The 164,654-nt window shown below is 61.7% G+C and carries 157 protein-coding genes, 3 tRNA genes, 1 pseudogene and 2 riboswitches (1 of these 163 only partly in view); of the genes and pseudogenes, 106 read left to right on the top strand and 55 right to left on the bottom strand.

Annotation, left to right across the window (positions count from 1 at the left end):
* Window positions 1–63: 63 nt before the first annotated feature.
* From NIM87_RS03865 to NIM87_RS03855, 3 genes are all read right to left on the bottom strand, one after another.
* Complete coding sequence (locus NIM87_RS03865; protein ID WP_254673286.1) at window positions 64–1,266, bottom strand: sugar transferase; 1,203 nt, start codon at window positions 1,264–1,266, stop codon at window positions 64–66.
* Window positions 1,267–1,397: 131 nt separating this feature from the next.
* Entirely contained in the window at window positions 1,398–2,540 is a 1,143-nt protein-coding gene (locus NIM87_RS03860; RefSeq protein ID WP_254673285.1) for a glycosyltransferase family 4 protein, read from the bottom strand.
* Between the two features lie 149 nt (window positions 2,541–2,689).
* On the bottom strand, window positions 2,690–3,925 hold the full coding sequence (locus NIM87_RS03855) for an EpsG family protein (protein WP_254673284.1): 1,236 nt from the start codon (window positions 3,923–3,925) through the stop codon (window positions 2,690–2,692).
* Window positions 3,926–4,024: 99 nt separating this feature from the next.
* On the opposite strand from NIM87_RS03855, the gene NIM87_RS03850 reads away from it, so the two are divergent.
* From NIM87_RS03850 to NIM87_RS18705, 12 genes and pseudogenes are all read left to right on the top strand, one after another.
* Window positions 4,025–5,761, top strand: a complete 1,737-nt coding sequence (locus tag NIM87_RS03850; RefSeq protein ID WP_254673283.1) for an ABC transporter ATP-binding protein — start codon at window positions 4,025–4,027, stop codon at window positions 5,759–5,761.
* Between the two features lie 6 nt (window positions 5,762–5,767).
* Window positions 5,768–6,430, top strand: coding sequence for a class I SAM-dependent methyltransferase (locus NIM87_RS03845; protein WP_254673282.1), 663 nt, complete (start codon window positions 5,768–5,770; stop codon window positions 6,428–6,430).
* 7 nt (window positions 6,431–6,437) lie between these two features.
* A complete protein-coding gene (locus NIM87_RS03840) occupies window positions 6,438–7,025 on the top strand; it encodes a class I SAM-dependent methyltransferase (RefSeq protein ID WP_254673281.1) in 588 nt (195 codons plus the stop codon).
* A gap of 2 nt (window positions 7,026–7,027) precedes the next feature.
* Window positions 7,028–7,714 (top strand): hypothetical protein, encoded by a 687-nt coding sequence (locus NIM87_RS03835; RefSeq protein WP_254673280.1) that lies wholly within the window; start codon window positions 7,028–7,030, stop codon window positions 7,712–7,714.
* A 1-nt stretch (window position 7,715) separates the two neighbouring features.
* The gene (locus tag NIM87_RS03830; RefSeq protein ID WP_254673279.1) at window positions 7,716–8,636 is read left to right on the top strand and encodes a glycosyltransferase; all 921 of its coding nucleotides are present in this window, start codon (window positions 7,716–7,718) and stop codon (window positions 8,634–8,636) included.
* The gene (locus NIM87_RS03825; RefSeq protein WP_254673278.1) at window positions 8,633–9,598 is read left to right on the top strand and encodes a glycosyltransferase family 2 protein; all 966 of its coding nucleotides are present in this window, start codon (window positions 8,633–8,635) and stop codon (window positions 9,596–9,598) included. The genes NIM87_RS03830 and NIM87_RS03825 overlap by 4 nt, the downstream gene beginning before the upstream one ends.
* Window positions 9,595–10,548, top strand: coding sequence for a glycosyltransferase family 2 protein (locus tag NIM87_RS03820; protein ID WP_254673277.1), 954 nt, complete (start codon window positions 9,595–9,597; stop codon window positions 10,546–10,548). Before NIM87_RS03825 ends, NIM87_RS03820 begins: the two co-directional genes overlap by 4 nt.
* Before the next feature lies 1 nt (window position 10,549).
* A complete protein-coding gene (locus NIM87_RS03815; protein ID WP_254673276.1) occupies window positions 10,550–11,662 on the top strand; it encodes a glycosyltransferase family 4 protein in 1,113 nt (370 codons plus the stop codon).
* Complete coding sequence (locus tag NIM87_RS03810) at window positions 11,629–12,762, top strand: glycosyltransferase (RefSeq protein WP_254673275.1); 1,134 nt, start codon at window positions 11,629–11,631, stop codon at window positions 12,760–12,762. The genes NIM87_RS03815 and NIM87_RS03810 overlap by 34 nt, the downstream gene beginning before the upstream one ends.
* Before the next feature lie 613 nt (window positions 12,763–13,375).
* Entirely contained in the window at window positions 13,376–13,579 is a 204-nt protein-coding gene (locus NIM87_RS03805) for a hypothetical protein (protein ID WP_254673274.1), read from the top strand.
* Between the two features lie 221 nt (window positions 13,580–13,800).
* Window positions 13,801–13,977, top strand: a pseudogene (locus NIM87_RS18710) (tyrosine-type recombinase/integrase); the annotation flags it as partial.
* A 33-nt stretch (window positions 13,978–14,010) separates the two neighbouring features.
* Window positions 14,011–14,142: a hypothetical protein gene (locus tag NIM87_RS18705; RefSeq protein WP_332017505.1), complete on the top strand. Its 132-nt coding sequence runs from the start codon at window positions 14,011–14,013 to the stop codon at window positions 14,140–14,142.
* 117 nt (window positions 14,143–14,259) lie between these two features.
* Here NIM87_RS18705 and NIM87_RS03795 read toward each other — a convergent pair.
* Window positions 14,260–14,333: transfer RNA gene (locus NIM87_RS03795), tRNA-Gln, on the bottom strand.
* A 761-nt stretch (window positions 14,334–15,094) separates the two neighbouring features.
* Here NIM87_RS03795 and NIM87_RS03790 point away from each other — a divergent pair.
* Both NIM87_RS03790 and NIM87_RS03785 read left to right on the top strand, forming a co-directional pair.
* Entirely contained in the window at window positions 15,095–16,279 is a 1,185-nt protein-coding gene (locus NIM87_RS03790; RefSeq protein ID WP_254673273.1) for a Ppx/GppA phosphatase family protein, read from the top strand.
* Window positions 16,269–16,994, top strand: a complete 726-nt coding sequence (locus NIM87_RS03785; protein ID WP_254673272.1) for an RlmE family RNA methyltransferase — start codon at window positions 16,269–16,271, stop codon at window positions 16,992–16,994. Before NIM87_RS03790 ends, NIM87_RS03785 begins: the two co-directional genes overlap by 11 nt.
* 21 nt (window positions 16,995–17,015) lie before the next feature.
* On the opposite strand, the gene NIM87_RS03780 is transcribed toward NIM87_RS03785, so the two are convergent.
* From NIM87_RS03780 to NIM87_RS03770, 3 genes are all read right to left on the bottom strand, one after another.
* On the bottom strand, window positions 17,016–18,401 hold the full coding sequence (locus tag NIM87_RS03780; protein WP_254673271.1) for an MFS transporter: 1,386 nt from the start codon (window positions 18,399–18,401) through the stop codon (window positions 17,016–17,018).
* Window positions 18,402–18,428: 27 nt separating this feature from the next.
* Complete coding sequence (locus tag NIM87_RS03775; RefSeq protein WP_415061113.1) at window positions 18,429–19,817, bottom strand: MFS transporter; 1,389 nt, start codon at window positions 19,815–19,817, stop codon at window positions 18,429–18,431.
* Between the two features lie 107 nt (window positions 19,818–19,924).
* The gene (locus NIM87_RS03770; RefSeq protein WP_254673270.1) at window positions 19,925–20,455 is read right to left on the bottom strand and encodes a hypothetical protein; all 531 of its coding nucleotides are present in this window, start codon (window positions 20,453–20,455) and stop codon (window positions 19,925–19,927) included.
* 164 nt (window positions 20,456–20,619) lie between these two features.
* Between NIM87_RS03770 and guaB the strand changes: the two genes are divergently transcribed.
* From guaB to NIM87_RS03730, 8 genes are all read left to right on the top strand, one after another.
* Window positions 20,620–22,122 (top strand): IMP dehydrogenase, encoded by a 1,503-nt coding sequence (guaB, locus tag NIM87_RS03765; RefSeq protein ID WP_254673269.1) that lies wholly within the window; start codon window positions 20,620–20,622, stop codon window positions 22,120–22,122.
* Between the two features lie 668 nt (window positions 22,123–22,790).
* On the top strand, window positions 22,791–23,225 hold the full coding sequence (locus tag NIM87_RS03760) for an MAPEG family protein (protein ID WP_254673268.1): 435 nt from the start codon (window positions 22,791–22,793) through the stop codon (window positions 23,223–23,225).
* Between the two features lie 3 nt (window positions 23,226–23,228).
* Window positions 23,229–24,515, top strand: a complete 1,287-nt coding sequence (locus NIM87_RS03755; protein ID WP_254673267.1) for an RsmB/NOP family class I SAM-dependent RNA methyltransferase — start codon at window positions 23,229–23,231, stop codon at window positions 24,513–24,515.
* Between the two features lie 187 nt (window positions 24,516–24,702).
* On the top strand, window positions 24,703–25,185 hold the full coding sequence (locus NIM87_RS03750; protein WP_254673266.1) for a TspO/MBR family protein: 483 nt from the start codon (window positions 24,703–24,705) through the stop codon (window positions 25,183–25,185).
* A gap of 93 nt (window positions 25,186–25,278) precedes the next feature.
* Complete coding sequence (gene guaA / locus NIM87_RS03745) at window positions 25,279–26,850, top strand: glutamine-hydrolyzing GMP synthase (RefSeq protein ID WP_254673265.1); 1,572 nt, start codon at window positions 25,279–25,281, stop codon at window positions 26,848–26,850.
* Between the two features lie 136 nt (window positions 26,851–26,986).
* Window positions 26,987–27,742, top strand: a complete 756-nt coding sequence (locus NIM87_RS03740; protein WP_254673264.1) for a tetratricopeptide repeat protein — start codon at window positions 26,987–26,989, stop codon at window positions 27,740–27,742.
* A 25-nt stretch (window positions 27,743–27,767) separates the two neighbouring features.
* Window positions 27,768–29,219 (top strand): ribosome biogenesis GTPase Der, encoded by a 1,452-nt coding sequence (der, locus tag NIM87_RS03735; RefSeq protein WP_254673263.1) that lies wholly within the window; start codon window positions 27,768–27,770, stop codon window positions 29,217–29,219.
* A gap of 104 nt (window positions 29,220–29,323) precedes the next feature.
* The gene (locus NIM87_RS03730; RefSeq protein WP_269467844.1) at window positions 29,324–30,601 is read left to right on the top strand and encodes a hemolysin family protein; all 1,278 of its coding nucleotides are present in this window, start codon (window positions 29,324–29,326) and stop codon (window positions 30,599–30,601) included.
* On the opposite strand, the gene NIM87_RS03725 is transcribed toward NIM87_RS03730, so the two are convergent.
* The 13 genes from NIM87_RS03725 to NIM87_RS03665 form a co-directional block, all read right to left on the bottom strand.
* Window positions 30,598–31,191, bottom strand: coding sequence for a GNAT family N-acetyltransferase (locus tag NIM87_RS03725; protein WP_254673262.1), 594 nt, complete (start codon window positions 31,189–31,191; stop codon window positions 30,598–30,600). The genes NIM87_RS03730 and NIM87_RS03725 overlap by 4 nt on opposite strands.
* A gap of 2 nt (window positions 31,192–31,193) precedes the next feature.
* Window positions 31,194–31,928: an SDR family NAD(P)-dependent oxidoreductase gene (locus NIM87_RS03720; RefSeq protein WP_254673261.1), complete on the bottom strand. Its 735-nt coding sequence runs from the start codon at window positions 31,926–31,928 to the stop codon at window positions 31,194–31,196.
* Window positions 31,928–33,418 (bottom strand): amidophosphoribosyltransferase, encoded by a 1,491-nt coding sequence (purF, locus tag NIM87_RS03715; RefSeq protein ID WP_332017504.1) that lies wholly within the window; start codon window positions 33,416–33,418, stop codon window positions 31,928–31,930. Before purF ends, NIM87_RS03720 begins: the two co-directional genes overlap by 1 nt.
* 116 nt (window positions 33,419–33,534) lie before the next feature.
* Window positions 33,535–34,167: a CvpA family protein gene (locus tag NIM87_RS03710; RefSeq protein ID WP_254673259.1), complete on the bottom strand. Its 633-nt coding sequence runs from the start codon at window positions 34,165–34,167 to the stop codon at window positions 33,535–33,537.
* Between the two features lie 117 nt (window positions 34,168–34,284).
* The gene (radA, locus tag NIM87_RS03705; protein ID WP_254673258.1) at window positions 34,285–35,691 is read right to left on the bottom strand and encodes a DNA repair protein RadA; all 1,407 of its coding nucleotides are present in this window, start codon (window positions 35,689–35,691) and stop codon (window positions 34,285–34,287) included.
* 2 nt (window positions 35,692–35,693) lie between these two features.
* Window positions 35,694–36,248 (bottom strand): DUF1697 domain-containing protein, encoded by a 555-nt coding sequence (locus NIM87_RS03700; protein ID WP_254673257.1) that lies wholly within the window; start codon window positions 36,246–36,248, stop codon window positions 35,694–35,696.
* Window positions 36,249–36,697: 449 nt separating this feature from the next.
* Window positions 36,698–37,825 (bottom strand): alanine racemase, encoded by a 1,128-nt coding sequence (gene alr / locus NIM87_RS03695; RefSeq protein WP_254673256.1) that lies wholly within the window; start codon window positions 37,823–37,825, stop codon window positions 36,698–36,700.
* 2 nt (window positions 37,826–37,827) lie between these two features.
* A complete protein-coding gene (locus NIM87_RS03690) occupies window positions 37,828–39,312 on the bottom strand; it encodes a replicative DNA helicase (RefSeq protein WP_254673255.1) in 1,485 nt (494 codons plus the stop codon).
* Between the two features lie 244 nt (window positions 39,313–39,556).
* Window positions 39,557–40,123: a 50S ribosomal protein L9 gene (gene rplI, locus NIM87_RS03685; RefSeq protein ID WP_332017503.1), complete on the bottom strand. Its 567-nt coding sequence runs from the start codon at window positions 40,121–40,123 to the stop codon at window positions 39,557–39,559.
* A 92-nt stretch (window positions 40,124–40,215) separates the two neighbouring features.
* The gene (gene rpsR / locus NIM87_RS03680; protein ID WP_067450285.1) at window positions 40,216–40,470 is read right to left on the bottom strand and encodes a 30S ribosomal protein S18; all 255 of its coding nucleotides are present in this window, start codon (window positions 40,468–40,470) and stop codon (window positions 40,216–40,218) included.
* A gap of 18 nt (window positions 40,471–40,488) precedes the next feature.
* Window positions 40,489–40,887, bottom strand: coding sequence for a 30S ribosomal protein S6 (rpsF, locus tag NIM87_RS03675; protein ID WP_254673254.1), 399 nt, complete (start codon window positions 40,885–40,887; stop codon window positions 40,489–40,491).
* Window positions 40,888–41,108: 221 nt separating this feature from the next.
* Window positions 41,109–41,468, bottom strand: coding sequence for a type II toxin-antitoxin system VapC family toxin (locus NIM87_RS03670; RefSeq protein WP_254673253.1), 360 nt, complete (start codon window positions 41,466–41,468; stop codon window positions 41,109–41,111).
* A complete protein-coding gene (locus NIM87_RS03665; protein ID WP_254673252.1) occupies window positions 41,465–41,668 on the bottom strand; it encodes a type II toxin-antitoxin system VapB family antitoxin in 204 nt (67 codons plus the stop codon). The genes NIM87_RS03670 and NIM87_RS03665 overlap by 4 nt, the downstream gene beginning before the upstream one ends.
* A 165-nt stretch (window positions 41,669–41,833) precedes the next feature.
* On the opposite strand from NIM87_RS03665, the gene fabD reads away from it, so the two are divergent.
* The 8 genes from fabD (at window position 41,834) to NIM87_RS03625 (ending at window position 49,479) form a co-directional block, all read left to right on the top strand.
* Window positions 41,834–42,784 carry an ACP S-malonyltransferase gene (gene fabD / locus NIM87_RS03660; protein ID WP_254673251.1) on the top strand — a complete coding sequence of 317 codons (951 nt, stop codon included), beginning with the start codon at window positions 41,834–41,836 and terminating at the stop codon, window positions 42,782–42,784.
* Between the two features lie 56 nt (window positions 42,785–42,840).
* On the top strand, window positions 42,841–43,578 hold the full coding sequence (gene fabG, locus NIM87_RS03655) for a 3-oxoacyl-[acyl-carrier-protein] reductase (protein ID WP_254673250.1): 738 nt from the start codon (window positions 42,841–42,843) through the stop codon (window positions 43,576–43,578).
* A 225-nt stretch (window positions 43,579–43,803) separates the two neighbouring features.
* Window positions 43,804–44,040 carry an acyl carrier protein gene (locus NIM87_RS03650; protein ID WP_254673248.1) on the top strand — a complete coding sequence of 79 codons (237 nt, stop codon included), beginning with the start codon at window positions 43,804–43,806 and terminating at the stop codon, window positions 44,038–44,040.
* 29 nt (window positions 44,041–44,069) lie between these two features.
* Entirely contained in the window at window positions 44,070–45,332 is a 1,263-nt protein-coding gene (gene fabF, locus NIM87_RS03645) for a beta-ketoacyl-ACP synthase II (RefSeq protein ID WP_254673317.1), read from the top strand.
* Between the two features lie 210 nt (window positions 45,333–45,542).
* Complete coding sequence (gene mltG, locus NIM87_RS03640; protein ID WP_254673247.1) at window positions 45,543–46,673, top strand: endolytic transglycosylase MltG; 1,131 nt, start codon at window positions 45,543–45,545, stop codon at window positions 46,671–46,673.
* Between the two features lie 17 nt (window positions 46,674–46,690).
* Window positions 46,691–47,557: a YicC/YloC family endoribonuclease gene (locus NIM87_RS03635; protein ID WP_254673316.1), complete on the top strand. Its 867-nt coding sequence runs from the start codon at window positions 46,691–46,693 to the stop codon at window positions 47,555–47,557.
* Window positions 47,558–47,568: 11 nt separating this feature from the next.
* Entirely contained in the window at window positions 47,569–48,207 is a 639-nt protein-coding gene (gmk, locus tag NIM87_RS03630; protein ID WP_254673246.1) for a guanylate kinase, read from the top strand.
* Window positions 48,208–48,240: 33 nt separating this feature from the next.
* Window positions 48,241–49,479, top strand: a complete 1,239-nt coding sequence (locus NIM87_RS03625; RefSeq protein ID WP_254673245.1) for an MFS transporter — start codon at window positions 48,241–48,243, stop codon at window positions 49,477–49,479.
* Here NIM87_RS03625 and rsmA read toward each other — a convergent pair.
* The 5 genes from rsmA to NIM87_RS03600 all read right to left on the bottom strand — a co-directional run bounded on the left by rsmA (window position 49,476) and on the right by NIM87_RS03600 (window position 54,560).
* Window positions 49,476–50,318, bottom strand: a complete 843-nt coding sequence (gene rsmA / locus NIM87_RS03620; RefSeq protein ID WP_254673244.1) for a 16S rRNA (adenine(1518)-N(6)/adenine(1519)-N(6))-dimethyltransferase RsmA — start codon at window positions 50,316–50,318, stop codon at window positions 49,476–49,478. The two genes, NIM87_RS03625 and rsmA, sit on opposite strands and share 4 nt — an antisense overlap.
* The gene (gene pdxA / locus NIM87_RS03615) at window positions 50,315–51,316 is read right to left on the bottom strand and encodes a 4-hydroxythreonine-4-phosphate dehydrogenase PdxA (RefSeq protein ID WP_254673243.1); all 1,002 of its coding nucleotides are present in this window, start codon (window positions 51,314–51,316) and stop codon (window positions 50,315–50,317) included. The genes rsmA and pdxA overlap by 4 nt, the downstream gene beginning before the upstream one ends.
* Before the next feature lie 92 nt (window positions 51,317–51,408).
* Entirely contained in the window at window positions 51,409–52,296 is an 888-nt protein-coding gene (locus NIM87_RS03610; RefSeq protein WP_254673242.1) for a peptidylprolyl isomerase, read from the bottom strand.
* A 123-nt stretch (window positions 52,297–52,419) separates the two neighbouring features.
* Window positions 52,420–53,493 carry an LptF/LptG family permease gene (locus NIM87_RS03605; RefSeq protein ID WP_254673241.1) on the bottom strand — a complete coding sequence of 358 codons (1,074 nt, stop codon included), beginning with the start codon at window positions 53,491–53,493 and terminating at the stop codon, window positions 52,420–52,422.
* Window positions 53,490–54,560: an LptF/LptG family permease gene (locus NIM87_RS03600; RefSeq protein WP_254673240.1), complete on the bottom strand. Its 1,071-nt coding sequence runs from the start codon at window positions 54,558–54,560 to the stop codon at window positions 53,490–53,492. The genes NIM87_RS03605 and NIM87_RS03600 overlap by 4 nt, the downstream gene beginning before the upstream one ends.
* Before the next feature lie 172 nt (window positions 54,561–54,732).
* Here NIM87_RS03600 and NIM87_RS03595 point away from each other — a divergent pair, with 172 nt between their 5' ends.
* On the top strand, window positions 54,733–55,185 hold the full coding sequence (locus tag NIM87_RS03595) for a DNA polymerase III subunit chi (protein WP_254673239.1): 453 nt from the start codon (window positions 54,733–54,735) through the stop codon (window positions 55,183–55,185).
* A complete protein-coding gene (locus tag NIM87_RS03590; protein WP_254673238.1) occupies window positions 55,182–55,799 on the top strand; it encodes a YitT family protein in 618 nt (205 codons plus the stop codon). Before NIM87_RS03595 ends, NIM87_RS03590 begins: the two co-directional genes overlap by 4 nt.
* A gap of 6 nt (window positions 55,800–55,805) precedes the next feature.
* Here the strand turns inward: NIM87_RS03590 and NIM87_RS03585 are convergent, their stop codons facing one another.
* The 3 genes from NIM87_RS03585 to NIM87_RS03575 all read right to left on the bottom strand — a co-directional run bounded on the left by NIM87_RS03585 (window position 55,806) and on the right by NIM87_RS03575 (window position 59,558).
* Window positions 55,806–56,630 carry a DUF4344 domain-containing metallopeptidase gene (locus tag NIM87_RS03585; protein WP_254673237.1) on the bottom strand — a complete coding sequence of 275 codons (825 nt, stop codon included), beginning with the start codon at window positions 56,628–56,630 and terminating at the stop codon, window positions 55,806–55,808.
* Between the two features lie 59 nt (window positions 56,631–56,689).
* Window positions 56,690–57,496: a DUF4344 domain-containing metallopeptidase gene (locus NIM87_RS03580; RefSeq protein WP_254673236.1), complete on the bottom strand. Its 807-nt coding sequence runs from the start codon at window positions 57,494–57,496 to the stop codon at window positions 56,690–56,692.
* Window positions 57,497–57,683: 187 nt separating this feature from the next.
* The gene (locus NIM87_RS03575; protein WP_254673235.1) at window positions 57,684–59,558 is read right to left on the bottom strand and encodes an ABC-F family ATP-binding cassette domain-containing protein; all 1,875 of its coding nucleotides are present in this window, start codon (window positions 59,556–59,558) and stop codon (window positions 57,684–57,686) included.
* A 94-nt stretch (window positions 59,559–59,652) separates the two neighbouring features.
* Here NIM87_RS03575 and NIM87_RS03570 point away from each other — a divergent pair, with 94 nt between their 5' ends.
* From NIM87_RS03570 to NIM87_RS03560, 3 genes are all read left to right on the top strand, one after another.
* Window positions 59,653–60,060, top strand: a complete 408-nt coding sequence (locus tag NIM87_RS03570) for a hypothetical protein (RefSeq protein WP_254673234.1) — start codon at window positions 59,653–59,655, stop codon at window positions 60,058–60,060.
* A gap of 76 nt (window positions 60,061–60,136) precedes the next feature.
* Window positions 60,137–60,559 carry a nucleoside-diphosphate kinase gene (gene ndk, locus NIM87_RS03565; protein ID WP_254673233.1) on the top strand — a complete coding sequence of 141 codons (423 nt, stop codon included), beginning with the start codon at window positions 60,137–60,139 and terminating at the stop codon, window positions 60,557–60,559.
* A 236-nt stretch (window positions 60,560–60,795) separates the two neighbouring features.
* A complete protein-coding gene (locus NIM87_RS03560; RefSeq protein WP_254673232.1) occupies window positions 60,796–62,733 on the top strand; it encodes a DEAD/DEAH box helicase in 1,938 nt (645 codons plus the stop codon).
* On the opposite strand, the gene NIM87_RS03555 is transcribed toward NIM87_RS03560, so the two are convergent.
* Window positions 62,734–63,942: an MFS transporter gene (locus tag NIM87_RS03555; RefSeq protein ID WP_254673231.1), complete on the bottom strand. Its 1,209-nt coding sequence runs from the start codon at window positions 63,940–63,942 to the stop codon at window positions 62,734–62,736. It lies immediately after the preceding gene.
* Between the two features lie 214 nt (window positions 63,943–64,156).
* Here NIM87_RS03555 and NIM87_RS03550 point away from each other — a divergent pair, with 214 nt between their 5' ends.
* On the top strand, window positions 64,157–64,489 hold the full coding sequence (locus NIM87_RS03550) for a DUF718 domain-containing protein (protein WP_254673230.1): 333 nt from the start codon (window positions 64,157–64,159) through the stop codon (window positions 64,487–64,489).
* Window positions 64,490–64,557: 68 nt separating this feature from the next.
* Here the strand turns inward: NIM87_RS03550 and NIM87_RS03545 are convergent, their stop codons facing one another.
* A complete protein-coding gene (locus NIM87_RS03545; RefSeq protein WP_254673229.1) occupies window positions 64,558–65,169 on the bottom strand; it encodes a MarR family winged helix-turn-helix transcriptional regulator in 612 nt (203 codons plus the stop codon).
* Between the two features lie 137 nt (window positions 65,170–65,306).
* Between NIM87_RS03545 and NIM87_RS03540 the strand changes: the two genes are divergently transcribed.
* From NIM87_RS03540 to NIM87_RS03530, 3 genes are all read left to right on the top strand, one after another.
* Window positions 65,307–66,884, top strand: a complete 1,578-nt coding sequence (locus NIM87_RS03540) for an MDR family MFS transporter (RefSeq protein WP_254673228.1) — start codon at window positions 65,307–65,309, stop codon at window positions 66,882–66,884.
* Window positions 66,885–67,210: 326 nt separating this feature from the next.
* Window positions 67,211–67,831: a hypothetical protein gene (locus NIM87_RS03535; protein ID WP_254673227.1), complete on the top strand. Its 621-nt coding sequence runs from the start codon at window positions 67,211–67,213 to the stop codon at window positions 67,829–67,831.
* Window positions 67,832–67,912: 81 nt separating this feature from the next.
* On the top strand, window positions 67,913–70,015 hold the full coding sequence (locus NIM87_RS03530) for a molybdopterin-containing oxidoreductase family protein (protein ID WP_254673226.1): 2,103 nt from the start codon (window positions 67,913–67,915) through the stop codon (window positions 70,013–70,015).
* On the opposite strand, the gene NIM87_RS03525 is transcribed toward NIM87_RS03530, so the two are convergent.
* Entirely contained in the window at window positions 70,003–70,770 is a 768-nt protein-coding gene (locus NIM87_RS03525) for a sulfite exporter TauE/SafE family protein (RefSeq protein WP_254673225.1), read from the bottom strand. The genes NIM87_RS03530 and NIM87_RS03525 overlap by 13 nt on opposite strands.
* A gap of 284 nt (window positions 70,771–71,054) precedes the next feature.
* Between NIM87_RS03525 and NIM87_RS03520 the strand changes: the two genes are divergently transcribed.
* A complete protein-coding gene (locus NIM87_RS03520) occupies window positions 71,055–71,495 on the top strand; it encodes a glyoxalase superfamily protein (RefSeq protein ID WP_254673224.1) in 441 nt (146 codons plus the stop codon).
* Here NIM87_RS03520 and NIM87_RS03515 read toward each other — a convergent pair whose 3' ends face one another.
* Window positions 71,496–72,056 carry a DUF2147 domain-containing protein gene (locus NIM87_RS03515; RefSeq protein WP_254673223.1) on the bottom strand — a complete coding sequence of 187 codons (561 nt, stop codon included), beginning with the start codon at window positions 72,054–72,056 and terminating at the stop codon, window positions 71,496–71,498.
* 206 nt (window positions 72,057–72,262) lie between these two features.
* Between NIM87_RS03515 and NIM87_RS03510 the strand changes: the two genes are divergently transcribed.
* The 11 genes from NIM87_RS03510 (at window position 72,263) to NIM87_RS03460 (ending at window position 83,820) form a co-directional block, all read left to right on the top strand.
* A tRNA-Ser gene (locus tag NIM87_RS03510) sits at window positions 72,263–72,352 on the top strand.
* A 465-nt stretch (window positions 72,353–72,817) separates the two neighbouring features.
* The gene (locus NIM87_RS03505; protein ID WP_254673222.1) at window positions 72,818–74,056 is read left to right on the top strand and encodes an ABC transporter substrate-binding protein; all 1,239 of its coding nucleotides are present in this window, start codon (window positions 72,818–72,820) and stop codon (window positions 74,054–74,056) included.
* A 152-nt stretch (window positions 74,057–74,208) separates the two neighbouring features.
* Entirely contained in the window at window positions 74,209–75,240 is a 1,032-nt protein-coding gene (locus tag NIM87_RS03500; protein ID WP_254673221.1) for a carbohydrate ABC transporter permease, read from the top strand.
* Between the two features lie 2 nt (window positions 75,241–75,242).
* Complete coding sequence (locus tag NIM87_RS03495; protein ID WP_254673220.1) at window positions 75,243–76,130, top strand: carbohydrate ABC transporter permease; 888 nt, start codon at window positions 75,243–75,245, stop codon at window positions 76,128–76,130.
* Window positions 76,131–76,134: 4 nt separating this feature from the next.
* Window positions 76,135–77,190 (top strand): ABC transporter ATP-binding protein, encoded by a 1,056-nt coding sequence (locus tag NIM87_RS03490; protein ID WP_254673219.1) that lies wholly within the window; start codon window positions 76,135–76,137, stop codon window positions 77,188–77,190.
* 22 nt (window positions 77,191–77,212) lie between these two features.
* Window positions 77,213–78,739, top strand: coding sequence for an amidase (locus NIM87_RS03485; RefSeq protein WP_254673218.1), 1,527 nt, complete (start codon window positions 77,213–77,215; stop codon window positions 78,737–78,739).
* Between the two features lie 105 nt (window positions 78,740–78,844).
* The gene (gene hisD, locus NIM87_RS03480) at window positions 78,845–80,173 is read left to right on the top strand and encodes a histidinol dehydrogenase (protein WP_254673217.1); all 1,329 of its coding nucleotides are present in this window, start codon (window positions 78,845–78,847) and stop codon (window positions 80,171–80,173) included.
* Between the two features lies 1 nt (window position 80,174).
* Complete coding sequence (locus NIM87_RS03475; protein WP_254673216.1) at window positions 80,175–80,939, top strand: SDR family NAD(P)-dependent oxidoreductase; 765 nt, start codon at window positions 80,175–80,177, stop codon at window positions 80,937–80,939.
* The gene (locus NIM87_RS03470; RefSeq protein WP_254673215.1) at window positions 80,924–81,994 is read left to right on the top strand and encodes a LacI family DNA-binding transcriptional regulator; all 1,071 of its coding nucleotides are present in this window, start codon (window positions 80,924–80,926) and stop codon (window positions 81,992–81,994) included. Before NIM87_RS03475 ends, NIM87_RS03470 begins: the two co-directional genes overlap by 16 nt.
* An 82-nt stretch (window positions 81,995–82,076) precedes the next feature.
* Complete coding sequence (locus tag NIM87_RS03465) at window positions 82,077–83,114, top strand: cupin domain-containing protein (protein WP_254673214.1); 1,038 nt, start codon at window positions 82,077–82,079, stop codon at window positions 83,112–83,114.
* A gap of 4 nt (window positions 83,115–83,118) precedes the next feature.
* Window positions 83,119–83,820, top strand: coding sequence for an RraA family protein (locus NIM87_RS03460; RefSeq protein WP_254673213.1), 702 nt, complete (start codon window positions 83,119–83,121; stop codon window positions 83,818–83,820).
* Between the two features lie 73 nt (window positions 83,821–83,893).
* Here NIM87_RS03460 and hisD (NIM87_RS03455) read toward each other — a convergent pair whose 3' ends face one another.
* Window positions 83,894–85,174 (bottom strand): histidinol dehydrogenase, encoded by a 1,281-nt coding sequence (gene hisD, locus NIM87_RS03455; protein WP_254673212.1) that lies wholly within the window; start codon window positions 85,172–85,174, stop codon window positions 83,894–83,896.
* A gap of 259 nt (window positions 85,175–85,433) precedes the next feature.
* On the opposite strand from hisD (NIM87_RS03455), the gene NIM87_RS03450 reads away from it, so the two are divergent.
* The 3 genes from NIM87_RS03450 (at window position 85,434) to NIM87_RS03440 (ending at window position 91,013) form a co-directional block, all read left to right on the top strand.
* Window positions 85,434–86,537 carry a zinc-binding dehydrogenase gene (locus tag NIM87_RS03450; RefSeq protein WP_254673211.1) on the top strand — a complete coding sequence of 368 codons (1,104 nt, stop codon included), beginning with the start codon at window positions 85,434–85,436 and terminating at the stop codon, window positions 86,535–86,537.
* Entirely contained in the window at window positions 86,534–88,453 is a 1,920-nt protein-coding gene (locus NIM87_RS03445; RefSeq protein WP_254673210.1) for an alpha/beta fold hydrolase, read from the top strand. The genes NIM87_RS03450 and NIM87_RS03445 overlap by 4 nt, the downstream gene beginning before the upstream one ends.
* A gap of 100 nt (window positions 88,454–88,553) precedes the next feature.
* Window positions 88,554–91,013, top strand: coding sequence for a glycoside hydrolase family 2 protein (locus NIM87_RS03440; RefSeq protein WP_254673209.1), 2,460 nt, complete (start codon window positions 88,554–88,556; stop codon window positions 91,011–91,013).
* Window positions 91,014–91,021: 8 nt separating this feature from the next.
* On the opposite strand, the gene NIM87_RS03435 is transcribed toward NIM87_RS03440, so the two are convergent.
* Window positions 91,022–91,915 (bottom strand): N-acetylmuramic acid 6-phosphate etherase, encoded by an 894-nt coding sequence (locus tag NIM87_RS03435; RefSeq protein ID WP_254673208.1) that lies wholly within the window; start codon window positions 91,913–91,915, stop codon window positions 91,022–91,024.
* Between the two features lie 230 nt (window positions 91,916–92,145).
* On the opposite strand from NIM87_RS03435, the gene NIM87_RS03430 reads away from it, so the two are divergent.
* The 3 genes from NIM87_RS03430 to nagA are packed head-to-tail and all read left to right on the top strand — an operon-like array spanning window position 92,146 to window position 95,113.
* Window positions 92,146–92,931, top strand: a complete 786-nt coding sequence (locus NIM87_RS03430) for a GntR family transcriptional regulator (protein ID WP_254673207.1) — start codon at window positions 92,146–92,148, stop codon at window positions 92,929–92,931.
* 14 nt (window positions 92,932–92,945) lie between these two features.
* A complete protein-coding gene (locus tag NIM87_RS03425; RefSeq protein ID WP_254673315.1) occupies window positions 92,946–93,956 on the top strand; it encodes an SIS domain-containing protein in 1,011 nt (336 codons plus the stop codon).
* Window positions 93,953–95,113 (top strand): N-acetylglucosamine-6-phosphate deacetylase, encoded by a 1,161-nt coding sequence (nagA, locus tag NIM87_RS03420; RefSeq protein ID WP_254673206.1) that lies wholly within the window; start codon window positions 93,953–93,955, stop codon window positions 95,111–95,113. Before NIM87_RS03425 ends, nagA begins: the two co-directional genes overlap by 4 nt.
* Before the next feature lie 11 nt (window positions 95,114–95,124).
* Here nagA and NIM87_RS03415 read toward each other — a convergent pair whose 3' ends face one another.
* The gene (locus NIM87_RS03415) at window positions 95,125–95,865 is read right to left on the bottom strand and encodes an SDR family oxidoreductase (RefSeq protein ID WP_254673205.1); all 741 of its coding nucleotides are present in this window, start codon (window positions 95,863–95,865) and stop codon (window positions 95,125–95,127) included.
* A 403-nt stretch (window positions 95,866–96,268) separates the two neighbouring features.
* Between NIM87_RS03415 and NIM87_RS03410 the strand changes: the two genes are divergently transcribed.
* The 3 genes from NIM87_RS03410 (at window position 96,269) to NIM87_RS03400 (ending at window position 101,709) form a co-directional block, all read left to right on the top strand.
* Entirely contained in the window at window positions 96,269–97,582 is a 1,314-nt protein-coding gene (locus NIM87_RS03410; protein ID WP_254673204.1) for a hypothetical protein, read from the top strand.
* A 265-nt stretch (window positions 97,583–97,847) separates the two neighbouring features.
* Window positions 97,848–101,048, top strand: coding sequence for an OmpA family protein (locus NIM87_RS03405; protein WP_254673203.1), 3,201 nt, complete (start codon window positions 97,848–97,850; stop codon window positions 101,046–101,048).
* A 133-nt stretch (window positions 101,049–101,181) separates the two neighbouring features.
* Window positions 101,182–101,709, top strand: coding sequence for a hypothetical protein (locus tag NIM87_RS03400; protein ID WP_254673202.1), 528 nt, complete (start codon window positions 101,182–101,184; stop codon window positions 101,707–101,709).
* 12 nt (window positions 101,710–101,721) lie between these two features.
* Here NIM87_RS03400 and NIM87_RS03395 read toward each other — a convergent pair whose 3' ends face one another.
* Window positions 101,722–102,672, bottom strand: a complete 951-nt coding sequence (locus NIM87_RS03395) for an alpha/beta hydrolase (protein WP_254673201.1) — start codon at window positions 102,670–102,672, stop codon at window positions 101,722–101,724.
* 169 nt (window positions 102,673–102,841) lie between these two features.
* Here NIM87_RS03395 and dapA point away from each other — a divergent pair, with 169 nt between their 5' ends.
* Both dapA and smpB read left to right on the top strand, forming a co-directional pair.
* Entirely contained in the window at window positions 102,842–103,717 is an 876-nt protein-coding gene (dapA, locus tag NIM87_RS03390) for a 4-hydroxy-tetrahydrodipicolinate synthase (protein ID WP_254673200.1), read from the top strand.
* Between the two features lie 76 nt (window positions 103,718–103,793).
* Window positions 103,794–104,294, top strand: a complete 501-nt coding sequence (gene smpB, locus NIM87_RS03385; RefSeq protein ID WP_254673199.1) for an SsrA-binding protein SmpB — start codon at window positions 103,794–103,796, stop codon at window positions 104,292–104,294.
* 83 nt (window positions 104,295–104,377) lie between these two features.
* Here smpB and NIM87_RS03380 read toward each other — a convergent pair whose 3' ends face one another.
* On the bottom strand, window positions 104,378–104,929 hold the full coding sequence (locus NIM87_RS03380) for a LabA-like NYN domain-containing protein (protein ID WP_254673198.1): 552 nt from the start codon (window positions 104,927–104,929) through the stop codon (window positions 104,378–104,380).
* Between the two features lie 228 nt (window positions 104,930–105,157).
* Between NIM87_RS03380 and rpoZ the strand changes: the two genes are divergently transcribed.
* From rpoZ to NIM87_RS03325, 11 genes are all read left to right on the top strand, one after another.
* Entirely contained in the window at window positions 105,158–105,526 is a 369-nt protein-coding gene (rpoZ, locus tag NIM87_RS03375) for a DNA-directed RNA polymerase subunit omega (RefSeq protein WP_254673197.1), read from the top strand.
* 118 nt (window positions 105,527–105,644) lie between these two features.
* Complete coding sequence (locus NIM87_RS03370) at window positions 105,645–107,924, top strand: RelA/SpoT family protein (protein ID WP_254673196.1); 2,280 nt, start codon at window positions 105,645–105,647, stop codon at window positions 107,922–107,924.
* Window positions 107,917–108,507, top strand: a complete 591-nt coding sequence (gene pyrE / locus NIM87_RS03365; RefSeq protein ID WP_254673195.1) for an orotate phosphoribosyltransferase — start codon at window positions 107,917–107,919, stop codon at window positions 108,505–108,507. The genes NIM87_RS03370 and pyrE overlap by 8 nt, the downstream gene beginning before the upstream one ends.
* Window positions 108,504–108,905: a holo-ACP synthase gene (gene acpS, locus NIM87_RS03360; RefSeq protein ID WP_254673194.1), complete on the top strand. Its 402-nt coding sequence runs from the start codon at window positions 108,504–108,506 to the stop codon at window positions 108,903–108,905. The genes pyrE and acpS overlap by 4 nt, the downstream gene beginning before the upstream one ends.
* 108 nt (window positions 108,906–109,013) lie before the next feature.
* On the top strand, window positions 109,014–109,835 hold the full coding sequence (gene lepB / locus NIM87_RS03355; protein WP_254673193.1) for a signal peptidase I: 822 nt from the start codon (window positions 109,014–109,016) through the stop codon (window positions 109,833–109,835).
* Window positions 109,832–110,539 carry a ribonuclease III gene (gene rnc, locus NIM87_RS03350; protein WP_254673192.1) on the top strand — a complete coding sequence of 236 codons (708 nt, stop codon included), beginning with the start codon at window positions 109,832–109,834 and terminating at the stop codon, window positions 110,537–110,539. The genes lepB and rnc overlap by 4 nt, the downstream gene beginning before the upstream one ends.
* On the top strand, window positions 110,536–111,459 hold the full coding sequence (gene era, locus NIM87_RS03345) for a GTPase Era (RefSeq protein ID WP_254673191.1): 924 nt from the start codon (window positions 110,536–110,538) through the stop codon (window positions 111,457–111,459). The genes rnc and era overlap by 4 nt, the downstream gene beginning before the upstream one ends.
* Before the next feature lie 3 nt (window positions 111,460–111,462).
* Window positions 111,463–111,846, top strand: coding sequence for a YkvA family protein (locus NIM87_RS03340; RefSeq protein WP_254673190.1), 384 nt, complete (start codon window positions 111,463–111,465; stop codon window positions 111,844–111,846).
* A 1-nt stretch (window position 111,847) separates the two neighbouring features.
* Entirely contained in the window at window positions 111,848–112,552 is a 705-nt protein-coding gene (gene recO / locus NIM87_RS03335) for a DNA repair protein RecO (RefSeq protein WP_254673189.1), read from the top strand.
* Between the two features lie 105 nt (window positions 112,553–112,657).
* Window positions 112,658–114,958, top strand: a complete 2,301-nt coding sequence (gene parC / locus NIM87_RS03330) for a DNA topoisomerase IV subunit A (RefSeq protein ID WP_254673188.1) — start codon at window positions 112,658–112,660, stop codon at window positions 114,956–114,958.
* A gap of 23 nt (window positions 114,959–114,981) precedes the next feature.
* Entirely contained in the window at window positions 114,982–115,290 is a 309-nt protein-coding gene (locus tag NIM87_RS03325) for a Dabb family protein (RefSeq protein WP_254673187.1), read from the top strand.
* A 3-nt stretch (window positions 115,291–115,293) separates the two neighbouring features.
* Here NIM87_RS03325 and NIM87_RS03320 read toward each other — a convergent pair whose 3' ends face one another.
* On the bottom strand, window positions 115,294–116,025 hold the full coding sequence (locus NIM87_RS03320; RefSeq protein ID WP_254673186.1) for an arginyltransferase: 732 nt from the start codon (window positions 116,023–116,025) through the stop codon (window positions 115,294–115,296).
* A 60-nt stretch (window positions 116,026–116,085) separates the two neighbouring features.
* The gene (locus NIM87_RS03315) at window positions 116,086–116,604 is read right to left on the bottom strand and encodes an RDD family protein (RefSeq protein WP_254673185.1); all 519 of its coding nucleotides are present in this window, start codon (window positions 116,602–116,604) and stop codon (window positions 116,086–116,088) included.
* 125 nt (window positions 116,605–116,729) lie between these two features.
* Here NIM87_RS03315 and NIM87_RS03310 point away from each other — a divergent pair, with 125 nt between their 5' ends.
* Both NIM87_RS03310 and NIM87_RS03305 read left to right on the top strand, forming a co-directional pair.
* Complete coding sequence (locus tag NIM87_RS03310) at window positions 116,730–117,527, top strand: class I SAM-dependent methyltransferase (protein ID WP_254673184.1); 798 nt, start codon at window positions 116,730–116,732, stop codon at window positions 117,525–117,527.
* 95 nt (window positions 117,528–117,622) lie between these two features.
* Window positions 117,623–118,564: a DMT family transporter gene (locus tag NIM87_RS03305; RefSeq protein WP_254673183.1), complete on the top strand. Its 942-nt coding sequence runs from the start codon at window positions 117,623–117,625 to the stop codon at window positions 118,562–118,564.
* Here NIM87_RS03305 and hemB read toward each other — a convergent pair.
* Window positions 118,561–119,574 carry a porphobilinogen synthase gene (gene hemB, locus NIM87_RS03300; RefSeq protein WP_254673182.1) on the bottom strand — a complete coding sequence of 338 codons (1,014 nt, stop codon included), beginning with the start codon at window positions 119,572–119,574 and terminating at the stop codon, window positions 118,561–118,563. The two genes, NIM87_RS03305 and hemB, sit on opposite strands and share 4 nt — an antisense overlap.
* A gap of 160 nt (window positions 119,575–119,734) precedes the next feature.
* Between hemB and NIM87_RS03295 the strand changes: the two genes are divergently transcribed.
* From NIM87_RS03295 to NIM87_RS03255, 9 genes are all read left to right on the top strand, one after another.
* Window positions 119,735–120,121 (top strand): hypothetical protein, encoded by a 387-nt coding sequence (locus NIM87_RS03295; protein WP_254673181.1) that lies wholly within the window; start codon window positions 119,735–119,737, stop codon window positions 120,119–120,121.
* A gap of 213 nt (window positions 120,122–120,334) precedes the next feature.
* Entirely contained in the window at window positions 120,335–120,844 is a 510-nt protein-coding gene (gene ldtR, locus NIM87_RS03290; protein ID WP_254673180.1) for a transcriptional regulator LdtR, read from the top strand.
* 361 nt (window positions 120,845–121,205) lie between these two features.
* On the top strand, window positions 121,206–122,363 hold the full coding sequence (locus tag NIM87_RS03285; protein WP_254673179.1) for a L,D-transpeptidase family protein: 1,158 nt from the start codon (window positions 121,206–121,208) through the stop codon (window positions 122,361–122,363).
* A gap of 105 nt (window positions 122,364–122,468) precedes the next feature.
* On the top strand, window positions 122,469–122,681 hold the full coding sequence (locus NIM87_RS03280) for a DUF6898 family protein (RefSeq protein ID WP_254673178.1): 213 nt from the start codon (window positions 122,469–122,471) through the stop codon (window positions 122,679–122,681).
* Between the two features lie 49 nt (window positions 122,682–122,730).
* Window positions 122,731–122,815: riboswitch (ZMP/ZTP riboswitch) on the top strand.
* Between the two features lie 132 nt (window positions 122,816–122,947).
* Window positions 122,948–124,246 carry a serine hydroxymethyltransferase gene (glyA, locus tag NIM87_RS03275; protein ID WP_254673177.1) on the top strand — a complete coding sequence of 433 codons (1,299 nt, stop codon included), beginning with the start codon at window positions 122,948–122,950 and terminating at the stop codon, window positions 124,244–124,246.
* Between the two features lie 18 nt (window positions 124,247–124,264).
* On the top strand, window positions 124,265–124,744 hold the full coding sequence (gene nrdR, locus NIM87_RS03270; protein ID WP_254673176.1) for a transcriptional regulator NrdR: 480 nt from the start codon (window positions 124,265–124,267) through the stop codon (window positions 124,742–124,744).
* Between the two features lie 126 nt (window positions 124,745–124,870).
* Window positions 124,871–125,344: a 6,7-dimethyl-8-ribityllumazine synthase gene (gene ribH, locus NIM87_RS03265; protein WP_254673175.1), complete on the top strand. Its 474-nt coding sequence runs from the start codon at window positions 124,871–124,873 to the stop codon at window positions 125,342–125,344.
* The gene (nusB, locus tag NIM87_RS03260; RefSeq protein ID WP_254673174.1) at window positions 125,345–125,830 is read left to right on the top strand and encodes a transcription antitermination factor NusB; all 486 of its coding nucleotides are present in this window, start codon (window positions 125,345–125,347) and stop codon (window positions 125,828–125,830) included.
* Between the two features lie 64 nt (window positions 125,831–125,894).
* Window positions 125,895–127,085, top strand: a complete 1,191-nt coding sequence (locus NIM87_RS03255) for an MFS transporter (RefSeq protein WP_254673173.1) — start codon at window positions 125,895–125,897, stop codon at window positions 127,083–127,085.
* Between the two features lie 51 nt (window positions 127,086–127,136).
* Here NIM87_RS03255 and NIM87_RS03250 read toward each other — a convergent pair whose 3' ends face one another.
* Window positions 127,137–127,574 (bottom strand): outer membrane protein assembly factor BamE, encoded by a 438-nt coding sequence (locus NIM87_RS03250; RefSeq protein ID WP_254673172.1) that lies wholly within the window; start codon window positions 127,572–127,574, stop codon window positions 127,137–127,139.
* Window positions 127,575–127,739: 165 nt separating this feature from the next.
* On the opposite strand from NIM87_RS03250, the gene NIM87_RS03245 reads away from it, so the two are divergent.
* From NIM87_RS03245 to iolG, 7 genes are all read left to right on the top strand, one after another.
* A complete protein-coding gene (locus NIM87_RS03245; RefSeq protein ID WP_254673171.1) occupies window positions 127,740–128,267 on the top strand; it encodes a ubiquinol-cytochrome C chaperone family protein in 528 nt (175 codons plus the stop codon).
* Window positions 128,264–128,815: a YceD family protein gene (locus NIM87_RS03240; RefSeq protein ID WP_254673170.1), complete on the top strand. Its 552-nt coding sequence runs from the start codon at window positions 128,264–128,266 to the stop codon at window positions 128,813–128,815. The genes NIM87_RS03245 and NIM87_RS03240 overlap by 4 nt, the downstream gene beginning before the upstream one ends.
* A gap of 178 nt (window positions 128,816–128,993) precedes the next feature.
* A complete protein-coding gene (plsX, locus tag NIM87_RS03235; RefSeq protein ID WP_254673169.1) occupies window positions 128,994–130,064 on the top strand; it encodes a phosphate acyltransferase PlsX in 1,071 nt (356 codons plus the stop codon).
* Window positions 130,061–131,041 carry a beta-ketoacyl-ACP synthase III gene (locus NIM87_RS03230; protein WP_254673168.1) on the top strand — a complete coding sequence of 327 codons (981 nt, stop codon included), beginning with the start codon at window positions 130,061–130,063 and terminating at the stop codon, window positions 131,039–131,041. Before plsX ends, NIM87_RS03230 begins: the two co-directional genes overlap by 4 nt.
* A 221-nt stretch (window positions 131,042–131,262) precedes the next feature.
* Window positions 131,263–131,574 carry an integration host factor subunit alpha gene (locus tag NIM87_RS03225; RefSeq protein ID WP_198876614.1) on the top strand — a complete coding sequence of 104 codons (312 nt, stop codon included), beginning with the start codon at window positions 131,263–131,265 and terminating at the stop codon, window positions 131,572–131,574.
* A 103-nt stretch (window positions 131,575–131,677) separates the two neighbouring features.
* Window positions 131,678–132,133 carry a MerR family transcriptional regulator gene (locus NIM87_RS03220; protein ID WP_254673167.1) on the top strand — a complete coding sequence of 152 codons (456 nt, stop codon included), beginning with the start codon at window positions 131,678–131,680 and terminating at the stop codon, window positions 132,131–132,133.
* 101 nt (window positions 132,134–132,234) lie between these two features.
* Complete coding sequence (iolG, locus tag NIM87_RS03215) at window positions 132,235–133,272, top strand: inositol 2-dehydrogenase (protein ID WP_254673166.1); 1,038 nt, start codon at window positions 132,235–132,237, stop codon at window positions 133,270–133,272.
* Between the two features lie 34 nt (window positions 133,273–133,306).
* Here the strand turns inward: iolG and iolB are convergent, their stop codons facing one another.
* From iolB to NIM87_RS03180, 7 genes are all read right to left on the bottom strand, one after another.
* Complete coding sequence (gene iolB / locus NIM87_RS03210) at window positions 133,307–134,107, bottom strand: 5-deoxy-glucuronate isomerase (RefSeq protein ID WP_254673165.1); 801 nt, start codon at window positions 134,105–134,107, stop codon at window positions 133,307–133,309.
* Entirely contained in the window at window positions 134,052–134,300 is a 249-nt protein-coding gene (locus tag NIM87_RS03205) for a hypothetical protein (protein ID WP_254673164.1), read from the bottom strand. The genes iolB and NIM87_RS03205 overlap by 56 nt, the downstream gene beginning before the upstream one ends.
* Before the next feature lie 59 nt (window positions 134,301–134,359).
* Window positions 134,360–135,277 carry a myo-inosose-2 dehydratase gene (gene iolE, locus NIM87_RS03200; protein WP_254673163.1) on the bottom strand — a complete coding sequence of 306 codons (918 nt, stop codon included), beginning with the start codon at window positions 135,275–135,277 and terminating at the stop codon, window positions 134,360–134,362.
* A gap of 156 nt (window positions 135,278–135,433) precedes the next feature.
* A complete protein-coding gene (iolD, locus tag NIM87_RS03195; RefSeq protein ID WP_254673162.1) occupies window positions 135,434–137,281 on the bottom strand; it encodes a 3D-(3,5/4)-trihydroxycyclohexane-1,2-dione acylhydrolase (decyclizing) in 1,848 nt (615 codons plus the stop codon).
* Window positions 137,278–139,188, bottom strand: a complete 1,911-nt coding sequence (locus NIM87_RS03190) for a bifunctional 5-dehydro-2-deoxygluconokinase/5-dehydro-2-deoxyphosphogluconate aldolase (RefSeq protein ID WP_254673161.1) — start codon at window positions 139,186–139,188, stop codon at window positions 137,278–137,280. The genes iolD and NIM87_RS03190 overlap by 4 nt, the downstream gene beginning before the upstream one ends.
* 99 nt (window positions 139,189–139,287) lie before the next feature.
* Window positions 139,288–140,124 carry a MurR/RpiR family transcriptional regulator gene (locus NIM87_RS03185; protein ID WP_254673160.1) on the bottom strand — a complete coding sequence of 279 codons (837 nt, stop codon included), beginning with the start codon at window positions 140,122–140,124 and terminating at the stop codon, window positions 139,288–139,290.
* A 112-nt stretch (window positions 140,125–140,236) separates the two neighbouring features.
* Complete coding sequence (locus NIM87_RS03180; protein WP_254673159.1) at window positions 140,237–141,205, bottom strand: DMT family transporter; 969 nt, start codon at window positions 141,203–141,205, stop codon at window positions 140,237–140,239.
* Between the two features lie 99 nt (window positions 141,206–141,304).
* A riboswitch (FMN riboswitch) is annotated at window positions 141,305–141,449 on the bottom strand.
* 159 nt (window positions 141,450–141,608) lie between these two features.
* On the opposite strand from NIM87_RS03180, the gene NIM87_RS03175 reads away from it, so the two are divergent.
* Window positions 141,609–143,027: an MFS transporter gene (locus NIM87_RS03175; RefSeq protein WP_254673158.1), complete on the top strand. Its 1,419-nt coding sequence runs from the start codon at window positions 141,609–141,611 to the stop codon at window positions 143,025–143,027.
* Between the two features lie 37 nt (window positions 143,028–143,064).
* Here the strand turns inward: NIM87_RS03175 and NIM87_RS03170 are convergent, their stop codons facing one another.
* Complete coding sequence (locus tag NIM87_RS03170; RefSeq protein WP_254673157.1) at window positions 143,065–145,071, bottom strand: aldo/keto reductase; 2,007 nt, start codon at window positions 145,069–145,071, stop codon at window positions 143,065–143,067.
* Window positions 145,072–145,295: 224 nt separating this feature from the next.
* Between NIM87_RS03170 and NIM87_RS03165 the strand changes: the two genes are divergently transcribed.
* Both NIM87_RS03165 and NIM87_RS03160 read left to right on the top strand, forming a co-directional pair.
* A complete protein-coding gene (locus NIM87_RS03165; RefSeq protein WP_254673156.1) occupies window positions 145,296–146,210 on the top strand; it encodes a helix-turn-helix domain-containing protein in 915 nt (304 codons plus the stop codon).
* 9 nt (window positions 146,211–146,219) lie between these two features.
* Window positions 146,220–148,325, top strand: coding sequence for a CHASE2 domain-containing protein (locus NIM87_RS03160; RefSeq protein ID WP_254673155.1), 2,106 nt, complete (start codon window positions 146,220–146,222; stop codon window positions 148,323–148,325).
* Here NIM87_RS03160 and NIM87_RS18555 read toward each other — a convergent pair.
* On the bottom strand, window positions 148,322–148,447 hold the full coding sequence (locus tag NIM87_RS18555; RefSeq protein WP_269467847.1) for a hypothetical protein: 126 nt from the start codon (window positions 148,445–148,447) through the stop codon (window positions 148,322–148,324). The two genes, NIM87_RS03160 and NIM87_RS18555, sit on opposite strands and share 4 nt — an antisense overlap.
* Before the next feature lie 300 nt (window positions 148,448–148,747).
* Here NIM87_RS18555 and NIM87_RS03155 point away from each other — a divergent pair.
* Both NIM87_RS03155 and NIM87_RS03150 read left to right on the top strand, forming a co-directional pair.
* Window positions 148,748–148,824: transfer RNA gene (locus NIM87_RS03155), tRNA-Pro, on the top strand.
* Between the two features lie 44 nt (window positions 148,825–148,868).
* Window positions 148,869–149,858, top strand: a complete 990-nt coding sequence (locus NIM87_RS03150) for a phosphotransferase enzyme family protein (RefSeq protein ID WP_254673154.1) — start codon at window positions 148,869–148,871, stop codon at window positions 149,856–149,858.
* A 25-nt stretch (window positions 149,859–149,883) separates the two neighbouring features.
* Here NIM87_RS03150 and NIM87_RS03145 read toward each other — a convergent pair whose 3' ends face one another.
* From NIM87_RS03145 to NIM87_RS03135, 3 genes are all read right to left on the bottom strand, one after another.
* Entirely contained in the window at window positions 149,884–151,398 is a 1,515-nt protein-coding gene (locus tag NIM87_RS03145) for an undecaprenyl-phosphate glucose phosphotransferase (RefSeq protein ID WP_254673153.1), read from the bottom strand.
* 91 nt (window positions 151,399–151,489) lie between these two features.
* Complete coding sequence (locus NIM87_RS03140) at window positions 151,490–152,608, bottom strand: glycosyltransferase family 4 protein (protein ID WP_254673152.1); 1,119 nt, start codon at window positions 152,606–152,608, stop codon at window positions 151,490–151,492.
* A 2-nt stretch (window positions 152,609–152,610) separates the two neighbouring features.
* Window positions 152,611–153,162 (bottom strand): polysaccharide biosynthesis/export family protein, encoded by a 552-nt coding sequence (locus tag NIM87_RS03135; protein WP_254673151.1) that lies wholly within the window; start codon window positions 153,160–153,162, stop codon window positions 152,611–152,613.
* Window positions 153,163–153,312: 150 nt separating this feature from the next.
* On the opposite strand from NIM87_RS03135, the gene NIM87_RS03130 reads away from it, so the two are divergent.
* Window positions 153,313–155,715 carry an exopolysaccharide transport family protein gene (locus NIM87_RS03130; RefSeq protein WP_254673150.1) on the top strand — a complete coding sequence of 801 codons (2,403 nt, stop codon included), beginning with the start codon at window positions 153,313–153,315 and terminating at the stop codon, window positions 155,713–155,715.
* A gap of 11 nt (window positions 155,716–155,726) precedes the next feature.
* Window positions 155,727–156,767, top strand: a complete 1,041-nt coding sequence (locus tag NIM87_RS03125; RefSeq protein WP_254673149.1) for a polysaccharide deacetylase family protein — start codon at window positions 155,727–155,729, stop codon at window positions 156,765–156,767.
* A gap of 30 nt (window positions 156,768–156,797) precedes the next feature.
* On the opposite strand, the gene NIM87_RS03120 is transcribed toward NIM87_RS03125, so the two are convergent.
* The gene (locus NIM87_RS03120; protein WP_254673148.1) at window positions 156,798–157,022 is read right to left on the bottom strand and encodes a DUF2842 domain-containing protein; all 225 of its coding nucleotides are present in this window, start codon (window positions 157,020–157,022) and stop codon (window positions 156,798–156,800) included.
* Between the two features lie 87 nt (window positions 157,023–157,109).
* On the opposite strand from NIM87_RS03120, the gene NIM87_RS03115 reads away from it, so the two are divergent.
* The 5 genes from NIM87_RS03115 to NIM87_RS03095 all read left to right on the top strand — a co-directional run bounded on the left by NIM87_RS03115 (window position 157,110) and on the right by NIM87_RS03095 (window position 161,574).
* Window positions 157,110–158,162 (top strand): COX15/CtaA family protein, encoded by a 1,053-nt coding sequence (locus tag NIM87_RS03115; RefSeq protein WP_254673314.1) that lies wholly within the window; start codon window positions 157,110–157,112, stop codon window positions 158,160–158,162.
* Between the two features lie 140 nt (window positions 158,163–158,302).
* Entirely contained in the window at window positions 158,303–158,767 is a 465-nt protein-coding gene (rplM, locus tag NIM87_RS03110) for a 50S ribosomal protein L13 (protein WP_254673147.1), read from the top strand.
* Window position 158,768: 1 nt separating this feature from the next.
* Window positions 158,769–159,251, top strand: coding sequence for a 30S ribosomal protein S9 (gene rpsI, locus NIM87_RS03105; protein ID WP_254673146.1), 483 nt, complete (start codon window positions 158,769–158,771; stop codon window positions 159,249–159,251).
* Between the two features lie 145 nt (window positions 159,252–159,396).
* Complete coding sequence (locus NIM87_RS03100) at window positions 159,397–160,035, top strand: SdpI family protein (RefSeq protein ID WP_254673145.1); 639 nt, start codon at window positions 159,397–159,399, stop codon at window positions 160,033–160,035.
* 171 nt (window positions 160,036–160,206) lie between these two features.
* On the top strand, window positions 160,207–161,574 hold the full coding sequence (locus NIM87_RS03095; RefSeq protein WP_254673144.1) for a dicarboxylate/amino acid:cation symporter: 1,368 nt from the start codon (window positions 160,207–160,209) through the stop codon (window positions 161,572–161,574).
* A 52-nt stretch (window positions 161,575–161,626) separates the two neighbouring features.
* Here the strand turns inward: NIM87_RS03095 and NIM87_RS03090 are convergent, their stop codons facing one another.
* On the bottom strand, window positions 161,627–162,883 hold the full coding sequence (locus NIM87_RS03090; protein ID WP_254673143.1) for a cytochrome P450: 1,257 nt from the start codon (window positions 162,881–162,883) through the stop codon (window positions 161,627–161,629).
* Between the two features lie 133 nt (window positions 162,884–163,016).
* Here NIM87_RS03090 and NIM87_RS03085 point away from each other — a divergent pair, with 133 nt between their 5' ends.
* From NIM87_RS03085 to clpX, 3 genes are all read left to right on the top strand, one after another.
* Window positions 163,017–163,244, top strand: coding sequence for a hypothetical protein (locus NIM87_RS03085; RefSeq protein WP_254673142.1), 228 nt, complete (start codon window positions 163,017–163,019; stop codon window positions 163,242–163,244).
* 368 nt (window positions 163,245–163,612) lie between these two features.
* Window positions 163,613–164,242: an ATP-dependent Clp protease proteolytic subunit gene (locus NIM87_RS03080; RefSeq protein WP_254673141.1), complete on the top strand. Its 630-nt coding sequence runs from the start codon at window positions 163,613–163,615 to the stop codon at window positions 164,240–164,242.
* A gap of 174 nt (window positions 164,243–164,416) precedes the next feature.
* On the top strand, window positions 164,417–164,654 hold the beginning of the coding sequence (clpX, locus tag NIM87_RS03075; protein WP_254673140.1) for an ATP-dependent Clp protease ATP-binding subunit ClpX. It continues 1,040 nt past the right edge of the window; only the first 238 of its 1,278 coding nucleotides appear in the window; its start codon is at window positions 164,417–164,419; its stop codon lies off the right edge, out of view.

The raw sequence follows: 164,654 nt of genomic DNA, 5'->3' as shown, positions 1-164,654 counted from the left end.
CCAAAAACACCTTAACTCGGTGTCCTCAAAACCGGCAGCAGCTCAACCAGCGGCAGCTTCCACTCAGCGAGCCCCTAGACCGAACATGACCGTCTTGATGGTTTTGAAGAGTATCAACAGGTCTAGGTCGAGCGAGAGGTGCTTGATGTAATAAAGATCGTAGGAGAGCTTTTCGAGCTCTTCTTCGGTGTTGCCGGCATATCCAGTGGTGACCTGCGCCCATCCGGTAATGCCTGGCAAAACCAGCGATCTAAGTGCATACTTCGGTTCAACCGCCTCGCTAGACCGCGACACATATTCTGCAACTGGACGTGGCCCGATCAGACTCATGTCACCCTGTAGTATGTTGATGATTTGAGGCAGTTCATCTAGCCGCAACTTCCGTATTAGCCGACAGCCTGGGATAATGCGGTTGTCTTTTACCCCAGTCGAGCCGCCACCGGCTCCCTGATACATGGTCCGCAATTTGTACATACGAAACCGTCGGTCGCCATAGCCGCGCCGGATCTGGACATAAAGCACTGGGCCGCGGTCCCGCGCTTGGATGTAGAGGGCCGTCAGCAGTCCTAATGGCACCGTGATCGGTAGGGTCACTACCGCCGCAATGAGGTCGAAAAAGCGCTTGAGCCTTGCGTAAAGCAACTGTCCGGGCCGGTATGCAAGGTGCGACGTCTCGAAGCTCGTCACATCAAGCCTTCCACGTTTCTCTTCCAGATAGCGGGTCCATGGCATCACCTCGACGCCTCTGAGATAGCAGGTTGCCAGCAGTCGAGACCACTCGGGGCTGTGATGTTCCAGCGGGTCGATCAAAAGCGTTTCGACGTCCTTAAGGTCGGCGTCGGGCCCCCTCAAGATTGGTATTTTTCCAAGTTCAACTGACAATTCTAAGTCGCGAGAAAACGGCGCCAGAGCGACATGGTCTTCAAACTCACGGTGAACTCGGAGGTTGGCGTATGTCGCCAGCACGATGGTGACGGGCAGACAAGAGACCAGTGCCTGATAGCTAAGTGGAACGCGCATGGCCGACAGCACGCTGACCGCGACGCTGAATAGAGCGGCGCTTACGACCGACGACACCACGATCGGCGCTTCATTGCGGCGAAACGCATTAAGTATCAGCGCTGCAAAGCAGGGCACCAGCGAAAGCGCAGCTATGGCCGTAGTGATATTGTGCCAATCCGAGCGACCCGGTCGGGTGATGACATAGGTGTAAATCACCGCCTGGACGACGATGGCGAGAATGACTGGCCCGAGAAAGGCCCTCATTTGCCGAACAAACCGATGCCGACGGGCGCGCCCTCCACGTGTCGTGACGTAAGATAAGTCACGAACCGGATAGTCCACCGCCAGTCGTCGAACGCGCCTCGACCGCATCGCCTACTCCAGATTCAGAGCCGTCAAAGCTCCATGACTTCCAGCATTCGTGCGTTGATGACGCGCACATCGAAACGTTGCTCGGCGAGTAGGCGACTCTGGCGCCCCATGTCAACGATCCGCCTTGGATCGTCGATAAAATGTTGCATGGCCTGCACCAGTTGTTCAGACTCACGCGGGGCGACAAGAAACCCGTTCTCACCCTGCACGACTGTCTCCCGGCACCCCGGTGAGTTCGTGGTAATAACAGGAAGGCCACACGCCAAAGCCTCTTGGATCGACCTCGGGATACCTTCGCGATAGTACGACGGAAGGACATACACGCTTGCTTGAGCAAGCCAGGGCCGAACCGGCACATGGCCAGGCCACTCGATCAAGCCGTCCGCTACCCATTGCTCTACCTGGGTCCGACTGATGCCGTTTGGATTGGAATCGAGCCCGCCTAGCAGCAAAAAACGGGAATGTGGCGCCGAGGCTTTGATCGTTTTCGCAGCAGCAACATAGTCATGAATGCCCTTCTCGGCCAACAGGCGGGCTGCCAGGAGAAAGGTAACCGGTACGGTGACTGGCACTAGTTGCGGCCAAGCGGCCAGATCGACGCCGGTTCCGTTCACAAGAACCATTTTCTCCGGACCGACGATGTGCATGCGGGCGAAGTCCTCGACATCGTCGGGGTTCTGCATGAAGACATTGTGCGCCCGCCCTAGTGCAATCGTATAAAGAGTGCGCGCTATAGCGTGGAGGACGCGGCGTTTCAGACTTGGCCGCTCCGTGTCGCCGAATGCATAGCCGAGGCCGGCGATCAACGCGTGGCGCCGGGGAACACGGGCAAGTGACGCAGCAATCATACCGTAGATCACCGGCTTGATGGTGAAGGCGAGCACGGTATCGAGCCGCAATTCGCCTAGAGTTTTGACGAGGTTGAAGACATCGCGGGCATCACGAAATGGATTTAAGCCAGTTCTGGACAGGCTCATGGGAATTGCGGAAATTCCGTTTTCTGCCAGCAGCGCTACTGAATCTGCGTCAAATTCCGCTGCAATTGCAAAGACTTGGTGTCCGCGTGCCGCGATCTCGCGCATCAGCGGGAGGCGGAAATTGATTATAGAAAATGCATTATTGCCAATGATTCCCACGCGTTGGGGAGACTTTGGCGGTTGCTGCATTGTGGCGCGATCCTGCGTTCTGGAGATTTTTGACTAGGACAAAATGCGCAGCTTGGCCACCACGATCTGCCCCGCTGGCGCCGGGGTTGGGCCCAGGCTCTGCAAGATGACGATCGATGAACGAATTGACTGGGTCCTTTCGGTCTGCGTTAGAACCAGTGTTGCAAAGCTGATTGGTACGGTAGCCACAGGGCTGAGTCGCTGCCGAATCGGAACCACACCCAAAAGACGGCCCCAGCGCATACGACTATGGCCACATGCATCAACTGCCCGAATGGGCGAGGAAGTGCGTCCGGCAGAGCCGAAAAGGCGTGCAGTTGCAGCGGCAGGAAGTAAAGTGCGGCCCTATCCGCAAAGGTGGAGCGAAAAAAGGACGCAGCAAACAAAACGAGTATAGCTGCCGAGGTGATCGCCCAGAGCCATTTTTCCGGCACCCTAAGGTTCGTTCGCCACGCCAGCACCAATATGGCACCGGCGGCAATCACGGTCTGGGTGATACGGAATACGGCGCCACCGGAGTACAGCCCGGACTTAACCTCCCGCTCGAGCGTAACGACGCCGATCTGGTCGCCGGCCCGCACGAAATATTGCTGAAGCAAGGGCAGGAAGCTCCGCCACAGGAGTGCACCGCTCAAGAGAAGGGCATAGAGCGCAATAAACGCGAATTGACGAAATGCGCGCCTGTCCCAGCGACCGGCAAAAAGCGCTGGCGCCAGGATGAACAGGCAAACGGCAGCCTTGTGGAACAAAGCCGCCATGGTAACCGCCGCCAGGAAGGGCAGGGTTCGTTGCCGCTCGACAGACATCATGGCGAGCATGGCAAATCCCACGGCCACGCTTTGGCGCGTGTAGTTCATGTCCACCACGGTAACGAGATATGGAATGGCCACGAGGAGCGCCAGCCCAGGATTTTTGCGGGTGGCGCAGAACAAGGCCAAGGGCACGATGGCGAGGATGGCGCACACCAAGGTGACGAAATAGATGCCGCCGAACCCGTTTGCACCAAGCCAGTTGAGCAAGCCATAGGCAGGGTCGGTGCGGGCAAGGGCTTTTGCCAAAGGTGCATCAACCACATCGGTCACCCAGGACGCATATGTGCCCCAATCGGTGCCAACATTGTGCCGCAGCCCCACCAGCACCACCAAGCCAACGGCAACTGCAGCCAGGCCGGCGCGGGCTTGGGTGGGGCGCAGGAGCGATAAGAAACCCGCCGCGGCAAAGGGCAGCCAGTAAATTAACATAGTCACGTCCCTCCGGTTTAGCGTACGAACCTCAGCCAGATTCGTGTTGATGACAGGGCCGAACCTAGTGTGCTTTGGATATGCAACAAAACAGGCGACGCAGGAGCGGGCGATATCTGTGGAAGGTTGTGGCCGCTTGGCCACGGCAGCAGGGTTGATGATGACCAGCCCGCCAATGCGCTTGTGATCCAGATGGGTGCGGACTAAGAAGGCGCGATCCGCAAAAAGCCATTAGAGACCCTTTTGCTCGATACCTTTCGAAAACTGCGTGCGCTGCTCAGCCCGCGTGAACAGCGCCAGGCGCTGCTGCTGCTCGGCATGATGATGATTTCGGCATTGCTGGAAGTCGCAGGTATCGCGTCCGTGATGCCGTTCATCATAGTGCTGACGGACCCCTCTATAATTCACAGTAACCCGGCCCTGTCACTTGCGTATGACAGTCTGGGATTCGCCGACGGCCGTGCATTCCTGATTGCGCTGGGCGGCGTGCTGCTCTTCACCTTCCTTGCTTCTCTTTCGTTCCGCGGCCTTACTCTCTACGCCATACAGCGCTACTCTTCGATGCGGCTGCACTCGCTAGGGAAGAGGCTGCTTGGCACTTATCTCGACCAGCCCTACGAGTTTTTTTTGAACAGCAACTCCGCAACGCTGTCTAAGAAAATCCTTTCAGAGGTCGCGAATGTCGCGAATGGGGTGCTGCTGCCACTTATGCGCGCCATTTCCGGGCTCGTTGTCTCAGTTTCTATCCTGGCGCTTTTGCTGTTGGTTCAGCCAGTCGTCTCCTTGGTAATGGGCGCTTCACTCGGCGCAACTTACGCCCTCATATTTGCTGCCACCAAGACCCGAACAAAAAAATCGGGGAGTGCTTTCGTCAACGCAAATACACGCCGCTACGTTGTCGCAAGCGAGGCCCTCCAAGGCTACAAGGAACTCAAGGTCCTAGGACGGCTGGAGGACTATCTGGCCCGATTTGACAAGCCTTCGAAGGAATTTGCCAAACAGTATGCCGACAACCAGATCAGCCGGGAGCTGCCCTACTTTTTTGTTCAGGCCATCGCATTTGGCGGCATCATTACCTTACTTCTTGTTCTCGCTGCGCAAGGCAGAGACCTGACGGAAATTTTGCCGCTAGTCAGCTTTTTCGCTTTTGCCGGATACAGGCTTCTACCCGCTTTTCAAGATATATTCAGGAGTGTCGGTCAACTGCGCTTCTACTTGCCAGCCCTCGAGGAATTGTACGCCGACATAGCGCGCCCAGTCGTGCAACAGGATCGCGCGGATAGCGATAGCCGACTTCCACTAGAAGGCAGCATTGAGGTCGTAGGCATAAGTTTCCGCTACGCCGGGGCAGAGCGCACGGCATTGAACAACGTTTCCATCACGATCAATGCTGGAACAAAAGTGGGGCTAATCGGGAAAACCGGGGCTGGAAAGAGCACGTTAGTGGACTTGCTCTTGGGGCTCATCACTCCCCAGTCAGGACAGATATTGGTCGACGGGGTCTCGCTAAGCTCGGCCAACTCTACGAGTTGGCAGCGCAACATAGGTTATGTGCCGCAATCCATTTTCCTGGCTGACGACTCTATCGCCGCAAATATAGCCTTTGGTGTGCCCGAAATGAACATTGACATAGAAAAGGTCGAGCAAGCCGCCCGCCAGGCCCAGATACACGAATTTATCGAACACTTGCCCCAAGGCTATGGCACAATTGTTGGGGAGCGCGGATCACGACTGTCAGGCGGGCAAGTTCAAAGAATCGGCATTGCTCGTGCGCTCTACAACCAGCCTGATGTTTTGGTGCTCGACGAAGCGACCAGCGCGCTAGACACGGAAACCGAGGCAGCGGTAATGCGCTCGATTGACCTGCTCCAAGGCGCGATAACGATTATTGTCGTCGCACATCGGCTATCCACAGTGCGCGGCTGCAGTTCGATATTTGAAGTCCAACGTGGTGAGGTATTCACCAGAAGAAACGTATGAGATGAAATGACAGTTCAAAGCAAAAATGAAGAGATGCGATCAATCATTCATCGAACAAAGATCGATGAAAAATGGAGCGGCAGACTGCCCGCGCTGCTCTCTGTCCTTACAAAACAGATTGCTGATAATGCTCCCTCGATCTTAGACATCGGAAAGTCGTCACGCGAAAATTGGGAGATGTTTGCCCCTGGGCAGGCCAAAAGTGCAGACATAAATCAGTTTGATGGGTATCCGGACATTATTATGGATGTTTGTGACATAGATACTTATCCGGACGAGATGTATGACGCAATAATATGTCATTCGATACTTGAGCATGTTTATGACCCAAAGGCAGCGGTTGATAACATGGCAAAACACATTCGGGCGGACGGATTTTTTCTGGGTTTCACCCCCTTCCTGATGAATTATCATGCGCCTAAGGACCTAAAATTTCAGGACTTCTATCGGTTTACTAGAGACGGATTAGCATACCTTTTTAGGGATTTTCGCGACGTCACGTTGTATCCGGTGCGTGGTCGTGCAGCTACGTTGGCGAGTCTTGTGTGGCCCCTCAAGAAACTCGCCAGAAGATCCGATGGGTCAGAGCCGTTAAGTAGAGCAATGGACAAGCTGTTGCCAGGCAACCCGCTTCAGACCACTGGCTACGTAATTTTTGCGAAGAAGTAGATTGGCTATGCAAACATTCGTTATCCCCTTTAGGGGCGCATCTGTTTTCCGGAAGCATCAGAACCATTTTCTCCGCGAGTATGCGAAGAAAATGGCACCCAAGACAGTGCTCAACCTCGGGGCAACTCCCGATGCATCCGACAAGGAGGGCAGTGTTTATGAAAGCTATTTTTCCAGTGCAGAATTCAAGACTCTCGACTTAGGGCCGTTCGACCACCCTCGTCATATTCACGGGGACTTGATGGATCTGCCCAACAGCATGCCAGACTATGACCTCGTACTGGCTATGTCGGTCATTGAACACATCGACAAGCCTTGGCTTGCCGCTCCAAACATTGTGCGTCTCGTTAGGCCGGGCGGTTTCCTGTACGTTGCCATGCCATTCTTCTACCCAGTGCACGAGGGGCCCTACTATGGGGACCACTGGAGGGCAACACCCTCGGGTATAGGGCATCTCTTCTCAGATATGGAGATCGTGCGCCGAGACTATTATCCCTCAAGCATCAGGGCAGTCCACGACCGCAAGTCGTACTGGAACGACGCGAATTCTACCTATGCGGGCTTTTCGATGCTGTTGCGGCGAGCTGACGTTTGACAATGGAACGAGTGCATCAAGTTCCGCGCCAGTGGTCAAACCGCGAATTGGCTAAGTACGCTTCCATATTTGGCGGCGACGTCGTCAATGTCAGTGGCTGGAAGGATTCAGACAAACAAGGCCGGACGTATCGCTCATACTTTGGTGCTGCAACAACTTATACGATCACCAATTTCGATGCAGATAAGCGAGGGTTTCAGGGGGCGGACGGCGAACTGTTTCTAGACCTTGAACAGCCCCTGTCCGACGACCTCAAGGCAAGATTCGATGTCGTGTTCAACCACACAACACTTGAACACGTTTACGACTTCCGAACCGCATTTTCCAATCTGTGCGCTATGTCCAAAGACGTGGTGATTGTGGTCGTTCCGTTTGTCCAGCAGATGCATGCTGACTATGGCGACTTCTGGCGTTTTACCCCGCAAGCGTTGACACGCATGTTCAAGGACGAGGGGCTTGAGGTTGGCTATCTGTCGTTCAACAACGACTTCCGTGCGTCTGTCTATGTGCTGTGCATCGCGACCAAGAACCCTGACCAATGGCAGGGTAAGCTGCCGTTCAAGGTCGACTACGCAGATCCGAAGTTTGCGCACTTGAAAGAGCCCTTCGCCGGGAGCAATGCGATCCATTCCAACTGGAAAACAGCTCTGAAAGGCTGGTGGATCAGCACTTTTGGCGGCAAGATGTAAGATGCATCCCAACATCACAATCGGCATTACCTGCCACAACGCAAGCGATACGATTGCGCGGGCGGTGGAGAGTGCGCTGGCGCAGGACTGGCCAGCGCTGGAGGTGGTGGCGGTGGATGATTGCTCGTCCGACGGCTCTTGGGAAATTCTGACGGACCTGGCCGCGCGGGAGCCGCGGCTCAGAATCGTGCGGCACGACTTGAACAAGGGCTACCCCGCGGCGCTCAACACCATTCTCGAGCATGCATCGGGCGAATTCGTCGCCATTTTCGATGATGACGACGACAATGTGGCCGACCGCCTGAAAGCCCAGGTCGAGCGGATCAAGGCCTATGAGGCAGAGTCGGGCGCCGAACTGGTGCTCTGCTATACAAACCGGGCCGTTGTGAAAAACGGGCAGGATACGCCAGACCATATTGCCCAGGCCATTGGCCGGGCAGGGCCGGAGCCACATGGACCGGAGGTGGCGGACTATATCCTGGGGATCGGGGCATCGCCGGACCGGGTCTGGGGGATGTTCGGCAGTTGTACGCTGATGGCGCGCAAATCCACCTTTGCTACCATCGGGCCATTTGATGCGGATTTTCGACGCTGCGCTGAATGGGACATGGCCATTCGCGGCGCCCAGATGGGGGCGCATTTCATCGCGGTCAATCGGCCGCTAATCACCCAGTACAAGACCCAGAGCGCCGACAAGTCCGGCACCAAGCCGCTGCATTACGCGCTGATGCTGCGCGACAAACATCGGGACTATCTCAATGGCAAGGGCGTGTACCTTGCATCCAAGATGTTCGCGCGCTCAAACTTCTGGGGCAACAAGAAGCAGAAGCTCAAGAGCCGGTTCTATCGGGCCCTGGGCTATGCGCTCGCGCCACGCTTGATCCCGTCCTACCTTAAGCGCCGGTCTGGCGGCGTGGTATGACGCCGCTCGTCACCATCGGCATAACTGCGTTCAACGCCGAGGACACTATCGGTCGGGCCATTGCGAGTGCGCTGGGACAGGACTGGCGGCCCCTGGACATTGTCATCGTGGACGATGCGTCCACAGACGAGAGTTGGGCGGTCATCTCGGCGCTGATGGCGGCGCATCAGGAAGTCCGCGCGGTTCGGCAGACCAGCAACCAGGGGGTCGGGGCGGCGCGCAGCCAGATTGTGGCCGAGGCGCGGGGCGATTTCATCTGCTTTTTCGACGATGACGATGAGAGCGCGCCGGATCGAGTGCGGCGGCAGGTCGAGCGGACACTTGATTATGAGGCGCAGTTTGCCGGTGGGTCCCCAGTGATCTGCCACACGGCCAGGCGGCAGATCATGCTGGACGGGGGGAGCCGGATCGAACGGACCATGGGGGAGCGGACTGGTGTCGTTGCCCCGCATGGAGTGGCGGTGGCACGGCGGATTTTGACGGGCGCGCCGCTCGATGATGGCTATGGTGCGCTGGCGACCTGCTCTCAGATGGCAAGGACGCAGACCTATCGGGCGCTGGGCGGTTTCGACGCCGCGTTCCGGCGGGTGGAGGACACCGATTTCTGCGTGCGGGCGGCACTGGGGGGCAGCCATTTCGTCGGAATCGGGGAGCCGCTGGTGACGCAGACGCTGACACGGACATCGGACAAATCGCTGGCGGGCGAATTAACCTACAAGCTGATGCTGATCGACAAGCATCGGAGCGTGTTCGATGATGCGCGACATTATCGCTACTGCCGGGACTGGACGATGACCAAGCACCACTGGCTGGCGGGGCATCGGCTGCGCTTTGCGGCACGAATGGGTTTGGCTGCGCTGACCCACCCGCGGCGGACTTGGCAAAGGCTGTGGCTTGCCTTACCCAATCTGGACGGCAACCGGGCCTTTTCCCGGTTTCATCGCAATAACGAGCGTTCATGAGCCAGGCCAGGACGGTCAGCATCGGGATCACCTGCTATAATGCGCGCGAGACCATCGGGCGGGCGATTGCCAGTGCGCTGGCGCAGGACTATCCCGAGCTTGAAGTGCTGATCGCTGATGACGCCTCGACCGATGGATCAGCGGATGTGGTGGACGATCTGATCAGTGATGAGTCGCGGGCGCAGCTGATCCGGCTGGAGCGCAATGGCGGGCCGGCGGTGGCGCGCAACGCGATCATTGCGGCGGCCAGCGGCGAGTTCCTCGCGTTTTTCGACGATGACGACGAGAGCCTGCCGGGTCGCGTTTCGGCGCAAGTGGCGGCAATCGAGGCGTTCGAGAGCAGCCATCCCGACGTACCCGTCGCCTGCTACGCGGGCGGGGAACGGCTTTATCCCAACGGATACCGTAAGCTGCTACCAGCCATAGGTGCGGATGATATTCGACCGCATGGACCGGCGCTGGCGGACTACCTACTGTTTCACCGGAAGCTGACGGGATGGCGCTACAATAGCGGCACGCCTACTTGTGCGCTGATGGCACGAACGGATGTGCTGCGGCAGTTTGGCGGGTTCGACACGGGGCTGCGGCGGGTGGAGGATGTAGATCTGGCCATCCGATTAGCACTCTCGGGGGGCTGGTTCATCGGCACAAAGGAGACGCTGTTCGTGCAGCACGCCACGACTGGGGCCGACAAATCCTACGAGAAGAACCGTGACGCCGAAGTGGCCATTGCCGACAAGCATGAGGGCTACCTGCGCTCGATCCGCCGCTACCACTATGCCCGCAATTGGCCGGTGCTGCGCTATTACCATTTCAAGCGCGACTACCTGCGTTTCGCGCTGCAGTTCGTCCGCATCTGGCTGGTCAATCCGGTGCTGGCGACCGAACACATCCTGGCGACAGGACCCAAGCGGCTCGCCCATGAGCGGCGCATGAAGACGGAGGCCTGACATGCGCATGATGTTTGCAGCCCGCGCCATGAACAACATGGCCGGCGGGGTCGAGCGCATGATCATCGCGATCATGAACGAGATGGCCCGGCGCGGACACGAGGTGGCGCTGTTCAGCTGGGACCATGCGGCGGCGGAGGCCTTTTACCCAATTGATCCTAGGGTGCAGTGGTTCAAGCTCGACCTGGGCAACCCGGCACAGCGGGCCGGGCTTGGTCTGCGGCTGCAAAGAGCGCCGAACGTGCGCCGGATCGTGAAGGCGTTCGCGCCTGACGTCATCGTGGGGTTCCAGGGTGGTGCATTCCGGCCCATGGCCTTCTATACGTTGGGCCATGGCATCCCGGTGGTCGCGGCAGAGCGCACGGCGCCGTCGCTCTATGAGCATGCCGGAACGGAGCGCAAACGCCAGATCGAACTGTTCTCGTTTCGGTTTGCCAAGACGATCACGGTGCAATTCGACCGTTACCGTTTGGGCTATCCGGCTTTTCTGCAGGACAAGATCGTGGAGACACCCAACCCCGTGGCCGTCGCCAGCCGCCACGCGAATCCTGGCGCTCCCGGCGCAAATGGCCGCTATACACTGCTGTCGGTCGGTCGGCTGAGCTACCAGAAGAACTACGATGTGCTGCTCGAGGCCTTTGCGCGACTGGCGGATCGCTTCTCGCTCTGGGACCTGCGCATCGTGGGCGAGGGCGAGGATCGGGCCAAGCTGGAGGCAATGATCGCTGCGACGCCGGCCTTGAAGGGACGGGTTGCTTTGCCAGGCGCTACACAGGATGTAGCGACCCAATATGCCGCGGCCCAGCTGTTCTGTCTGCCGTCTAGGTGGGAGGGTTTTCCAAACGCCCTTGCCGAGGCGCTGGCTCACGGCCTTCCCTCGGTGGGGTTCGAAAACTGCTCGGGCGTGCCGGATCTGATCGCAGCGGGACAGTCGGGGGTCTTGGCGCCGGGCATGAACGATGCGAATGCACTGGCCGAAGCGCTCGCCAAACTAATGGATGATCCCCAGGGCCGGACAGCGCAGGGGCAATATGCGGTCGAGTCGATGCAGCGCTACAGCCCTGACCGTTGTTTCGACCAATGGGAAAGCGTTTTGCTGAAAGCGGGCGAATGAGACTGCTGTTTGCAATCAAGTCCCTCAGCACATTGGGGGGCGGAGCTGAGCGGGTGTTTGTTGATGTGGTCAATGGCCTTCACCGGCGCGGGCATGATGTGGCGGTGATGACTTTCGAGCCGTTGGATGCCCCCAGTTTCTACAGGCTCGATGAGGATATAAGGCGGCTCGAAATTGGAGCGCGATCGGGCAGCAAGCTCGGCCAACTAGCTTTGTTGCCGGCGGCGCGGCGCACCATCACCGCATTTGCGCCGGACGTAGCCGTGGCGTTCATGCCATCAAGCTACGTGCCGCTCGCAGCGGCTCTAGCGATGACCGGCGTGCCACTCATCGCCAGCGAGCACAATGTCCCCGAACGCTATCGTCGCCTACCAGTACGGTGGCTGTCGATGTTGGTGTCCAGCGCCCTGGTGCGCCAGTTCACTGCAGTATCGATCCAGATGCAGGAGGTTTACCCAGCCATTGTCCGGACCAAGATGACCGTGCTGCCAAACCTGGTCACGATCGATCCGGGCAGGCGGGCAGACGTCGTGGGCAAGGGCAAAGAAGAAGGACTGATCATCTGCGTGGGACGACTGCATCCGCAGAAGGATCATCTGACACTTATACAGGCCTTCGGGCTGTTGGCAGACGATTTCCCTGGATGGCGTATTCGTATCCTCGGCGACGGTAGCGAGCGGGAGCGCCTGGAGGCGGAGATTGCACGTCTTGGACTTCAGAGCCGGATCACGCTCGCCGGCACGGTGCAGGATATCGGCGCGGAATACAGTGCGGCGCAACTTTATGTCATTCCGTCGCGCTATGAGAGCTTCGGATTGGCGACAGTGGAAGCCCTCGCGCATGGACTGCCAGCTGTTGGATTTGCCGATTGTCCTGGAACCAACGAACTGATCGCGCACGGCCTCAACGGTATACTGGTAACTCCGGATGGCGGGAGGGTGGAGAGCTTGGCTCAATCACTTCGGAAGCTAATCTCCGACCCAGACTATCGCCGGCAGCTCGCCTCTGGCGCAGACCAATCGAAGGCGCCCTCACCATCTGTCATCCTAGACGACTGGGAAACAATGTTGGGCTCGGTGTCGGGAGAGAGGTCTGCTTAATCTCTCTGGCTGATCGCACTTTCTGCCGACTTCGGGTTCATGGCCATCAGACTATCTTGGCCGAGGTGCTTCTGCCGCCACTGGCGCTCAAAGGGCACCAGGCAAGTCAGAGAGACGCATTTGGTCTGTTTGACAAAGCCAATGAAGGGCCACCCCGCCATCAGGCCGACAACCTCAGGAGCATACACACCATCGAGATCGAGGGCTGGAACCCGGTCAAGCTTGAGGCAAACCTGGCACGTCTTCACGCAGTGTCGGCCGGCAGACCTGCGTAGCGGGCTCAACAACGATTGATGTGCGCAAGCTGCTTCAGAACAGCATTATGAGATAATAGCCGGATAATAATCTCGATAATGCGGCAATTGTTTTCCAAACAATTCCAACACTCTAAAATCAATATATATGAACTATCTCATCCGGATGCAATAAGTTTGTGTCCAATTCAATTATAACTGTCGCACGCAAAGGTGCTGCCGCCCAATCTGTGTAAAGACTAGACCCATGCGAACAGTTATTCCGTCCCGATTTGTCCATGTGAAGGCCGTCAGCTATGAGCCAGATACCTACGCCGAAGAGACCCTGATCCAGTGGGCAGCCGACAAGGAACCTGCAAATGGGTAGGCCATCATCCTTCCGTCAGGCGGATGTCACGCGTGCCATCAACGGTGCTGTCGCTGCCGGGATGAAGGTCGCGAGGGTCGAGTTGGATCCGACCACTGGACGCATTGTTCTTCTTACTGCGGATGATCTGACTTATGCAGCGGGAGCATTGACCAACGCTCTGGATGCTTGGATCAAGGCTGGTGGTAATGCCTAGGCCTAGAGGGAAGTTGAAGAACCCATTCAAGGGTCTGAATAGTGTCCGTCGGAAGCGCCCCGACGGCAAGGTTGAGGTCCACTACTACGCCTATAAAGGCGGACCCCGCCTGCCAGATGAATATGGATCGGCAGAATTCATAGCGGCATTTGTAGTTGCAAATGACCTGCGGAGCCAAAAGCGCCCAACGAATACAGGTGTCCTTCTCTCGCTGCTAAACGATTATCAGGCGAGCACGGAGTCGGGGCCAGGCCTGGTCTGAGCACGGGTTCAGCACCTCGTTCCGTAAAGCGGTGAAGAAGTGCGGCATCGAGGGATTGACCTTCCACGACACTCGAGGCACCGCGGTTACTCGCCTGGCTCTCGCCGGGGCCTCCGTATCACAGATCGCAACCTTTACTGGTCACTCCCTGAAGGATGTCGAGTCGATAATGGATGTCCACTACCTCAACCGTGATCCTCGCCTGGCCGAAGAGGCACTCAGGAAACTTGAGCTGCAGGCGGCCCGACCGGATGGAGATTCGATCAAGAGTATTGATGGCGGGTTTCTCAAGACGACCTGAGCAGTGGGACTGAACCGGGAACAGAATTCCCACAGCTATTCCCACAAGCTGGTATTGTTCTATCCGCGCTAGTTAATACCAACGAGAAAAACGCAACAAAATCAAGGACTTGTAGGCTGGCTGGGGAACCTGGATTCGAACCAAGATCGACGGAGTCAGAGTCCGCTGTTCTACCATTGAACTATTCCCCAGCAGGAGCCTGCTGGCTGACCGATGCCGGAGCCGAAGGGGCTGCGCAGCGCGGTGCGGGGTCTCATTAGACAAAGCGCGACCATATTGCAAGCGTCTGGCACGGAGCGCTGCCAGGAAATGTGTCTTTCCACATTTCCGGTTCGGCAGCGCGACCAAAAGGGAGTGTGCTGCCCGGAAATGTGTCTTTCCACATGTCCGGTTCGGCAGCGCGACCAAAAGGGAGTGTGCTGCCCGGAAATGTGTCTTTCCACATGTCCGGTTCGGCAGCGCGACCAAAAGGGAGTGTGCTGCCCGGAAATGTGTCTTTCCACAGTTCCGGTTCGGCAGGGCAACCCGGAGGGGTGCGCTGCCAGGAAATGTGTCTTTCCACATTTCCGGTTCGGCAGCGCGACCAAAAGGGAGTGTGCTGCCAGGAAATGTGTCTTTCCACATTTCCGGTTCGGCAGCGCGACCAAAAGGGAGTGTGCTGCCAGGAAATGTGTCTTTCCACATTTCCGGTTCGGCAGGGCAACCAGGAGGGGTGCGCTGCCAGGAAATGTGTCAGGATCTTGCTTCCGGCTGAGTGGGGCCGTCCACAGGGGCTTTATAGGCGGAAGAGGGCGGCGCACTTCAGTGTCCGGCATCGCCCGTCTCCCGGCTGACATCCTATCCATTGCGCTCTCGGCCCCCTTGCTCTACCGTCGTTCTCGACAACGCAACATGATGTGCGTTCGGGCGCGGCCGGTTATCGGGCATTGCGACCGCGCACGAAGGAGCCCTCGTGACCGATTCTATTCGGTCCGCCGCTGCCTCGGCCCTCGTGGACGAGGCAGGGACCGGTGCGCCTTCCGGCTCTGACCGGAAGGAGCGGGTCGGCACAATGCCGCCCGAAACCGCGCCGGATCAGCGGACGCATGCCGCCCCCCATCCGCGCCGCGGGCGTGGCCCGCTTTATGCCGCGCTGGACCTGGGCACCAATAATTGCCGCCTGCTGATCGCCCGCCCGCATGATCGGGGCTTTCGTGTGCTCGATGGCTTCACCCGCATTGTCCGCTTGGGCGAGGGGGTCTCGGTGACCGGGCGGCTTGGCGATGCGGCCATGGACCGAACCATGGAGGCGCTGCGCCAGTGCCGCAACAAGCTGCGCGACCACCAGCCCACCCGCATGCGCCTGATCGCCACCGAGGCCTGCCGCGCCGCCGAAAACGGACCGGCCTTTCTCGAGCGCGTGAAGAACGAAATCGGCCTTGATCTCGAAATCGTCGATCGCCGCACCGAGGCCGAACTGGCCGTCACCGGCTGTGCCGATCTCATTGATGGCGAAGCGCAGGGCGCGTTGATGTTCGACATCGGCGGCGGCTCGTCGGAACTGGCCTGGCTCGATTTCCGCGGCGGGCGCCCGCGCGCCCAGGGGCGCATGTCGGCCTCGATTCGCTCCTGGCAATCGCTGCCAGTGGGCGTTGTCTCGATTGCCGAAAAGTTCGGCGGCATCGATGTTACCCATGAGGTCTTCGAGGCCATGGTGGAGTTTGTCGCCTCGCACCTGCGCCAGTTTCGGGGCCGGGAAAAGCTGCGGCAGATGATTGGCACCCACCCCGTGCACCTGATCGGCACCTCCGGCACCGTGACCACCCTGGCAGGCCTGCACCTGGGGTTGGAACGCTACGAGCGGCAAAAGGTCGACGGACTGTGGATGCGGCGTGACCAGGTGGACGAAACCATGCGTGCGCTGCTCGGCATGCCGTTCGAGCGCCGTGTCGCCCATCCTTGCATCGGCAAGGATCGTGCTGATCTGGTGCTGCCCGGCTGCGCCATTTTCGAAGCCATTCGCCGTGAATGGCCGACCGAGCGCGTGCGCGTTGCCGATCGTGGCCTGCGCGAAGGTATTCTGATTTCGCTGATGGACGCCGACCGCGCCCAGAAGCGCCCCAACCGCTATCCGAGGAGGCAGGGCAATGGCCAATAGCAAGGCGCTGGGGACAGGCGGCCGCAAGTCCGACAAGGATCTCAAAATCCGGGTCAAGACCGCCAAGGGGCGCAAGGTTGCCTCGACCAAATGGCTCGAACGCCAGCTCAATGATCCCTATGTGGCGCGCGCCCGCGCCGAAGGCTATCGCTCCCGCGCTGCCTTCAAGATCAAGGAGATGGACGAGAAGCACAAGTTCTTCAAAAAGGGCATGCGCGTCGTCGATCTGGGCGCGGCGCCGGGCGGCTGGTCGCAGGTGGCGGCCCAGGCCGTTGGCTCCACCATCGCCAACCCGCTGGTGGTCGGCATCGATTATCTCGACATGGATCCCGTCCCCGGCGTCATCCTGTTCAAGAAGGATTTTACCGAGGACGATGCGCCGCAGATGCTGATTGAAGCCATGGGCGGCCATGGCGTCGACGTGGTGATGAGTGACATGGCCTGGCCCACCACCGGCCATCGCCCAACCGACCACTTGCGCATCGTGCATCTGATCGAGATTGCCGCCGAATTCGCCATTCAGGTGCTCAATCCGGGCGGCGTCTTCATCGCCAAGGTGTTCCAGGGCGGCACCGAGCACGAGCTGCTCCATATGCTCAAGCGGCACTTCAAGACCACGATCCACGTCAAGCCACCCTCGAGCCGCAAAGATTCGGCCGAGGCCTACCTCGTCGCCAAAGGGTTCAATGGCGGGCGGTCGGCCGAAGGGGAGTAGTGTCGAGGCGCGCCCGCGCCCTCAATGCACATGCGGCCCGCCGGTCAATTGATGGCCGGCGTTGCGTGGCAGGCGCAGGTAAAGCAGGCTCGACAGGAACCCCACCGCCGCCACAACGAAAAACGCCGTGTGGAAATCGGCGAGGGACAGTTCGTGGCCGCCGCGTATCCGGTGCGCCAGCTCCAGCGTGCCGCCGCCCAGGGCCACGCCCATGGCGAACATCAGCTGGCCCCACACCTGGCTCATCACATTGGCCTGGCCGGCATCCTTGTCCTCCACATCGGCGAAGGTGAAGGCGTTCTGCCCGGTCCAGAAAGTTGATTGCCAGAAGCCGGTGAACACCAGCACGGCCAGAATCAGCGGAATGGGCGTTGCGGGATCATAGAACCCCATCACCAGAATGCCGGCCGTGCCGATGGCGGTCGAGATGACGAGCGGATATTTGAATCCCCAGTTGGCAAAGATCCAGTTGGCGACAAACTTGGCCGCCAGCGCGCCGATGGCGCCCGCAAAGGTCACCATGCCGCTTTCAAAGGGCGTCAGCCCGAAGGAGAGCTGCAGCATCAGCGGAAACAGAAACGGCGTCGCGCCCTGGCCCAGGCGGAAAAACGTGCCCGCAGCGATATTGATGCGGAAATTGCGCACCTTGAGGAGGCGCAGCTCAAGCAGCGGGAATTCGGTGGCGAGCGCGTGCCTGGTATAGGCATAGCCCAGCACCAGGCCTGCGGCCGCGGCGATGAAGCCATAGATCGGGGGCAGGGCGGGCAGGCTGACGACAGAGCAGCCAAAGGCAAACAGCGCAAAGGCCAGCCCGGCCAGCACGAAACCCTTGCCATCGATATTGCGCGGGCGATTGCGCTGTTCATTGGGCAGCGCCAGGCCAACCAGGGCAATGCCCAACAGGCCAATCGGCACATTGATGATGAAGATCCAGTGCCAGGAAAAATACGTGGTGAGAAAACCGCCAAAGGGCGGGCCGACAATCGGGCCGATCAGCGCCGGAATGGTCAGCCAGGCCATGGCGTCCACCAGCCTGTGGCGCGGGGTCATCCGCACCAGCACCAGCCGCGCCACCGGACCCATCATGGCGCCGCCCATCCCCTGGACGAAGCGCGCACCGACAAATTGCGCCAGTGAGCTTGAAAAAGCGCAGGCGATTGATCCGATCAGGAACACCAGCATGGCGATGCGGAACACGCGCCTTGCGCCGAATCGGTCAGCCATCCAGCTCGAAATCGGGATGAAAATGGCCAGCGCCACGAGATAGGCAGTCAGCGCCAGCTTCAGCGAAATCGGATCGGTCCCGATATCGGCAGCGATGGCCGCCAGCGAGGTGGCGATGACCGTTGAGTCCATGTTTTCCATGAACAGCGCGGTGGCGAGAATAAGGGGCGTTGCGCGGGACACTATACTTGTCGACCCGGATCGGGTCGCTCACTCCTTGGCGATGGCACGGTGGCCGGAAACATTGCTGCCGGCATCGTGTGGAAGACGGAAATAGATAAGACCAGCCAGCGCGCTCATGCCGCCGACTGTAAAAAACGCAATCTGGAAATTGAGCAGGGTCAGGTGACCACCGCTGAATATGCTTGTGGTTTCAAGGATGGCGCCGGCCACGGCCACGCCGAAGGCCACGGACAATTGCTGGCCCACGGCGACGATGGCGGTGGCCTGGCTGGCTTCTTCATCGGAAATATCGGCATAGCCAATGGCATTGGTGCCGGTGAAGAACATCGAGCGCAAGATGCCGCCAACGATCAGCACGGTCATCATCACCGGCACCGAAGTCTCGGCCGTGAACAGCCCCTGCGCCGCGATGAGCAGACCACCAAACAGCGCCGCAAAACCAAGAACTCTGGGAAAGCCGAAGCGTGCAAACACCCGCTCGGCAATGAACTTGCTGCCAATGGCGCCAATCGCCGACACGAAGGTTATGGCGCCGGATTGGAACGGGTTGAGGCCAAAACCCAGTTGCAGCATCAGCGGTAGCAGGAACGGCACGGCGCCCACGCCGATGCGAAACAACGATCCGCCGGTGATGGCCGAGCGGAACAGCGGATGGCGCAGGAGTTTGAGGTCGAGCAGCGGATATGCCGTCTTGCGCGCATGCAGAATGTAGAGCAGCGCCGCCGTCATGCCCACGGCGAGCGTCAGATAACCATAGATGATCGGCAGGGCCGGCAGGCTGATCACCGACAACCCGAAAACCAGGCCCGAAAATGCAGTCGCCGCAATGAAGAACCCCACGAGATCGACCGGTCTTGGCGTTCGCTCGTCCGGCACATTGAGGTAAATGCTGGACAGAATAACCCCGGCAATACCGATTGGAATGTTGATCCAGAAAATCCAGTGCCAGCTGAGATAGGTGGTGAGGAACCCGCCGATCAGCGGGCCGGTCACCGGGGCCACCAGCGCCGGCACAGTCAGCCAGGCCATCGCCGCCACCAATTCATTGCGGGGCGTCGACCGCACCAGCAGCAGGCGCCCCACCGGCGTCATCATCGATGAGCCTATCCCTTGGAAAAAGCGAGAAGCCACAAAGGTTTCCAGCGAGTAGGAGAAGGCACAGGCCAGCGAGCCGAGCATGAACACGAAGATCGCCAGACGGAAAATGTTCTTGGCGCCAAAGCGGTCGGCCATCCACCCGCTGATCGGAATGAAAATGGCCAGCGCCACGAAATAGGCTGTCAGCGCGAGTTTGAGTGCAATCGGCTCGGTGCCGATGTCGGCCGCGATGGCGGGCAGGGATGTAGCAATGACAGTCGAATCCATCTGTTCCATGAACAGGGCGACCGCCAGAATGAGCGGAGTAACGCGGATCAAGGCAATGACCGGGTAAATGAAAAAACCGCGAACGCGGTTGGAGGACTATGGGCCGCCGTTGCCGGTCCGCATAGTGCAAAAATGCTCATCCTTTGGGCGAAACCAGTTCACCACTGCGTCAGCAGTCCCTTGCACAGTTTGCCATCAGCAGGGTGCAGCAGGAACTGCTTGTCATCCAGGCCGGGCTCGAGCGAAAAGCTTGAGCCCTCGCCACTGCTCGCGCATTCCCCCTCCACCCGGATAAAGCCATAGGCTTCCAGGTCTGCCAGCAGCGATCCGTCCGGGCGCAGGCGGATTTGTATCCCGCCCCCGTCACACTCCACGCCACAGTTCACCCTGCCATCATCATTGGTCCGGCACGCGCCGCCGGTTTCGCCTCGTCGTCCGTCGCGCAGGGTCACATCCATGCCGAAATAGTGCATGCCGGGGTCAGTGTCGTCATAGGCGGCAAAGTTCAGCGAAAGGGTCATCGCGGCGACCTGCTGGTCGGGGTGGGCCGCCAGATGCGGCGCATCATAGATGCGCTGCCAGCAGGCTGCGGCGCCTGTCTCGGCCGGCACCAAATCGGTCAGTTCATCGGCGACAACCGCGCCGCTTGCCAATATCAACAGGCCCGCCACAACACGTTTCCGGCTCATCAGCGCCTCCCTGCCATGCGTGCTGATCATGGCGCAAATCGGGGCACTAGGCAAAGCCAGCCTTGGGTGCTATTGACCCTCGCCAACCTGAACCCGGCGAGTCCACCGGCCCGGTTCACACTCCAACATCTCTGATTTGATCAGAAGGCAGGAAGGGTCTGGCCTTGGCGAAGATTATTACCACTATCACCGGCGATGCGGCGCTCACCTTTGACGACGTGCTGCTGCAGCCGGCGCGCTCCGATATCCTGCCCACCGAAACTGACATTTCCACCTATGTTACCAAGGACATAGCGCTCAAGCTGCCCATCCTGTCCTCGGCCATGGATACCGTCACCGAGGCCAATATGGCCATTGCCATGGCCCAGGCCGGCGGCATGGGCGTCATCCACAAGAACCTCACCGCCACTGAGCAGGCCGAGCAGGTCCGCATGGTCAAGTCGTTTGAAAGCGGCATGGTGGTCAATCCCATCACCATCGGCCCCGACGCGACTCTGGCCGATGCGTTGGCCCTGATGCAGCAGAGCCGCATTTCCGGCATTCCCGTGGTTGAAAACGGCGGCTCCGGCGGTCGGGCCATTGGCAAGCTGGTGGGCATTCTCACCAACCGCGATGTGCGCTTTGCCTCCAATCCCAATCAGCCCATCTCCGAGCTGATGACCCGCGAAAACCTCATCACCGTGCGCGATGGCGTTTCCAAGGAGGAGGCCAAGGTCCTGCTCCATCGCCACCGCATCGAAAAGCTGCTGGTGGTGGATGCCGACTATCGTTGCATCGGCCTGATCACTGTCAAAGACATCGAAAAGGCCCAGCTGCACCCCAATGCCGTCAAGGACGAGCAGGGGCGCCTGCGCGTTGCCGCCGCCTCCACCGTCGGTGATGCCGGCTTCGAGCGTTCGCTGGCCCTGATCGACGCCGGAGTTGATCTCCTCGTCATCGACACCGCCCATGGCCACTCCGTGCGGGTTGCCGAAGCGGTCGAGCGGGTCAAACGCGAGAGCAATTCCACCCGCATCGTCGCCGGCAATGTCGCCACCGCCGAGGCCACGCGCGCGCTCATCGATGCGGGCGCCGACGCGGTCAAGGTCGGTATCGGCCCCGGCTCCATCTGCACCACCCGCATCGTTGCTGGCGTTGGCGTGCCGCAACTGGCCGCCGTCATGGGCTGCGCTGAAGAGGCCAGCAAGTCAGGCGTGCCGGTCATTGCCGATGGCGGTATCAAATTCTCCGGCGACATGGCCAAGGCCCTCGCGGGTGGCGCCTCCTGCGTCATGGTCGGCTCGCTCCTGGCGGGCACCGACGAAGCGCCGGGCGAAGTGTTCCTCTATCAGGGGCGCTCCTACAAATCCTATCGCGGCATGGGCTCGGTGGGCGCCATGGGCGCCGGTTCCGCCGACCGCTATTTCCAGCAGGACGTGCGCGACCAGATGAAGCTGGTGCCCGAGGGCATCGAGGGCCAGGTGCCCTACAAGGGCCCCGTCAACGCCGTGCTGCATCAGCTCGCCGGGGGCCTGCGCGCCTCCATGGGCTATACTGGCGCCCACACGTTGCAGGACTTCCGCGACAACTCGGTGTTCGTGAAGATCTCCGGCGCCGCCCTCAGCGAAAGCCACGTCCACGACGTGACCATCACTCGCGAAGCCCCGAACTACCGCAGCGGGCGGTAGAAAGCCGTGCCACCTCCCCCTTCGACGGGGGAGGCGGCGTCGCCAGGCCCAAAGGGCCGTAGCAGAGCTGGAAGGGGTGCTCGCGCACTGGGTCCATGTCCCCACCGGCCTGACTCTCGTCCCTGCGCTCCTCCCCCTATCAGGGGGAGGTAGTGAAGCTTGGCCTTCAGGCCATAGGGAAACTGGGTGGGGGTATCCTCTGCAACAAAAATGCCCTCGGAGATAAATTTTATCCCCGCACCCCAAACCTCTCCCATACTCCCTCCATCCCCACCGGCAACACGCGGTGCCGACGAAGCATCGGGTGGGGAGACGGGCCGCACGGTGTCGATCGGGCGGGGGCGTGTATGCTGACCACCGGCCGCTCAACCGAAGCGACTGGCGACAGGCGGCGATGGATGTCTAAAAACATCCGGGCCAAAGGTCTGCGCCGACAGCCCAGGGGATGAGCACCTGCAAGGGGGCCGCTCGATGCATGCGTCACAAATCCCGATCGTGGGAAGCGGCTTTCGCCTCTTCTTTACGAATACCTTCGGGGCGAAAGCCGCTTTTCACCGTGTAGTCAAACCTGCGGGCTCCCGAGCCGCGCAGCAATTTGGCACGTCCGCAAAACCGATTCTGCTACAAGCCGTTACTGAAAAACCGCGATTCTCTGCTGGAGCTTCATTGTGCCCCTTCTCGACAAGCTGCTGATCCTTGCCATGGCTCTTCAGGCCTTCCTCGCCATGGGTCTCGTCTTCTGGCTCGGGTTCGAGCGGGTCCCTCGCATCGCTCGTGGCGAAATCAAGATCGCGGATATTGCCGTCGAACGCACCGCCTACCCCTTAAAGGCACGCTTGCTCTCCAACAGCTTCGACAATCAGTTTCAACTGCCGGTCCTGTTTTTCATCGGCACCATTCTGCTACTGCTCACTCATGCCGCTGACTGGTTCAGTGTCGCTCTCGCCGTTCTCTTCGTGGCCCTTCGCTACCTGCACGCGGCCATTCACGTCACCACCAATCGCGTCTATCGGCGCTTTGTCGTCTATACAGCCGGCCTTGCGGTCCTGGCCCTGTTCTGGCTATGGCTCGTCTTCCGAATTCTCATGCTCCCGAGTGCCTGACCCATGCGTCTCCCCGGCCGTCTTGCCGCCGCCATTGAAGTTCTGACCGACGTTGAGACGCGCCACCGTCCCGTCTCGGAAGCGCTCAAGGCCTGGGGCATCAACAACCGCTTCGCCGGGGCAGGGGATCGGGCGGCCATTGGCAATCTCGTTTACGACGCCCTGCGCAAGCGGGCCTCCCACGCAGCCGCAATGGGCAGCGATAGCCCCCGCGCACTTGTCTTGGCCGTCGCCATGCGCGATTGGGGCGAGACACCCGAAGCGCTCAACGCCGCCTTTGCCGACGACAGCCACGCGCCCGAAGCCTTGAGCGAAGCCGAAGTCGCCGGCGCCACCGCGGACCTGTCCAAGGCCCCGCCAGTGGCCCAATCCGATTTCCCCCAATGGCTGGTGCCCTCGCTGGAGCGCGCCTTCGGTGCCGACTGGATTGCCGAGGGCGCGGCCATGGCGGGGCGCCCCTCGCTCGACCTGCGCGCCAATGCTCTCAAGGCCGGGCCGGAAAAGGTAGTGAAATCGCTGGCCCGCTTCGCGCCGCAGCCCACCACCATCGCCCCTTTTGGCATCACCATGCCGGCCGGTCCACGCGACGCACGCACCCCCAATGTCACGACGGACGAGGGCTATCAGAAGGGCTGGTTTGAGGTGCAGGACCAAGGCAGCCAGATCGTTGCGGCCCTCGCCGGCGCGCGCGAAGGCGAGCAGGTGCTGGACCTCTGCGCCGGGGCAGGGGGCAAGACGCTGGCGCTCGCCGCCACCATGGGCAACAAGGGGCAGATCTTTGCCTATGACAGCGACCGCTCCCGCCTGGCGCCGATCTATGACCGCCTCAAGCGCAACGGCGTCCGCAATGCGCAGGTCCGCGCGCCCAATGACGGCGCCCTCGATGATCTGATCGGCAAAATGGACCGCGTCGTTGTCGATGCACCGTGCACCGGCACGGGAACCTGGCGCCGCCGCCCCGACACCAAGTGGAAACTGACGCCGGAATTGCTGGCGCAGCGCCAGTCCGAGCAGGCAGCGCTTTTGGTAGAAGCGGCACGCTATGTGAAGCCGGGCGGCACGCTGGTCTATATCACCTGTTCCATTCTCCCCGAGGAGAACGACGATCAGACCGCCGCCTTCCTCGCCGCCAATTCAGGGTTCCAGACCATCGACATGGCCAGGGCCTGGCGCCAGGCCCTGATCACCGACCTGCCCGAAGGCCTCGCAACAAATGGCGGCGGCATCTGCCTCACCCCGCGCCGAACCAACACGGATGGCTTCTACTGCCACCTGCTGCGCAAGGCCTGACAAGCCCCCGCCTCTCCCCGAGGGGAAGATGAACAGGAAGTGCGCCGGTCTTATTCTTCTCCCCCTCGGGGAGAAGGTGGCGCGCAGCCCCAGATGAGGGGCACGCCAGTTGTAACCTTGCATGCAAGGTGAACCGCCGGCCCATTCCCTACGTTCTCTCAATAGAACCTCTGTTTGAGAGACCAATATGTCCGCTACCACCACCGATTATCGCTCACCCGCCCCCTGGATCGCCCTGGCCGTGTTCCTCGTCCTGGTCATCGGCGTGGGCGCCCTGATCGGCACGCAGTCCGCCCCCGGCGCCTGGTACGAGAGCCTCACCAAGCCGCCGCTCAATCCGCCCAATTGGGTGTTCGGCCCAGTCTGGTTCGCGCTCTATGTGATGATTGCCGTCGCCGGCTGGCGCATATGGGTCGCCGCGCCGCACTCTGCGGCAATGAAATTCTGGGGCGCTCAGATGCTGCTCAACTGGGCCTGGTCGCCGGTCTGGTTCCTGGCCCAGATGCCCTGGGCGGCCTTCGCCATTCTGGTCGCCATGTGGCTGTCGATTGCCGGATTTATCCTCGCCTCGCGCCAGCACGATAACATCGCGCCATGGTTGTTCGTGCCCTATATCGCCTGGGTCAGTTTTGCCGGTTATCTCAACCTGTCCATCGCGCTTCTCAACTGAGGGCGTAGGCGCTGGCAAGCCCTGCTCGCGCTGCATGGCCCATCCCGTAACGCCATGCTTGCACAATCGCTTTGGCGAGGCTAAAGCCTCGCCATGCAGCACCCAGACACCGCCCCCCGCAACGATACCATCCTCATCGTCGATTTCGGCTCGCAGGTTACGCAGCTGATTGCCCGGCGCATTCGTGAGACGGGGGTCTATTGCGAAATCCACCCCTTCCAGTCCGCAGGTGCGGCCATGGCGGAGTTGAATCCCAAGGGTGTGGTGCTCTCGGGTAGCCCCGCCTCAACTCTGGACGAGAACGCGCCGACCATCGATCAGTCGATCCTTGATGCCAATGTGCCGATTCTCGGGATCTGCTATGGCCAGCAGGCGCTCTGCATGGCCCTTGGTGGCAAGGTCGAGGCCGGCCATCACCGCGAATTTGGTCGTGCCGAAGTTACGGTACACAAGGCCAACAGCCTTTCTGATGGCACCTGGGATATCGGCTCCGACCATCAGGTCTGGATGAGCCACGGCGATCGCGTCGTAGCCCTGCCCGAAGGGTTCGAGGTCGTCGGCACCTCGGCCAATGCGCCCTTTGCCATGATCGCCAACGAGGCGCGCCGCATCTGGGCCGTGCAGTTCCACCCTGAAGTGGTGCACACCCCCGATGGCGCCAAGCTCTACGCCAATTTCGTCCACAAGATCTGCGGCATCGCCAGCAATTGGACCATGTCGGCCTATCGCCAGAAAATGGTCGAGAAGATCCGCGAGCAGGTCGGCACCGGCAAGGTCATCTGCGGCCTCTCCGGCGGCGTTGATTCCTCCGTTGCCGCCGTCCTGATCCACGAGGCCATTGGTGACCAGCTCACCTGCATCTATGTCGACCACGGCCTGATGCGCCTCAATGAGAGCGAACAGGTCGTCACCATGTTCCGCGATCAGTTCAATATCCCGCTGGTCCATGTCGATGCCGAAAAGCAGTTCATCGGCGAACTTGAAGGCCAGGTCGATCCCGAGACCAAGCGCAAGATCATCGGCCGTCTGTTCATCGAAGTGTTCGAGGAGGAAGCCAAGAAGCTCGGCGGCGCCGAATTCCTGGCCCAGGGCACGCTTTACCCCGACGTTATCGAAAGCGTCTCCTTCACCGGCGGCCCTTCGGTCACCATCAAGAGCCATCACAATGTTGGCGGTCTGCCCGAGCGCATGAATATGCAGCTCGTCGAGCCGCTGCGCGAGCTGTTCAAGGATGAAGTCCGGGCGCTGGGCCGCGAATTGGGCATTCCCGAAAGCTTTATCGGCCGCCACCCCTTCCCGGGGCCGGGCCTCGCCATCCGCTGCCCCGGCGGGATTACGCCTGAAAAGCTCGACATCTTGCGCCAGGCCGACGCGATCTATCTCGATGAGATCCGCAAGTCGGGTCAATACGACAAGATCTGGCAGGCCTTCGCCGTTTTGCTGCCGGTCCAGACCGTCGGCGTCATGGGCGACGGCCGCACCTATGAATTCGTCTGCGCCCTGCGCGCCGTCACCTCCGTCGATGGCATGACCGCGGACTTCTACCAGTTCGACATGAACTTCCTCGGCAAGACCGCCACCCGCATCATCAACGAAGTGCGCGGCATCAACCGGGTGGTCTATGACGTGACGAGCAAGCCGCCCGGGACGATCGAGTGGGAGTAATCCCCACCATCGCGTTTCACGCTAGACTTGTGCTCGCAGGAACTTGTCGGGCCACGAACAGGCAGTCCAGCTAGTTTGCAATCCTGGGGGCGCATGATAATGCTCCCCCACTTTTATATTCGAGCCTAGGCTGGCCATGTCCAACGAGAACATCTTCAACGAAATCGACGAGGAACTGCGCTCCGACCGGATGCGCGCCTTGTGGCGTCGTTTTGCCCCCTTTGTCATTGGTGGCGCCATCGCCATTGTGGCCCTGGTGGCGGTCAATGAGGGTTGGTCCTGGTACACCAACAGCCAGTCCGCTGCGGCCTCCGAACAGCTCTATGCGGCGCTGGACGCTGCCGAAAGCGACAATCTGGCCGATGCACAGGCCCAGCTCGATGCGCTGGCCGCCAATGGCTCGGGCGGTTACCCGGTGCTGGCCGAGTTCCGCAAGGCGGCGTTGCTGGCTGAGCAGGGCGATAGTGCAGGGGCCGTGGCCGCCTATGACGCACTGGCCAATAATCAGTCCAACCAGCGCCTGCGCGAACTGGCGCTGCTGCTGGCCGGCAATATTCTGGTCGACGCCGGATCGCTCAGCGATGTCGAGGCGCGGGTCGCAACGCTTGCCACCGACGATTCCCAGATGCGCCGTGTCGCCCGCGAATTGCTGGGCCTGGCTCAATACAAGGCCGGCGACTTCGCGGCCGCCGAGGCAAGCTTTGAGGCCGTGATCAACGACCCGCTGGCCCAGTCCGGCATTCGCAACCGCATGGCCTATTATCTGGCGCAGATGTTGGCGGAAGGCTCGGTCACGGCCGAGGACCCTGCGGAAGCTGCCGCCCAATCCATTGACGCGATTGTTCAGGGCGACGCCCCGGCCGATGTCGCTGTCGAGCCCGCAGCCGAATAATCGGCTGCCTTTCAGGGGATACCGTATGACGGTCACCGTTGCCATTGTCGGCCGTCCCAATGTCGGCAAATCGACCCTTTTCAACCGTCTTGTCGGTCGCAAGATCGCGCTGGTCGATGACACGCCGGGCGTCACCCGCGACCGTCGTGAGGCCGAGGGGCATATTGCCGATCTGACGTTCAAGATCCTTGATACCGCCGGTTACGAGGACGTGACCGACGGTAGCCTCGAAGACCGTATGCGCCAGCAGACCGAGCTGGCCATCCGTGATGCCGACGTGATCCTGTTCATGATCGATGCTCGGGCGGGTGTGGTGCCGCTCGACCAGCGCTTTGCCCAGGTGCTGCGCAAGGCCGGCAAGCAGGTTCACCTCGTCGGCAACAAGGCCGAAAGCAAGTCCGCCGAACACGGTTTGGTGGAAGCCTTCAAGCTCGGCTTTGGCGAACCTATCGCGCTGTCCGCCGAGCACGGCCTGGGCCTGTCCGAACTTTATTCCATCGTCTCTGCCGCCATCGACAAGGCCGAAGAGCGCAAGGCGGAATTGGAAGCGGCCGGCGCTGAAATCGCCGACGATCTCGACATTATGCCCGAGGTCGATGTCGACATTACCCCCGATATGCTGGAAGGCGAGGGCGACGACGCGACGCTGCGCTGGAATCCGCGCCGCTACCTCAACGTCGCCATTGTGGGGCGCCCCAATGCCGGCAAATCCACCCTGGTCAACCGCATGGTCGGTGAAGACCGCGTGCTCGTGGGCCCCGAGGCCGGCATCACCCGCGACAGCATTCTCGTACCCTGGGAATGGGAAGGCCGCACCATCAACTTGGTGGATACGGCCGGTATCCGACGTCGCTCCCGCGTGACCGGTAAACTCGAAAAGCTGGCCGTGGGCGACAGCCTGCGCTCCATACAATACGCCGAAGTCGTCGTTTTGATGCTCGACGCCACTGTCCCGTTCGAAAAACAGGATCTGGCCCTGGCCGATTTGGTCGAGCGCGAAGGCCGTGCCATGGTCATCGCACTCAACAAGTGGGATCTGATCGAGGACAAGAACAAGGCCCTGTCTGAACTGCGCGAAGAGTGTGAACGGCTGCTGCCGCAACTGCGCGGCGTGCCGCTGGTGACCATCTCTGGTCTCACCGGGCGCAATATCGACAAGCTCATGGAAGCCATCTTCACCATTGAGCGGAGCTGGAATTCGCACGTTTCCACCTCCCGGCTCAATCGCTGGCTGGCTGGCATGATCGAGGGGCATCCGCCTCCGGCCGTCTCTGGCCGTCGCCTCAAGATGCGCTACATGACGCAGGCCAAGACCCGGCCGCCGAGCTTCATCATCTTTGCCTCACGCCCCGATGTGGTCCCGGCCTCATATCAGCGCTATCTGGTCAACGGCATGCGCGAAGCCTTTGATATGAAGGGCACACCAATCCGCCTGTGGCTGCGGGGCGGCAAGAACCCCTACGTCGACAAGAAGTAGCCGCCTCGGCGACCAGAATTCTATTCACGCCACGCCCGCTTGCCCTATAGTGGGCGTGTCGTAACACCCCGCCATTGGTCGCGGCGTGCCAATAGTGCTCTGTTTTGCTTACAGAAATTCTCATTGTCGTCGTTCTGGTTCTGGTGAACGGCGCTCTGGCCATGTCCGAACTGGCCGTTGTTTCATCCCGCTCCGCCCGCTTGAAAGTCCTGGCCGATCAGGGTGACAAGGGCGCAGCCACGGCCATGCGACTTGCCGAGGAACCGGGCAAATTTCTGTCTTCGGTGCAGATCGGCATTACCCTCGTGGGCATTCTTTCGGGCGCTTTTTCCGGCGCCACGCTCGGCCTGCGCCTCACCGCCTGGCTTGAGCAGGTCGGCGTGCCGGACAACATTGCTGACATCGCCGGCGTTGGCGTCGTGGTGGTTCTGATCACTTATGGCTCATTGATTCTGGGCGAACTGGTGCCCAAGCAGATCGCGCTGCGTAACCCCGAAGCCGTGGCCGCACGCGTAGCCCAGCCCATGGCGATCCTTGCCCGCATCGGCACGCCGGTCGTCTGGCTGCTCGATATTTCCGGTCAACTGGTCCTGCGCCTGCTTGGGCAGAGCGGTGCTTCAGAAAACTCCGTGACCGAGGAGGAGGTCCGCACCATCATTGCCGAGGCGACAAATGCGGGAATTTTCGAAACCGAAGAACATTCCATGATCGCAGGTGTCATGCGCCTCGCCGACCGGTCGGCGCGCGGCATCATGACCCCGCGTCTCGACGTCGTGACTATCGACCTTGAGGACAGCTACGAAGACAATCTCAAGATCATGCTCGAGACCACGCACACCAAGGTGCTGGTACAAGAACATGATGCCGACTCTATCCTTGGTGTGCTGGCGCTTTCCGACCTGCTGCCGAGCTTGGCAGCAGGACGGCAGCCGGATCTCCGGTCACTGGTGAAGCAAATGCCGGTGGTGATGGAGCATGCCGACGCGCTCGACGTGGTCGAGACCATGCGCCAGGCGCGGGCGCAGATGGCCTTGGTCGTAGACGAATACGGTCACTTCGAAGGCATCGTCACCTATGGCGATGTGCTCGAAGTGATCACCGGCATTTATAACGAGGGTCCAGGCGACGAGCCGGCGCTGACCCAGCGCAAGGATGGCTCATGGCTAGTCGCCGGCTGGATGCCGGTGCACGACTTCAGCGAGCGCTTCAATATCGATATTCCCAAGGACGCCCGATACGAGACGCTTGCGGGTTATGTCCTGTCGCATGTCAACCACATGCCGGTTGTCGGTGAAAGCTTCGAGAGTGATGGCCTGCGTTTCGAGGTTGTGGACCTTGATGGTCACCGCATCGACAAGGTGCTGGTCGCGCCTGTTTCCTAAAGGCGCATCCCGAACCAGACGACGCCCGGTTCTTTGCGCCACGGTGTGAAGCCGGAGCGGGTCCAGAACGCGATGCCGCCGGTATTGCTGGCGCTCGCCCCCAGATGGATGCCCGAGACGCCATTGGCCTTGGCCTGTGCGATCCAGAGATCGAGGAGGCGAGTCCCGACGCGCTGCCCCCGCAGGCGCGGCAAGAGGTTCATGTGGATGTGGGCGGGATAGCTGGCCACGAGGTCCGCTGGCGGATGGCCGGGCTTCATGATGCTGTCGACCCGCTGCTGATCGGCAGCGGTCAGGCCGGCGGCACCTGCATAGCGCTGGCGCAAGGCCGGCCACCATTCGTGCTCCAGCCGGTCTATGAAGGCGCTGGTGTCATAGGTGCCCACCACATAGCCCGCGACGCCCTCGTCATCTTCAGCCACGAAGACATTGCCTGGCTCAAGCACACCATAGGGCGCCGAGTAGATGTGGCCGACCAGCTGCGGATCATTGTGCAGCGCAGTTGCATCCTTGCCCGCGTCCGCCGTCTGCAGGCAGATGGCATAAAGCGCATCGAGATCGGCAGGGGCGTAGGGGCGGAGGGTGAGCACGCTCAGATGTCTTCAAAAACGCCGGTGCCCACGTCGAACAGACGACCATTCTCGGCCAGCGCGGGGCTGAGCAGGTCGATCAGCTTGGGCGCGACTTCGGTCGGTGTGGGCAGCGTGTTGGGGTCCTCACCCGGCATGGCCTTGGCGCGCATGGCGGTGCGGACAACGCCCGGGTAGAAAACATTGGCGCGGACCTTGGTGGTCTCGATTTCGCCGGCATAGGATTTGACCAGCGCGTCGAGGGCTGCCTTGCTGGCGGCATACAGTCCCCAGAACGGGCGTGCCGAGCGGGCGGCACCGGAAGACACGAAGACGGCACGCCCCGCGTCTGACTGGCGCAGTAAAAGGTCGAGCGAGCGGAGCAGGCGATAATTGGCAGTCACATTGACCGCCAGCACCTTGTCGAAATCGTCGGGCTTGATGTGGGCGACCGGGCTCAAAACGCCCAATTGCCCGGCATTGGCAACCAGGCCGTCGAGATGTCCCCAGCGCTCGAAGATCGCCGCGCCGAGACGGTCGATGGCATCTCCATCGCGCAGGTCGAGCGGCACAAGCGTCGTTGATCCGCCAATCGCCTGAATGGCGTCGTCGAGCTCTTCGAGGCCGCCCACCGTGCGTGCCACCGCAATCACATGGGCGCCGCGCTGCGCAGCTTCGATGCCGGCAGCATAGCCAATGCCGCGCGAGGCGCCGGTGATCAGGACGACCTTGCCGGCCAGTTCAGAATTGTCGGTCATTAACCCGCTTCCTTGAGCAGCGAAACCTGCTTGGGGTCGGTCATGGTCCGGCCGTGCAGATCGGTCAACTGCGTCGGATAGTCGCCCGTAAAATAGTGGTCGGTAAACTGCGGGGCCTTGGGATCGCGTTTCTTGCCGCCCACGGCCTGGTACAGCCCGTCGATGGAGAGGAACTGCAGCGAATCCGCCCCTATATAGCGGCACATGGCGTCGATATCGCCATATTGATTGGCCAGCAGCTTGTCGGGGTCGGGCGTGTCGATGCCGTAATAGTCCGAATGGAAAATCATCGGGCTGGCGACACGGATATGCACTTCGGTCGCGCCGGCATCGCGGATCATCTGGATGATCTTGATCGAGGTGGTGCCGCGCACGATGGAATCATCGATCAGCACCACACGCTTGCCCGCGATTTCAGCGCGATTGGCCGAATGCTTGAGGCGTACGCCAAAGGCGCGTATGGACTGCGTGGGCTCAATGAACGTGCGGCCCACATAGTGGTTGCGGATAATGCCCAATTCGAAGGGAATGCCGCTCTGCTGGGCAAAGCCGATTGCAGCCGGGGTGCCGCCGTCGGGAACAGGCACCACCACATCAGCCTCGACCGGCGCCTCTTTGGCGAGATTGATGCCCATGTTCTTGCGCGCGGTATAAACACTGCGGCCCGAAACGGAGCTGTCGGGGCGGGCGAAATAGACATATTCGAACAGACACGGCCGCTCCGGTACGGGGCGGGCGGGTTTGCGCGCATCAATTGTGATCGAGCCATCGGGCTGAAGCTCGCAAATGATGACTTCGCCGTTCTCGACGTCGCGGACATATTTGGCGCCGACAATGTCGAGGGCGCAGGTTTCCGAACAAAAGATCGGCTTGCCATCAAGGTCACCCATCACCAGCGGACGAATACCCACCGGGTCGCGCGCTGCAATCAGCTTGGTGCGCGTCATGGCCAACATGGCATAGCCGCCTTCCATCTGTCGGATGGCGTCGATGAAACGGTCCGTGCTCGATGAGTGGCGCGAGCGGGCGATCAGATGCAACACCACTTCGCTGTCCGAGGTCGACTGGCAGATGGCGCCGGTCGCGATGATCTGGCGGCGCAACGTCAAGCCATTGGTGAAGTTGCCATTGTGGGCAATGGCGATGCCGCCCACTTCCAACTCGGCGAACAGCGGCTGCACGTTGCGCAGCGCCACTTCGCCGGTTGTGGAATAGCGGGTGTGACCAATGGCAATGCTGCCGGGGAGCTTCGCCAGGACAGCCGGATCGGTATAGTGGTCGCCCACCAGGCCCATGCGCTTTTCCTGGTAGAACTGGCGCCCATCGAAGCTGACGATACCCGCCGCTTCCTGGCCGCGGTGCTGCAGGGCGTGCAGCCCGAGCGCGGTCAGGGTCGAGGCATCGTCGTGCCCCAAAATGCCGAACACGCCACACTCTTCGTGCAGCGTGTCTCCATTGAGATCGAAATCGTCATCGTTCCAATGGGTCACCAGGCTCTCCATGCGAAAAACAGGTCGCTTGCCAATAGCGCAATTTGCTGCCGGTCACCAATGACATGTGCGACCAGCAGATGTGCGGCGGGTGCGCGTTCCGCCGTTGTTATCGATCAGGCCTCTGGCGCCGGGTCGGTCACCGGATCGGTGGGATCGACCGTGCCGTCCACATCGGGATCGCCTGCGCCGCCTTCAAGCGGGGCAACCGGAGCCTGCGGGTCCTCGGTCAGGTTGGCGCCGCCACCCTGAAGAATATCGGTTACCTGCTGCTCAAGTCCTTCAGGCAACATGGAAATCAAGGTGTTGCCCATATCGCGCAGATAGGGCAGCGACTGGGCGTTGTCGGCCCAGTCAGGCAGATTGTTCGGGAGCAACCACAGGCCAAAAATCGTCACGACGATGGCGATGAGCACGCCGCGCAGCACGCCGAAGACAAAACCCAGCGTACGGTCTATCGGCCCGATGCGGCTGTCGACCACAAAATCGGCAATGCGCATGGTGAGCAGGTGCAAAACGATGAGCGCGACGATGAAGGTCACGACCACCGTCGCGATATCGGCAACGACGGGCTCGGCAATATACTGCCGCGCAATGTCGGGGTGGTACTGCCACATATAGACGGCAATGGCAGCGGAGCCGGCCCAGGTCGCCAGAGAAAGCACCTCGCGGGTCAGTCCTCGCGCGGTGGCCAGGATTGCCGAAATCAGCACCAGCACACCCACACCAACGTCGAACGCAGTCAGCATATGTTTTTGCCCTGTTGTCTTGCCGTTCCGGCCTTTTGGTGGAGCTTTAGCGGCTTTGGCGCGCTGTGCCAAGCCTAGCAGTGGCTACGGGAAGCGATCTCCCCGGAAAGGGTCCGTTTACCATCCTTCAGGCTCCGGCTCGGGCATGGCCCGCTTGCCCTGAGCGGCGATGCGGCTGACCATGTCGCTCAATAGCGCATATTCTGTGACATCAAGGCCCGAGTTCCGGTCGGCGCTGCCCAGCTTGCCCGTCACCACCGAGCCAAACCCGAGCTTTTGCGCCTCGCGCAGCCGCAGGGCGCCATGGACAACGGGGCGCACGCCACCCGCGAGCGAGATTTCGCCAAAGTAGACAGCGTCGGCGGGCAGGGGCGATCCGGTCAGCGACGAAATCAGCGCTGCGGCAACCGCCAGGTCGGCAGCCGGCTCGTTGATCTTCAACCCGCCCGCAACATTGAGATAGATGTCATTGGCCCCGATGCGGACGCCACAGCGGGTTTCGAGCACGGCCAGAACCATGGAGAGGCGCGAACTGTCCCAACCCACCACGGCGCGGCGCGGTGTGCCGAGCGGGGAGGGGGCGACCAGCGCCTGGATTTCAATCAGCAGCGGCCGGGTGCCTTCCATGCCGGCAAAGACAGCGGAGCCGGCGGCGTCCTTGTCGCGCTGATCGAGGAACAGAGCCGACGGATTGGCCACCTGCTCCAGCCCGCGCTCGGTCATGGCGAAGACGCCAATCTCGTCGGTGGCGCCATAACGGTTCTTCACCCCGCGCAGGATGCGGAAGGTGTGGCTCGAGTCGCCCTCGAAATAGAGCACCGCATCGACCATATGCTCAACGACGCGCGGGCCAGCAATCTGTCCGTCCTTGGTCACATGGCCAACGAGCACGACCGCCGCGCCACTCTTTTTGGCAAAGCGTGTCAGCGCCTGCGCCGATGTGCGCACCTGTGTCACTGTTCCGGGAGCGGAATCGACGCGGTCGGTCCACAGAGTCTGGATGGAATCGATAATGACGAGATCGGGCGGCTGCCCGTTTTCCAGCGTCGCCAGGATGATTTCGACATTGGTTTCGGCCGCCAGCAGAACATCGGCCTCACCCAGCCCGAGCCGCTGGGCGCGCAGGCGCACTTGAGCCACGGCCTCCTCGCCCGAGACATAGATGACCCGCTTGCCCTTATGGGCCAGTGCCGCCGCCGATTGCAGCAACAGCGTGGATTTGCCGATACCCGGGTCGCCGCCAACCAGCAAGGCAGAGCCCTTGACGAAGCCGCCGCCGGTGACCCGGTCAAGCTCGGCCATGCCGGTAATGATCCGGGCTGCGCTTTCGGTTTCGCCGGAGAGGGGCACGAGATTGGTGGGACGCCCGTTGGACTTGGCGGCCTTGGGGCCGGCGCCGACACCTGAATCCACCAATTCTTCGACGATGGTGTTCCACTCGCCGCAGGCGTCACACCGCCCCTGCCAGCGGGTGGTGACCGCGCCGCAGGACTGGCAGACGAAATTGGAGCGAGTCTTGGCCATGCTTATTCCTTCTCCCGCTGGCTGGCGCGTTCGGCCAGTTTGCGTGTCGTGTTCCAGTTTCGCGAGGTGTTGAGACCGCAGAGCTTGTCGATCTTTCGGATCAGCCTGCCGGACTGGGCAACGTCCTGCGAGAAATCCACGACCAGATGATCGGCGACGACGTGGATGAGTTCTGGTCCGTCATGGTCGGAGATCCAGCCGAAATCGGGTTTGGCCGCAGCGAAGAAGTAGACGCCGGTCTGGGACGGCCGTTGCGCGGCGGCCTCGGCAATCGGGTCAGCCTTGAGCAGCTTGCGCAGCTGGGCAGGCGTTCTGACGATGACCGCCACGTTTTCACCCAGCCCAAATCCGCGCAGCACTGGCTCCATAGCGTTGCGCGCCGCTGTGGCGTCGCCGTCGAACCCAGCAAGCATATTGCCCGTATTGACCAGGGTCTCCGGCGCCACGAATCCGGCCGTCGATGACGCCGCGCGCCATTGTTCCATGCGCATCAACTTGTGTGTCACCGGGCCAATGGCACGCAGCAGAATGGCATAGAGGGGCAGGGAACTGGACAAATCGAATCCGGGAAGTGAGCCGGCGTGAGCGTAACAGCTTGCCAGCGGACTGGGCAAGAACGAAATGGGAACATTAGGCGAGGCGCGTTCAGGCGCTGCGCGACCGTGAGGTCCGCAGGTTTGATCAGGACACCGCAACGAGATGCTACGGTCTGGGGCGAGCTTCGCCTCGGTGCCGGTCGTCCGGCAAAAGTAGAAGGTGAGGAAAACCTCGCCCCAGACTGACGGAGACTCTTCGGGTTGGACCGTCCGTGGCTACATCCCGTGCCAAACGCGGAAGCTGCGCTCCCAGACCGGGGGATCAGATCGGTCCCGGATCATCCAAATACCGAAGGAACATGGGCGACCCCATGACCATCCGTCGCCCCCGCACCGACCGTTCGTCGCGACCGCGCAGCATGTGCGGAGACCGCTGGAGTATGAGGGCGGTTTTGGAGCCGTGGATAAGTTTATTCCGGCAGGCGGCCATCACCGACATAGTTGCGGCTGTAGCGGCCCTTGAGGCTGGTGAGGATTTCATAGCCGATGGTACCGGCGGCATCAGCCTGGTCGTCCACGCCGACGTGCTGGCCGAGCACTTCGGCGCCTTCGCCGGGCATGGGCAGGTCGGAGCCGAGTTCGGTCACGTCCACCACTGTCAGGTCCATGGAAATCTTGCCGACCACCGGGCAGAGCTTGCCGCGAATGAACACCTTGCCGCCCGGACGCTGATTGGTGCCAGATGCGGAGCGCAGATAGCCATCGGCATAGCCATAGCCGAGCACGGCAAGTTTGGAATTGCGGTTGAGCGTATAGGCGGCGCCATAGCCCACGGTTTCGCCCGTGCGGCCCTCGGTGACCTGCAGGATCGGGACATGCAGGGTGACTACCGGCTGCATCGGGTTCTTGCGGCCATTGACCGCCCGGCCGCCATAAAGCGCGATGCCGGGGCGCACCATCTGGAAATGGTAATCGCGGCCGGTCATCAGCGCTGCCGAATTGGCCAGCGAGGCGGGAATGCCCGGGAACTGCGACATCACCGACCCGAAAAGGGCCAGTTGCGTGCGGTTTTTCTCGTGGTTCGGCTGATCGGCACAAGCCAGGTGGCTCATAATCATCTGGGGCGCGTAACCCAGTTTTTCGCTGTGCTCGCGCACAAGACCCGCCTCATTGAGCCGGAAGCCGAGGCGATTGATGCCGGTGTCGAAATGGAAGGCGGACGGATAGGCCTCGTTGCGCTCGACACATTTGGCCAGCCATTCCTCCAGCATGGTCATCGAGGAGAGGACCGGCATCAGGTTCTGGCGAATGTAGAGATTGGCCGCGCCCGGATAGAGACCGTAGAGGATGAAGATATGTGCGTCGGGCAGGGCCGCGCGCACCGCCATGCCCTCGTCAGGCGTCGCTACGAAAAAGAAGCGAGCACCCCCGGCATGCAGAGCCTTGCTGGCCATGTCGATGCCCACGCCATAAGCGTCGGCCTTGACCACCGCAGCCGTCAACGCGCCCGCGCTCACCTTGTCAAGCGCGCGCCAGTTGCGGGCCAGGGCCCCCAGATCAATACTCAGTTGGCCCCCAAGGCCCGAAGTCAGCGCCATGCCTATTCCATGCGTTCAGGCAGGTAATCTGCCCGAGCAAGGTTACCAAAGCGGGTAAATTGCGCCTCGAAGCTCAACTGCACCGTGCCAGTGGGGCCATGGCGCTGCTTGGCAATGATGACTTCCGCCTTGCCATGCACCTTTTCCATTTCGCCCTGCCAGGTCAGATGCTCCGGCGTACCCTCTTTGGGTTCCTTGTTCTTGAGATAATATTCTTCGCGATAAACGAACAGAACCACGTCCGCGTCCTGCTCGATAGACCCCGATTCGCGCAAGTCGGCCAGTTGCGGATGTTTGTCGTCGCGCGATTCCACCTGACGGGAGAGCTGGGAGAGGGCGATGATCGGCACCTCCAGCTCCTTGGCCAAGGCCTTGAGCGTGGTAGTGATCTCGGTCAACTCCTGCACGCGGTTCTGGCTCGAGGCCTTCGATGAGCCCGAGAGAAGCTGCAAATAGTCGACAATCAGCAGGTCGAGCCCCTTCTGGCGCTTGAGGCGCCGGGCGCGAGCGGCCAACTGTGCCACCGAAATACCGCCGGTATCATCGATATAAAGCGGCACCTTGCTCATGACATTGGACACGTCCACCAGCTTGGCGAACTGGTTGTCGTGAATGCGGCCGCGGCGAATGTCGGAGGAGGAAATCTCCGACTGCTCGGCCAGAATACGCGTGGCGAGCTGTTCGGAACTCATTTCGAGGCTGAAAAAGCCCACGATGCCGCCATTGACCGATTTGGTATGCCCGTCCGGCGTGACATCGCCGCGCCAGGCCTTGGCGACATTATAGGCGATGTTGGTGACGAGCGAGGTCTTGCCCATGGCGGGGCGGCCGGCAAGGATGATCAAGTCGGAGCGCTGCAGCCCGCCCATCTGTCGGTCGAGATCGTGCAGGTCGGTGGCCACGCCCGACAGGCCCCCATCGCGCTGAAAGGCTTCGCCGGCCATCTGGATGGAGGCATTGAGCGCGGCGGAGAAATTCTGGAAACCGCCGTCATAGCGGCCTTTTTCGGCCAGCTGGAACAGCTCGCTTTCGACCTTTTCGATCTGCTTGTTGGGCGTCATCTCGATTTCGCCCTCATAGGCGACCGAGACCATTTCCTCGCCCACCAAGATGAGATTGCGGCGAATGGCGAGGTCATAGATGGCCTGGCCATAGTCACCCGCATTGAGGACCGTCGTCGCCTCGGCCGCCAGACGCGAGAGATATTGCATCATCGTCACGTCGGGCAGCAATTGCTCGGGCAGGTGGGTCTTGAGCGTCGCCGGTTCCGCGGCCTTGCCGGCGCGGATGATCTTGCCGGCCAACTCGAAAATCTCGCGGTGGATCGGCTCGTAGAAGTGCTCGGGCAGCAGGAAATCGGCGACGCGGTAGAAGGCGTCATTGTTGATCAGGATCGCGCCCAATAGCGCCTGCTCCACGTCCACATTGTGCGGAGCGACGCGAAAGGACTTGTCTTCGGCGGGGTGGAGGCGTGCGATCTCGGCCATGGATATTCCTGCGGTGTTAACCTTTCTTAACCATGCAATTTGCGCATGAGTCTTGAGCTAGTGGGGGCAGGGTTAATGTTTCCCTGACCCTGCCTGTGAACACTGTGGACAACGGGGAATGTGATCGCGCCGTCTTGCGCAATGGCGCGCGCTCTTCCGGTTACTGAGTCTGGCCGCACTATAGCCCAAAAAGCAAAAGGCCGGGCGTTGGCCCGGCCTTTCAGAAGCGAATTGTGATCGAAGACTATTCTTCGAAACGGTCGTCCGCAGCAGCGTCCTTCTGGCCGGCGGCGAAATCGCCACCTTCGTCGGCTTCGAACGTGTGGACGGTAACGTCTTCACCCGAGGCCTGGCGGGCTGCTTCGTCTTCAGAACGGGCAACGTTGACGATGATCGAAACTTCGACTTCGGCATGCAGGTTGAGGGCGACGGTGTGAACGCCCACGGTCTTGATCGGCTCGGCAAGGTCGACCTGGTTGCGCTGAACGGTGAAACCGTCCTTGGCCAGGGCCTCGACGAGGTCACGGGCAGCAACCGAACCATAGAGCTGGCCGGTTTCGCCGGCCTGACGGATCAGCACCACGGTGCGGCCGTTGAGACCTTCGGCAATGCCGGCGGCCGCATCGCGACGTTCTTCATTGCGCTGTTCGATATAGGCGCGTTCAGCAACGAACTTCTTGCGGTTGGCTTCCGTAGCGCGCAGGGCCTTGCCCTGGGGCAGCAGGAAGTTACGGGCAAAGCCGTCCTTGACGGTGACTTCGTCGCCGATGGTGCCGGTGCGACCAATGCGCTCGAGCAGAATGACTTTCATTTCTTTATTCCTTTGGCTGTCCCGCCTCTGAGGCGGTTAGGAGCCGCGAACCATTCGCGACCCCAGCGATGCAGTCTCAAGCAAGCCGCGGCTTACTGGACGGCGTAGGGCATCAGGCCGATGAAGCGGGCACGCTTGATGGCACGAGCCAGTTCACGCTGCTTCTTGGCAGAAACGGCAGTGATGCGGCTCGGCACGATCTTGCCGCGCTCGGAAACGTAGCGCGAGAGCAGGCGCACGTCCTTGTAGTCGATCTTGGGCGCGCCCTCACCCGAGAACGGGCAGGTCTTGCGACGACGCTGGAACGGGCGGCGGGCCTGGGAAGTGGTAAGGTCTTTGATTGCCATTTTTCTCGTTCCTCTAAATTAGAACCGACGCGGGCGGCGTTCGCCGGAGAAGCCACCACGGTCACCACCGCGGCCGCCATCACGGTCGTCGCGATCGCGCTTCTGCATCATTGCCGACGGGCCTTCTTCGACCTCGTCCACACGCACGGTCATGAAGCGCAGGATGTCTTCATTGATGCGCATGTGACGCTCCATCTCGGCAACGGCAGCAGGCGAAGCTTCGATGTTGAGCAGGGTGTAGTGAGCCTTGCGGTTCTTGCGGATACGGTAGGAGAGACCCTTGAGGCCCCAGTACTCGTTCTTGGTAACCTTGCCGCCACCCTGGCCGAGCAGCTCGGTCAGCGTTGCAGTCAGTTCTTCGACCTGCTGCTGGGACACGTCCTGGCGAGCGAGATAGATGTGTTCATAAAGGGCCATTGATGCGCCTTCCTTTCGAGTTGTACTCAGCAATGTCTGGCGCGGAGCCCCTTCGAAGCCGGAAAGGCGTCAAAGCAGTCTTGCAAAGAGCGGGAACACGGGAGGCCGGGCCCGAAAGACCCTATTTTCTGCTTGTTAGAAAACAGAAAACCCTCCGTTCAGCCCCCGGCCAAACGAATTGCTGGCGTCGCTATAGGGGAATGCGGTGGAGAAGGCAAGCGTCAGGCGGCAATGCCGAGCTGTTCGGCGGCGGCGTGCAGCCGGCGGTCGCCGGTGAGCAGCTTCACCGATCCGGCCAACAGGGCCGCGGCAAGCAGGTGCGAGTCGACGTAGCCGATGCCGCGGCTATAGAGCCGCCTTGCCTCTATCAGCACCATCACCTCTTCATGCGAAGCCGGCGGCAGCGTGAGCATGGCCCTGAGGTCAGAAATCGTGTCGAGCCTGTTCCTCAGGCTTCCCAAAGCAAGCTCGCCGAGCACAAACGGGTGCATCAGCACGTCGCCATCCGCCAATTGGCGAGCAAAGGCAAGATTGGCGACCTTCCAATGGTCGATCCAGTAGGAGGTGTCAGCAACGATCATTCCGACTCGGGTTCTTGTCGAAACTGACGGGTATATTCCAAATACGGCATGGTGCCCCCGAGTGCGGCCAAGCGTCGAGACGCCTCACGGTGCAGCTTTTCTCTCAGTGCCACTTTCACCAGCGCGCTGGTTTCTTCGATGCCCGAGCTCTCTTTGGCTTGCGCCAGAAGATCGTCGTCAATGGTGATGGTAGTTCTCATGGCCTTCGCTCCTGGCGCATCAAATATCGCATTAAGTGATGCGCATTTCAATGCGCTTCCGCCAAGTCTGCCTTGACTCCGCCGCACACTCCCGGCAAAGCCGCGGCAACTGGACAGCCCTGTCGCGGGTTGTCACATTGGATTGCAAAAAAGGGGGGACGCGTCATGTCCGGCACCGCATTCACTTTCCCCGGCCAGGGTAGCCAGGCCGTTGGCATGGGCAAGGAACTGGCCGCGGCCTTTCCCGAGGCGCGCGCCGTCTTCAAGGAAGTCGATGAGGCATTGGGTGAGCGCCTGTCCGCCATCATGTTCGAGGGCCCCGACGATGTCCTGCGCCTGACCGAGAACGCGCAGCCGGCCCTTATGGCCGTGAGCGTGGCGGTGATCCGCGTGCTTGAAGCCAAGGGTGTTGCCCTCAAAGACCACGCCAAATTTGTTGCCGGGCACTCGCTGGGGGAATATTCCGCCCTTTGCGCCGCCGGGACTTTTACCCTGACCGACGCTGCGCGCCTGCTGCGCACCCGCGGCCAGGCCATGCAGAAAGCCGTTCCGGTGGGCCATGGCACCATGGCCGCGCTGCTGGGGCTCGACCTCGAAACGGCCCAGGCCGTCGCTGCTGAAGCCGGGCAGGGCGAAGTCTGCGACGTCGCCAATGACAATGCGCCGGGCCAGGTGGTGGTCTCGGGGGCAACGGCAGCAGTCGAACGCGCGGTTGAAATTGCCAAGGCCAAGGGCGCCAAGCGGGCCTTGCTGCTGCCAGTCAGCGCACCCTTCCATTGCTCGCTGATGCAGCCCGCAGCCGAGGCCATGGCTGCCGCCCTTGCTGAGGTTGAAATGCAGGCGCCCGTCGTGCCGCTGGTCGCCAATGTGCTGGCAACGCCCATTTCCGATCCGGCCGAAATTCGCCAGCGTCTGGTCGAGCAGGTCACAGGCGTCGTGCGCTGGACCGAGACCGTCACCTGGCTCACGGGAGCCGGCGGCGTCACCAACCTGGTTGAACTGGGCACCGGCAAGGTGCTGACAGGCCTTGCCAAACGCATCGCATCCGACGCATCGGCCCAGGCTATCGGCACACCCGCCGACATCGACGCCTTTGTCGCTCAACTAAACGCCTAGGCGCCTGAATCAAAATCTGAAGCGCTTGACTCAATTTCTCCCAGGGGAGGCCCTAAATGTTTGATCTTTCAGGTAAACGCGCATTGGTAACGGGCGCGAGCGGCGGCATTGGTCGCGAAATCGCCAAGGCCCTGGCCGCCGCCGGCGCCACCGTGGCGCTGTCCGGCACCCGCGTGGGCGCCCTGGAGGATACAGCCAAGGAGATCGGCAAGGATTGTCCGATCCTGCCGGCCAATCTCTCCAAGCTCGATGAAGTCGACAAGCTGGTGCCCAGCGCCGAGGCGGCCATGGGGGGCCTCGACATTCTGGTCAACAATGCCGGCATGACGCGCGACAATCTCTTCATGCGTATGAAGGACGAAGAGTGGGATGAGGTGCTCGCCGTCAACCTGACCGCCGCCTTCCACCTCAATCGCGCCGTGCTGCGGGGCATGATGAAGCAGCGCTGGGGCCGCATCATCGGCATTTCTTCGGTGGTCGGGGTCATGGGTAACCCGGGGCAGGGCAATTACGCGGCCTCCAAGGCGGGCCTGATCGGCATGAACAAGGCGCTGGCCTATGAGGTTGCGAGCCGCAATATCACCGTCAATTCGATCGCGCCGGGCTTCATCGCCTCGGCCATGACCGATGAATTGAACGACAAGCAGCGTGAGTCGATCCTGTCTACCGTGCCGGCCGGCCGGCTGGGGACAGCGAGCGAAGTTGCTGGCTGTGCAGTTTTTCTTGCCAGCGATGCAGCCGCCTATATCACCGGCCATACGCTGAATGTGAACGGCGGCATGGCGATGATCTGATCCCTGCGGGGAGGGCGAAAGCCTTGGAAACCGGGGAAAACGCGGCTGGCTATGACGAAAAAAACGTGATACCCCGCGCCCCGGTCCATCTTGCTGGCCTGCCTTGCAGGCGCCCAGAAGGCCGCCTACATTGCCTCTGTGCAAACCAACACTGCGCTTGATGATTTGGCTTTGCGCCAATAAGAAGCGAAACGAAACTTAGATTTCTAAAAAGGGAAGTCAATTATGAGCGATGTCGCTGATCGGGTCCGCAAGATCGTTGTGGAACACCTCAATGTGGATGCCGAGAAGGTCGTTGAAAAGGCCAGCTTCATCGACGATCTGGGCGCAGATTCGCTCGATCAGGTCGAACTGGTGATGGCTTTCGAGGAAGAATTCTCGGTCGAGATCCCCGATGACGCCGCCGAGTCGATCCAGAGCTTTGGTGATGCGGTCGCCTTCCTGACCAAGGCAACCAGCTAAAACTGGGAGCCAGGCCGCTGACCATGGAATTGCGTCGAGTCGTCGTAACCGGAATGGGACTTGTCACGCCGCTTGGCTGCGGTGTTGAGGCCACTTGGGCCAACATCCTAGCCGGCAAGAGTGGCGCCAAGCGTATCGACGATTTTGAGATCGACGATATTGCCTGCCAGATCGCCCATCGTATTCCAAAGGGGGACTATGCCGATGGCATGTACAACCCTGACGAATGGATGGAAGTGAAGGAGCAGCGCAAGGTCGATGATTTCATCATCTATGCCATGGCTGCGGCTACCCAGGCTATCCAGGATGCGGGCGTCGAGCCCAAGACCCAGGAAGAACAGGAACGCACGGGCGTCCTGATCGGCTCGGGTATCGGCGGGATTGGCGGCATCTATGATGCCTCCGTCACGCTGCACGAAAAGGGCCCCCGCCGCATCAGCCCCTTCTTCATTCCGGGTCGGCTGATCAACCTGGCTTCGGGCCATGTCTCCATCCGTTTTGGCCTAAAGGGGCCAAACCACTCGGTGGTGACGGCCTGCTCGACAGGTGCCCATGCCATCGGCGACGCTGCGCGTCTCATTGCCCTGGGCGATGCCGACGTGATGGTGGCCGGTGGGTCCGAGAGCTGCATCAATCGCCTGGCGATGGCCGGCTTCTCCGCCGCACGCGCCATGTCGACCGGTTTCAACGACAATCCCACCGCCGCCTCGCGGCCTTATGACCGCGACCGCGATGGTTTCGTCATGGGCGAGGGTGCCGGCATTGTCGTGCTGGAAGACTATGAGCGGGCCAAGGCCCGCGGCGCCAAGATCTATGGCGAAGTGATCGGCTATGGCCTTTCGGGCGATGCCTATCACATCACCGCACCTGCGCCTGATGGCGACGGTGGCTTCCGCGCCATGAGCGCGGCCATCAAGCGCGCCGGTATTTCGGCGTCGGACATCGACTACATCAATGCGCACGGCACCTCGACCCCGCTGGGCGACGAAATCGAACTGGGCGCGGTCACCCGCGTTCTGGGCGATGCGGCTTCCAAGTCGGTGATGAGCTCGACCAAGTCGGCAGTCGGTCACTTGCTGGGTGCAGCCGGGTCGGTGGAAGCGATTTTCTGCCTGCTCGCCATGCGCGACAACATCGCGCCACCAACACTGAACCTGGACAATCCTTCGGTGGAGACTGAGATCAATCTCGTTCCCCACAAGCCGTTCAAGACGGAAATCAACGTGGCCCTGTCCAACAGCTTCGGCTTTGGCGGCACCAATGCCACGCTGGTCATGCGCAAGGTCAGCTAAGGTTTTCCAACAATTTTAGGGGGCACATCGCATTGACTGCGATGTGCCCCTTGTCTTTGCGCAGCGGCATTGCGAACAATGCGCACCCGCCACAGTTTGGCACAAGAACAATGAAATGAAGGCCGCAGAAGCAGCGCGCAGAGGTGGGAACCGGTTTTCCGCGCCAGCCATGCGACCACTATCGGCCCATTCGCGAGTGACAGGGACAAGATGAACGACCGCAAGAACCGGCGCCGCCGCCGCTCGGGCAATGGCTTGATCGACATCCTCAATGGCCTGCTGACCCTTCTGGTCATCGGCATCGTGGTGATCGGGGGCGGCGTGTTCTTCGTTGCGTCCCAATATTATGGCGATGGCCCGACCAGCGAGGACCGGGTGTTCCGCGTCGAATCCGGCAATACGCTTTCGACCACCGCAGGGCGGCTGGAAGACCAGGGCTTCATCACCAATTCTTTCATTTTCAGCCAGTTTGGCAGCCGCGTCGAGGAAAGCGCCGTCGTCAAGGCGGGCGATTTCAACATTCCGGCTGGCGCCAGCATGTCGGAAATCCTCAAGGAACTGACCCAGGGCAATCCGCTGCGCTATGCGGTGACCATTCCCGAAGGCTGGACCGTGTGGCAAGCCATCCAGCGCATCAATGCGGATGACCGTCTGACGGGCTCCATCGATCAATTGCCACCCGAAGGCTCGATCCTGCCGGGCAGCTACGACTATACCCCTGGCGATACGCGCCAGTCGCTGCTCGACGAAATGCAGCTGGCCATGACCCAGGCGCTGGCGGAAGTGTGGGAAGGCCGTCAAGCCGACCTGCCGCTCGAAACGCCGGCGCAGATGCTGATCCTGGCGTCCATCGTTGAGAAGGAAACCGGCATTGCCAGCGAGCGCCCGCAGATCGCAGCGGTGTTCGTCAACCGCCTGATCGAAGGCATGCGCCTGCAGTCGGACCCAACGATCATCTATGGCATCACGCTGGGGCAATCCACGCTCGACCGCGGCATCCGGCGGTCGGAAATCGAGGGTGAAACGCCCTACAACACCTATCAGATCGATGGTCTGCCCCCCACGCCCATTGCCAATCCGGGCATCGAGGCACTGGAGGCAGTCGCCAACCCCGATAGCCACGATTATCTCTACTTCGTGGCCAAGGGCGCGACCCCGAGCGAAGGCCATGTGTTTGCCGAAACCTATGCCGAGCATCAGCAGAACGTCGCCCGCTATCGCGAAATAGCCGCCGAGGCCGCTGCACAGGCCGAAGCCGAGGCGGAAGCCGCGCGCCAGGCGCTGGAAGCGGCGGAGGCCGAAGGGGCCGGTGGCGAAACCGAAGGCGAAGCCCAGCAGTGAGCGCAGCCCTATCCAGCATGACCGGCTTTGCCCGCGCCGAGCGGCAAGCCGGGTCATTGCGGGTGCGGATCGAACTCAAATCGGTCAATGGACGCGGGCTGGACATGCGGTTGCGCCTGGCGCCGGGGCTGGATGCCGTGGAAATTCCGCTGCGGCAAATGCTGTCCAAGGCGCTCAGCCGTGGTTCGGTCAACCTGGTTGCAACGCTTGATCGCAGCGGCGCCTCGGGCAGTGTTCGGGTCAACGAAACAACGCTGGCCGCGGTGCTGGCGGCGCTGGATGATCTCGGCAGGCGCTTTGAAGCAGCGCCACCCCGACTGGACGGCATTCTGGCCCTGCCGGGCGTTCTCGAGGTGGATGACCGGGCGGGGGGCATCGACGAAGACGAGCGATCCGCGCTGATCCTTGATTGCGCTGCCGAGGCCATTGAACGCCTCAAGGTTGCACGGTTGCAGGAGGGGGCGCTCATTGCGCCCGTGCTGTTCGATCAGCTCGACACCATTGCCGTGTTGGTGGGTCGGGCTGAGACGCATCCGTCGCGTGGCCGCGAGGTCATCCAGGCACGCTTGCGCGAACAGCTCGCCGCCCTTGGCGACGACACCGGCCTGCCGCCGGATCGGCTGGCGCAGGAGGCACTGCTGCTGGCTACCAAGGCCGACATTCGCGAAGAGCTGGACCGCCTGCGGGCCCACATCGCTGCAGCGCGAAAGCTGATTGCCGAAGGTGGCCCGGCGGGTCGCCGCCTTGATTTTCTGGCGCAGGAATTCAACCGCGAGGCCAATACGCTGTGCTCCAAGGCAAACGCGGTGGACCTCACCGCCATCGGCCTTGACCTCAAGGCGGTGATCGATCAATTACGCGAGCAAGTTCAGAACATCGAGTAGAGGCCGGATAAATGGATTTTCAGCGCCGCGGCGTCATGCTGGTGATTGCCTCGCCCTCAGGCGCCGGAAAATCCTCGATCTCGCGGTCGCTGTTCCAGCAGGACCCCAATATTCGCCTCTCGGTTTCGGTTACCACACGCGCCCGGCGCAGCGACGAGGTTGATGGCACCCATTACCATTTCATCGACGTGCCCACCTTCAACCGCATGAAGGCCGACGACGGACTGCTCGAATCCGCCGAAGTTCACGGAAACTTCTATGGCACCCCGCGCGCCCAGGTCGAGGAGCAGCTGGCCGCGGGCAACGACATCCTCTTTGACGTCGACTATCAGGGCACTCTCCAGCTCTATGAAAAGTGCCGCGAGGACATGGTGACCGTTTTCATCCTCCCGCCCACCATTGAGGAATTGCGGGCGCGGCTGGAGCGTCGCGCCCAGGATAGCGTCGGCACCATCGAGAAACGCCTGCGCAATGCCCGGATCGAACTCGATCACGCCAGCGAATATGAATATGTCATCATCAACCGCGATCTTGAGCAATCGGTTCAGAACGTCAGGTCGATCCTTGCCTCGGCCCGGCTCAAGCGCGAGCGCCAGACCAATTTCACCAGTTTCGTCAAAGACTTGCAGAGCCAGATCGACTCACTCTGAGAGCGACTTGAATCGATGAGTGAGCCAGGGAATGTGACCAAGTCGATCGTTCCCGCCATCCGGCGCGGAACGCCCGAATTTGTCCGGGCCAATATCGCCTTTTTCCTGTCGGCCTTTTCGGTCTTTGCCTCGCTCTATTCGGTGCAGCCGCTGCTGCCGATGTTCGCGCAATATTGGGTGCGTGATGCGGGCACCGCGTCGCTGGCGCTGTCGGCAACTACGGCCACCATGGCCGTCGCGCTCATTCCTGCCAGCATGCTGGCCGACCGGCTGGGACGCCGCCGGCTGATCGTGGGGGCGCTGCTGATCACGGCATTCCTCGGCATGCTGTTGCCCTTTACCCAGGTGTGGTGGCAGTTGATCACCCTGCGCACCATGATGGGGCTGACGCTGGCCGGGATACCAGCGGTGGCCATGGTCTATCTCTCCGAGGAGATGGACCCGGGGGCGCTGGGCTATTCCATGGGCCTCTATATCGGCGGCACCGCCATTGGCGGCATGGCCGGTCGTGTCATTTCGGGCGTCCTGTCGGATGTCCTGGGCTGGCGGCTCGGCACCGGCATCCTGGGCGGACTGATCGTCGTGGCGGCCATCGCCGTGGCCATGCTCCTGCCCAAGCCGCGTGCCTTCGTTCGTGATCCCATCGGCCTGCCCGAACTGTGGCGACGCTGCCGCGCCAGTTTTGACGATGCGGCGCTGCCCTGGCTCTTCGCCAGCGCCTTCCTGCTGATGGGCGGCTTTGTGACGCTCTACAATTATGCCGGCTTCCGCCTGGCGCTGCCGCCCTTCGCGCTCAGCCATTCGGCCATTGCCTCGATCTTCCTGGTCTATCTGCTGGGCAGCGTCAGCTCGACCTGGGCCGGCGGCCTGTCGCAGCGGCTGGGGCGCCGAAAAGTCTTCTGGGCACTGGTGGCGCTGATGGGCGCGGGCATGGCCGTCACCATGGTCGACAACACGGCCGCGATCATCACCGGTCTCGCCGTGGCCACCATGGGCTTCTTTGCGGCCCATGGCATCGCCAGCGCCTGGGTTACCCGCCGCGCCCGTACCGGCAAGGCACAGGCATCGGCGATGTATCTGGTGGCCTATTACCTCGGCGCCTCGATCCTCGGAACCCTGGGCGGCTACGCCTGGACCGCCTGGGGCTGGCCCGGGGTCATGCTGGTCAGCGGCGGCGCGGCGATGTTGGCGCTGCTGGTCGCGATCAGGCTGGTGTTTATTGCGCCATTGGCGGAGCCGGAGCGGCCTATGGAGCCGCCCGCAGCCACTTAGCGCAGCCCAGGCAGTGCTCTGGCCATGGCGAGGAAGGCCTCGATGGGCAGGTCTTCGGCGCGTTCGTCGCCTTTGAGCCCGGCGGCCGCGAGCAGGCCTTCGACCGGGACGCCGAGGGATTTGAGCGACTGGCGCACCATCTTCCGGCGCTGCCCGAAGGCGGCCTTGGTGACCTGCTCGACCAGCTTGACCGGCAGTCCGGCCTCGACCGGCTTGGGCACGATATGCACGACCGCCGAAGTGACGTTGGGCGGGGGCACAAAGGCCTGCCGGCTCACATTGAAGGCAATGCGCGCATCACTCCGCCAGCCGGCCAGAACGCCAAGGCGGCCATAGTGATCGTCGCTGGGCCGGGCGACAATGCGCTCGGCCACTTCGCGCTGGAACATCAGCGTCAGGCTTTCAAAGAAAGAGGGCCAGGGTTCCATGGTCAGCCAGCCGGTCAGCAAGGGCGTACCGATGTTATAGGGCAGGTTTGCAATGATCCGGGTTGGTCCATCGGCCAGCTGGCGGTAATCCATCTCCATGGCGTCGCCGCCGATCACGGTCAGGCGGCCCGGGTAGGCGTCGGCCACCTCGGCCAGCGCGGGCAAGGCGCGGGCGTCGCGCTCGATGGCGATCACTTCCCTGGCGCCTTCTGCCAGCAGGGCCCGCGTGAGGCCACCGGGGCCGGGGCCAACCTCGATTACGCGCACGCCTTCAAGCGAACCGCCGACGCGAGCAATGCGGGCGGTGAGGTTGAGATCGAGCAGGAAGTTCTGTCCGAGTTCTTTTTTGGCGCGCAGGCCATGGGTTGCGATGACCTCGCGTAGGGGCGGGAGATTGTCGATCTGGCTCATGGCTTCGGTGCCGTCATCTGGTCTGCCATGGCAATGGCCGCGGCGAAGCTGGAAGGAGAGGCCTTGCCGGTGCCGGCAAGGTCGAAGGCGGTGCCGTGATCGGGGGAGGTGCGCACGATGGGCAGGCCCAGGGTGATATTGACCCCCGCGTCGAACGCCACAGTCTTGATCGGGATCAGCGCCTGATCGTGATACATGGCCAGGACCGCATCATATTGCCGCCAATGCGGCGGGTAAAACAATGTGTCGCCGGGCAGGGGCCCTATGGCGTCGATGCCCTCGGCCTGCGCATCGGCAATCGCCGGCCCGATGATTTCAACATCCTCCCGGCCAATGGTGCCGCCTTCGCCCGCATGGGGATTAAGACCCGCTACGGCAATGCGCGGCGCAGCAATGTGGAAGCGCTGCCGCAGGTCATGAGACATGACTTTGAGAGTTTCGAGGATGAGCTTGCGGTTGATCAGGCCCGGCACGTCCTTGATCGGCACATGAATGGTCAGCGGCACGGTGCGCAGATCGTCATGAGCCAGCATCATCACCGGCAGCTTTGGGGTGCCGCCCATTGCGCACAGTTCGGCGAGGAATTCGGTATGCCCCGGGTGCTTGAATCCGGCGTGATAAAGAGCGCCCTTGTGGATGGGCGCCGTCACCACCGCGCGGCAATGCCCGGTCATGGTCGCCTCGACCGCCTGGGTAATGGCATTGATCACCACGGGCGCCGCATGCTGGTCCGGTGCGCCGGGGGTGTCCTCGACGGTGCCGTCTATGGAGACGACGGGCAGCGCCTGCGCGAAGACATCAAGGGCGTTATCGGCATCCACGGTCGCAATTGCGATATCGAGCCCCAGCCGCTGCGCACGCGCCTTGAGGAAGCCACCATGGCCGAAAACCACGAAAGGCGGCAGGCCGCGTGCCTCGCGCTGTGCGTAGAGGGCCAGCAACAGGTCCGGGCCGATGCCGGCCGGCTCGCCCATGGTCAAGGCCAATGGCCTGGTCATTCTGGCCCCCAATGACAGAGCGGCCGCACAGTTATGCGGCCGCTATTCAGCCCAGTTCGTTCGGGCGACGTTCAGTGCGAGTGCGGCTCGCCTTACTGGTAGATAATCTTGGCCTGGCTGCGCAAGCGTTCGAGGAACGCCTTGGTCTCACGCTCCATCGCGTCGCCACCAACGTCGTCGCGCAGGCCGCCCTTGACGAAGGTCAGGTCCTGGGCCTGAACCTTTTCGCAAATGGCCAGCATGGACAGACCGCTGGCCACGGCGCGCGGCTTGGTAATGCCGCCGACATTAAGGCCGGCCAGTTCCTTGGCGATGGCATCGGGCATCTGGGTCGCATGACGGCGACCGACATCAACAACAGCGACATCGGTATAGGCGAGGGACAGCTCCACCGCCGTGCCGCAGCCGGCAAAGCTTGAGCGGTATTGATTGGCCTGGCCCGAACGGCTGCCGCCAACAAAGGTAACTTCCTTGAGGATGTAGTCGAAATTCTGGAAGTCAGCGAGCTGCTGAGCTGCCTGCTGGTCGAGCTCAAGCTCGGAAATCTGCACCTGCGGCGCCACGGCGGACTCCGCCAGCGAATTCCAGGCAATGGCCGCCCGCAGGCGATCCTGCAAGGTGGTGCTGCTGACGCCACCCTCCTGCAACATCTGCTGAAGCCGGTCGCGGCTGACATTGAGATTGCGCGCAATCTGCAGGAAAGCGTCGTCGACCTGAGCATTAGACACGTTGATGCCGATGCGCTTGGCCTCCTGGATCTGGATCGCCTCGGTGATCAGTTGTTCCAGTGCGCCATTGCGGCCGGTGTTATTGCCCTCCATACGGAACAGGCGCAGCCGCTGGTCCACCTGCACATCGCTGATCGGCTCGCCATTCACTGTCACCACAGTGGCAGCCATCGCCGGAACGGCGGGGATAAATGCCAGAGCGAGGCCGATGAACATCGCGCCGCAGGCGCGCCGAAGATTTGCAAGTGTCATGGTCAGGTCCGCCTCTCGAGTAACGCCTTCAATGCGGCGTTGTGGCCACGCTGTCAATTGATCGATGAATACGGCCAAAATCGGAACGCCGCAGCGCTCCTGCCTCGGCGGCCGGCAGGATCATCAAGTCCAGCCATCCTCTTTGCGCAGCAAGACTGTAATGCCGATAACAATGGCGACGACAGCGGGTCCGACCGCTGCAAAGATAGGGTCAAGAACGCCCGTGGAGCCCGCGCGATCTGCCATTTCGGTGATCACGAAGACGACAAATCCCAACACGATCCCATAGAGCACCGCCGGGCCGAACTGTGTTCGCCGATTATAGCCGGCGGTAAAGGCGAAGGCGATGAGCAGGGAACCGGTCAGGACCAGCGGCAGGGCCAGAAGCTTGATAAGCCGCATGGCCGTCGCCGCCCGGACCGAAGGGTCACTGACGCCGCGCTGAAGCAAGCGGGCCAGTTCAAAGAATGTCTGATCCTCGGTGGAAGCTAGCTTGAGACTGATTTCGGCGGCGGTCGAGGTTGTTGGCACGCGAACACCGAAAACCGAGCGGGCAGGGCCATCAGGCGTGCGCGCCGTGGCGATGGGGAACGTCCAGTATCCGGCCTCAAGCATGGCTTCGGGTGCTTCGAGGCGCGGAATATCACTGGGGCCAAGGTGGAACAGCTTGACGTCGGCCAATGTCGAGCCGCCGTCGGCCATGCTGCGCGCCATCAATACATAGTGCGCGTCTTCGCCGCGCTGCTCGAGCCAGATTTCGCCTGCTGGCGTCAATTGCGCCGTCTGTCCCGGCGGGGTCGGCGCCAGGTCGCGGTTGATCTGGTTGCTGATCGTTTCGGCGCCCAGCGCAATGATGAAGCTGGCGGCGATCAGCACCAGAACGGGGGCGCGCAAAAGCCGCCAGATGGAGATGCCGGCGGTTTTGATGACAGTCAACTCGTGCCGCATCTTGAGGTCAACGAGGCCCAGGATTGCGCCCATCAGAACCGTGACCGGCAGGGTCTTGATGGTCCAGCGGACCGCACTCATGGCAACCATGAGGATGCCCATGTGCAGGCCGCGCTGTTCGGAAACATAGGTGAAGCGCCAGGTGTCCAGCGATTCCACCAGCGCAATCAGTCCGTAGAAAATGAACACTGTCGCGGCGATGCGGCTCGATAGGCGCGCCAGGACAACCATGTCGATGCGGCTGATCATGCCGGCACCCCCATTGTTGGTCGACGCGGCCACAGGCGCATCGCCAGAACGAAGGCCGCGGCGAGGATCAGGACAATGGCTCCCGTAGCGCTGCCGAGCGGGCTATAGGCGCTGAGGCCGCGTTCGCCGAAAGCGACCAGCATGACAATGGCCTCAAGCGGCAGCTTGATCCGCAAGCGATTGCCACTCGGGAAGCCGGCCATGGCCACGACCAGCAGCACCAGTCCCAGAACCCGCAGTGCCTCAGCGGAGCGGTCGAGCAGGCGCTTGACGATGGCAGGCGTCCATCCGGTTTCGTTGAGGGCCCGGTCAATCAGGCTGAAGCTGTTCATTTCCGCCAGTTCATCCACCCGAAGCGTCTGCTGGGACAGGCTTTCGACGCTGACGTCATAGCGGGTGAAGCGGATTTCCGAATAGCGGCCGTCTGACTCGAGATATTGCAGTGTGCCGTCCCGGAGCTGGAGCACATAGTCGTCATCGACGCCCATCACCCGGGCCGACGCCGCGATATAGGTGCGCCTGGTGTCAGGATCGCGCCGGTCATCGGCGTAGAATTCGGTGATCTGGCCACCGTCGGCACGACCTCCAATGAGGAGAATGACCCCCGGCGTAACCTGAGTGAACCGATTGGGCTTGAGGGTCGAGCTGACGAGGTCGGCGGCCACTTCGGCAGACAATTGGTTGAGGTGCCGGTTGGCGAGCGGTTCGAGCACATGGGCCAGCAGCAGCACAACCGCTATAGCACCGGTGCAGGTGACGGCAGTGGCACGCCAAAGCCCTGCAAGACCCTTGCTGGTGTGGATGATATGCAGTTCATGGCTGGCCTGCAGCGCCGTGAGCGCGCGCACCACGCCAATGCCCACGCAGATATAGAAGAACGACAGCGCCAGCGGCGGCATGGTGTACAGCGCTTGCAAGGCGAGGGTGCCGAATCCCTGGCCCTTGACCGACACGACATCGAACGAGCGCAGGCAATTGACCAGCCAAAGCAGGAAACACACGATCCCGAACAGGATCAGGGCATCGGTGGCGAATAGCCGCGTCAGATAGCTCGTCAGTCGTCTCATGCGGGGATCGAAAGCCAGTCCGCCATTTCGGCCATTGAAAACAGTCGAATTTTACCTTGCGGCAGTTCGGGCACGGGCACAATCACTCATCGGCTGTGCTACCCGTTCGGTGCATTCCAGCGTGTCGCGCGACTCGCTGGCGAAACCAATGCCCGAGCGATAGGGTAATTGCATGGCCGAAGTCTTGTTTTATCATCTCGAAACCCGCCCGCTTGAGGCCGTGATGCCGCTGCTGCTCGAAAAGACGCTTGAGCGCGGCTGGCGCGCCGTGATCGAAGTCGGCTCTCGCGAAAGGGCGGAAGCACTGGACGCCCATCTCTGGACCTATCGCGACGACAGTTTCCTGGCCCATGGCATGGCCGGCGAGGACGCCGACGCGCATCAGCCAATCCTGATCACTACCGAGTCGGACAACACCAATGGCGCCGCCGTGCGCTTTTTCGCCGATGGCGCGGTGCCGCAATCGGGCGAGGGCTATACGCGTCTGGTGTATCTGTTTTCCGGGCACGACCCGGACGCGGTGGCGGCGGCGCGGCTGGCCTGGAAGACGCTCAAAGGCAGCAATACCCTGACCTATTGGCAGCAGGACGCCAATGGCCGTTGGGAAAACAAGGCACAGGCATGACCCCCGACCTCTCGACGCCCAGCCGCCACAAGTGGCACGAAGACATTTTTGCCATCCTCATCGGCACAATGCTGGTGTCGCTCGGCATTGCCTTTTACGCCCAGGTCCAGCTGACCACCGGCAGCAGCGCCGGCCTGGCGCTGCTCCTGCAATATGTCACCGGCATTCCCTTCGGCTGGCTGTTCTTCGCCATCAACCTTCCGTTCTACGGCCTGGCTTTCTGGCGCATGGGATGGCCCTTCGCGGTCAAGACCATCGCCAGCGTGGCGCTGGTGTCTTATTTCACCAGCCAGATTCCCGCCTGGATCGGCATCGAGCAGATCCATCCGCTGTTCGCAGCGCTGGTCGGCGGCGGGTTGATGGGCCTGGGCATCCTCTCGCTGTTCCGCCACAAGGCCAGCGTCGGCGGCATCAATATCCTGGCGCTCTACTTGCAGGATAATTTCGGCATCCGCGCCGGCTATTTCCAGCTGGGCGTCGACGCAGTCATCCTGATCATAGCCTTTTTCGTGCTGCCGTTTGACCGGGTGCTCTATTCAATCCTCGGCGCGCTGGTGCTCAACATGATCATCGCCCTCAACCATCGGCCGGGGCGCTATGTCGGGTTCAGTTGACGTGCCTTAATTGGCGGTGTCACCCCAGCCCACGATGTCGTAGAGGTACATGTAGAACATGTGCTCGGCCATTTCGTAGCAATAGATGACCTCGCTGTTGCTCGGATCGTAGAAGGCGTTCGGCTCCCCGCATTGGGTGGCGCGGAAGGTGACGGGGCCAGGCAGGTTGAAGCTGGCGGCCACTGTCTCGGCCGCATATTCCATGATGCGGTAGTCCTTGAGCGCCAGTGCGTAAACTTCGTAGTCCCCGGCATCCTCATAGATGACCTCGATGCTGGCGCCCGCTTCCGCCTCCGTCAGATGCGGATCAAGCAGGGCCATCCACGAGGTGAAGGCCTGCTCATAAGTGTACCCACAATCCTCCTGCTGGTCAGGGTCGATCTCGTAGATGTCGGCCGTCTCGCCAAAGGCCTCCGGGTCCTTGCCCACCATCATGCAGACCATGGCATAGGCCCGCTGAATATCGAGGCTGTGCTCGTCATAATAGGAAAATTCATCAACGCCCGAGCCCGTCGACTGGACGGCGTTGAAATACCATCCATCCGCAGCATCAATCAGAGCGTCATAACTGTCTTCGCCTTCGTCGAATTCGAGCAGCCAGATGGTGGCCAGAGCGTCGACGGCATCTTCTTCCTTGCCCAGCACCGGCAAGCCCAGTTCGCCGACCAGCAGATGGCCGATCTCGTGATACATGGTGAAGGCCGCATCGTGGAGCGCAAAGGCCATGGCCTCGCCCAGGATCGGGTCATCCTGGTCCTGCCCGTGGACTGGCGCCATTGACAGGCCCAGGCACAACGTCGCTGCGGCCGCTGCCGCCATCATCGTCTTCATATCAAGTCCCCCAGAAAAGGGGCAAAACGCCCCCTTGATGCCCGGATATCCAGGCGCGCTCAGTCCCGACGCCGCTGCGGAAGATCGTCCACATAGAGCTGCATGAAATCCTCCATCAGCTCATAGCAGAAGATGATTTCAGTTGTCGCGGGGTCGTAGAAAGCATTGGATTCGCCGCAGCGCCGCGCGGTGAATTTGACCCGGTCATCAATCCGGTAGCCCCGGCGCAGCTCTTCGGCCACATCGTCGAAAATGCCGCTGCCGCGAAACACGCGCTCGGCCAGTCGCAGCCGGGTGCCGCCATCGTGATAGGTGACATCGACGCGCGTACCCGATGCACTTTTCGCCAGCAGATCGGCGAGGGTGCGGTCAACCAGCCCATAGTCGAAAAGACAAGTGTGTTGCCGCTCGGACGGAATATTGTAGGCATCGGCGACGCGGCGGAAAGCGGCGCCATCGGCCCCCACCATGAGGCAAACGATCTGCATGGCCCGGTGCCGGTCGGGGCTGTAGCCCGAGGCATAATCTTCGCCACCGAAGTAATCGTCATAGCTCCGCCCCGTCAGCACCCAGCCATGAGCCGCGTCCTCGAGCGTCAGGTTTGCCTCAGGCGTATTCTTCTGCAGCAGCACCCAGGTGGCGATATTGTCGGCGGCGTCCTCTTCCCGGCCCAGCACGGGTAAGGCCAGCGTATCAATCAGGAGATGCGCCACTTCGTGATATAGCGTGAACAGGCCATTGTTGATGGCAAAGCGCAGCGTGTCGGCGCGTTCCTGCTTGCTCAGTCCCGACAGGTCAAGGGCCGTCGCGGGGAGGGCGCCCAGCGACAGGAAAATCGCGACGATCAGAGCGAACAAGCGCGTCATCTAGGCCTCACATCCATTCAGGATGCAGAAAAGGCCAGCCAGAAGTCGCCGTCAATGTCATCGAGGGCAATTGGTCAACGAACTGGCTTAACGGCCTGGGACCGATCGACAATCAACTGACGCTGGCCTGCACATAGCAGTTTTCCGCGCTGCCGGTGGCTGAGCCTGAGCTGATTAGCGACTGGTCCTAAGCCTGTTCGGCCGCTTCCAGCTCTGCGCTCAGCTCGAGCCATTTTTCTTCAAGTACTTCGAGATCGGCGCCAAACCGGGCCTTGTCCTTACCCAGAGCGATAACCTTGTCCGCCGGGCCATCATAGACCTTGGGATCAGCCAGTTGCACTTCGACCTTCTCAAGTTCGGTCTTGAGGCGCTTCATCCGGGTTTCAGCGTCGGTGATGGCTTTCTTGAGCGGCGCCAACTCGGCTCGGCGCGCCGCAGCTTCCTGCCGCGACTGCTTGCGGTCGCCGCCATTGGCATTGCCACCGCCGTTGCGGCCCTCTTTGTTGGACGTGATGCTGCGCTGATAGCTGTCCAGGTCTTCGTCCAACTCGCGGATAGTGCCGTTTTCGGCGATCCAGAGCGTGTCGCAAGTGGCTTCGATCAGGTGGCGGTCGTGGCTGATGATCAGCACGGCGCCTTCATAATCGTTCAGCGCATGCACCAGCGCATCGCGACTGTCGATGTCGAGATGGTTGGTCGGTTCGTCGAGGATCATCATCGACGGGCCCGAAAAGGTGATCAGCCCCATAAGCAGGCGCGCGCGCTCGCCACCCGAAAGGTTCTTCGCCTTGGTGTCCATGCGGCTGGTGTTGAGCCCCATCTGCGCCAGGCGGCTGCGGCGTCGGGCCTCGTTTTCCAGCGGCATCAGCGCCGTCACATGCTCAAGCGGCGTGTCCTCGGGCCTGAGCTTGTCCATCTGGTGCTGGGCGAAATGGGCGATTTCGAGCTTCTTGTTGATCCGCATGGTGCCCTCGATCACCGGGATATCCCCGGCGAGCAGCTTGGCGAAGGTCGACTTGCCATTGCCGTTGACGCCGATCAGCGCAATGCGCGCGTCCGGGTCCATGCGTTGGGTGATATTCCTGAGGATGACCTTGTCGCCATAGCCGGTCGATACCCCATCCAGGGTAATCATCGGGGTAGGCAGCTCCACCTTGGGCTGCTGGAACTTGAAAGGGGAGGCGTGCTCATCGAACATGGCCGCCGGGGGCTTGAGCTTTTCGATCATCTTGACGCGGGCCTGGGCCTGCTTGGCCTTGGTGGCCTTGGCCTTGAAGCGATCCACGAATTTCTGCAGATGCGCGATCTGGTCCAGCGTCTTGTCGCGGGTCTTGTTGTTGAGCTCCATCTGCATGCGGCGCGTGGCTTCGAACGTGTCGTAATTGCCCTTGTAGAAGGTCAGCTTGCGGTGCTCGAGATGCACGATGGAATTGACCGCCTTGTTGAGGAGGTCGCGATCATGGCTGATCAGGAAGACCGTATAGGGATAGGTGGCGAGATATTTCTCGAGCCACAATGTGCCTTCGAGATCGAGATAGTTGGTCGGTTCGTCGAGCAGCAGCAGGTCGGGCTGTGAAAACAGCACCGCCGCCAGCGCCACGCGCATGCGCCAGCCGCCCGATAGTTCGCGGGTCGGAGCGTTCTGCCGGTCGTGCTCAAAGCCCAGACCCTTGAGGATTGAGGAGGCGCGGGCCTCGGCGCTATGGGCGTCGATGTCGGCCAGGCGCATGTGAATGTCGCCGATCCGGTGCGGGTCGGTAGCGGTTTCAGCTTCGGCCAAAAGCGCCGTGCGCTCCTTGTCGGCGGCCAGCACCACTTCGAGCACGGTTTCGGAGCCAGCAGGGGCTTCCTGCGCCACCGCACCGATGCGCGCCTTCTTGTTGACCTCAATGGAGCCGGCATCCGGGCCGATATGCTGCTGGATCAGGTGAAACAGCGTGGTCTTGCCGGTACCGTTCTTGCCGACGAACCCGGCCTTGACCCCATCGGGCAGCACCAGAGCCGCATCCTCGAATAGCTCACGCCCCTGGATGCGATAGGTCAGGTTATTGATGGTCAGCATGCCAAAATCTCGCCAATCCTATGATCAGGATGGCGGTCCATATAAGAATTGCGATGTTTGGTGAGCCAATACCGCGCGCTTGAGGAGATGTCTAATGCACAGATCGATGAGGTCCTTCCCGCTGGCGCTTGCGCTCACGCTGAGTTGCGCCGCCGTATTCGCCCAGGAGGCGGCCAATTTCACCGCGCTGACGGCATGCCGCATCGATAGCGAACGCGTTCTGCTCCGCGCCACATTCGATGGTGGTGCCTGCCAGGCCGTGGAACCCGCCCAACTCGCCGAGCCGCGTGGCACCATCGTGTCCGTGCACTTGCCCACCGTAAATACCGCGCAGATGTGCACCATGCAGATCGTGCCGGTCCAAACCGAGCAGGTGATCGAGGCGGGCGAGCTGATTGCCAATCTGGACGTAACTGTGGGTGACCCGGAGAATAACCAGATTGTCCATGGCGAGGTGGAAGTCGAGGAAGGCAACGGCGATTGCCTCGTGTCTCTGGGTTGATGAGGCGTCTTGCCTCCGTCAAACTCTACCGCTACAAGGCGCCACCTTTCCAACAGACCCATTCAAGGATCGACCCATGGCGCTCGAACGCACCTTCTCCATCATCAAGCCCGATGCCGTCCGCCGCAACCTGATCGGCAAGATCGTTGCCAAGTTCGAAGAGGCCGGTCTGCGCCCCATCGCGATGAAGAAGATCCACATGACCCGCGCCCAGGCCGAAGGCTTCTACGCGGTCCACAAGGAACGCCCCTTCTTCGGTGAGCTGGTCGAGCAGATGATTGCCTCGCCCGTCGTCGTGCAGGTGCTGGAAGGCGAAGGCGCCATCCTCAAGAACCGTGAAATCATGGGCGCGACCAACCCGGCAAATGCAGCCGAAGGCACCATCCGCAAGGAATTCGCTCTCTCCGTCGGCGAGAACTCGGTCCACGGTTCGGACGCTCCTGAAACGGCTGCCGAAGAGATCAAGTTCTTCTTCTCGGACGACGAAATCGTCGGCTAACACCGACCTATCGACGCACTCGGTTGTCACCCCGGCGCAGGCCGGGGCCCATCTTGAGATCAGGCCGCCCAGACGGGGCGGCCTTTTTGCTTGTTCGTGCTATAGTGACACGAACGCCTCCTGGGTCATTTCGTCATGATGGCGAAATCCCTTTGAACGACACCAGAAAATTGTCGGAGCTTCTCGAATGGTCGGGACCTGGCACGCATGGTGTATCCCGCTCCGAAAGAACTGCTTTGTCCCTTCCTGATACTATCCTCGCCCCCATCGCCCGCGCCCTTGAGGCCAAGGGCTATGACAGCCTCACCCCGGTGCAGGCCGCCGTCATTGAGGATCAGACCGAAGGCCGCGACCTGCTCGTTTCCGCCCAGACCGGATCGGGCAAGACTGTCGCCTTCGGCATGGCCATTGCGCCGACCCTGCTCGGCGGCGCCGACATGCTGCCGCCGCCGGGCGCGCCGCTGGCCCTTGTCATTGCGCCAACCCGCGAGCTGGCCATGCAGGTGCAGCGCGAACTGACCTGGCTCTATGCGCCGCTGCACGCCCAGACCGCCGCCGGCGTTGGCGGCATGGACCAGCGCACCGAACGCCGGGCGCTTGAGCGTGGCGCCCATATCGTCGTGGGGACGCCGGGCCGCCTGCGCGACCACATTACGCGGGGCGCCCTCGATACCTCCGCGCTCCGTGCCGTGGTGCTCGACGAGGCTGACGAAATGCTCGATCTCGGGTTCCGCGAGGACCTTGAGTTCATCCTGGCCGCGGCCCCCGAGGACCGTCGCACGTTGTTGTTCTCGGCCACCGTGCCCCGGCAGATTGCCGAGCTGGCCAAGACCTTCCAGCGCAATGCCCTGCGCGTTTCGGCCGTCAGCTCGGGCTCGCAGCATGCCGATATCGACTACAAGCTCATGTCGGTGCCCGCCAATGAGCGTGAAAACGCCGTGATCAATACGCTGCTCTGGTATGAGAGCACCAATACCATCGTCTTTGCCTCCACCCGCGAGGCGGTGAAGCACCTGTCAGCGCGGCTGCACAATCGTGGCTTCGATGTGGTGACGCTCTCGGGCGAGCTCAGCCAGGCCGAACGCACCAATGCGCTGCAATCCATGCGCGATGGCCGGGCCCGCATCTGCGTTGCCACCGACGTCGCCGCGCGCGGCATCGATCTGCCCAATCTCGACCTGGTCATCCACGCCGACCTGCCGATGAATGCGGAAACGCTGCTGCATCGCTCGGGCCGCACCGGCCGGGCAGGGCGCAAGGGCACCTGCGTGGTCATCGCCCCGGCCCACCGGAAGCGCGTGGCTCTTTCGATCCTGCGGACGGCGAAAATCGAAGCAGAAATGCAGGCCCCGCCCAGCGCCGCCGATATCGACGCGCGCTATCGCGAACATATCCTGTCAGCGGACACCTTGAGCACTGCGGCGAGCGAAGATGAAGCCCCGATGGTGGCTCAACTGCTCGAGCGCCATGCGCCCGAAGCCATTGCTGCAGCCTATCTGCGCTTGCAACTGGCCGCCCGGCCGGTGCCAGAGGATGTCACCGTCACCTCGCAGGACGATTTCGGTGCGCGCGAGCCGCGTAGCCGCGAGGCCTTTGCTGGCGGCAGCTGGTTCAAGGTCAATCTGGGTCGCAAGCAGCGAGCCGAGCCGCGCTGGCTGCTGCCGATGATCTGCAAGGCTGGTGGCGTCACCAAATCGGCCATTGGATCGATCCGCATTTTTGATACGGAAACGATCTTCGAGATCGCCGCCGACAAGGTCGACAGCTTCCTGCGCAATGTCGGCACCAATGGCACCGGCGAGCGCGGCGTCAACATCAGCGCTGTCGATGGTCCGGGCGAACGCCCCGAGCGCCCGAAGTCCAACCGCCGTCCGCCCGGCCCGCCGGAGCGCTACGACCCGATGGCGCCGCGTCCCGAACGCGCCGACCGCAAGGAACGCTACGCCAAGCCGCGGTCCGACGATGGGTTCGAAGCGATGATGGAAACGCCGCGTCCTCCGCGCGAGGCGCGTCCGGCAAAGGCAGCAAAGCCCTTCGCCGCCAAGGAGAAATCCTTCCCCAAGGACAAGGGCAAGCCGGCCTGGTCCAAGCCCGCTGCCGAAGGCGAAGCTCGCCCGCCCAAGAAGAAGGCGGCCAAGCCCAAGGACCACAAGAAAAGCCGCGCCGACGACTGATCAGGCGGTGACAGGTTTGGGCCGGCCCAGCCGGCTCAAATTGCCAAAGGCCATGATGGCTGCGCCAACAACCGACAGACCGGCTGCCACGCCCAGTGCCAGCCGGTAATTGCCACCGCCCGCCAGGATGCCGAAGCCGGCCGCGCCAAGCAGGTTGGCGGCGATGGCGACAATATCCATCAGCGAGGTTGACAGGCCGACGCGGCCTTTGATGGCATCCTGAATATAGGGAATGTTGACGCTCATTAGCGCGGCCGTACCCAAGCCATTGAGCAGCAATAGCCAGTAAAGCGCCGTCATATTGGTCAGGACGCTGCTCAGCCCCATGAACACGGCCATCACCAGGCCGGCGGCGGCGAGCAAGGTTTCCTTACTCAGCCGCGTGGTCAGATAGGCCAGCAGCATCATGCAGGGCGCTTCCACCGCCGCGGTGATCCCCGCGTAGAACCCCACATCTGTCACCGTGCCACCCAGGTCCGTGACGATGAACAGCGACACGCTCAGCGTCAGCAATCGCATCGCTCCGACCATCACGATCAGGCCCAGAAGCCCCGCGAGAATTCCGGGCCGCAGGGCAAAGACGGACAGCAGCGACGCGCCCTTTTCGCGCACGGGAGCAGGCATTTGCACGGCCGTGCTGGCATCGGTCATCAGCAGGGCGAAGACCCCCGCCATCACCGCATAGCTCAGCGACGATGCCAGATAGACATTGAAAATGCTGAACTCGGCCGCCACCCAGCCGGCCAGCGGCGGCACGATGATCCAGGCCAGCGTGAACACCGTCCGCAAGGAGGTGACCATGAAATCCGCCTTGTCCGGGCGATGCTTGAGATAATAGACGCGAAGATAGCCAAAGCTCTGCCCGTAGGACGCTCCCGCCAGCGGCATGATCAGCCCCATGGCGATGGCAAAGCTGGCTTGCGAAGGGGCGATATAGATCAGGCCATGGGCAAGGATGCCGGCCAGCGCCGTGATCAGCACCAGCAAGCGCCGGTCGCGCAGCTTGTCGGAGAGATAGCCCAGCCCCAGCGAAACAAAGGTGCCCACGATGGCGCCTGCGCTCATGATCGTCGCGAAAAGGCCTGGCGACATGCCCAGCGTATCCACACCCACCAGCGACGCATAAGGCATGGTCGCGGCGTAAGTGACGCCCGAAAAGAACATATTGGTGCCAAGCAGCGCCGTTACCGGTATGCGCCTTTGCGTCATTTTCAAGCTGATCCTCCCCAGGCGGCAAGACTGCTAGGCGCATAAACCCTTGCTGTCCAACAAATCGTATTCATGACAGCGATCACCCCTATGCGTTGAGACCCGAGCTCAGGCGGTCCGTTGAATCCCCTGTAACCTCCGCTGCGGCAGGCGTAGAATGGGACACCGCGTCAGCCCACGTGGGTGGCCTGAGCGGCTAACATGGGAGGCGTCGATGACGGCCTACAATATTGTGCGTATGCGGGTGAAGCCCGGTTTTGAAGACGCGTTGATAGCCCATCACGGTAGCATGCTGGAATCGGCCGGCGAGGAATTCAAGGCGGCCGGCATGCACCGCTTCAGCCTGGTCAAGACCGGGGATCGTGACTTCTACTTCCTGGGCGAGTGGGACGGCTTCGACAGTATCGTCAAGGCTCGGCCCGCAATGATCCGCTCGCTCGATGGCATGCGCTCGATGCTCGAAGACCTCGGCGGCGACCTCGGCGTAACCGATCCAGCGTCGGGAGAGGCCGCAGCCGAATACGACGTGCGCAGCGCCGTCCACTAGCGCGCCGCCTTCAGTCTTGCCGGCAGTTGCCGGTGATATAGGGAGCGCCACAGAAGCGGCGCCCATGGTTAGCTCGGCTCGGAAACCTTGCCGGCCTTGTTGATGTCCTTGGCCAGGGCTTCAATCTCGCCAGCATGCTTTTCCGTGGCTGGATCGATGCCATCCATCCAGGTGCCAAAGCGCTTGAGCAGCGGCACGAAGGCGGCGAGTTCGGTCGCGTCCCACTCACTCAGAAAATCGCCCATGATCAGGAATTTATAGGCGCGCACGGCATCGACCACGACCCGGCCCCGCTCGGTCAACTCGATAATGGTGCGCCGCGCATCGGCCTGGCTGACCGCGCGGCGGGCAAAGCCCTGATCCACCATCTCGCTCACCAGACGACTGGCGCGCGACGGGTCGATATTGAGCCGCTCGGCGACCGTTGCGACCATCGTTTCGCCCTGACTTTCGCCAAATTCGGGGGCAGGAGCATCGATAGCCGTGAGCACGTCCAACTGGGCCAGATCGATCCCCACCTTGAGATCGAGCAGGGCGCGATGGCCCAGCTCGCGCTTCATAGCCCGGCGGCGCCATTTCTGCATCAGCCCGTCAATATCCATCACGGCCTCCGCTGTGGCGGTGGCAATGCCGGCTTGGCGCAGTAGCGCAGCCAGTTCTCTCTTGTCGCCCAAAGGCATGGCAGCCCTCGCAGTTTTGCATGTCCGTGGCAATTGCATGCTGTTGACATGTAATTGTCCTGGGCACATATATGCGCTCAGAATTGAATTCTCAAGGGCCGCAACAAATCGCGGCCCGGCCCGCAAGGAATGCCCTAATGTCCGAAACCGTTCAACCGGCCCAAGCGCCGGACAATCCCTCCATTGCCCTGATAATCGGCGCTGTCGCCGTTACCCTGCTGCTCGCCTCGCTGGGCCAGACCATCGTCTCGACCGCGCTGCCCTCCATTGTCGGCCAGCTTGGCGGCCTCGATCACCTGACCTGGGTGGTCATCGCCTATCTGCTCAGCTCCACGGTGGTGGCGCCCATCTATGGCAAGCTCGGCGACCTCTTTGGCCGCAAGATCGTCCTGCAGGCCGCTATCGTCATATTCCTCCTCGGCGCATTGCTCTCGGCCATGGCCACCAGCATGACCTTCCTGATTGCGGCGCGCGCCATTCAGGGCCTCGGGGGCGGCGGACTGATGGTGGTCGCCATGACGGTCGTGGCCGACATCATTCCCCCGCGCCAGCGCGGCAAGGTGCAGGGCCTGTTCGGCGCCGTGTTCGGCGTCGCCACGGTGGTCGGCCCGCTGCTTGGCGGCTTTATTGTCGAGCACATTTCCTGGCAGTGGATTTTCCTCATCAACCTGCCGCTCGGCGTGCTGGCTCTGGCCATCATCGCCGTTGCGCTCAAGCCGCGTGGCATTCGGGTCCAGCATTCCATCGACTATTCCGGCTTCGTGCTGCTCTCGGGTGGGCTGACCGCCTTCGTGCTGGCCACCTCGCTGGGCGGCAACACCTTTGAATGGTTCTCGGTCCAGGTCATGGGGCTCATCGTGGCCGCCGTCGCCATGCTGGGCGCTTTCATCTGGGTGGAATCCCGTGCAGCCGAGCCGGTCCTGCCGCTGAACCTTTTCCGCAACAATACCTTTGCCGTCACCAGCGCCATTGGTTTTCTCGTCGGCATGGCCATGTTTGGCTCGATCACCTTCCTGCCCATGTATCTGCAGCTGGCCAAGGGCGTTTCACCCACTGACTCCGCGTTGCAGCTGCTGCCGATGATGGTGGGCCTGATTGGCACCTCGATGGTCTCAGGGTTCATCATGACCCGCACCGGGCGCTATAAGGTGCTGCCGCAGATTGCGACCTTTGTCCTCGTCGGTGGCCTGCTACTGCTCGCCACCATGCAGCTCGATACCCCGTCCTGGCAGATTGCGGTTTACATGTTCCTGGTTGGCGCCGGCATCGGCCCAGTCAACAGCGTCAGCATCACCGCAACGCAAAATGCCGTGGCGCGCGAAGTGGTGGGCACTGCCACCGCCGGCAATACGCTGTTCCGCCAGATCGGCGGCTCCATCGGCGTGTCGATCTTTGGGGCGATCTTTTCCAGCGGCCTGGCCGCCCGGCTGGGCGATATCATGCCGGAGGGCGGCGGCACGGGCAGCTTCAGTGCCCAGGCGGTTGCATCGCTGCCCGAGCCGGTCCGCACCATGGTGCTCGAAGCCTTCGCCTCGGCGCTCCACCCGGTGTTCTACACTGCCGCCGGTGCCGCCATTGTCGCCTTTGGCCTGAGCTTCTTGCTCGAAGAACTTACCCTCGCGACTTCCCTGCGCAAGGAGCCAGAAGCCGAAATCAATGCCGAAGAGGCCGCAACGGCAGCCATGGTCGGCGCCCCTGCGTCGGTGGCGCGCTAACCGGCGCAAAGTGCCCTTGTGAGCGAACGCCTCCCCGGCCGGGGAGGCGTCCTGCGAGATAAGTCGCATACAATTCCGAAATTTATTGCGTGGCTGGAGGGACTTGGAAGGAGCGCCGGATTCTGTCTGTCACCGGCTTGAATCAATCTGCGAGGCAATTGACTCAGAATGCGAAGTCGCGTCGATGCAACACCAGGCCTCGTTGATGCGGCTCGCCCCACTTATGGCGGAATTGTGAATGGCCAAATCACTTTATTTCCGTACCCTTAAGAGCAGAAATCCGCCGAACTTGCGTCACCGGCCCCCGCACCTTGGAGAATAGCAGAGTGCCTTTGCGTTGGCAGGAAGTGGCTTTGCCGCTTGTGACGATCACCCTACTCATCATCCTCAAGTACATTCCCGCCACCGCCCATCTGCCGCTCTCGCGTGCGGCCGGCGTGGTTGCATTTGGCTATGCCGCCTTCCTGGCCCTGCGCCTGCTCCAGCCCGAAGAGGCCGTGGTGGTTGAAGGGGGCTTGGCCGAACTGCGGCCCTCGATGGTCGAATATTTCGCCTGCTATGGCGCGGCAGGGCTGGCGGCTGTGCTGCTGTTTGCCGTTATTGTCATGGGCCATGTGGCCGATACAACCCAACTGATCGCGACCTATCTGGCCGTGCTGCTGCTTTCGGGCGGATCGCTTGGCATCGGCATGGCGGGGCTATTCACCCACACCTCCTGGGACCACAAGCAGGTCAGGCATCGCAATGCCATGGGGCGCGTCGTGGAACTGGACTGGTCCGATGTGCGTGTCGTTCGTCCCAATTGGCGCGGTGTCACCATTGCCGGCACCTCGGGCCGCATCACCTTCTCGCAATTCCACGCCGGCGCCGCCCAACTGGCCAAACACGCCGCGACCCGCGCCCGCCGCAATAGCGAAACGGCGACCAAGGCATTTGCCACGTCCTGAGGTCGTTCATCACCACCCCTGATCGACCCCATCACCACAATGCGATTGTCGCGGGCCGGGCGCGGGACTACCCTTGCTGCCATGAACGCTCCCATTGCCCAGCGCACCATCCGCTCTGTCTGCCCGCATGACTGCCCGTCGGTTTGCGCGCTCGATGTCGACATCCTGGCCGATGGCAGTGTCGGCCGCGTGCGTGGCGCCAAGGACGATCCCTATACCGCTGGCGTGATCTGCGAGAAAGTCGCCCGCTATGCCGAGCGCATCCATCACCCCGAGCGCCTGACCCACCCCATGCGCCGCATCGGCCCCAAAGGGGCAGGGCAGTGGCAGACCATCAGTTGGGACGAGGCGCTGGATGAAATCGCAGCACGCTTCCTTGAGGTCGAGAAGACCCACGGCGCCGAGGCCGTCTGGCCCTATTTTTATGCCGGCACGATGGGCCATGTGCAGCGCGACGGGATCGAGCGCCTGCGCGCCGTGCGCGGCTATTCGCACCAGTATGACACCATCTGCGTGGGCCTTGCCTGGCCCGGCTATATCGCGGGCACGGGCCTGCTCGGCGGGGTTAATCCCGAGCAGATGGCCGAGGCCGATTGCGTCGTCATCTGGGGGACCAATGCGGTTCACACCCAGGTCAATGTGATGACCCACGCCATGAAGGCCCGCAAGACCCGCGGCGCCAAGGTCGTGGTCATCGACATCTATCGCAACGCCACCATGGAACAGGCCGACATGGGGCTGGTCCTGCGTCCCGGTACGGATGGCGCGCTCGCCGCGGCCACCATGCATGTGCTGCTGCGCGACGGTTTGGCCGACCGCGCCTATATGGAAAAGTTCACTGACTTTTCCGCGGAGTTCGAGGCGCATCTGGCGACGCGCACGCCGGAGTGGGCGTCCGCAATTACGGGACTGTCCGTCTCCGAAATTGAAGCCTTCGCGCATCTGGTGGGCGAAACCAAACGAACCTTCTTCCGACTCGGCTATGGGTTCTCGCGCCAGCGTAACGGGGCCACAGCGGTTCACGCCGCGCTCTCCATTCCGGCCATGACCGGCGCCTGGCAGTATCGCGGCGGCGGCGCCTTCCATTCCAATTCCGGCACCTGGGGCCTCGACAAGTCGCGCCTCGAAGGCACGCACCTGCAAAAGGGCACGCCGCGTCTTCTCGACATGTCCGAAATCGGCCCCATCCTCACCGGCGACGCAAAGGCCCTCCAGGGCGGTGGGCCGGTGCACGCCATGATCGTGCAAAACACCAACCCGGCCACCGTTGCGCCCGAGCAGCAACTGGTGCGCCAGGGGCTGATGCGCGAGGACCTGTTCCTCGTGGTGCATGAGCAGTTCATGACTGAAACCGCCGAGCTGGCCGATATCGTGCTGCCGGCCACCATGTTCCTCGAACACAATGACTATTACACCCGCGGCGGCCATACCCGGGTGCTTTACGGCCCTGCTGTCGTCGAGGCGCCGGGCGAGGCCCGCTCCAACCACGATGTCATCAATGCCATCGCCCTTCGGCTTGGCAGCGACGATCCGAGTTTTCACGCCAGCGACCGCGATGTTGTGGCCGACACCTTTGCTCGCTCCAACTATCCGCCGCTCGAAGAGGTCGAAAAGACCGGCTTTATCGACCGCGAGCGGCCCGACGATGCTGCGCGTTTCGCCAAAGGGTTTGGCTGGCCCGATGGCCGTTATCGCTTCGCGCCGAATTGGAGCGATGTGGCCGAACGCAAGGGCTATCGCTGGGTCTGCGATCCGGCGGACATGCCGCGCTTTGCCGATCACTGGGCGATCAACGAAGCCGCAGACGCGGTGCACCCGTTCAAGCTCGCCACCAGCCCGGCCCGCGCCTTCCTCAATTCCTCGTTCAACCAGACGCCCGGCAGCATAAGGCGTGAGGGGGAACCGAGTGTGTTCATTCACCCCGAGGATGCGGCACGTCTGGGGATCGAGGATGGGGACCATGTCACCCTGGGCAACATGCGCGGCTCCGTGGACCTGACGGCCCGCATCCACGACGGCTTGCAGACCGGCGTGCTGATTGCGGAAGGTCTGCATCGCAACAAGGCGCATCGCGGCGGGCAGGGCATCAACATGCTGACCAGCGCAACCCCGTCACCACCCTTCGGGGGGGCGCCGTTCCACGATGCGGCGGTGTGGATCAGAAAGGCGAACTACGAAAAGTAGGCCGTCCAGAAGAAGTACCCGGTCATGCCGATGCCATAGACGATCACGCCGATGCGGATCCAATGGGTAGGGATGTATCTGGCGAGCCGCGCCGCGGCATAGCCGCCAATGGTCACGCCGACTAGCGCGATGGAGCCGTGGTACCAGTCGATGGAGGCATTGAGCGCAAAACGCGCCACGGCGACGACGGCGACGATGGACGAGATATAGAGTTTTAGCCCGTTCATGGCGTGGATGTCGGTCATGCCGGCCATGGCAAGGAACGCCAGCAACAAGATGCCCAGCCCGGCATTGAAGAACCCGCCATAGACACAGACCGCTGCCAGGAGCGCCAGCAGCAGCACCGCGCCCAGCGCCTGCATGCCGCGCTTTTCGCCACTGCGCGCTCGCAGCATGGTGTTGATCCTGTTGCCGAAGATGAACAGCGCCACGGCAAAGCCCATCAGCCAGGGCACCACCAGCGCAAACTGTTCGTCAGAAACCACCAGGAGCAATTCAGCGCCGACATAGCCGAAGAGCGCCGCGACTAGGCCGTAGGTGATCAGCTTGTCCTTGTAGCCCGCCACCGACTTCCAATAACCCGCCGCGCCGCTGACATAGCCGGGCAGGGCAGCATAAGTGTTGGAGGCATTGGCCAGAACTGGCGGCACGCCGGCAAATAGCAGCGCCGGGAAGACGATGAACGAGCCCCCGCCCGCCAGCGAATTGAGTGCACCGCCGAGAAGCCCGGCCAGGAACAAGAGTATTTCAGTCATCGTGCCCCCAAGGTGCGCAGGTGTCTGTTCCTAGCGCCCAATACCTATCTCGCCCAATGCAATTGTCTGATCGCCCCATCACGCCTTTTGATCGGCATCTTGACAGCAGCGCGGGCCGGGCGCATTTAGCCCCTCGGTTGCTGACGCCAGCCGTCCGCGGATCGCAAGGTCCTTGGTGAAGCTCAGCTCTCTTATGATCCCTTCGGTTGTTTTCTCCCAAGGCGCATCATGGCAATGCGGACCCCATGCTTATTGTCGCCTCCATGTCTGGAGAGACCCGAACCATGTCTTATTCACTTGATACCCCATCCGCCCAGACCCTCAAGTCCGAGGCCAAACACCTGCGCGAATCCCGCGCCAGTTCCGGCCAGCCCATGACCCATAGCGAGGCGCTGGAACACATTGCCCGCGCCCATGGCTTTCGTGATTGGAACACCGCCCGGGCGGCCTTGCCCGATCGCGTTGCCGTGCCCTTCCAGGTGGGCATGCGCGTCAAGGGGTTTTACCTCGAGCAGCCCTTCACCGGCCTGCTGATCGGCGTGCAATTGCTGGGCAATATGCACAGCTTCACCGTTACGGTGCAGTTCGACGAGCCGGTCAACGTGACGCCGACCTTCATGTTTGCCGCGCTGCGTCACCGCGTGGTGTCGACCGTCGATATCCACGGCGTCTCGCCGGCCCTGCGCGGCAATGGCCAACCACAGATGCGGCTGATGCGGGCGTGATTACTCGACGGCCGGGGCGGCGTCCGCCTCGGCCGCGGCACGCGCCTCCAGCTCGTCGGCTGGCACCCGGGTCCAGTCTTCGCCCCGGCAGACCACATTGAACAATACGCAGCCATTGAGGCGCAGCGTGTCCGGTCCGACCAGTTCGACATAGCCGGTATAGCTGTTGCCATCCTCGGGGTTGTAGATTTCACCGTCATAGATATGCGGCTGGTTGCCTTGCCACAGCGTCAGGATCTGCAGGCCCAGCATGGGACGGGTGCGCAGGGCAGGGTCCTTGTTACGATGGTCGAAGAACTCTTCGGGCTCCATGGCCGCGGCGGCTTCGGCCTCGGCGCCGCTGAGCATGCCCTCGGGCACCACAATGCGCGAGAGATGGCCGCAATAGCCACGCTCGCAAGGGCTGATGGTGATCTCCGATTGCAGCACGGTGCGCCAAACGCCTTCCACCGGGGCCGGTGCGACAGGAGCCTCCTGCGCCGCGACGGTGCCGCAGAGCAATAGGCCAAGGGCCGCAATGGGGCCAGTCCAAACGCGTTTCAGCTCGATTCCCCTCGTCATCCGCATCCGCCTCTTGCCAGTTCCGCTACGCCCGTCGACTCGAAGCGTGTTCCGCCGCCGGCCGATTTAAGCCAAGAATAGTCCGGCTTACCAACCAAATTGCGGCAGGGCGGTTCCCCCGCCATCCACAGGCAGCAAGTCCTTGTTGCCCCCGCCATAAAAAGCGCTTGCCATCCCTCCAGCCGCCCGCTAGACCCGACCCCGCTGGAGAGGTGGCCGAGTGGTCGAAGGCACACCCCTGCTAAGGGTGCAGATGGGCAACTGTCTCGAGGGTTCGAATCCCTTCCTCTCCGCCACTTGTTTTTATCCACTAAATTGCTGACCGTGTTGAGCTTTCCTGGCCGCGTGCCGGAAATGAGTCCTTGGCTTGCGATTTTTGAGCATTGCGATGATGCACGCCAACGCGTCCTCAGCTCGGGGCTGCGCTTTTTGGGGCGTCGTTGGGCCTGTTGGGCGTGCTGGCGCACATATCCTCTAGGATAGACGCAAGCGCCGCCGCGCCCCCGATTTGATCTTAATAATGCTATGCTGCCGGCGGCTCCGGCCCGGTTCAATAGGGCTTCACAGACCATTGTTGCATACGAATGCAAAAGTGCTTGCATTCGTATGCAAGGCCGCTTACCAATTGTGACGTGCGGAAGACAAAATGGCTGGTAGCGCCACCTTTTTAAGGGGCGGTGCCCGTCGCGGGAGCGTCAAACGACAACAGGGGATGGTCGGCGCAAGACTTAGTGAGCGCCGTTCACCGTCAGGAGAACAAAATGAAGCTTATGTTGAAGACTACTGTCTCACTTGGCGTTCTGTGCCTTACAGCAGGTGCAGCTTTTGCCGATTGCGGCATCGAGGGCGCCGGTTCGGTCCGCATCCTCAGCAATGATTTCGAGGCCCTTCGCCTTATCAATACGACTGCTGGCGAATGCGCCACCGATGGCCTCACTGTTACCGCCAACGCCACTGCCGAGCACAAGAACCTCCAAGTGCCTGCGCTCTCGATCAATCCGGCTGAATATACCGTCGCCGTGGTTGCCAACAACTCCATTGTGCCGCTGCTGAACGACGACCTCATCCGTCCGCTCGATGACCTTGTGGCGAAATACGGCCAGGATCTGCAGCCCAATCAGCTGATCAAGATCGATGGCAAGGTGATGGCCATCGCCTTCATGGGCAATGCGCAGCACCTGTTCTATCGCAAGGACATCCTGGACGCTGCCGGCGTCGCCGCTCCGACGTCCTATGAAGACATGCTGGCCGCTGCCAAGGCCATCAAGGATGCCGGCCTGATGGACTATCCGCTGGCTGCTTCCGTCAAGCCCGGCTGGGACCTGGCGGCAGAGTTTGTGAACAGCTACCTGGGCACCGGTGCCGAGTTCTTCGCGCCCGGCTCGGCCGAGCTTGCCATCGACAATGAGAATGGCCTGAAGGTCCTCGAGATCATGCGCGCCATGACCGAATATATGGACCCCGATTACCTGACCTTTGATGCCAATGGCATCCTGGCCGAGTATGAGGCCGGCAATACGGCAATGATGAATGAGTGGGGCTCGCTGGCGGGCAATGCACTCGACGGCGAAGGCGCTGCTGAAGGCGTGGTGGAAAACACCGTGCTGGCCGCTGCTCCGACCATCGGTGGCGGTTCCATCCCGGCCGTTGCGCTGTGGTGGGACGGTTTCACCATCGCCAAGAACGTCTCTGACGAAGACGCCGCAGCCTCGTTCCAGGCCATGGTGCATGGCATCAGCCCCGAAATGGTCGCTGCCAATCCGGCCGTTGCCACCTGGCTGGTCGCTGGCTACGAGCCAGGCCCGGCAGCAGTCGGCGTGATTGCCACGGCCACCGGCGGTGCCCGTGCTTATCCGATGCAGCCCTATATGGGCCTGCTGCACACAGCCCTGTCCTCCGAGCTTGCCGAATACATGGCTGGTACCGAAGATGCGGCCCAGGCTCTGGCCGACGTCAAGGCCGCCTATGACACTGCTGCCAAGGAAGGCGGCTACCTCTAGCCTTCTTCGTTCTCCCCTCCAGGGGGAGGATAGCGCAGCGTCGATGAGGGAGCCTTGTTCGGCCCCCTCATCGCGACCCTTCTCGGCCAAGCGAAGGGGCGACGTGGCGATATAACGCCCATACACTACGTCCGCGAATGGGGAGGCATTGCATGCCACACAAGACATTCTTTGCCTTCATCCTGCCCTCGCTGATCGCGATGGTCCTGTTCATTGCGCTGCCGATCGTTTCGGTGGTGGTTCAAAGTTTTCACGTCGAACACCAGCGCGTGCTGGTCGAGGTGGAAAACTGCCAGCCCTTCGGCGGATGCACCACGGAGGTGCGGGTTGATACCGCCGCCATGGCCAAAATTCGCGCCGAGCAGCCCATGGGCATGTTCAACGGGCTGGGCACCTATTTCAATCGTGGGCACCTGGCAGTCGCCGAGGTCGGCGCGATCCTGAGCAATAATGCAGGCTTTGGCGATGCCGTCAGCCGCATATACAATCTGCCCTTCTACAAGGCGCTTTCCTTCACGCTGGTCTTTTGCTTCGTGGTGACGCCGCTGGCCATGGTGCTGGGCTTTACCATTGCCCTGGCGGTCAATGCCGTCCCCCGGGCGATCAAGGGGCCGGTGATCTTTTTCTCGCTGCTGCCGATGATCATCACGCCTCTGATCGGCTCGCTCATTCTTTATTGGATGATCCAGTCCAACGGCATCATCGGGGCCACACTCCAGAACATTTTCGATGACCCGACCTTGTCGCTGCGCCAATCGCCGGCGCTGACCTGGGGGTCGCTGTTGTTCTACGGCGTTTGGACCAATGCCCCATTCAGCTTCGTGGTGTTCTATGCCGGTCTTCAGACCGTGCCCGGCGATACGCTGGAGTCCGCCATGATCGACGGCGCCAGCCGTTGGGAGCGCATCCGCTACGTCATCATCCCGCACCTGGCGCCGCTCGCAACTTTTGTGGCGCTGGTTCAGCTGATGGACAATTTCCGTGTCTTTGAACCCATTGTCGGCTTCTCGGCCGAATCCAATGCCACCTCGCTCAGCTGGCTGATCTTCAATGACCTGAGCGGGGACTCGCAATTGTTCGGCTCGGCCGGCGCAACATCCGTCATCACCATCATTGGTGTCGTCATTCTGCTGAGCCCGGTGCTGGTGCGCACCTGGCGCGAATTCAACCACAAGGTGGTGTGACCATGTCCTACGCTACACTGACGCAAAAGCGCCCCTTGCCGCTCAATCTGCTGATCTCGCTTTTCATCATCTTGTGGGTGGTTCTGGCGGCCTTCCCGTTCTTCTGGACGGTGTGGGGTTCGTTCAAGGTCGAGCCGGACTTCTTCTCGCGCGAAAGCTGGTGGAACGCCATTTTCGGCACCTATACGCAGGCACAGACCGGCGGCACCTTCACAGGCGACGGCTATTACGGCGCCTGGGTGACGCGTGAATTCTGGCGGGCGGTGATGAACACGGCCATTGTTACAGTGTCGGTGACGGTGATTTCGCTGACGCTGGGGACGCTGGGCGGCTACGCCCTGGCGCGCTCGGGTCAGCGCTATGCGTTCTGGATCCTGATCGCGGCGCTGGTCTTCCGCGCCATGCCGCACATTACGTTGGTGTCTGGCTATCTGCTGCCGTTCTTCCAGCTCAATATCTGGGGCGTGCTGCCAACCTCCATCATCGTGCTGGTGGCGATCAACCAGCCCTTCACCCTATGGATGCTGCACTCGTTTTTCCTCAGCATTCCCAAGGACCTCGACGAGAGCGCGATGGTTGACGGCTGCACACGCTTCCAGGCCTTCCGCATGGTCATCATCCCGGTGATGTGGCCCGGCGTGGTCACGACAGGGCTGTTCAGTTTCCTCCTGGCCTACAACGACTTCGCCACGACCTCGATGCTGCTCAGCGCCGACAACCAGACCATGGTACCCAAAATTTCTAGCTTCCTCGGCTCGGTGCAGGAGGCCGGAAACGTCATGTATGCCGTTGCTGCCGTGGTTTCGGCGACCGTGCCGCTGTTCATTCTCGTCCTCTTCTTCCAACGCCAGATCGTCAGCGGGCTCACCGCCGGCGCAGTGAAAGGCTGATCCCATGGCTCAGATCCGTCTCAAGAACGTCTCCAAGCGCTGGAACAATTTTGTCGGCGTGGACAATTTCAATCTCGATATCGCCGACCAGGAATTCCTGGTTTTGCTGGGGCCTTCGGGCTGCGGCAAGACCACGACCATGCGCATGATTGCCGGGCTCGAGGACATTACCGAAGGCGAAATCTGGATTGGCGACCGCCTGGTCAACAAGCTCGAGCCCAAGGATCGGGACATCTCGATGGTGTTCCAGAGCTACGGGCTCTATCCGAACATGACCGTCTACGAGAACATCCGTTTCCCGCTCAAGGTCCGGAAGGTACCCCAGGACCAGCATCATGAACGGGTTATGGCCGCGTCCAAGATGGTGGAGCTGGACGATTTCCTGCAGCGCCGTCCGGCGGCCCTCTCGGGTGGTCAACGCCAGCGCGTGGCACTGGCCCGTGCGATCGTGCGCGAGCCCAATGCCTTCCTCATGGACGAGCCGCTGTCCAACCTTGACGCCAAGCTGCGTGTCTCGACCCGGGCTCAGATCAAGAACCTGCACCACACGCTCAAGCGCACGACGATCTATGTGACCCATGACCAGATCGAAGCCATGACGCTGGCAGACCGGGTAGTGGTGATGAGCAAGGGCCTCATCCAGCAGGTCGGCACGCCGATGGAAATCTATGACCGTCCGGCCAATACTTTCGTCGCCAGCTTCATCGGCTCGCCAGCCATGAACCTGGTCCATGGCAATATTGCCGATGGCGTCTTTACGGGCGACAAGATCCGCATTGAAGGTCTGTCGAAGGCGACAAACGGCGCGGTGACGCTCGGCTTCCGGGCCGAAGACGCGACGCTGGCCGAGGGTCAGGGTCAGATCGAGGCGCCGATCTATTCGGTCGAGCTGCTGGGCGAAGCGACCATGATCTCCATGCGCGTCGCCGGCGAACTGGTCTCGATCAAAGTCGGCAAGGACTATCGCGCCGAGATTGGCGATAGCGCCAAATTCAATGTTCCGCCTGCGGCCTGTCACCTGTTTGATCGGACGAGCGGCGCGCGTATCGTGGCTGACTGACATGTCCGGGCAGGAGTCGGCGGTGGTCAAAAACACATCTGAGGACGAGGCTCGTGCGGCCTTCGCCGAGCGTGTCGCCGCGCACGGCATCAATCTGTCTTCATCCGAGGCAGACGGCGTTTTCAGGCTGGCATCCTGGCTGCGCGACGGCGTGGCGGGTCTCGGTGACGCCTTGCCCGGCGATGTCGCGGCCGATCAGAACGGCGTGCTGGATCTCAGTTTCCTCGAACAGGGCCAGCGCTTGCGCGATGGTCGACTGACCTCGGTAGCGCTTGTGCAAGCGCATCTGGATCGCATTGCGACCCGGGACGGCGCGTATCGCGCGTTCTATCTGGTGCTTGCGGAGCAGGCCCTGGCCGATGCGGCGCGCGCCGATGCAGACCTGGCGGCGGGCATTGATCGCGGGCCCCTTCACGGCATTCCGGTTGGCATCAAGGATCTGATCGATATTGCCGGACTGCCCACCACGGCAGACGCGCCTGGCCGGTCCGACGCCATTGCCGGCAATGACGCGGACGTCATCGAGCGGCTGCGGGCAGGGGGCGCTATCCTCTTGGGCAAACTGGCGACCTATGAATGGGGCACGGTTGGACCGGACAAGGGCGGATTGTTCCCGCCGGCCCGCAATCCTTGGAGCCTTGATCACATTACCGGCGGCTCATCCTCGGGCTGCGGCGTTGCCATTGCCGGCGGTCTGTTGCGCACCACAGTCGGCACGGACACCGGTGGTTCACTGCGCGGCCCGGCGTTCTACTGCGGCGTGGTTGGGCTCAAGCCGACTTTTGGCACTGTGTCACAACGCGGCGTACTCGGCATGTCTGCCAGCATGGATCATGTTGGTCCCATGAGCGCCACGGTCGCAGAGGCTGCTGTGACGCTGGACGTGATCTCGGGAAGCCGGGCGGCGAGCCTGCTTGGTCATCCCATTGCGGGCCTGCGGATCGGCTATGCGCGCAATTGGTTCGCGCATGACAGCCAGACCATGCCCGCCATGCTGACGGCGATGGACGCCGCGCTGTCGAAACTGTCCGAACTGGGTGCCGTGATCACCGAGGTCGACCTGCCGGATTATGACGCCATCGAGGTTGCCGCCGCTGCTATTCTTCACCGGGAGAGCTTCGATTACCACGCCAAGGCCCTGCGCGACCAACCGCAGTCCTATGGTCGGCGCACCTTCTTGAGCCTGGCCGCCGGCATCGACGTGTCCGACGCGGAACTCTCCGAGGCCAAGCGGGCAGGTGCAGTGTTCCGCACCGCAGTGGATCGGCTTTTGCAAGACCATGACGCCCTGATCACCGCAGGCGCATTGACGACGGCGCTGCCGGCGGCACCCTTTGAAAAGGAACCAGTGTGGACGCCGATGCGAACCATCGGGTTCAACGTCAGCGGGCATCCCGTGCTGGCGCTGCCCATCGGGTTTCACAAGGGCCTGCCGCTGGGCATGCAGATTGTCGGACGACATCACGGCGAAGCCAGCATCGTCCAGATCGGCGATGCCTTTGAACTCGCCACGGATCACGCCATCCAGCGGCCCCCACCGCTTAGCTGACCATCGGTCGAGGACATTTTGATGTCTTCGATGATGGTTCCGATTTACATTTTTGCATACGTATGCAAGACTGGATTAACACTAGAAGAATACGAGGAGCGGCACATGCCAGTCTGGCTCAAGCGCGGCAAGGATGTGGAAGAACGGGCCGAGGCGGATCGCCAGGTTCGGGCCACTGTTGAGGCTATCCTTGGCGACATCGAAAAGCGCGGTGATGCCGCGATCATCGAGCTGTCGCAGAAATTCGACAAGTGGGAGCGCAGCGACTTCCGCCTGAGCCAGCGCGAAATCGATGATTGCCTGGCCCAGCTCACTGATCAGGATCTGCACGATATCGAATTCGCCCAGACCCAGGTGCGCAATTTCGCCCAGGCGCAACGCGCAACCATGACCGATCTCACTGTCGAGACGCTTCCGGGCGTCACGCTCGGGCACAAGCATGTGCCGATCAACGCCGTGGGCTGCTATGTCCCCGGCGGCAAATACCCGCTGCTCGCCTCCGCCCATATGTCGGTTATCACCGCCAAGGTCGCAGGCTGTGAGCGCGTCATAACTTGTGCTCCGCCTTTTGGAGCCAAGCCGGCACCGGCCGTCGTTGCCGCACAAGCAATGGCCGGTGCCGATGAAATCTACGTCCTGGGTGGCATCCAGGCCATCGGCGCCATGGCCATCGGCACCGAAAGCATCGATCCGGTCGACATGCTGGTGGGACCAGGCAATGCGTTCGTGGCCGAAGCCAAGCGCCAGCTGTTCGGACGTGTCGGCATCGACCTGTTCGCCGGCCCGACCGAGACCCTGGTGATTGCTGACGAGACCGTCGATGGCGAAATGTGTGCCACCGACCTCCTGGGCCAGGCCGAGCATGGCCCGACGACCCCGGCAATCCTCCTGACCACGTCGGAAAAGCTCGCCCGCGAAACCATGGCCGAAATCGAGCGCCTGCTCGAAATCCTGCCGACCGGCGAAATCGCGCGCAAGTCCTGGGCCGACTTCGGCGAGGTCATCGTCTGCGAGAGCTACGACGAGATGTTGGTCGAGGCCGACCGCATTGCCTCCGAGCACGTGCAGGTCATGACCGACCGGGACATGTGGTTCCGCGACAATCTCACCAATTACGGCGCCCTGTTCCTCGGCCCCCGCACCAATGTCGCATATGGGGATAAGGTCATTGGCACCAATCACACCCTCCCCACAATGAAAGCGGCGCGCTATACGGGTGGTCTATGGGTGGGGAAATTCATGAAAACCTGTACCTGGCAGACTGTGACCACCGATGCGGCCTCGGCCATGATCGGGGAATACGGATCGCGGCTGAGCATGCTCGAAGGCTTCGTCGGTCATGCCGAGCAGGCCAATGTGCGCGTACGCCGCTATGGCGGGCGCAACATTCCCTATGGCACGGGTGCCACACCCCGTATCGAGGTGGCCCAATAACATGACCCTGCCACGCACCCCAAGCTTCCGCCTTGATGGCAAGCGCGCCCTCGTTACCGGGGGTACGCGCGGCATCGGGCTGGGTGCGGCGGTGGCGCTGGCAGAGGCGGGGGCGGCGGTGACTATTGCCGCCCGCACCGCTGCCGACGTCACGACCGTGGTGGAGCAGTTCAGCGCCGCTGGGCTGGCCGCCGAGGGCGTGGCGATTGATATCACCGATACCGACGCTGTCCGGGCCTTTGTCGAGGAAGTCGAGCCGTTCCAGGTTCTGGTCAATTCGGCCGGCACCGGCCGCCATTCCAGCTTTGCCGACATCACCCCGGCCAATTATCAGGCGGTGATGGACATCAACCTGTCCGCAACGCTTTTTGTGTCCCAGGCGGTCGTTGCGCGGCTGACTGAGGTGGGCCTACCCGGCTCGATCATTCACATTTCATCCCAGATGGGCCATGTCAGCGGCCCCGACCGTGCGCTTTATTCTGCCAGCAAGTTTGCCGTCGAAGGGCTGAGCAAGGGCATGGCGATAGACCTGGGGCGGCACAATATTCGGGTCAACACGATCTGTCCGACCTTCATCGAAACCGACCTGACCGCGAAAAATCTCAGCAACCCGGAATTCCGAAGCTGGGTCCTTTCCAAGATCAAGCTCGGGCGCCTGGGGCGCGTTGAAGACATCATGGGCCCCATCGTGTTCCTGGCCTCCGATGCCGCCGCTCTGGTGACCGGCACTTCTCTATTGGTGGATGGCGGATGGACAGCGGAGTAAAGAAGCCAGGCGTAACGTCTTCGCGGGTTGCCGAGCATGCCGGCGTCTCGCAGTCGGCTGTCTCACGCACCTTTACGCCCGGCGCCTCGATTTCTCCCAAGACCCGGCAGAAGGTCCTGGCCTCGGCCAAGGAGCTGGGCTATCGGCCCAATGCCATCGCGCGTTCGCTGATTACCAGCCGGTCCCGCATCATCGCGGTGGTCATGGCCTATCTCGAAAACCTGTTCTATCCCGATGTGCTCGAAGAATTGGGCAGGGCGCTGGCCGCGGAAAACTATCACCTGCTGCTGTTCACCGGCTTCATGGATCGCGACAGCGACCCGGTGTTCGACCAATTGATGCAGTACCGCGTGGACGGCATCATCCTTGCCTCCACCTCCCTTTCCTCCGAACTCTCCGAGGAATGCGCGGCGGCCGGCATACCGGTGGTTCTGTTCAACCGCACGACCGAGCGCGACGCCGTTTCCAGTGTCACCACGCGCAACAGGGAAGGCGGCAAGCGCATAGCCGATTTTCTGGTCGCCGGCGGTCACACGAGCTTTGGCTATATCGCCGGCCTCGAAAACTCCTCGACCAATCGCGATCGCTACGAGGGTTATGTCGAGGGGCTGGCAGCCAATGGCTACACCAATCTCGTCGTCGAGACCGGCAATTACTCGCGCAAGGAAGCTGAAGCCGCAGCGCGCGTGATGCTTTCGCGCCCGGATCGCCCAGAAGCAATTTTCGTTGCCAATGACCACATGGCCGTCGCCGTGATGGACGTAGCGCGATACGAACTCGGCCTGAACATCCCCGAAGAGCTCTCCATCGTCGGCTTTGACGACGTGGGTCCGGCGCGCTGGACATCCTATGGCATCACCACAATGAGCCAGCCGCTCAAGCGCATGGTGGAATCGACCGTCGATATCCTGATGGACCAGATCGCCAGTGGGGAAATCGAGGCTGAACACCGCATTCTGAGCGGTGAGCTTATTGTCCGCACTTCCGCGCGACTGCCGCAAAGCGGCATTGTCGAACGCGACGGTCAGCGCATTTACCGACCGCGGGAGGCGTGATGTTGCAATCCGCCTCTATCCCGCCGGTTTTCCAATATTCGATGCATACGAATGCAAATTTTGCGAGTGAAAGGACTGTCCGATGACCAAGTGGACCCAAGCTGAAATGGAGAAACGTATGGTGCGCTATGCAGACCTCAAGGGGCTGCGTAACGCATTTATCGATGCCCGTACGCCGGGCTCGGACCGCAAGGAGAACTTCACCATCATTGGACCGGGCGTGTCCGAAAACCCGGCCCAGGTGGTGCATATTCCCGAGGCGCACGGCTTCAATATCGGTGCCGCCCGCCAACCGTTCGGCTGCACCAATAGCCAGCACAGCCATCTCACAGCCGAGACCTTCGTGGTCCACACCGGCAAGTGGCGCTTTGTCTTTGGCGCCAACAAGGACGAGGGCTATCTGGATGTGGAGCCGGGCGACGTTGCAACGGTCCCCACCCATATGTTCCGCGGCTTCGAAAAACGAGACGAGGGAACGGGCTTTCTGTATGTGGTGCTCGGCCATGACGATCCGGGCAAGGTTGTCTGGGCGCCAAGCGTCTTCAAGATGGCTGAGGACTTCGGCCTCAAGCTGCTCAAGGGCGGCAAGCTGATCGACACGACACTGGGCGAAAAAGTGCCCGAGGGCGCCGAACTTGAACAGCCACCCACGGCCGAAAAGCTGAAGGAACTCGCCACCCCGCCCATGGACGAACTGGCAAAATATGCCCTCAAGGCCGCCGACATGAAGGCCAATCCGGCCTCGGCACTGGCCGGCGAGGGCGTCGAGGAAGCCGCGCTCATTGGCGATGTCGACGCAGGCGATGGCTTCAAGGCGGGGCCAATCGTCGGGCACTGGGAGCATGGCTTTGCACTGCGTCGCCTCAAGCTGGAAACCGGCGCGGCTATTCCCGCGCATGCGCGATCCGAGCAGGAGGTGGTCTTCGTGCAGTCCGGTACGCTGGAAGTGAACTGGGCCGATGGCGTGCTCATCCTGGGTGCCGGCGATACGCTGACTGTGCCGGTTGGCCTGGCGCATGGCTTCCGCAACCCGTCTTCCGCTGACGCCATTGCCTTCATTGTGCGCGGTGCTGCGGCGCCGGCGGCGCCGACCTGGTCCACGGCCAAGGCGGCGGAGTAGGGGCATGCCGACCATCTCGCCAGATGTTCTTGCCGCGCTGCGCGGGGCTGATACGCCCACGGTCTGCAATGCCTTGGAGCACGTGATGGGCGGGCGCACAGCGGAGGGGTTCACCAAGACCCCCGTGGTCTGCGCCGATCCCGCGCTGCCGCCCGTGGTCGGCTTTGCGCGTACGGCCAAGATCCGCGCCTCGTCACCGGCCCAAAAGCCGGCCGCCGAGGTGCGGGCCCTGCGCATGGCCTATTACGAATATGTGGCGGACGGCGAAGGCCCCAATGTCGTGGTCATAGAGGACACGGACTATCCCCATGTCATCGGCGGCTTCTGGGGCGAAATGCAGGTCGCACAGCACAAGGGACTGGGCATTGCCGGCACGCTGACAAATGGCGTACTGCGCGATCTGGGCATGCTCGACGAAGGCTATCAGGTCATCGCCGGCGCCGTCGGTCCCAGCCATGCCTTCGTGCATGTGACCGAACTCGATTGCCCGGTGACCGTCTTCGGCATGACCGTTCGCCCCGGCGATCTCGTGCATGCAGACCGCCACGGCGGGGTGGTCATCCCGGCAGAGCATATCGAGCGCATGGCCTGGGCCATCGACGTCGTCATGCGCAAGGAAGTGCCGATCCTCACCGCCGCGCGGGCGCCCGGGTTCACGGTTGAGAAACTGAAGGCGGCTTGGCTGGAAGCGGATAAAATCAGCTGAGCGCTGGTCTTCTGTCCGATGTGGAGAGGAACAAAAAAGGCCCGCTTTCGCGGGCCTTTTGCTTTTGCCTCGCTTACGCCTGCATCCGGTCCAGGCGGAGTTGCGCGGCGCGGCGGTGGCCCTCAAGACCTTCACTGGCCGATTGCCGCGCGGCGGGCGGCGCGACCTGCTTGACGCCATCTTCACTCAGCCACTGATGGGTGGCGATCTTGACATAGGCGCCGACCCAGAGGCCGCCGGTATAGGCGCCCGCGCCCATGGTTGGGAGCGTATGGTTGGTGCCGCTGCACTTGTCCGAATAGACCACGCTGGCCAATTCACCGATGAACAACGAGCCGTAGTTGCGCAGCTTGAGCGCAAAAGCCTTGGCGTCGGCGGTGTGGACCTGCAGGTGCTCGGCGGCAATGTGGTCGGAATAGGCAATCATCGCGGCTTCGCTTTCGCAGACGGTGATCTCGCCGTAGTTGATCCATGCCTCACGCGCGGTATTGGCGGTGGACAGCGTCTCGAGCTGCTTTTCGACTTCGGCCAGCGTGGCCTCGGCCAGGGCCCGGTCGGTGGTGATGAGGCCAACGCGCGTGCGGATGTCGTGCTCGGCCTGGGCGAGAAGGTCCGTGGCGATCATCTCGGCATCGCCGGTCGCATCCGCAACGACGAAAATCTCTGAGGGACCGGCAAGCTGGTCGATGCCGACGGGCCCGAAAACCTGGCGCTTGGCCTCGTTGACGAAGGCATTGCCGGGCCCGACGATCTTGTTCACGGCAGGCACGCTCTCGGTGCCATAGGCCATGGCGGCGATGGCCTGGGCGCCACCGATGCGGAAGATGCGGTCGGCGCCGGAGAGCACGCAACCGGCAATCATCGCCTTATGGGCATTGGGCGGCAGGCAAGCGATGACTTCATCAACGCCGGCCACCTTGGCCGGCACAATGGTCATGATCGGCGCCGACAGCAGGGGATACCGGCCGCCCGGAACATAACAGCCAACGCGCTGGATCGGGATGACCCGGTGGCCCATGTGCACGCCGGGCAGCGTTTCCACTTCCAGCGGCAGGATGGTCGAGAGCTGCGCTTGGGCGAATTTGCGCACATTGGCGATGGCGAATTCGGTGTCCTTGCGGGTCTGCGGATCGAGTTCGGCCAGGGCCTCTTCGCGCTCGGCCTGGGTGACCTCGAAGACGGCGATGTCCGATTTGTCGAACTTTGCAGAGTACTCCCGCACGGCCGCATCGCCGTTCTTGCGAACATTGGCGATGATCTCGCTGACCAGCGTCTCGACCGGGGCATTGTCGCCAATCGAGGACCGTTCAGGCGCCTTCACATAGGTGACGCCGGGGAGGGGGGAAGTCGTCATGACAAGAATCTCCGAATGACAGCGAGAGGCGGAAATGCGTTTGCAGGCTGCAAGCGGCGAGACCGGTCTCATGGTGCTGAATTGATCTTGCATACGTATTCAAAATTTGCCAGTGTTTTTTGCGATAGAGACGCGGCGGTCGGCTTGGACCTTCGTCTCATCTGGAGAAACACGTGCGTTACCCACAAACATTGCCGCCCAGGCGCCAAGCTCGGATTGAAGCCCTATCGGCTTGCAGTTCATCAAGAGGGGCGCTCACATGAAAGCGGCGGTCCTGCGGAGTGTTGGAGCCGACCTCCTGATCGAAGACGTGGCCATTGCTGAGCCCCGGGATCGCGAAGTGCTGGTGCGGATCATGGCGACCGGCGTGTGCAGCAGTGATCTCTCGACTATTCGCGGCAAGACGGGCGCGCAATTGCCGCTGATCCCCGGCCATGAGGCGGCGGGCATAGTCGAACGCGTCGGCGCTGGCGTTTCGCGCGTGAAAGCCGGCGACCGGGTGGTGTTGAGCTGGGCGCCCAATTGCGGACATTGCTTTTACTGCAACGAAAGCCACCCGACGCTGTGCGACACCTATGGCGCAGCAGCCGGCGCAGGCGCGCTGTGGGACGGCACCAGCCGCCTTGGGCCTGCGGCCCAGCCCATTGGGCATTACTCCTGCGTTTCCTCCTTTGCCGAACTGGCAGTTGTCCCGGAAACCGGCTGCATCATCATTCCTGACGACGTGCCCTTCGCCGTGGCGGCTTTGGTGGGCTGCGCAGTGACAACGGGCTTTGGCGCCGTGGTCAATGACGCACGGATCAAGGCCGGGCAATCCATTGTGGTGGTCGGCGTTGGCGGCGTTGGGCTTAACGCCATTCAGGCGGCGGCTCTTGCCGGTGCCGAGACCATTATTGCCGTCGATACCAACCCCGCCAAGACCGAGGTCGCCATCAGCTATGGCGCCACCCATTTCGTCAGCGCCGCCGAGCTTGATGCCGTAGATCAAGTCAAGGCCCTGACTGGCGGGCGGGGCGTCGATGCGGCCATCGAATGCACGGGCCACCCAGTCGCCATGGGCAATGCCTATGCCATGACCCGGCCCGCCGGCACGGTGGTGATCGTGGGCATTGCTCCCATCGGCGTCAATTTCGCCATTCCCGCCATCAGCTTTCCCGGTTCCAAGAAGCGCATTATCGGCTCGATCTATGGCGGAGGCGTTCCTGAGCAGGATATCAAGTCCATCCTGGCCCTCTACCGGCGCGGCAAGCTGCCGCTCGACCGCCAGATCGGCAAGCGAATTGCCCTGGACCAGGTCAACGAAGCGTTCCGCTGGCTCGAAACCGGCGTCATGGCCCGCACCATCATCGAGTTCGGTGCATGAACCAGGCCGCGCCCATATCCGAAGCCGTTAGTCAGCCCACCGGCGACCTGCCGCTGTTGCTACTACCGGGCACGGTTTGCGACGAACGGCTGTTTGCACCAATTCTCAAGCAACTCGCCGTCTCCGCCCAGGTCGTGAGCATGACCGGCGCGACGACCACCCGCGAGCTCGCCGCGCACATCCTCGCCAGCGCCCCGAAGCAGTTTTCGCTGCTCGGTTTTTCCCTTGGCGGCATCGTGGCGCTGGAAATTATCGCCCAGGCGCCTGAACGGGTGGCACGACTGGCTCTGGTCGACACGACACCCCGGCCTGACCCGGAAGCCAATGCCGAAAAACGCCGGTCCGCCGTCGCCAAGGCGCGCTCTGCCGGCATGGCGAGTTATATCGCCGACGCCTGGGGCAACCTCGTGGCGCCGGTCAATAAGAACAATGCCGCGCTGCGCACGCTGATCACCGCCATGGCCAATGATGCGGGCGCAGAGGTTCTGTCGAGCCAGAGCGAAGTGGCCATCCACCGTGCCGACAGCCGCCCGCGACTGGGCAACATAAGCATTCCAACGCTGATCCTGGCAGGCAGCAACGAACAGGTCTGCCCGCTGGAGGCGCACCGGGAGATGGCTGACGCCATTGCCGGCGCCCGATTCTTTACCATTCCCGACGCGGGGCATTTTGCGCCGCTTGAAAATCCGGCTGCAGTGGCGCGTCATATACGCGACTGGCTGGACTGGACCGACATCGATCAAGCCACACCGGCAGATCACCAAGGAGCGATCATGAGCGACACCGAGACCAACCCCAAAGCCAAGGGCGGCTCGCCGTCGCTCCGCAATGAAGAGAGCGTTCTGCAAGTCGAGCGCAATGATTATCCCGATCTGGCGCCAACAAATCGCAAGCGCAGCCAGGCTCTGGAAGGCTTCGATGACATCTACACCGATATCGTGGACTACATCATTCGTTGCACCCACAAGATCTGGGATGAGCGTGATATCGGCCTGATCTACACCCACTACACCCACAATTGCGTGCTCTACGGCACCACCGGCACGATCTACAATCGCGAGGACGTGGTCCGCGACACCATCCAGCGGCTAGTGAGCTTCCCCGAGCGCCGCGGCATGGGCACGCAGGTGATCTGGAACGGCAACGATCAGGACGGTTTCTACACCAGCCACCTGGTCACCGGCTCCGGCCGCCACACCCAATATGGCCATCTCGGCCAGCCGACATTCAAGCCCTTTGTCAGCCGCACGATTGCCGACTGCATGATCCATCGCAACATGATCTATCGCGAATGGGTGGTGGCCGATCAAATGGCGATCATCAAGCAATTGGGGCTCGATCCGAACCACTTTGCCATGCGCACCGCGCAGCAGAAGTTCGACGCGGGGCTGACCTCCCTCGACATCGGCGAAAATCGCCGCTTCGTGGGCCAGACCCGCCCCGTCGAGAAGGCTGACACCTCGCTTGCCCATAACGACGTCGAAGCGCAGACCATCGAAATGCTGCACGAGGTGTTCACCAAGCGCATGTTCGGCCGCATCGCCCAGGATTACGCGCCCAATGCGCAATATCACGGGCCGCTGATGAAGGAACTTTACGGCCACGCCGCCATCATTCACCAGCATCTGGGGCTGATTGGCTCGCTGCCCGATGCCTCTTACGAGGTTCAGCACGTCGCTTCCAACGAATGCGTCGAGGGCGGCACCAAGGTCGCCGTGCGCTGGATCATGGAAGGCCACCACCTCGGCTATGGCATTCTGAACGAACTGGGCGACCCGACAGGCAAGCGTGTCCAGGTGATGGGCATGAGCCACTACCACTGGAAAGACGGCAAGATCGTCGATGAGTGGAACGTTTATGACGAACTGAGCTTGCTGGTGCAGGTCAAGCTCGGGCAACTGGCCGAAGCCGCATAATCCGAGGCCGTCGGCACCGATGGCGCCGACGGCCTTCGCACTGACTGGAATATCCCGCTCACTCATGTATGGAAGCTTCCGAAATCACTTCGAGGCTTCCATGCAGCGCCAGACCCGTCCCCTTCACTCCGGCTGGACCCTTCATTGTCTCGGTGGCCCGGGGGCGCGGCCAGGCTTGCCCGAGGCGATTGCGGCCAGTGTGCCGGGGACGGTGCATACCGACCTGCTGGCGGCGGGCCTGATCCCTGATCCCTACCTCGATCTCAATGAAATCACCGTCGACTGGGTCGGCCATTGTGACTGGCGCTACGACACCCGTTTCAACTGGCAGGACGACGGCGCCGACCATGTCGAGCTTGTCTTTGCTGGCGTCGATACCTTCGCTGTCATCAGCCTCAACGGTATCGAGATCGGCCAGACGGCCAATATGAACCGGACCTATCGCTTCGACGTGCGCGCGCATCTGCGGGCAGGGGAGAACCACCTTTCCGTCACCTTCCAAAGTGCCTGGAAGCGGGGCGAAGTCCTTGCCAGCCAATATGAGCCGCGGCCCAACAACTATCCGGGGCCAGCCAATCTCATGCGCAAGATGGCCTGCAATTTCGGCTGGGACTGGGGCCCGACATTGGTCACCGCCGGGCTATGGCAGGGCCTCGCGCTGGAGAGTTGGTCCAAGGCGCGTCTTGCTCGCGTTCGGCCTGAAATCACCCTCGATGGTGCCGATGGGCTGGTGCGCCTTCACGCCGATATCGACCAAGCCGAAACCGCACTGTCCCTGAAAGTTTCCGTTGCTGGCGTAACCGAGGTGTTGCCGGTTTCGGGCGGCGCGGGCACCGCCGAGTTGCGGGTGAAATCCCCCGAACTCTGGTGGCCGCACCACCTCGGCAGCCAGAAGCTTTACCCACTCACAGTCGAACTTTTGGCGGGCGAAGAGCTTATCGACAGCTGGCATCGTGATATCGGCTTTCGCTCCATTCGGCTCGATACCACGCCGGACGATTACGGCTCAGCCTTCACGCTCGTCGTCAACGACGCGCCAGTCTATGTTTGCGGGGCCAATTGGATCCCTGATGATTGCTTTCTGCCGCGCGTCACGCCGGAGCGCTATGCCGAGCGGATCGAGCAGGCCAGAGATGCCAATATCAACCTGCTGCGCGTCTGGGGTGGCGGCATCTACGAGACCGATGCCTTCTACGACGCCTGCAACAGAGCCGGCATGCTGGTCTGGCAGGATTTCCTGTTCGCTTGCGCCGCCTACCCCGAAGAGGGCGACCTGCCGGGCGAAATCGAAGCCGAGGCGCGCGACAACATCGTTCGCCTGATGCCGCACCCGTCGCTGGTGCTCTGGAACGGCAACAACGAAAACATCTGGGGCTGGTTCGACTGGGGCTGGCAGGATGTGCTGGAGGGCCGGACGTGGGGCCAGGGATATTATCTCGACCTGCTGCCGCGCCTCGTGGCCGAGCTTGATCCAACGCGACCCTATTGGGCAGGCAGTCCCTATTCCGGCACCATGGATATTCATCCCAACGACCCGAATCATGGTTGCACGCATCTGTGGGATGTGTGGAACGACATTGGCTATGAGCACTATTCCGACAGCGTGCCGCGCTTTTGTTCCGAGTTCGGCTGGCAGGCGCCGCCAACCTGGGCCACGCTGACCCAATCGGTCCATGACAACCCGCTGACCCCGACTTCGCCTGGTGTGTGGCATCACCAGAAGGCCACCATCGGCAACGACAAACTGCTGCGCGGACTGAAGGGTCACCTGCCGGCGCCGCAAACCATGGACGACTGGCATTTCGCCACCCAGCTCAACCAGGCACGCGCCATCCACTTCGGCGTCGCGCATATGCGGTCGCATCGGCCGCGCAACATGGGCGCCATTGTCTGGCAGCTGAACGATTGCTGGCCGGTGACGTCCTGGGCAGCCATCGACGGTTACGGCCGGAAAAAGCCGCTGTGGTATGCGCTCCGCGACGTCTATGCGCCGCATCTGCTGACCATCCAACCCCGCAACGACGGGTTGGCGGTCGTCGCCGTTAATGACCGGACCCTGTTCTGGCGCGGCCCGGTGACCATCAAACGGATGCGTTTTGACGGTACGGTGCTGGCCGAATGGACCCATTGGCGCCTCTGCGCTGACCGCCTTTCTGCCGCCGAGCTGGCCATACCGGCCGATCTGGCAACGCCGGGCAATAAGCGTGATGAGCTGCTGGTTGCCACCATGCATGACAGCATGGCCATTCACTATTTTGCCGAGGACATTGACCTCGAACTGCCGAAGGCCGCGGCAGAGTTTGCGCTTGAGCGGACCGGGGAGGCGCGCTGGTCCCTCACCGTACAGGCTCTGTCACTGATCAAGGACCTCTGCGTTTTTGTCGACCGCCTGCACCCCGATGCCAGCATCAGTGACATGCTGGTTACGCTTTTGCCGGGGCAAGTTCATGAATTCACAATCGAATGCGTCGGGGAGCTTAGCCTGTCCGAGCTGACGCAGTCACCCGTCCTGCGCTGCGCCAATGATCTGGTGCAGGCAGCATCCGGCGCGGGGAATTGAGACAGCTGCTACGAAACCTCGGCCAGTGAAGGGCGCAAATGACCCTCATGGCGCGACAGGATCTGTTCCGCCTGAGCCAGCGTCGCGACGCCTCGCGCCAGAAGGATGGCCGGCTTCACAGCGCCCGCACTCCTGGTCAGCGCCGCTTCGGCACTGGCTTCGTCGACACCGGCAACCGCCGTCACGATGCCACGGGCCCGACCGCGCAGTTTGTCATTGTCGGCCACGACATTGACCATATAGCCGTCATGCACATGCCCCAGCCGGATCGCCATCAGGGTGGAGAGCATGTTGAGCGCGATTTTCTGTGCCGTGCCGGCCCCCATGCGGGTGGAGCCGGCAATCACTTCGGCCGGGGTTGCAAGGCATATACCCACGTCGACCGTCTCGAAGATCGCGGCGCCAGCGTTGTTGGCAAGGCCAATGGTCCGCGCGCCACCGCTGCGGGCCGCTGCCACGGCCGCTATCGGATAGGGCGTGTGGCCGCTGGCCGTGATGGCGATCAGGCAGTCACGCGTATCGGGCGTCAGGGCCTCGACGGCCGCGCGGGCGGCGTCGCCATCGTCTTCGGGGCCGCCGCGCATGTCAGTCAGCGCCGCGTTGCCGCCCGCCAGAAGCACCACGATCCGATCCCGGGCAAGGCCATAGGTGCCGGGCAGTTCTAGCGCATCGGCCAGGGCCATCAGCCCCGAACTTCCGGCCGCGGCATAGATCAGCCGGCCACCGCTGCGGATTGCGTCAGCGGCCAGCGCCGCGCCCTGCGCAATGGCCGGAGCCGCAGCGGCAACGCTCTCCGCGGCCTTGACCTGGCCCGCAGCCAGCAAGGCCAGGATGTCGCCGTCGGCGCGCAGGTCGATCCCTGCGGACTGCGTGTGGCGCTCTTCCGTCTGCGTCTCGGCCATCAAGGTCTCCTGCCAGGTAATGATGCCAAAAAAATACCACTTAGCGGGGTTTGCCGGCAAAGGGATAAATCGCGTTCTGCAAAAGCGCAATATCCACAGCGTGATGCTGTGTTTATCCCCCATTCTGCACAAGGGGGCTTGGTAAATGGTATTTTATTGGTATTATGTGGACCAGCGGTTCTGCCGTACCAGACCTGCCGGCCCGATTTTCGGGCGGCCAAGGAGGACGTGTGACTGAACAGTCCGGCAATATTTTCGGCGACGGTCCGGTCGTGCTGCCTATTGGCGGCCCGCTCTACCTGCAGCTCAAACGCTGGGTGGAGGATGCCATAAAGCGCGGGCATATCAACCCCGGTGATGCATTGCCCTCCGAGCGGGACCTGGCGCAGCGTGCCGACGTGTCACGCGTAACGGTCCGAAAGGCCGTGCAGCAGCTGGTGCACGAGGGTGTTCTGGTGCAGCGCCACGGCTCGGGCACCTTTGTGGCGCCAGAAACCCAGCGTGTCGAACAGTCGCTCTCCCAGCTCACCTCGTTCACCGAAGACATGGCTCGCCGGGGCATGTCCGTGCGGGCCGAATGGCTGGAGCGCGGCCTCTATGTGCCTTCACCGGAAGAGACGATTATTCTCGGTCTTGGCGCGGGCGAGCGGGTGGCGCGGATATCGCGCCTGCGCCTGACCGGCGACATGCCTTTGGCCATCGAACGCGCCAGCCTTTCGGCCGCCGTCCTACCCGAGCCGATGACCATCAAGGATTCGCTCTACAAGCATCTGGAAGTGTCCGGCACCCGGCCTGTGCGCGCCATCCAGCGCATTCGCGCGGCCAATATCGCCGAGGATGATGCGCATCTATTGCAGATCCCCGTCGGCTCGGCGGGTCTCCACATCGAGCGCATCTCCTACCTCGGTACGGGCCGCGTCATCGAATTCACCCGCTCCATCTATCGGGGCGACACCTATGACTTTGTCGCTGAGCTGCGTCTTGGCGAAGCCAGCAGCGGAGTCCGCTCATCGTGACCGAACCAACCTTCATGCGCCAGGAAGTGGACCAGATCCCACAGGTGGTCGCCGGGTTTCTCAAGGCTGCAGCGCCGACGCTCGACGACGCCGCCGCCCGCCTGCGCGCGCTCGATCCGGCCCTGGTTGTTACGGTGGCCCGCGGTTCGTCCGACCACGCCTCGGCCTATCTTAAATATGCTATCGAGCTGACGCTGGGCATTCCGGTGGCATCGGTCGGCCCTTCGATTGCCTCGATCTATGGGCGCGATCTGAAGCTGGGCAAGGCAGCTGCCATCGCCATTTCGCAGTCAGGCAAGAGTCCCGACATTGTTGGCATGGCCCAGTCGGCACGCCGGTCTGGCGCCACCACCATTGCCATCACCAATACCACCGGCTCGCCGCTGGCCGAGGCCAGTGACTTCACCATCGATCTGCATGCCGGCCCCGAAAAAAGCGTCGCGGCCACCAAGACCTATGTCACCTCGGTTGTTGCCGGGCTGGCTCTTCTGGCGCGCTGGAGCGGCGATGCCGAAATGACCCGCGCCGTTGAGGCGCTGCCCGAGAGCCTGGCACAGGCCGTTGCCTGTGACTGGTCGGAGATGATCGGGGCGCTGGACGGTCACGATGCTCTTTATGTGCTCGGACGCGGCCCCGGCGTTGCCATCGCCAATGAAGCGGCCCTGAAGTTCAAGGAAACCTGCAATATCCAGGCCGAATCCTACAGCGCCGCCGAGGTCATGCACGGCCCCGTCGCCATCGTGACGCCGGGCTATCCCGTGCTGGGCCTTGCAGCCCGCGACGCCGCTGAAGCATCGGTGGCCGATATGGCGCACAAGCTGGCCGGGCAGGGCGCAATGGCTTTCCTCACCAGCGACCGGCCGGGCGCTGCCAAGCCGCTGCCGTTTGCAGCCACCGGCCACCCGATCACCGATCCGCTGGCGCTCATTGTCTCGTTCTATGGTTTCGTCGAGGCGTTGTCGCGCCACCGTGGCCTTAACCCCGACGTGCCGCCGGCCCTCAAGAAGGTGACCGAAACTCTATGAGCGACCTGCTGGCCATTTCTGGCGCCCGCATCTTCGACGGCGAGGACTGGCACGACGACGCGGCCTTGCTGGTCGAATTCGGCTATGTCGCCGGCATCGTGTCGTGCGATGCCGTGCCGGACCACGCCGAGCGGGTCGCGCTCGATGGCGGCATGCTGGTTCCCGGCTTTATCGATTTGCAGGTCAATGGCGGCGGCGGCGTGTTGTTCAACAATGCGCCGACGCTCGAAGCCATCCGCACCATCTGCTCCGCTCACGCCCGGTTCGGCACCACGGCACTGCTCCCGACGCTCATCACCGACACCGCCGCAGTCCGCGATCAGGCCATCGCAGCCGGCATTGCGGCCGACGAGGAGCGCCTCCCGGGCTTCATCGGCCTGCATCTCGAAGGCCCGCACCTGGCACCGGCTCGCAAGGGGACACATGATCCGGCCCTGATCCGCCCCATGAGCGACGCCGATCTGGCGCGCCTGGTCGCCGCTGCGCAAGCGCTGCCCAACCTCGTCTGCACCGTTGCCGCTGAAACCGTACCGCCCGCCCGGATCGCCGCATTGGTCGCAGCCGGCGCCGTGGTCAGCATTGGCCATTCCGACGCCAGCTACGACGTCGCCTCAGCTGCGTTCGATGCTGGCGCCAGCATGGCGACGCATCTGTTCAACGCCATGAGCCAACTCGGCAATCGCGAGCCCGGCGTCGTCGGCGCCGTGCTTGACCGGCCCGAGGTCAATGCCGGGCTGATCGCCGATGGCATTCACGTCCATGTCGCGTCCATGCGCGCGGCACTGCGGGCCAAGCGGGCGCCCGGCCATCTCTTCCTCGTCACCGATTCCATGTCGCAGACCGGCACCGATCTCACCAGCTTCGAGCTCAATGGCCGCACCATTACCCGCGCCGACGGGGCCTTGCGTCTCAGCGACGGCACTCTGGCCGGTGCTGATCTCGACATGATCGACGCGGTCAATTTCATGATCGACGTGATTGGCCTGGCGCCAGCCGAAGCCTTCCGCATGGCCGCTCTCTATCCGGCGCGTGCTATCGGCAGGGCCGAAACGCTGGGCCATCTGCGGCCTTCGGCGGCAGCCAGCTTCGTGCACCTGTCCGATGCCCGGCAGGTCCAATCCACCTGGATTGCCGGCGAAAAAGTCTGGTCGTCCTAACTCGAAACGCTTTAGCCTCTGCCGATATAGGGCATGGTTGTCGCCATCACGGTCATGAACTGCACATTGGCCTCCAGCGGCAGCCCCGCCATATAGCGCACGGCATCGACCACATGGGCCACATCAAAGGTCGGCTCGGGCGCCATGCTGCCATTGGCCTGCAAGGAGCCGGCACTCATATTGCTGGTCATGTCGGTCGCCGCATTGCCGATATCGATTTGCCCGCAGGCGATGTTGAAGGCGCGCCCGTCGAGCGAAATCGCCTTGGTCAGGCCCGTGATGGCATGCTTGCTGGCGGTGTATGAGGCGGCCTGTGGACGCGGCATATAGGCCGAGATCGACCCGTTGTTGATGATGCGCCCGCCTTGCGGCGCCTGCGCGCGCATCATGCGGAACGCCTCGCGGGCCACATAGAATGCACCATTGAGATTGGTGTCGATCATTTCGCGCCAGGTGGCGACGTCGAGGTCGCCGAACACTGTCGCCGGGGCAAACCGGCCTGCATTGTTGAACACCAGGTCGAGCCGCCCATGGGCCTTTCCGATACTGGCGAACATGTCTGACACAGCATTCGGGTCAGTGACATCGCAGACCATGCCGGAAAAGCCATGTGTCTCGGCCAGATGCGTGACCAGCTCAGCCCGCCGACCGCAGATGACCACCGTCCAGCCAACGGATGAGAGACCCTGCGCCACGGCCAGGCCTATGCCCGACGTGCCGCCCGTCACCAGCGCAATCCCCTTGCTCTTCATATCACTCTCCATGATTGCACCACGCGCCCGCCGCGATTTGGGCAAAACCTAGCGCGTCGCGCCCGCCGACGCAAAACCGGCCAGGGAAACGCCAAAAGCGGCCGCAAACGCCCGAAAGCCAACAATTTTAACGGTTTCTTCAACCTGCTTAACAGTTCGTTTCCGGCTGTGTGCTGAATCTGCAACAACCGCTGTGCAACCACATTGTGTCAGCCCCAAAAGCGGCTTGTCATGATTGCGTCGGTCTCCGGCATGCGTAGAGTGGGTCTTGCGAATCCATGCATGGGATCGTTTGTCGGTCGCAACGCGACGGCAACACACTGCACCACGAATAGTGTGGTCGCGTTTCGACAAACCGCTGGGTAACCGGCACCAAAATATGACTGACTTTGGAGGTCAAATAATGAAACTCAAGAGCCTTATCCTCGGTTCTGTTGCTGCCGCTGGTCTCTCGACCGCTGGCTTTGCTGCCGATCTGGGCGTTCTCACCTCGCTCGACGTGTGTGACTCGCTCGGCATCTCCGGCCTGACCATCTCGTCCTCGGACAACTGCCTGCAGATCACCGGCGGCGTCACCTATGAATTCAACTGGGGTGACTATGCCGGCGCTGCTTGGACCGTTGATGCGGAAGCTGGTGGCTATGACATCATGGACAATGATGACCTTGCTGGCGCTGACAACGACTGGTCTTCGGACGTTGACTCCTGGTTGAAGTTCGTTGGTACTGCCTCGAGCGATTTTGGTCCGGCCTCGGCTACCATCAAGATCAAGAACGAGCATAAGTCGGTTGTTGAGAACGAAGTTCAGACCACCGTTCCGAGTGCAAACGTTGTGATCGACGAAGCTTACGTCTCGGTCGGCGACACCACCACCATCATGGCTGGTAAGAAAGGCTCGATCGCCAACTTCGGTGACGACGAGCCAATGAACTTCCTCGGTCTCTTCAATTCCGAAGGTGTTGATACCGGCGTGATGTTCGACAAGGATCAGCCTCAGGAAGGTGGTCACGTCATTCAGGTCGTTACGACCGTTGCTGATGGCGTCACTCTCAAGGCTGGTCTTGAGAACCTCGACGACACCGTTGTGGCTGACGCTGGTACCGCTGTTGGCGTGATCGAATATGCCGGCAACGGCATCAAGGCACACGTCACCGGTCTCGTTGGTGGCATCCTCGACGGCACCGTTGATGACTGGGCTGTCCATGCCGGCTTCACCGGCACCTTCGACAACTTCACTGTTCTCGGCGCTGCCGCTTACTCCTATGACGTTGCTGCTTCGGCCGCATACTGGAACGTCCTGGGTTCGGCCAAGGCTACCTTCGACATCTTCGAAATCGCCATCTCGGGTGAAGCTCTCGGTGGCGACATCTGGGACGAACAGTACGGCGTTGGCGGCTCCATCGGTGCCACTGTCACCGAAGGCGTCAAGCTGAACCTCGGCGCTCGCTGGTTCGACGAAGACACTTCCGCTGCTGACACCGAAACCGTCCAGATCGCTGCCCAGATCGTGGCTGCCGTTTCCGAGACCATCACCCTCACCGGTGAAGTCGGTTACTTCGCAACGAACGAAGTTGCTGCTACGCCTGACACCGACCTCTACGGTTCGGCTCAGCTGGCTTGGGCTCCGGGCGGTGGTTTCACCTCGTCCATCAAGGGCCAGGTCCACTCGACCGGCGCTTACAAGGTTACCTTCAAGGCTGCCAAGGAATTCAAGTAATCCTTGGATTACGACTGAATTCGGAAAGGCCCGCTTCGGCGGGCCTTTCTTCTTTCGAGCGTTGCCAAAGGCAAATTCGCTCCAGTGGAGCGAATTTAGGTAAGAAGGCCATGAGAGCTGTGCTCCAATGGCGCGTGTATCCGGGCTATGGTCACCCGCAAATCCTCGGAATCTGAATTCACCCGCCCTCTGTGCGGGTTTTTCTTTGTCCTTCTCCGCAAATCATCTAACCTTTGGAAAGTTGCGGTTTTCCAATGGATTCGGGATGATCAGGGACCTCCTCAAGTGGGTGGCGCCGGGTGTTGTGACAGTCTTGGGCGGCACCGTTGCGGCCCTGGCGATGGCAACCCCGACAATGTTGGATGCACTTGCCGAGGAGGGGAGGGTTTCCCTCAAAGTTTCGGGCTCTAGCTGGGCCCATATCGATCTCGCCGGTCGTCGCGTTCACCTGACCGGAACGACGTCATCCGATACCGAGCGAGACCTTGCCGTCGCCAGCCTCCTGGCACTGCGCGGTATCTCATCTGTCGACGAAACGGTCACCATCGCCCCCCTGGCGGCGCCTTATCGCATTAATGTTTCAGTTGAGGATGGCGCGGTAAGCCTTTTTGGTAGCGTGCCAAATGAAGAATTGCGGCAATCGCTGCTGGCCCTTCCTGATCTCGCCACCGTTGATTTACAGGTCCGCTCCGGTCAACCCGACGAAACCCTTTGGCGCCGAGGCGTCGATTTTGCGCTGGCCCAGGCGACCCTGGTGGACAGCGGCTATTTCGAACTTTCGGGACTGACGCTGAACGCGGTCGGCCGCGCCAGCTCCGAAAAGGCGCTTGGCCATTTGCAGATGGCGCTGACGGAGTTGCCTTCGGGCATTGCCAGCGGCGAAATCTCGGTCGAGCCGGTCCGTGTCGCGCCGTACACATGGCGCGCCGAGTTTGACGGCAGCCGCATAGCGATTTCCGGCCATGTACCCGAAGAACGCCTGGTGGACCGCCTGCGCCTGGCCGATGTTGCAGGGGTTCCGATTGCCACTGGCCTGTCCCTGGCCTCGGGCGCGCCCGAAGGTTTTGCCGAACGCACCAGGTTGCTGGTGGAGCAGTTGGCGCGCCTTGAACGCGGCGCAGCCGAAATTGTCGATGGCGTCAGCCATCTGACGGGCGTGCCACCGACTGTCGAGGTGGCCCAGGCGATTACCGAGGCCCTGTCCGGCACCGATTCCATCGTCACGCTGTCGCCGCCGCGCGTCGCGGACTATTGGGTCAGCATCAATCGCCAGCCCGGCGGTGTGCTGGTGTTCGACGGATTTGTGCCTGATGAAGCGACGCGCGAAAGCTTTGCGGCCATCCCCGGGGCCGACGCCAGCTTCCTCAAATATGGCGCCGGTGCGCCGGAGGGCTATCGCCGCGGCGTTGATTTCGGCCTGGAAGTTTTGGGCTATCTCTCCGAAGGACGCGTTGCGCTTACCGGCGAGGTGATCACGGTCTCCGGCCTGGCGCGGTCGCCGACCGACTACCGGGCGGTGCATGAATTGCTCAAGTCCGGTGTGCCGCAGGGATTGACCCTCGGGCAATCCGGCGTCGCGGCGCCGCGCGCGGCCAACTATGTGTTTTCTGCCCGCCAGGACGCAGCCGGCGGCATCGTCCTTGAAGGCATGCTGCCCGATCCGCAGGTTGAAACCGCTCTCCTGGCCCGCGCCGGCACAGCCGCCCGTTCGCGCGTGAGTTTTGCCTCAGGCGAGACGCCGAACTTCCTGGCCTCCGCCGAGCAGGCCCTGGATTTTCTGCCCTGGATGCGGCGCGGCAGCGTGCGGTTCGATGGCACCGGCTGGACTGTCGAAGGCGAACCGGCCTCTGCCATCGACAAGGCCTCGATTGAAACCGAGTTTGCGGTGCGCGGTCTGGCGCAGGCCGGCTGGTCGCTGGCACTGTCGCAGCCGATTGCGGCACCGGACTTTGCCGATCCCTATCTGTGGTCCGCTGAACGCCTGCCCGATGGAAGCTTCCTGTTCGCAGGCAATGTTCCCGCCGCGGCGCTGCAATCCTATCTGAAGGTTCACGCTGGAACGCGGGTCACCGACACCAGCCGCGTCGCCAATGGCGCTCCCGAGGGCTTTGCGGCAGACGTCCGCGCGGCCGTCGATGCCTTGCTGGGTCTTGAGCAGGGCAGGGCGGCGTACGACGGAAAGACCTGGTCCCTCACTGGAGCCGCCGCCGACACGCAAGCGCGCGATGCGGTTCTGGCTTTGGCGGCGAATTTGAACCTGCCCGAAAGTGCTGAGATTTCCCTGCCTGAGGTGGTGCCAAGCGAGCCTTATTATTGGGCTGCCACCAAGGCGCAGGACGGCACCGTTGCACTCAAGGGCTCGGTGCCGGCTGAATCGCTACAGCGCTTCCTTGCTGTTCGAGCAGGTACCGCAGTGACAGATGGCACAGTTCTGCGTGCTGACGCGCCAGACGGCTTTGCCGCCGACGTGCTCCAGGCCATGGACATCCTGGCCCTGGTCTCCGAAGGCGAAGTGGCATTCGATGGCGACCGCTGGTCTGCCGAAGGAACCGCGATAACGCCCGATGCCAATGCTGACGCGACGACCCTTCTGGGGACGGCCGCGCCGCGCTGGACGCTGTCACTTGTCCAGCCGGCTGCACCGCCCGCCGAAGTCGTGGCCGAAGTGGCGGCGCCGGAGGCGCCTGCGCCATCGGAACCCGCAGCGCCTGCCGAGCCCGCTCCGCCTGTAGCCGCGCCTCAGGCCGCTCCTGACTATGCCTTTGTCGCGCGACGCGCGGCCGACGGCGCCGTCACACTTTCCGGCCAGGTGCCCGCGCAATCCACGGCCCGATATTTGGCTACCCTCTCGGGCAGCGCGGCTGAAAACCTCGAGATTGTGCCCGGCGCGCCCGACACCTTCGTTCAGGATGCCCAGGCAGGAATTCGGGCGTTGCTGCAATTGCAGCAAGGGCAACTGGAGCTGGCCGACGGGGCCTGGAGCCTTATGGGTGACGCGAAAAGCCCGGCCGACAAGGCAGCACTTGATGCGCAGATCGCCGCCCTTGGGGGCCAATGGTCTGTGGACATAGCCGCGCCGTCCGGCCTGGCGCAGTGCCGGGAAAGCGTGGCGGCATTGTCCGATCACAATGCCATTCTGTTCCAGTCCGGCGCGGCCATCATCGCCGCCAGCGCGTCTGCGGAGCTTGATGCCTTTGCCGATGCACTGCGGCTTTGTCCCGACGCGATTGTCGAGGTGGAAGGCCATACCGACAGCGATGGCGATGACCAGCTCAATCTGGCGCTATCCGTCGCGCGGGCCGAGGCCGTGGTCAATGCACTGATCGAGCGCGATATTGCCCCCATTCGCCTCTACGCCATCGGTTATGGAGAGACCCAACCGGTCGCCGACAACGACACCAGTGAGGGCAAACGCCGCAATCGTCGCATCGTGGTCTCGGTGCGCGACCCGGGCGAGCAGGGCTGACAATCATGGCAGCGCTGCTGGATTCAGCACTCTTTCTGGTGGGGGTCTATTGGCCGTTCATGGCGGTCGCGGGGCTTGTGGGTCTGGTAACGGGTTGGTTCAGCCTCAGCCGCGATCAGGGTGAGGGCGCAAGGTGATCACCCTCGATCATGTGGTCGAAATAGCGCTGCTGGTGCTATTCGCCTATCTGGCCGGCTGCGTGCTGGGCTACAGCGCTCATCTGGCGGTGCGGGCCTTTGCCGCCCGCCCGCGCTTTGAAGCCAGAATAAGGGCGCAGGCTGCCGCGAACATTCAAAAAGAGAGTGTCGATGCCCCGGAGGCGCCGGCCCCCCGTTCGGCTGCACGGCGCCTGGCCGGTGCGGTCGAGCGCGAAGTGGCCGAGCCGGCACCCGCGGCCGCGGCCCCCACGCAACAGCGGCCACCCGAACTGCCAGCGCCGCGCGGTGGAAAGCCCGACGATCTCAAGAAGATCAAGGGGATAGGGCAAAAGACGGAATCAGCACTCAATGATCTGGGGATCTATCACCTCGACCAGATCGCGGCCTGGACGCCGGCCCAGATTGATTGGCTGGAGGGCCGGATTGCCGTCAAGGGACGCATCGGGCGCGAACAATGGGTCGAACAGGCCATTCTGTTGATGACGGCAACGGTCCCGGTCTGATCATTGCCGAATTCAGGCGGCTCGACGCGCGCCCTTGCCGATGTGGAACACAAATTCCGCCACCGCTTCGATTTCGGCCGGATCATCGAACAGGGCCGGTGAGCCTTGCCCCGAAATGGTGATTGCCTCTGCGTCGGGCCGCCGCTGCACCATTTTCTCGAATGTTTCGCGCCTGACCTGGTCTGTCAGCTGGGTGCGCAACAGCATCAAAGGCGCGCAGACCAGCGCGTCGTACAGTGGCCACTGCGCTACCAGAATATCGTCGAAACTGATGTCCTTGATCTGTTCGATCAGGCGTGGGTCAAAGAGCGGCCGCGGTCGGCCGCGCTTGTCGAACCAGTGGCTGCGGAGGGCCAGGGCGCCGAGCTCAGCTTCGCCAAGTCCGGGATAGACTCCGCCCAGCATGCGGCGGAACCCCGCGTTCACGGCCTTGCCGCCGCGCAGCCCCTCCAGATGCGCCAGATTGCTGCGCAGCCGCACAATGCTGCGCGAATCTATTACCGGCCCCGCGTCGAGCAGAATGGTGCCGCCGATCAGCAATGGATGGTGTGCCGCAAGTGCCATGGCAACTTGCCCGCCATGTCCCTGGCCGAGCAGCACTGCGCGGCCCACGCCCAGCGCCGCCAGAATGTCTGCCACGTCTCGGGCATCCTGAAGCGTGCTATACGCCACGTTCCTGGGTCTGTCGTCGGCGCGCCCGCGCCCCGGCAGATCGATCAGCACCATGGGCCAGTTGCCGCTGCCCAGCCGGCGGAAATAGTCGGCAAAAGCGGAAAAATCGCTCATGTTACGCTGGTAGCCGGCAAGGCAAACCAGCGGCGGTCGGCCATGCCCGAAGTCCCCACGCAAATGCACGGCGGCCCGCGTCCGTGCATCGCTCAGGGCAATGTGCGTCACTGGAAGGCCAGCAAAGGCTGGATGATCGTCCGGTACCTTGCGCCGACGTGAAAAGAGCGGTTCCATCCGCCCATTTACCGGCCTTGCAGAACGAGTCACAAGGCGTTTTGCGCGCCTTGTGGCGCGTCGCTGTTGAAAGTAAGGTGCGCCCCGTTCCGGGCCGTCGTGCCCGGGCGTATCACATGCGAAATCTCGACCGGCCCTGTGACCGGCACCAATTGAGGAATACCGACAAATGCTGCGTGGTTCGATTACGGCACTCATCACTCCCATGCGCGATGGGGCCGTGGATGAGAAAGCCTTCGGCAGCTTTGTCGAGTGGCAGATTGCCGAGGGCACACATGGCCTGGTGCCCGTTGGCACCACCGGTGAAAGCCCCACCGTCAGCCACGAAGAACACCATCGGATCGTTGCCATGTGCATCGAGGTCGCCAATGGCCGGGTGCCCGTCATTGCAGGGGCGGGGTCCAATGCAACGGCCGAAGCCGTGTCGCTGGCCCAGCACGCCGAGAAGTCCGGCGCGGACGCGGTGCTCTCAGTCGTGCCCTATTACAACAAGCCCAACCAGGAAGGGCTGTTCCAGCATTTCTCGGCGGTTGCCAAGGCCGTCGGCATTCCGGTCATTCTCTATTCGGTGCCCGGCCGCACCGTGGTTGACCTGACCGTCGATACCATCGTTCGCCTGCGCGACGCTCATGCCAATATCATTGGCGTCAAGGATGCGACGGGCAGCATGGAACGGACCACCATGCAGCGGGTTAAGCTGGGCAATGACTTCATTCTGCTCTCAGGCGATGACAGCACGGCGCTTGGTTTTAATGCCCATGGCGGCCATGGCTGTATTTCAGTCACTGCCAATGTGGCGCCGCGCCTCTGCTCGCAGATGCAGGAGCTTTCGCTCGCCGGCGATTTTGCCGGTGCTCGCGCCATCAACGACAAGCTGGCATTCCTGCACAAGGACCTGTTCATGGAGCCCAATCCATCACCGGCCAAGTATGTGGGTAATCGGCTCAACCTGTGTGCCAACGAGATGCGCCTGCCATTGGTGCCGATCAGCAAGCCCACCCAGGACGCCATGGACTTTGCAATGCGCCACGCCGGCCTTATCTAACAAGGCGAACACCTCATTGCCCGGTCCGCGGACCTGTTCCGGGGGCCGGGCATTTCATTTCGAGACTTTTTGACCAATGGCCGCAGCCAAGAACGACAAGAGCAAGAACGGATGGATCAGCCACGGACAGGTGGCCGAAAACCGTCGCGCGCGCTTTGACTACGATATTGGCGAAACCATCGAGGCCGGTATTGTCCTGACCGGCACCGAAGTGAAGTCCCTGCGCCTGGGCAAGGCGCAGATCGCCGAATCCTACGCCTCCCCCGAGCGTGGCGAACTTTGGCTGATCAACGCCCATATCCCGGAATATCTGCAGGCCAACCGCTTCAATCATGAAGAGAAACGGCCGCGCAAACTGCTGGTCTCGAAAAAGCAGCTGGCTAAGCTCGACCAGGAAGTCGCCCGCGCCGGCAATACCATTGTGCCGCTCAAGCTGTTCTTCAACGATCAGGGCAAGGCCAAGCTGCTCATTGGTGTCGGCAAGGGCAAGAAGAACTACGACAAGCGCGCCACCAGCCGGGACCGCGACTGGAACCGCGACAAGGCCCGCATCATGAAAGAGGGCGGCAGGGGCTGAGAACCGGCCTTGGGCCAAATCGCGCTGCTGGCGTGATTTTGGGTGATCAGGCCATGAGAGCTACGCTCGAATGGCAGGGATATTCAAGCCTCCACCGGCCTTTGCACCTGCGGCCGGCCGACGGTCTTGGCGAGATCGGCAACATCCATGAAGAAATCGGCCTGACGGCGCAGATCGTCCGAGATCATCGGCGTTGGCGTGGTCAAGGTGGACACCACCGTCACGCGCTTGCCCTTGCGCTGAAGCGCCGCCACCAGCGCGGTGAAGTCGCCATCGCCAGAAAACAGGACCAGGTGGTCATAAAAGTCAGAGAGTTCTAGCGCATCGACTGTCAGCTCGATGTCCATATTGCCCTTGACCTTGCGGCGGCCCATGGAGTCGGTGAACTCCTTGGCCGGCTTGGTCACAACCGTATAGCCATTGTAGTCGAGCCAATCGATCAGCGGCCGGATCGAGGAATACTCCTGATCCTCGATCAGCGCCGTGTAGTAATTGGCTCGCAGCATATAGGCCTTGGAGCTGAATTCGGTCAGCAGCTTGCGATAATCGATATCAATGCCGATGGCCTTGGACGTGGCATAAAGATTGGCGCCGTCGATAAAGAGAGCGATCTTCTCGCGGGGATCAATGGCCATGAAATCAACTCCCAATACGGGGCAGGGGCCTGCCGATGCTGAAAACCCGTTCGCGACGGACGCTTAATTAAATTCCGACGGTGCATTTAAAATCTTAAATTCGGTATTCGCACATTTGGAGCATTCCGTAAAGCGATTGCGCTTTGCCGTTGTATCGGGGCCAAGCCTTGTCATTGGCCCAGCCATCGTGTATTGCGGCCCTTCATTCCCCAAAGTGTGGAGACGTTCGTGGCCCGCGTCACCGTTGAAGACTGCATTGAAAAGGTCGAGAATCGCTTCGACCTCGTCCTCATGTCCGCGCATCGCGCGCGCATGATTTCCTCGGGCGCCCAGATCACCGTGTCGCGCGACAACGACAAGAACCCCGTTGTTGCCCTGCGCGAAATCGGCGATGGCACGATCTCGCCGGAAGACCTGCGCGAAGATCTGATCCACTCGCTGCAGAAATATGTCGAGGTCGACGAGCCCGAGAGCAGCGCTGCGCCGATGATCGAGAGCGCCGGCGACGACGACGCGATCAATTTCGACACCATCAGCGAAGAAGAACTGCTGCGCGGCATCGAAAGCCTGGCTCCGCCGGAGCGTCGCGACGACTGATTTGCATTGCGCTTGAGCGCATCGCAATTATATCTGAGAGCGTCCGGCATGCGTCGGGCGCTCTTTTCATTTCTGTCACAGGCGCTAAGCTTGCAGACGCGAGCGGGCGGCTAATTCCATGATGCGTCAGTACGAGCTGGTCGAGCGGGTTCAGGCTTACAACCCGAACGCCGACGAGCAATTGTTGAACAAGGCCTATGTGTACGCCATGCAAAAGCATGGCTCGCAGAAACGCGCCTCGGGCGACCCCTACTTCAACCATCCTCTTGAAGTCGCAGCCATTCTGACCGAGCTCAAGCTCGACGATGCCTCCATCGCCGTGGGGCTGTTGCACGACACAATCGAGGATACCGACGCCACCCGCGCCGAGATTGACCAGTTGTTCGGCGGCGAGATCGGCACCATCGTCGATGGCCTCACCAAGATCGACCGTCTCAATCTGGTTTCGCGCGAGGAAGCGCAGGCGGAAAACCTGCGCAAGCTTCTGCTCGCGATCAGCCAGGATGTGCGGGTGCTGCTGGTCAAGCTGGCCGACCGCCTGCACAACATGCGTACCCTGCAATTCATGGCGCCAGAAAAGCAGCGGCGCATCGCGCAGGAAACCATGGATATCTATGCCCCGCTCGCCGGGCGCATGGGCATGCAGGATATGCGCAACGAGCTCGAAGACCTGAGCTTCCGCATCCTGCAACCCGATCATTACGCGGCCATCATCGCCCGGCTCGAGCAAATCCAGGAAGACAATCGCGAGACCATCGACACGATCACTGCCGAATTGACCGAGCGTCTGGCCGAAGCCGGCATCGCCGCGCGGGTCAAGGCGCGGGTCAAGTCACCCTATTCGATCTTCTCCAAGATCGAGCGCAAGTCGATTGCCATGGAACAGCTCTCCGACATGATCGGCTTTCGCGTCGTCGTGGGCTCGCCCGAAGAGTGTTATCGCACCGTCGGCCTGGTCCACACGACCTGGAAGGTCGTTCCGGGCCGGTTCAAGGACTATATCTCGGTCCCCAAGCACAACGACTACCAGTCGATCCACACCACCATCGTCGGACCCAGCCGCCAGCGCGTCGAATTGCAGATCCGCACCGAGGATATGGATCGCGTTGCCGAGTTCGGTATTGCCGCCCACGCGCTCTACAAGGATGGCGCCTCGGCCAATCTGGGCCGCATCGAAATGGAATCGCATGCCTATGGCTCGCTGCGCCAGACCATCAGTCACCTGACTTCGGGCATTTCGACCGAGGATTTCCTTGAGTATACCAAGCTCGAACTGTTCCAGGACCAGGTGTTCTGCTTTACCCCGCGTGGCCGGCTGATTGCCCTGCCGCGCGGCGCGACCCCCATCGACTTTGCCTATTCGCTGCATACCGACATCGGCGATACTTGCGTCGGCGCCAAGATCAACGGCTTGATCCTGCCACTGGTGACCCAGCTCCGCTCGGGCGATGAAGTGGAAATCCTGCGCGACCAGAACCATCGTCCACCCAGCAATTGGATCGGCATTGCCGCGACTGGCAAGGCGCGAGCCGCGATCCGTCGCGCCGTTCGCCTGGCAGCAGCCCAGCGCGCCTATGCCCTGGGCGAACATGTGCTCAACATGATGCTGGAGCGCGAAGGCGTCATGCTCGACGAGAGCGAGGGCAAGGCACTGGCCGAAGCGCTCGAGCAGCAGAGCAAGCGCGATCTGCTTGTGGCTGTGGGCGAGGGCAAGATCGGCTCCGAGCCATTGTCTGTGGCGCTGGCGCAGATCAAGGGCATCCGCAAACGCCGGCGCAAGCTCGAACTGCCGGTTGCCGACACAGCCGATGGCTGGTTTGCCTTGCGCGGTTCGGATCAGTTCCGCTTCCGCGTGCCTGGCGGTCAGCGCTCCGGCCCGCGCGCCAAGGCCGCTCTGGCCCAGCTCGATTTCCACACGCCGGTAACCGTTTCGGGCGAAGGCATCGTGCCGGGTGATCGCCTGGTGGGTATTCTCGAGCCGGACAATCCACTCACGGTCTATCCCATCCACTCGGACGCACTGACCGCCAAGCACGACAGCGATCTCGCCTGGGTTGATGTGCGCTGGAACCTGGCCCGCGCGGAAGAACACCTCTACCCCACCGTCATTTCGATGGAATCGGTCAATCGTCCTGGCTCACTGGCACAGATTTCCTCGGCCATTGCGGCCTGCGACGCCAACATCAACAATCTGGTCATGCGGATGATTTCGCCCGACTTCCACCAGATGATCTTTGAAATTGAAGTGCGCGACCTTGCGCAACTGACCGATGTTCTGGCAACCCTCAAGCGCAGTCCGGGCCTGTCCGCCGTCCAGCGAGCGGGTCTGCGCGAGGCGGGAATGATCTCGACGCTCGAATGGGACGGCAGTGTCGATAGGAGTGGGCGCGATGGATAAAGAACAGGTTTTGCAGATTTTCCGCGATTGCGGCGCCATGCTGGAGGGGCATTTCATCCTCTCCTCAGGCCTGCGCTCGCCGGTATTCCTGCAAAAGGCGAAAGTCTTCCAATACGCGCACCAGACTGAAAAGCTGTGCAAGGCGCTGGCCGAGCGGATCAAGGCCGAGGTTCCGGGCGTCACCAAGGTCGTCTCGCCCGCTATCGGCGGCATCATCCCCGGCTATGAAACGTCCCGCCATCTCGGTGTCCCGGCGCTCTATACCGAGCGCGTCGAAGGTCAGTTCGAGCTGCGCCGCGGTTTCGAGATCGGGCCCGATGACAGGGTGATCGTGGTCGAGGACATTGTTTCCACCGGCCTTTCAATCCGCGAATGCGTCACGGCGCTGCGCAATATCGGCGCCAATGTGGTCGCCGCCGCCTGCCTTATCGACCGCTCCGGCGGCGAGGCCGATGTCGGCGTGCCGCTGATCAGCCTCATTGATTTCAAGGTGCCCGCCTATCCGGCCGATCAATTGCCGCCCGAACTCGCCGCCATCCCGGCCATAAAGCCCGGCAGCCGCGGCATTCAGGGGGTGAAGTGATCGTCGGTCTGGGCTCCGACCTTATCCAGATCCATCGCGTTGAACAGACGCTCGCCAAATTTGGCGACCGTTTCGTGCAGCGGTGCTTTACCGAGGTCGAGCAGAAAAAATCCGACCGCCGGGCCCAGCGCGCGGCCTCCTATGCCAAGCGCTTCGCCGCCAAGGAAGCCTGCTCCAAGGCGCTGGGAACCGGGCTCAGCTGGGGCGTTTATTGGCGCGACATGGGCGTGGTCAACCTGCCTTCGGGCAAGCCCACCATGCGCCTCACCAATGGCGCTGCAAAAGCCTTGGCGCGTCTTGTGCCCGAGGGACACGAGGCCCATATCCATCTCACCATCACCGATGACGCCGGGCTGGCGCAGGCCTTCGTCATCATCGAGGCATTGCCGCTACGGTGAAACCCTGGGGTTGCGAGACTTTTTGGACCAGCCCACTGGCCCAGGACAGCAATTGACCCGGGCAGGACAAACGCCTAACCCTTCCGCACGTCATTTCCGGGATGAACCATGAGCCAGCCTATCGACAAGCCCGCCAAGCACGCCACCAATGAGTGGGTGGAGACCTTCGTGGTCATTGTCGAAGCGCTGCTGATCGCCATCTTCCTGCGCTTCTTCCTCTATCAGCCGTTTTCCATACCCACGGCCTCGATGCAGCAGACCCTGATGATCGGCGACTACTTCGTCGCCAACAAATATGTCTGGGGCTATGGCAAGCACTCGTTCTCGCTGGGCCGCTATGGCGATTTCGCGCTGCTCGATTTCGAGTTGCCGATCTCCAATCGCATCCTGGGCCGCGAGCCCAATCGCGGTGATGTCGCCGTGTTCCGGCCGGTGCCGCAGAACATAGAATACATCAAGCGCGTCGTCGGTATGCCGGGCGACCGCATCCAGATGCAGCAGGGCCGCCTCTACATCAATGGCGTCATGGTTGAGCGCGAGGAAGTCGGCAAGGCCATGGACACCGACAGCAATGGCGATACCCGCGAGGTTACCGTCTATCGCGAGACCTTCTCCGAGGGTACCACCCACATCATTCAGGAAATCGGCGACAATCTCTCGCTCGACAACACCCCGGAATATGTCGTGCCCGCTGGCCACTACTTCATGATGGGCGACAATCGCGACCGCTCGGCCGACAGTCGTGTCCTCAGCCAGGTGGGCTATGTCCCCGCTATCAACCTGATCGCCAAGGCCGAAGCGCGGTTCTTCTCGATAAAGGACAACCTGCCACCCTGGCAGCTCTGGCAGTGGCCGGCCAATGTCCGCTGGGATCGCATGTTCCGCTCGGTCTATGGCGACACGCCGTATGACACGACAGGCACGCCGTGAGCCGACGCGACAAGACCCATGAAAAGCTCCAGTTTCGGCTAGGCTATCGCTTCGCCGACATAATGCTGCTCGAACACGCGCTGACCCATTCCAGCGCCGTGTCGCCGGGCAAACGTATCGAACGCTCATACCAGCGGCTGGAATTCCTGGGCGACCGGGTGCTGGGCCTGGTGGTCGCAGACATGCTCTACCAACGTTATCCCAAATCCAATGAGGGCGAACTGAGCCGCCTGCTCAACACGCTGGTGCGCAAGGAAACCTGCGCCGATATCGCTCGCCAGCTCGATCTGGGTAGCGAGATGATCCTGGGGGAAAGCGAAGCGCGCTCCGGCGGGGCCGACAAGGACGCCATTCTCGGCGACGCGACCGAGGCCATCATCGGCGCCATCTATCTCGACGGCGGGCTGGAGCCGGCGCGCAATTTCATCGAACGCCTGTTCGAGGAGTTCCTGGTTGACGGTCAGGCCAGCCGCGCCGATGCCAAGACCACCTTGCAGGAATGGGCCCAGGCGCGCGGCCTGGAGCCACCGGACTATATGCTGGTGGAGCGCACCGGACCCGACCATGCGCCCGAGTTCACCATTGCAGTCGAGCTGGCCGGCTTCGACCGCGTCCAGGCGATTGGTCCTTCCAAGAAGATTGCCGAGCATCGGGTTGCTGAACAATTCCTCGTCCGCCAGAACGTCTGGAAAGAACGCAAATGACCTCCCAAATTGAACCGGTGGACACCTCCTGCGGCTTCATCGCCCTGGTCGGTGCGCCCAATGCCGGCAAATCGACGCTGCTCAATTCGCTGGTTGGCACCAAGGTATCCATCGTCACCCACAAGGCACAGACCACGCGGAGCCAGGTGCGCGGCGTGCTGACGCTGGACAAGGCGCAACTGGTGTTCATCGACACGCCCGGCATTTTCGCGCCCAAGCGGCGCCTTGACCGGGCGATGGTCGATAGCGCCTGGGGCGGGGCAGGGGACGCCGACCTCGTCGCCTTCATCATCGATGCCGAGCGCGGCGTGACGCCCGAGATCGAAATCCTTCTCGAAGGCCTCGAAAATATTCGCCAGCCCAAAGTGCTGATCCTCAACAAGATCGACGCGGTCAAGCACGAGAGCCTGCTGACCCTGTCGCAATCGCTCAACGAGCGCCTGCGCTTTGAAGCCACCTTCATGCTCTCGGCCCTCAAGGGGCACGGGGTGAAGGACTTCATCGACTGGTGCGCCAAGCACATTCCGCCTGGTCCCTGGCACTTCCCTGAGGATCACCTGACCGATCTCACCATGGCCATCACCGCCGCCGAGATCACGCGCGAAAAGCTGTTCCTGCGCGTCCATGACGAAATCCCCTACAACGCCACGGTCGAGACCGAGAGCTTCAAGATCCAGAAGGATGGCTCCTACAAGATCGACCAGGTGATCTATGTGACGCGCGACAGCCACAAGATGATCGTGCTGGGCGCTGGCGGGCAGGTCATCAAGACCATCGGCGCCGAGGCTCGCAAGGAACTGATGGAAATGTACGAGGTGCCCATTCACCTCTTCCTCTTCGTCAAGGTCCGCGAAAAATGGGCCGACGACCCGGAACGCTACCGCGAAATGGGCCTTGAATTTCCGCATGGGAAGAAGTGACGCGTGACTCGCTGGCTTGATGCCGCCAAGATCTGGGCGCGCCAGGTAAAGCGCGATGTCATTGCCGTGTGGATTGCTGCCCGGGATGCGAGAACACCGTTTCTCGCGCGTGCCCTGGCCATATGCGTTGCCGCCTATGCCTTGTCGCCAATTGACCTGATCCCCGATTTCATTCCCGTTCTTGGCTATCTGGACGACCTGCTTATCGTGCCGCTGGGCATCATGGCTGTGATAAGACTGGTGCCCAGGGAACTGTTCGCGCAGTTTCGGACCGAGGCCGCTGCAGTTGCGCAAAAGCCCGTCAGCAAGGCAGGTCTGGCCGTAATCGTGCTGATCTGGGCTGTGTGCGCCCTGATCGTGTGGAACTGGATCATGGGGCTGGTTTGAGTTGGAATGGACCGGTGAAGCCCTCCTCATAGGCGTGCGCCGTCATGGCGAATCCAGCGTCATTGCCGAGGCCATGGTCGCCGGACGCGGGCGTTGCGTTGGCCTGGTGCGCGGCGGACGGTCCTCCAAGCTCGCCGCAACCCTGCAACCCGGCAATACGGTCCAGCTGACCTGGCGCGCCCGGCTCGAAGATCATCTGGGCGCTTTCACCATGGAAGTGCTGCAATCGCGCGCCGCCGGCCTCATTGCGGACCGCAAGCGGCTCTACCTGGCCCAGACCATCTGCGAACATCTCCACCTGCTGCCCGAACGTGATCCCCATGATCGCCTGCTCGGCATGGCCCTCGATCTCATCGACCACGAGCCCGACGCCGCAGCGCTGGCGCGGTTCGAGCTGGTCCTGCTCGATGAACTCGGCTTCGGCCTCGACCTCGACAGTTGCGCCGCCACCGGCGTCACCGAGGACCTTACCCATGTCTCGCCCAAATCAGGCCGCGCCGTGTCGCGTGTCGCCGCCGAACCCTACAGGGACCGGCTCCTGCCGCTTCCCAGTTTCCTTAGTGCGCGCGGCAATGCCTCGCCCGACGACCTGCGCAATGCCTTCCGCCTTACGAGCCATTTTCTCGACATGCACCTCTGGTCTCCCCGCCAGATTGATCCCCCTGCTACGCGCGAGCCGCTGATCGACATGCTGACGCGGGTTTAAGGCCGAAATCCCCGAAAAACCGGGCAAAACTCGCCCCCAAGCCGTGCCATAAGAACCTGCCCGCTATACGCTGCTCCTGATTCGTTCTCCTGAATTGAGCCAAGCATGTCCGACGCCGATACCCTTCCGCCGCACGATGATCAGCGCATCGTCGACCTCAAGCAGGCGCTCGAAGAGCGGTATCTGAGCTACGCCCTCTCGACCATCACCCAGCGTGCGCTGCCCGATGCCCGCGACGGCCTCAAGCCCGTGCATCGGCGCATCCTGCACGCCATGCGCCTGCTGCGGCTCGACCCCAACCAGGGCTACAAGAAATCCGCCCGTATCGTCGGCGACGTGATTGGTAAGTTCCACCCCCATGGCGACCAGTCGATTTATGACGCGCTGGTGCGTCTGGCGCAGGACTTTGCCCTGCGCTACCCGCTGGTCGATGGCCAGGGCAATTTCGGCAATATCGACGGCGATAGCGCCGCGGCCATGCGCTACACCGAAAGCCGCATGACCGATGTGGCCACGCGCCTGCTCGAAGGCATCACCGAGAATGCCATCGACTTCAAGCCGACCTATGACGGCGAAGACGAAGAGCCCATGGTGCTCCCGTCGAACTTCCCGAACCTTCTGGCCAATGGCTCCACCGGCATCGCCGTCGGCATGGCCACCTCGGTGCCGCCGCATAACCTGGTCGAGCTGTGCAATGCCGCGCTCAAGTTGATCCACAACCCCGCGGCCACCACCGACGAACTGGTTCATGCCGATCTTTCGGCACCACCCAGCATGGACGACCTGATCCGTGGGCCCGATTTTCCCACCGGCGGGCAATTGGTCGAAAGCCGCGCCTCCATCGTCCAGTCCTATGAAACGGGTCGCGGTGCCTTCCGTCATCGCGCCATCTGGGAAAAGGAAGACAAGGGCCGGGGCGTCTATCAGATCGTCGTCACAAAGATCCCCTATGGCGTTCAGAAGTCGCGGCTGGTCGAAAAGATCGCCGAGCTGCTGCTGGCCAAGAAGCTGCCGCTTCTGAAAGACGTGCGTGACGAAAGCTCCGACGATATTCGCCTCGTGCTGGAGCCGCGCGCCGGCACGGTCGACGCCGTCATCCTGATGGAGCAATTGTTCAAGCTTACCGAGCTCGAACTGCGCTTCAGCCTCAATCTGAACGTTCTCGACCACGGCACAACGCCGCGCGTCATGAGCCTGGCCGATGCGCTGCGCGCCTGGCTCGATCACCGCAAGGTGGTTCTGGTGCGCCGCAGCCAGCACCGCGTCGAGCAGATCACCAACCGCCTCGAAGTGCTCGAAGGCTATATCATTGCCTATCTCAACCTGGACGAGGTGATCCGCATCATCCGCGAGGAGGACGATGCCAAGGCCGGGTTGATTGCCGCGTTCAAGCTGACCGAGAACCAGGCCGAAGCCATCCTCAACATGCGGTTGCGGTCTTTGCGCAAGCTCGAAGAACTCGAGCTGCGCCAGGAGCACAAGAACCTCACCGAGGAAAAGGGCAAGCTTGAAGCGCTGCTCTCCTCCGACAAGCGGCAATGGGGCGAGATCGCCAAGCAGGTTGAACTGCTCAAGAAGGCCTATCCGCTCTTCGAGGCCGACGGCGTCACCCCGCATGCGCTGGGTGCCCGCCGCACTATTCTGGGTGCCGCTCCAACTGCCGATGCGGCGGAAATCACCGAAGCCTTCATCGAGCGCGAGCCGATCACCGTCATTCTTTCCGAGAAGGGCTGGATCAGGGCGCCCAAGGGGCACAATGCCACGATCGATGAAAAGGGCTTCAAGACCGGCGACCGGTTGAAGCAGACTTTCAACTGCGAGACGACCGACAAGCTGCTCATGCTCACCACTGGGGGCAAGGTCTACACGCTGGGCGCCGACAAGCTCCCAGGCGGTCGCGGCCAGGGCGAACCGGTGCGTATCATGGTCGATATTGAGGAGGGGCAGGACATTGTCGCGCTCTTCGTGTATTCGCCGGGCAAGCAGCGCATCATCGCCTCGTCCGCAGGCTATGGCTTTGTCGTTGGGGAAGACGACCTCATCGCCAACACCCGCAAGGGCAAGCAGATCCTCAATGTGTCGCTTCCCGACGAGGCGCGGCTGATTGTGCCCTGCGATGGCGACCGGGTCGCCGTCATCGGCCAGAACCGCAAGCTGCTGGTCTTCCCGCTCAACCAGCTCGCTGCCATGTCCCGCGGCAAGGGTGTCCGCCTGCAGCGCTACAAGGACGGCGGCATTTCCGACATCAAGACCTTCTACGCCGCCGATGGTCTCACCTGGACCGACAGCTCGGGCCGCACCTATTCCAAGCCCACCGAAGAACTGGTTGACTGGCTTGGCGACCGCGCCACCGCCGGACGACAGCCGCCCACCGGCTTCCCACGAAACAACAAGTTTGTCGGGTAAGTGATTCTGGAGACTCGCAAAACGTGATCCGCCACATCGTCCTCCTTCGCTTCCGCTCCGAAGTCTCCGACGCTGAGAAGTCCGCCATCCATGCCGACCTTCTCGCGCTACGCGACCTCATCCCGGGCATGCTGACCATGAGTTATGGTCCCAATGTTTCGCCTGAAGGCCTGCATCGGGGCTTCATCGACGGTTTCACCATAGATTTTGTCGACGAAGCGGCCCGTGACGCCTATCTCGTCCATCCGGCCCACAAATCCGCAGGCGCGCGTCTGGTGGCTGCCCTTGAAGGCGGCCGGGACGGACTCGTCGTCGTTGATCTGGTGGTGTAGGGCCTAGTCTTCCAGCCGCATCCAGCCCAGCGATCCACGCTGGACTTCGAGCGGTCGATAGTCGCCCTTGTAGGCCATCTTGGGGGAATCCTTCACCCAATAGCCCAGATACACATAGTCCAGCCCCGCCGAGCGGACCTGCTCGATATGATCGAGAATGAGGAATGTGCCCATGCTGCGGTGGGCAAGGTCAGGGTCATAGAACGAATAGACCATCGAGAGGCCATCGGGCATCACATCGGTCAGTGCCACGGCCACCAATGGCTGGTCGGGCAGGTCGCGCAGGCGGTATTCCACCAGCACTGACTGAACCGGCGTGTCCTCGACCATATATTCATAGTCCTGGTAGCTCATCTGCGTCATGCCACCACCCGCATGGCGGCTGTCGAGATAGCGCTTGAACAGCTCATATTGCTCAGTCGTTGCCACGGTCGGCTGCACCGCGACGACAACGTCCTCATTGGCGCGATTGACGCGGCGGAAGCGCTTGCTGGCCGTGAACTGGCGCGTCACGATCCGCACCGACTGACACGAATTGCAGCCCTCGCAGGCCGGTCGGTAAATCAGGTTCTGGCTGCGGCGAAACCCGTTGTCGCTCAGAAGCTGGTGCAGCATCGAGGCGCGCCGACCGCTCAAATGCGTAAACAGCTTGCGCTCCATTTTCCCCGGTAGATAGGGACATGGCAGTGCAGCAGTCAGAAAGAGCTGGGTGGTTTCGGGCGTCTGGTCGGTCATTCAAGACCCGTGGATGCAATTTGGAAGATAGTAGCGCTCTGCTACACCCCTAGCAACGCCTCAAACGTTGTATTGATCCGCCATGCTCATGCGCTGCCAGTGCCGCAGCATGGGCGAGCGACGCACCATCAGCGTGCCCATGATGAAGTCATGGATCATCTGCCGGCGCGGCGTGAACAGCGCGAACAGCAGCGTCACCGGCCAGCAGATCCAGATGCTGACCCAAAACACCAGCGCATGCAGAACTGCCATCCACCCATCAAGCGGTTGGCCGCGCGTGGGTGTCAGCACGATATCCATCATCTGCATGCCAACTGTGGCTCGCCGCGGCGACCCAAGGGTCACCGAATAATAGGCGATAATGGCCAGCGGCAGCGCAAACAATAGCGACAGCCAGGCCAGCCCAAAGGTGAAGAACCCAAGGATCGCACCAACCATCGAGATGACCAGCACCAGGCAGGTCAGGATCATCACATCGACCAGATAGGCAAAGGCCCGCCGCGTCAGCAGTCCCTCGAACAATTCGGGCGCTGTCGCAGGATCGGGCAAATTCGGGCGGTCGGCGGTGTTCTGGCTCATGGTGCATGACATTGTCATGGCCGCGGCCGGTTGCAAGAGGGCAGGGCACACAAATGTGACCCATACCTGTTGTGGTGACGCGCCATCGAGAGGTGGATAGGCTTGCCATTGAGGAGGACACGCGCATGTCGAGCATTACTCGGGGAATGAGCACCCAATATTCCGACAGCTCCAAGCTCGCTGCGCGCGCCAGGCTGCAGCAGTTCGGCCACGCCGAGGTGCCCTGGTTCACGTGGGTTGCGCAGCATGTGCCAGTCGCGGCGGGCGGGGAGGTGCTGGACGTGGGCTGCGGTCCCGCCTGGTTCTGGCCCGAGGCCTCGGCAGTACTGCCGCCTGACCTCAACTTGGTGCTGTTCGACCAGTCGGCTGGCATGGTCGCAGAGGCATTGGAGCGATGCGGGACGCTTCCTCTGGGGTCGGTGAAGGGCGAGACCGGCGACGCAGCGGCGCTTCCCTTCGCTGATGCCAGTTTCGACGCCGTCATCGCCATGCACATGCTTTACCACGTGGCAGAACAAGAAAAAGCCATGGCCGAGTTCCGCCGCGTTCTCAAGCCGGGTGGCAGTCTCGTCGTCACGACCAACGGCATCGACAATATGCGCGAGCTTTACGCGCTCACTTCCGTCTTCGGTAGCGCGCCGCATGATCCCGCCGCCGAAGCCTTCGGGCTTGATCGGGCGGAGGCGCTCATGCAGGCGGCGTTTGGCAATGTGGCGATGGAGCTTCACCCGGCCACCATGCGCGTCACCGACCCGGAGGTGGTCTATCTGGCATTGACCTCCTATCCGCCCGGCGACAATGCACCGCCGGACCAGCAGCAGGCTTTTCGCGATGGCATTGCCAAGGCCTTTGCTGCAGGCGGCTCGGCCATCGACGTCACCAAGCAGCTCGGGGTGCTCGTTAGTACCAAGGCCAGTCGCTAGCGGGTGTCGATGCTGTGCAAGGGCAAGGAACGGGGCTAATCTGAACCTTTCTATAGCGCGCGAGTCGCCTCGTGCCCTCGCGCTGGATTTCAATTATGCCCCTGCCTGCTGCGCCTCCGCCGGCGCTCACCCACCAGCCCCTGCGTGGTCTCGTCCTCATCCTTGGGGCGACGCTGCTCTTTGCCTATAACGACACCACCAACAAGCTGCTGATCACCGAATACAACGTGCCCATGGTGGCCGCCATTCGCTACATCTGCCATTGCCTGCTGATGCTGGCCATTGTCGCGCCGCTGCATGGGCGAGAGATGGTGCGAACCCAAAGAACCGGTCTGGTGCTGGTGCGTGCCGCCAGTCTGGCGCTTGGATCGTTCATGGTCAGTCTGGCACTGCAGCGCATGCCGGTCGCCGAAACCACAGCCATTGTTTATCTCTGTCCGGTGCTGGTCGTCCTGCTCTCGGGGCCGCTGCTCAAGGAAAAGGTCGGTCCCGCCGCCTGGATCGCGGCGCTCATCGGCTTTACGGGCGTATTGCTCATCGCCCGGCCCGGCGGCGGACTTGACCCGCTGGGTGTGGTGTTCGTGCTGGGCAATGTGGTGGTGGCGACGGCTTATAATCTGCTCTCGCGCGTCCTTGCCCATACCGAGCGGACCATGGCCATGTTGTTTTATTCGGCACTGGTCGGTGCCATTGGTTTTGGCATCTTCCTGCCCTGGACGCTCTACGGCGCCGCGCCGACGCCGCTACAAATCGTCCTGTTCATCGGCCTGGGCGTCTCGGCCTGGCTCGGGCACTATCTTTTCACCCAGTCCTATCGCTACGCGCCCGCAGCTCTGGTGGCTCCCATGACCTATATGCATCTGGTCTGGGCCGGCGTTCTTGGCTGGCTCGTGTTCGGCCACGCGCCAGAGCCCATCGCGCTGGCGGGCATGGCCCTGGTGGCCATTGCCGGGCTCGTCAGCGCCGTCCGCCCGCGCCGTGGCCAGCGCCCGGCCCAACTGGCCGCCGAAGCCGGGACAACGGAGAGGGCGGGCTAGCCGCCGAGCTTGCGCGCCATTTCCAGCGCATAATAGGTGAGCACGCCATTGGCCCCGGCGCGCTTGAATGCCCAGAGGCTTTCCAGCACTGCCGCATCGCGGTTGATCGCCCCGGCGGCGCCGGCCATCTCGATCATCGCGTATTCCCCGCTCACCTGGTAGGCGTAAATCGGCACGTTGAAAGTGTCCCGCGCTCGCCGCACCACATCGAGATAGGGCAGTCCGGGCTTGACCATGATGCTGTCCGCGCCCTCGGCAATATCCTGCTCGATCTCGCGCAGTGCCTCGTCGCTATTGGCATAGTCCATCTGATAGGTGCGCTTGTCCCCCTTGAGACGGCTACCCGATCCGACGGCCTCGCGGAACGGACCGTAAAAGCACGACGCATACTTTGCCGCATAGGACATGATCTGCACATGCTCGAAACCCTCGGCGTCGAGAGCTGACCTGATGGCTGCCACGCGGCCGTCCATCATGTCCGACGGCGCAATGATATCGGCACCCGCCCGCGCCTGCACCAGCGCCGACCTGACCATGACGGCCACGGTTTCGTCATTGAGGATTTCGCCGTCCCGCACCAGTCCGTCCTGGCCGTCGCTCGAATATTCGTCCAGCGCCACATCGGCGATCAACCCGATTTCGGGGACCGCAGATTTTATGGCGCTCAGTACCCGGCACATCAGGTTATCCGGGTTGAAGGCCTCGGCGCCACTCTCGCTACGCAGATGGTCGGGCGTGTTGGGAAAGATTGCCAGCGCCGGAATGCCGGCGTCGCGGGCGGCCTTCGCGGCCTCCACCATCAGATCGATCGACAGTCGCTCGACGCCCGGCATGGTTTGGATTGCCGTTTTCTCGTTCTGTCCTTCGATGACAAAAAGGGGCCAGATCAGGTCGCTTGGCCGCAGATCGGTTTCCCGCACCATGGCCCGGCTCCATTCGCTCTGCCGCGTGCGCCGCAACCGGCGGCCACCGAGAAAGGACATGTCATGGCGGGGCCAGTTCTGGGTCATCGAATGCTCTCCTGGAGCGTTTTCAGCAAAGGTTGCTGCGATTGTGCGGTTCGAAAACGCGATAAAACAGATGTGTAGGTCGCGCCCTAGTTAACAGCCCCATGCGCGCCCTCCAAGCCGCCGCTTGTCGCAGTGGGGCGCGCGTTGTATCAAACCCGCCATGTTGTTCCAGGCCCCCAGTCTTGCGATCTATATCCGCATCGTCGCCATTCTGGCGTTGATCCTGGGCCTGAGTGACGCTGCGCGCCTGCTCGGCGTCAATCTGGGCGCCACCAGCCCCATCACCGCCATGGGCCCTTCGGCCTTTATCTACCTGGCCGTGTTCTGCCTTGCCCGCCTGTTCGCTTCGGTGGGGCTGTGGATCAAGGCAAGCTGGGGCGCAGTGCTGCTGGTAGGGGCCACGGCGCTCGAATTGGCGCTCTATGTGTCGGGCAGCCCCGACATCCGCATCGGCACCATCGGCTTTGCGATGCGGGTCGTGCTGCTGGCCGCCATCGTGCTGATCTTCGGGCTCAGCCTGCGCTTCAAGCGCGCCCAGGCAGACTAGTGTTCGAGCCGCCGGGCGCGTGCCTGGCCGGTCTTAACACTTGGGAATGGTTACAAGTTTCTGACCCATGGTAAGGCGCCATTAAGCCAAATTCTCATTGCATTCCAGTAAGATAGTTTTAAGCGTGTCGCTTAGGCTGATCTTAGTCGGGTGGCCGTAGTTTGGCCTCATGAGATGCGAAAAATCGCACATTGGATAAACAGTGAGGCAAACATGGCAATCAAGTCTAACGCGGCCGAGGCGCTGATCCCGGAACGCACCGAAAGTCTGAAACCCCTCTACCTCGAAGCCGTTTCGCGCGTCGAACGTCTCCACCGCCGTCTCCTCGACCTGATCAAGGACGAGTTCGACCGCATGGGCTGGGACGACATCAATCCGGTCCAGGCACTGCTGATGTTCAACATCGGCGATGCTGAACTGACCGCCGGCGAACTGCGGTCGCGGGGCTACTATCTGGGCTCCAATGTCTCGTACAATCTCAAGAAGCTGGTCGAGACCGGTTACATTTTCCAGGAGCGCTCTCGCACAGACCGCCGTTCGGTCCGCATCAAGCTCACCCCCAAGGGTGAGGAAGTGGCCGAAGTGATCGACGAACTTTATGATCGCCACCTCAAGTCCATCGACAAGGTCGGTGGCCTGGGCGACGAGGAATTCGACGGCCTGAACAAGGCTCTTGCTCGCCTCGAACGCTTCTGGGTCGACCAGATCCTCTATAAGCTCTGATTTCTGGCCCGTCGGGCCAAAGGATAGAGCGGCAGCTGGCGGCATGTGTTGCCTCCATGCCACAACTGCTGGGCAGGCGCCGGTCGAAAGGCCGGCGCTTCTTATTTGTGCCGCAAATGACGGGCAGCCCCTTTACCTGGTTGGAAACCATTTGCTGGCATGGCTATGGTGCCCGGCATGGTTCACAAGGCGTTGACCGATATTGTGAACCAAGTCGGGGCGGTGCTATCGCCCGAGGCAAGTGGCGGGCAAATTCTTAGGTGGTTGAATGCGGCTGAATCGACGTAAATTTATCCGGTCCATGGCCTTTGCGGGTGCGTCTGCCAGTCTGCCTGCCTGGGCGCAGGAATCGGTTTTCGACATGTTTTCCACCGGTCGCGTGCTGCGCGAGACCAATCGCGATGGCAATACGGCCGCCGCTGCGGCGCTGATCGCCACCAACGAGCCAATCCTCTCGTTCGATACGCTGCACAATCTGCAACTGGCAATTTCGCAATATGAGCCCTTCGTTGCAGCCGGCGGCTGGGAAGAAATTCCGCAGCAGGCCTACCAGCTGATCCTGGGCAATTCGTCACCCGCTGTCGTCCAGCTCAAGCGTCGCCTTATTTCGTCCGGCGATATGCCGCTGGTCGATCACGCCAGCGACGTTTTCGATGCGGAAACGGACAGGGGCGTGCGCACCTTCCAGGCGCGCCATGGCCTGGTGGTCACCGGACAGATCGACGAAGCGACCTGGTACGCGATGAACGTGCCTGCCGCGACCCGCTTGCAGCAGCTCTACCTCAACTATACCCGCGTCCAGAACATGGCCGCCAAGCTCAACGACCGCTATATCGTGGTCAACATTCCCGCCGCGACCATCGAGGCTGTCGCGGGCGGCATGGTTGAGCAGCGCCACACGGCCGTGGTTGGACGCGTTGAACGCGCCACCCCGATCCTGGCGAGCAAGATCCACCAGATCAACTTCAACCCATACTGGCATGTGCCCAAGTCCCTGGTCCGCCAGGACCTCACCAAGTACATGCTCCAGAACCCGAACTACCTGACCGAGCAGAACATCTTCATCTACGACGGCAGCGGCAACACTATCGATCCGTCGACCATCAACTGGGCAAATATCACCGACGCCCAGGTGAACTATATGTATCGCCAGGAGCCAGGCGCCGCCAATTCCATGGGGCACTGCAAGATCAACTTCCACAATCCGTTCGACGTTTACCTGCACGACACGCCATCGCGCGCCCTTTTCGGCGAGAACGCCCGCTTCCATTCGTCCGGTTGCGTGCGCGTCGAAGGTGTCAACCAGCTCGTCGCCTGGCTGCTGCGCGACAATGGCGACTGGGACCAGACCCGCGTCGACTCGACCTTCGACTCGCTGGAGCGCCTCGATGTCAGTCTCTCCTCGCAGATGCCGATCCACACCACCTACATCACGGCCTGGGCCAACCGTCAGGGCACGGTCAGCTTCCGCGACGACGTCTACAAGTTCGATGAAGAGGGCAAGGTCAGCTTCACCTAAGGCCGGACCGCCATCGCACGACATCAAACGGGCTTCCCGCAATCGCAGGAGGCCCGTTTTTCATTGGCTCCGACTCCGTTATGCTGGCCTTGGAGGTGAGCCACCATGAGCAACGGCGACGTTCTGTTCGAATTTGTCCAGATGGGCCAGCAGATGCGCGTCGCCGCCATCGATGAGGCGACGGGTATTGAAGTCGTTGTCATCACCCCGCTCACGGCCACAAAGCTGCAGATGCAGCGCGTCGCCATGGCCAAGCTCCAGCGCAAGCTGGAGCAGGACCGGCCAGCGCCGCGCCCTATATCGGGCAAGTTCGCCTGAGCGGCATCCGGTTTCCTCTTCCCCTTGCTCCGGTTCTGCGGCATAACAAAGCCGTTCGCGCGACTGGCGAGAAAAGATGGGGAACCATCGGGGAACGCGAACTTCAAACCATGCCGCTCGCCTGGGCACCCATCCGCAACCACGGGGAGCCCCATGACCAGTTCCAGACTACCTTCACCTCATTCCCGGCCTTGGAATCGCGCCTTGCGGCGTGATAAAGCCACCGCCACGCCGACCACCATGACCTTCTGCGAGGTATTTGTCCGATGAGCGCCGCCACCTCACTCCCGCTCTTTCCGAACTTCTTTTCCAACTCGGTCGCCGACACCGACGCCGAACTGGCAAAGGCTATCCAGGACGAACTGGGTCGCCAACAGAACGAGATCGAGCTGATCGCCTCGGAAAACATCGTCTCGCGCGCCGTGCTTGAGGCTCAAGGCTCGGTCCTGACCAACAAGTATGCCGAGGGCTATCCCGGCAAGCGCTACTATGGCGGCTGCCAATATGTGGACGTGGCCGAGAGCCTTGCCATCGAACGTGCCAAGCAGCTGTTCGGCGTTGAATTTGCCAATGTGCAGCCCAATTCCGGCTCGCAGGCCAATCAGGGCGTCTATCAGGCGCTGATCAAGCCGGGTGACACGATCCTTGGCATGTCGCTCGACGCTGGTGGGCACCTGACTCACGGCGCCAAGCCCAATCAGTCCGGCAAGTGGTTCAACGCCATTCAATACGGCCTGCGCCAGCAGGACGGCCGTGTCGATATGGATCAGGTGCGCCAGCTGGCCCGCGAACACAATCCCAAGATGATCGTGGCGGGCTTCTCAGCCTATTCGCGCATCATGGACTGGGCCGAGTTCCGCGCTATTGCCGATGAAGTCGGGGCAATCCTCTTCGTCGATATGGCGCATGTCGCCGGGCTCGTCGCCGGTGGCGTCTATCCCAGCCCGTTCCCGCATGCCCATGTGGCCACCACCACCACCCACAAGACCCTCCGCGGTCCGCGCGGTGGCCTGATCCTCACCAATGACGAGGACATCGCCAAGAAGATCAACTCGGCCATTTTCCCGGGCATCCAGGGTGGCCCGCTGATGCATGTCATCGCCGCCAAGGCGGTTGCCTTCAAGGAAGCGCTGTCGCCCGAGTTCAAGGCCTATGCGGCCCAGGTCGTCGCCAATGCCAAGGTCCTTGCCGACACGCTCGTCAAGGGCGGGGTCGACATCGTTTCGGGCGGCACTGACAACCACCTGATGCTGGTGGACCTGCGGCCCAAGGGCCTCACCGGCAAGGCCACGGAAAAGGCACTCGAGCGCGCCCACATCACCTGCAACAAGAACGCCGTGCCCTTCGACCCGGAGAAGCCTGCGATTACGTCGGGCATCCGTCTTGGCACGCCGGCGGCCACCTCGCGCGGCTTCGGTGAAGCCGAATTCCAGACCGTGGGTGAGCTCATCATCGAAGTGCTCGATGGCCTCAAGGCCAATGGCGAGGACAACAATGGTGCCGTCGAAGCCCAGGTGCGCGAAAAGGTGAAAGCGCTCACCGATCGCTTCCCGATCTACAGCTAAGCAAACCAAAGGCCCGCCATGCGCTGCCCCTATTGTGGCAATGACGATACCCAGGTGAAGGATAGCCGCCCGACCGAAGATTCGGGCGCTATCCGGCGCCGCCGCGTCTGCAATGCCTGTGGCGGGCGTTTCACCACTTTCGAGCGTGTCCAGTTGCGCGACCTGACGGTCGTCAAGAAGACCGGTCGCAAAGTGCCGTTTGATCGCGAAAAGCTGGCCCGCTCGGTCAATACCGCCTTGCGCAAGCGCTCGGTGGAGCCAGAGCGCGTCGAGCGGATGATCTCCGGCATTGTCCGCCAGCTCGAAAGCCTGGGGGAGGTGGAAGTCACCTCCGACCAGATCGGCGAATATGTCATGGAGGGCCTCAAGGGCCTTGATGACGTGGCGTTCGTCCGATTTGCCAGCGTTTACAAGAACTTCTCGGCTGCCGACGATTTTCGCTCGTTCCTCTCGGCGCTGGCGGAGAACACGACTGCACCGCTGGACGACGAGGATTGATTTCCCGCTCCACGCGCAGGGAAGCATTCATTCACGGCGGTGTAAGGCTTTGCTGCCCGCCGCGGCCGTGTTGCGCTATGATCTCTCGCGCGCCGACCATTTCGGCGTGAGCTGAGGAGAATTATCATGGACTCCTATGGTGTGCGTTTTTCGCTTCCCGCCGGGGCGGGCAGGGGCCTGCATTTCCTCATCGTTGAGGGCCGGTCCTATCCCGACATAGTCGACGAGATGAAGCGTGGAGCGACTGCGGCAATCGAGCAGGCCGGCGCGACTTGTGAGGTCATTGCCGTGCCCAGCGCCATGGAAGTCCCCGTGGCCATGGCGATGGCGATTGAAACCGGACGCTTCGACGGCTATGTCGCGCTGGGCTGCGTCATCCGCGGCCAGACCAACCACTATGTGTCGGTTGCCAATGAAAGCATCCGCGCGCTGGCCGAATTGGCCGTTGTCGATGCTTTGCCTCTTGGCATTGGCATCCTGACAGTAGAAAACGAAGCTCAGGCCTGGATCAGGGCCCATGTGAATGACCAGGACCGGGGCGGGGATGCGGCGCGTGCCGCAATCGCCCTGTCCGACGTGAAAGCGAAACTGAACACCTAGATGACTGACCACCCCAAACGCGACCCCGGCGCCCAGCGCCCCGCCAACCAGCGCGGTGCTGCCCGCCTTGCTGCCGTGCAGGCCCTTTATCAGATGGATATCGGCCGCACGACGCTGGAAGACACGCTGGCCCAGTTCGGCGCCTTCCATCTTGGTCGCGAGATTGAAGGCGAGCAATATCTGCCCGCCGATGCTGACTTCTTCAAGCAGATCGTCAGCGGCGTCGCCGAGTATCAGCTCGATATTGACCCCTCGGTGGACAAAGCGCTGGCCGAAGGCTGGCCCATTGAGCGCGTTGACGCCACTTTGCGGGCTATCCTGCGTGCCGCCGCCTTCGAACTGCTGCGCCGCAAGGATATTCCCGCCCGCGTCGTCATCACCGAATATGTCGATATTGCCCGGGCCTTCTACGAGGACGACGCGTCCGGCCTGGTCAATGCTGCCCTGGACACAATCGCGCGTTCAGCAGGCGTCGACCTGGCCTGAAAGGGTAACGCATTGACGCCGCTTCGTGCGTGGCGCACGGTCCCGCGCCCGCCAGGAGGCTAAAATGTCCGATAGTCGCAGCCAATCCATCCGCAACATCGGTCTGCTTTCGGCTGTCCAGGCCCTGGGCGGTTCAAGTTCGTCCATCATCATGTCGGTGGCTGCCCTGGCGGCAGTCAATTTCGCCCCCGATCGCTCGGCGGCGACCCTGCCTGTTACCGCCATGATTGTCGGCCTGGCCCTCGCGACCTCGTCAGCAACCATGATCATCTATCGTCTGGGCCGCACCCGTGGCCTGATGCTCGGCGCCGCCATCGGCATTCCCGGTTCACTGATTGCCACGCTCGCCGTTTTTCTGGGTCAGTTCTATCTCTTTGCCGGAGGACTGTTTCTCGTCGGCGTGTCGGGCGCCTTCATGCAGCAGCTGCGCTTTGCTGCAGCCGACAGCGTTGCACCGCAATTCAAGAGCCAGGCAATATCCTGGGTCATGTTCGGCGGCGTCGCGGCGGGATTTTTCGGACCTCAGCTCAGCGCCCTGACGCGCACCTGGGTGCCGGGCGCCGAATATGCGGCCAGCTTCATGGTCATCGCTGTGCTCTCATTCCTATCGGTGCTTGTTCTTTCGGCCACGCGCCTCGCGCCCACCACGCCGCCCGGCGATCCGGGTGACACGGGGCGCCCGTTGTCCGTGCTGCTGCGGCTGCCCGAAGTGGTGCTACCGATGATGGGCGCCGCGCTCACCTATGCGCTAATGACCCTGATCATGGTCGCCGCGCCCCTTGCCATGGTGCACTTATGCGGTCATTCGCCCACCGAGGCAGCCGGTGCCATCCAGTGGCATGTGGTAGCCATGTTCGCACCCAGCTTTGTCACCGGCGCCATCATCAAGCGCATCGGGCCGCATCTGGTTACGGCCATTGGTCTCCTGCTCATCATCTCCTGCGCCGTAATCGCCCTCAGCGGCATCAGCGTCACCCATTTCACCGCCACGCTGGTGCTGCTCGGCCTCGGCTGGAATTTCGGCTTTATCGGCTCCACAGCCATGTTGGCCACCAACTATCGCCCGCAAGAGGCAGGGCGGGTTCAGGCCGTCAATGAACAGGTGGTGTTCGGCGCCAGCGCCATTGCTTCGCTCAGCTCTGGCGTCCTGCTGCAAATGGTCGGTTGGGAAGCCATCAACATGCTGGCCATTCCGGTCGCAACACTGGCCATTCTGTTGCTCGGCCTCGGCGCGATGCGCCAGGCCCGCGCCTGAAACAAAAAAAGCCCCGGCGAACCGGGGCTTTTCAACAAATTGGCAAAGGCCTCAGAACGAGGACAGGATCGCGTCGATAAACGTCGCATCTTCGCCGAACGAGGGTGTGCGGCGGGTTTCGATATTGACCGCCTTGCCATCCTGCAGCGCATAAACAGCGCGCTCGATGACTTTCTTGTTGCGGTCGAAATAGATCGCCAGCACTGTGCGCTCCTGAACCATGGTCATGCCAAAGGCGGTCTGGTTGACCTTGGTCTCGACATAATACCAGGCGGTGCGATCACCAAAGCTATTGGTGGACTGCGGCGAGCCGAGCACCAGCGTTACCAGTTGTTCGCTCTGGCCGGGGCGGATCTGCTGCAGTGCGGCGTCAGGAATTTCATAGCCCTGGGTGCGCTTGGAAACCAGCGCAGTGCTGCTGGTGCAACCGGCGAGTGCGACGGCCAGAACGGCTGCGGCAACGGAGGCTTTTGCAATACGCAGGGGCATGAATTTGACTTTCCCGATGGCTCTCGACTATAGGCGTGACACTTGGGCGCGTGCCCTATGGCCGCCGGACTGTGTAGCTGTCAACTTGGCCGTCTGGCAAGCTGGCAATGGTCCGGCACCTCGATCTGCCCGTGTTTGACCGATACCGACGCTGAGCGCAATCCCATGATCTTGTCCTTATTTCGCAAGAAGACTGCCACAGAGCCAGTTTACGCCGTCTATAGTTCCATTGTGGCGCAATCCCGGCAGCCTGTCTTCTATACCGACATGGCCGTGCCAGACACCGTGACGGGGCGCTTCGACATGATCAGCTTGCACCTCGCGCTGCTGTTCCGCCGCCTGCGCCACGGGCCGGAAAACGCGAAAGTGTTCAGCCAGGCCGTGTTCGACCTGTTCTTTAAGGATATGGACCGCTCCCTGCGCGAAATGGGCGTCACCGATCTGGGCGTCCCCAAGAAGATCCAGAAGATGGGCAATATCTTCTTCGGCCTTCTGGCGGCAATGAACGAGGCCATGGACCGCAATGATGCCGACGCGCTGGCCGGTGTTCTGGCCCGCAATATTTTCGATGGCGAGGACACCCCTCAATTGCGCGCCCTGGCCGACTATGTGTTTGCCCGCGATGCCGAACTGGCGAGCCAGTCGCTCGATACCATTATCGGCGGTAATGTGCATTTCGAGGCTGCGGCATGAGTGAACACGCAGAGCCAATCTTTGACGCCGTTGTGCGCATCGACAAGCTTCCCGCCGCCGGCCGCTCAATTTCGGTCAACGCCAATGACGCCGAGTGCAAGGCGATTGCCGAGGCCATGAACATTGTTTCGGTTGAGCGCTTTTCGGCGAGCCTGACCATCGTTCCGCTGCGCGGCGGTCTCCGCGCGCAGGGGCGTCTTGATGCCCAGGTCACCCAGGCCTCAGTCGTCAGCTTCGAGCCGGTGCCCGAAACCATTTCCGAGGACATCGACCGGGTGTTTCTACCTGCGCCCCGCGACGAGCATGCGCCGGTTCCAGGCGCTGAAATCTTCATCGACCTTGAAAACGACGATTTCCCCGATCACATCGACGGTCCCGAAGTCGACCTCAGCGCCTTGCTGTTGGAAAGTCTGGCCCTGGCGCTGGACCCATATCCCCGCAAGAGCGGCGAATCCCTCGATGACTTGGGCATTGCCCACAAGGATGTGGAGGAGGGCCCATTTGCCAAGCTGGCAGGTCTCAAGAATGAGAATGGGGACAAGGACTAAAGCGTCGCGCCGATGCAGGTGCCGGCTGTCCGCACCGGCGACGCCACGGCCGTTTTTATGGGCGTCTCATGCCGTCGCCCGAACGTCCTGCTTCGGTGATTGCCCTGCGGGGCTTGCGCCGACCCCATGATGGGATATGTTTGCTTGCCCGCCTAAGTGGGCCGAAAAACGGGCTGAAATGACCGATTCTATTACGATTTCCGTGGATGCCATGGGCGGCGACAATGCCCCGCGTGCCGTCATTCATGGAGCCCACCTTGCCCTGATGGAGCGCAAAAACGCGCGTTTCATCTTTCATGGCATCAAGGACCAGATCGAGCCTTTGCTTGAGGAATTTCCGGCCCTGAAGCCGGTCTCCACGGTTCGTCACTGCGAAACCGTCATTGCCATGGACGAAAAGCCCAGCCAGGCCTTGCGCAAGGGCAAGGGCAGCTCGTCTATGTGGATGGCCATCCAGGCGGTCAAGGACAAAGAAGCCGACGTTGCCATCTCGGGTGGCAATACCGGAGCCCTGATGGCCATGGCCACATTCTGTCTGCGGCCCATGGAAGGCATTTCCCGCCCCGGCATCGCTGCCATCTGGCCGACGCTGCGTTCCGACATCATCGTGCTCGATATGGGCGCCACCATCGGCGCCGATGCGCAGCAACTGGTGGATTATGCCATTCTCGGCTCCGCCCTGGCGCGAGCCCTTTTCGGCTCCGAGTCGCCCACCGTCGGCCTGCTTAATGTCGGAACCGAGGAAGTGAAGGGTCTGGAATCGATCAAGGACGCCGGCAAGATCCTCACCGAGGCCAGCGGCGCCGGGTTCACCTATCATGGCTTCGTCGAAGGCAATGATATCGGCAAGGGCACGGTCGACGTTGTCGTCACCGAAGGTTTTGTCGGCAATATCGCGCTCAAGACCGCCGAGGGCACGGCCCGCCAGGTGGCGACCTATCTGCGCGAAGCCCTCCAGGGGTCGCTGATGAGCCGGATCGGGGCACTCTTTGCCTCCTCGGCACTCAACGCACTCCGCCGCCGCATGGACCCGCGCACCGTCAATGGTGGCGTTTTCATGGGTCTCAATGGTATTGTCATCAAGTCCCATGGCGGCACCGACGAGGTCGGCTACAAAAGTGCTCTCGGCCTTGCCCATGAGATGGCGCGCAATCGCCTGATGGACAAGGTTGGCGATACCATGCACCGTTTCCCCATTCACAAGGCAGACCCCGCGCTGCCTTCCGAGACCGAGGCTAAGTCGGCGTGACCAATACCGTTCGATCCGTCATTTGTGGCGTTGGCAGCTATTTGCCGGCCAATGTTGTTACCAACGAAGAGTTGGCCAAGACCGTCGATACATCTGACGAATGGATTCAGCAGCGTGTTGGCATCAAGGAACGCCATATTGCTGCCGAGGGTGAATACACCTCGGACCTGGCGACTGCGGCAGCCCGTGCGGCGCTCGCCAATGCCGGCCTGGCCATCGAAGATATCGACCTGATCATCGTCGCGACAACAACGCCGGACTATACCTTCCCCAGCGCAGCCACTCTGGTGCAGATGAAGCTGGGCATGCACCACGGCTTTGCCTTCGATATCCAGGCGGTCTGCTCGGGCTTTGTCTATGCCGTCGCCACCGCCGACAGCTACATCAAGAGTGGCATGGCCCGCCGTGTGCTGGTCATCGGCGCAGAAACCTTCTCCCGCCTCCTCGACTGGACCGACCGCACCACCTGCGTGCTGTTCGGCGACGGCGCTGGCGCCGTGGTCATGGAGCGCGTTGAGCTGGCGCCCGGCGAGCCCGAGCGCGGCGTCCTGACCTCGGCCCTGCGCTCCGATGGTCGCCACTGGGACAAGCTTTATGTTGATGGCGGGCCCTCGACCACCGGCACCACCGGCCATGTTCACATGCAGGGGCCAGAAGTGTTCCGGCATGCGGTGGGCAAGATAACCGACGTGGTCTACACCACGCTTGAACAGACCGGCTACACCGTCGGCGATCTCGACTGGTTCGTGCCGCACCAGGCCAATAAGCGCATTATCGAGGGGGCAGGGGCCAAGCTGGGCCTGCCACCTGAAAAGGTCATCATGACCGTCGATATCCACGCCAATACTTCGGCGGCTTCGGTGCCGCTGGCGCTGAGCGTTGCCGTTGCCGATGGCCGGATCAAGCAGGGCGATCTCGTCATGCTCGAAGCCATGGGTGGCGGCTTCACCTGGGGCGCTTCGCTCATTCGCTGGTAGCCCATGACGCGCATTGACCTTAAGCGTTTCAAGGCGTTAGTGTCTCACTCGGGCAGAGGAGCCCGGCGCTGGGCAGCGACACCAAGCTCGTAACGCGGCGTCGATCTGGGGAGGATTTCCAAACGAGGGCGCGGCCAATTCCGGCCATGCCGGCGGTTTGGTTGTGACAACTGGCTTGCCGAATTTCGGGAGACCGGACCCACGGCAACACGGGGGTGCGAATGACGCAGAAGACGGTAACACGGGCCGACCTGGCTGAAGCAGTTTATGGGTCTGTTGGTCTATCGCGAACCGAATCGGCGGAACTGGTCGAGCGTGTCCTGGAGCTGATTACTGATGCCCTGGTCACCGGGGCCAACGTCAAGCTCTCGTCTTTCGGTTCGTTTCAGGTTCGTTCAAAAAACGAGCGGATCGGCCGAAATCCCAAGACCGGCGAGGAAGTGCCGATCCTGCCGCGACAGGTTCTTGTGTTCAAACCGTCCAATGTGTTGAAGTCCAAAATCAACAAGTCTATGGTTTCCGCTGGAAAGTAAGGCTTTTTGAGTCTTACGCCGTGTGGCGGGCATTGCGTCCGCAGCGGTGATGCCAGTCGAGAAGAGCCGGAAAACTCCTGCTCGCGCCGGGGAGACCTGCGGTTTGGACAAGTCGCCAGACGCGTTCCGTACCATCTCTGAAGCTGCCGAAGAGCTCGATCTCCCGCAGCACGTGTTGCGATTCTGGGAGACTCGTTTCTCGACCATCAAGCCGCTGAAGCGCGGCGGCGGCCGGCGCTATTATCGGCCCGAGGATGTGCTGCTGCTCAGCGGTATCCGTCACCTGCTTTACGATCAGGGTTTCACCATCAAGGGCGTCCAGAAGATCCTCAAGGATCAAGGTCCGCGCTATGTCATCGCCGTCGGCGAGGGCAAGGGGCTGGATGAAATTCTGCCGCTTATCGAGCAGGCCGAGGATGCCGGCGACGAAGCCGAACTCGAAGAGGCGGCCATGCGCGCCAGTCCGGCACTGGATGCTGAGGCACGCGACAAACTCTCCGACGTGCTGCGTAACCTCCTTGAGTGCAAGCGCATCCTGGAACGCGCCCGCGAACACTAACCTGTTCTGGAATTCCTGTTTCATCTGCCGGCGTTTTCGCCTATTCGTTCTATAGGAGCGGGTGTGTGATCGGCGCCTGATGATTTGGAGTTTTCGCGGAAATGACGATGCGTTTCGGACTTCTCGGCGCTGGCCGTATCGGCAAGGTGCATGCCGGGGCGGTGATGGCCAATCCAAAGGCCAAGCTCGTGGCCGTGGCCGACGCCATCGCCGACGCCGCCAACGCGCTGGCCGATCAATATGGCGCCGAGGTTCGCTCCATCGATGCCATCGAAGCGGCGACAGACATTGACGCCGTCATCATCTGCACGCCCACCGACACCCATGCCGCGCTGATCGAGCGTTTTGCGCGTGCCGGCAAAGCCATTTTCTGCGAAAAACCCATCGATCTCGATGTCGAGCGGGTCAAGGCCTGCCTTCGTGTCGTCGATGAAACCGCGGCCACCCTGATGGTGGGGTTCAATCGCCGCTTTGATCCGCATTTCCAGGCGGTCAAGCGCGCCGTAGACGAGGGCCAGATCGGCACTGTGGAAATGGTCACCATCGTCTCGCGCGATCCCGGTGCCCCGCCGGTGGACTATGTCAAACGCTCCGGCGGCATCTTCCGCGACATGACCATCCATGATTTCGACATGGCGCGCTTCCTGCTCGGTGAAGAAATCGAAACCGTATCGGCACAGGCTTCCGTGCTGGTCGACAAGGCCATTGGCGAGGCCGGCGACTACGACAGCGCCTCGATCATGCTGTTCACCGCCTCTGGCAAGCATGCGACGATTTCCAATTCGCGCCGCGCCACCTATGGCTACGACCAGCGCATCGAGGTGCATGGCTCAAAGGGCGCCGTGGCCGCCGAGAACCAGCGGCCGGTGTCCATCGAGATCGCCAATGCCAATGGCTATACCCGTCCACCGCTGCACGACTTCTTCATGACCCGCTATACCGAGGCTTATGCGGCCGAAATCAGCAGCTTCATCGATTTTGTGGAATCAAAGTCTCCGGCATCGCCCAGCGGCACCGATGGGCTGATTGCCCTGGCCCTGGCCGAAGCCGCGCTCCGGTCCGTCAAGGAAGGCAGGGCCGTCAAGGTCAGCGAGGTCACCGGTCCGCTTGCCGACAAGTCCGTGTTTCAGGGGCGGTAGTATCGCTCGGTCCCTCCCTTGATGGGAGGGGCAGCTATTTCAGCATCCACTCATGCTCGGGCGCATTGTGGAACTTCCACACCCGCTTCGGCCCCGCCATGACGTTGAGATAGTAAAGGTCATAACCCGCCGTCGTCGCCACCGGATGATAGCCGCGCGGCACCAGGGTCACATCGCCATCCTCGATGGCCATCGCCTCATCAAGGCTCCGGTCATCGGTGTAGACTCGCTGGAACGCAAATCCCTGCGGCGGGTTCAAACGGTGATAATAGGTCTCTTCCAGCTGGCTTTCGTGCGGAAGATTGTCCTCGTCATGCTTATGTGGCGGGTAGGACGATGTATTGCCCTGAGGCGTGATCACCTCCACCACCAGCAACGCGTTAGCCGCACCATCGTCCTCGGGCATGATATTGTACACATGGCGCACATTGGCGCCCTTGCCGCGCGATAGGCGCGGATGTTTGCCGGGGGCAATGACCTTGGCGTGGAAATCCCCACCGCCCGGCGCCGAGCACACAGCCAGCTCAAGGTCGCTTGTTGCATCCACTGCCCAGTGCCGCCCCGCGGGCACATAGAGCGCCCAGGGTGCGCCCTCGAACGGGCTCATGCGTTCGCCCAGCTCGCCGAAATCTTCGCCATCGACTGCAAACCGCCCCTTGCCGCCGACCAGCACCAGGCAAATCTCGCGCTCGCCCGTCTCCTCGCCATAGGCCTCGCCCCGCGCCAACCGGTGTAATCCGAAGCCCACATGGGTCCAGCCAGCCGAGGCCGGCGTCACATCATGGATCTGGCCGGTCTTGGTTGTCGGGCGAACCAGGAGGGGGGAGGGTGTCATCGGACTGCTCCTTGGGGAAAGTGTAGAAGAAATTCCAGGCCACATAGGCCAGAGCGGCGCCCACGAGGAAGGCCCAGAACATGTCCTGGGTGTAGAACAGTTCCCAGCCCAGCCACAGCGCCAGGAACACGGCCACCGCCACGCGCCGCCACAGGGGCCGGAACCATTTGAGGTCGTTTTCTTTCAGTGCCACGGCGCTTCCTCGAACTTGATTTGATGGCGCAACCCTTTAGCACAAGCGATTCAAAAGATTCACCCTTTCGGAAAGCCTTGTGTCTCGACGGTATATCCGGCGGCACTCATGACGCGCATCAGTTCAGCATAGCCAATTTGCGCCATCTTGAGTGGCGGACTGACCTTGGGGTCCTGCTCCGCCTCAACCACAAACCAGCCCTCATACCCATGATCGGCCAACCGCTGCACAATGGCGCCGAAATCCAGCGACCCGTCGCCCGGTACGGTAAAGGCGCCAAGCGCCACCGCATCGAGAAAACTCTGTTTGCTTCGGTCCAGCCCATCGACCACGGCGCGGCGGATATCCTTCACATGCACATGGTTGATGCGCGCGTGATGCCTATCGATGGCTCGAAGCACATCGCCGCCAGCAAAGGCCAAATGCCCCGCATCAAGCAGCAGCGGAATACCTTCGCCCGAGGCCGCCATGAACGCATCCAGCTCGGGCTCGGTTTCGACCACGGCAGCCATGTGATGGTGGTAGCTGAGCGGCATGCCCTGTTCGGCGCACCATTCGCCAAATGACGTCACCTTGCGCGCATATGCCTTCATCTCGTCGTCGGTCAGGCGCGGCTTCTGCGCCAGCGGTATCTCCCGCTTCCCTTGAATTGACCGGCCCACCTCGCCATAGACGATGCAAGGCGCATTGACGGCCTTGAACAACTCGATCATCGGCTGGATACGATCCTTGTTGGCAGAAAGCTCTTCCTCCACCAGCGTCCCCGAAAACCAACCGCCGCACAGCGTCACATCGGCGGCCCTGAGGATCGGCAGCATCACCTCCGGGTCATCAGGGAAGCGTCGCCCCTTTTCCATGCCGGTAAAACCGGCCGAGCGGGACTGCCTGAGGCATTCTTCGAGCGAAACGTCATCGCTCAATTCCGGCAGATCATCGTTCCACCACGCAATGGGTGACATGCCAAGCTTGGCTTTCATGAAATTCTCCGCTGTCTTATTCCTCTCCCCCTCGGGGAGAGGTGGCTCGGCAAAGCCGAGTCGGTGTCGGGGGTGTTCGCCAAGCCTTCAGATGCCGTTTGGAGATCCCCCTTATCCGGCGCTGCACGCTTCCCTCTCCCAGTGGGGAGAAGAAAACTAACCCGCCCGCTGCGCCTTCAGCGCCGCGAGATAAGCCTCACGCGCCGCATTGACCTGCGGTCGCTCGCTCACCTCTGGCACCGCCACGTCCCACCAATGCCCACCGGCCTCGGTAGTGATCAGCGGATCGGTCTCGATCACGAAGACATGCACCCCGGGCGCCTCCTCGCTCTCGGCCAGGGCTGTTTCGAGCTCGTCCACCGAGGCCACTTTTCGGGCCTTGGCTCCCATGGCTGCGGCATGCGCTGCGAAATCGACATTGGGCATCGCCACCTGCTTCGTATCGCGGAACAGGTTGTTGAAGTTCGCCCCGCCGGTCGCCATCTGCAGCCGGTTGATACAGCCGAATCCGGCATTGTCGAGCACGACGATGGCGAGCTTCACACCCAGCATCACTGCCGAGACGATCTCCGAATTCATCATCAGGTAGCTGCCATCGCCCACCATGACCACCACGTCGTCCTCGGGCCGGGCGATGGCAACGCCCAGTCCGCCGGCGATTTCATAACCCATGGTCGAAAAGCCATAGTCGAGATGGTAGGAGCCGGGCGCGTCGGCGCGCCAGAGCTTGTGCAGCTCGCCCGGAAGCCCACCGGAAGCGCAGACCAGCGTCGCTTTCGTGCGGCCGCGCTGCACGGCGCCGATCACCTGTGCGTCCGATGGCAATTCGGCATTGCTGGCGGCACGGGCAGCGTCGGCGTCCCGCAGCCAGTCCTGCTTGAGGTCCAGCGCCTTCTGCGTCCAGTCCGGGTCGACTTGCCACCCCATCAGCGCCGCGTCGAGCGCTTCCAGCCCCACCCGCGCATCGCCCACCAACGGCAAGCCATTGTGCTTGGCCGCATCAAACACTTGCACATTAAGCCCGATCAGCTTGACGCTGTCGTTCTTGAAAAGCGCCCATGACCCTGTGGCGAAATCCTGCAATCGCGTCCCAATCGCCAGCACCACATCCGCCTCTTCGGCCAGTCCGTTCGCTGCTGAGGTGCCGGTTACGCCGACGCTGCCCATGTTCAGTTTATGGTCATGGGGCAGGGCACTTTTGCCCGCCTGCGTTTCCATCACGGGAATGCCGTGCTCTTCCGCAAAGGCGGCAAGGCTCTCGCTGGCTTCCGAATAGAGCACGCCACCCCCGGCAATGATCACCGGCTTCTTTGCCAGTTTCAGCGCCGCGGCGGCCGTGGCAAACTCGTCAGCGTCCGGCATCATCCGGCGCGGCGCCCAGACCTTTTCGGCAAAGAAGCTCAGGGGATAGTCATAGGCTTCGGCCTGCACATCCTGGCAAAGGCTCAGCGTCACTGGCCCGCATTCGGCCGGGTCCGTGAGTACCTGCATGGCCCGGCGCAGCGCCGGCATGATCTGTTCGGGGCGGGTGATACGGTCGAAATAGCGGCTGACAGGCTTGAAGCAGTCATTGGCCGTCGTCGTGCCGTCGCCAAAGTCTTCGACCTGTTGCAGCACGGGGTCGGGCAGGCGGTTGGCGAACACGTCCCCGGGCAGCAACAGCACGGGGATGCGGTTCACATGCGCCAGGGCGGCCGCAGTCACCATGTTCAGCGCGCCCGGCCCGATGGACGAAGTGCAAGCCATGAAGCGGCGCCGGAAATTGGCCTTGGCATAGGCAATGGCCGCATGCGCCATGCTTTGCTCATTTTGTCCGCGATAGGTCGGTAGCTCGTCCTTGATCGCGTGCAATGCCTCGCCAACTCCGGCAACATTGCCATGGCCGAAGATTGCCCAGACGCCGCCGAAGATGGGGAGTGTCTCGCCACCAATGACGGTCTTCTGGGCAGTGAGAAATCGCGCCACAGCCTGCGCCATAGTTAGTCGAATAGTGTTCTGGCTCATGACTGCTCCCAAATCTCAACCAGCCAGGCAAAACGCCTCGCCATTTCAGCAACGGCCTCGGCATCGTCCATGGCGCCGTCGAGCCAGGCCCGCGCGGCATGCCCGAATATGGACCGCCCGACGGCAAATCCCTTGACCGTGCGTGACGTCTTGGCGACGTCGAAACCAGCCTTCAAGTCACTCATCGGGGCATCGAGGCCCAGCAACACAACGCCCCGGCAATAAGGGTCGCGCGTTTCGATGACGCTGTCGATATGGGCCCAAGCCTCGCGCGTCGGCTGGGTTTCCAGCTTCCACCAGTCCGGCTTGATCCCGGCATCATAAATCTCACTCAGCGCGCGCGCCACGGTGTCGTCGCGCACCACGCCATGCTTGCCGGCTATAATTTCGACCAGCAGTTCACGGCCGATCTTGCGAGCCGCGTCGAAGGCCGAGCGCAGCTTGGATATCTGTTCATCTCGCAGGTCCTGGGGGTCATCCGGGTGGAAGAAGCACAGCACCTTGATGCAGTGATCCACCGGCCAGTCCACCAGCCGCGAGCCCAGGTCCTGGCTGAACTCAAACCGCAATGGCCGCGAGCCGGGCAGTTCGATGGGCTTGGCCACCCACAAATTGCCTAGAGCGCTGGCGGCATAGAGCGCATCGCGCCCATATTTGTCGTCGAGCAGCATGCCGAAGCCATCGCGACCTTTCGCCACCTGCGCCGCCGCTTTGACGGCGAGAACCTTGAAATCGCCGATGCGCGCGCGCTTCGTTGCGTCGTCGCCAGCCATGTCTTCAAGCTGGCTCCGATGATCAATGGCCAGCGCCATCATCTTGGAAATATCGCGCCGCCGCGTCGTTGCCCAATGCACATGATTGATGGCTTCGTCCTTGCGCAGGGCATGTTCCTTGCTGCCGTTTTCGAGGAAGAACTGCAGCTCGTCCCAAGTCGGGATTTCCGGCGCGCACAGCAGGCGGCTCACCGCGAAGGCGCCGCAGGCATTGGCCCAGGTGGCGCTGGTCTCATGGGGTTCGCCACGCAGCCAGCCACGGAGGAACCCGCTCATGAACGCATCGCCAGCGCCCAGCACATTATAGACCTCAATGGGAAATCCCTTGCCGACAATGCCGTCTTCGAGGTCGTCGGGGATGGCGCCGTCGTAGACGATGCAGCCCATGGGCCCGCGCTTCAAGACGATCACGGCGGAGGACAGGGACCGGATCGTCCTGAGCGCAGATGGAAGATCGTCGGAGCCGGAGGCGATAAGCACCTCCTCTTCCGTTCCAACGATCAGGTCACATTCTGGCAGGACCGTTTTGAGATGTGCGGAAACCGCGTCTGAGGCGATATAGCGGCTGTCGCCCGCATCATGCCCTGCCAGGCCCCACAGATTGGGGCGGTAATCAATGTCGAACACCACGCTGGCCCCATTGGCCTTGGCAATCCGCATCGCCTTGCGCTGCGCCTTGTCGCTGTTGGGCTTGGCGAAATGCGTGCCAGTTACCAGCACGGCGCGGGCCGAACGGATGAATGCCTCGTTGATGTCGCCCTCGTCCAAAGCGGCGTCGGCGCAATTGTCGCGATAAAAGATTAGCGGAAACGAGTTGTCGTTCTCGACAGCCAGCAGTACTAGCGCCGTCAGCCGATCCGGGTCGGTTGCGATCCCGGCGGTTTCCACCCCTTCGCGCGCCAGCTGCTCGCGAATGAACCGGCCCATCTGCTCATTGCCGACGCGGGTGATCAGCGCCGATTTCAGGCCAAGGCGGGCGGTGCCCACTGCAATATTGGTGGGGCAGCCGCCAACCGACTTGGCAAAACTCCCCACATCCTCCAACCGCGTGCCGATCTGCTGACCGTATAGGTCAACCGAGGCGCGACCGATGGTGATCACGTCGAGGGTTTTGTCTGTGGTTCCAGGGGCCACGCCGGTTTCTCCTCGGGGCTACGTCCGTCGGGATAGAATGAAACACAGGTTCTGGTGGTTCGCAATATAGAATGTTTGTTCTATGTATGGAATGCGCCGCTAAAGTTGGCGCCGCCGTTCCGCCACGCTGACAGTTAGCGCCATGGCAAAGGCCACACTCGCTGAAAGCGAGCGGAAACCGCCATGGTCCGCCTCGACCAGCTCAAACCAGACATTGGCGCTGGTTGCCAGTGGCGAGAGCACTGAATCGGTCAAGGCGACCAGGGGAACGCCACGGTGCGCCAAGACCTGGGCCTGCGCCGCGCTTTCCGCGGCATAGGGAGAAAAGCTCACGGCAAAGGCGGCGTCTTTTGGCGTCGCGAGCGCCAACAGGTCGTCGTCATTGCCGGCCGCCGAGCTCACAACCTGGCAGCGCACCTTCAACTTTCCGAACGCATAGGCCATCGACGTGACAATGGGGAAGCTGCGGCGGCGCGCGATGAGGTAGATTGTCTCCGCCCGAGCCAGCAGGTCGATGGCCCGCTCGAGTTGAGCGGGGTCGATGGCCTGGCTGAGCGCGTCCAGGCTTTGATGCGCAGCAGATACAAAACCCTTCAGAATTGTGCTGCTCTCGGTCTCCGAGGCACCGCCGGATTCCAGTTGTCGGAGTCGATCCTCGTAGGACGAGTTGCGCCCCTTGAGCCGCGCCTGGAACAGCAGTTGAAGGCCCGAAAAGCCGTCGAAACCAAAATTCTGGGCAAAGCGCACCAGCGTCGAGGGTTGAACCTGGGCCGCAGCGGCTATGCTGGCCGTTGTTCCAAACGCCACCTCGTCTGGGTGTTCGAGCGCATAGGCGGCAACCTGCATCAACCGTTTGGGCAGCGTATCCCGCTGGTCCCTGATCGCGGCGCGAAGGCTTTCAAAATCCAAAGGGGCAGTTGGTGTTGGCGCGGACATGCGACGTTCCTGTGGAATACACGTTCCATTTTTGGAATGATTTTAGATCCACGGCAAGACAAAGGGCAGGGCGGCGATCTGCCGTCCTGCCCTCGCAGAAGTCTTGCGGCGATTATGCCGGCTGCAAGCTGGCCGGTTCGCCGCGGCTTTCAACCCAGAAGATGAAGACCGAAGCCCCCACGATCAGTGCCGCACCGGGCCAGAACCACACCGAAGGCACCTGGCCCAGGGCGATCCAGCCGACCAGCCCGCTCAACGGCACTTTGACATCGCCAAACGGCTGCAAATAGGCAGCATCGGCCACCTTGTAGGCAAAGGCCAACAGGTACTGCGCAGCAGCAGTCAGCGCACCCAGCAGCAGCAGCAACCACAAGCCATTGCCGGCCGGCAGGCTGAACGGGAAGCCGGTCGCCACGCCCGCGGGCAGGAACCCACTGAATGCCGTGACCGCCAGCAGGATTGCAAGATGGTTCGGGGTCATCAGCACCAGCAGCGAGATAGTCAGCGTCTCGGGCGATTCTTCGCGCGCAAGATATTTGGTCAGCACGTCTGTGGTGGCCCAGAGCGCCGCGGCGATGATCGGCACTGCTGTTTGCCAGTTCAGCCCTTCGACACCAACGCCGGAAACGATGATGGCGCCGACAAAGCCCACCAGTGCGGCAACGATGCGGGCTGCCGAGACCTTTTCACCCAGGAACAACGTCGAACCAAGAATGATGAACAGCGGCCCCGTGGCCAGAAGCGTCACCATCTGCCAGATCGGCACGCCCGATGCGAAACCGTAGACAAACACATGCACGCCCAGCGCCGATACGAAGGCGCGGACCTCATGGGCCAGCGGGTGGCTTGTGCGCAGGTTGGACAGTCCGATCTTGAGGATCAGCGGCAGCGCCAGGATCGAAGCGATCAGATATTGCCAAAAGGCCATGCCCGTCGAGCTCATGCCCATGCCGCCATATTCCACCGGCGTCGGCAGCACCGACTGCAGTGTATTGGTGCCGGCAAAAGCGAGGCTCGCCACCAGCATGAAGAGCGCGCCGGTGGTCGCGGCGCTATGTGAAGTCGAGGAAATCTGGTTCATGTGTCGTCCTTTCCGTAACCAGTTTCCTCAGGGTTACGGGAGGCGACACGCCGAAATTCGCGCGGCCAAATAGCCACGCGCGCCGGCAAAGGCGCTTGATCCCGTTCTCTTTCATCCGGACTCTAACCGTCGGCCCCGGAATTACACCGGATCTGCTGACCTCTCGAATTTCGAGAGCGCTCGCGGGCTTGGCATGTCTGCCTTTACCGCCGGTGGGGAATTTCACCCCGCCCTGAGAACAATGCAGGCGAACCTGCTCGCCCTAGATAGGCCAGCCGGCGTTGCCTGACAAGCAAGCACAAAGTTGATACCGGCGGGCTGCACAATCCTTGTGCAGATTTCAGTTGCTTTGCCCGGGGATCAGAATTAAGCAAGTTATCACTTGTTTAATTGAGCCGTTGTCATGTCAGACACTGTCGAAGGCCGCTGGGCCGAGATTTTCGGGCCACGCTATCTGGCCGTCACCACCATTCTGGCGCTGGGCGTGTCGCTCTTCGCCTTCAATGCTTTCCTCTCGTCCACGGCGCTGCCCTCTGCGGTGCAGGAGTTGGGCGGCCTCGAGGTCATTTCCTGGGCCACGACGCTCTATCTAGTCTTCGCCATTGTTGGTGGCGCCGCCGCTGCCATGCTCAAGCGTCGGCTGGGATCGCGCCGCGCGCTGCTGAGCCTCGCCGGGGTATTTCTCATAGGAACGCTGGTTGCCGCCATCGCCACGGATATGTCTCAGGTGCTGGTTGGCCGGGCCATTCAGGGCTTTGGCGAGGGCGTCGTGGCAGCGCTCTGTTTTGCGCTGATCCCCGAATTGTTCCCTAGCCGCCTCGTGCCCAAAGTGTTTGGCATGCAAGCCATGGTCTGGGCCGTCGCCGCCTTCGGTGGACCAGCCGGGGCAGGGGCACTGACAGAGCTGATTTCCTGGCGCGCTGCCTTTCTCATCAATGTCCCGCTAGTGCTGATATTCGGCGCCATGGTTCTCGCGGTGGTGCCGCGCGGCGACACGCCTCCCCAGGCTCATGGTTTCCCCGGTCTGCGACTCCTGACCATTGGTGGCGGGACCATGCTGGTGGCGCTTGCCGCCATCGTTCCGCCGGTGCAGGCTGCAGCGCTCCTGGTCGGCGCCATCGTGGCCCTTTGCGCCGCCGTCTGGCTCGACCGCCGCAGTGCCGAACGGCTGATGCCACTTGATGCCTTCTCCCTGCGCTCCGCTGTTGGCGCAGGCCTCTGGATGTTTCTGCTTATGCCCATCGCCGGGGCCGCCACTGGGGTCTATCTGGTGCTCCTGCTGCAGCAGCTCTGGGGCTACGGCCCTACCCATGCCGCTGTGATCGGCGCCGTCATGGCCATCGGTTGGAGCCTGTCATCGGTCACCGTCGCCAATGTGCGCCAGCGGTCGACCCGACGTATTCTCATCCGCACCGGCCCGGTGATGCTGGCGCTTGGCCTTGTCGGGGTACTCGGCGGCCTGCAAATGGCCCAGCCAGGTCTGGTCATCGTGGCGCAGTTGGCCATCGGCATGGGCTTCGGCATTTCCAATGGCTACACCATGCTCACCATCATGGAAGCCAGCAGTGATGCCGAGCGCGACCGCACATCGGCCCTGCTGCCCACCACCCAGTCTGCTGGCAATGCGCTGGGCGCGGCGCTGGCCGGGGTCGCCGCCAATGCTGCCGGCTACGCCGCCGCAACCGACACGGGCGCGATCCTTGCCGCCATAGTGCCGCTGTTCATCCTGGCCATGGCCTTCGCAGGCCTGGCCTTCCTGGCCGCCCTGCGCATGGTGCAACTCGCCAAGGTTACGCCTATTTCGGCCTTCGCCAGCGAATAGCAAAAAGGCCCCGGAGTGGTCCGGGGCCTTGTCCTGATCAGCCCTGTTCGAGCCAGCTGACGTGTTCCGGCGTCAGCTTGATTTCGAAAGCCTTCAAGCTGTCTTCAAGCTCCACCAAACGGCGCGGACCGATTAGAGGCACGCTTGGGAAGCTCTGGGCCAGCACATAGGCCAGGGCGATATGAATGGGTGAGTGGCCCAGTTGCTTGCCCAACTCGATGGCCCGGTCGCGGCGGCCAAAGTTTTGCTCATTGTACCAGACACGTACCAGCTCTTCATTGTCGCGCTTGTCCCGACCCGCCAGATCGGTGAAGAAGCCGCGCGCCTGGCTCGACCACGAAAAATTCGTGACCTGCCGGTCAACCAGCCACTGCTTGAAGTCCGGTGTCGCCGCGGTTACGCATCCACCCCAAATCGGGTCGAGCATTTCGGCCAAAGCAAAGTTGTTGGACAGTGCCTGTGGGGCTGTCTTGCCATTGGCCTGGGCATAGGCAATGGCCGCGTCCATGCGCTCCTTGGTCCAGTTCGAACCGCCGAACGGCCCGCGTATGCGTCCGGCCTTCACCTCTGCATCCATCGCGTCCACGAATTCGCCCACCGGCACATCGGTATTGTCGCGGTGCATGAAGTAAACGTCGACATAGTCGGTCTGCAGCCGGTCGAGCGACTGGGTGAGCTGCTTGGCGATGACATCGGGGTAGACCAGCGGCGAATGCGCGCCCTTGCCGATCACCACAGCCTGTTCGCGCACGCCGCGACTCTTCTGCCACTGCCCGAAGAGCTTCTCGGTATAGCCCCCGCCATAGATGAAGGCCGTATCGAAGATATTGCCGCCGCGCTCCCAGAAGGCATCGAGGAGAATGGCGCCCGAGGCAAAAGTCTTGAAGTCCTCAAAGCCCAGTGCCACTGCCGATGCTGGCTTGTCGAGGCCGGGAATGGAGCGCTTGGGTATAACGCCGGTGTTCGGTCCCAGCGGACGATTGTCGAGCGTCCGCGTCCGCACCTGCGGTGTTTCGATGGAAAATTCCATCCCGGCGTCAGCCCGCCACTTGTCGAGCACCCGCAGATTGCCCAGCGTATCGCCCCAGCTCATGCCCGGCGCACCGAACTCCTGCTTGCCGGCGAGAATGGCGAGTGACGCCGCCTCGGCCTCAAAGGAATAGACGTGGGCGGTCTCGTTGACGCTGATCGTTTCTGTCTTGCCGCCCTTGATGATGTCGATTCGGCCCAACCCCTGATCGCGATTGCCACCGGCAAACCAGAAATCGGGCACCTCGATGCGGCCTTCAGAGCCATGGATGCGCAACACATTGTCGAGGTTCGCCATCACCGCGCAGCTCACCTGGGCGACGATACCGCCCTCGAAGGTCAAGGTTGCTGCGGCCCAGTCGTCTGTGCCCTCGGCATTGAGCGTTGCCGTACCTGCAACCTTCACCGGGTCGGCAAATGGCTTGCCGACGGCAATACCCGCCAAAAGCCGCGCCATGGAAACCGGATAGCAGCCCACATCCATGATGCCTCCGCCAGCCAGTTCCGACGCGAACAGCCGGTGTTGCGGCTGGAACTTGCCCATCGAGAAACCGAAGCTGGATTGGATCATCCGCACCTGGCCGATGACGCCGGACTGGATCAGCTCAATGATCTTGGCCGTCTGCGGATGCAGGCGATACATGAAAGCTTCGCCGGCAAAGGTTCCGGCCTTGCGATGGGCGTGAAAAACCGCGTCGGCCTCGTGGGCGCTCAGCGCCAGCGGCTTTTCAACCAGCACATGCTTTCCCGCTTCCGCCGCCTTAATCGCCCATTCGGCATGCCCGGTATGGGGCACTGCAATATAGACTGCGTCGATTTCGGGATCGGCAAGCAGGGCGTCATAGCCATTCACGATGCGCGCTTCGGGAAAGGTGTCCTGTAGCCCCGGACGGTCAGGGCTGCGTGTGGCAATGGCCGCGAGCACCCCGTGCTGGCTGGCGTTGACGCCGCCGCGAAATGCCTTGGCAATGCTTCCTGGTCCGATAATGCCCCAGCGAACAGTCTTCTCGGTCATGTCAATTTCCTCACCAGAGCCTCGGGCCACAACGGCAGGGCAGTCCTGGAACCGCCCGGAGTCTCTATCCACTATCAGCGCCGCCGGATCGTTGTCCTGCGGCGTAGGCCTGTCTGTCCAAAGACCAAGCTTTTCAATTGCTCTTGGGGCCCGTGATTTCTAAGTTAGCGCGCCTGCCAAAGGCGTACCCCGATTTAGGGTATGCGGACCGGGCGGAAAGTAAGATGGATTCTCGCCCCTATTACGAGCCCCGGGCCAATGGTGTTGAACGCTTGCCCACGGCGCTGCAGATGTTCCTGACGTCGCCACGCCTCATGCGGGCCGCCCATTGGCACGCCCAGGTGGAGGTCAATTACATCGTGCGCGGCTGGGCCCATTACCGCATGGCTGGACACGAGGCGCGCTTCGTTGCGGGCGATTTTGCCCTATTCTGGGGCGGTCAGCCGCACTGGCTCGACGATGCTTCCGACGATTTGGTCTATGCTGGAGGGCACTTGCCGTTGGTGCATTTCTTCCGTCTGAGGCTGCCAGCGGACGTGCAGGCCAAGTTGATGCAGGGCGCGACCCTGGTTTCCAGCGCCACCGATGCTGCCGATCCCGTCAATTTTGAGCGCTGGTTGGAATACACGCGCTCCGGTGATCCGATGAAGGCGAACCTGGCCGTAGACGAACTGCTGCTGCGCATCGAGCGGCTGCGCTTTTCCGCCTATCAATTACTTCCGCAGACCCAGCGCGTCGCAGATGCTGGCGGCCTCGACCAGCACACCTCTCCCATCGTCGTGCGCATCTGCGATTTCATTGCCGACAATTTCCGCGAGGAGATTGATTCCGTCGATATCGCGGTGGCCGCCGATATCCATCCCAAATACGCCATGACCGTCTTCAAGAAATGTACGGGCATGACGCTCAACGACTACATCAACCTGATGCGCCTTTCCTATGCGCAGGCCTTGCTGATGCGCGACGAGGCAAGTGTCCTGGCGGTCGCCATGGACAGCGGATTTGGTTCGCTGAGCGCCTTCAACAAGTCGTTCCGAAAGGTTTCCGGCATGTCACCCAGTGACTTCCGTCGCGAAGTGCGTAGTCGGCCTTCCGTGGCCCTCACGCCGGCAGTGGCCGTCGACGGTCGCGTCAACTGAGGGCAGGGGATGGGCAGGCGGGGCTGGTTAACATTTCTCTTCGGCCTCGCCGTCATTGCCGGCCTGACGCTGCTGCGTGCCGCCGATCCCTATGCACTCGTGGTCGCCCGCGAAACGACCTTCGACACCTTCCAGCAGTGGCGTCCACGCGAAGCGCCGCCCGATCTTCCCATTCGCATCATTGATATCGACGAGGCTTCGCTGGCCGAACTCGGGCAATGGCCATGGCCGCGATCGTCCATGGCGCAAATGGCCACCAGGTTGACCGAACTGGGCGCTGCCGCCATTGCCTTCGACCTGCTGTTCAGCGAGCCAGACCGGCTTTCGCCGTCAAATGTGGCCGGCAGCGGTGAGAATTTCGATGAGATTTTTGCCTCGGCCCTTGCCGCTGGGCCAACCATTCTCAGCCTTGCACAAAGCGGTCGGGCCGCCAGCACCAGCCTCGAACCCAAGTCCGGCCTTGCGACCACCGGCTCCGATCCGCTGGCCATGCTCCCCGAACTGGGTGGCGCGGCCCAGCCCCTGCCATTGCTGGCCGCCGCGTCACCGGGGCTTGGTGTCGCCAGTCTTGATCGGGATGGGGCCGGGGTGGCGCGCCGCTTGCCCGTGCTGTGGCGCAATGGAGATAAGGTCTTGCCGACCCTATCTGCCGAAGCGCTGCGCATCGCCCTGGGCGTTACGACCCTGGTGGTGATCGGCGACAGCGCAGGGGCTGGAACAGTCGAACAGCTGCGCATCGGGGATTTCTCGGTCCCCACCGGGCCGAGCGGCGACATCTGGCTCTACTATCGTCACTTGCCACCCGATCTCTACATCTCAGCGCGCGACCTGCTCTCGGACGACTATGCGGAGCTTGCGCCGCTGGTCTCTGGCCAGATCGTGCTGATCGGAGCCTCGGCCAGTGGCCTGCTCGATATTCGCGCCAGCACACTGGGAGTCGCCGTACCTGGCGTGTCCATTCATGTTCAGGCGCTTGAGCAGATGCTGACCAACACATTTCTGGTCCGTGCCGATTGGGTAGCCGGGCTGGAAATGCTCATCTTCGCACTGGCCGGGCTTATTATTGTCCTGGCGGTAATTTTTACCGGGCCGATTGTCGGGCTGGCGGTGTCGATTGCGGTCTGCGGCGTCCTGCTCGCCGCCAGCTGGTGGGCCTTTTCGGTGCCTCGCCTGCTGATCGATCCGAGCTTTGCGCTGCTTGGCGCCCTGCTGCTCTACGCCGCCATGGCTTTTTTCCGCTTTGCCGTCACCGACGCCGACCGTCGCCGCATCCGCCGCGCTTTTGCCCATTATGTCGAGCCATCGCTGCTCACCCGCATCGAAGCCGACGCGAACCTGCTGCGCCTTGGCGGCGATGTCCGCGACTTGACAGTGATGTTCTCCGATGTCCGCAATTTTTCAGCTCTGGCCGAACGAACCGAGCCCTCCGCCCTGGTCGCCATTCTCAACCGACTATTCGCTTCCCTCGGCGCTGCCATCGTCGCGGAGCAGGGCACGATTGACAAGTTCATGGGCGACGCGGTCATGGCGTTCTGGAACGCCCCGGTGGATGTCGAACGCCATGCCGACCGCGCCTGCCGCGCGGCCTTGGCCATGCGCGAAGCGCTCGAAATCCTCAACACCAGCGAACGTGACCCCATCGCCATCGGTATCGGGATCGCCACCGGTCCGGCGCTGGTGGGCAACATGGGGTTTGAGCGTCGCTTTGACTATTCGTGCATTGGCGACACGGTCAATGTCGCCAGCCGTATCGAGGGCATGTGTCGCGCTGTTGGCCACGACATTCTCGTTACTGAGAAAACCGCCTGTGAGGTGTCACATCTGGCCCTGCTGCCCGCAGGTGCGGTCGAACTCAAAGGCATGAGCGAGCGTGAACCGATCCACATTCTGGTCGGCGACGAGACCATAGCAACGTCGCCCGCCTTTGCAGCCCTCTTCGACGCGCACACGAGTTTGCTCGCTGACCTATCTGTCGGCGGCGATCACACCCAATCGCTCGACGCCTGCCGCCGCGCGGCACTTGCGCTCGATAGTCGTCTTGGAAGTTTCTATGCCGCCTGCGTTGCGCGCGCCCAAGATTTCAGCGCGTCGTCAGCCGCCCGGCTGGTGGGCTAAACGCGGCCTTGGCCCATGAGCACCATCGCCGCCAGCAGAACGGCACCGATCACCCAGATCGCCCCCGCCAGCAGCGAAAAGCCCTCGATGAAGTCCAGCCCGGAGTTTTCGTCATAATTCATGTGTCGCTCTCCTCTGCGTTAACCGGTTGCCCCAACAGCATTGAAGTACGGCGTTGGATAGAGCGCAATAGGCTACCCACGGAACAGGCCCCGGCGTCTGCCCCGCCCCGAACGCGATCTCCCTCAACCGGTGAATTTCCAAGCTGTCGAGGCGGGAGCCCCATGGTAAATACATAGGACTTGGTGTGAATCTGGGGCGCGCATGGCACCGGATCTCCGGAAAAATCTCACTTTGTTCACATGGTCCTGCAAAATCGGGGTTGCACCAAATCCCCTGTTTCTCTATGTCTCCGCACCAGTCGGGGCGTAGCGCAGCTTGGTAGCGCATTTGTCTGGGGGACAAAGGGTCGCAGGTTCAAATCCTGTCGCTCCGACCATTCTCTCCCAAATCGTTTCGGAGGCCAAAGGCGGCCTCTTTCCAATGCCGGAGCCGACCTTGCCGCTGCATGAGCGCGACCTGGAAAATGCCCTCCCGCTTTGGCCGGAGTTGGCGGGCGCCGAGCCCCGGCTGATCAACTATTCCGAGAACCACACGTTTCTGCTTTCTGTTCCGGGCGGCGAGGCCTTTACGCTGCGCGTGCATCGGCCCGATTATCAGAGTACGGCCAATATCGAGAGCGAGCTAGCCTGGCTGGAGTCCTTGCACCGCCAGACTGATCTTGCCATTCCCGAGCCCGTCGCGGGTGGCGATGGCAAGCTGTTGCAGTGCTTCCAGACACCTTCGGGCGAAACGCGGCACGCGGTGCTCTACCATTTCATTCCGGGGCAAGAGCCCAGCCCGGATAGCAATCTGGTCGATCTGTTCGCTGTGCTGGGCGGCTATGCCGCCGGTCTGCACCGTCATTCAATCGCATGGAAACGCCCCCTCGGTTTCGAACGGCAGGCCTGGACTGCAGCCACAATTCTTGATGCGGACGGTCTGTGGGGGGATTGGCGAGTTGCGCCGGGGGTGACGGGGGGCATTCATCCGGTGCTGGATCTCGCCCAGCTTGAACTCCGTCGCCGGCTCGATGCCTATGGAACGGGACCGGATCGCTATGGCCTGATTCACGCCGATATGCGGTTGGGCAACCTGCTCGTGCATGGGGATCAGGTCAGTCTGATAGACTTTGACGACTGCGGCCTTTGCTGGTTCGGATACGATTTTGCCGCCGCGATCTCCTTTCATGAAACCAACAAGGCCGTGCCGGCGCTCAAGGCATCCTGGCTCGAGGCCTACCAGGCCGTTCGTCCTCTGTCCGAAGACGACATCGCCATTCTGGATTCCATGGTCATGCTTCGGCGCATGGCGTTGCTGGCCTGGATCGGCTCACACGCTGAAACCACGCTGGCACAGAGCCATATGACGGGCTTTGCAGAGGGCACTGCCGATTTGGCGGAGCGCTATTTGCGTGGAGGCATTTGGCGCTGATCGCGCCCGGCGCGGGGACCTATCCCTAATAGGCATTTTCGGTGTTGAGCAGCCGGATAGGTGTCATCAGCACAATGTAGAGATCGAGCAGGATCGACCAGTGCTCGATGTAGTATAGGTCGTGGTTCACCCTCTGCATGATCTTGTCGATTGTATCGGTCTCGCCCCGCCAGCCATTGATCTGTGCCCAGCCGGTCATGCCCGGCCTGACGCGGTGGCGCGCGAAATAGCCCTCCACGGCTTCGTAATAGAGCTGGTTGGCAGCCTTGGCCTGCATGGCATGTGGGCGAGGCCCGACGACGGAGAGTTCGCCCTTGAGGACGTTGAACAGCTGCGGCAGCTCGTCAATCGAGGTCTTGCGAATGAACTTGCCGACCCGGGTTACCCGCGGATCGCCGCGCGTTACCAACTTGCCGGCGTCGTGGTCGAGCATGTCGGTGCGCATTGATCGGAACTTGTAGATGCGGATCTGCTCGTTGTTAAAGCCGTGCCGGTTCTGGACGAAAAACACCGGCCCACGGCTCTCGAGCTTGATGGCGATGGCCGTTGCCAGCATCACCGGCGAGAGCAGGATCAATGCGGTAACAGCCACGATTTTGTCGAAGGCCCACTTGAAGATCAGGTTCCAGTCCGAAATCGGCCTGTCGGCCATATCGAGAACCGGCAGGTCCCCTACATAGGAATAGGCCTTCTCCGTGAACCGCAGCTTGCTCATATGAGCGGATAGCCGAATATCGACAGGCAGGACCCAAAGCTGGGTCAGCATGTCGAGCACCCGCTTTTCGGCCGACAGCGGCATCGAAACGATGACCAGGTCCACGGGAGTGCGTCGGGCAAATTCGATCAGTTCGGAGACCCGGCCAAGTTTGTGGCAACCCGAGACCATGTCGGGGGATCGCTCGCCGTCGCGGTCGTCGAAGAGCCCAAGCAGGTTGATGTCCTTCTCAGAGCCGGCGCGGATCTGCTCGATCAACAGGGCCGCGTCCGCACCGCCACCGACGATCACAGTGCGGCGCTTCAGCCGGCCTTGGGCCGTCCAGCGGGACACCAACGAGCTCAGCGATAGCCGAAAGGCCACGAGCACAACAGCGCCAGACAGGAACCAGCTCAGCAACCAAACCCGCGATACCAGATCGCCTGCTTTGAAAAAGAAGATGCCAACCATGAGCAACAGCATCACGCCGGCCCAGGCCCCCAGCACGCGCCCGATCTGTGAGACCTGAGTGCGATATACGGTGATACGGTGTGAGCGAACGGCATTGAAGGCAATGTTTGCCACCAGCACGCTAGCCAGGATTACCGGGATGTAGAACCCATCCTGTGGCGGCTCGACGTAGATGGCGTGAATCCCATAGCCCAGAATGGCCAGTAGCGCCGCCTCGACGATCTGAGCAATTCCCGCGATCACGGCGCCGGACAGCGTCCTGTCCACCGGGGCAGCAATGATCTCTTTGGCTTTGGAAGACAGGTGAACCTCACCCGATGCGTCCTGGCGGGACGCGTGTTCCTGAATGGCCTTGGTGGGATCGACGCGATACATAGGGGCTACCGACGCTCATTGTTTTGCGCGGCATTCTGGCCAAGAGACCTTTATACTCGGTGAAGTCCTTGGACGCAGCTTGATCTCAGCGCTAAGCGTTTCGATAGAGCGCTTCAACAGCCCCGGCCATTCGTGCGACCGAGAAACCGGCCTCGATATGGGCCAGCCGGGCCTGCATACTTCGCCTGGCGCTGTCGGGATTTGCCAGCATTTCGGTCATCGCCGATGCAAGGGCGTCAGCGTCACCGGGCGCAATCAACTGATCTGCGGTCGGCCCAAAGATTTCGGCAATGCCACCCACGCGGGTTGAAATCACCGGAAGTTGCGCAGCGGCGGCTTCCATCACCACATAGGGCAGGGATTCTGCCAAGGATGGCACCACGGCGTTGCGCCCCATGGCAAAAACGTCTCGTGCCGGCCGCGAGCCGACGAGCTTCACCCGGTCGCCAAGTCCCAACTGACCGATGAGTTGCTCCAAGTCCTTTCGGTCGGGGCCATCGCCTGCCATGACCAGATTGGCCGGGGAACCATCGGGCCGGTTGACTTGAGCAAGGGCCTCAACCAGCGGAAAAATGCCCTTGAGATTGCGCAACTCGCCCACAAAGACAAAGTCGGCCGCATCGGGCAGGGGTGGGACCGGTTCAAATTCGCCAGGCCGCAATCCGTTGTGAATGACGGTGCTGGGGCAAGTGGGCGCGCCGATAAGGCTGGTATAGGTCTTTTGAGCATAGGCGCTCTCGAAAATGATCGCCGATGTCTTGGCCATCAACACGCGCTCAATGCGGTGAAAGAGCTTTCCCGAGGCTTTATCCGCCGGAAAATGCAGCACGCCGCCGTGTGGAGTGTAAAACACTTTTGCCGTGTTGCGCCCATAGGCGGCGAGCCGTGCGTAAAAACCGCCCTTGGCGCCATGTCCGTGGATGATATCGACGTCAAGGCGACGGGCAAGGGCGCTGACTGCGAATGGTGTCGATAGGTCACCCCGACCGAACAGGCGCGGCATGGGAAAACGATGGATTCCCAGTGCGGCGTCCGCCTCTAGGGCAGTCAGGAGCTGTTCCGTCTGAGCGTCATTGGCGAGGCTGTCCACTACGATGCCCACGTTATGGCCATTGGCGGAAAGGGCGCGGGTCAGGTCCGCCACGTGGCGAAACAACCCACCGACCGGCGCGCGCAGGATTTGCAGGACGCGCAAGTTTTTCTGGTCCACGGCTAGAACCAGCGTTCCTGCACGACGATGGTGTCGCCCGGAGCAATCGGGAAGTCGAGTTCGACGGCACCCTTGACCATCTCATCGCCCTGGCGCCGGTACACCACCGCCCGCCCGCGATCAGCCGTCTCGGTGTAGCCGCCAGCAGTACTGATCGCTGCCCGCACCGTCATGCCGTAGACATAGGGGAATTGTCCCGCCGTCTTTATTTCGCCCTGGATGAAGAAGGGACGGTACTGGTCAATTTCAACGGCAACGTCAGGGTTACGCATATACCCATTGGCGAGCGCCCGCGCCAAACGCTGCGCGGCGTCTTCGGTCGTGCCGCCACGCACGGGAACTGGGCCGACCAGCGGGAATGCCACAGCGCCCTTATCGTCAACCTTGTAGCTTTTGCTCAATTCAGCATCGCCATAGACCGTCACCCGCACGACGTCACCCGTGTCGAGCTGGTAGGGGCCCTTGGTGTCCACGGCATAGGCAGTGGGGCGCGTTGTGGTGCACCCGGCAACGGCCAACGACAGAAGGACGGCGATAAGGGGTAACCAGCGCATGGGATTCTCAGCGTTTGAGCTGTGCGCAGTCTGGTTTGGCATGGTTAAGATTTTGCTTATAGAGGGACTACTTAGATGCACGATGCATCGGGGATTAACTCAATATTGACCACGCTGGGCGTAGCTCTACGGCAAGATCGAGGAAGCGCCATGACCTATGAGTCGACAGCACCAGACGACACGAGAATTGACGTCGGAGCCTTGCTGGCTACGGTTATTCGGCGGTTGCCCAGGATATTGCTGGTCACTTTGGCGCTGCTGGTTGCAACCTTTGTTGTGCTGATGTTTCAGCCGCGGATGTATGAATCGTCGGCCTCTATTCTGGTCGAAGCTCGCTCAAATCCTTATGTGCGCGCATCCAACGAACAGGCACCTTCGTCATCGGGCAATGAAGTGGGTGTGGTGTCGAGCCAGATCGAACTGCTCAAGTCGCGAGACACCTTGCTTGGTGTCATCGATGAACTCGACTTGCGTTCAGTTGCTGAATTCAACGGTGGTGCCTCTGGCATTTCGCCGCTGGGGATGATCATGCAGATTGCTGGTCGCCGTGCGGCCGCGCCCAACAGTGTCGACGAGACAGTGCTCAAGTCGCTCTACGAACGTCTGTCCGTGGATCAGGAGCGCGACTCGCGCCTGATTTCGGTTGGCGTGAGCACCACCGACCCGGCTCTTTCCGCGCGCATCGCCAATGCGGTTGCGGCTGCCCATGTGGCGCGCCGGGCGCAATTGTCCATTTCCGACACTGCTGATGCTTCGGGTTGGCTGCGCGCCGAAATCGATCGTCTCCGGGTGACTGTGCAGCAGGCCGAGTCGGCGGTCGCCAATTTCAAGGTCGATAACGACCTGTTCACCGGCCAGAATAACACCAGCCTGCTTGACCAACAGCTGTCTGCAATAGCCACCCAGATCACGTCAGCCCAGGAGCGCAAGAATACCGCCCTGTCCCGGGCCGCGCTGATCCGCGGCCTCATCGAGCGCAACCAGCCTATTGAAGGCGTTGCTGACATGCAGGATTCGGTGGTCATCCAGCGTCTCAGCGAGGAGAAGGCGCGCCTGCAGGGCGAGCAGGCCCAGCGCTCGGCCACGCTGCTGTCCAACCATCCGACAATCCGGGCCCTTAACGCCCAAATTGCCGAGTTGAACAATCAGATCCGCATGGAAGGCAATCGGGTCGTGGCCGCGCTGGAAGCCGAAGCGCAGATCCAGGCCGATCTTGTTGATTCCTCCCAGGCGGAGCTGGCTCGCACCAAGTCGACGGCCTCGCTAGCCACCCGGGACACTGTCACGCTGGATAGTCTTGAGCGTGAAGCCAAAGCGCAGCGCGATCTGCTCGAAGCCTACCTTCTGCGCTTCACTGAAGCGTCTTCTCGTGTGGAAGCCAATTCTGCCTTGCCCGACGTGCGCGTCGTGTCCGAGGCCGCTCCATCGGTGTCGCCGTCTTCGCCGAAGACCTCCCTGATCATGATCGCCGTGGGGCTGGTCGCATTCGTTGTTCAAGTCGGCGCGGTGGCATTTGGCGAGCTGATGTCCGGCCGCGCGCTGGCGCCGGTCTCGCGAGCAACAGCCCTGACCGAAAACAGCTCCACCGATAGGCTTGAGACGCCTCCCTTTGACGTCAGCGAATTGGACGAGGCGGATGAGGACGACACTTCACTCTCGACAGATGAGGTCGTCGCGCAGGAGCTGCCGGACACATTCGAGGCTGACGGGTTGGAGGCTGCAGACCAGTCGAGCGAGTCCAATTTTGTCGCTCCCAACCGGACGATCACTGAACTGGGCGCGCCAGACCATGACATGGCCCGATCCTTTGTGCGCGCGCTCATGGCGGAGACGAGCGTCAGACGCTACGACGAGGTCGAAGAGCCTCAGGCCAGCGAAACTTACTTTGATCTGACTGATCCTGTGCTGGACACCGACCACCTGACTGAACCCACCATGCCCGTCTTTGAGGCACAAACGGCGTCGGTCGCGGCGCCAACGCCGAGGGCGCGCCATGCCAAAGCGTCGGGACTGGTGCGTTATGCTGATCTGGTTTCGGACCTGGTGTTGGGGCGTACTCACTTGTTGCTGCTGGCCGATCATGAGCATGGACAAGTGAGCCGCATGCTGGCCGAAGGACTGGTTGGTGATGCAATTGCCAAGGGTCTCAGCGTGGCCCTGATTGATGCTGGCACAGGCCAGCGCACGGATACTCCCGGCGTCAGCGATCTCAGCACGGGCAAGGCCAGCTTTGGCGATGTCGTGCAGAAATCGGCTGACAATGGATTTGCTGAGGTGACTTGGGGGCAGGGTACCACGGTGGATCGCCGCTCTAGCCGACCCCAGACCCTGGTCGAGGCGCTGGGGGATATCTACGAAGTCGTGGTGGTGTTGACCGGGCCGGTCGGTCCGAGTTCCACCTTGGATGTCTTTGCCGAGCTGGGTGGACGCATTGTGCTGGTTGCCGACGACGAGCGTGAGATTGACCGCGCTGAAGCGGCGCGCCGGGCGCTACAGGATGCGGGGCTTCCCGGGATCGAGATCACCGCCCTGACCGAACCGGTTGCAGCCTGAGGGAAACACTCGTGTCTCTCAAATACGCGGCCATTCGCGCCACTTTTGAACTGCTCTGGCTCACCGGCATGCCGCGCCTGTTCAGGTTGCTGTCGCATTCGCGCGGTGTCATCCTGACACTCCATCGCGTGGTGCGGGATGCACCCGCGGATTTCTCGCCCAATGCCATCCTCCAGATCGAGCCGGACTTTCTCGACTATTGCCTCGAACGCATCCGCGACCTTGGTATCGACATTGTCAGCATGGACGAGGCGCTGGAGCGCCTGGCCGGGCCACGCGGAAGCCGCCCGTTTGTCGTTCTTACCTTTGACGACGCCTATAGGGACAACCTGCACTATGCCCTGCCTATTCTGCACGCCCACGATGCGCCATTTACGCTCTATGTCCCCACTGCCTTTGTTGATGGGGTGGGTCAGCTCTGGTGGCAGGCTATTGAGGACATTATCGCCAGTCAGGACGCCGTAGCTTTTTTCGAGGATGGCGACACCGAATATGTCGATACCCGCACGCTGGCCCAGAAGCGGGATGCTTTCGACCGGCTTTATTGGCGCATGCGCAAGCTGCCTGAGCCTGAGCGTCTAGCCCTTCTCAAGGATTTTACCGCAGCCTATGGCTACGATCTCGACCGGCAATGCCGCGAGTTGATCATGGACTGGCCCGAATTGCGCCTATTCGCAGGCGATCCGCTTTGCACCATCGGCGCGCACACTGTTCACCACTATGAGTTGGCCAAGCTGCCCGTCGAGCAGGCTCGCGCCGAAATGATTCAATCCGTCGACGTGATAGAGGCCCAGTTCGGCCTGCGGCCTCGGCATTTTTCGTATCCGCTGGGCGGTCCACTGTCCTGTGGGCCCAGGGAATTCGAACTGGCACGCGAACTTGGCTTTCGGACCGCGGTGACCACGCGGCCCGGTGGCCTCTATCCCCACCACCTCAAGACACCAACCGAGCTGCCTCGCGTCTCGCTGAACGGCTACTTCCAGAAGCGGCGGTATGTTGATGTGTTCACCAGCGGCGGGCTCTTCACCCAGCTCGGCAGGTTGATGCGCTAAGGTGTTGAATCGAATCGTCCTTGCGAAACACTAGTCCCGTGGAAGTTGGTTTTCGTCCGGTCGCGCCATCCATTTAATCAGCGGCATGGCAGGAAGGACCCAGCCCATGCCGGCGATGATGAAAAAGACGATCAGCACCAGTCCCGGCAGGCCTTCAGGCAGCAAGAGGTAAACCGCTGTGGCCAGCACAGACCAAAGCACGATTGAGCCCACCAGCAGGAAGGCGCCCATAAGCTTGCGGTTTCTCTGAGTCATGTGCGGCAATTGATCTGTTGCGGGGCAATGTCCGTGGGATTACCACTCCGGCATTCAGATCGATACCGGAATAGTGCCGTGAATGCCATGCAAGATGCCGCACCTGGGCAAGTGAGCTATGCCAGCGACCGCCTGCGGCCCGTGCGCATCTGGCTTTACGGTCTGGCCGCCTTCGTGCTGCTCATCGTCGTGGTCGGCGGCATCACTCGCCTTACCGAATCCGGCCTTTCCATTACGTCCTGGAAGCCCCTTTCCGGCGTGATCCCGCCACTCAATGACGCAGAGTGGCAGGCCGAGTTCGAGGCCTACCAGCAGATTCCGCAATACTCTGTGCTCAATTCCTGGATGAGCCTCAGCGACTTCCAATACATCTTTTTCTGGGAATGGTTTCATCGCCTGATCGCGCGCTTTCTCGGCGTGCTGTTCATTGTTCCCTTCGTGGTGTTTCTGGTCCAGAAACGCCTGTCTCGCGAACTGGCACTGCCGCTTTTCGGTCTTTTCGTGCTCGGTGGATTTCAGGGTGCCTTGGGCTGGTGGATGGTGTCTTCGGGCCTCACCGAGCTCACCTCTGTGTCGCAATATCGGCTTGCCGCACACCTGACTGCAGCATCTCTCCTGTTCATAGCCCTGATCTACGTTGCGCGCTCACTCTCGCCAGGGCGCGTGTTGGGCCGTGTTACGAGCTTCCATATGAGCACCGGCGTTTTACTCCTCGTCGCTGTGATCCTGCAGATCGGGGCAGGGGCCTTTGTCGCCGGTCTCGACGCCGGCATGGGGTACAATACCTGGCCGCTGATGGATGGCGCCATCATCCCCAACGGGTTGCTGGCCATGGACCCGGTGTGGCGCAACCTGTTCGAGAACGCACTGACCGTGCAGTTCATCCATCGCGGCATTGCCTATCTCATTGTCGCCTATTTAGGTTATCTCCTGTGGCGGCGTCAGCAGGACGGCGGTTTCGCCGGGGTCCATGGCTGGCTACCACGCATCGGCTTTATCGTCCTTCTCCAGGTTGGCCTTGGCGTGGCCACGCTGCTGATGAGCGTTCCTATCGGTCTGGCCGTGGGACACCAGGCGCTGGCCTTCATGCTGGCCGGACTAGTCACCGCCTATGTCGCAGATCTGCGTCGCGTACGGTAATATAATACCTCAGTTGTAAGTTGTTGATTTTAAACGACAATATTTGAGGTGTTGACGCCTTCAGGAATCTCCCTTAGAGACCCGCTCGAACTGGCCGATCCATGCGTGGGTCGGCTTCCTGAATCTTAGGGAATTCGATTATGAGCACGTACTCGGCAAAACCGAGCGAGATCGAAAAGCAGTGGATCCTGATCGACGCCAATGGGCTGGTCGTGGGTCGTCTGGCTTCGATCATCGCCTCGCGTCTGCGCGGCAAGCACAAGCCGACCTTCACCCCCCACATGGACATGGGTGACAACATCATCGTCATCAATGCCGACAAGGTGAAGCTGACCGGTCGCAAACTGGACCAGCACCGCTTCTACTGGCACACCGGCTATCCCGGTGGCATCAAGGACCGTACGGCTCGTGAGCTGCTCGAAGGCCGCTTCCCGAACCGCGTCCTCGAAAACGCCGTTCGCCGCATGATGCCCGGTGGCCCGCTGACCCGCGCCCAGCTCAAGAACCTGCGCGTTTACGCCGGTTCCGAGCATCCCCACGAAGCGCAGAGCCCGACCACGCTCGACGTCGCTGCGATGAACCCCAAAAACGCCCGGGTGAAGTAATATGGCTGAAACCATCAACTCTCTCGAAGACCTCGGCACCACCGCTGCGGCTCCCGCTGCCAGCACGGCTCCGGTTCACGTTCAGAAGCTCGACAGCCTCGGCCGCGCCTACGCCACTGGCAAGCGCAAGAACGCTGTTGCTCGCGTCTGGATCAAGCCCGGCAAGGGCAAGGTCATCGTCAACGGTCGCGAATTCGCCAAGTACTTCGCCCGTCCGGTTCTGCAGCTGATCGTCAAGCAGCCGATCGTGGCTACCGAGCGTCTCGACCAGTATGACGTCAACGTCACCGTCGCCGGTGGTGGTCTTTCCGGTCAGGCTGGCGCCGTTCGTCACGGCATCTCCAAGGCCCTCAACTACTTCGAGCCGGGCCTACGCCCGATCCTGAAGAAGGGTGGCTTCCTGACCCGCGATAGCCGCGTTGTCGAACGTAAGAAGTACGGTAAGGCCAAGGCCCGCCGCTCCTTCCAGTTCTCCAAGCGCTAAGCTTCGGAACGACTTCGAATTTGCGAGGGGCCGGGAAACCGGCCCCTTTGCTATTGAAGCATCGGCGATCACTTGCCCGTTGGCTTAGAGGGCTGGCATTGCGCCAAGGCATCTCCATATGTGAGCCGCACACCGAGCCATCGCCATGCCCAATCTCGTTACTCGCTTCCATCTTCTGCTCTTCGGCGTCACTCTGGCTATAGCCGGCGTGGCGATCATCAATATTCCCGAGGCATATGCTTTCCCGGCTCACTGGCACGGCAGCGCGGTTGATTGGCTCTGGCCGCGCAATATTGCTTTGGCGGTGGCGCCATTGGTCGAGGTCGCACTCATGGGCGCGTTCTTCATCCTTGGGCGACAGCTGACAAAAAATCATCTGGCCAAGACCCGCCACATCCTTGATCCGGCATTGACCCTGCTGCTTGCAGTCGCTGCGGCTTGCCAATTGGGGCTGCTGCTCAACGGCATTGGCTCGGATCTCGACATTTTCCGCATCACCGGTTTCGGCTTAGCCGCGGCGCTGCTGGTGTTGGCGGTGGTGATTTTCGAGGCAGAGCGCCATTCCTACGCAGGATTGCGTATGCCTTGGCCGATCCGCTCGGATCGGGCGTGGCGCCTGGTGCACCGCGTCAGCGGCGTCGCCACAGGCTGCGCAGCGCTGGCCCTGGCCTGGCTCGCGTGGGCTGATCCCGGGCCGGGGCCGCTCGTATTGGCCATGGCCGCAGGCCTCCTCGGCCTACCAATGTTTGCCGCATTGGCGACCCTGGTGTTTCGCCGCGCCTGACAAAGCGTTCTCGCAAAATGCGATGTGCATGGCAGGAAAATCCGGTTCGCTCATGGCAATTGCAATGCCATGCGCTGATTTCACGACAGGCGAGGCGTAGTGTCTGGTCAATTGCGAGGCTTTGCGCTCATTATTTGGGCACTGAGTCTTCGCTCATTGAAAGGCCTTTCCATGCCCACAACCGTCTCGGCCGGCGTAGCTCCGCGCGCGCCTAAGCCACTTTTTCTCAATTTTGGTTTCCAGGTCCTGGCCGCAATGGTCATCGGACTTGTCCTTGGCTACATCGCGCGGCAAATGGGTCCCGATGCCACCGGCGGCGCCAATTGGCTGGTCCAGACCCTCTCAACGGTCGGCTCGTCTTTTGTGTCGCTGCTCCGCACCTTGGTGCCGGTGCTGGTGTTCACCGCCATCGTGGCGTCTATCGCCAATCTGCGTGAGCTCAATAATGCCGCGCGGCTGGTGTGGCAGACCCTTCTCTGGTTTGCCATCACGGCACTGATCGCTGTGGCCATCGGTATTGCGCTCGGGCTCCTGATCCAGCCCGGCCTCAACACTGCGGTTGCCGAAACTGCAGCACGCGCGCCATCATCCACCGGGTCATGGCTCGACTTCCTCAAGGGCCTGATCCCGTCCAACTTCATCGGCCTGCAGGCGTCCACCCGCGTCTCCGATAGCGGCGCCACAACCAGCCTCAATTTCAATGTTCTGCAGATCCTGATCGTCTCGATTGTGATCGGTATTGCCGCACTGCGCGTCGGTCCGGCTGCGGATCCGTTCCTCGCCTTTAACCGCTCGTTCCTCAAGATCATCCACAAGGTCCTGTGGTGGGTCATTCGCCTGACCCCCATTGGCACCATTGGCCTGCTTGGCAATGCCGTTGCGGTCTATGGCTGGGACGCCTTGGCTCAGCTCGGATGGTATGCGGCGGCCATCTATATCGGCCTGTTGATCGTACTCTTCGTGGTCTATCCGGCGCTGTTGCAAGTCCATGGCCTCAACCCCATCCGCTACTTCCAGAGCGCCTGGCCCGCCATCCAGCTGGCCTTTGTATCGCGTTCGTCTATCGGCACCCTTCCAGTGACGGAGCGCGTGACGGAAAAGAACCTCGGTGTACCGCGTGAATACGCCGCCTTCGCCGTGCCACTCGGCGCCACCACCAAGATGGATGGTTGCGCGGCGATCTATCCGGCGATCTCGGCCATCTTCGTGGCCCAGTTCTTCGGCATCGCCCTTGGCATCGAGCATTATCTGCTGATCGTCTTCGTCTCGGTGATCGGTTCGGCGGCAACAGCCGGCCTCACCGGTGCCACCGTCATGCTGACCCTGACGCTTTCGACCCTGGGCTTGCCGCTCGAAGGCGTCGGCCTGCTGCTCGCCATCGATCCAATCCTTGATATGGGCCGCACGGCGGTCAATGTCGCCGGTCAGGCGCTGGTGCCGACGATTGTCGCCAAACGCCAGGGCATCCTCAACCAGGCCATCTACGACAACGGCAAGGCTATCGAGGACTTGGACGTTGACGCCGTCCCGGCCGAGTAACTCCGAAGTCATTGCCAACAACGGGAAGGGGAGGCCTTGGGCCTCCCCTTCGTCATTTCCAGCTCACCATCAGCTTTTCCAGCCCATGGAAGTGATAGACATTTCCATAGCGTGGCGGCTCGGCGATGCGGAGCTTGGGTAACCGCTCGAACAACACGCCCATGGCCTCCTGCAACTCGATCCGCGCCAGCGGCGCCCCAATGCAGAAATGAATGCCCGCCCCAAAGCTGACATTGCCGCCATCGGTGCGGAACGGGTCGAAAGTTCCTGCATCGGCAAAGCGCACCGGATCGCGATTGGCCGCGCCCAGCATGAGCCCAATGACATCGCCCTTGCGCAGCGTGATGCCTTCAACCTCCGTGTCCATCAACGCATAGCGCGTAAACAGATGCAGCGGTGCGTCGAAGCGCAGACATTCTTCCACGGTGGCTTCTGCCTGCTCCGGCGTCGCAAACAGGCTTTGCGGGTCGAGCCCGCTCTCCAGGATCGATTTGACCCCATTGCCGGTGGTGTGAACCGTCGCCTCGTGCCCGGCATTGAGCAGCAGGATTGCCGTGGAAATGACTTCATCCTCGTCCAGCACATCTCCATCGCGGGCGTTGGTGAGCATGTGGCTCAGCAGGTCCTCGCGCGGTGCACGGCGACGCTCGGCAATGATCTCCCGCAAGTAGGCCGTGAAGTCCGCGGCAGCCTGGTTGGCGTCGAGCTCGGTTTCTCGGGTGACATTGTACATATACATGGTCACCATGCGGTTGGACCAGTTGAGCAGTTGCTTGGCCATGTCCGCCGGTAGCCCGATCATCTCGGCAATCACGATGGCAGGGATCGGCGCAGCAAAGGCCTTGATCAGGTCGACGGCCTCCTCACCCTCGAACCCGTCGATCATGTCGTGTGCGAGCTGTCGTATGCGCGGACGCAATTGCTCAACTTGCCGGGACACGAAGGCCCGGTTGACCAGCGTACGCAGCCGCGTGTGGGCGGGTGGTTCGAGGTTCAGCAGTGAGTGTTTCTCGGTCAGGTCGAAGTCCGCCACATGCGGTTTTGGGGCGGGCAGGCCGATCTCCTCCCGGCTTGCGACGTGCAGAATGTCCCGGCCGAACCGCTTGTCACGCAAAAGCGCACTGACCGATTTGAAATCGGAAAAGCACCAGTGCCCATATTCCTCCCAGAAGAAGGCCGGATGCGTCGCATGCTGGCGCGCATAAAAGGAGTAGGGGTTCTGATAGAATGCCGGGTCCTGAGGCTGCGCCGAGGCGCTGAGGTGGGGCGGGAAGCCGGTGATCGGCTTGACTTGAATGATGGCGGCCATGGTCTTGGAGTTGGAAGGTTTTTGATCGATTGGTCAAATCTACGGAAACTTGGCGGCTCTGCCTATGGCTGCCGTCTTGCTCCGCGCGAAAAAATCGCTAGGGAAGGTGCCAACAGTTTCGAGGAGCATATTCGTGAGCGACATCACCTATTCCGAGGCCATCGACGCCATCTACGCCTCGATCCGCAATGACAACGAAGACCTGGACGTGCATATCGCTGCCCTCAAGGGCGCCATGGCGCGTGAAGGAGTCAAGGAAGCGACCTTCGAGACTCCCAAGCTCGCCCAGGGCAATCGTCAGGGCCGCAAACTGATGCAGGCCTATTTCAAGAAGAAGGGCGTCGCCGTCAGTTTCAACTGAAGGTGATCGCCACGCGTTCGGCTCTGTCTCTGCAAACTGGGCACAGTAGGGCAGCTTGGCACATCGAGCAGACGCATCGAGGCGGTGACCCGGTTTTGTCCGTCTGCGGAGGGAGCGCGACAAACATCAGCCTCCGTTCACCCTTCGGCCAAATGATCGGGCTAATGCTATTGAAGCTCGCCTCATTGCCGCCTATCTGTGCCTTTACCGCCCGTTAAGGCGGTGTCGATTGCAATCAGCCCGTCGCGCTGATTCGATTTCCGGCATGCTGACCTGCCTCTCTGAGTGCGCGTTCGGGGCAGGGGCATGTCCAACCAACCAAGCCTGCCGCCCGGTCCGCGACCCGGGGCATGGCCAAGGGGCAAAAAATGCGGGATCCGCACGATCTATACATGAACACGCTCGTACCCATGGTGGTCGAGCAGTCGACACGGGGCGAGCGCGCCTTCGACATCTATTCGCGCCTTTTGCGCGAACGCATCATTTTCGTGACCGGCGTGGTCGAGGACAATATGGCCTCGCTCATCGTGGCCCAGCTTCTGTTTCTCGAATCAGAGAACCCGAAGAAGGAAATCGCCATGTACATCAACTCGCCCGGCGGCGTGGTGACGGCTGGTCTTTCGATCTACGACACAATGCAGTTCATTCGCCCGGCGGTTGCAACCATGGTCATGGGCCAGGCTGCATCCATGGGGTCGCTGCTGCTCGCAGCCGGTGAAGCCGGCATGCGCACCAGCCTTCCGAACTCGCGCGTCATGGTCCATCAGCCTTCCGGCGGCTTCCAGGGTCAGGTCACTGACATCCTGATTCATGCCAAGGAAGTCGAGGGTTTAAAGCGTCGCCTTAATCAGATTTATGAGAAGCACACCGGCCGTACTTACGAGGAAATCGAGAACGCACTTGAGCGTGATCGCTTCCTCTCGCCAGAGGAGGCCAAGGCCTTCGGGTTGATCGACACGGTCATGGAAAAACGCGCTGTCCCTGAGGCCTCCGCCTGAGTTGGCGGGCGTTAAGGACAATGCTGATGCGCCGTGGACTGTGATCCAGGCGCAATTGCACGGAGCCGGAACGGCCTTTAAGGTCGTTTCGGCTTAGACTTTCTTTATGCCTTGGGCATTAGCCTATCTGCTAATGCCTGATTTTGGGGGCGCTCAGCTCCCGGGAGTGACTGGATGTCCAAAGAGACGACGAACGGCGAAACCTCCAAGAACACGCTTTACTGCTCGTTCTGCGGCAAGTCGCAGCACGAAGTACGCAAGCTGATCGCCGGTCCCACCGTGTTCATCTGCGATGAATGCGTCGAACTGTGCATGGACATCATCCGCGAAGAGAACAAGACCTCCATGGTCAAGTCCTCCGAGGGCGTGCCCACCCCTGCAGAAATCTGCAAGGTGCTGGACGATTACGTCA

It is taken from the genome of Devosia ureilytica (assembly GCF_024273195.1).
Classification (GTDB): Bacteria; Pseudomonadota; Alphaproteobacteria; order Rhizobiales; family Devosiaceae; genus Devosia; species Devosia ureilytica.
Note: the sequence above shows the minus strand (reverse complement) of the source record. Positions and strands in the feature narration are given on the sequence as shown.

What these genes read in the sequence shown, in the direction of transcription:
- NIM87_RS03505 (WP_254673222.1), top strand. Translation starts at nt 72,818, where the DNA reads ATGAAGCTTATGTTGAAGACTACTGTCTCACTTGGCGTTCTGTGCCTT.
- NIM87_RS03470 (WP_254673215.1), top strand. Translation starts at nt 80,924, where the DNA reads ATGGACAGCGGAGTAAAGAAGCCAGGCGTAACGTCTTCGCGGGTTGCC.
- NIM87_RS03080 (WP_254673141.1), top strand. Translation starts at nt 163,613, where the DNA reads ATGCGGGATCCGCACGATCTATACATGAACACGCTCGTACCCATGGTG.
- rpsR (WP_067450285.1), bottom strand. Translation starts at nt 40,470, where the DNA reads ATGGCAATCAAAGACCTTACCACTTCCCAGGCCCGCCGCCCGTTCCAG.
- NIM87_RS03095 (WP_254673144.1), top strand. Translation starts at nt 160,207, where the DNA reads ATGCCCACAACCGTCTCGGCCGGCGTAGCTCCGCGCGCGCCTAAGCCA.
- hisD (WP_254673212.1), bottom strand. Translation starts at nt 85,174, where the DNA reads ATGACGACTTCCCCCCTCCCCGGCGTCACCTATGTGAAGGCGCCTGAA.
- NIM87_RS03840 (WP_254673281.1), top strand. Translation starts at nt 6,438, where the DNA reads ATGCAAACATTCGTTATCCCCTTTAGGGGCGCATCTGTTTTCCGGAAG.
- NIM87_RS03525 (WP_254673225.1), bottom strand. Translation starts at nt 70,770, where the DNA reads ATGACTGAAATACTCTTGTTCCTGGCCGGGCTTCTCGGCGGTGCACTC.
- alr (WP_254673256.1), bottom strand. Translation starts at nt 37,825, where the DNA reads ATGGCGCTGACTTCGGGCCTTGGGGGCCAACTGAGTATTGATCTGGGG.
- ribH (WP_254673175.1), top strand. Translation starts at nt 124,871, where the DNA reads ATGGACTCCTATGGTGTGCGTTTTTCGCTTCCCGCCGGGGCGGGCAGG.
- NIM87_RS03370 (WP_254673196.1), top strand. Translation starts at nt 105,645, where the DNA reads ATGATGCGTCAGTACGAGCTGGTCGAGCGGGTTCAGGCTTACAACCCG.
- NIM87_RS03665 (WP_254673252.1), bottom strand. Translation starts at nt 41,668, where the DNA reads ATGAGAACTACCATCACCATTGACGACGATCTTCTGGCGCAAGCCAAA.
- NIM87_RS03860 (WP_254673285.1), bottom strand. Translation starts at nt 2,540, where the DNA reads ATGCAGCAACCGCCAAAGTCTCCCCAACGCGTGGGAATCATTGGCAAT.
- nagA (WP_254673206.1), top strand. Translation starts at nt 93,953, where the DNA reads ATGAGCGACCTGCTGGCCATTTCTGGCGCCCGCATCTTCGACGGCGAG.
- NIM87_RS03495 (WP_254673220.1), top strand. Translation starts at nt 75,243, where the DNA reads ATGTCCTACGCTACACTGACGCAAAAGCGCCCCTTGCCGCTCAATCTG.
- NIM87_RS03175 (WP_254673158.1), top strand. Translation starts at nt 141,609, where the DNA reads ATGTCAGACACTGTCGAAGGCCGCTGGGCCGAGATTTTCGGGCCACGC.
- NIM87_RS03475 (WP_254673216.1), top strand. Translation starts at nt 80,175, where the DNA reads ATGACCCTGCCACGCACCCCAAGCTTCCGCCTTGATGGCAAGCGCGCC.
- iolG (WP_254673166.1), top strand. Translation starts at nt 132,235, where the DNA reads ATGACGATGCGTTTCGGACTTCTCGGCGCTGGCCGTATCGGCAAGGTG.
- rsmA (WP_254673244.1), bottom strand. Translation starts at nt 50,318, where the DNA reads ATGAGCCAGATCGACAATCTCCCGCCCCTACGCGAGGTCATCGCAACC.
- radA (WP_254673258.1), bottom strand. Translation starts at nt 35,691, where the DNA reads ATGGCCAAGACTCGCTCCAATTTCGTCTGCCAGTCCTGCGGCGCGGTC.
- iolB (WP_254673165.1), bottom strand. Translation starts at nt 134,107, where the DNA reads ATGACACCCTCCCCCCTCCTGGTTCGCCCGACAACCAAGACCGGCCAG.
- plsX (WP_254673169.1), top strand. Translation starts at nt 128,994, where the DNA reads ATGACCGATTCTATTACGATTTCCGTGGATGCCATGGGCGGCGACAAT.
- NIM87_RS03130 (WP_254673150.1), top strand. Translation starts at nt 153,313, where the DNA reads ATGACCTATGAGTCGACAGCACCAGACGACACGAGAATTGACGTCGGA.
- NIM87_RS03120 (WP_254673148.1), bottom strand. Translation starts at nt 157,022, where the DNA reads ATGACTCAGAGAAACCGCAAGCTTATGGGCGCCTTCCTGCTGGTGGGC.
- der (WP_254673263.1), top strand. Translation starts at nt 27,768, where the DNA reads ATGACGGTCACCGTTGCCATTGTCGGCCGTCCCAATGTCGGCAAATCG.
- parC (WP_254673188.1), top strand. Translation starts at nt 112,658, where the DNA reads ATGTCCGACGCCGATACCCTTCCGCCGCACGATGATCAGCGCATCGTC.
- ldtR (WP_254673180.1), top strand. Translation starts at nt 120,335, where the DNA reads ATGGCAATCAAGTCTAACGCGGCCGAGGCGCTGATCCCGGAACGCACC.
- NIM87_RS03575 (WP_254673235.1), bottom strand. Translation starts at nt 59,558, where the DNA reads ATGCTGACCATCAATAACCTGACCTATCGCATCCAGGGGCGTGAGCTA.
- NIM87_RS18555 (WP_269467847.1), bottom strand. Translation starts at nt 148,447, where the DNA reads ATGAATTATGACGAAAACTCCGGGCTGGACTTCATCGAGGGCTTTTCG.
- NIM87_RS03515 (WP_254673223.1), bottom strand. Translation starts at nt 72,056, where the DNA reads ATGACGAGGGGAATCGAGCTGAAACGCGTTTGGACTGGCCCCATTGCG.
- NIM87_RS03570 (WP_254673234.1), top strand. Translation starts at nt 59,653, where the DNA reads ATGCACAGATCGATGAGGTCCTTCCCGCTGGCGCTTGCGCTCACGCTG.
- mltG (WP_254673247.1), top strand. Translation starts at nt 45,543, where the DNA reads ATGAACGACCGCAAGAACCGGCGCCGCCGCCGCTCGGGCAATGGCTTG.
- NIM87_RS03295 (WP_254673181.1), top strand. Translation starts at nt 119,735, where the DNA reads ATGTTGTTCCAGGCCCCCAGTCTTGCGATCTATATCCGCATCGTCGCC.
- NIM87_RS03150 (WP_254673154.1), top strand. Translation starts at nt 148,869, where the DNA reads ATGCCGGAGCCGACCTTGCCGCTGCATGAGCGCGACCTGGAAAATGCC.
- NIM87_RS03750 (WP_254673266.1), top strand. Translation starts at nt 24,703, where the DNA reads ATGTCCGCTACCACCACCGATTATCGCTCACCCGCCCCCTGGATCGCC.
- fabG (WP_254673250.1), top strand. Translation starts at nt 42,841, where the DNA reads ATGTTTGATCTTTCAGGTAAACGCGCATTGGTAACGGGCGCGAGCGGC.
- NIM87_RS03160 (WP_254673155.1), top strand. Translation starts at nt 146,220, where the DNA reads ATGGGCAGGCGGGGCTGGTTAACATTTCTCTTCGGCCTCGCCGTCATT.
- NIM87_RS03395 (WP_254673201.1), bottom strand. Translation starts at nt 102,672, where the DNA reads ATGGAACCGCTCTTTTCACGTCGGCGCAAGGTACCGGACGATCATCCA.
- NIM87_RS03810 (WP_254673275.1), top strand. Translation starts at nt 11,629, where the DNA reads ATGGGAAAGCGTTTTGCTGAAAGCGGGCGAATGAGACTGCTGTTTGCA.
- NIM87_RS03280 (WP_254673178.1), top strand. Translation starts at nt 122,469, where the DNA reads ATGAGCAACGGCGACGTTCTGTTCGAATTTGTCCAGATGGGCCAGCAG.
- NIM87_RS03500 (WP_254673221.1), top strand. Translation starts at nt 74,209, where the DNA reads ATGCCACACAAGACATTCTTTGCCTTCATCCTGCCCTCGCTGATCGCG.
- NIM87_RS03520 (WP_254673224.1), top strand. Translation starts at nt 71,055, where the DNA reads ATGTCTTATTCACTTGATACCCCATCCGCCCAGACCCTCAAGTCCGAG.
- lepB (WP_254673193.1), top strand. Translation starts at nt 109,014, where the DNA reads ATGAGCCAGCCTATCGACAAGCCCGCCAAGCACGCCACCAATGAGTGG.
- NIM87_RS03250 (WP_254673172.1), bottom strand. Translation starts at nt 127,574, where the DNA reads ATGCCCCTGCGTATTGCAAAAGCCTCCGTTGCCGCAGCCGTTCTGGCC.
- NIM87_RS18705 (WP_332017505.1), top strand. Translation starts at nt 14,011, where the DNA reads ATGGATGTCCACTACCTCAACCGTGATCCTCGCCTGGCCGAAGAGGCA.
- NIM87_RS03805 (WP_254673274.1), top strand. Translation starts at nt 13,376, where the DNA reads ATGGGTAGGCCATCATCCTTCCGTCAGGCGGATGTCACGCGTGCCATC.
- NIM87_RS03720 (WP_254673261.1), bottom strand. Translation starts at nt 31,928, where the DNA reads ATGACCGACAATTCTGAACTGGCCGGCAAGGTCGTCCTGATCACCGGC.
- guaA (WP_254673265.1), top strand. Translation starts at nt 25,279, where the DNA reads ATGCAGCACCCAGACACCGCCCCCCGCAACGATACCATCCTCATCGTC.
- NIM87_RS03100 (WP_254673145.1), top strand. Translation starts at nt 159,397, where the DNA reads ATGCCCAATCTCGTTACTCGCTTCCATCTTCTGCTCTTCGGCGTCACT.
- NIM87_RS03450 (WP_254673211.1), top strand. Translation starts at nt 85,434, where the DNA reads ATGAAAGCGGCGGTCCTGCGGAGTGTTGGAGCCGACCTCCTGATCGAA.
- hisD (WP_254673217.1), top strand. Translation starts at nt 78,845, where the DNA reads ATGCCAGTCTGGCTCAAGCGCGGCAAGGATGTGGAAGAACGGGCCGAG.
- hemB (WP_254673182.1), bottom strand. Translation starts at nt 119,574, where the DNA reads ATGACCCAGAACTGGCCCCGCCATGACATGTCCTTTCTCGGTGGCCGC.
- NIM87_RS03710 (WP_254673259.1), bottom strand. Translation starts at nt 34,167, where the DNA reads ATGCTGACTGCGTTCGACGTTGGTGTGGGTGTGCTGGTGCTGATTTCG.
- era (WP_254673191.1), top strand. Translation starts at nt 110,536, where the DNA reads ATGACCTCCCAAATTGAACCGGTGGACACCTCCTGCGGCTTCATCGCC.
- NIM87_RS03770 (WP_254673270.1), bottom strand. Translation starts at nt 20,455, where the DNA reads ATGAGCCGGAAACGTGTTGTGGCGGGCCTGTTGATATTGGCAAGCGGC.
- gmk (WP_254673246.1), top strand. Translation starts at nt 47,569, where the DNA reads ATGGATTTTCAGCGCCGCGGCGTCATGCTGGTGATTGCCTCGCCCTCA.
- NIM87_RS03610 (WP_254673242.1), bottom strand. Translation starts at nt 52,296, where the DNA reads ATGACACTTGCAAATCTTCGGCGCGCCTGCGGCGCGATGTTCATCGGC.
- rplM (WP_254673147.1), top strand. Translation starts at nt 158,303, where the DNA reads ATGAGCACGTACTCGGCAAAACCGAGCGAGATCGAAAAGCAGTGGATC.
- NIM87_RS03405 (WP_254673203.1), top strand. Translation starts at nt 97,848, where the DNA reads ATGATCAGGGACCTCCTCAAGTGGGTGGCGCCGGGTGTTGTGACAGTC.
- pyrE (WP_254673195.1), top strand. Translation starts at nt 107,917, where the DNA reads ATGGATAAAGAACAGGTTTTGCAGATTTTCCGCGATTGCGGCGCCATG.
- NIM87_RS03185 (WP_254673160.1), bottom strand. Translation starts at nt 140,124, where the DNA reads ATGTCCGCGCCAACACCAACTGCCCCTTTGGATTTTGAAAGCCTTCGC.
- NIM87_RS03445 (WP_254673210.1), top strand. Translation starts at nt 86,534, where the DNA reads ATGAACCAGGCCGCGCCCATATCCGAAGCCGTTAGTCAGCCCACCGGC.
- NIM87_RS03320 (WP_254673186.1), bottom strand. Translation starts at nt 116,025, where the DNA reads ATGACCGACCAGACGCCCGAAACCACCCAGCTCTTTCTGACTGCTGCA.
- NIM87_RS03170 (WP_254673157.1), bottom strand. Translation starts at nt 145,071, where the DNA reads ATGACCGAGAAGACTGTTCGCTGGGGCATTATCGGACCAGGAAGCATT.
- pdxA (WP_254673243.1), bottom strand. Translation starts at nt 51,316, where the DNA reads ATGACCAGGCCATTGGCCTTGACCATGGGCGAGCCGGCCGGCATCGGC.
- NIM87_RS03180 (WP_254673159.1), bottom strand. Translation starts at nt 141,205, where the DNA reads ATGAACCAGATTTCCTCGACTTCACATAGCGCCGCGACCACCGGCGCG.
- NIM87_RS03460 (WP_254673213.1), top strand. Translation starts at nt 83,119, where the DNA reads ATGCCGACCATCTCGCCAGATGTTCTTGCCGCGCTGCGCGGGGCTGAT.
- fabD (WP_254673251.1), top strand. Translation starts at nt 41,834, where the DNA reads ATGTCCGGCACCGCATTCACTTTCCCCGGCCAGGGTAGCCAGGCCGTT.
- NIM87_RS03825 (WP_254673278.1), top strand. Translation starts at nt 8,633, where the DNA reads ATGACGCCGCTCGTCACCATCGGCATAACTGCGTTCAACGCCGAGGAC.
- NIM87_RS03690 (WP_254673255.1), bottom strand. Translation starts at nt 39,312, where the DNA reads ATGGCCGAGATCGCACGCCTCCACCCCGCCGAAGACAAGTCCTTTCGC.
- NIM87_RS03585 (WP_254673237.1), bottom strand. Translation starts at nt 56,630, where the DNA reads ATGAAGACGATGATGGCGGCAGCGGCCGCAGCGACGTTGTGCCTGGGC.
- NIM87_RS03820 (WP_254673277.1), top strand. Translation starts at nt 9,595, where the DNA reads ATGAGCCAGGCCAGGACGGTCAGCATCGGGATCACCTGCTATAATGCG.
- NIM87_RS03315 (WP_254673185.1), bottom strand. Translation starts at nt 116,604, where the DNA reads ATGAGCCAGAACACCGCCGACCGCCCGAATTTGCCCGATCCTGCGACA.
- NIM87_RS03600 (WP_254673240.1), bottom strand. Translation starts at nt 54,560, where the DNA reads ATGAGACGACTGACGAGCTATCTGACGCGGCTATTCGCCACCGATGCC.
- NIM87_RS03240 (WP_254673170.1), top strand. Translation starts at nt 128,264, where the DNA reads ATGAGTGAACACGCAGAGCCAATCTTTGACGCCGTTGTGCGCATCGAC.
- smpB (WP_254673199.1), top strand. Translation starts at nt 103,794, where the DNA reads ATGGCCGCAGCCAAGAACGACAAGAGCAAGAACGGATGGATCAGCCAC.
- NIM87_RS03530 (WP_254673226.1), top strand. Translation starts at nt 67,913, where the DNA reads ATGAACGCTCCCATTGCCCAGCGCACCATCCGCTCTGTCTGCCCGCAT.
- dapA (WP_254673200.1), top strand. Translation starts at nt 102,842, where the DNA reads ATGCTGCGTGGTTCGATTACGGCACTCATCACTCCCATGCGCGATGGG.
- NIM87_RS03380 (WP_254673198.1), bottom strand. Translation starts at nt 104,929, where the DNA reads ATGGCCATTGATCCCCGCGAGAAGATCGCTCTCTTTATCGACGGCGCC.
- NIM87_RS03305 (WP_254673183.1), top strand. Translation starts at nt 117,623, where the DNA reads ATGCCCCTGCCTGCTGCGCCTCCGCCGGCGCTCACCCACCAGCCCCTG.
- NIM87_RS03225 (WP_198876614.1), top strand. Translation starts at nt 131,263, where the DNA reads ATGACGCAGAAGACGGTAACACGGGCCGACCTGGCTGAAGCAGTTTAT.
- NIM87_RS03425 (WP_254673315.1), top strand. Translation starts at nt 92,946, where the DNA reads ATGCGCCAGGAAGTGGACCAGATCCCACAGGTGGTCGCCGGGTTTCTC.
- NIM87_RS03490 (WP_254673219.1), top strand. Translation starts at nt 76,135, where the DNA reads ATGGCTCAGATCCGTCTCAAGAACGTCTCCAAGCGCTGGAACAATTTT.
- NIM87_RS03165 (WP_254673156.1), top strand. Translation starts at nt 145,296, where the DNA reads ATGGATTCTCGCCCCTATTACGAGCCCCGGGCCAATGGTGTTGAACGC.
- NIM87_RS03815 (WP_254673276.1), top strand. Translation starts at nt 10,550, where the DNA reads ATGCGCATGATGTTTGCAGCCCGCGCCATGAACAACATGGCCGGCGGG.
- NIM87_RS03740 (WP_254673264.1), top strand. Translation starts at nt 26,987, where the DNA reads ATGTCCAACGAGAACATCTTCAACGAAATCGACGAGGAACTGCGCTCC.
- rpsI (WP_254673146.1), top strand. Translation starts at nt 158,769, where the DNA reads ATGGCTGAAACCATCAACTCTCTCGAAGACCTCGGCACCACCGCTGCG.
- NIM87_RS03255 (WP_254673173.1), top strand. Translation starts at nt 125,895, where the DNA reads ATGTCCGATAGTCGCAGCCAATCCATCCGCAACATCGGTCTGCTTTCG.
- NIM87_RS03115 (WP_254673314.1), top strand. Translation starts at nt 157,110, where the DNA reads ATGCAAGATGCCGCACCTGGGCAAGTGAGCTATGCCAGCGACCGCCTG.
- rpsF (WP_254673254.1), bottom strand. Translation starts at nt 40,887, where the DNA reads ATGGCCCTTTATGAACACATCTATCTCGCTCGCCAGGACGTGTCCCAG.
- glyA (WP_254673177.1), top strand. Translation starts at nt 122,948, where the DNA reads ATGAGCGCCGCCACCTCACTCCCGCTCTTTCCGAACTTCTTTTCCAAC.
- NIM87_RS03595 (WP_254673239.1), top strand. Translation starts at nt 54,733, where the DNA reads ATGGCCGAAGTCTTGTTTTATCATCTCGAAACCCGCCCGCTTGAGGCC.
- NIM87_RS03635 (WP_254673316.1), top strand. Translation starts at nt 46,691, where the DNA reads ATGACCGGCTTTGCCCGCGCCGAGCGGCAAGCCGGGTCATTGCGGGTG.
- nrdR (WP_254673176.1), top strand. Translation starts at nt 124,265, where the DNA reads ATGCGCTGCCCCTATTGTGGCAATGACGATACCCAGGTGAAGGATAGC.
- nusB (WP_254673174.1), top strand. Translation starts at nt 125,345, where the DNA reads ATGACTGACCACCCCAAACGCGACCCCGGCGCCCAGCGCCCCGCCAAC.
- rplI (WP_332017503.1), bottom strand. Translation starts at nt 40,123, where the DNA reads ATGAAAGTCATTCTGCTCGAGCGCATTGGTCGCACCGGCACCATCGGC.
- iolD (WP_254673162.1), bottom strand. Translation starts at nt 137,281, where the DNA reads ATGAGCCAGAACACTATTCGACTAACTATGGCGCAGGCTGTGGCGCGA.
- NIM87_RS03835 (WP_254673280.1), top strand. Translation starts at nt 7,028, where the DNA reads ATGGAACGAGTGCATCAAGTTCCGCGCCAGTGGTCAAACCGCGAATTG.
- NIM87_RS03865 (WP_254673286.1), bottom strand. Translation starts at nt 1,266, where the DNA reads ATGAGGGCCTTTCTCGGGCCAGTCATTCTCGCCATCGTCGTCCAGGCG.
- NIM87_RS03090 (WP_254673143.1), bottom strand. Translation starts at nt 162,883, where the DNA reads ATGGCCGCCATCATTCAAGTCAAGCCGATCACCGGCTTCCCGCCCCAC.
- NIM87_RS03440 (WP_254673209.1), top strand. Translation starts at nt 88,554, where the DNA reads ATGCAGCGCCAGACCCGTCCCCTTCACTCCGGCTGGACCCTTCATTGT.
- ndk (WP_254673233.1), top strand. Translation starts at nt 60,137, where the DNA reads ATGGCGCTCGAACGCACCTTCTCCATCATCAAGCCCGATGCCGTCCGC.
- NIM87_RS03755 (WP_254673267.1), top strand. Translation starts at nt 23,229, where the DNA reads ATGCGTCTCCCCGGCCGTCTTGCCGCCGCCATTGAAGTTCTGACCGAC.
- NIM87_RS03435 (WP_254673208.1), bottom strand. Translation starts at nt 91,915, where the DNA reads ATGGCCGAGACGCAGACGGAAGAGCGCCACACGCAGTCCGCAGGGATC.
- NIM87_RS03285 (WP_254673179.1), top strand. Translation starts at nt 121,206, where the DNA reads ATGTTTTCCACCGGTCGCGTGCTGCGCGAGACCAATCGCGATGGCAAT.
- NIM87_RS03410 (WP_254673204.1), top strand. Translation starts at nt 96,269, where the DNA reads ATGAAACTCAAGAGCCTTATCCTCGGTTCTGTTGCTGCCGCTGGTCTC.
- NIM87_RS03845 (WP_254673282.1), top strand. Translation starts at nt 5,768, where the DNA reads ATGACAGTTCAAAGCAAAAATGAAGAGATGCGATCAATCATTCATCGA.
- NIM87_RS03245 (WP_254673171.1), top strand. Translation starts at nt 127,740, where the DNA reads ATGATCTTGTCCTTATTTCGCAAGAAGACTGCCACAGAGCCAGTTTAC.
- NIM87_RS03545 (WP_254673229.1), bottom strand. Translation starts at nt 65,169, where the DNA reads ATGCCTTTGGGCGACAAGAGAGAACTGGCTGCGCTACTGCGCCAAGCC.
- NIM87_RS03550 (WP_254673230.1), top strand. Translation starts at nt 64,157, where the DNA reads ATGACGGCCTACAATATTGTGCGTATGCGGGTGAAGCCCGGTTTTGAA.
- NIM87_RS03145 (WP_254673153.1), bottom strand. Translation starts at nt 151,398, where the DNA reads ATGTATCGCGTCGATCCCACCAAGGCCATTCAGGAACACGCGTCCCGC.
- NIM87_RS03650 (WP_254673248.1), top strand. Translation starts at nt 43,804, where the DNA reads ATGAGCGATGTCGCTGATCGGGTCCGCAAGATCGTTGTGGAACACCTC.
- NIM87_RS03830 (WP_254673279.1), top strand. Translation starts at nt 7,716, where the DNA reads ATGCATCCCAACATCACAATCGGCATTACCTGCCACAACGCAAGCGAT.
- iolE (WP_254673163.1), bottom strand. Translation starts at nt 135,277, where the DNA reads ATGAAAGCCAAGCTTGGCATGTCACCCATTGCGTGGTGGAACGATGAT.
- NIM87_RS03465 (WP_254673214.1), top strand. Translation starts at nt 82,077, where the DNA reads ATGACCAAGTGGACCCAAGCTGAAATGGAGAAACGTATGGTGCGCTAT.
- NIM87_RS03670 (WP_254673253.1), bottom strand. Translation starts at nt 41,468, where the DNA reads ATGATCGTTGCTGACACCTCCTACTGGATCGACCATTGGAAGGTCGCC.
- NIM87_RS03540 (WP_254673228.1), top strand. Translation starts at nt 65,307, where the DNA reads ATGTCCGAAACCGTTCAACCGGCCCAAGCGCCGGACAATCCCTCCATT.
- NIM87_RS03605 (WP_254673241.1), bottom strand. Translation starts at nt 53,493, where the DNA reads ATGATCAGCCGCATCGACATGGTTGTCCTGGCGCGCCTATCGAGCCGC.
- NIM87_RS03580 (WP_254673236.1), bottom strand. Translation starts at nt 57,496, where the DNA reads ATGACGCGCTTGTTCGCTCTGATCGTCGCGATTTTCCTGTCGCTGGGC.
- NIM87_RS03415 (WP_254673205.1), bottom strand. Translation starts at nt 95,865, where the DNA reads ATGAAGAGCAAGGGGATTGCGCTGGTGACGGGCGGCACGTCGGGCATA.
- NIM87_RS03310 (WP_254673184.1), top strand. Translation starts at nt 116,730, where the DNA reads ATGTCGAGCATTACTCGGGGAATGAGCACCCAATATTCCGACAGCTCC.
- NIM87_RS03555 (WP_254673231.1), bottom strand. Translation starts at nt 63,942, where the DNA reads ATGACGCAAAGGCGCATACCGGTAACGGCGCTGCTTGGCACCAATATG.
- NIM87_RS03785 (WP_254673272.1), top strand. Translation starts at nt 16,269, where the DNA reads ATGGCCAATAGCAAGGCGCTGGGGACAGGCGGCCGCAAGTCCGACAAG.
- NIM87_RS03590 (WP_254673238.1), top strand. Translation starts at nt 55,182, where the DNA reads ATGACCCCCGACCTCTCGACGCCCAGCCGCCACAAGTGGCACGAAGAC.
- NIM87_RS03135 (WP_254673151.1), bottom strand. Translation starts at nt 153,162, where the DNA reads ATGCGCTGGTTACCCCTTATCGCCGTCCTTCTGTCGTTGGCCGTTGCC.